211 protein-coding genes and 1 pseudogene (1 of these 212 only partly in view) are annotated in these 226,497 nt (G+C 58.2%); 144 read left to right on the plus strand and 68 right to left on the minus strand.

Annotated elements, in window-relative coordinates:
- Positions 1–191 precede the first annotated feature (191 nt).
- The 4 genes from QRN31_RS04145 to QRN31_RS04160 form a co-directional block, all read right to left on the minus strand.
- Positions 192–1,931 (minus strand): dipeptidase, encoded by a 1,740-nt coding sequence (locus QRN31_RS04145; RefSeq protein ID WP_285430392.1) that lies wholly within the window; start codon positions 1,929–1,931, stop codon positions 192–194.
- 196 nt (positions 1,932–2,127) lie between these two features.
- The gene (locus tag QRN31_RS04150) at positions 2,128–2,766 is read right to left on the minus strand and encodes a LysE family translocator (RefSeq protein WP_285430393.1); all 639 of its coding nucleotides are present in this window, start codon (positions 2,764–2,766) and stop codon (positions 2,128–2,130) included.
- A 1-nt stretch (position 2,767) separates the two neighbouring features.
- Positions 2,768–3,538 (minus strand): 2OG-Fe(II) oxygenase, encoded by a 771-nt coding sequence (locus QRN31_RS04155; protein WP_285430394.1) that lies wholly within the window; start codon positions 3,536–3,538, stop codon positions 2,768–2,770.
- A 92-nt stretch (positions 3,539–3,630) separates the two neighbouring features.
- Complete coding sequence (locus QRN31_RS04160; RefSeq protein ID WP_285430395.1) at positions 3,631–4,257, minus strand: alanyl-tRNA editing protein; 627 nt, start codon at positions 4,255–4,257, stop codon at positions 3,631–3,633.
- Positions 4,258–4,347: 90 nt separating this feature from the next.
- Between QRN31_RS04160 and QRN31_RS04165 the strand changes: the two genes are divergently transcribed.
- Complete coding sequence (locus QRN31_RS04165) at positions 4,348–5,355, plus strand: LysR family transcriptional regulator (RefSeq protein WP_285430396.1); 1,008 nt, start codon at positions 4,348–4,350, stop codon at positions 5,353–5,355.
- Positions 5,356–5,531: 176 nt separating this feature from the next.
- Here QRN31_RS04165 and QRN31_RS04170 read toward each other — a convergent pair whose 3' ends face one another.
- Both QRN31_RS04170 and QRN31_RS04175 read right to left on the minus strand, forming a co-directional pair.
- Positions 5,532–5,939 (minus strand): PA2817 family protein, encoded by a 408-nt coding sequence (locus QRN31_RS04170; RefSeq protein ID WP_010461909.1) that lies wholly within the window; start codon positions 5,937–5,939, stop codon positions 5,532–5,534.
- A gap of 77 nt (positions 5,940–6,016) precedes the next feature.
- Positions 6,017–8,464: an acyl-CoA dehydrogenase gene (locus QRN31_RS04175; RefSeq protein ID WP_285430397.1), complete on the minus strand. Its 2,448-nt coding sequence runs from the start codon at positions 8,462–8,464 to the stop codon at positions 6,017–6,019.
- 249 nt (positions 8,465–8,713) lie between these two features.
- Here QRN31_RS04175 and QRN31_RS04180 point away from each other — a divergent pair, with 249 nt between their 5' ends.
- The 4 genes from QRN31_RS04180 (at position 8,714) to QRN31_RS04195 (ending at position 11,881) form a co-directional block, all read left to right on the plus strand.
- Positions 8,714–9,373 (plus strand): transglutaminase-like domain-containing protein, encoded by a 660-nt coding sequence (locus QRN31_RS04180; protein WP_285430398.1) that lies wholly within the window; start codon positions 8,714–8,716, stop codon positions 9,371–9,373.
- Positions 9,374–9,416: 43 nt separating this feature from the next.
- On the plus strand, positions 9,417–10,040 hold the full coding sequence (locus QRN31_RS04185; RefSeq protein WP_285430399.1) for a glutathione S-transferase family protein: 624 nt from the start codon (positions 9,417–9,419) through the stop codon (positions 10,038–10,040).
- A 132-nt stretch (positions 10,041–10,172) separates the two neighbouring features.
- Positions 10,173–11,105 carry an ABC transporter ATP-binding protein gene (locus tag QRN31_RS04190; RefSeq protein WP_285430400.1) on the plus strand — a complete coding sequence of 311 codons (933 nt, stop codon included), beginning with the start codon at positions 10,173–10,175 and terminating at the stop codon, positions 11,103–11,105.
- Entirely contained in the window at positions 11,102–11,881 is a 780-nt protein-coding gene (locus QRN31_RS04195; RefSeq protein WP_208669425.1) for an ABC transporter permease, read from the plus strand. Before QRN31_RS04190 ends, QRN31_RS04195 begins: the two co-directional genes overlap by 4 nt.
- A 169-nt stretch (positions 11,882–12,050) precedes the next feature.
- Here the strand turns inward: QRN31_RS04195 and QRN31_RS04200 are convergent, their stop codons facing one another.
- Positions 12,051–12,566: a DUF2062 domain-containing protein gene (locus QRN31_RS04200; RefSeq protein ID WP_208669424.1), complete on the minus strand. Its 516-nt coding sequence runs from the start codon at positions 12,564–12,566 to the stop codon at positions 12,051–12,053.
- Between the two features lie 136 nt (positions 12,567–12,702).
- On the opposite strand from QRN31_RS04200, the gene QRN31_RS04205 reads away from it, so the two are divergent.
- The 12 genes from QRN31_RS04205 (at position 12,703) to QRN31_RS04260 (ending at position 24,163) form a co-directional block, all read left to right on the plus strand.
- Positions 12,703–14,937 carry a DNA internalization-related competence protein ComEC/Rec2 gene (locus QRN31_RS04205; protein WP_285430401.1) on the plus strand — a complete coding sequence of 745 codons (2,235 nt, stop codon included), beginning with the start codon at positions 12,703–12,705 and terminating at the stop codon, positions 14,935–14,937.
- A gap of 98 nt (positions 14,938–15,035) precedes the next feature.
- Positions 15,036–15,674 (plus strand): flagellar polar localization protein PocA, encoded by a 639-nt coding sequence (gene pocA, locus QRN31_RS04210; RefSeq protein ID WP_185058243.1) that lies wholly within the window; start codon positions 15,036–15,038, stop codon positions 15,672–15,674.
- Positions 15,671–16,099, plus strand: coding sequence for a flagellar polar localization protein PocB (pocB, locus tag QRN31_RS04215; RefSeq protein ID WP_208669422.1), 429 nt, complete (start codon positions 15,671–15,673; stop codon positions 16,097–16,099). Before pocA ends, pocB begins: the two co-directional genes overlap by 4 nt.
- Entirely contained in the window at positions 16,099–17,109 is a 1,011-nt protein-coding gene (lpxK, locus tag QRN31_RS04220; protein ID WP_285430403.1) for a tetraacyldisaccharide 4'-kinase, read from the plus strand. The genes pocB and lpxK overlap by 1 nt, the downstream gene beginning before the upstream one ends.
- A 22-nt stretch (positions 17,110–17,131) precedes the next feature.
- The gene (locus tag QRN31_RS04225) at positions 17,132–17,317 is read left to right on the plus strand and encodes a Trm112 family protein (RefSeq protein WP_285430404.1); all 186 of its coding nucleotides are present in this window, start codon (positions 17,132–17,134) and stop codon (positions 17,315–17,317) included.
- Positions 17,314–18,078 (plus strand): 3-deoxy-manno-octulosonate cytidylyltransferase, encoded by a 765-nt coding sequence (gene kdsB / locus QRN31_RS04230; protein ID WP_285430405.1) that lies wholly within the window; start codon positions 17,314–17,316, stop codon positions 18,076–18,078. The genes QRN31_RS04225 and kdsB overlap by 4 nt, the downstream gene beginning before the upstream one ends.
- Positions 18,078–18,542, plus strand: coding sequence for a low molecular weight protein-tyrosine-phosphatase (locus QRN31_RS04235; RefSeq protein WP_285430406.1), 465 nt, complete (start codon positions 18,078–18,080; stop codon positions 18,540–18,542). Before kdsB ends, QRN31_RS04235 begins: the two co-directional genes overlap by 1 nt.
- Complete coding sequence (murB, locus tag QRN31_RS04240; RefSeq protein WP_285430407.1) at positions 18,539–19,558, plus strand: UDP-N-acetylmuramate dehydrogenase; 1,020 nt, start codon at positions 18,539–18,541, stop codon at positions 19,556–19,558. The genes QRN31_RS04235 and murB overlap by 4 nt, the downstream gene beginning before the upstream one ends.
- 246 nt (positions 19,559–19,804) lie before the next feature.
- Positions 19,805–20,275 carry a (2Fe-2S)-binding protein gene (locus QRN31_RS04245; RefSeq protein ID WP_222587998.1) on the plus strand — a complete coding sequence of 157 codons (471 nt, stop codon included), beginning with the start codon at positions 19,805–19,807 and terminating at the stop codon, positions 20,273–20,275.
- Entirely contained in the window at positions 20,272–22,593 is a 2,322-nt protein-coding gene (locus QRN31_RS04250) for a xanthine dehydrogenase family protein molybdopterin-binding subunit (RefSeq protein ID WP_285430408.1), read from the plus strand. The genes QRN31_RS04245 and QRN31_RS04250 overlap by 4 nt, the downstream gene beginning before the upstream one ends.
- Entirely contained in the window at positions 22,593–23,576 is a 984-nt protein-coding gene (locus QRN31_RS04255; protein WP_285430409.1) for an XdhC family protein, read from the plus strand. Before QRN31_RS04250 ends, QRN31_RS04255 begins: the two co-directional genes overlap by 1 nt.
- A complete protein-coding gene (locus QRN31_RS04260; RefSeq protein ID WP_285430410.1) occupies positions 23,573–24,163 on the plus strand; it encodes a nucleotidyltransferase family protein in 591 nt (196 codons plus the stop codon). Before QRN31_RS04255 ends, QRN31_RS04260 begins: the two co-directional genes overlap by 4 nt.
- A gap of 187 nt (positions 24,164–24,350) precedes the next feature.
- On the opposite strand, the gene rne is transcribed toward QRN31_RS04260, so the two are convergent.
- Positions 24,351–27,572: a ribonuclease E gene (gene rne, locus QRN31_RS04265; RefSeq protein ID WP_285430412.1), complete on the minus strand. Its 3,222-nt coding sequence runs from the start codon at positions 27,570–27,572 to the stop codon at positions 24,351–24,353.
- A gap of 700 nt (positions 27,573–28,272) precedes the next feature.
- Between rne and rluC the strand changes: the two genes are divergently transcribed.
- Genes rluC through QRN31_RS04280 form a run of 3 tightly spaced genes read left to right on the plus strand, consistent with a single transcriptional unit; the run spans position 28,273 to position 30,898 of the window.
- Entirely contained in the window at positions 28,273–29,235 is a 963-nt protein-coding gene (rluC, locus tag QRN31_RS04270) for a 23S rRNA pseudouridine(955/2504/2580) synthase RluC (protein ID WP_285430414.1), read from the plus strand.
- The gene (locus tag QRN31_RS04275) at positions 29,222–29,884 is read left to right on the plus strand and encodes an HAD-IA family hydrolase (protein WP_285430416.1); all 663 of its coding nucleotides are present in this window, start codon (positions 29,222–29,224) and stop codon (positions 29,882–29,884) included. The genes rluC and QRN31_RS04275 overlap by 14 nt, the downstream gene beginning before the upstream one ends.
- Before the next feature lie 24 nt (positions 29,885–29,908).
- A complete protein-coding gene (locus QRN31_RS04280; protein WP_285430418.1) occupies positions 29,909–30,898 on the plus strand; it encodes a S49 family peptidase in 990 nt (329 codons plus the stop codon).
- 71 nt (positions 30,899–30,969) lie between these two features.
- Here the strand turns inward: QRN31_RS04280 and QRN31_RS04285 are convergent, their stop codons facing one another.
- Complete coding sequence (locus tag QRN31_RS04285) at positions 30,970–31,548, minus strand: Maf family protein (RefSeq protein WP_285430419.1); 579 nt, start codon at positions 31,546–31,548, stop codon at positions 30,970–30,972.
- A gap of 106 nt (positions 31,549–31,654) precedes the next feature.
- Between QRN31_RS04285 and QRN31_RS04290 the strand changes: the two genes are divergently transcribed.
- The 27 genes from QRN31_RS04290 to QRN31_RS04420 all read left to right on the plus strand — a co-directional run bounded on the left by QRN31_RS04290 (position 31,655) and on the right by QRN31_RS04420 (position 56,296).
- A complete protein-coding gene (locus tag QRN31_RS04290; RefSeq protein WP_004371317.1) occupies positions 31,655–32,182 on the plus strand; it encodes a YceD family protein in 528 nt (175 codons plus the stop codon).
- 13 nt (positions 32,183–32,195) lie between these two features.
- The gene (gene rpmF, locus QRN31_RS04295) at positions 32,196–32,378 is read left to right on the plus strand and encodes a 50S ribosomal protein L32 (RefSeq protein WP_008152339.1); all 183 of its coding nucleotides are present in this window, start codon (positions 32,196–32,198) and stop codon (positions 32,376–32,378) included.
- A gap of 4 nt (positions 32,379–32,382) precedes the next feature.
- On the plus strand, positions 32,383–33,393 hold the full coding sequence (gene plsX, locus QRN31_RS04300) for a phosphate acyltransferase PlsX (RefSeq protein ID WP_222587990.1): 1,011 nt from the start codon (positions 32,383–32,385) through the stop codon (positions 33,391–33,393).
- Positions 33,394–33,518: 125 nt separating this feature from the next.
- Entirely contained in the window at positions 33,519–34,457 is a 939-nt protein-coding gene (gene fabD, locus QRN31_RS04305; RefSeq protein WP_222587989.1) for an ACP S-malonyltransferase, read from the plus strand.
- A gap of 16 nt (positions 34,458–34,473) precedes the next feature.
- The gene (fabG, locus tag QRN31_RS04310; protein ID WP_090186765.1) at positions 34,474–35,217 is read left to right on the plus strand and encodes a 3-oxoacyl-ACP reductase FabG; all 744 of its coding nucleotides are present in this window, start codon (positions 34,474–34,476) and stop codon (positions 35,215–35,217) included.
- A gap of 191 nt (positions 35,218–35,408) precedes the next feature.
- Positions 35,409–35,645 carry an acyl carrier protein gene (acpP, locus tag QRN31_RS04315; RefSeq protein ID WP_003442511.1) on the plus strand — a complete coding sequence of 79 codons (237 nt, stop codon included), beginning with the start codon at positions 35,409–35,411 and terminating at the stop codon, positions 35,643–35,645.
- Between the two features lie 108 nt (positions 35,646–35,753).
- Positions 35,754–36,998 carry a beta-ketoacyl-ACP synthase II gene (gene fabF / locus QRN31_RS04320; protein WP_010461853.1) on the plus strand — a complete coding sequence of 415 codons (1,245 nt, stop codon included), beginning with the start codon at positions 35,754–35,756 and terminating at the stop codon, positions 36,996–36,998.
- Positions 36,998–37,813 carry an aminodeoxychorismate lyase gene (gene pabC / locus QRN31_RS04325; protein WP_285430426.1) on the plus strand — a complete coding sequence of 272 codons (816 nt, stop codon included), beginning with the start codon at positions 36,998–37,000 and terminating at the stop codon, positions 37,811–37,813. The genes fabF (QRN31_RS04320) and pabC overlap by 1 nt, the downstream gene beginning before the upstream one ends.
- A gap of 3 nt (positions 37,814–37,816) precedes the next feature.
- Entirely contained in the window at positions 37,817–39,055 is a 1,239-nt protein-coding gene (mltG, locus tag QRN31_RS04330) for an endolytic transglycosylase MltG (RefSeq protein ID WP_285430427.1), read from the plus strand.
- Between the two features lie 19 nt (positions 39,056–39,074).
- Entirely contained in the window at positions 39,075–39,707 is a 633-nt protein-coding gene (gene tmk, locus QRN31_RS04335) for a dTMP kinase (protein WP_285430428.1), read from the plus strand.
- Entirely contained in the window at positions 39,700–40,686 is a 987-nt protein-coding gene (locus tag QRN31_RS04340) for a DNA polymerase III subunit delta' (protein WP_285430429.1), read from the plus strand. The genes tmk and QRN31_RS04340 overlap by 8 nt, the downstream gene beginning before the upstream one ends.
- A gap of 42 nt (positions 40,687–40,728) precedes the next feature.
- Complete coding sequence (locus tag QRN31_RS04345; RefSeq protein ID WP_285430431.1) at positions 40,729–41,085, plus strand: PilZ domain-containing protein; 357 nt, start codon at positions 40,729–40,731, stop codon at positions 41,083–41,085.
- Between the two features lie 14 nt (positions 41,086–41,099).
- Complete coding sequence (locus tag QRN31_RS04350; RefSeq protein ID WP_285430433.1) at positions 41,100–41,885, plus strand: TatD family hydrolase; 786 nt, start codon at positions 41,100–41,102, stop codon at positions 41,883–41,885.
- A 342-nt stretch (positions 41,886–42,227) separates the two neighbouring features.
- Complete coding sequence (locus QRN31_RS04355; protein WP_008152317.1) at positions 42,228–42,866, plus strand: TetR/AcrR family transcriptional regulator; 639 nt, start codon at positions 42,228–42,230, stop codon at positions 42,864–42,866.
- A 138-nt stretch (positions 42,867–43,004) separates the two neighbouring features.
- A complete protein-coding gene (locus QRN31_RS04360; RefSeq protein ID WP_090186745.1) occupies positions 43,005–43,973 on the plus strand; it encodes a GTP 3',8-cyclase MoaA in 969 nt (322 codons plus the stop codon).
- Between the two features lie 95 nt (positions 43,974–44,068).
- The gene (locus QRN31_RS04365) at positions 44,069–44,674 is read left to right on the plus strand and encodes a DUF4823 domain-containing protein (protein ID WP_285430437.1); all 606 of its coding nucleotides are present in this window, start codon (positions 44,069–44,071) and stop codon (positions 44,672–44,674) included.
- Positions 44,675–44,689: 15 nt separating this feature from the next.
- A complete protein-coding gene (locus QRN31_RS04370; protein ID WP_285430438.1) occupies positions 44,690–45,250 on the plus strand; it encodes a DUF1285 domain-containing protein in 561 nt (186 codons plus the stop codon).
- A gap of 110 nt (positions 45,251–45,360) precedes the next feature.
- Positions 45,361–46,077, plus strand: coding sequence for a FadR/GntR family transcriptional regulator (locus tag QRN31_RS04375; RefSeq protein ID WP_208669401.1), 717 nt, complete (start codon positions 45,361–45,363; stop codon positions 46,075–46,077).
- Positions 46,078–46,203: 126 nt separating this feature from the next.
- The gene (locus tag QRN31_RS04380) at positions 46,204–47,079 is read left to right on the plus strand and encodes an SMP-30/gluconolactonase/LRE family protein (RefSeq protein WP_285430440.1); all 876 of its coding nucleotides are present in this window, start codon (positions 46,204–46,206) and stop codon (positions 47,077–47,079) included.
- Between the two features lie 196 nt (positions 47,080–47,275).
- Entirely contained in the window at positions 47,276–48,094 is an 819-nt protein-coding gene (locus QRN31_RS04385; protein WP_285430442.1) for an SDR family oxidoreductase, read from the plus strand.
- A 115-nt stretch (positions 48,095–48,209) separates the two neighbouring features.
- The gene (locus QRN31_RS04390; RefSeq protein WP_285430443.1) at positions 48,210–49,214 is read left to right on the plus strand and encodes a substrate-binding domain-containing protein; all 1,005 of its coding nucleotides are present in this window, start codon (positions 48,210–48,212) and stop codon (positions 49,212–49,214) included.
- 66 nt (positions 49,215–49,280) lie between these two features.
- Complete coding sequence (gene araG, locus QRN31_RS04395) at positions 49,281–50,825, plus strand: L-arabinose ABC transporter ATP-binding protein AraG (RefSeq protein ID WP_285430444.1); 1,545 nt, start codon at positions 49,281–49,283, stop codon at positions 50,823–50,825.
- 12 nt (positions 50,826–50,837) lie between these two features.
- Entirely contained in the window at positions 50,838–51,806 is a 969-nt protein-coding gene (araH, locus tag QRN31_RS04400) for an L-arabinose ABC transporter permease AraH (protein ID WP_285430445.1), read from the plus strand.
- A gap of 175 nt (positions 51,807–51,981) precedes the next feature.
- Positions 51,982–52,695, plus strand: coding sequence for a GntR family transcriptional regulator (locus QRN31_RS04405; protein WP_090186718.1), 714 nt, complete (start codon positions 51,982–51,984; stop codon positions 52,693–52,695).
- Positions 52,692–53,690: an ADP-ribosylglycohydrolase family protein gene (locus QRN31_RS04410; protein WP_285430447.1), complete on the plus strand. Its 999-nt coding sequence runs from the start codon at positions 52,692–52,694 to the stop codon at positions 53,688–53,690. Before QRN31_RS04405 ends, QRN31_RS04410 begins: the two co-directional genes overlap by 4 nt.
- A gap of 217 nt (positions 53,691–53,907) precedes the next feature.
- On the plus strand, positions 53,908–55,374 hold the full coding sequence (locus QRN31_RS04415; RefSeq protein ID WP_285430449.1) for a purine-cytosine permease family protein: 1,467 nt from the start codon (positions 53,908–53,910) through the stop codon (positions 55,372–55,374).
- Positions 55,367–56,296, plus strand: coding sequence for a PfkB family carbohydrate kinase (locus QRN31_RS04420; RefSeq protein ID WP_285430451.1), 930 nt, complete (start codon positions 55,367–55,369; stop codon positions 56,294–56,296). The genes QRN31_RS04415 and QRN31_RS04420 overlap by 8 nt, the downstream gene beginning before the upstream one ends.
- 85 nt (positions 56,297–56,381) lie before the next feature.
- Here QRN31_RS04420 and QRN31_RS04425 read toward each other — a convergent pair whose 3' ends face one another.
- The 4 genes from QRN31_RS04425 to QRN31_RS04440 all read right to left on the minus strand — a co-directional run bounded on the left by QRN31_RS04425 (position 56,382) and on the right by QRN31_RS04440 (position 59,077).
- The gene (locus QRN31_RS04425; RefSeq protein ID WP_090186707.1) at positions 56,382–56,636 is read right to left on the minus strand and encodes a hypothetical protein; all 255 of its coding nucleotides are present in this window, start codon (positions 56,634–56,636) and stop codon (positions 56,382–56,384) included.
- Between the two features lie 46 nt (positions 56,637–56,682).
- Positions 56,683–57,021 (minus strand): hypothetical protein, encoded by a 339-nt coding sequence (locus QRN31_RS04430; RefSeq protein WP_285430452.1) that lies wholly within the window; start codon positions 57,019–57,021, stop codon positions 56,683–56,685.
- 84 nt (positions 57,022–57,105) lie between these two features.
- Positions 57,106–58,311 carry an MFS transporter gene (locus QRN31_RS04435; protein ID WP_285430453.1) on the minus strand — a complete coding sequence of 402 codons (1,206 nt, stop codon included), beginning with the start codon at positions 58,309–58,311 and terminating at the stop codon, positions 57,106–57,108.
- A 112-nt stretch (positions 58,312–58,423) separates the two neighbouring features.
- Positions 58,424–59,077, minus strand: a complete 654-nt coding sequence (locus QRN31_RS04440) for an HD domain-containing protein (RefSeq protein ID WP_285430455.1) — start codon at positions 59,075–59,077, stop codon at positions 58,424–58,426.
- Positions 59,078–59,207: 130 nt separating this feature from the next.
- Here QRN31_RS04440 and QRN31_RS04445 point away from each other — a divergent pair, with 130 nt between their 5' ends.
- The 6 genes from QRN31_RS04445 to QRN31_RS04470 all read left to right on the plus strand — a co-directional run bounded on the left by QRN31_RS04445 (position 59,208) and on the right by QRN31_RS04470 (position 65,058).
- On the plus strand, positions 59,208–59,690 hold the full coding sequence (locus QRN31_RS04445; protein WP_285430457.1) for a GNAT family N-acetyltransferase: 483 nt from the start codon (positions 59,208–59,210) through the stop codon (positions 59,688–59,690).
- Between the two features lie 179 nt (positions 59,691–59,869).
- Complete coding sequence (locus tag QRN31_RS04450; protein ID WP_285430459.1) at positions 59,870–60,862, plus strand: 2-dehydro-3-deoxygalactonokinase; 993 nt, start codon at positions 59,870–59,872, stop codon at positions 60,860–60,862.
- 19 nt (positions 60,863–60,881) lie between these two features.
- Positions 60,882–61,502 carry a 2-dehydro-3-deoxy-6-phosphogalactonate aldolase gene (locus QRN31_RS04455; protein WP_285430460.1) on the plus strand — a complete coding sequence of 207 codons (621 nt, stop codon included), beginning with the start codon at positions 60,882–60,884 and terminating at the stop codon, positions 61,500–61,502.
- A 46-nt stretch (positions 61,503–61,548) separates the two neighbouring features.
- Positions 61,549–62,697 carry a galactonate dehydratase gene (dgoD, locus tag QRN31_RS04460; RefSeq protein WP_090186690.1) on the plus strand — a complete coding sequence of 383 codons (1,149 nt, stop codon included), beginning with the start codon at positions 61,549–61,551 and terminating at the stop codon, positions 62,695–62,697.
- A 186-nt stretch (positions 62,698–62,883) separates the two neighbouring features.
- Entirely contained in the window at positions 62,884–64,194 is a 1,311-nt protein-coding gene (locus QRN31_RS04465) for an MFS transporter (RefSeq protein ID WP_285430463.1), read from the plus strand.
- A gap of 60 nt (positions 64,195–64,254) precedes the next feature.
- Positions 64,255–65,058 (plus strand): IclR family transcriptional regulator, encoded by an 804-nt coding sequence (locus tag QRN31_RS04470; protein WP_054613878.1) that lies wholly within the window; start codon positions 64,255–64,257, stop codon positions 65,056–65,058.
- Here QRN31_RS04470 and QRN31_RS04475 read toward each other — a convergent pair.
- On the minus strand, positions 65,055–66,107 hold the full coding sequence (locus QRN31_RS04475; RefSeq protein ID WP_285430464.1) for an NAD(P)-dependent alcohol dehydrogenase: 1,053 nt from the start codon (positions 66,105–66,107) through the stop codon (positions 65,055–65,057). The genes QRN31_RS04470 and QRN31_RS04475 overlap by 4 nt on opposite strands.
- Positions 66,108–66,298: 191 nt before the next feature.
- On the opposite strand from QRN31_RS04475, the gene QRN31_RS04480 reads away from it, so the two are divergent.
- Positions 66,299–67,189, plus strand: coding sequence for an AraC family transcriptional regulator (locus QRN31_RS04480; RefSeq protein WP_285430465.1), 891 nt, complete (start codon positions 66,299–66,301; stop codon positions 67,187–67,189).
- Positions 67,190–67,371: 182 nt separating this feature from the next.
- On the opposite strand, the gene QRN31_RS04485 is transcribed toward QRN31_RS04480, so the two are convergent.
- Complete coding sequence (locus QRN31_RS04485; RefSeq protein WP_259152625.1) at positions 67,372–69,036, minus strand: electron transfer flavoprotein-ubiquinone oxidoreductase; 1,665 nt, start codon at positions 69,034–69,036, stop codon at positions 67,372–67,374.
- A 546-nt stretch (positions 69,037–69,582) separates the two neighbouring features.
- Between QRN31_RS04485 and QRN31_RS04490 the strand changes: the two genes are divergently transcribed.
- The 10 genes from QRN31_RS04490 to QRN31_RS04535 all read left to right on the plus strand — a co-directional run bounded on the left by QRN31_RS04490 (position 69,583) and on the right by QRN31_RS04535 (position 78,999).
- The gene (locus tag QRN31_RS04490) at positions 69,583–70,332 is read left to right on the plus strand and encodes an electron transfer flavoprotein subunit beta/FixA family protein (RefSeq protein WP_090186674.1); all 750 of its coding nucleotides are present in this window, start codon (positions 69,583–69,585) and stop codon (positions 70,330–70,332) included.
- Positions 70,333–71,262 carry an electron transfer flavoprotein subunit alpha/FixB family protein gene (locus tag QRN31_RS04495; RefSeq protein ID WP_285430468.1) on the plus strand — a complete coding sequence of 310 codons (930 nt, stop codon included), beginning with the start codon at positions 70,333–70,335 and terminating at the stop codon, positions 71,260–71,262.
- An 80-nt stretch (positions 71,263–71,342) separates the two neighbouring features.
- Positions 71,343–72,182 carry a substrate-binding periplasmic protein gene (locus tag QRN31_RS04500; protein WP_285430469.1) on the plus strand — a complete coding sequence of 280 codons (840 nt, stop codon included), beginning with the start codon at positions 71,343–71,345 and terminating at the stop codon, positions 72,180–72,182.
- Positions 72,183–72,191: 9 nt separating this feature from the next.
- Positions 72,192–72,548 (plus strand): DUF4398 domain-containing protein, encoded by a 357-nt coding sequence (locus QRN31_RS04505; protein WP_285430470.1) that lies wholly within the window; start codon positions 72,192–72,194, stop codon positions 72,546–72,548.
- Entirely contained in the window at positions 72,545–73,357 is an 813-nt protein-coding gene (locus QRN31_RS04510) for an OmpA family protein (protein ID WP_285430472.1), read from the plus strand. Before QRN31_RS04505 ends, QRN31_RS04510 begins: the two co-directional genes overlap by 4 nt.
- A 201-nt stretch (positions 73,358–73,558) precedes the next feature.
- A complete protein-coding gene (locus tag QRN31_RS04515; protein ID WP_285430473.1) occupies positions 73,559–74,998 on the plus strand; it encodes an aminotransferase-like domain-containing protein in 1,440 nt (479 codons plus the stop codon).
- A gap of 89 nt (positions 74,999–75,087) precedes the next feature.
- Positions 75,088–75,558: a translation initiation factor 2 gene (locus tag QRN31_RS04520; protein ID WP_285430475.1), complete on the plus strand. Its 471-nt coding sequence runs from the start codon at positions 75,088–75,090 to the stop codon at positions 75,556–75,558.
- A 162-nt stretch (positions 75,559–75,720) separates the two neighbouring features.
- On the plus strand, positions 75,721–75,975 hold the full coding sequence (locus QRN31_RS04525; RefSeq protein WP_285430476.1) for a YkgJ family cysteine cluster protein: 255 nt from the start codon (positions 75,721–75,723) through the stop codon (positions 75,973–75,975).
- A gap of 41 nt (positions 75,976–76,016) precedes the next feature.
- Positions 76,017–76,622, plus strand: coding sequence for an START domain-containing protein (locus QRN31_RS04530; protein WP_285430478.1), 606 nt, complete (start codon positions 76,017–76,019; stop codon positions 76,620–76,622).
- A gap of 283 nt (positions 76,623–76,905) precedes the next feature.
- The gene (locus QRN31_RS04535; RefSeq protein WP_285430479.1) at positions 76,906–78,999 is read left to right on the plus strand and encodes an LTA synthase family protein; all 2,094 of its coding nucleotides are present in this window, start codon (positions 76,906–76,908) and stop codon (positions 78,997–78,999) included.
- A gap of 61 nt (positions 79,000–79,060) precedes the next feature.
- On the opposite strand, the gene QRN31_RS04540 is transcribed toward QRN31_RS04535, so the two are convergent.
- A complete protein-coding gene (locus tag QRN31_RS04540; RefSeq protein ID WP_285430663.1) occupies positions 79,061–79,219 on the minus strand; it encodes a DUF3309 family protein in 159 nt (52 codons plus the stop codon).
- 278 nt (positions 79,220–79,497) lie between these two features.
- On the opposite strand from QRN31_RS04540, the gene QRN31_RS04545 reads away from it, so the two are divergent.
- The 3 genes from QRN31_RS04545 to csrA all read left to right on the plus strand — a co-directional run bounded on the left by QRN31_RS04545 (position 79,498) and on the right by csrA (position 81,041).
- Positions 79,498–80,313 (plus strand): SDR family oxidoreductase, encoded by an 816-nt coding sequence (locus QRN31_RS04545; protein ID WP_285430481.1) that lies wholly within the window; start codon positions 79,498–79,500, stop codon positions 80,311–80,313.
- 64 nt (positions 80,314–80,377) lie between these two features.
- Positions 80,378–80,710 carry a YnfA family protein gene (locus tag QRN31_RS04550; protein ID WP_285430482.1) on the plus strand — a complete coding sequence of 111 codons (333 nt, stop codon included), beginning with the start codon at positions 80,378–80,380 and terminating at the stop codon, positions 80,708–80,710.
- 145 nt (positions 80,711–80,855) lie between these two features.
- Entirely contained in the window at positions 80,856–81,041 is a 186-nt protein-coding gene (csrA, locus tag QRN31_RS04555; protein ID WP_090186644.1) for a carbon storage regulator CsrA, read from the plus strand.
- A gap of 5 nt (positions 81,042–81,046) precedes the next feature.
- On the opposite strand, the gene QRN31_RS04560 is transcribed toward csrA, so the two are convergent.
- The 4 genes from QRN31_RS04560 to QRN31_RS04575 form a co-directional block, all read right to left on the minus strand.
- Positions 81,047–81,274 (minus strand): YheU family protein, encoded by a 228-nt coding sequence (locus tag QRN31_RS04560; RefSeq protein WP_007945785.1) that lies wholly within the window; start codon positions 81,272–81,274, stop codon positions 81,047–81,049.
- 187 nt (positions 81,275–81,461) lie between these two features.
- Positions 81,462–82,652: an osmoprotectant NAGGN system M42 family peptidase gene (locus tag QRN31_RS04565; protein ID WP_285430483.1), complete on the minus strand. Its 1,191-nt coding sequence runs from the start codon at positions 82,650–82,652 to the stop codon at positions 81,462–81,464.
- A 162-nt stretch (positions 82,653–82,814) separates the two neighbouring features.
- The gene (gene ngg, locus QRN31_RS04570) at positions 82,815–84,563 is read right to left on the minus strand and encodes an N-acetylglutaminylglutamine synthetase (protein ID WP_285430484.1); all 1,749 of its coding nucleotides are present in this window, start codon (positions 84,561–84,563) and stop codon (positions 82,815–82,817) included.
- 3 nt (positions 84,564–84,566) lie between these two features.
- On the minus strand, positions 84,567–86,339 hold the full coding sequence (locus QRN31_RS04575; protein WP_285430485.1) for an N-acetylglutaminylglutamine amidotransferase: 1,773 nt from the start codon (positions 86,337–86,339) through the stop codon (positions 84,567–84,569).
- A 431-nt stretch (positions 86,340–86,770) separates the two neighbouring features.
- Here QRN31_RS04575 and QRN31_RS04580 point away from each other — a divergent pair, with 431 nt between their 5' ends.
- Positions 86,771–87,001 carry a hypothetical protein gene (locus QRN31_RS04580; protein WP_285430486.1) on the plus strand — a complete coding sequence of 77 codons (231 nt, stop codon included), beginning with the start codon at positions 86,771–86,773 and terminating at the stop codon, positions 86,999–87,001.
- A 2-nt stretch (positions 87,002–87,003) separates the two neighbouring features.
- Here the strand turns inward: QRN31_RS04580 and mnmC are convergent, their stop codons facing one another.
- Positions 87,004–88,983 (minus strand): bifunctional tRNA (5-methylaminomethyl-2-thiouridine)(34)-methyltransferase MnmC2/FAD-dependent 5-carboxymethylaminomethyl-2-thiouridine(34) oxidoreductase MnmC1, encoded by a 1,980-nt coding sequence (gene mnmC, locus QRN31_RS04585; RefSeq protein ID WP_285430487.1) that lies wholly within the window; start codon positions 88,981–88,983, stop codon positions 87,004–87,006.
- 160 nt (positions 88,984–89,143) lie between these two features.
- Between mnmC and pap the strand changes: the two genes are divergently transcribed.
- The gene (gene pap, locus QRN31_RS04590; protein WP_285430488.1) at positions 89,144–90,667 is read left to right on the plus strand and encodes a polyphosphate:AMP phosphotransferase; all 1,524 of its coding nucleotides are present in this window, start codon (positions 89,144–89,146) and stop codon (positions 90,665–90,667) included.
- 102 nt (positions 90,668–90,769) lie between these two features.
- Positions 90,770–91,954, plus strand: coding sequence for a thiolase family protein (locus QRN31_RS04595; RefSeq protein WP_285430489.1), 1,185 nt, complete (start codon positions 90,770–90,772; stop codon positions 91,952–91,954).
- A gap of 112 nt (positions 91,955–92,066) precedes the next feature.
- Here QRN31_RS04595 and QRN31_RS04600 read toward each other — a convergent pair whose 3' ends face one another.
- On the minus strand, positions 92,067–92,261 hold the full coding sequence (locus QRN31_RS04600) for a DUF6316 family protein (protein ID WP_285430490.1): 195 nt from the start codon (positions 92,259–92,261) through the stop codon (positions 92,067–92,069).
- Between the two features lie 212 nt (positions 92,262–92,473).
- Here QRN31_RS04600 and QRN31_RS04605 point away from each other — a divergent pair, with 212 nt between their 5' ends.
- The gene (locus tag QRN31_RS04605; RefSeq protein ID WP_285430491.1) at positions 92,474–93,433 is read left to right on the plus strand and encodes a DMT family transporter; all 960 of its coding nucleotides are present in this window, start codon (positions 92,474–92,476) and stop codon (positions 93,431–93,433) included.
- Between the two features lie 122 nt (positions 93,434–93,555).
- Here QRN31_RS04605 and QRN31_RS04610 read toward each other — a convergent pair whose 3' ends face one another.
- Positions 93,556–94,950, minus strand: a complete 1,395-nt coding sequence (locus tag QRN31_RS04610) for a class II fumarate hydratase (protein ID WP_285430493.1) — start codon at positions 94,948–94,950, stop codon at positions 93,556–93,558.
- Between the two features lie 191 nt (positions 94,951–95,141).
- On the opposite strand from QRN31_RS04610, the gene QRN31_RS04615 reads away from it, so the two are divergent.
- The 7 genes from QRN31_RS04615 to QRN31_RS04645 all read left to right on the plus strand — a co-directional run bounded on the left by QRN31_RS04615 (position 95,142) and on the right by QRN31_RS04645 (position 103,191).
- Entirely contained in the window at positions 95,142–95,666 is a 525-nt protein-coding gene (locus QRN31_RS04615) for a DUF2059 domain-containing protein (RefSeq protein ID WP_033055281.1), read from the plus strand.
- A 12-nt stretch (positions 95,667–95,678) separates the two neighbouring features.
- Complete coding sequence (locus QRN31_RS04620) at positions 95,679–95,978, plus strand: BolA family protein (protein WP_052964137.1); 300 nt, start codon at positions 95,679–95,681, stop codon at positions 95,976–95,978.
- Between the two features lie 102 nt (positions 95,979–96,080).
- The gene (trhO, locus tag QRN31_RS04625; protein WP_285430494.1) at positions 96,081–97,022 is read left to right on the plus strand and encodes an oxygen-dependent tRNA uridine(34) hydroxylase TrhO; all 942 of its coding nucleotides are present in this window, start codon (positions 96,081–96,083) and stop codon (positions 97,020–97,022) included.
- 39 nt (positions 97,023–97,061) lie between these two features.
- Entirely contained in the window at positions 97,062–97,664 is a 603-nt protein-coding gene (locus tag QRN31_RS04630) for a DsbA family protein (RefSeq protein ID WP_285430664.1), read from the plus strand.
- A complete protein-coding gene (locus QRN31_RS04635) occupies positions 97,657–99,474 on the plus strand; it encodes an ABC transporter ATP-binding protein (RefSeq protein ID WP_285430495.1) in 1,818 nt (605 codons plus the stop codon). The genes QRN31_RS04630 and QRN31_RS04635 overlap by 8 nt, the downstream gene beginning before the upstream one ends.
- 417 nt (positions 99,475–99,891) lie before the next feature.
- Positions 99,892–102,351: an EAL domain-containing protein gene (locus QRN31_RS04640; protein WP_285430496.1), complete on the plus strand. Its 2,460-nt coding sequence runs from the start codon at positions 99,892–99,894 to the stop codon at positions 102,349–102,351.
- Between the two features lie 78 nt (positions 102,352–102,429).
- Positions 102,430–103,191, plus strand: coding sequence for an iron-containing redox enzyme family protein (locus QRN31_RS04645; RefSeq protein WP_405046048.1), 762 nt, complete (start codon positions 102,430–102,432; stop codon positions 103,189–103,191).
- A 140-nt stretch (positions 103,192–103,331) separates the two neighbouring features.
- Here the strand turns inward: QRN31_RS04645 and QRN31_RS04650 are convergent, their stop codons facing one another.
- From QRN31_RS04650 to QRN31_RS04670, 5 genes are all read right to left on the minus strand, one after another.
- Positions 103,332–104,258 (minus strand): GGDEF domain-containing protein, encoded by a 927-nt coding sequence (locus tag QRN31_RS04650; protein WP_285430497.1) that lies wholly within the window; start codon positions 104,256–104,258, stop codon positions 103,332–103,334.
- Positions 104,259–104,631: 373 nt separating this feature from the next.
- The gene (locus QRN31_RS04655) at positions 104,632–105,372 is read right to left on the minus strand and encodes a YciK family oxidoreductase (protein WP_222587938.1); all 741 of its coding nucleotides are present in this window, start codon (positions 105,370–105,372) and stop codon (positions 104,632–104,634) included.
- A 73-nt stretch (positions 105,373–105,445) separates the two neighbouring features.
- Positions 105,446–106,117 (minus strand): N-acetylmuramic acid 6-phosphate phosphatase MupP, encoded by a 672-nt coding sequence (gene mupP, locus QRN31_RS04660; protein ID WP_285430498.1) that lies wholly within the window; start codon positions 106,115–106,117, stop codon positions 105,446–105,448.
- A gap of 4 nt (positions 106,118–106,121) precedes the next feature.
- Positions 106,122–106,820 (minus strand): bifunctional 2-polyprenyl-6-hydroxyphenol methylase/3-demethylubiquinol 3-O-methyltransferase UbiG, encoded by a 699-nt coding sequence (ubiG, locus tag QRN31_RS04665; protein ID WP_046042598.1) that lies wholly within the window; start codon positions 106,818–106,820, stop codon positions 106,122–106,124.
- 60 nt (positions 106,821–106,880) lie between these two features.
- Complete coding sequence (locus QRN31_RS04670; RefSeq protein ID WP_285430499.1) at positions 106,881–108,212, minus strand: TRZ/ATZ family hydrolase; 1,332 nt, start codon at positions 108,210–108,212, stop codon at positions 106,881–106,883.
- A gap of 108 nt (positions 108,213–108,320) precedes the next feature.
- Between QRN31_RS04670 and mtnA the strand changes: the two genes are divergently transcribed.
- The 20 genes from mtnA (at position 108,321) to QRN31_RS04770 (ending at position 137,014) form a co-directional block, all read left to right on the plus strand.
- Positions 108,321–109,397, plus strand: coding sequence for an S-methyl-5-thioribose-1-phosphate isomerase (gene mtnA, locus QRN31_RS04675; protein ID WP_285430500.1), 1,077 nt, complete (start codon positions 108,321–108,323; stop codon positions 109,395–109,397).
- Between the two features lie 435 nt (positions 109,398–109,832).
- The gene (gene gyrA / locus QRN31_RS04680) at positions 109,833–112,496 is read left to right on the plus strand and encodes a DNA gyrase subunit A (RefSeq protein ID WP_285430501.1); all 2,664 of its coding nucleotides are present in this window, start codon (positions 109,833–109,835) and stop codon (positions 112,494–112,496) included.
- A 265-nt stretch (positions 112,497–112,761) separates the two neighbouring features.
- Complete coding sequence (gene serC / locus QRN31_RS04685; protein ID WP_259152588.1) at positions 112,762–113,847, plus strand: 3-phosphoserine/phosphohydroxythreonine transaminase; 1,086 nt, start codon at positions 112,762–112,764, stop codon at positions 113,845–113,847.
- Positions 113,847–114,941, plus strand: a complete 1,095-nt coding sequence (pheA, locus tag QRN31_RS04690; RefSeq protein ID WP_007899727.1) for a prephenate dehydratase — start codon at positions 113,847–113,849, stop codon at positions 114,939–114,941. Before serC ends, pheA begins: the two co-directional genes overlap by 1 nt.
- A gap of 10 nt (positions 114,942–114,951) precedes the next feature.
- A complete protein-coding gene (hisC, locus tag QRN31_RS04695; protein ID WP_285430502.1) occupies positions 114,952–116,064 on the plus strand; it encodes a histidinol-phosphate transaminase in 1,113 nt (370 codons plus the stop codon).
- A 28-nt stretch (positions 116,065–116,092) separates the two neighbouring features.
- Positions 116,093–118,300, plus strand: coding sequence for a bifunctional prephenate dehydrogenase/3-phosphoshikimate 1-carboxyvinyltransferase (locus tag QRN31_RS04700; RefSeq protein WP_285430503.1), 2,208 nt, complete (start codon positions 116,093–116,095; stop codon positions 118,298–118,300).
- Positions 118,297–118,986: a (d)CMP kinase gene (cmk, locus tag QRN31_RS04705; protein WP_090186583.1), complete on the plus strand. Its 690-nt coding sequence runs from the start codon at positions 118,297–118,299 to the stop codon at positions 118,984–118,986. Before QRN31_RS04700 ends, cmk begins: the two co-directional genes overlap by 4 nt.
- Before the next feature lie 120 nt (positions 118,987–119,106).
- Complete coding sequence (gene rpsA / locus QRN31_RS04710; protein ID WP_208669354.1) at positions 119,107–120,795, plus strand: 30S ribosomal protein S1; 1,689 nt, start codon at positions 119,107–119,109, stop codon at positions 120,793–120,795.
- Between the two features lie 220 nt (positions 120,796–121,015).
- Entirely contained in the window at positions 121,016–121,294 is a 279-nt protein-coding gene (locus QRN31_RS04715) for a hypothetical protein (RefSeq protein WP_285430504.1), read from the plus strand.
- A gap of 155 nt (positions 121,295–121,449) precedes the next feature.
- Positions 121,450–121,746, plus strand: a complete 297-nt coding sequence (ihfB, locus tag QRN31_RS04720) for an integration host factor subunit beta (RefSeq protein WP_003369729.1) — start codon at positions 121,450–121,452, stop codon at positions 121,744–121,746.
- Between the two features lie 27 nt (positions 121,747–121,773).
- The gene (locus QRN31_RS04725; protein ID WP_285430505.1) at positions 121,774–122,013 is read left to right on the plus strand and encodes a LapA family protein; all 240 of its coding nucleotides are present in this window, start codon (positions 121,774–121,776) and stop codon (positions 122,011–122,013) included.
- A 229-nt stretch (positions 122,014–122,242) separates the two neighbouring features.
- On the plus strand, positions 122,243–123,319 hold the full coding sequence (gene rfbB / locus QRN31_RS04730; RefSeq protein WP_285430506.1) for a dTDP-glucose 4,6-dehydratase: 1,077 nt from the start codon (positions 122,243–122,245) through the stop codon (positions 123,317–123,319).
- The gene (gene rfbD / locus QRN31_RS04735) at positions 123,316–124,209 is read left to right on the plus strand and encodes a dTDP-4-dehydrorhamnose reductase (RefSeq protein WP_285430507.1); all 894 of its coding nucleotides are present in this window, start codon (positions 123,316–123,318) and stop codon (positions 124,207–124,209) included. Before rfbB ends, rfbD begins: the two co-directional genes overlap by 4 nt.
- Complete coding sequence (gene rfbA, locus QRN31_RS04740) at positions 124,206–125,096, plus strand: glucose-1-phosphate thymidylyltransferase RfbA (protein ID WP_285430508.1); 891 nt, start codon at positions 124,206–124,208, stop codon at positions 125,094–125,096. Before rfbD ends, rfbA begins: the two co-directional genes overlap by 4 nt.
- A gap of 54 nt (positions 125,097–125,150) precedes the next feature.
- On the plus strand, positions 125,151–126,074 hold the full coding sequence (locus QRN31_RS04745) for a glycosyltransferase (protein WP_285430509.1): 924 nt from the start codon (positions 125,151–125,153) through the stop codon (positions 126,072–126,074).
- Positions 126,071–127,033, plus strand: a complete 963-nt coding sequence (locus tag QRN31_RS04750; RefSeq protein WP_285430510.1) for a UDP-glucose 4-epimerase family protein — start codon at positions 126,071–126,073, stop codon at positions 127,031–127,033. Before QRN31_RS04745 ends, QRN31_RS04750 begins: the two co-directional genes overlap by 4 nt.
- Entirely contained in the window at positions 127,030–128,049 is a 1,020-nt protein-coding gene (locus QRN31_RS04755) for an MraY family glycosyltransferase (RefSeq protein ID WP_285430511.1), read from the plus strand. The genes QRN31_RS04750 and QRN31_RS04755 overlap by 4 nt, the downstream gene beginning before the upstream one ends.
- Before the next feature lie 135 nt (positions 128,050–128,184).
- Positions 128,185–130,122: a glycosyltransferase family 2 protein gene (locus QRN31_RS04760; protein ID WP_285430512.1), complete on the plus strand. Its 1,938-nt coding sequence runs from the start codon at positions 128,185–128,187 to the stop codon at positions 130,120–130,122.
- 697 nt (positions 130,123–130,819) lie between these two features.
- Positions 130,820–135,763 (plus strand): glycosyltransferase, encoded by a 4,944-nt coding sequence (locus QRN31_RS04765; protein WP_285430513.1) that lies wholly within the window; start codon positions 130,820–130,822, stop codon positions 135,761–135,763.
- A 282-nt stretch (positions 135,764–136,045) separates the two neighbouring features.
- Entirely contained in the window at positions 136,046–137,014 is a 969-nt protein-coding gene (locus QRN31_RS04770; protein ID WP_285430514.1) for an NAD-dependent epimerase/dehydratase family protein, read from the plus strand.
- 323 nt (positions 137,015–137,337) lie between these two features.
- On the opposite strand, the gene QRN31_RS04775 is transcribed toward QRN31_RS04770, so the two are convergent.
- From QRN31_RS04775 to QRN31_RS04785, 3 genes are all read right to left on the minus strand, one after another.
- The gene (locus QRN31_RS04775) at positions 137,338–138,522 is read right to left on the minus strand and encodes an acyltransferase family protein (protein ID WP_285430515.1); all 1,185 of its coding nucleotides are present in this window, start codon (positions 138,520–138,522) and stop codon (positions 137,338–137,340) included.
- Positions 138,523–138,988: 466 nt separating this feature from the next.
- Positions 138,989–139,732 (minus strand): ABC transporter ATP-binding protein, encoded by a 744-nt coding sequence (locus tag QRN31_RS04780; RefSeq protein WP_285430516.1) that lies wholly within the window; start codon positions 139,730–139,732, stop codon positions 138,989–138,991.
- A gap of 13 nt (positions 139,733–139,745) precedes the next feature.
- A complete protein-coding gene (locus QRN31_RS04785; protein ID WP_285430517.1) occupies positions 139,746–140,549 on the minus strand; it encodes an ABC transporter permease in 804 nt (267 codons plus the stop codon).
- A 670-nt stretch (positions 140,550–141,219) separates the two neighbouring features.
- On the opposite strand from QRN31_RS04785, the gene QRN31_RS04790 reads away from it, so the two are divergent.
- From QRN31_RS04790 to fabF (QRN31_RS04820), 6 genes and pseudogenes are all read left to right on the plus strand, one after another.
- Positions 141,220–143,214 carry a polysaccharide biosynthesis protein gene (locus QRN31_RS04790; protein ID WP_285430518.1) on the plus strand — a complete coding sequence of 665 codons (1,995 nt, stop codon included), beginning with the start codon at positions 141,220–141,222 and terminating at the stop codon, positions 143,212–143,214.
- A gap of 328 nt (positions 143,215–143,542) precedes the next feature.
- A pseudogene (locus QRN31_RS04795) lies at positions 143,543–143,794 on the plus strand (class I SAM-dependent methyltransferase); the annotation flags it as partial.
- Positions 143,795–144,201: 407 nt separating this feature from the next.
- Positions 144,202–147,912 carry a rhamnan synthesis F family protein gene (locus QRN31_RS04805; RefSeq protein WP_285430519.1) on the plus strand — a complete coding sequence of 1,237 codons (3,711 nt, stop codon included), beginning with the start codon at positions 144,202–144,204 and terminating at the stop codon, positions 147,910–147,912.
- Between the two features lie 280 nt (positions 147,913–148,192).
- Positions 148,193–148,528 (plus strand): ComEA family DNA-binding protein, encoded by a 336-nt coding sequence (locus QRN31_RS04810; protein WP_259152514.1) that lies wholly within the window; start codon positions 148,193–148,195, stop codon positions 148,526–148,528.
- A gap of 197 nt (positions 148,529–148,725) precedes the next feature.
- Positions 148,726–149,520, plus strand: a complete 795-nt coding sequence (locus QRN31_RS04815) for an SDR family NAD(P)-dependent oxidoreductase (protein WP_285430520.1) — start codon at positions 148,726–148,728, stop codon at positions 149,518–149,520.
- A gap of 32 nt (positions 149,521–149,552) precedes the next feature.
- Positions 149,553–150,827, plus strand: coding sequence for a beta-ketoacyl-ACP synthase II (gene fabF / locus QRN31_RS04820; protein WP_222587904.1), 1,275 nt, complete (start codon positions 149,553–149,555; stop codon positions 150,825–150,827).
- Here the strand turns inward: fabF (QRN31_RS04820) and QRN31_RS04825 are convergent.
- Positions 150,824–151,381 carry a TetR/AcrR family transcriptional regulator gene (locus QRN31_RS04825; RefSeq protein WP_285430521.1) on the minus strand — a complete coding sequence of 186 codons (558 nt, stop codon included), beginning with the start codon at positions 151,379–151,381 and terminating at the stop codon, positions 150,824–150,826. The genes fabF (QRN31_RS04820) and QRN31_RS04825 overlap by 4 nt on opposite strands.
- Positions 151,382–151,557: 176 nt before the next feature.
- On the opposite strand from QRN31_RS04825, the gene QRN31_RS04830 reads away from it, so the two are divergent.
- Complete coding sequence (locus QRN31_RS04830) at positions 151,558–152,208, plus strand: GntR family transcriptional regulator (protein WP_285430522.1); 651 nt, start codon at positions 151,558–151,560, stop codon at positions 152,206–152,208.
- Between the two features lie 15 nt (positions 152,209–152,223).
- Positions 152,224–153,075, plus strand: a complete 852-nt coding sequence (locus QRN31_RS04835; RefSeq protein ID WP_285430523.1) for an urea carboxylase-associated family protein — start codon at positions 152,224–152,226, stop codon at positions 153,073–153,075.
- 44 nt (positions 153,076–153,119) lie between these two features.
- Here QRN31_RS04835 and QRN31_RS04840 read toward each other — a convergent pair whose 3' ends face one another.
- Entirely contained in the window at positions 153,120–153,287 is a 168-nt protein-coding gene (locus QRN31_RS04840) for a DUF2897 family protein (protein ID WP_090186501.1), read from the minus strand.
- A gap of 124 nt (positions 153,288–153,411) precedes the next feature.
- Entirely contained in the window at positions 153,412–154,776 is a 1,365-nt protein-coding gene (gene eat / locus QRN31_RS04845; protein WP_285430524.1) for an ethanolamine permease, read from the minus strand.
- Positions 154,777–155,172: 396 nt separating this feature from the next.
- Between eat and kdpF the strand changes: the two genes are divergently transcribed.
- From kdpF to QRN31_RS04875, 6 genes are all read left to right on the plus strand, one after another.
- A complete protein-coding gene (gene kdpF / locus QRN31_RS04850) occupies positions 155,173–155,262 on the plus strand; it encodes a K(+)-transporting ATPase subunit F (RefSeq protein WP_007899818.1) in 90 nt (29 codons plus the stop codon).
- An 8-nt stretch (positions 155,263–155,270) separates the two neighbouring features.
- Entirely contained in the window at positions 155,271–156,965 is a 1,695-nt protein-coding gene (gene kdpA / locus QRN31_RS04855) for a potassium-transporting ATPase subunit KdpA (RefSeq protein WP_285430525.1), read from the plus strand.
- 10 nt (positions 156,966–156,975) lie between these two features.
- Positions 156,976–159,033: a potassium-transporting ATPase subunit KdpB gene (gene kdpB, locus QRN31_RS04860; RefSeq protein WP_285430526.1), complete on the plus strand. Its 2,058-nt coding sequence runs from the start codon at positions 156,976–156,978 to the stop codon at positions 159,031–159,033.
- 159 nt (positions 159,034–159,192) lie between these two features.
- Positions 159,193–159,738: a potassium-transporting ATPase subunit KdpC gene (gene kdpC / locus QRN31_RS04865; RefSeq protein ID WP_285430527.1), complete on the plus strand. Its 546-nt coding sequence runs from the start codon at positions 159,193–159,195 to the stop codon at positions 159,736–159,738.
- A 159-nt stretch (positions 159,739–159,897) separates the two neighbouring features.
- The gene (locus QRN31_RS04870; protein WP_285430528.1) at positions 159,898–162,549 is read left to right on the plus strand and encodes a DUF4118 domain-containing protein; all 2,652 of its coding nucleotides are present in this window, start codon (positions 159,898–159,900) and stop codon (positions 162,547–162,549) included.
- 49 nt (positions 162,550–162,598) lie between these two features.
- Complete coding sequence (locus QRN31_RS04875) at positions 162,599–163,288, plus strand: response regulator (protein ID WP_285430665.1); 690 nt, start codon at positions 162,599–162,601, stop codon at positions 163,286–163,288.
- A 113-nt stretch (positions 163,289–163,401) separates the two neighbouring features.
- Here QRN31_RS04875 and QRN31_RS04880 read toward each other — a convergent pair whose 3' ends face one another.
- Positions 163,402–164,442 carry a patatin-like phospholipase family protein gene (locus QRN31_RS04880; RefSeq protein WP_222587895.1) on the minus strand — a complete coding sequence of 347 codons (1,041 nt, stop codon included), beginning with the start codon at positions 164,440–164,442 and terminating at the stop codon, positions 163,402–163,404.
- Positions 164,443–164,663: 221 nt separating this feature from the next.
- Here QRN31_RS04880 and QRN31_RS04885 point away from each other — a divergent pair, with 221 nt between their 5' ends.
- From QRN31_RS04885 to QRN31_RS04895, 3 genes are all read left to right on the plus strand, one after another.
- Positions 164,664–164,942 carry a hypothetical protein gene (locus tag QRN31_RS04885; protein WP_090186485.1) on the plus strand — a complete coding sequence of 93 codons (279 nt, stop codon included), beginning with the start codon at positions 164,664–164,666 and terminating at the stop codon, positions 164,940–164,942.
- Between the two features lie 46 nt (positions 164,943–164,988).
- Positions 164,989–165,756, plus strand: a complete 768-nt coding sequence (locus QRN31_RS04890) for a CHAD domain-containing protein (protein WP_285430529.1) — start codon at positions 164,989–164,991, stop codon at positions 165,754–165,756.
- Between the two features lie 149 nt (positions 165,757–165,905).
- Complete coding sequence (locus QRN31_RS04895) at positions 165,906–166,703, plus strand: acyl-CoA thioesterase (RefSeq protein ID WP_285430530.1); 798 nt, start codon at positions 165,906–165,908, stop codon at positions 166,701–166,703.
- On the opposite strand, the gene QRN31_RS04900 is transcribed toward QRN31_RS04895, so the two are convergent.
- From QRN31_RS04900 to QRN31_RS04910, 3 genes are all read right to left on the minus strand, one after another.
- Positions 166,704–167,069 (minus strand): terminase, encoded by a 366-nt coding sequence (locus tag QRN31_RS04900; protein ID WP_285430531.1) that lies wholly within the window; start codon positions 167,067–167,069, stop codon positions 166,704–166,706. It lies immediately after the preceding gene.
- A 218-nt stretch (positions 167,070–167,287) separates the two neighbouring features.
- Positions 167,288–168,769, minus strand: coding sequence for a methyl-accepting chemotaxis protein (locus QRN31_RS04905; RefSeq protein WP_285430532.1), 1,482 nt, complete (start codon positions 168,767–168,769; stop codon positions 167,288–167,290).
- 207 nt (positions 168,770–168,976) lie between these two features.
- Positions 168,977–169,786 carry a TatD family hydrolase gene (locus QRN31_RS04910; RefSeq protein WP_285430533.1) on the minus strand — a complete coding sequence of 270 codons (810 nt, stop codon included), beginning with the start codon at positions 169,784–169,786 and terminating at the stop codon, positions 168,977–168,979.
- 234 nt (positions 169,787–170,020) lie between these two features.
- Here QRN31_RS04910 and QRN31_RS04915 point away from each other — a divergent pair, with 234 nt between their 5' ends.
- The 3 genes from QRN31_RS04915 (at position 170,021) to QRN31_RS04925 (ending at position 172,540) form a co-directional block, all read left to right on the plus strand.
- A complete protein-coding gene (locus tag QRN31_RS04915; RefSeq protein WP_285430534.1) occupies positions 170,021–171,442 on the plus strand; it encodes an MltF family protein in 1,422 nt (473 codons plus the stop codon).
- A 106-nt stretch (positions 171,443–171,548) separates the two neighbouring features.
- Complete coding sequence (locus QRN31_RS04920) at positions 171,549–171,983, plus strand: DoxX family protein (protein ID WP_285430535.1); 435 nt, start codon at positions 171,549–171,551, stop codon at positions 171,981–171,983.
- A 248-nt stretch (positions 171,984–172,231) separates the two neighbouring features.
- The gene (locus QRN31_RS04925; RefSeq protein WP_285430536.1) at positions 172,232–172,540 is read left to right on the plus strand and encodes a class I SAM-dependent methyltransferase; all 309 of its coding nucleotides are present in this window, start codon (positions 172,232–172,234) and stop codon (positions 172,538–172,540) included.
- A gap of 18 nt (positions 172,541–172,558) precedes the next feature.
- Here the strand turns inward: QRN31_RS04925 and greB are convergent, their stop codons facing one another.
- The 3 genes from greB to QRN31_RS04940 are packed head-to-tail and all read right to left on the minus strand — an operon-like array spanning position 172,559 to position 176,278.
- Complete coding sequence (greB, locus tag QRN31_RS04930; protein ID WP_033057207.1) at positions 172,559–173,056, minus strand: transcription elongation factor GreB; 498 nt, start codon at positions 173,054–173,056, stop codon at positions 172,559–172,561.
- Positions 173,057–173,090: 34 nt separating this feature from the next.
- On the minus strand, positions 173,091–175,595 hold the full coding sequence (locus QRN31_RS04935) for an ABC transporter permease (protein ID WP_285430537.1): 2,505 nt from the start codon (positions 175,593–175,595) through the stop codon (positions 173,091–173,093).
- Positions 175,595–176,278, minus strand: coding sequence for an ABC transporter ATP-binding protein (locus QRN31_RS04940; protein WP_285430538.1), 684 nt, complete (start codon positions 176,276–176,278; stop codon positions 175,595–175,597). Before QRN31_RS04940 ends, QRN31_RS04935 begins: the two co-directional genes overlap by 1 nt.
- Positions 176,279–176,288: 10 nt before the next feature.
- Between QRN31_RS04940 and QRN31_RS04945 the strand changes: the two genes are divergently transcribed.
- The 3 genes from QRN31_RS04945 (at position 176,289) to QRN31_RS04955 (ending at position 178,318) form a co-directional block, all read left to right on the plus strand.
- Complete coding sequence (locus QRN31_RS04945; protein ID WP_208669320.1) at positions 176,289–176,894, plus strand: arylesterase; 606 nt, start codon at positions 176,289–176,291, stop codon at positions 176,892–176,894.
- Positions 176,895–176,950: 56 nt separating this feature from the next.
- Positions 176,951–177,244 carry a hypothetical protein gene (locus tag QRN31_RS04950; RefSeq protein ID WP_003226812.1) on the plus strand — a complete coding sequence of 98 codons (294 nt, stop codon included), beginning with the start codon at positions 176,951–176,953 and terminating at the stop codon, positions 177,242–177,244.
- A 102-nt stretch (positions 177,245–177,346) separates the two neighbouring features.
- A complete protein-coding gene (locus QRN31_RS04955; RefSeq protein WP_285430539.1) occupies positions 177,347–178,318 on the plus strand; it encodes a L,D-transpeptidase family protein in 972 nt (323 codons plus the stop codon).
- Between the two features lie 123 nt (positions 178,319–178,441).
- Here QRN31_RS04955 and oprI read toward each other — a convergent pair whose 3' ends face one another.
- The gene (oprI, locus tag QRN31_RS04960; protein ID WP_002553018.1) at positions 178,442–178,693 is read right to left on the minus strand and encodes an outer membrane lipoprotei OprI; all 252 of its coding nucleotides are present in this window, start codon (positions 178,691–178,693) and stop codon (positions 178,442–178,444) included.
- A gap of 645 nt (positions 178,694–179,338) precedes the next feature.
- Between oprI and QRN31_RS04965 the strand changes: the two genes are divergently transcribed.
- Positions 179,339–179,626 (plus strand): GNAT family N-acetyltransferase, encoded by a 288-nt coding sequence (locus tag QRN31_RS04965; RefSeq protein ID WP_020800382.1) that lies wholly within the window; start codon positions 179,339–179,341, stop codon positions 179,624–179,626.
- 70 nt (positions 179,627–179,696) lie between these two features.
- Here QRN31_RS04965 and QRN31_RS04970 read toward each other — a convergent pair whose 3' ends face one another.
- Together QRN31_RS04970 and QRN31_RS04975 are read right to left on the minus strand one after the other, a co-directional pair.
- Entirely contained in the window at positions 179,697–180,773 is a 1,077-nt protein-coding gene (locus QRN31_RS04970; RefSeq protein ID WP_090186452.1) for a 3-deoxy-7-phosphoheptulonate synthase, read from the minus strand.
- Positions 180,774–180,934: 161 nt separating this feature from the next.
- Positions 180,935–181,378: a PilZ domain-containing protein gene (locus QRN31_RS04975; protein ID WP_090186450.1), complete on the minus strand. Its 444-nt coding sequence runs from the start codon at positions 181,376–181,378 to the stop codon at positions 180,935–180,937.
- Between QRN31_RS04975 and QRN31_RS04980 the strand changes: the two genes are divergently transcribed.
- The 5 genes from QRN31_RS04980 to cysB all read left to right on the plus strand — a co-directional run bounded on the left by QRN31_RS04980 (position 181,377) and on the right by cysB (position 185,332).
- Positions 181,377–181,763, plus strand: coding sequence for a thioredoxin family protein (locus QRN31_RS04980; RefSeq protein WP_285430541.1), 387 nt, complete (start codon positions 181,377–181,379; stop codon positions 181,761–181,763). The two genes, QRN31_RS04975 and QRN31_RS04980, sit on opposite strands and share 2 nt — an antisense overlap.
- On the plus strand, positions 181,760–182,716 hold the full coding sequence (locus QRN31_RS04985; RefSeq protein ID WP_285430542.1) for a putative 2-dehydropantoate 2-reductase: 957 nt from the start codon (positions 181,760–181,762) through the stop codon (positions 182,714–182,716). Before QRN31_RS04980 ends, QRN31_RS04985 begins: the two co-directional genes overlap by 4 nt.
- Positions 182,717–182,741: 25 nt before the next feature.
- Entirely contained in the window at positions 182,742–183,647 is a 906-nt protein-coding gene (locus QRN31_RS04990) for a 5'-nucleotidase (RefSeq protein WP_222587871.1), read from the plus strand.
- 93 nt (positions 183,648–183,740) lie between these two features.
- Positions 183,741–184,244: a universal stress protein gene (locus tag QRN31_RS04995; protein ID WP_285430543.1), complete on the plus strand. Its 504-nt coding sequence runs from the start codon at positions 183,741–183,743 to the stop codon at positions 184,242–184,244.
- A 113-nt stretch (positions 184,245–184,357) separates the two neighbouring features.
- Positions 184,358–185,332, plus strand: coding sequence for an HTH-type transcriptional regulator CysB (gene cysB, locus QRN31_RS05000; protein ID WP_008148549.1), 975 nt, complete (start codon positions 184,358–184,360; stop codon positions 185,330–185,332).
- Between the two features lie 6 nt (positions 185,333–185,338).
- Here cysB and QRN31_RS05005 read toward each other — a convergent pair whose 3' ends face one another.
- Together QRN31_RS05005 and QRN31_RS05010 are read right to left on the minus strand one after the other, a co-directional pair.
- The gene (locus QRN31_RS05005) at positions 185,339–185,821 is read right to left on the minus strand and encodes a GreA/GreB family elongation factor (RefSeq protein ID WP_285430545.1); all 483 of its coding nucleotides are present in this window, start codon (positions 185,819–185,821) and stop codon (positions 185,339–185,341) included.
- 2 nt (positions 185,822–185,823) lie between these two features.
- The gene (locus QRN31_RS05010) at positions 185,824–186,234 is read right to left on the minus strand and encodes a hypothetical protein (RefSeq protein WP_285430547.1); all 411 of its coding nucleotides are present in this window, start codon (positions 186,232–186,234) and stop codon (positions 185,824–185,826) included.
- A 124-nt stretch (positions 186,235–186,358) separates the two neighbouring features.
- On the opposite strand from QRN31_RS05010, the gene earP reads away from it, so the two are divergent.
- Entirely contained in the window at positions 186,359–187,516 is a 1,158-nt protein-coding gene (gene earP / locus QRN31_RS05015; RefSeq protein WP_285430548.1) for an elongation factor P maturation arginine rhamnosyltransferase EarP, read from the plus strand.
- Positions 187,517–187,564: 48 nt separating this feature from the next.
- On the plus strand, positions 187,565–188,134 hold the full coding sequence (locus QRN31_RS05020) for an elongation factor P (protein WP_007943632.1): 570 nt from the start codon (positions 187,565–187,567) through the stop codon (positions 188,132–188,134).
- Positions 188,135–188,262: 128 nt separating this feature from the next.
- Here the strand turns inward: QRN31_RS05020 and QRN31_RS05025 are convergent, their stop codons facing one another.
- The 3 genes from QRN31_RS05025 to QRN31_RS05035 form a co-directional block, all read right to left on the minus strand.
- Positions 188,263–188,682, minus strand: a complete 420-nt coding sequence (locus tag QRN31_RS05025; RefSeq protein WP_010461312.1) for an organic hydroperoxide resistance protein — start codon at positions 188,680–188,682, stop codon at positions 188,263–188,265.
- Between the two features lie 343 nt (positions 188,683–189,025).
- A complete protein-coding gene (locus tag QRN31_RS05030; protein ID WP_285430551.1) occupies positions 189,026–189,487 on the minus strand; it encodes a MarR family winged helix-turn-helix transcriptional regulator in 462 nt (153 codons plus the stop codon).
- 69 nt (positions 189,488–189,556) lie between these two features.
- Entirely contained in the window at positions 189,557–190,513 is a 957-nt protein-coding gene (locus QRN31_RS05035) for a LysR family transcriptional regulator (protein ID WP_285430553.1), read from the minus strand.
- A 124-nt stretch (positions 190,514–190,637) separates the two neighbouring features.
- On the opposite strand from QRN31_RS05035, the gene QRN31_RS05040 reads away from it, so the two are divergent.
- Positions 190,638–191,372 (plus strand): sulfite exporter TauE/SafE family protein, encoded by a 735-nt coding sequence (locus tag QRN31_RS05040; protein WP_414923619.1) that lies wholly within the window; start codon positions 190,638–190,640, stop codon positions 191,370–191,372.
- On the opposite strand, the gene QRN31_RS05045 is transcribed toward QRN31_RS05040, so the two are convergent.
- The gene (locus tag QRN31_RS05045; protein WP_208669309.1) at positions 191,362–192,216 is read right to left on the minus strand and encodes a LysR family transcriptional regulator; all 855 of its coding nucleotides are present in this window, start codon (positions 192,214–192,216) and stop codon (positions 191,362–191,364) included. The two genes, QRN31_RS05040 and QRN31_RS05045, sit on opposite strands and share 11 nt — an antisense overlap.
- Positions 192,217–192,312: 96 nt before the next feature.
- On the opposite strand from QRN31_RS05045, the gene QRN31_RS05050 reads away from it, so the two are divergent.
- Together QRN31_RS05050 and QRN31_RS05055 are read left to right on the plus strand one after the other, a co-directional pair.
- A complete protein-coding gene (locus tag QRN31_RS05050) occupies positions 192,313–192,528 on the plus strand; it encodes a DUF1127 domain-containing protein (RefSeq protein WP_285430557.1) in 216 nt (71 codons plus the stop codon).
- A gap of 64 nt (positions 192,529–192,592) precedes the next feature.
- On the plus strand, positions 192,593–193,822 hold the full coding sequence (locus QRN31_RS05055) for a winged helix-turn-helix domain-containing protein (RefSeq protein WP_285430559.1): 1,230 nt from the start codon (positions 192,593–192,595) through the stop codon (positions 193,820–193,822).
- Between the two features lie 51 nt (positions 193,823–193,873).
- Here QRN31_RS05055 and QRN31_RS05060 read toward each other — a convergent pair whose 3' ends face one another.
- Positions 193,874–195,220 (minus strand): class II 3-deoxy-7-phosphoheptulonate synthase, encoded by a 1,347-nt coding sequence (locus tag QRN31_RS05060; RefSeq protein ID WP_285430561.1) that lies wholly within the window; start codon positions 195,218–195,220, stop codon positions 193,874–193,876.
- Between the two features lie 148 nt (positions 195,221–195,368).
- Here QRN31_RS05060 and QRN31_RS05065 point away from each other — a divergent pair, with 148 nt between their 5' ends.
- The gene (locus QRN31_RS05065) at positions 195,369–196,124 is read left to right on the plus strand and encodes a spermidine synthase (protein WP_285430563.1); all 756 of its coding nucleotides are present in this window, start codon (positions 195,369–195,371) and stop codon (positions 196,122–196,124) included.
- A gap of 166 nt (positions 196,125–196,290) precedes the next feature.
- On the opposite strand, the gene QRN31_RS05070 is transcribed toward QRN31_RS05065, so the two are convergent.
- On the minus strand, positions 196,291–197,082 hold the full coding sequence (locus QRN31_RS05070; RefSeq protein WP_285430566.1) for a crotonase/enoyl-CoA hydratase family protein: 792 nt from the start codon (positions 197,080–197,082) through the stop codon (positions 196,291–196,293).
- Between the two features lie 422 nt (positions 197,083–197,504).
- Between QRN31_RS05070 and QRN31_RS05075 the strand changes: the two genes are divergently transcribed.
- Positions 197,505–199,178 carry a DEAD/DEAH box helicase gene (locus QRN31_RS05075; protein WP_059403638.1) on the plus strand — a complete coding sequence of 558 codons (1,674 nt, stop codon included), beginning with the start codon at positions 197,505–197,507 and terminating at the stop codon, positions 199,176–199,178.
- A 75-nt stretch (positions 199,179–199,253) separates the two neighbouring features.
- Here QRN31_RS05075 and QRN31_RS05080 read toward each other — a convergent pair whose 3' ends face one another.
- Positions 199,254–200,021, minus strand: a complete 768-nt coding sequence (locus tag QRN31_RS05080) for a DODA-type extradiol aromatic ring-opening family dioxygenase (protein ID WP_285430570.1) — start codon at positions 200,019–200,021, stop codon at positions 199,254–199,256.
- 103 nt (positions 200,022–200,124) lie between these two features.
- Between QRN31_RS05080 and QRN31_RS05085 the strand changes: the two genes are divergently transcribed.
- Entirely contained in the window at positions 200,125–200,778 is a 654-nt protein-coding gene (locus tag QRN31_RS05085; protein WP_285430572.1) for a thiopurine S-methyltransferase, read from the plus strand.
- Between the two features lie 179 nt (positions 200,779–200,957).
- Here the strand turns inward: QRN31_RS05085 and htpX are convergent, their stop codons facing one another.
- Together htpX and QRN31_RS05095 are read right to left on the minus strand one after the other, a co-directional pair.
- Positions 200,958–201,845 (minus strand): protease HtpX, encoded by an 888-nt coding sequence (gene htpX / locus QRN31_RS05090; RefSeq protein WP_285430574.1) that lies wholly within the window; start codon positions 201,843–201,845, stop codon positions 200,958–200,960.
- 316 nt (positions 201,846–202,161) lie between these two features.
- Positions 202,162–203,373 carry a pyridoxal phosphate-dependent aminotransferase gene (locus tag QRN31_RS05095; RefSeq protein WP_090188845.1) on the minus strand — a complete coding sequence of 404 codons (1,212 nt, stop codon included), beginning with the start codon at positions 203,371–203,373 and terminating at the stop codon, positions 202,162–202,164.
- 225 nt (positions 203,374–203,598) lie between these two features.
- Here QRN31_RS05095 and msrB point away from each other — a divergent pair, with 225 nt between their 5' ends.
- The 3 genes from msrB to QRN31_RS05110 all read left to right on the plus strand — a co-directional run bounded on the left by msrB (position 203,599) and on the right by QRN31_RS05110 (position 205,041).
- Positions 203,599–203,994 carry a peptide-methionine (R)-S-oxide reductase MsrB gene (gene msrB / locus QRN31_RS05100; RefSeq protein WP_223519212.1) on the plus strand — a complete coding sequence of 132 codons (396 nt, stop codon included), beginning with the start codon at positions 203,599–203,601 and terminating at the stop codon, positions 203,992–203,994.
- A gap of 103 nt (positions 203,995–204,097) precedes the next feature.
- Positions 204,098–204,583, plus strand: a complete 486-nt coding sequence (locus QRN31_RS05105; protein WP_090186405.1) for a glutathione peroxidase — start codon at positions 204,098–204,100, stop codon at positions 204,581–204,583.
- Positions 204,580–205,041, plus strand: a complete 462-nt coding sequence (locus QRN31_RS05110) for a MarR family winged helix-turn-helix transcriptional regulator (protein ID WP_038982224.1) — start codon at positions 204,580–204,582, stop codon at positions 205,039–205,041. The genes QRN31_RS05105 and QRN31_RS05110 overlap by 4 nt, the downstream gene beginning before the upstream one ends.
- On the opposite strand, the gene QRN31_RS05115 is transcribed toward QRN31_RS05110, so the two are convergent.
- Positions 205,025–207,346, minus strand: a complete 2,322-nt coding sequence (locus tag QRN31_RS05115) for a hybrid sensor histidine kinase/response regulator (RefSeq protein WP_285430579.1) — start codon at positions 207,344–207,346, stop codon at positions 205,025–205,027. The genes QRN31_RS05110 and QRN31_RS05115 overlap by 17 nt on opposite strands.
- Before the next feature lie 168 nt (positions 207,347–207,514).
- On the opposite strand from QRN31_RS05115, the gene QRN31_RS05120 reads away from it, so the two are divergent.
- The gene (locus QRN31_RS05120) at positions 207,515–208,405 is read left to right on the plus strand and encodes an ATP-binding protein (RefSeq protein WP_285430580.1); all 891 of its coding nucleotides are present in this window, start codon (positions 207,515–207,517) and stop codon (positions 208,403–208,405) included.
- Positions 208,402–208,884: a free L-methionine (R)-S-oxide reductase MsrC gene (gene msrC / locus QRN31_RS05125; protein ID WP_285430582.1), complete on the plus strand. Its 483-nt coding sequence runs from the start codon at positions 208,402–208,404 to the stop codon at positions 208,882–208,884. Before QRN31_RS05120 ends, msrC begins: the two co-directional genes overlap by 4 nt.
- Here msrC and QRN31_RS05130 read toward each other — a convergent pair whose 3' ends face one another.
- The 9 genes from QRN31_RS05130 to QRN31_RS05170 form a co-directional block, all read right to left on the minus strand.
- Complete coding sequence (locus tag QRN31_RS05130) at positions 208,885–211,830, minus strand: HD domain-containing phosphohydrolase (protein ID WP_285430584.1); 2,946 nt, start codon at positions 211,828–211,830, stop codon at positions 208,885–208,887. It abuts the gene before it with no gap.
- A gap of 48 nt (positions 211,831–211,878) precedes the next feature.
- Positions 211,879–215,517: a transporter substrate-binding domain-containing protein gene (locus tag QRN31_RS05135; RefSeq protein WP_285430586.1), complete on the minus strand. Its 3,639-nt coding sequence runs from the start codon at positions 215,515–215,517 to the stop codon at positions 211,879–211,881.
- An 8-nt stretch (positions 215,518–215,525) separates the two neighbouring features.
- Positions 215,526–216,152 carry a response regulator transcription factor gene (locus tag QRN31_RS05140; RefSeq protein WP_285430588.1) on the minus strand — a complete coding sequence of 209 codons (627 nt, stop codon included), beginning with the start codon at positions 216,150–216,152 and terminating at the stop codon, positions 215,526–215,528.
- A gap of 252 nt (positions 216,153–216,404) precedes the next feature.
- Positions 216,405–216,803: a response regulator gene (locus QRN31_RS05145; RefSeq protein WP_502942446.1), complete on the minus strand. Its 399-nt coding sequence runs from the start codon at positions 216,801–216,803 to the stop codon at positions 216,405–216,407.
- Positions 216,804–216,962: 159 nt separating this feature from the next.
- Positions 216,963–218,294 carry a deoxyguanosinetriphosphate triphosphohydrolase gene (locus QRN31_RS05150; RefSeq protein ID WP_285430592.1) on the minus strand — a complete coding sequence of 444 codons (1,332 nt, stop codon included), beginning with the start codon at positions 218,292–218,294 and terminating at the stop codon, positions 216,963–216,965.
- A gap of 67 nt (positions 218,295–218,361) precedes the next feature.
- Positions 218,362–219,525 (minus strand): EAL domain-containing protein, encoded by a 1,164-nt coding sequence (locus QRN31_RS05155; protein WP_285430594.1) that lies wholly within the window; start codon positions 219,523–219,525, stop codon positions 218,362–218,364.
- A gap of 126 nt (positions 219,526–219,651) precedes the next feature.
- Positions 219,652–219,993 carry a hypothetical protein gene (locus tag QRN31_RS05160; RefSeq protein WP_285430596.1) on the minus strand — a complete coding sequence of 114 codons (342 nt, stop codon included), beginning with the start codon at positions 219,991–219,993 and terminating at the stop codon, positions 219,652–219,654.
- The gene (locus tag QRN31_RS05165; RefSeq protein ID WP_208669295.1) at positions 219,990–220,379 is read right to left on the minus strand and encodes a phage holin family protein; all 390 of its coding nucleotides are present in this window, start codon (positions 220,377–220,379) and stop codon (positions 219,990–219,992) included. The genes QRN31_RS05160 and QRN31_RS05165 overlap by 4 nt, the downstream gene beginning before the upstream one ends.
- A 2-nt stretch (positions 220,380–220,381) precedes the next feature.
- Entirely contained in the window at positions 220,382–220,696 is a 315-nt protein-coding gene (locus QRN31_RS05170) for an ElaB/YgaM/YqjD family protein (RefSeq protein WP_285430598.1), read from the minus strand.
- Between the two features lie 305 nt (positions 220,697–221,001).
- On the opposite strand from QRN31_RS05170, the gene QRN31_RS05175 reads away from it, so the two are divergent.
- Positions 221,002–222,210 carry an ammonium transporter gene (locus QRN31_RS05175; protein ID WP_285430600.1) on the plus strand — a complete coding sequence of 403 codons (1,209 nt, stop codon included), beginning with the start codon at positions 221,002–221,004 and terminating at the stop codon, positions 222,208–222,210.
- Between the two features lies 1 nt (position 222,211).
- Here QRN31_RS05175 and QRN31_RS05180 read toward each other — a convergent pair whose 3' ends face one another.
- Positions 222,212–223,927 (minus strand): cation:proton antiporter, encoded by a 1,716-nt coding sequence (locus QRN31_RS05180; protein WP_285430602.1) that lies wholly within the window; start codon positions 223,925–223,927, stop codon positions 222,212–222,214.
- Between the two features lie 208 nt (positions 223,928–224,135).
- Here QRN31_RS05180 and QRN31_RS05185 point away from each other — a divergent pair, with 208 nt between their 5' ends.
- The 3 genes from QRN31_RS05185 (at position 224,136) to QRN31_RS05195 (ending at position 225,819) form a co-directional block, all read left to right on the plus strand.
- Positions 224,136–224,372 (plus strand): glutaredoxin family protein, encoded by a 237-nt coding sequence (locus QRN31_RS05185; protein ID WP_285430605.1) that lies wholly within the window; start codon positions 224,136–224,138, stop codon positions 224,370–224,372.
- A gap of 167 nt (positions 224,373–224,539) precedes the next feature.
- Complete coding sequence (locus QRN31_RS05190; RefSeq protein WP_208669291.1) at positions 224,540–224,857, plus strand: transcriptional regulator; 318 nt, start codon at positions 224,540–224,542, stop codon at positions 224,855–224,857.
- 71 nt (positions 224,858–224,928) lie between these two features.
- Positions 224,929–225,819, plus strand: coding sequence for a pseudouridine synthase (locus QRN31_RS05195; protein WP_285430607.1), 891 nt, complete (start codon positions 224,929–224,931; stop codon positions 225,817–225,819).
- A gap of 69 nt (positions 225,820–225,888) precedes the next feature.
- Here QRN31_RS05195 and QRN31_RS05200 read toward each other — a convergent pair whose 3' ends face one another.
- Positions 225,889–226,110 carry a YgdI/YgdR family lipoprotein gene (locus QRN31_RS05200; protein WP_222587844.1) on the minus strand — a complete coding sequence of 74 codons (222 nt, stop codon included), beginning with the start codon at positions 226,108–226,110 and terminating at the stop codon, positions 225,889–225,891.
- 76 nt (positions 226,111–226,186) lie between these two features.
- Positions 226,187–226,497 carry the 3' portion of a molybdenum cofactor guanylyltransferase MobA gene (gene mobA / locus QRN31_RS05205; protein WP_285430610.1) on the minus strand. Its footprint extends 292 nt past the window's final position, so only the last 311 of its 603 coding nucleotides appear in the window; its start codon lies beyond the right edge, outside the window; the stop codon is at positions 226,187–226,189.

The following is a 226,497-nucleotide window of genomic DNA, read 5'->3' on the forward strand; positions in this document are numbered from 1 at the left end:
GAGCACGACCTTGCCAAGGTCGGGGTCGCGAGTTCGAGTCTCGTTTCCCGCTCCATATTTAACGAAAACGCCGCTCAGCAATGAGCGGCGTTTTTGTTTGTGCGTTTTTTGCCTTTTGCTGATCGACTGTCTGTCGCAATCAGGTCGATCAAATCATTGGGCCTGCCAGAGCGGCGGGCCCAACAAGGCCATCAGAGCGTCGGCAACTGCCCGATACGCCCCATCATTTCGGTCACGATCTGCAGGTCAAGCAGGAACTGGTCGACGGTCTTGAACTCATTGTCGGTGTGACCCGTGTATTTATTCTCGGGTCTGGCCAAACCAAATTGCACGCCATTGGGCAGCTCATGAACCGAAGTGGCGCCGGCGGAAGTACCGAACTTGTGTTCCATGCCCAGGTTTTCGCTGGACACGGCCAGCAAGGCCTTGACCCATTCGCCTTCAGGGTTGCGGTACATCGGCTCGGCAATCGAGTAGTCGATCGTCGGAGTAATGTGGGTCTTGTTGCTCCACGCACCCAGCTTGTCGGCGATTTCGGTCTTGAGCGTTTCCGGGGACTTACCCTTCGGCACCCGTAGATTGACCGCGAGCTTGAAGACTTTTTCATCCATGGCGACGTAGGTCAGGGAAGCGGTCAGAGGCCCCATGAACGCATCGGAGAAGCCGACGCCCAGATTTGCACCCAGGTAATCCAGTCCCCAGTTGTCGGCGGCATAGCGGGCAGCGTCGGTGATGTGGTTGTGCTTGAGCGCGACTTTGCCGTCAAGGCTGTTGATGAAGCCCAGCATCCTGGCCACCGGGTTAACGCCTGACTCGGGCTCGGAGGAGTGGGCTGAAACGCCGGTGACCGTCAGCTTGACGTCTTTGCCGACGACTTTTGCGCTGACCTCGAAGTTACCGCCATTGTGCTTGGCATACGCAGCGCCAGCCTTGTTCAAGCGGGCAGCCAGTTCGGCAGGCTTCTCGCTCAAAAGGGTGGCCACCGATGTCGATGGAATCTGGTTGGTGGCCATGCCGCCCGTCATCAATATGATTTCAGCTCCGTTGCCATCCGCCTTGCGTTTGGTGAAGTTCGCCATGACGGTGCCGTAGCCTTTCTCGGCAATTACCACCGGATAGCCGCCGTCCAGCGCCAGGTTGTAGTTGGGCGTTGGGTTATGTTCGAAGTAATAGGGAATGGCGTCGCCGGTGGTTTCTTCGGTGGTGTCGACCAGCAGCTTGAAATTCCTGGCCAGCGGCAGCTTCTCTTCCTTGATCACTTTCATGGCGTACAGCGCCACCACAATGCCGTTTTTGTCATCCTCGGTGCCGCGGCCGTACATGCGGTCGCCGATCAGCGTGACCTTGAATGGATCGAGTTTGGTGCCGTCTTTCAAGACCCAGTTCTCCGGCGTCACGGGTACTACGTCGGCATGGGCGTGAATGCCCACGACTTCGTCGCCACTGCCTTCGAGGGAAATTTCATAGACGCGGTTGTCGATGTTGCGAAAGTTCAGGTTGAACGCTTGGGCCAGGCCCTTGATCTTGTCGGCGATCTTGATGAATTGCGGATTGTCGTGCTGGGCAACGCCATTCACTTGGAAGGTCGGGATGGCCACCAATTCGCGCAGGGTCTCGGTGGCGGCTTTGCCATATTTCACCCGCGTATACAGGCCCAACAGGCGATGGATTTCGTTCTGCTGTTCAGCCGAAAGGGTCTTGTTGTCGAGGAACGCACTGATGGCAGGATTGAGGTCACTGGTGTTGGCCAGGTCGCTTTTGGCCAGCCCACCCAGGAACTGCCTGAAATCCGTGACTGATGCGTCACTGAATGTTTTGAGGATGGCCGCGCTCTGTTGCGGGGTGATGTTGGCGTGTGCGGTCAGTGTGAACGACGACAGGCTGGCCACTATCAGGGTTGACGCAGCCAGGTGCTTGAATGAGAAATTCATTGTTGAGGGCATTCCTTTGCAGGCAGTTTGTGAGAAATTTCTGATCGATAAGACAGAAAGTTTTCCAAACTAACACCCTGAAGGCGCGATAGGGGAGCCTTCAAGCAGGATCTGTCGCACAAAAATGCAAAAGCGACGCACAAACGAAAAAGGCCCGCCAGTCGGACTGAGCGGGCCTTTTTCGTGAGCGCAGGTCTTACATCGACAGCATCAGGCGCCCGGCGAACAAAATCAGAATCACCCCCATGGTCCGTTCAAACCAGTGCCCCATGCGCATGAACAGCAAGCGCACCCGGGCACTGGAAAAGAACAATGCGACGATCACAAACCACAACGCGTTGACCAAACACATCCACACGCCGTAGAGCGCCTGGATCTTTAGTGGCGTCGTGGCACTGATGATGGTGGTGAAAATCGCCAGGAAAAACAGCGTCGCCTTTGGATTGGTCGCGTTGGTGAGAAATCCAGTGGTGAACGCCTTCAGTAGCGTTTGCTCGATGACCGGTTCGTCGGCAACCTTGTCACCCTCAAGCGCCGACTTGGGTTTGCTGCGCAACAGGCTGACACCGAGGTACAAAATGTAAGCGCCACCGACGACTTTGGCCACAGTCAGCAGCCAGGGCGTCGAGTGCATCAGCGCGCCGACCCCGAGCAGGGTGTAAAGCACGTGCACGGAAATGCCCGCGCCAATGCCCAGTGCCGTGCAGATTCCGACCAGCCGACCGAAGCGCACACTCTGACGGATGGTGACGGCGAAGTCCGGCCCGGGTGCGACGACTGCCAGGAAGTGAATTGTCGCCAGCGCCAGAAACTCGCCCAGGTAATTCGAAAGCATCTCAACTCCAAAAAGTAAGGGGTGACGCATTGCCGCGATAGCCGACAAAGAACGAAAGGCTCAAGCGCGGATCTTCCAGCCCCGGCGTCACTGAGTGCATGCGGCGCGAATTGAACATGATGAAATCACCCGGCTCGGGACGAATCTCCAGGGTCGGAGCGCCCAGCAGGTTGGGGTCGATGCCGTAACTGTCGCCGCGCATTTCGTCGAACTGGTCCGCAGAAATGTCGTGGTCCCACATCTGCAATGCACCGCCCTCGGTCGGCATGCTCAGGTAGACGTTGCAGGCGAACTGCGCTTCCAGGCTCCTGGCCTGATAACTGTCCGGGGCGTCCTTGGCGAAAATGTCGTGATGAGCAAGGAAGCAAACCCCGGGTTTCACCACTCGGGACAGCCCGACATACATTTTGCGACCGTAGAGATTTTCCAGGTGCGCACCCGCAGGCCAGGTCTCATCAAGCATGCAGCGCAGGGTGTCGACCGGGGACGAGTAAGGCGCGCAACGGTTGCGCAACTCGGCGATGTTGCGCGAGGCACGTTCGAAGTAATCTTCGATCAGCAGCGGCTGGTTTTCCGCTTCATAGAACGCCATGCCTATTCGGCCAATGCTGGGCGCGTTGATATAGCCTTCGAAGCCTGGCGCAAGGATCTTGTCGCCAATCTGCTTCGCCAGCGGCTGGGGCAATAAGCCTTTGACGCGAATGGCGAGGACTTCTTCGTTGGCCAGTTTTTTTATGCACGTCTCATCGAGACGATCGACGTCAAGCATCATGTCTTAGGTCCATCTATCAGATAGTCAACAGAGCCCACGAACGCAGGCTCCCCCGGCGTCAGGCGATGACGGGGACGACATCGCCCAAAAGCTCAATCCACGCTGTAGTGGACTGACAGCGTTCCCTTCTTCAGTGAAAGGGAAGCGATCGTGACCGTGCCCAAATCCTTCAGGCTACGTACATGGGTGCCGCCGCAGCCGTAGGCGGGCAGTTCACCGAATCCAATTTCCCGGGAGCCTTCGCGCAAAGACGTCAGGCGTGGCATGTCATCGGCCACCCATTGCGCGATGCCCTGTTGAATCATTCCGGCATCAACCTCTTTTGCCGACTCGGCCGGTTTGAACTGCACGCGTCCTTCGCCCGGCCAGTGATGAGCCTTGATCGGCATCCAGCCCTGGGCCTGGACAAAATGGCCGATCAGATGCCCGGCCGAATGCATGCGCGAATTGAATTGGCGACGTTGCTCGTCAATCCGGATCTGGGTCATGCCCGGTTTTACCGGGCGGTCGACAAAATGAATGATGCGGTCCGGGTCCTGCACCACGCGCAGAACCTGGCTTTCGCCAATCCACCCGGTGTCGCACGGCTGACCGCCACCTTGGGGGTGAAACAACGTGGCGCGCAGCACCACCGCGAATTCGTTCTCCTGGGGGGTGCAGTCCAGGACTTCCACATTGGCCTTGAGGTCATCACTATGGAAAAAGAGGCGAAGCGTCATATTCCATGTCCTCATTAGAGTTTGTTTTTTTATTATATGAAGCGTGGAATTGCGTGATAATCCGTTCAAACATCAAAGGACTGTTGCGCTGTGAGCATAAATCTTCCACTGCCGCTGCTGGGTGAAATGGCGATTTTCGTCAAGGTTGTCGAGACCGGCAGTTTTTCCGAAGCCGCGCGTCAGTTGGGGTCGTCACCCTCGGCGGTCAGTCGCAGCATCTCGCGACTGGAAAAGGCGTTGGCCACACGTCTGCTGCAACGAACCACGCGCAAACTGCGGTTGAGCGATGGCGGCGAAGAAGTGTTCAAGCGTTGCCAGGAGATGGTCAGCGCAGCCAGGTCGGTGATGGAAATCAGCGGGCAGTTCACCCATGAAGCGGAAGGGCTGGTGCGGGTCAGCGTGCCCAAGGCTGTCGGTCGATTTGTGATTCATCCGCACATGCCAGAGTTTCTGCGGCGTTATCCCAAAGTGGACGTGGAGTTGTTGCTGGAGGATCGACAGGTGGATCTGATCGATGACAACGTCGATCTGGCCATTCGCATTACCGATCGACCACCCGCCGGCCTGGTCGGGCGGCAGTTGCTGACCATCGACCATCTACTTTGCGCGACACCGCAATATTTGGCCGAACATGGCACGCCCACCCATCCCCACGACTTGCTCAACCATAGCTGCATCTACCTGGGTGAAACCCCAAGCGATGCGCGCTGGAAGTTCAAGAAGGGCACCAAGGCCGTCACTGTCGGTGTGCGCGGACGCTATGCGGCGAATCACACCGGCGTGCGATTAGGCGCGGTGTTGCAGCACATCGGGATTGGCAGCCTGCCATACTTCACCGCGCGCTATGCGCTGGAACAGGGCTTGATTGTGCAGGTCTTGCCGGACTGGACCTTTCTGGCGTCTTACCATGGCGGCGCCTGGTTGCTGCATTCGCCAACGCGTTATCTACCGCCGAAGTTGCGGGTGTTTATCGATTATCTGGTGGAATGCCTGGAGAAGGAGCCGACGCTGGGCAAGCCGGGCAAGCCGGGCAAGCCAAGTGCGTTGGGCAAGGGCGCGGTTGAGTATGAATTGCCTGAGAGTGACGGGTTGCTTTGACCGGCCCCATCGCGAGCAAGCTCGCTCCCACATTAGATTTGTGACCGCCGCAGAGCCAATGTGGGAGCGAGCTTGCTCGCGATGGCGGCCGTCCAGGCACTGCATCACTGCGCTATGCCACAAAAAAAAGGCCCGCATGAATAATCATGCGGGCCTTTTGCGTTTCCAGCCGGGAATCAGTGCTTCGGTTCGTCGTTCGACATCGCCAGCAGCTGTTTTTCCTGGTTCCAGTCGAACGGTTCGTCGTTCTGCTCGGCTTCGAAACGACGTTCTTCCAGCGCCTGGTACAAGTCGATTTCGTCATCGGGCATGTAATGCAGGCAGTCTCCGGCGAAGTACCACAGCAGGTCACGAGGGACCAGATGGGCGATTTGCGGGTAACGGGTGATCACCTGGCACAGAATGTCCTGGCCCAGGTATTGGCTTTCGATCGGGTCGACCGGCAGTAATGCACGCAGTTCGTCGAAGCGCTCCAGGAACAAGGCATGGCTTTCTTCGGGAACCTGTTCGGCCTCACCCACGGCGACCAGGATGCTACGCAAGTGGTCAAGCAAGACGAGATGATCGGCAACGACGTTGGACACGAGATAAGTCCTCAAGAGCAAAACGGGCGCGGGAGTATAAAGCCCCCGCGTCCATTTTTACATGATAGTCGACTTGATCAGCGGACCTTTCCGTCAGCCAGCGCCAGTTCTTCCTTGGCGAAATCATCGACGTCGATCACCTTGCGCCGCGCCGCCTCGGCATCATGCAGGGACAGCGCCTCACCCGCCTGCAAGACCCCGGCTTCCAGCGCCGCGTCGATGGCGTGTTCCCCGGCAGCCGGTTTGACCTGGCCGCTCTTGAGTGCCATGTGCAGCTTTTTCTGCAACGGCTGCACCGCGTTCAATAAGTTGCACGCGTGTTGCAGCGCTCCGACCGCGTCATCGGCCGATTGCGGACGGTAGCAACCGGCCAGCAACTCTTCGAGTGTCGGATCGCCTTTGGCCCGGCCAATCACCGCGGCCACTTCGGCAGCGAGTTTGTCCGATGGACCTTTGTGACGACGACCCAGCGGGAACACGATCACCCGCAACAGGCAGCCCAGCACTTTGTTCGGGAAGTTGCTCAGCAACTCATCCAGCGCTCGTTCCGACTGGCCAAGACTTTCTTCCATGGCCCAGGTAAACAGTGGCGCCATATGTTCCGGCGACTCGAGGTCGTGGTAACGCTTGAGCGCGGCGGAGGCGAGGTACATGTTGCTCAGCACATCGCCAAGCCGTGCCGACAGGCGTTCACGACGTTTCAGCTCACCGCCCAGCAGCATCATGCTCAGGTCCGCGAGCATGGCGAACGCGGCGGCCTGACGATTGAGGGCGCGGAAGTAACCCTGGCTGAGCTTGTTGCCTGGCGCGTGTTCGAAGTGCCCGAAGCCGAGGTTCAGTACCAGTGTGCTGGCGGCGTTGCTCACGGCGAAACCGATGTGTTTGAGCAGCAGGCCATCGAATTCGGTGAGGGCCTGGTCCTTGTCTTCACGACCGGCGAGGGCCATTTCCTTGAGCACGAACGGATGGCAGCGAATGGCGCCCTGACCGAAGATCATCAGGTTGCGCGAAAGAATGTTGGCGCCTTCCACGGTGATGAAAATCGGCGCGCCATTCCAGCTGCGACCCAGGTAGTTGTTCGGGCCCATGATGATCGCCTTGCCACCGTGAACATCCATGGCGTGGCTGATGCATTCGCGACCGCGTTCGGTGAGGTGGTACTTGAGAATCGCCGACAACACCGATGGCTTCTCGCCGAGGTCTACTGCGTTGGCGGTCAGCATCCGCGCTGCGTCCATCATCCAGGCGTTGCCGCCGATACGCGCCATGGCTTCCTGAATGCCCTCGAATGCGGACAGTGGCACGTTGAATTGTTCGCGAACCTGCGCATATTGGCCGGTCACCAGGCTGGTGAATTTGGCGGCGCCGGTGCCGACCGCCGGCAGGGAAATCGAACGCCCGACCGACAGGCAGTTCATCAGCATCATCCAGCCCTTGCCGAGCATTTCCTGGCCGCCGATAAGGAAGTCCAGCGGCACGAAGACATCCTTGCCGGAGTTCGGGCCGTTCATGAACGCTGCGCCTAACGGCAGGTGGCGGCGGCCGATTTCAACACCGGCCGTATCCGTGGGGATCAACGCCAGGCTGATGCCCAGGTCTTCCTTGTCACCGAGTAAATGGTCCGGGTCATAGGCTTTGAAGGCCAGACCGAGCAGGGTCGCCACCGGGCCCAGGGTGATGTAACGCTTTTCCCAGTTGAGGCGCAGGCCGAGGGTTTCCTTGCCTTCCCATTCACCTTTGCAGATCACCCCGGTGTCGGGCATGGCTCCGGCGTCTGAACCCGCCAGTGGCCCCGTCAATGCGAAGCAGGGAATGTCGTCGCCGCGGGCCAGCCGTGGCAGGTAATGGTTGCGCTGTTCCTCGGTGCCGTAATGCAGCAGCAGTTCGGCCGGGCCGAGGGAGTTGGGGACCATCACGGTGGACGCGAGGTCGCCGCTGCGGGTCGCCAGTTTCATCGCCACCTGGGAGTGGGCATAGGCCGAGAAACCCTTGCCACCAAACTCCTTGGGGATGATCAGCGCAAAGAAACCGTTTTCCTTGATGTGAGCCCAGGCCTCGGCAGGCAAGTCCATGTCTTGCCCGATCTGCCAGTCGGTGACCATTGCGCAGAGCTCTTCGGTCGGGCCGTCGATAAAGGCCTGTTCTTCTTCACTCAACTGCGCTTTTGGATAAGACAGTAGCTTGTCCCAGTCCGGGCGACCGCTGAACAGCTCGCCGTCCCACCACACCGTGCCGGCGTCTATTGCATCGCGTTCGGTTTGTGACATGGGCGGCAGGGTTTTCTGAAACCAGTTGAACAGCGGCGCGCTGAAGAATTTGCGACGCAGGTCGGGCAGCAACAACGGCGCCGCTACGGCTGCGATCAACACCCAGAGAACCAGCAGCAGCCAGCCAGGCGCGCGGCTGAAGGCACCCATCGCGACGACAAACACCGCGACGATACACAGGGCGGGCAGGGGGGCGATGCGGCGGTGCGCCAAATAGGCTATCCCGACAACCAGAACCAGTATCCACAACAGCAGCATATTTAATCCTCCGTGAACCAGGGCAAAACCAACCTTCAGAGCTTAGACGGCATCCGCAAAACAGGGTGGTCGGAGCGAGGTGATTGAATTCGTGGGAAATCATGGGTGAGTTTTGTAGGTTGGGTTGGCAACACCCTCGGGAAATCGTTCGCTTCCTACGCGGCTATACGCCCATGTTTGGCCGAAACGTCGTTATGTCTGTGCTAATGGTCTCGCTAGACTCGTGGTTTCCCCCAGGAGATCGTTCTCATGTACGAGTACCTGACACCCGGCCGCTTCATCGATAGTGACCATCCGTCGGTGGTGGAGTTCGCCGAAAAACATCGCGGTGCCAGTCGCGACCCGCTCGAGCAGGCGATCAATCTTTATTACGCCGTGCGCGAAGCTGTGCGCTACAACCCCTACACCTTCAGTCGCGACCCGCAGACCTTGTGCGGCAGTCATGCGTTGGCGACCGGGGAGAGCTATTGCGTGCCCAAAGCCACGCTGCTGGCAGGCGCCGCGCGCCATTGTGGTATCCCGGCGCGTATCGGCCTGGCGGATGTGCGCAATCATTTGTCGACCCCGCGTTTGCTCGAGTTGCTCAGGAGCGACGTGTTCGCCATGCATGGTTATACGGAGTTGTACCTGAACGAACGCTGGGTCAAAGCCACACCGGCCTTCAACCAGAAACTCTGTGAACTGTTCAATGTGGCACCGCTGGAGTTTGACGGGATCAACGACAGTGTTTTCCATCCGTTCAATCGCGATGGCGAGCAGTTGATGGAGTATCTGGTTGATCACGGCCAGTTCACCGATGTGCCCGAGGCATTCTTTTTCGAGCACCTGGAAAAGTGCTATCCGCACCTGTTCAGCGACACACTGCCCGTGCTCCTGGGTGATATGCAGAGCGATTTGAGCCGCGCCTGATCCGGCGTATGCTGCCTGCGCATTCATCCATAAAGAGGCGGTCATGCTGAAGATCTGGGGTCGGAAAAATTCGTCGAATGTCAGAAAGCCATTGTGGGCCGCCGAAGAGCTGGGCCTGGCTTACGAGGCTATCGATGCGGGCGGTGCTTTCGGTGTGGTCGATACGCCCGAGTATCGCGCGATGAATCCCAACGGTCGCGTGCCGGTGATCGAAGACGACGGCTTTGTGCTGTGGGAATCCAACGCCATCGTGCGCTACTTGATGGCTCTGCACGCCAGCGACACGGCCTGGTATCCAGCGGATTTGAAAGTCCGCGCCTCGGCGGACAAGTGGATGGATTGGGCCACCTCAAGTTTCGCCGGCCCGTTTCGCACGGTGTTCTGGGGTGTGTTGCGCACGCCGAAGGATCAACAAGACTGGGCTGCGATCAACGCAGCGATCAAGGAATGCGATGGCCTGCTGTCGATGGCCGATCAGGCGCTGGCGACCCAACCGTACCTGTCGGGTGATGCCATCGGCATGGGCGATATCCCGCTCGGCAGTTTCATTTATGCCTGGTTCGAGATGCCGATCGAGCGCGCGCCACAACCTCATCTTGAAGCCTGGTATGCCCGGCTGAAGCAGCGGCCGGCGTATCAGAAAGCGGTGATGACCGCGTTGACTTAATACTCACTATCGACACGCTTGACTGTACTTGTGGGGCGGCGACACGCACCATTGCGCTCATGCGCCGTGGTTGTATTAGTCGCCGCCCGCCCTTATTTATCCCTTTCTTCCCTTCTTGGTGCGTAATCAGATATGAGTTCCGCTCTGTCCATCCGGCAGCTAACCAAAACCTACGGCAACGGTTTCCAGGCCTTGAGTGGTATCGATCTGGACGTCGCCGAAGGTGACTTTTTCGCCTTGCTCGGCCCCAACGGCGCGGGCAAATCCACGACCATCGGCATTCTCTCGACCCTGGTGAACAAGACCAGCGGCACGGTGAACATCTTCGGTCACGACCTGGACAAGGAACCTGCGGCACTCAAGCGCTGCATCGGCGTGGTGCCCCAGGAATTCAACTTCAACCAGTTCGAAAAAACCTTCGATATCGTCGTGACACAGGCCGGTTACTACGGTATCCCGCCGAAAATCGCCAAGGAACGCGCCGAGCAATACCTGACTCAGCTCGGGCTGTGGGACAAACGCGATACGCCGTCGCGTTCGCTGTCCGGCGGTATGAAGCGTCGATTGATGATCGCTCGCGCGCTGGTTCATGAACCGCGCCTGTTGATCCTCGACGAACCGACGGCAGGTGTAGACATCGAACTGCGTCGCTCGATGTGGACGTTCCTCACCGAGCTGAACCAGAAAGGCATCACCATCATCCTCACCACGCATTACCTGGAAGAGGCTGAGCAGTTGTGCCGCAACATCGGCATCATCGACCACGGCACCATCGTCGAGAACACCAGCATGAAACAGTTGCTGGGCCAGTTGCATGTGGAGACCTTCTTGCTGGATTTGAAGAACGGCTTGGGCGTGACACCGCAGTTGATCGGTTACCCGACGCGGTTGCTCGACGGTCACACGCTGGAAGTCCAGGTGGACAAGGCCATGGGCATCACGTCGCTGTTTACCCAATTGGCGCAGCAGAACATCGAAGTGCTGAGCCTGCGTAACAAAACCAATCGCCTTGAGGAGTTGTTCGTGTCCCTGGTGGAGAAAAATCTGTCGAAGGTGGCGGTATGAGTTCCGAGCTGCAACCCAACCTCGTCGCCCTCAATACCATCGTTTACCGTGAGGTCCGCCGCTTCACCCGGATCTGGCCGCAGACATTGCTGCCCCCGGCCATCACGATGGTTCTGTACTTCGTGATCTTCGGTAACCTGATTGGCCGGCAGATCGGCGACATGGGTGGTTTCACCTACATGGAGTACATCGTACCGGGGCTGATCATGATGTCGGTGATCACCAACTCCTACGGCAACGTGGTGTCGAGTTTCTTCGGCAGCAAGTTCCAGCGCTCCATCGAGGAATTGATGGTCTCGCCGGTGTCGCCGCACACCATTCTGATCGGCTACACCCTCGGCGGCGTCCTGCGTGGCTTGATGGTCGGGGTCATCGTGACGATGCTGTCGCTGTTCTTCACCGATTTGCAGGTCCATCACCTGGGCGTGACCATTCTGGTCGTGGTGCTCACGGCAACGATCTTTTCGCTGCTGGGGTTCATCAACGCCGTGTTTGCGCGCAACTTTGATGACATCTCGATCATCCCGACCTTCGTGCTGACGCCACTGACTTACCTGGGCGGGGTGTTTTACTCGATCAGCCTGCTGCCGCCGTTCTGGCAAACAGTGTCCCTGGCCAACCCGGTTCTGCACATGGTCAACGCCTTCCGTTACGGCATTCTCGGCGTTTCGGATATCAAGATCAGCGTGGCGATTACCTTCATGCTGGTGGCGACCGTTGCGCTGTATATCGGTTGTGCGCGGTTGCTGGTCAGTGGGCGCGGCATGCGTACCTGATCAAGACTGAGTCGCCCCTTTCGCGGGCAAGCCCGCTCCCACAAGACCTCTGGTGTCTGTGCGATTTGTGCTACACAGCAGATCCCGGTGGGAGCGGGCTTGCCCGCGATGGCGTCAGCCCAGACACTGCAAAAAAAACGGCCTCCCAAGTGGAGGCCGTTTTGCATGTCTACATCCGGTTTTTCTTGCGCCGCGTCCATTGCCGCGCAACCCACCAACGCCAATACAGCATGGTCAGGCAATAGGCGAGGGCGCCCAGCACCAGCCCTGTCACCACCGATCCCAGCAGAAACGGTTGCCACAGCGTCGAAAGTTCGCCGCTGATCCATTCCCAGGTCAACTCGTCCGGCAAATGCCTCGCGGGAACGTCCATCAACCACGCCCCAGTCTGATACGTGCAGAAAAACACCGCCGGCATGGTGATCGGGTTGGTCAGCCAGACCAGGCTCACGGCAATCGGCATGTTGCCGCGCACCATGATGGCGAGGATGGCGGCCACCAGCATCTGCAACGGAATCGGCAGAAAGGCCGCAAACAACCCCACCGCCATGGCCCGTGCAACCGAGTGACGGTTGAGGTGCCAGAGGTTCGGGTCATGCAGCAGGGTGCCGAGAAAGCGTAAGGATTTGTGTTCCCTGATGCTGGTCGGGTCTGGCATGTAACGTTTGAATAAGCGCCGGGGCATAAGGCTTCTCGGTCGGTTAAGGCGGCAAGTATGTCTGGATTCTATGAGCCGCCCATTCAGACTTTGTGACAATTAATAACCGTGCCTCTGCGATCCGCCCGCTATGACTAGGGAGGGGACTCTCAAGGACGGGCTTATGCGCACAGGGATGATGGCGCTGGCGACGGGTTTGCTGGCGTTGCGTTTTTTACCGGAATTACCGCCGGTCTGGGTTTGGATGTTGCTGCCTGTTGTCGGGCTGATGCTGCTGCCGTTTCGCACTTACGCGCTGGCATTCTTTGTGTTCGGCTTCAGTTGGGCTTGCGCGAATGCACAGTGGGCACTTGATGATCGTCTGCCGCTGAAGCTTGATGGTGAGACGCGCTGGGTCGAAGGGCGGGTGACGGGCTTGCCGCAGAATGCCGACGGTGTGGTGCGTTTTGAACTGTCGGACAGTCAATCGCGACGCAACCGGCTGCCCAGGCATTTACGCCTGGCCTGGTACGACGGCCCCGCCGTCAATGCCGGCGAACAGTGGCGGCTGGCGGTCAAGTTGAAGCGTCCCGCCGGGCTGCTAAATCCGCATGCGTTCGACTACGACGCCTGGTTGCTGGCGCAACGCATCGGTGCCACCGGGACGGTCAAGGCCGGTCAAAAGCTTGCCGATGCTCAATGGGCCTGGCGTGACAGCATTCGTCAACGCCTGCAGGCGGTGGATGCCCAGGGTCGAATGGGGGCGCTGACAGCTCTGGTGCTGGGGGATGGCGCCGGGTTGAGTCGCGAGGATTGGCAAGTTCTGCAAGACACCGGCACCGTGCATCTGTTGGTGATTTCCGGGCAACACATCGGTTTGCTGGCGGGATTGGTGTATCTGCTGATCGCCGGGCTGGCCCGTTATGGCCTGTGGCCGAATCGTTTGCCCTGGCTGCCATGGGCGTGCGCGCTGGCGTTCGCGGCTGCGCTCGGGTACGGGCTGCTGGCCGGTTTCGAGGTGCCGGTGCGGCGCGCGTGCGTGATGATCGGCCTGGTGCTGTTGTGGCGGCTGCGGTTTCGTCACCTCGGTGCCTGGTGGCCGTTATTGCTGGCGCTCGACGCGGTGTTGCTGATGGACCCGCTGGCCAGCCTGCAACCGGGTTTCTGGTTGTCTTTCGCCGCAGTGGCTGTGCTGGTCTTCACTTTTGGTGGACGGCTGGGCCCTTGGCGATGGTGGCAGACCTGGACCCGTGCGCAATGGCTGATCGCGATCGGTTTGTGTCCGTTGCTGCTGGTGCTCGGCTTACCGATCAGCATCAGCGGCCCGCTGGTCAACTTGCTGGCGGTGCCCTGGATCAGCCTGGTTGTGTTGCCACCGGCCTTGCTGGGCACGCTGCTCTTGCAAGTGCCTTATGTGGGCGAGGGGCTGCTGTGGTTGGCGGGCGGTCTGATTGACTGGCTGTTCAAGGGACTGGCGTTAATGGCGGACCGGTTGCCCGCGTGGGTGCCGGTCGCCATCCCTTTGTGGAGTTGGGCGCTTGGCACGCTCGGGGCCATTTTTCTCTTGCTGCCCAAAGGCGTGCCGATGCGACCGCTGGGTTGGCCGTTGCTGTTGCTGCTGGTTTTTTCACCTCGAGAACGGGTGTCCGACGGCTTGGCCGAAATCTGGCAACTGGATGTCGGCCAAGGGTTGGCCATTCTCGTGCGCACGCGTCATCACACTTTGCTGTACGACACCGGCCCGCGTTTCGGCGATTTCGACCAGGGGGCGCGGGTGGTTCTGCCGTCGTTGCGCAAACTGGGTGTAGACGGGCTCGATCTGATGCTCATCAGTCACCCCGACGCTGATCACGCCGGCGGCGCACGCGCGGTGGCCAACGGATTGCCGGTGACCCGGGTCCTCGGCGGCGATCATCAGGCGCTGCCGGCCGAGTTACAGGCCGAGGGCTGTGAAAGCGGTCGGCAATGGACCTGGGACGGCGTGAACTTCCAGCTCTGGCAATGGGCTGCCGCCAGCGACAGCAATCAGAAATCCTGCGTCTTGCAGATCGAAGCCAACGGTGAGCGATTGCTGTTGACCGGTGATATAGATGTCGCTGCCGAACGGGCGCTGCTCGACAGTCCACTCGCCGTGCCCACCGATTGGCTGCAATCACCGCACCACGGCAGCCGCAGTTCGTCGTCAATGGCGCTACTGGCCGTGCTTGAACCCCATACAGTGCTGATCTCCCGTGGCCAGGGCAATTCCTTTGGCCATCCGCATCCCACGGTCGTGGCGCGCTATCGAAAACGTGGCATGGCGATCTATGACAGTGCCGACCACGGCGCCATTCGTCTGCAACTCGGACGCTTCAAACCGCCTTGGTCGATGCGTCTGCAACGGCGTTTCTGGCGCGATTCACCGCCGCTTACCCAATAACCCGCAGTTATTACAGACCGACCGGATGCGACATCACGGTCTTCGGTGCATCCACCCCCTATGTTAGAGTGGCGCACTTTTTCGAGGGGACTGTCACTGTGTGGGAATTGGTCAAATCCGGCGGCTGGATGATGCTGCCGATCATTCTGAGTTCCATCGCGGCCATGGCAATCGTCGCCGAGCGTCTCTGGACCCTGCGTGCCAGCCGTGTAACCCCGGAGCATCTGCTCGGGCAGGTCTGGGTGTGGATCAAGGACAAGCAACTCAATAAAGAAAAGCTCAAGGAACTGCGCGCCAACTCACCGTTGGGCGAGATCCTGGCGGCGGGCCTCGCCAACTCCAAGCATGGTCGCGAGATCATGAAAGAGTGCATCGAAGAAGCTGCTGCGCGGGTGATTCACGAGCTCGAACGCTACATCAACGCGCTGGGCACCATCGCCGCCATGGCCCCTTTGCTGGGGTTGCTGGGCACGGTGCTGGGCATGATCGATATTTTCAGTTCGTTCATGGGCACGGGCATGACCACCAATGCCGCAGTGCTGGCCGGCGGTATTTCCAAAGCCCTGATCACCACGGCTTCGGGCCTGATCGTCGGTATCCCGTCGGTCTTCTTCCACCGGTTCCTGCAACGGCGCATCGATGAGCTGGTGGTGGGGATGGAGCAGGAAGCGATCAAACTGGTCGAGGTCGTGCAGGGTGACCGTGACGTGGACCTGTCCGAGGGCAAAAAAGCGTGAAATTCCGCCGCAAGCAACGGGAGAACGTGGACATAAATCTCGTGTCGCTGATCGACGTAGTGTTCGTCCTGCTACTGTTTTTCGTTGTGACCACCACCTTTACCCGTGAAACCCAGCTACGTGTCGAGCTGCCGGAAGCGGTCAGCGGTTCGCCGGCAGAAGATCAGCAGATCAAGCAACTGGATATCGCCATCAATGCCGAAGGCGCGTTCTCGGTGAACAATCAGGTATTGCAGAAAAACGATCTGGCAACCCTGATGGACGCGTTGCAAAAAGAGTCCAATGGCGACACCAACCTGCCGCTGTCCATCAGCGCTGACGGCAAGACCCAGCATCAATCCGTCATCACCGCCATGGACGCTGCCGGCAAGCTCGGTTTCAGCCACTTGCGCATGACCACGGTCGAGGCGGCGCCCGCGCCCTGATGGCCATGTCCGATCGTTTGCTCGCCGCGTGGTACGAAGGTCATCCGGCCCTGAAGCTGCTACAGCCACTGGAGTGGCTGTATCGGCGCGTGGTCATGAACAAGCGCAAACGCTTTCTGGCGGGTGAGGGCGAGATCTATCAGCCGCCGGTGCCGTTGATCGTGGTCGGAAACATCACGGTCGGCGGCACCGGCAAGACCCCCCTGATTTTGTGGATGATCGAACATTGCCAGCGCAGTGGCCTGCGGGTCGGTGTGGTCAGCCGGGGTTACGGTGCCAAGCCGCCGCAGCTGCCGTGGCGCGTCGAGGCGGATCAAGCCGCCGAAATGGCCGGCGACGAGCCGCTGTTGATCGTCCAGCGCACGGGTGTGCCGTTGATGATCGACCCGGACCGCAGTAGCGCCGTGAAGGCTCTGCTGGCGAGCGAACCGTTGGACCTGATTCTCTCCGATGACGGTATGCAGCATTACCGCCTGGCTCGCGATCTTGAGCTGGTGCTGATTGACGCCGCGCGTGGCCTGGGCAATCGCCGTTGCCTGCCCGCCGGGCCGTTGCGCGAGCCGGTCGAGCGTCTGCAAAGCGTCGATGCGGTGCTGTACAACGGCGCGGCCGATGATCGCGAGAATGGTTTTGCCTTCCAGCTGCGACCCACCGAATTGATCAATCTGCACAGCGGCGAACGGCGTCCTCTGGACCACTTCCCCTCAGGCCAGGCGCTGCACGCCGTGGCCGGGATCGGCAATCCCCAGCGTTTCTTCAACACCCTCGAAACGCTACACTGGCAGCCAATCCCGCATGCGTTTGCCGACCACGCCGAATACAGCGTGCAGGCCTTGAATTTCAAACCGTCATTGCCAGTGGTGATGACTGAAAAGGACGCGGTGAAGTGCCGTGCCTTCGCCGCGACCGACTGGTGGTACCTGGCGGTCGATGCTGCGCCATCGCCGGCTTTCGTGGCCTGGTTCGATACGCAGCTGATGCGCCTGTTGCCGGATCGTCTTCTGCCTTAACCGTTTTTTCCAGGGAATGTTCATGGACACCAAATTGCTCGATATCCTCGCTTGCCCGGTCTGCAAAGGCCCCCTCAAGCTCAGCGCCGACAAAAAGGAGCTGATCAGCAAGGGCGCAGGTCTGGCCTACCCGATTCGTGACGGTATTCCGGTCATGCTCGAAACTGAAGCCCGCACCCTGACCACCGAAGAGCGCCTGGATAAATGACCACAGCCTTTACTGTTGTCATTCCATCGCGTTATGCCTCGACCCGCCTGCCGGGCAAACCGCTGCTGTTGATCGCCGGCAAGCCGATGATTCAGCACGTCTGGGAGCAGGCGAGCAAAAGCAGTGCCCAGCGGGTCGTGGTCGCCACGGATGATGCGCGCATCGTCGAGGCCTGCAACGCCTTTGGTGCGGAAGTGGTGTTGACCCGTGAAGATCATAATTCCGGCACCGACCGTCTGGCCGAAGTGGCGGCGAAACTGGGCCTGGCGCCTGACGCCATTGTGGTCAACGTTCAGGGTGACGAGCCGTTGATCCCGCCGAGTGTGATCGATCAGGTCGCGGCCAACCTGGCGGCGCACACCGAAGCGCGCATGGCCACGTTGGCCGAGCCGATCGAAGACGTTGAAACCCTGTTCAATCCCAATGTGGTCAAGGTCGTCAGCGACCTCAATGGCCTGGCGTTGACCTTCAGTCGCGCCACGTTGCCGTGGGCCCGGGATGCATTCGCCAAAACACGCGAGCAATTGCCGCACGGCGTGCCGTATCGCCGCCACATCGGCATCTATGCCTACCGCGCCGGTTTCCTGCATGACTTCGTCAGCTGGGGCCCATGCTGGCTGGAAAACACCGAATCCCTGGAACAGCTGCGTGCGCTGTGGCACGGCGTGCGAATTCACGTCGCCGATGCGCTGATCGCACCGCCAACCGGTGTTGATACCGTCGAAGACCTTGAGCGCGTTCGTCGCCTGCTGGAGGCCTGATGCGCGTTTTGTTCGTGTGCCTGGGCAACATCTGCCGGTCTCCCACGGCCGAAGGTGTGCTGCGCCATAAACTGCGTGAAGCAGGGCTGGCCGATCAGATCGAAGTCGCTTCCGCCGGCACCGGCGACTGGCATGTCGGCAAGGCGCCGGACAAACGCAGCCAGGCGGCCGCAAAGCTGCGTGGTTACGACCTGTCGGCCCAGCGCGCCCAGCAAGTGACCCGCGCTGATTTCGCCGCCTACGACTTGATCCTGGCCATGGACAACAGCAACCTGCGCCACCTCAAGGCCCTGCAACCGGCAACGGGCAAGGCCGAATTGGACCTGTTCCTGCGACGCTATCAATCGGAACTCGATGAAGTGCCGGATCCCTATTACGACGGCGACCAGGGTTTCGAACAGGTGCTGGACCTGATCGAGCGCGCCAGTGATTTGCTGGTGATCGAATTGAAGGGGCGGTTATGAGTTTGCAGGTTCGACCTCAGGTTTCGCTCAAGCCGTTCAACAGCTTTGGTGTCGACGTCAAGGCGCGGTTGTTTGCCGAGGCGCACAGCGATGCCGATGTGCGCGACGCCCTGGCCTATGCGACAGCGCATGACGTGCCACTGTTGGTCATCGGCGGTGGCAGCAACCTGCTGCTGACGGCCGATATCCCGTCGCTGGTGCTGCGCATGGCCACGCGCGGGATTCGGATCCTGAGCGATGACGGCAACAAAGTCGTCATCGAAGCCGAGGCCGGCGAGCCCTGGCACCCGTTTGTGCAACACACCCTGGCGCAGGGTTTGGCGGGGCTTGAAAACCTCAGCCTGATCCCCGGCACCGTGGGCGCGGCACCGATGCAAAACATCGGCGCTTATGGTGTCGAGATCAAGGATGTTTTCGCCGGCCTGACCGCGCTGGATCGCCAGAGCGGCGAGCTGCGGGACTTCACCTTGGCGCAGTGCAACTTCGCCTATCGCGACAGCGTGTTCAAACAGGAGCCGGGACGCTGGTTGATCCTGCGCGTACGTTTCACCCTGGACCGCGCCGCACACCTGCACCTGGAATACGGCCCGGTTCGCCAGCGCCTGACCGAGCAAGGCATCGATCATCCGACCGCTACCGATGTCAGTCTGGCGATCTGCAGCATTCGCAACGAAAAGCTCCCGGACCCGGCCGTGCTGGGTAATGCCGGCAGCTTTTTCAAGAATCCTCTGGTGCCGGCCGCGTTGGTCGCACAGCTCAAAATCGAATACCCGGACCTGGTGGCCTACGCGCAGCCCGACGGGCAGATGAAACTGGCGGCGGGTTGGTTGATCGAGCGAGCGGGCTGGAAAGGGTTTCGAGACGGGGATGCCGGTGTACACAAGTTGCAGGCTCTGGTGCTGGTCAACTACGGCACTGCCACCGGCCTGCAATTGCTGAGCCTGGCGCAGCACATTCAGCAAGACATTTCAGAACGATTCAAGGTCGATCTGGAAATGGAGCCAAACCAGTATTGAAGCTACGCTTCAATGACTGACTCCTGAGCCCTGCACACCTTCAAATGTGCAGGGCTTTTTTGTTAATGCTGAGTTAACTTAGCCACCTAACGATGCAAGCATTTGCTCCACCAAAGGCCCGATGCAGACCTTCCCGTCCGCGTAAGAGAGCCTCATTAGCCTGAGTCGATCTGCGTAATGCCAACCGCCAACCCCAGGCGGCAGATTGCTCGACCCCATAACCTGAATAAATATGCGGGCGTGCCCATGATTACCCTGAAACTCAATGGTCAAGACCATCAACTCGACGTCACCGAGGACATGCCGCTGCTCTGGGCAATCCGCGATGTAGCCGGCTACAACGGCACCAAGTTTGGCTGCGGCATGGGCCTGTGCGGCGCCTGCACCATTCATATCGACGGCGCTCCGGCGCGCAGTTGCATCACGCCGATCGGTTCGGTGGTCGGCCAGAACGTCACCACCATCGATAACTTGCACGTCGACCCGGTCGGGCAAGTCGTGCAACAGGCCTGGCTCGACACCGCCGTGGCCCAATGTGGTTTTTGCCAGGGCGGGCAAATCATGTCGGCCACCGCGCTGCTCAAGACCCATCCGAACCCCAGCGACGAACAGATTGAAGAGGCGATGGTCGGCAACATTTGCCGCTGCGGCACCTACAACCGTATCAAGACGGCCATCCGCCAGGCATCCACTCACCTGAAGGAGGCCAAGGCATGAGCCAGTTGCCGAATGATTTTGCGCTGAGCAACCTCAGTCGCCGTGGTTTCCTTAAAGGTGTCGGTGCGACCGGTGCGTTGGTGCTGGTGGCGAGCTGGGGCTGGCAAGACGCTTTCGCCGAAGAAAAAGAGAAAAAGTTCGGCGCCGACGGCATGCCCAATGGCTGGATCGACGATCCCAAGGTTTATGTCAGCATCGCCGCTGACGGCGTGGTGACAGTCGTCTGCAACCGTTCGGAAATGGGCCAGGGTGTGCGCACGAGTCTGACCATGGTGGTGGCCGATGAACTGGACGCCGACTGGGCGATGATGAAAGTGCAGCAGGCGCCTGGCGACGAAGTGCGCTTCGGCAACCAGGACACGGACGGCTCACGCAGCATGCGTCACTGGTACGAACCGATGCGCCGCTGCGGTGCTGCCGCGCGGACCATGCTGGAGCAGGCCGCCGCCGATCAGTGGAAAGTGCCGGTCGGCGAGTGCCATGCGCAACTGCATAAAGTGCTTCACCAACCCACTGGCCGTGAACTGGGCTATGGCGCCCTGGCCGCCGCTGCGGGTGCGCTGGATGTGCCGGCTCGCGACAGTCTGCGACTCAAGCAGCCATCGGAATTTCGCTACATCGGCAAAGAGGGCACCAAGGCCATCGACGGCGCCGACATCGTCAACGGTCGTGCCGTTTACGGTGCCGATGTGCATTTCGACGGCATGCTCTACGCCACGATTGCCCGTCCGGCGGTCTATGGCGGCACGGTTAAATCCGTCGATTCCAGCGCCGCGCTGAAAGTCCCGGGGGTGATCAAGGTCATTCAGATCGAAGGCCGTCCGCTGCCGTCCGAATTCCAGCCATTGGGTGGCGTGGCCGTCGTGGCCAGCAATACCTGGGCCGCGATCAAGGGCCGCGAAGCGCTGAAAATCGAGTGGGATGACGGTCCCAACGCCAGTTATGACTCGATTGCCTACCGCAAGGAGTTGGAAGCCGCGTCCCTGCAACCCGGCAAAGTGGTGCGCAATACCGGCAACATCGACGAGGCCATGAAAGGCGCCAGCAGCACCGTCGAAGCGTCCTACTACCTGCCACACCTGGCACAGGCGCCAATGGAGCCGATGGTTGCCATCGCCCGCTTCAAGGATGGCGTGTGCGAAGCCTGGGGGCCGAGCCAGGCGCCGCAAGTCACCCGCGAGCGCATCGGCGAACGCCTGGGCATTCCCTTCGATAACGTCACCTTTAACGTGACCCTGCTGGGCGGCGGTTTCGGTCGCAAGTCCAAACCGGATTTCATCATCGAAGCGGCCATTCTCGCCAAGGAATTCCCGGGCAAGGCTGTGCGTGTGCAATGGACCCGTGAAGACGACATCCATTGTTCCTACTTCCACACGGTGTCGGCCGAATACCTGAAGGCCAGCCTGAACAAGGACGGCCTGCCTTCCGGTTGGCTGCACCGCACCGTCGCCCCGAGCATCACGGCGCTGTTCGCTCCGGGGATGAACCACGAAGCGGCGTTCGAGTTGGGCATGGGGTTCACCAACATGGCCTATGCCATTCCCAATGTGCGCCTGGAAAACCCGGAAGCCGCGATTCACACGCGGGTCGGCTGGTATCGCTCGGTATCGAACATTCCTCACGGCTTTGCGATTCAGAGCTTCGTCGATGAGCTGGCGCACAAGGCAAAGCAGGATCCGCTCAAGTACCAGATCAAATTGCTCGGTCCGGACCGCCAGATCGATCCGCGCACGTTGAGTGAAGAGTGGAACTACGGCGAGTCTCCCGAGCGTTACCCGATCGACACCGCCCGGATGCGCACGGTGCTGGAAACCGCTGCCAAGGCGGCTGGCTGGGGCCGTGAAATGCCCAAGGGCCGAGGTTTGGGGCTGGCGGTGCATTACAGCTTTGTCACTTACGTGGCAGCGGTCATCGAGGTCGAGGTCAAGGACGATGGCACGTTGATCGTGCATAAGGCCGACATCGCCGTGGATTGCGGTCCGCAAATCAACCCGGAGCGGATTCGCTCTCAGTTTGAAGGCGCCTGCGTCATGGGCCTGGGCAATGCGGTGCTGGGTGAAATCAGCTTCAAGGACGGCAAGGTCCAGCAGGACAACTTCCACATGTACGAAGTGGCGCGCATGTCCCTGGCGCCGAAAGAAGTCGCCGTGCATCTGGTGACACCACCAGGCGTGGTACCGCTGGGCGGTGTCGGTGAGCCAGGCGTGCCACCGATTGCGCCGGCGCTGTGCAACGCGATCTTCGCGGCGACCGGCAAACGCATCCGTACGCTGCCGGTTCGCTATCAGCTGCAAGGTTGGCAGAAGGCTCAAGCCTGATGGACAGCGCAGATCTGAACGTCCTGCGCAGCGTCCTCGAATGGCGCCGTGCCGGTCAGCGGGTGGTGTTGTTCAGCGTGGTCCAGACCTGGGGCACCGCGCCCCGGGCACCTGGCGCCATGCTGGCGTTGCGTGAAGACGGCGTGGTGATCGGTTCAGTGTCCGGTGGTTGTGTCGAGGATGATCTGATTGCGCGGCTGCACGACGGGCGGATTGCGACTGACGGGCCGCCCGTGCAATTGATCACCTACGGCGTCACCCGCGAGGAAGCTGCGCGGTTTGGTTTGCCGTGTGGCGGCACGTTACGCCTGACCGAGGAACGCGTGGGTGACCCGGGGTGGGTGGCCGAGTTGCTGGCGCGTTGCGAGGCGCATGAAATCGTTGCCCGCACACTTGATCTTGAAACGGGCGAAGTGGTTTTGCAGCCGGCGAACAAGAGCGATGTGCTGACGTTTGATGGCAAGACGCTGCGGGCCATTTACGGTCCTCGTTGGCGGCTATTGCTGATTGGCGCGGGGCAACTCTCCCGGTATGTCGCCGAGATGGCACGGCTGCTGGATTTCGAAGTGCTGATCTGCGATCCGCGCAGTGAATTCGTCTACGGATGGGAAGAGCAGCACGGGCGTTTCGTCCCGGGCATGCCGGATGAAGCGGTGCTGACGATCCAGACCGATGAGCGCACGGCCATCGTCGCCCTGACCCACGATCCGCGTCTGGATGACATGGCGCTGCTGACGGCCCTGGACTCCAAGGCTTTCTATGTCGGTGCACTGGGCTCAAGGGTCAACAGCCTCAAGCGTCGGGATAACCTGGCTCAGCTAGGCTTGTCGCCACAGGCCATCGACCGGCTGCACGGCCCGATTGGGTTGCACATCGGCAGCCACAGCCCGGCGGAAATCGCCTTGTCGCTGTTGGCCGAAATTGTGGCGATCAAGAATGGCGTCGAACTCAAGCAGAAGAAGCCGTTGCAGGAGGTCGTATGAGTGAAGCCATCGGCATCGTTGTCGTGGCGGCGGGACAGGGCAGTCGTTTCAGGCAGGTGGCGGGGGCGGACAAGGACAAGTTACTGGCTGATTGCACGGGGCGAGACGGCGCGGTTCGCTCCGTCATCGAGCAAGTCCTGGTGAACCTGCCTGCTTCGCTGGGGAGGCGTGTGCTGGTGACCACCGAAGATCGTCCCCAGGTGATACGCATGGCTCAGGCGTACGGCTTCGAGATTGTATTGATCGAGTCTGCCGGGATGGGCGACAGCATTGCTGCCGGGGTGACGGCGTGTCCGGAGCTTGATGGCTGGTTGATTGTGCTGGGGGATATGCCGTTTATCCTGCCGTCGAGTATTGATCAGGTGCTGACAGGGATAGCTGACGATTGCGTCAGCGTGCCGGTGCATGAGGGCACGTTTGGGCATCCGGTGGGGTTTGGTCGCCACTTTGGTCCGGGGTTGATGGCGTTGTCCGGTGATCATGGTGCCAAGCCGTTGTTTGCGCAGGGCCGGGTGGTCGAGGTGGCCGTGGATGACCCCGGGGTGTTGTGGGATGTGGATGTCCCGGAGAAATTGATCTTCAAGTAGCTTCAGCACAAGTTCCCTGTGGGAGCGAGCTCGCTCGCGATTGCTGTTTTACATTCAACATTTATGCAAGCTGATCCTCCGCCATCGCGAGCAAGCTCGCTCCCACATTGGATTCTGGTGATTTACGAACAGATATAAAAAAGCCCCGCCTGGATTACCAGGCGGGGCTTTTTAGTAGCCGATGGAATCAGACGAGAGGTTTAGGCTCGTGTTCTTTTTCCAGGGCTTGTTCGTGTTGCTCTACCGCTTCCTGTACGGAGCGTGGTGCCTCTTCGATGACCGATTCGGCAGCAGGTGCCGATTCGATCACTTCAGCTGCAACCGGTGCAGGTTCGGAAGCCGGAGCCGCTTCAGCCGGAGCAGCAGCGGCAGCCAGTTCGGCTTCCTTCTTCAGACGCTCTTCTTCACGCTTGCGACGACGCACTTCACGCGGGTCGTTGGGCGCACGACCGCTCGGGGTCAGGGCGCTGACAGGGGCAGCTTCGACTTGCGGCGCAACCACTTCAGCCACAACCGGCGCTTCCACGACCGGAGCAGGCTCGGCGGCAGCAACCACTGGCTCGGAGACTATCGCTTCAGCAACCGGGGCTTGCGCAACAGGTGCTGGAGCTTCGACAGCTACCGGCTCGGCAACCCAGTTGAACGCGGTTTGTTCTTCGCGAACTTCACGAACAGCTTCGGTTACGGTTTCGCTGGAGGTTTCGACAGCTGGCTCGGCGGCAAACACTGGTTCGGCGACAGCGGCAGCTTCAACCACAGGCTGTGCTTCTTCGCGAACCGGAGCCACTTCGATTTCCGGCGCGGCGGTGGCTTCGACCGGAGTCGTTGCTTCAACCACAGGTGCTTCAACCGCAGCTGTTTCCAGAGTAGCGGCAGTGGCGCGTTCGGCTTGCTCGTGGGCTTGTGCTTCAGCCGGAGCGCTGATCACGGTGCTGGCAACGGCTGCGGTAACAGCCAGGCCGGCGGCCAGATCGGAAGTGCTTGGCGCTTCGTTGCGTTCAGCAGCTTCGTTACCTTCACCGGCTTCGGACTCTTCCGAACCTTCGATCACGTTGCCGTTGGCATCACGCTGACGCTCGCGACGGTTGCTGCGACGACGCTGGCCACGGGAGCGGCGGCGTGGGCGATCGCCTTCGGCGCCTTCCTGACCGTCTTCCTGCAGTTGCTCTTCGTTGGTCACCAGTTCTTCTTCGGCAACGGCAGCCGCTTGCTCGGCACGTGGTTGACGTTCTTCACGCGGTGGGCGTGGAGCGCGTTCTTCACGTGGCTGGCGAGCTGGACGCTCTTCAGCGGTAACGGCAGCGGTCGCGACAGCGGCAGCGGCAGCTGGAGTGGCATCCAGAGGCTCACGCAGTTCACGAACCGGACGCTCTTCGCGGTCGCCTCGTGGCTTGCGATCTTCGCGTGGAGCGCGCGGGGCACGTTCTTCACGAGGGGCGCGTGGTGCGCGCTCTTCACGAGGTGCGCGTTCTTCGCGAGCAACAACCGGCGTTTCTTCACGAGCTTCACGTGGCTCACGTGGTGCACGTTCTTCGCGCGGTGCACGTTCTTCACGAGGCTTGCGTTCTTCATCGCGGCGACCGTTACGGTTGCGGCTCTGCTGACGACCGTTGCGACGCTCTTCGTTGCGGGCCGGACGCTCGGTGGTCGCTGGTTTTTCAACCACAACCGGAGCGACAGGCTCTTCCTTGGTCGCGAACAGGCTGACCAGCGACTTCACCAGGCCCTTGAACAGGCTTGGCTCTGGCGCGGCGACCGGTGCAGCCACTGGCGCAGGAGCAACGACTTCGGTCGGAACCGGAGCGTTGGCGCGGGCCGGAGCGGTCTTGACCGCAGCTTCCTGGCGAACCAGGGTGCGGGTCGCGGCGGCTGGCTGGACTTCTTCGACTTCGGCAGCGGCAGCAGCGATTTCGTAGCTGGACTGGCCGACCGCGGCTTCCGGGCTGTCATCGCGCAGACGCTGAACTTCGAAGTGCGGCGTTTCGAGGTGGTCGTTCGGCAGGATGACGATGCGGGCACGGGTGCGCAGTTCGATCTTGGTGATCGAGTTGCGTTTTTCGTTGAGCAGGAACGCAGCGACCGGGATCGGCACTTGGGCGCGAACTTCGGCGGTACGGTCTTTCAGGGCTTCTTCTTCGATCAGGCGCAGGATCGCCAGCGACAGCGATTCAACGTCACGGATGATGCCGGTGCCGTTGCAACGCGGGCAGACGATGCCGCTGCTTTCGCCAAGCGATGGACGCAGGCGTTGACGGGACATTTCCAGCAGGCCGAAGCGCGAGATGCGACCGACTTGTACGCGAGCGCGGTCGGCTTCCAGGCATTCGCGGACTTTCTCTTCCACGGCGCGCTGGTTCTTGGCAGGGGTCATGTCGATGAAGTCGATGACGATCAGGCCGCCGATGTCGCGCAAGCGCAACTGACGGGCAATTTCTTCGGCGGCTTCAAGGTTGGTCTGCAGGGCGGTTTCTTCGATGTCGCTGCCTTTAGTGGCGCGCGCCGAGTTGATGTCGATGGACACCAGGGCTTCGGTCGGATCGATAACGATGGAACCACCGGAAGGCAGTTCGACGACGCGCTGGAAAGCGGTCTCGATCTGGCTTTCGATCTGGAAACGGTTGAACAGCGGAACGCTGTCTTCGTACAGCTTGATCTTGCTGGCGTACTGCGGCATCACCTGACGGATGAAGGTCAGGGCTTCGTCCTGGGCTTCAACGCTGTCGATCAGCACTTCGCCGATGTCCTGGCGCAGGTAATCGCGGATGGCGCGGATGATCACGTTGCTTTCCTGATAGATCAGGAACGGCGCGGAGCGATCCAGCGAGGCTTCTTTGATGGCGGTCCACAGTTGCAGCAGGTAATCGAGGTCCCACTGCATTTCTTCGCTGCTGCGGCCAAGGCCGGCAGTGCGCACGATCAGACCCATGTCAGCCGGGGCAACCAGGCCGTTCAGGGCTTCACGCAGTTCGTTGCGCTCTTCACCTTCGATGCGACGGGAAATACCGCCGGCACGCGGGTTGTTCGGCATCAGCACCAGGTAACGACCGGCCAGGCTGATGAAGGTGGTCAGGGCTGCGCCCTTGTTGCCACGTTCTTCTTTTTCGACCTGAACGATGACTTCCTGGCCTTCGCTCAGGACGTCCTTGATGTTGACGCGGCCTTCAGGGGCTTTCTTGAAGTATTCGCGGGAGATTTCTTTGAGGGGCAGGAAGCCATGGCGCTCAGAGCCGAAATCGACAAAGGCAGCCTCAAGGCTTGGTTCGATGCGAGTAATCCGGCCTTTATAGATGTTGGCCTTTTTCTGCTCGCGTGCACCGGATTCGATGTCCAGGTCGTAGAGGCGTTGGCCATCTACCAGTGCAACACGCAACTCTTCGGGTTGAGTTGCGTTAATCAGCATTCTTTTCATGTAGTACCGTCGGTTTCCGGGCTGCCGGAAACGGCGTTCGGCACACACGACTTCTCATGGTCGGTGTCAGGTGCGTCGGGAGTGGTTGGCCATTCCCGTGTCCAGCGATGTCTGGCCAATTGGGCCGTTATCGCGACGTACGCGTCCTGCTTGCTGTGGCTACTTAAGCACTCAGTCAGGAGGAGGAATCAACCAGCGGCTGTGGACGAGATGAAGCGTCTTGATAAAGCCTATTGCTACACAGTCCAGCGGTTGTGCATCTCCACCCTACACGTATCCCTGATAATTCGGGTGCTGCCGCGCGCAGAATCCGCAGCGGGTTGGCATTTACCGTGAGCTCCGAAGGGGGAGGTCACGCATCATGGCTAATTTAGGCGGTGTTTCCGAAGCGTTCGCTCGGGGTCGTTCGTCGCTGACTGCACTTTGTGAACTGGCCGTGAATATTGGCTCGCAAGGCGAGTGAAAACTCTGCTTTGCCGCTTGATTCAGGCCTCATGTCACCTGCGCTCGTTACAGCTGCAAACTCCACCGTTACGTAGCGAAAGCCCCGTAGGACGGCCTTGCGTCCTGGTGAATTGCGTTGGTCAGGGCCGGTTTTTGACCGTTAGTCCGCTGTCCAGGCCGCTTTTGGCGGCGTTCGCGACTATAGCAGCAATGATTAAGTGCTTCAATTCCATAAAAAATTGTTATCATCCGCGACATGACGACTACTGCCCCTTCGACCCCAGCCGTACAACTGCTGGAGGTCTCGCCGGAATATGCCGGCCAACGTATTGATAACTTCCTTCTCGCTCGGCTCAAAGGCGTGCCCAAGACCTTGATTTACCGCATTTTGCGCAAAGGCGAAGTGCGAGTGAACAAAGGTCGGATCAAGCCCGAATACAAGCTGCAGGCGGGCGATATCGTGCGCGTGCCGCCTGTTCGCGTGCCTGAGCGCGACGAGCCTGTCCCGCTGGCCCAGGGCCTGCTGCAGCGCCTTGAAGCGTCGATTGTCTTCGAGGACAAGGCGCTGATCGTGATCAACAAGCCTCCCGGCATCGCTGTTCACGGCGGTAGTGGCCTGACTTATGGCGTGATTGAAGCCTTTCGTCAGTTGCGTCCCGATTGCAAGGAGCTCGAGCTGGTTCACCGTCTCGACCGTGATACCTCCGGCCTGTTGATGATCGCCAAGAAGCGCAGCATGTTGCGCCACTTGCACACAGCCTTGCGCGGCGACGGTGTCGACAAGCGCTATATGGCGCTGGTTCGCGGTAACTGGGCGACATCGATCAAGCAAGTCCGGGCGTCGCTCGGCAAGAGCAATCTGCGCTCCGGCGAGCGTATGGTTGAGGTCGACGAGGAGGAGGGCAAGGAGTCCGTGACCGTGTTCAAGGTCCTGCGTCGCTTCGGTGACTTCGCCACCATGGTCGAAGCCAGGCCGATCACTGGCCGGACTCACCAGATTCGCGTTCACACCTTGCACGCCGGGCACTGCATCGCGGGCGATACCAAGTATGGCGATGAAGCGTTCAGCAAGGAAATTCGCGACCTGGGCGGCAAACGCCTGTTCCTGCACGCCTACATGCTGACCGTGCCGCTGCCCGATGGTGGCGAGCTGAAGTTGCAGGCGCCTGTCGATGAAATGTGGGCCAAGACCGTGGAGCGCCTGAGTGTACCCCTCTGATTACAAGCTGCTGATTTTCGATTGGGACGGCACGCTCGCTGACTCCATTGGTCGGATTGTCGAGGCGATGCATGTCGCCTCCGAACGGTCCGGATTTCAGTTGCGCGATGATTTTGCCGTCAAAGGCATTATTGGCCTGGGCTTGCCTGAGGCCATTCGCACCTTGTATCCCGACATTGGCGATGCCGAACTCGTGGCGTTCCGTCAGCACTATGCCGATCATTACATCGCCTCCGAGGCCGTGCCTTCACCGCTGTTCGAGGGTGTGGTGGAGTCGATGGAGGCGTTTCGCGCCGAGGGTTATCATTTGGCCGTGGCGACGGGCAAGGCGCGTCGCGGGCTGGATCGGGTGCTCAAGTCTCACGGCTGGGAAGATTATTTCGATATCACCCGCGCCGCTGACGAAACCGCCAGCAAGCCCCATCCGCTGATGCTCGAGCAGATTCTGGCGCATTGCAGCGTTCGCCCGGAGCAGGCGCTGATGGTCGGCGATTCTTCGTTTGATCTGCAGATGGCGCGTAACGCCGGTATGGATTCGGTGGCGGTCAGCTATGGCGCGCAATCGATCGAGGCGCTGAAGTTGTTCGAGCCGGCACTGGCCATTGACCATTTTTCAGAATTGCATGCCTGGCTGAGTCAGCGGGCTTAATCGTTTTTTGCTGGGGTAGATGTCATGACCGACGAATGGAAAGCGCCCGCCAAGGCGAGCGCGGAGAGCGGTGACGAGAAAAGCTGGAAGCTGCTGGAAAAAACCTTGCTGGCCAGTGTGCAGGAGCAGCGCCGTTCTCGTCGCTGGGGGATTTTCTTCAAGCTGCTGACCTTTGTTTACCTGTTTGCCGCGCTGGTCCTGTTCACGCCGCTGATGGACATGGAAAAAAGCGCCACCCGCGGGTCCCATTACACCGCATTGATCGACGTGACCGGCATGATTGCCGACAAGGAGCCGGCCAGCGCTGACAACATTGTAGGCAGCTTGCGTGCGGCGTTCGAGGACGAAAAGGTCAAGGGTATTATCCTGCGTATCAACAGCCCGGGCGGCAGTCCGGTGCAGTCGGGTTACGTGTACGACGAAATCGTCCGTTTGCGCGGTCTGCACCCGGACACCAAGGTGTATGCGGTGATTTCGGACCTGGGCGCGTCCGGTGCCTACTACATCGCCAGTGCGGCAGATCAGATCTACGCCGATAAGGCGAGTCTGGTGGGTTCCATTGGTGTGACGGCGGCCGGGTATGGTTTCGTCGGCACCATGGAGAAGCTTGGCGTTGAGCGTCGGACCTATACGTCGGGCGAGCACAAATCATTCCTCGATCCGTTCCAGCCGCAGAAGCCCGAAGAAACCCAGTTTTGGCAGGGCGTGCTTGATACGACTCACCAGCAGTTCATCAACAGCGTCAAGAAAGGGCGTGGGGATCGCATCAAGGACAAGGAGCATCCAGAGCTGTTCTCCGGTCTGGTCTGGAATGGCGAGCAGGCGTTGCCGCTGGGCCTGATCGATGGTCTGGGCAATGCCAGTTCGGTTGCGCGCGATGTGATTGGCGAGAAGGAGTTAGTGGATTTCACCGTTCAGGAGTCGCCGTTCGACCGCTTCTCGAAAAAACTCGGTGCCAGCGTTGCCGAGCAATTGGCGATGTGGATGGGCTTTCACGGTCCATCGCTGCGCTGATCCTCTGCGGCATAAAAAAAACCGGCCTTCATGGCCGGTTTTTTACATTCGCGCGGTCTGTTTTGCGGTGCTCAGGGTATTTGCACACCTTCGGCCAGCAGCATGTCGATCAGGCGAATCAGCGGCAGGCCTATCAGGCTGGTGGCGTCAGGGCCTTCGGTGCTTTGAAACAGGCTGACCCCTAAACCTTCGGCCTTGAAGCTGCCAGCGCAGTCGTAGGGCTGTTCGGCGCGCAGATAGCGTTCTATGCGCACCGGGTCGAGCGTGCGCATGTGAACGGTGAAGGGTACACAGTCGACCTGGCAATCGCCGGTCTGGCTGTTGAGCAGCGCCAGGCCGGTGAGAAAGGTGACGCTGGCACCGCTCGAGGCCAGCAGTTGTTCGCGGGCTTTATCGAAGGTGTGGGGTTTGCCGATAATCCTGTCGCCGAGTACGGCGACCTGGTCGGAACCGATAATCAGATGAGCGGGGTGGCTGGCGGCAAGCGCCAGGGCTTTCTCTTTGGCGAGGCGCTTGACCAGATCAATGGCAGGCTCGTCCGGACGATGGCTTTCGTCGATGTCCGGTGAGCTGCAAGTGAACGGCAGCTGCAGGCGGGCCAGCAATTCCCGGCGATACACTGAGCTTGAAGCGAGTAATAAAGGCAGCATGTGCATCTCCAAAGGGCAGGTGCGAATTCTAGCGGAGGCGTGCAAGTGACGGACAGGGCTGAATTTCCTTTGACATGGCTGGGGGCATCCCTATAATGCTGCGCCTATGTTGAATGACCCGATTCCACCTCACGTTGACCCGCGCAAATTGGCTGATCGTGGCACCACCCTTCAAGGTGAATTGCTGCTAGCCGATTTGGAGAGACTCTGCGACCCGCTTTCCGATACTGTCGGTACGGTGCAGGCTAAATTCGTTTTTGAACGAGATGAACGTAAATCTGTGGTAATTCACAGCTTTATCGACACCGAAGTCAAAATGGTTTGCCAGCGTTGTCTTGAGCTGGTCACCCTGCCGATCCATAGCGAATGCAGTTATGCTGTGGTGAAGGAGGGTGCGAATACCCAGTCGTTGCCGAAAGGTTATGACGTGCTGGAACTGGGCGAAGATCCATTGGATCTGCAGTCACTGATCGAGGAGGAGCTTTTGCTCGCCTTGCCCATTGTGCCTGCTCATCATCCGGAAGAATGCCAGCAGCCGGCGGGTCTCGATGAGCCCGAACCGAGCGAGGACGAGGTAACGCGGTCCAACCCGTTCAGTGTATTGGCGCAGTTAAAGCGTGACCCAAACGTTTAGGAGTTAATCAATTATGGCTGTTCAGCAGAACAAAAAATCCCGCTCTGCCCGTGACATGCGTCGTTCGCACGACGCCCTGACGGCAAGCACTCTGTCTGTAGAAAAAACCACCGGTGAAATTCACCTGCGTCACCACGTATCGCCAGAAGGCGTATACCGTGGCCGTAAAGTGATCGACAAGGGCGCTGACGAGTAATCACTTGTCTGCTCAAGTCATCGCGATTGACGCAATGGGCGGGGACTTCGGTCCCCGCAGCATTGTTCAGGCCAGCCTTGCTTGTCTGTCTGCTACGCCCTCGCTGCACCTGACCCTCGTCGGTCAACCGTCCCTTCTTGAAGAACTGCTCTCTGGCCAATCGGCTATGGATCGCGCGCGCCTGTCGATTGCTCCGGCATCCGAAGTCATCACCATGGACGAAAAGCCTGCCCAGGCACTGCGTGGCAAGCCCGATTCGTCGATGCGTGTGGCGCTCGAGTTGTTGCGCGATGGCAAGGTCCAGGCGTGTGTCAGTGCCGGCAATACCGGCGCGCTGATGGCGTTGTCGCGGTTTGTGCTCAAGACATTGCCGGGCATCGATCGTCCGGCGATGGTGGCGGCAATTCCGACGCAGAAGGGTTATTGCCAGTTGCTCGACTTGGGCGCCAACGTCGATTGCAGCGCCGAGCACTTGTTGCAGTTTGCGGTGATGGGCTCGGTGGCAGCAGAAACCCTGGGTATCGTTCGTCCGCGCGTGGCGTTGCTGAACATCGGTACCGAAGACATCAAGGGCAATCAACAGGTCAAGCTGGCCGCGACTTTGTTGCAGAGCGCTCGCGGTATCAACTACATCGGCTTTGTCGAAGGTGACGGTTTGTACCGGGGCGAGGCTGACGTGGTGGTGTGTGACGGCTTTGTCGGCAATATCCTGCTCAAGTCCAGCGAAGGCCTGGCGACCATGATTGCCGGGCGTATCGAGGCCTTGTTCAAGAAAAACCTCGCCTCAAAAATGGTCGGCGCGCTGGCGCTGCCGCTGATGAAGCGCCTGCAAGCCGATCTGGCGCCTGCGCGGCATAACGGCGCCAGTTTCCTCGGGTTGCAGGGGATTGTCGTGAAGAGCCATGGTTCTGCTGGCGTTCAGGGGTTTCAAAGTGCGATACAGCGTGCGGTGATCGAGATTCAGGAAAACCTGCCGGAGCGTATTCACGGCCGTCTGGAGGATTTGTTGCTTTAGGCGTTTTCGTCGGACAATGCTTAAATGTGACCGCTCAGTTCAATTGGCCATCCAACTGTCAGTTTCTTGCGTCCCCAAGGCGGGGCGTCAATTCTCCGACGACAAGATCATTAGGGGCTCGTTACATGTCTGCTTCCCTCGCATTCGTCTTTCCAGGACAGGGTTCGCAGTCCCTCGGCATGCTGGCCGAGTTGGGCGCGCAACATCCGATCGTCCTCGAAACATTCAAAGAAGCTTCCGATGCTCTGGGTTACGACCTGTGGGCACTGACCCAGCAAGGGCCGGAAGAGCAACTCAATCAAACCGATAAAACCCAGCCGGCCATTCTGACCGCCTCGATTGCCTTGTGGCGTCTGTGGCTGGCTGAAGGCGGCGCGCGTCCGGCTTACGTTGCCGGTCACAGTCTGGGTGAGTACAGCGCACTGGTTGCCGCGGGCAGCCTGACGCTAGGCGATGCCGTCAAACTGGTTGAGCGTCGTGGTCAACTGATGCAGGAAGCCGTTCCGGCCGGGCAGGGTGGCATGGCCGCTATCCTCGGTCTGGACGATGCTGATGTGCTGGCCGCCTGTGCCGAAGCGGCGCAAGGCGAAGTGGTCAGCGCGGTGAACTTCAATTCCCCGGGCCAGGTGGTAATCGCTGGCGCCAAGGCGGCGGTCGAGCGCGCCATTGAAGGATGCAAGGCCCGTGGCGCCAAGCGCGCCATGCCATTGCCAGTGAGCGTGCCATCGCACTGCGAGCTGATGCGTCCGGCAGCCGAGCGCTTCGCCGAGTCGATCGCTGCGATCGACTGGCAGGCGCCGCAGATCCCTGTGGTACAGAACGTCAGCGCCGGCGTGCCGGCCGATCTGGAAACCCTCAAGCGCGATCTGCTCGAGCAGCTCTACAAACCTGTGCGCTGGGTCGAATCGGTCCAGGCACTGGCTGCCAAGGGCGCGACCCAACTGGTCGAGTGCGGTCCTGGCAAGGTGCTGGCCGGCCTGAACAAACGTTGCGCCGAAGGCGTGTCGACATCCAATCTTAATACCCCAGACGCTTTCGCTGCCGCCCGTGCAGCGCTGGCCTGAATCAGGAGAAACTTGCATGAGTCTGCAAGGTAAAGTTGCACTGGTCACCGGTGCGAGCCGCGGTATCGGTCAGGCCATTGCCCTGGAGCTGGGTCGTCAGGGCGCCATCGTTGTGGGCACCGCGACTTCCGCTTCTGGCGCCGAGCGTATTGCCGCCACCCTGAAAGAAAATGGTATTCAAGGCACTGGCATGGAACTCAATGTCACCAGCGACGAATCCGTTGCGGCGGTGCTGGCGAGCATTTCTGCGCAGTTTGGTGCGCCGGCGATCCTGGTCAATAATGCCGGTATCACCCGCGATAATCTGATGATGCGCATGAAAGATGACGAATGGCATGATGTCGTCGATACCAACTTGAACAGTCTGTTCCGCCTGTCCAAGGGCGTTTTGCGCGGTATGACCAAAGCCCGTTGGGGACGAATTATCAGTATTGGTTCGGTTGTGGGTGCCATGGGCAACGCAGGCCAAGTAAACTACGCAGCCGCCAAGGCCGGTCTGGAAGGTTTCAGCCGTGCACTGGCGCGTGAAGTCGGTTCGCGTTCGATTACGGTAAACTCGGTGGCCCCAGGGTTCATCGACACCGATATGACCCGTGAACTGCCTGAGGCACAGCGTGAAGCCCTGCAGACGCAGATTCCGCTGGGTCGTCTGGGACAAGCTCAAGAGATCGCGTCTGTGGTCGCTTTTCTTGCATCCGACGGTGCGGCTTACGTTACTGGGGCTACAATCCCGGTGAACGGCGGGATGTACATGAGTTAAATGTGACGGATTGCTTCAAAAAAATGTCATACGAGCTGTCTAAAATCCGTTATAAAGCTGCAATCTATTTATAGGCAGAGGGCCGCCGGGTTTGAGGAGTGAAGCTTTCAGTTGAAATGCTGAAAAGTCTTTCTATACACTTACCCACTGGCCAGCTGCCTGAATTTGTCCATTAGGAGTGAAAACAAGGTATGAGCACCATCGAAGAGCGCGTCAAGAAAATCGTTGCCGAGCAACTGGGCGTTAAAGAAGAAGAAGTGGTCAACACTGCTTCCTTCGTTGAAGACCTGGGTGCTGACTCCCTTGACACCGTTGAGCTGGTGATGGCTCTTGAAGAGGAATTCGAGACCGAAATCCCTGACGAAGAAGCTGAGAAGATCACTACAGTACAAGCCGCAATCGATTACGTTACTAACCACCAGGCTTAATAGCTTGTAATCGTTGCTAGCTGTCATGGAAAAACCGCACTGCCATCACGGCGTGCGGTTTTTTCTTTAGGCCTGATGCAAAGTCGTCATTTGAAAAAGGAGAGTGCTGTGTCGCGTAGACGCGTCGTAGTCACCGGTATGGGTATGTTGTCGCCACTGGGCACGGATGTGCCGAGCAGTTGGCAGGGCATTCTGGCTGGCCGCAGTGGCATTGGTCTGATCGAACACACCGACCTTTCTGCCTATTCCACCCGTTTTGGCGGCTCGGTAAAGGGCTTCAATGTCGAGGAATACCTGTCGGTCAAGGAAGCTCGCAAGCTCGACCTGTTCATTCAGTACGGTCTGGCCGCAGGTTTTCAGGCTGTACGCAATGCCGGTCTGGAAGTCACCGACGCCAACCGTGAGCGCATCGGCGTGGCCATGGGTTCCGGTATTGGCGGTTTGACCAATATCGAAGAAACCAGCCGCACGCTGCATGATTCCGGCCCACGACGGATTTCTCCGTTTTTCGTGCCTGGCTCGATCATCAATATGATTTCCGGTTTCCTGTCCATTCACCTGGGTGCACAGGGACCTAACTACGCCATCGCCACAGCCTGTACCACCGGTACGCACTGCATCGGTATGGCGGCACGCAACATCATGTACGACGAAGCTGACGTGATGATTGCCGGCGGCGCCGAGATGGCGGCTTGCGGTCTGGGCATGGGCGGCTTCGGTGCCTCCCGCGCGCTGTCGACCCGCAACGACGAGCCAACCCGCGCCAGCCGTCCATGGGACAAGGGCCGTGACGGCTTCGTGTTGTCCGACGGTGCCGGTGCTCTGGTTCTCGAAGAACTGGAACACGCCAAGGCGCGTGGCGCGACCATCTATGCCGAGCTGATCGGCTTTGGCACCAGTGGCGATGCCTACCACATGACTTCGCCGCCCGCCGATGGCGCCGGTGCCGCGCGTTGCATCACCAATGCCTTGCGCGACGCGAAGATCAATGGCGATCAGGTCCAGTACATCAATGCCCACGGCACGTCCACTTCGGCCGGCGACCTCGCTGAAGCGTGTGCGATCAAGTCGGTGTTTGGCGATCACGCCTACAAACTGGCCGTCAGTTCGACCAAGTCCATGACCGGTCACTTGCTGGGTGCGGCGGGCGCGGTCGAGGCGATCTTCAGCGTGCTGGCGATCAACAGCCAGGTGGCGCCACCGACCATCAACCTCGACGAACCGGACGAAGGTTGCGATCTCGATTTCGTACCTCACACCGCGCGCAACATGGACATTGATGTGGTGCTGTCCAACTCCTTCGGTTTTGGCGGTACCAATGGCTCGCTGGTGTTCCGCCGGTTCGCTGACTGATGGATAGCTGGGTCGACGGTCAGCCGGCTGACGCTTTGTCGCTGAAGGATCGCGGCCTGGCTTACGGCGATGGTCTGTTCGAGACAATTGCGGTCAAGAGCGGGCAACCGTTATTGCTGGACCGGCATCTGTCGCGTCTGGCCGATGGCTGTTCGCGCCTGGCAATCACTGCCGATCACGAACTGATCCGCAGTGAGCTGCTGGCCTACGCCAAAGCGCTGGGTGAAGGCGTGCTCAAGCTCATCCTTACGCGCGGTGACAGTCTGCGTGGGTATGCGCCCGATCCCTCGGCTCAGGCCCGACGCATTCTGCAGGGCAGTCCTCCCTCAGCTTATCCTGCCGTGCATGGCGAGCAGGGCGTTCGCCTGTTCCCCTGCGCGACACGATTGTCCGGGCAGCCATTGCTTGCAGGACTCAAGCACCTGAACCGTCTCGAACAAGTGATTGCTCGCGCTGAATGGCAAGATACGGATCACGCTGAAGGATTGATGCTCGATCAGGCCGGTCGGGTGATCGAGGGCGTGTTCAGCAATCTGTTCCTGGTGCGCGAAGGCGTGTTGATAACGGCCGATTTGAAACGCTGTGGCGTGGCCGGCGTGATGCGTGCCGAATTATTGTTTCAAGCCAAATCATTGGGGATCCCCACCCAAATCACTGACATCAGCCTTGATCAGCTGCAATGGGCTGACGAAGTCTTTGTCTGTAATAGCGTGTATGGCGTTTGGCCGGTGCGCGCCTTTGCAGCTCTGAGCTGGCCGGTTGGGCCGCTCACCCGTAAACTCCAAACCATTGCCCGCGCGCTACTGGATGCTTGATACGTGAGACGTAAACTCTTGCTGCTGCTGGAAACCGGATTGGTTCTGGCGGGACTGTGTCTGGGCGCTGCCGCCTGGAAAATCCATTCGGCGCTGGAACAGCCGCTGAATATTTCCCAGGAACAGTTGCTGGATGTGCCCAAGGGCACGACGCCGACCCGCACTTTTTATCGACTCGAAGCCGATGGCATCATCAAGGATGCTTTCTGGCTGCGTGTTTATTGGCGGTTCAATCTGACCCGGCAACCTTTGCATAAAGGCGAGTACCGCATGCAGCCTGGCATGACCGTCGAAGGCTTGATCGATGAGTGGAAGCGCGGTGACATCGTGCAGTACAGCCTGACACTGGTTGAAGGCTGGAACTTCCATCAGGTCCGTGCGGCCCTGGCCAAGGATGAAAAACTCGAGCAGACCCTGAACGGTTTGAGCGATAGCGAAGTGATGGACAAGCTTGGCCACACCGGGATTTTTCCGGAGGGACGATTCTTTCCCGACACTTACCGCTTCGTGCGCGGGATGAGCGACGTCGAGTTGCTGAAAAAAGCCTACGATCGTCTCGACGAAGTCCTTGCCAAGGAGTGGGAACAGCGCGCCGCGGATGTGCCGTACACCGAACCCTATCAGGCGCTGATCATGGCCTCGTTGGTGGAAAAGGAAACCGGTGTGCCGCAAGAACGCGGGCAGATCGCCGGTGTGTTCGTGCGGCGTATGGCGATGGGCATGTTGCTGCAGACCGATCCTACGGTGATCTACGGCCTCGGTGAGCGCTACAGTGGCAAGCTGACTCGCGCCCACCTCAAGGAAGCGACGCCTTATAACACCTACATGATTTCGGGCCTGCCGCCGACACCGATCGCGATGGTCGGCCGCGAGGCGATCCATGCGGCATTGAACCCGGTGGCCGGCAACAGTCTGTATTTTGTTGCGCGCGGTGACGGCAGTCATGTGTTCTCCGATGATCTGGAGGCCCATAACAATGCGGTGCGCGAGTTCCAGCTCAAGCGCCGTGCCGATTATCGCTCCAGCCCGGCACCGGCCTCGGCGCCCGAAACGTCGAGTGGTGAAACCCCGAATACCGGTACCCCGGACGCGCAGGCTCCGATTCCGGCGGCTTCCCCTAATCCCGATCCCGAAGCTTTGCCACCATCAGCGCCACAAGAGGCGCAGAAAGAACCCGCTGCTGTACCCGCTCCGGCACCTGAGCCCGTGCCGGATACCGCGGCGCCGCAAAACCCGCAATGACTTTGATTAAGGACCGCCTGTGACTGGCTTGTTTATTACCCTGGAAGGCCCGGAAGGCGCCGGCAAGAGCACCAATCGCGAATACCTGGCCGAGTGCCTGCGCGCTGCCGGTATCGAGGTCGTGCTAACCCGCGAGCCCGGAGGCACGCCTTTGGCCGAGCGTATCCGCGAGGTGTTGTTGGCCCCAGTCGATGAAGTCATGAACCCGGACACCGAGTTGTTGCTGGTGTTTGCCGCGCGAGCCCAGCATCTGGCCGAAGTAATTCGCCCGGCGCTGGCGCGGGGTGCGGTTGTTTTGTGTGATCGATTTACCGATTCGACTTATGCGTATCAGGGAGGCGGTCGCGGCTTGTCGCTTGCGCGCATCGCGACCCTGGAAACCTTTGTCCAGGGCGATTTGCGTCCGGACCTGACACTGATCTTCGATCTGCCGGTGGAAGTAGGCCTGGCCCGCGCCAGCGCGCGCGGCCGGCTGGATCGCTTCGAGCTTGAAGGGCGTGCGTTTTTCGATGCCGTGCGCAGCGCGTTCCTGGCGCGTGCCAAAGCGGATCCTTCGCGTTATGTCTTGATCGATGCCGCTCAGTCGTTGACACAGGTCCAACGCTCTCTGGACGCCTTGTTGCCACGGCTGCTGGAGCTGACCCGTGGCTGAAGCCTATCCATGGCAGGACGGCCTCTGGCAACAGTTGGCCGGGCGCACGCAACATGCTCATGCCTATCTGCTGCATGGCCCGGCCGGGATCGGCAAGCGGGCGCTGGCCGAACGGTTGATGGCCAGCCTGTTGTGCCAGCGTCCGACTGCTCAGGATGCGTGCGGCGAATGCAAATCGTGCCTGCTGCTCAAGGCCGGCAGTCATCCCGACAATTACATCCTGGAACCGGAAGAGGCCGACAAGGCGATCAAGGTCGATCAGGTGCGTGATCTGGTGAGCTTTGTGGTGCAGACCGCACAAATGGGCGGGCGCAAGGTGGTGTTGATCGAGCCGGTCGAGTCGATGAACATCAACGCCGCGAACGCCTTGCTCAAAAGCCTTGAAGAACCGTCCGGCGACACCGTTTTGCTGCTGGTCAGCCACCAGCCCAGCCGTTTGTTGCCGACCATCAAGAGCCGCTGTGTGCAGCAGGCCTGCCCGCTACCGAATCAAGCGATGAGTCTGGCCTGGCTGGCCAAGGCCTTGCCGGACAGCTCGGAAGAAGAACGCGTCGAACTGCTCACCCTGGCTGCCGGTTCGCCGCTTGGCGCGGTCAAATTGCAAACCCAGGGCGTGCGCGAACAGCGAGCGTTGGTGGTCGAAGGGGTGAAGAGGTTGCTCAAACAGCAACAATCGCCGACGCAGTTGGCCGAAGAATGGAAAACCATTCCGCAGTTGCTGTTGTTCGACTGGTTCTGCGATTGGTCGAGCCTGATCCTGCGCTATCAGTTGACCCAGGATGAAGAAGGCCTCGGGTTGACCGACATGCGCAAGGTCATTCAATACCTGGCGCAGAAGTCGGCTCAGGAGAAAGTCTTGAGTATTCAGGACTGGATCCTTGCCCAGCGTCAGAAAGTCATGAGCAAAGCCAACCTCAATCCGGCGTTGCTGCTGGAGGCGCTGCTGGTGCAATGGGCATCCTTGCCTACCCAGAAGTGATCGTCTGGGCATAGACTCAGGTCATCAGTAACGGAGGTGCGCATGAATGAAGCCGTGAATCCGGGGCCGCGCAACGGCATTTTGTCCCTGACCATCAAGGACAAGTCGGTGCTTTATGCGGCTTACATGCCGTTCATCAAGAACGGCGGCTTGTTTATCCCGACCAACAAGAGCTACAAATTGGGCGATGAGGTATTCATGCTGCTGAACCTGATGGATGAGTCGGAGAAGATTCCGGTGGCCGGTAAAGTCGCCTGGATTACGCCCAAAGGTGCACAGGGCAACCGGGCTGCCGGGGTCGGCGTGCAGTTCAACGACGGCGACAACACCGCGCGCAGCCGAATCGAAACCCATCTGGCCGGAGCCCTTAAGTCCGACCGTCCCACTCATACGATGTAAGTTGCAGCCCTTTTATGCTCGTAGATTCCCATTGTCACCTCGATCGTCTTGACCTTGCCGCCCACGACGGCTCACTCGATGCTGCGCTCGATGCGGCCCGGGGGCGCGGGGTCGGTCACTTTCTATGTATCGGTGTCAGCGTCGACAACGCCGCGGACGTCAAAGCCCTGGCTGAACGTTATGACGATGTCGATTGTTCGGTAGGCGTGCATCCTCTGGATGTGCAGCCGGGTGCCGCGCCGGCGCTTGACTGGCTGTTGCGCGAACTCAATCACCCGCGTGTGGTGGCGATTGGTGAAACCGGTCTGGATTATCACTACGAGCCAGAAGCGGCAGAGTTGCAGCAGGAGTCGTTCCGTCTGCATCTACAGGCGGCCCGGCAAACCGGCAAGCCCGTGATCATCCACACCCGCGGTGCCCGCGCCGACACGCTGAACCTTCTGCGCGAGGCAGCGTTGCCTCAGGCGGGTGTGCTGCATTGCTTCACGGAAGATTGGGATATGGCCAAAGCAGCGCTGGATATGGGCTATTACATTTCCCTGTCCGGCATTGTCACTTTTCGCAATGCCGATGCACTGCGCGATGTTGCCAGCAAGGTGCCGGCTGATCGGTTATTGGTGGAAACCGACTCGCCGTATCTCGCGCCGATCCCTCATCGCGGCAAGCCGAACCTGCCGCAGTACGTTCGCGAGGTAGCGGAATTTCTGGCAATGTTGCGAGGCGAGTCCTACGAGCGATTTGCCGCGCAAACCACTGAAAACTTCAAGCGGCTGTTTCCGCTGGCGCATGTGAAAGGTTAAATCGCAGGCAAAAAAAACCCGGGTTCTGGGGGGTGAATCCGGGTTAAGACCATTAGGAGTAAAACAAAGGCACGCGGTCCGTTGGTACCTATATCGGCGCGACACTTGGGGGAGATGCCCCGCCGACAGTTGAAGTATTGATCAGTATTGCGCCGAGTCCAGTTTACCGGCCCTGATTTTTAAACAATTTTGGAATACGGGCGCTTCAGAAGAGTTCTCATCAATGGACGATCCTTTCTGAAATCATCAAGAAACACAGATATGGTCGGATGATCCGTGCATTTTTGCGTAAGTTAGGCATAATACGCGGCTTCGAATTTTGACCCCTACAGACCTTTTCTTATGCATAAAGAACCTCGTAAGGTCCGTGAGTTTCGTCGCCGCGAGCAAGAAATTCTCGATACCGCGCTCAAGCTGTTCCTCGACCAGGGTGAAGACAGTGTCACCGTCGAGATGATTGCTGATGCCGTCGGTATCGGTAAAGGCACGATCTACAAGCACTTCAAATCCAAGGCCGAGATCTACCTGCGCCTGATGCTCGACTACGAGCGTGATTTGAACGAGCTGTTGCATTCGGCCGATGTCGACAAGGACAAGGAAGCCCTGTCCCGGGCTTACTTCGAATTCCGCATGCGCGACCCGCAACGCTATCGTTTGTTCGATCGCCTGGAAGAGAAGGTGGTCAAGGGCAATCAGGTGCCTGAGATGGTCGAGGAGCTGCACAAGATCCGCGCCTCGAACTTTGAACGCCTGACCTTGCTGATCAAGGGCCGGATCAGCGAAGGCAAGCTCGAAGACGTGCCACCATACTTCCATTACTGCGCATCCTGGGCGCTGGTGCACGGCGCTGTTGCGCTGTATCACTCGCCGTTCTGGAGCAACGTGCTGGAAGATCAGGAAGGCTTTTTCCAGTTCCTGATGGACATTGGTGTGCGCATGGGCAACAAACGCAAGCGCGATACCGACACGCCGAGCAGCTGAACCATTCAGTCGCCTTATTGCGCCATGTTTTTGCTATATGGCGCAGTACCTCAGGAATATACTCAGGTATAGGACTTGCTAAAACTTGATTTGTGAGTCAAGTTTTGTGCGTTCAAATTCCTTTTGCCGGAGTGATCCATGATCGTTGACCGTCAAGGCAGGCGTTTTCGCAATTTGCGGATCAGTCTGACTTCAGCCTGCAATTACGCTTGTACCTATTGCGTGCCTAACGGCAAGCGCCTGGTGGCTGCGCAGGATGAATTGTCGGCCGAGGCCATGGCGCGCGGCGTGGCTTATTTGATCGAAGCCGCCGGCATCGAGCGTTTGCGTATCACCGGTGGCGAACCACTGGTCAGCCCCAAACTCGAAGCCTTCATGACAGCTGTCGGCAAGATGGGCCTGGAAGACATCAGTCTGACCACCAATGGTCAGCTGCTGGCGAAAAAACTGCCCTTGCTGGTGGATGCCGGCATTCGCCGCATCAACGTTTCCCTCGATACCCTGGATGCCAGTGCCTTTCGCAGCATTGCCCGTGGCGGCGATCTGGCGACCGTGCTCGATGGTATGGATCAGGCCAAGGCCGCTGGCCTCAAAATCAAGGTCAACATGGTGCCGTTGCGTGGCCAAAATCTCGATCAGGTGATGCCGCTGCTCGATTACTGCCTTGAGCAGGGCTATGAGTTGCGCTTCATCGAACTGATGCGCATGGGTCACCTGGCCAGCGATAACAACGCCTTTCTGCAGCAGTTCGTCAGCCTTCAGCAGTTGCTGAGCCTGATTGGCGAGCGCTACGAATACCTGCAAGCCGACGCGCCCGTGGACGCCACTGCCGTGCGTTATGAAATTCCAGGGCTTGGGCATTTCGGCGTCATCGCCAACGAAAGCGTTCCCTTCTGCCGCACCTGTTCACGGCTGCGCCTGTCGTCCACGGGCTGGTTGCACGGTTGCCTGTCGTCGAGCAACCGTCACTATGTCGGAGACCTGCTGGACAAGCCGCGTCATCAGGCATTGCCTGCGTTGCAGCGCCTTCTGGTCAAAGCCTTGGGGGACAAACAGGAAGTGGCGTTCTCCGGCGGCGCGACCATCATGAAGATCATCGGCGGCTGATGCGCCCTGTGAGGCACCCATACGCTTGAGCTGGCGCGGAAGCTGCATCCAATGGCCATTCGCCGGTTTTCCGTCACCGGCCTCTGGAGGGTAGGATGCGTAGCCTGGTTTTGCTGCTGGCCGTTTTGGCGCTTGGTGGCTGCATGAATGTCAGCGACATGGCTGAAGGGACTCGCTACCACATGAGCGATGCGGGGCTGTTGGATCACAGCGACAATCACCGCTCCAATAACCTGCGCATTCAGCCGGATTCATTCATCTACATCGCCCAGGGGGCTTTTGCACCGCCAGGCAGTGCCTACCCGCGGCCCAACGTGGTTGCTGAAGAAGCCTTCAATGGCTTTATCGAATACTTCCCGATGGTGCGCCGCGCCCGTGCGCCCGAAGGGCTCGACCAGGCCATGGGCGAAGCCCGTGCTGCCGGTGCCCATTATCTGCTCTACACCCGATTCGCCAAGGCCGACGACCGGATTGGCAACTCGGATGATTGGCTCGATCAGGAATACGTGGATCGACTTGGCATCGACAGCGGGGTGATTCAGATCATGTTGATCGAGACCAGCACCCAGTATTTGATTGATACTGCACGTATCAAGAGTCGTGGCGGTTTACTGACGTTCTACGACAACAAGCCAGAAGATCTGATTAGCCGGCCGCTGGAGCAATACGCGCGCGGCCTGATCGGGCTCAGCGACCAGTAATTCAAGGAGAACGCCATGAGTGGCCCGCAAAAAGCCAACGACTTGTTGGGGCAAATCCCCAAAACCAAAGGCTTGCCGCCGGTTCACTTGTGGAACCCCGACTTTTGCGGCGACATCGACATGCGCATTGCGCGCGACGGCACCTGGTATTACCTGGGCACGCCGATCGGGCGCAAGCCGATGGTCAAGCTGTTCTCCACTATCATTCGCCGCGACGGCGATGATTATTTTCTGATCACCCCGGTCGAGAAGGTGGGCATCAAGGTTGATGACGCGCCGTTTGTGGCGATTGCCCTGGAAGTGGAGGGCGAGGGCGAAGCCCAGCTCCTGCGCTTCACCACCAACGTCGACGAGGTTGCCGAAGCTGGCGCCGAACACCCGATCCGCGTGGTCATCGATCCGGTCACGCAAGAACCTGCGCCGTATGTGCATGTGCGCACCAACCTCGAAGCGCTGATCCACCGCAATGTGTTCTACCAACTGGTGGAGCTGGCGGTGAGCCGCGACATCGACGGACAACGCTGGCTCGGGGTGTGGAGCGGCGGTGAATTCTTCAAGATCGGTCTCGAACCGTAATCGCTCCCAGTTTGATTTTGTTCAAAAATCAAATTGACACCCAATCGTATGATGATTAGCGTGGACTCCCATCGCGAACGGCTTTTTGCCGTTCCTGCTTCGAGGTGCCCATGTCCAGCAGTTTTCATGCATCGACCGTCGATTGGCTGGGTTGCTGGATAGCCGCCGGCCAGGTCAAACCCGGCGAAACCATCAAGGTCGAAGCCGATCTCGGCGAACAACTCGGTGTCAGCCGCACGGTTATCCGCGAAGCCATCAAGACCCTGGTCGCCAAAGGCATGCTCGAAGTCGGGCCGAAGGTTGGCACACGGGTGTTGCCGGTGCGGCGCTGGAATCTCTTTGATCCGCAAGTCGTGGGCTGGCTGTCACGCAGCGGCTTGCCGGAAAACTTCGTCGACGACTTGCTCGACCTGCGCCGCACCATCGAGCCGATGGCGGTGCGCTGGGCCTGTGAACGAGCGACCGTCGAACAGGTGCAAGCCGTGCTTCAGGCCTATAACGCGTTGGAGCGAGCCGTCGACAGCGGCATCGATTACAACCGCGCCGACCAGTTCTTCCACGAATGCATCCTCGCTGCCAGCCACAATCAATTCATCGAGCAAATGGTCCCGGCCCTCGGCGCACTCTTGGCCGTGTCGTTTGAAGTGTCCGCCGCCGACCCGGACGAACTGCGCCGCACGCTGCCCATTCACAAAGACATGGCCGACGCCATCGCCGCCCGTGACTCCGCGCGCGGTGTCTGGGCGTGCATGACGCTGATCGATAACGCTGACCTGGCGATCAAGCGTTTCTACCCGAAAGTCATGGCCGACAAAAAAGCCAGCTGACAACAACGAACCTTGTGGGAGCGAGCCTGCTCGCGATAGCGGTTGAACATTCAGCGACCAAGTTGCCTGACACACCGCCATCGCGAGCAGGCTCGCTCCCACCTACAGTGCAACGCAGGAGGCTTCATGACGTGGAATGCGGTTACCGGACACCGTGCGCAACTGGGCGAAGCCCCGTTTTGGGATGCGCCGACGCAAGCGTTGTACTGGGTGGACATCGCCGGTCAGCAGGCGCTACGGCTGATCGGTGCCAATGTGCAGATCTGGCAGATGCCGGAGCACGTGTCCGCGTTCATTCCCTGCGAAAGCGGCGATGCGCTGGTGACGTTGAGCAGCGGAGTCTATCGACTCGATCTGGATTCGCCGGGACTTGAGCCGCGCCTGACCTTGTTCTGCGTCGCCGATCCTCAACCCGGCAATCGCGCCAACGAAGCGCGCTGCGATCCCTTGGGTCGGCTCTGGCTCGGCACCATGCAAAACAACATCGGCGAGCAGGGCGAAGACCTGCCGATCGAACGGCGCAGCGGTGGTTTGTTTCGCATTGACCGCGATGCCCGGGTCACGCCGCTGCTGCGTGGGTTGGGCATTCCCAACACATTGCTGTGGAGCGATGACGCAACGATGCTGTATTTCGGCGACAGCCTCGACGGCACGTTGTATCAGCATTTCATTCACACCGACGGCAGCCTGGATGCCGCGTACGTCTGGTTTGGCCCCCATGCGCGTGGCGGCCCGGATGGTTCGGCGATGGATGCCGAAGGTTTCATCTGGAATGCCCGCTGGGACGGTAGTTGTCTGCTCAGGCTGGCGCCGAGCGGGCATGTCGACCGTGTGATCGAGCTGCCGGTCAGCCGTCCGACCAGTTGCGTGTTCGGCGGCGAAGACCTGAAAACCCTGTACATCACCAGCGCCGCCAGCCCGCTCAACCATCCGCTGGATGGTGCATTGCTGTCGATCCGCGTCGATGTGGCTGGAAAACCCTGTACCCGATTCGCTGGATAGATCCCAAAATATGGGACGTAAAATTATATATTGAGATTATTCGGTGGTCGGGTTTATAGTCGGCCATCAGTTACACGCACTCACACTTAAAAAAACAAAACAGGTGAAGTGATGCAGCGATTTTCCGAAAAGCCTTTTGGCCGGTCATCGACAGATGCCCGGTTTTTGCCGTGCCTGCAAACAGGAGCGCTGAGCCATGGCTGAGCCTCTTTCCTTGCCGCCGGCGCCAGAACCGCCCAAGGGCGAGCGCCTGAAAAACAAGGTCGTGCTGCTGACCGGCGCGGCGCAGGGGATTGGCGAGGCCATCGTTGCCACCTTCGCGTCGCAACAGGCCAAGCTGGTGATCAGCGATATTCAGGCTGAAAAAGTCGAGCAAGTTGCAGCGCATTGGCGTGAGCAGGGTGCGGATGTGGTCGCCCTCAAAGCCGATGTGTCACGCCAGCAAGACCTGCACGCCATGGCCAGACTGGCGGTCGACCTGCACGGGCGCATCGACGTTCTGGTCAACTGCGCCGGGGTCAACGTGTTCCGCGATCCACTGGAAATGACCGAAGAGGACTGGCATCGCTGCTTCGCCATCGACCTTGATGGCGCCTGGTACGGTTGCAAAGCGGTGTTGCCGCAAATGATCGAGCAGGGTATCGGCAGCATCATCAATATTGCCTCGACGCACTCCAGCCACATCATTCCGGGTTGCTTTCCCTACCCGGTGGCCAAACACGGTTTGCTCGGCCTGACCCGCGCCCTGGGCATCGAATATGCGCCGAAGGGCATTCGCGTCAACGCGATTGCACCGGGCTATATCGAAACCCAGTTGAACGTCGATTACTGGAACGGCTTTGCCGACCCTCACGCCGAACGTCAGCGGGCCTTCGACCTGCATCCGCCGCGCCGCATCGGGCAGCCGATGGAAGTGGCGATGACCGCCGTGTTCCTGGCCAGCGATGAAGCGCCGTTCATCAATGCCTCGTGCATCACCATCGATGGTGGGCGTTCGGTGATGTACCACGACTGAATAAAACAGGTTTCAGACGCCGAACTCCGTCTGAAATCCAATCATCATACGATATGACTATTTGCTCTACCGGCTTTCAAATAACGCCTCAAAAAAAATAACAAGGAGTCAGCTTATGAATCGTCGTCGTGGGATCCGTTCCCTGTGCTGTGCCGCTTTGGCGGTCACTGCGGTCAGCTTGAGCAGTACGTTGCTGGCGGCAGAAGAAGTGAAGATCGGTTTTTTGGTCAAGCAGGCGGAAGAGCCCTGGTTCCAGACCGAATGGGCGTTCGCCGAAAAGGCCGGGAAAGACAAAGGCTTCACCGTCATCAAGATCGCCGTGCCTGACGGCGAGAAAACCCTCTCGGCCATCGACAGCCTGGCCGCCAACGGCGCGAAAGGTTTTGTGATTTGCCCGCCAGACGTCGGCCTCGGCCCGGCTATCGTGGCCAAGGCCAAAGCCAATGGTTTGAAAGTGATCGCGGTCGATGACCGTTTTGTCGATGCCAGCGGCAAGTTCATGGAAGACGTGCCTTATCTGGGCATGGCCGCGTTTGAGGTCGGCGAGAAACAGGGCAGCGCCATGGCCACCGAAGCGAAAAAACGTGGCTGGGACTGGAAAGAAACCTACGCGGTGATCAACACCTTCAACGAACTCGACACTGGCAAGAAACGCACTGACGGTTCAGCCAAGGCACTGCAAGACGCCGGTTTTCCAAAAGACCACATTCTCTTCACCGCGCAGAAAACCCTCGACGTGCCAGGCAGCATGGACGCCACCAACTCGGCGCTGGTCAAACTGCCGGCCGGGGCGAAAAACCTGATCATCGGCGGCATGAACGACAACACCGTGCTGGGCGGCGTGCGCGCCACCGAAAGCGCCGGTTTTGCAGCGGCCAACGTGATCGGCATCGGCATCAACGGCACAGACGCCATCGGCGAATTGAAGAAGGCCAACAGCGGCTTCTTCGGTTCCATGCTGCCAAGCCCGCACATTGAGGGCTACAACACCGCCAGCATGATGTACGAGTGGGTCACCACCGGCAAAGAGCCACCGAAATACACCGCGATGGACGACGTGACACTGATCACTCGCGAGAACTTCAAGCAGGAACTGGAAAAGATCGGCCTGTGGAACTGAGGCTTGGTTGATTTCATCGGCGGCCCTGGTGACGGGGCTGCCTGATCTGTGTGATGAGGTGGTTTTATGCACGCGCAAGTACAGACACACGAGCACAGCGTTGGCGGCAGCCTGCGCTTCAACGGAATCGGCAAGACCTTTCCCGGAGTGAAGGCGCTGGACGGCATCAGCTTCGTTGCCCATCCGGGCCAGGTTCACGCTCTGATGGGCGAGAACGGCGCCGGTAAATCCACGCTGTTGAAAATCCTCGGCGGTGCCTACACGCCGAGCAGCGGCGACCTGCAGATCGGCGAACAGTCGATGGCCTTCAAGTCCACCGCCGACAGCATTGGCAGCGGCGTCGCGGTGATCCATCAGGAGCTGCATCTGGTCCCGGAAATGAGTGTGGCGGAGAACCTTTTCCTGGGGCACTTGCCGGCCAGTTTCGGCTTGATCAATCGCGGCGCGCTGCGCCAGCAAGCACTGGCCTGCCTGAAGGGCCTGGCCGATGAAATCGATCCGCAGGAGAAAGTCGGGCGCCTGTCCCTCGGCCAGCGGCAGTTGGTGGAAATCGCCAAGGCATTGTCCCGTGGCGCGCATGTCATTGCGTTCGACGAACCCACCAGCAGCCTGTCGGCGCGCGAGATCGATCGCTTGATGGCGATCATCGGGCGCCTGCGCGACGAAGGCAAAGTGGTGCTCTACGTTTCCCATCGCATGGAAGAAGTGTTTCGCATCTGTAACGCGGTGACGGTGTTCAAGGACGGTCGCTACGTGCGCACGTTCGAGGACATGAACGAACTGACCCACGATCAGTTGGTGACGTGCATGGTCGGTCGCGACATCCAGGACATCTACGATTACCGCAGCCGCCAGCGTGGCGCGGTGGCACTCAAGGTTGAAGGTTTGCTCGGGCCGGGTTTGCGTGAGCCGGTGAGTTTCGAGGTGCACAAGGGCGAGATTCTCGGGCTGTTCGGCCTGGTCGGCGCGGGGCGTACCGAGTTGTTCCGGATGCTCAGCGGGCTGACGCGCAATACCGCTGGACGCCTGGAGCTTCGCGGTCATGAAGTGAAACTGCGTTCCCCCCGCGATGCTATCGCGGCCGGCATTCTGCTGTGCCCCGAGGACCGTAAGAAGGAGGGCATCATCCCGCTCGCCAGCGTCGCCGAGAACATCAACATCAGTGCTCGCGGTGCGCATTCCACTTTCGGTTGCCTGTTGCGCGGCCTGTGGGAGAAGGGCAATGCCGACAAACATATCAAGGCGTTGAAGGTGAAGACGCCGAGCGCCGAACAGAAAATCATGTACCTGTCCGGCGGCAATCAGCAGAAGGCCATTCTCGGTCGCTGGCTGTCGATGCCGATGAAAGTCCTGCTGCTGGACGAGCCGACTCGCGGCATCGACATCGGTGCCAAGGCCGAGATTTACCAGATCATCCATAACCTGGCCGCCAGCGGCATCGCGGTGATCGTGGTGTCCAGCGACCTGATGGAAGTGATGGGCATTTCCGACCGCATCCTGGTGCTCTGCGAAGGCGTGATGCGCGGCGAGCTGTCTCGCGCAGAGGCCAATGAATCCAACCTGCTGCAACTGGCTTTGCCGCGCCAACGCGCTGACGGCGTGGCGAACTGAGAGGTGACTATGATGACAACCCAAAACAACGCCCTGCCCACCCAGCGCAAACCTCTGGACCTGCGGCGCTTTCTCGATGACTGGGTGATGCTGCTCGCAGCCGTCGCCATCTTTGTAGCCTGCACCTTACTGATCGACAACTTCCTCTCGCCGCTGAACATGCGCGGTCTGGGCCTGGCGATTTCGACCACCGGGATCGCGGCCTGCACCATGTTGTATTGCCTGGCGTCCGGGCATTTCGACTTGTCGGTAGGCTCGGTGATTGCCTGTGCCGGCGTGGTCGCGGCGGTGGTCATGCGTGACACCGACAGTGTGTTCCTCGGTGTGAGCGCGGCGCTGTTGATGGGCCTGATTGTCGGGCTGATCAACGGGATCGTGATCGCCAAACTGCGGGTCAACGCATTGATTACCACGCTGGCGACCATGCAGATCGTGCGGGGGCTGGCTTACATTTTTGCCAACGGCAAAGCGGTGGGCGTGTCGCAGGAATCGTTCTTCGTCTTTGGTAACGGCCAGTTGTTTGGCGTGCCCGTGCCGATCCTGATCACCATCGTGTGCTTCCTGTTTTTCGGCTGGTTGCTGAACTACACCACCTACGGCCGCAACACCATGGCCATCGGCGGCAACCAGGAAGCGGCACTGCTGGCCGGGGTCAACGTTGACCGCACCAAGATCATTATCTTTGCCGTGCACGGCTTGATTGGTGCGTTGGCCGGGGTAATCCTGGCGTCGCGCATGACGTCCGGTCAGCCGATGATCGGCCAGGGTTTCGAGCTGACGGTGATCTCTGCTTGCGTGTTGGGCGGGGTGTCGCTGAGCGGCGGGATTGGCATGATCCGGCATGTGATTGCCGGGGTGTTGATTCTGGCGATCATCGAGAACGCGATGAACCTGAAGAACATCGACACGTTCTATCAGTACGTGATTCGCGGTTCGATCCTGCTGCTGGCTGTCGTGATCGATCGTCTCAAGCAACGCTGAGATTTGCGCCCACCCTACTGGCGCCATCGCGGGCAAGCCCGCTCCCACAGGATCCATGCATGACTTGTGGGAGCGGGCTTGCCCGCGATTGACCGCGCAGCGGTCGCTCCTCCTTCCGTCATTTCCCCTAAATATTCCTTGCTTGCGCCATCCCGTTTCGGTTATCAATTTGTACATGATTAGACAGGTACGATTTGACAAGAAACAACGGGTGGTCGACGAACTCATCCGGCGCATCGAAAGCGGCCTCATGGAGGACGGCTTTCTGTTGCCTGGCGAGCATCAATTGGCTCAAGAATTCAAAGTCAGCCGCGGCACGCTGCGCGAAGCCCTGGCCGAACTGAAAAGGCGCAAATACATTGCCACGCAAAGCGGAGTTGGTTCCATTGTCACCTTCGACGGAGTGGTGCTCGACCAACGCAGCGGTTGGGCCCAGGCGCTGGCGGACAGCGGGGCGCTGATCAATACCGAAGTGCTGCGGCTGGAGGCGGTGACGCGTCCTGACCTGCTGCCGCGCTTTGGCACCGACCAATTCATTACCCTCGACCGGCGCCGCCGTTCCACCGACGGCAAACTGGTTTCCCTCGAACGCTCATTGATGCCCGCTACCGGAGGCCTGGAAAGCCTGCCGCGTGTTGGCCTGATCGACAATTCCCTGACCATTACCCTGGCCGCTTACGGCTACATCGGCGAGCGCGGCGATCAATGGATCGGTGCCGAACCCTTGAACGCCGAAGACGCCGAGTTGCTCGGACGTCCCGAAGGCACCGTCTTTCTAAAAGCCTTGCGCACCACGTACGACCGGCAAAATCGCTTCATGGAGCAGGTCGAAAGCCTGCTCGACCCGGTGCATTTTCGCCTGCACCTGCAATTTGGAGAGTCGAGATGACCGCGCTCAACCGTGCACTTGGCGCGTTCTACGGACTCGCCCTGGGTGACGCGCTGGGCATGCCGACTCAATCCCTGAGCCGCGCCGAAATCAAGGCGCGCTTCGGCGAAATCACTGACTTGCAAGACGCCGGCCCCGATCAACCGATCGCTGCCAACATGCCTAAAGGCTCGATCACCGACGACACCGAGCAGGCGATCCTGGTCGGTCGATTGTTGATTGAAGGCAAGGGCTGGATCGAACCGGCCATGCTCGCTCAACGACTGATCGAATGGGAAGCCGCGATGCAAGCCAAAGGCTCGCAGGACTTGCTCGGGCCGTCGACCAAGCGCGCGATCGAGTTGATCCTCGACGGGTACTCGCCGGAGGAGGCCGGGCGCTATGGCACCACCAATGGCGCGGCGATGCGTATCACGCCGGTGGGGATTGCGGCAGATGTCGCCAACCCCGAACGTTTCATCAGAGCTGTGGTGCAAGCCTGCCAGGTCACCCACAACACCACGCTGGGTATTTCCAGTGCCGCGGCGGTGGCGGCGGTGGTCTCGGCCGGAATCAACGGCATGGACTTGGGCGAGGCATTGAACCTCGGCCAGCAAATAGCACAGCAAGCCGAGAGCCACGGTCACTGGGTGGCTGGCGGCAGGATCGCCTCGCGCATCAGCTGGGCACGAACCATCAGCGTCGACAGTGACAAAGAGTTACTGGCGGATTTGTTGTACGACGTGATCGGCACGTCGGTGGCATCGCAGGAATCGGTGGTGGTCGCATTCGCCCTGGCGCAACACGTAGCCATCGGCGAAATGAACGCCTTCCAAGCGTTGTGCATGGCCGCCAGCTTAGGCGGCGACACCGACACCATCGCGGCGATTCTCGGTGCAATGCTCGGGGCCTGCCTGGGTCTTGAGAGTTGGCCGGTGGCGATGATCGACACGATCAAAGCCGTTAACGATCTTCAACTGGAACCATTGGTGCAAGGACTTCTCGCCCTGCGTTGACTGGACCGACGCCATCGCGGGCAAGCCCGTTCCCACACTGGATCTGTGAACAATACAAATCCCCTGTGGGAGCGAGCCTGCTCGCGATTGGCGCGCCGCTTGTTTGAATGAATACAATCCCGCAATGGAACGCGCGAATACGGCCAGGACGGCCGGGATGTAGTTTCGTCTTCCGTCATTGCCCACAACCACAACAAAGGCAACAGGAGCATTTCACATGAGTTCATCGAACGCCGGGCAAAGCGCCGGGCAACTGGAAACCCGTGGCATCGAGCCGGTGCCAGAAGCGGAGTGCAACGGTCATCCGCTGCAGCTGTTCTGGGTCTGGTTTGCCGCCAACATTTCCATCCTCGGTCTGCCGCTGGGTGCCACGCTGGTGGCGTTTCGCGGCTTGGCGATCTGGCAGGCGATCATTGTCGCAATCCTCGGCGCCGCCGGTTCCTTTGCGGTGGTCGGGATCATTTCCATCGCCGGTCGCCGTGGTCGTGCACCAAGCCTGACGCTGTCGCGAGCGATCTTCGGGGTACGCGGCAATATCGGCCCGACCCTGGTCTCGCTGATGTCCCGGCTGGGTTGGGAAACCGTCAACACCACCACGGCCGCTTTCGTGTTGCTGTCGCTGTGTTCGATCCTGTTCGGCTCACCGGTGGAAGCCAAAAGCGCCCCGGTGCTGACCCTGATCTTCATCGCGATTTTCGTCCTGCTGACCTTGTCGGTGTCCGGCCTCGGTCACGCCACGTTGCTGGTGATCCAGAAGTGGGCCACCTACGTGTTCGGCGCGCTGAACATTGTGGTCGGCGGCTTTCTCTGCGCCACCATCGACTGGAGCGCGGTGTTCAACGCCACGCCAGCACCGTTGAGCGCAATGATCATCGGCGTCGGCACCATGGCCGCAGGCACCGGGATCGGTTGGGCCAATGCCGGTGCCGACATGTCGCGCTATCAGCACCGTAGCGTCAAAGCCGTGCGCCTGGTGGCCTCGGCGGCGTTCGGTGCGGGGATTCCGCTGGTGTTGCTGATCACCCTTGGCGGCTTGCTGTCAGTGGGCAACAACGACTTGGCTTCGGCTACTGACCCTATCATCGCGATCCGCGACATGCTGCCGACCTGGATGGCCGTGCCGTACCTGATCACGGCGTTCGGCGGGCTTCTGCTGTCGAATAACCTGTCGGTGTATTCCGCCGGTTTGACCACGCTGACCCTTGGCCTCAAGGTCAAGCGCGTCTACGCCGTGGTGGTCGACATCGTGGCGATCTTCGCCGGTTCGATCTACTTCATGCTGATTGCCGACAGTTTCTACGGCCCGTTCATCACCTTCATTTCACTGTTGGCGGTGCCGATCACGGCGTGGGTCGGGATCTTCGTTGTCGACCTGATTCATCGTCATTACTACAGCCCCAAAGACTTGCTGGACGTCACCCCGAGCAGCGCCTACTGGTACAACGGCGGCATCGAGTGGCGCGCGTTCGGTGCGTGGGCGCTGGCAATCGTGCTGGGCTTCAGCTTCACCACCATCGGCACCACCGAACAGACTGTCTGGTTCCGTGGCTTCCTGTCCGACTCGTGGCTGGGCCATAACGGCCTCGGCTGGATCGTGACGTTCCTGGTGGCTGGCGGGATTTATTTTGTACTCGGTGGGGCGAAGGATCGTCGCGCTGCGTTGACCGAGAATGCTCATGCCTAAGCTGTTGCACACCGGCCAGGTCATCATCGACCTGGTCATGGCCGTCGATAAACTGCCCCAACCGGGCGGCGATGTGTTGGCGCAATCGGCCAGTTTCGAAGCCGGCGGCGGCTTCAACGTGATGGCCGCCGCTCAGCGTAATGGCTTGCCGGTGGTTTACCTCGGACGTCATGGCACCGGTCGTTTCGGCGATCTGGCCCGTGAGGCGATGCAGGCCGAAGGTATTCGGATCGGCATCGCGCACAAAGCCGAACGGGATACGGGATTGTGCGTTGCGGTGACCGACGCATCGGCCGAGCGCAGTTTCATTTCCTATATCGGTGCCGAGGGTGAGTTGACGGCGCAGGATCTGGCTAGCGTGTCGGCCGAAACGGGCGACTACGTTTACGTCAGCGGCTACAGCCTGTTGCACAGCGGCAAGGCCCAGGCGCTGGTGGATTGGGTGCTGGCATTGCCACGCACAATCAACGTGGTGTTCGATCCGGGGCCGTTAGTGGAATCACCGGACGCACCATTGATGCAAGCGTTGTTGCCGCGCATTGATCTGTGGACCAGCAATGGTGTCGAAGCGCTGCGGTTCACCGGGGCGGCGGACATTGCCGAGGCGCTGGACAGGCTGACCGATCATCTGCCGGCCGAGGTGCTGATGGTGGTTCGTGATGGGCCGCAAGGGTGCTGGATCAGTCAGCGTGGCGACCGTCAGCATGTGCCGGGATTCAAGGTCGAGGCGGTGGACAGCAATGGTGCCGGCGATGCGCATGCCGGCGTGTTTATCGCCGGTCTGGCGCAAGGCTTGTCGGCAGGTGAGGCGGCCAGGCGGGCCAATGCCGCCGCGGCGCTGGCCGTGACTCGTTGGGGGCCGGCGACTTCGCCTGGGATGGCTGAAGTGGATGGGTTGATCCGCAAGACTTTTGGCGGCTGATCCGCCGCCATCGCGAGCAGGCTCACTCCCACAGGGGATGTGTATCGTTCACAGATCCAGTGTGGGAGCAACCTGATTCAGAGTGCTAAACGTCCAGCTTGCGCGCCGCTTCCACCCCGGCGGCGCTGAGTTTGATCGGCAGGTTCAGCGAGTGCTCGCCGGCCTCGTTACACGTCACATGCCCGTGCTGGATCAGTCCACGGTCCTGCAAAGTGGCGAGGGTGCTGGCCACGACTTTCTCCCCCCGGTAATTGTCCAGGACTTCCTTGCCCAAGCCCCCAGGGTGGGCGTGCAGCAGGCGGGTCAGGACTTCTTTTTCCAGGTTTTTATCGACGTTCATGCTTACCTCTTCATGGATGTGGATAGGTGCAACTCGCATCGGCGAACTATTGGCTGACACCGCCCTCGGAACCCGAACCACCGGTGGTGGTTTTGGCGCCGATGCCGCTGCCGGCGTTGTCGGGCGTCTGGGTATCGGGCAGGTTCATTCCACCTTGACGGCCCGCGTCGTTGCCTTGGGTCCGTGGGTCGGTGCCCGTGGAGGGAGGCAAGCCGCTGTCGACGCCCGAGCCGTTGATGTTCAGGCCGGGCAAGCTTTGTGTCGTCGGGGATTTATGGCTATCGACCGGGTCGGTCGGGCCGGTATCCGAGGTGCTGGTCGCGGCGATGGCGGCAGAGGACAGCAGCGTGGCGAGTGCGAGGGCAGTCAAGCGGAATGTGATCATGGTTGGTTCTCCATTTAATAAGAGTCCTTACCTGATGTTGGTCCGCCCTCGATTTAATTTGGTGCCTGATGAACGACGAACGGTTCAGGCCTTTTGCAAGGCTCTCGCGCTGACAACCCGGCGCCAGATCAGGCGACCGACAGTGATCGACCAGTTCAGCAGCGCTATGGCGAAAACAGTCAGCAGCAGTGTCATCATCCCGTGTTCGACGATGATCCTCCCGGCCAGCCACGGAAAGCCAAACACGCCAATGAAGTACGACAAACTGAACAACAACAACGCTTGCGAGGTGGTGCCGGACGGCGCTTCATTCGCTGCCAGGCCGTTGATCACCGAGTACGTCAGCCCGTAGCCGACCCCGAGCATCATCGCCGCCAGCACGTAGCTAAACCCGCTGTCGACCACTAAACCGAACAGCACGATCGACCCCATCATCACACCCGACAGCAAGCAGGACGCGCGGAGCGGGTCGCGTTTGACCACCACGCCGGCAATCAACATCCGGCTACTGATCGCCGCCCCCATGAAGCCAAAAAAGAACAACGAGTAATCCAGTGAACGCGACGCCGCATAGCTGGTTTGAAAACTCGACAACCCACCGAACACGGATCCGCCGAGGCCGACCATGATGATCGGGAACACCGCTCTGGACGACAGCACCCGGGCCGTTGCGCGCCAGGAGATGCGCGCGACGGCGGTGGCCGGCGATGGCGTTTTCTTGAGCTGCACATCCAGCCGCCAGAACAGCAACACACCGATCAGGCTCGCCAGCGCGGCGAGGTAAAACGCGGCGGTGACAGGATAACCAAGGGCACTGGCCGCGCGACCCAGCAACGGAGCACTGCCGATGCCGGTCATCATGCTGCCCGACAGCAACGCAAAGTATTTCGCGCGCTGAGCGGGCGTCACCAGACTCGCCACGATAATCGGCCCCAAGGTGTAAAAAACGCCCCAGCCCAGGCCGAGCAACAGACCGAAAAACAGCAGCAGATTGCCAAAGCCTGGCGTAAGCGCGAAGCCCAGGCTTGCTGCCACCAACAGCACGCCAAACAGCGCAATCGAACGCGCCGCGCCGAGTAAATCGGACAGATGCCCGGAGACGATCACCGCCGCAAACGTACTGACCATCGCCGCCGAGATCACACTGCCGGCATCGTGTTCGTTGCCGCCGCGCGAGCCGATCAACAGCGACAATAAAAACGTCGAGCCGTAGGACAACGACAGCAAGTAACTGGCGAGGCAAAACAGGCCGAACAACCGGCTGGAAACTTGAGGTGTAGCGCTAGGCATGACGCGGTTCCTTGACCCGATAGAGGTGCAGCACATCTATCTACCATGCAAGACGCTGATGTTAGGTCTGAGGTTATCGATTCCAGGGTTAGTGCTGGCCGGAGTAATGCTTTCAGTCAATGCCGATTTCTTCCTCGAACAACTCCATGAAGTCTTTCAACCGATCATGCCGGATGCGCGCCAGGCGCTGGCCAGTGGTCGTCTGGAAACCGTCCGCCAGATGCAAGAGCTTGGTCTGAAAGTGATCCAGGCAAAAACGCTTGTCATCGTAATCCCGCGCCTTCGCTTGCGGGTCTTGCGGATCGTACAGCGCGCTGCCCATGCGTCCGGCGATATAGAACGTGCGCGCGACACCGAGCATGCCGAGGGAATCGAGCCGGTCGGCGTCCTGCATGATTTTCGCTTCGAGCGTGAAGGGGGCGATGTTGGCGCTAAAGCTGTGAGCTTCGATGGCGTGGGCCACCGCGTTGATTTTTGCGCTGGGCCAATCCATGTCGGCCAACACGGCAGACGCTTTCTCGGCGGCCAGTCGTGACGCCTGCGAGCGCAACGGCGAGTTCTTCTCCACCGCCACGCAGTCATGCAGAAGCACTGCCGCCAGCAACACATCAAGGTCGCCCGCTTCTTCAGCATGAAGCGTGCGCACGTTGTGCCACACCCGTTGCAGATGGGATAAATCGTGAGCGCCATCCTCTGAAGGCTCCAATGCGTGGGGCAGCAGTTGCGCTGCGAGGGATTGCAGCGGCGCGAAAGCATCAGTGGTCATAAACATCCTGTTAAGTGAAAGCGTTTCTGGCAACGACACATGCTCCATGGATCAGCTTTGCATTTCCAGTGTGACGAGTCCCTCGCGCCGACTTAGTATGGCGTTTTCAACCTATGACGAAGGCACGTCCATGACGATCGAGATCCGCCCGGCGACCCCCAGCGATGCACCGCAAATCCTCGGGTTCATCACTGAATTGGCCGACTACGAACGTGCCCGCCACGAAGTCATCGCCAGCGTCGCCGACATCGAGCGCAGCCTGTTCAGCGAAGGCGCCACCGCCCATGGCCTGATCTGCCTGCGCGACGGCGTGCCCATCGGCTTCGCCGTGTTCTTCTTCAGTTACTCGACCTGGCTGGGCAGCAATTGCCTGTACCTCGAAGACCTCTACATCACCCCCGAGCAGCGCGGTGGCGGCGCCGGCAAAACCTTGCTGCGCCACCTCGCCAAAATTGCCTGCGCCAATGACTGCGGACGGTTTGAATGGAGCGTGCTGGACTGGAACAAACCAGCCATCGAGTTTTACAAGTCGTTGGGTGCGCAGCCGCAGGAAGAGTGGGTTCGGTATCGGATGGACGGGGCGGTGTTGCGCGAGTTCGCCGAAGGCAACTGATTCCCTGAACGATCGCAGCTTTTGCCAGCTTTTACATCCAGGTGTAGGGGCTGACGAAGGCTGCGGTTTTTTTTGCCTGTATCCCATAATATGGGAGTGATATTTATATATTGAGATTTTCCTGCGTCCGGGTTTATAGTCCTGCTCACTCACTGCCAATAAACAAAACAGGTGAAGCGATGCTGGCGCAATTGATCGCGCTCGATTGGGGGACAACCTCATTACGTGCTTACAAACTCGCCGCGGGCGGCCAGGTACTGGAACAGCGTTCGCTGTCGTCCGGGATCATGCAGCTGCCCCGGACGCCGCGAATCATCAACGGCCAGGAATGCACCGACGGTTTTGAACTGGCGTTCGATGAGGCTTGCGGTGACTGGCTCGACGCTCAGCCCGATTTACCCGTGATCGCCTGCGGCATGGTTGGCAGCGCACAGGGCTGGCGCGAAGCGGCCTACTGCGACACGCCGGCGAACGTCGCCCATCTCGGCAACTCCCTGCAATCGGTTCGCAGTCTTCGCGGTGTCGATGTACACATCGTGCCGGGCGTGATTCAGCGTTCGCGCTTGCCGAATGTGATGCGCGGTGAAGAAACCCAAGTGCTGGGTGTCCTGCAAAATCTGCCGGTCGAGCAGGGCGCTGACCTGTTGATCGGCCTGCCGGGCAGTCATTCGAAATGGGTGGAAGTCGCAGGCGGGTGCATTGTCCATTTCGACACGTTCATGACCGGCGAGATCTTCGCCGTGCTCAGCGAACACAGCATTCTGGGACGCACACAGCAACGCGGCGCGTCCTTTGATGGCGAGGCGTTTGACCGTGGTGTGCAGGTGGCCCTGTCGGCGGACGGCGAGATCGGTCCGTTGTCGACACTCTTCAGTGCGCGCAGCCTCGGGCTGACCGGCAAACTCAGTGCCTCTGCACAACCGGATTATTTGTCCGGGCTGCTGATCGGCCATGAGCTGTCAGCGCTGGCCAGCGTTCAGCAGCGCCGGCGCAATAGCGCGCCTTTGCCCTCGGTCATCCTTATCGGTAATGCCCAGCTCTGTGACCGCTACCGCCGGGCACTCGATGCCTGCGGTTTTGCCCGCGTGACACTGGCTGAAAACGCCACCGAGCGCGGCTTGTGGCAGTTGGCGGTGGCCGCCGGACTGATCACTCCAACCTCATCCCGTTAAACCTGACTGGAGGTCTGACATGCTCAAGCAAGCACTGGCGCAAAACGGTCTGATCGCGATCCTGCGTGGCCTGCGTCCGCAAGAAGCGGCCGCCATTGGCGAAGTCCTTTACGCCGCCGGATTTCGCGTCATCGAAGTGCCGCTCAATTCCCCCGAGCCGTACGACAGCATCCGCATCCTGCGCAGTACGTTGCCCGCCGATTGCCTGATCGGCGCGGGCACGGTGCTGACGCCGGAGCAGGTCGAACAAGTGAAAGCGGCGGGCGGACAAGTGATCGTCATGCCGCACAGCGATCCCAAGGTGCTACGCGCGGCGAAAGCGGCGGGACTGTACCTGTCGCCGGGCGTTGCCACGCCGACCGAAGCCTTTGCCGCGCTGGCTGAAGGCGCGGACGTGCTGAAGATGTTCCCGGCCGAGCAAATGGGCCCGGCCGTGGTCAAGGCCTGGCTCGCGGTACTGCCGGCCGGAACTATTCTGGCGCCGGTCGGCGGGATTACACCGGACAACATGCAGGTGTTTATCGACGCGGGCGTCAAAGGTTTCGGCCTCGGTTCCGGGTTGTTCAAACCGGGCATGACCCCGCAGGAAGTGGCCGTAAACGCCAAGGCGTATGTCGCTGCATGGAACGCTCTGCGTTAAGACTTTTTGGCGCCGAGCGCGCTGCATCTAATAAGAGAGGCAATAGATGAAAATCACCAAACTCACCACCTTCATCGTTCCGCCGCGCTGGTGCTTCCTCAAGATAGAAACCGACGAGGGCGTGACCGGTTGGGGCGAGCCTGTGGTCGAAGGTCGCGCGCACACTGTGGCGGCTGCCGTTGAAGAATTGTCCGACTACCTGATCGGCAAAGACCCACGCAACATTGAGGACATCTGGACCGTGCTGTATCGCGGCGGCTTCTACCGTGGCGGCGCGATCCACATGAGCGCGCTGGCCGGCATCGACCAGGCGTTGTGGGACATCAAGGGCAAGGCCTTGGGGGTGTCGGTCAGCGATCTGCTCGGTGGTCAGGTGCGGGACAAGATTCGCGTCTATTCGTGGATTGGCGGCGACCGCCCGGCAGACACCGCGCGTGCGGCGAAAGAGGCGGTCGAGCGTGGTTTCACCGCCGTGAAAATGAACGGCACCGAAGAGCTGCAATTCCTCGATTCCTTCGAGAAAGTCGACCTGGCCCTGGCCAACGTCGCCGCCGTGCGTGACGCGGTCGGCCCGAACGTCGGCATCGGCGTGGATTTCCATGGCCGGGTGCACAAGCCCATGGCCAAGGTCCTGATGAAGGAACTCGACCCGTACAAATTGATGTTCATCGAAGAGCCAGTGCTCAGCGAAAACTACGAAGCGCTGAAGGAACTGGCACCGCTGACCAGCACCCCGATTGCCCTCGGCGAGCGCTTGTTCTCGCGCTGGGACTTCAAGCGTGTGCTCAGCGAAGGTTACGTCGACATCATCCAGCCGGACGCGTCGCACGCCGGTGGCATCACCGAAACCCGCAAGATTGCCAACATGGCCGAAGCCTACGACGTGGCATTGGCGCTGCATTGCCCGCTGGGCCCGATTGCACTGGCGGCGTGCCTGCAACTGGACGCGGTTTGCTACAACGCGTTCATCCAGGAGCAGAGCCTGGGCATTCACTACAACGAGAGCAACGACCTGCTCGATTACGTGAAAGATCCACGGGTGTTCGACTACGACAAAGGCTTCGTGAAGATCCCGAATGGCCCAGGCCTGGGCATCGAGATCAACGAGGAATACGTCATCGAACGCGCCGCCGTCGGCCACCGCTGGCGCAACCCGATCTGGCGTCATGCCGACGGCAGCTTCGCCGAGTGGTGAGTTTTATCTGACCCACCGCAAACCCCTGTGGGAGCGAGCTTGCTCGCGATAGCGGCCTGACATTCAGCATTGATGTCGACTGACTCGCCCTCATCGCGAGCAAGCTCGCTCCCACATTTGATCTCCATGGTTAGCGAGATCTGCGTTTCACATCGACCTCAATAAACATAAGAAGAGGCATCCCTCATGCAACCGCAATCCCTCGCAGGGCAGGCGTCGTTGGTGACGCCCAGTCGCAAGCGTTTTTTCATCATGGTCCTGCTGTTCATCACCGTGGTGATCAACTACCTGGACCGCAGCAACCTGTCCATCGCCGCCCCGGCACTGACCAGCGAACTGGGCATCGACCCGATCCATGTCGGGCTGATTTTTTCAGCGTTCGGCTGGACCTACGCCGCCATGCAGATTCCCGGTGGCTGGCTGGTCGACCGGGTGCCACCGCGCATTCTCTACAGCGTTGCCTTGCTGCTGTGGTCGGTTGCCACCGTGATGCTCGGCTTCGCCGCCAGCTTCATTGCGCTGTTCGTGTTGCGCATGGCGGTCGGTGCCCTGGAAGCGCCGGCCTATCCGATCAACAGCCGCGTGGTTACCACCTGGTTCCCTGAGCGCGAACGCGCCACGGCCATCGGTTTCTACACCTCCGGGCAATTCGTCGGCCTGGCGTTCCTGACACCGGTGCTCGCCTGGCTGCAGCATGAGTTCGGCTGGCACATGGTGTTCGTCAGCACAGGTTTAGTCGGCATTCTCTGGGCGGTGATCTGGTACGCGGTGTATCGCGAGCCACGGGATTTCAAAGGTGCCAACGACGCCGAAATCGACCTGATCCGCGAAGGCGGCGGGCTGGTGGATATCCAGGCCGAGCAAGCCAGGGTCAAGGCCAAATTCAGCTGGACCGATCTCGGCATCGTGCTGACCCAGCGCAAGTTGTGGGGCATCTACCTCGGTCAGTTCTGCCTCAACTCGACGCTGTGGTTTTTCCTGACATGGTTCCCGACCTACCTGGTGAAATACCGCGGCATGGACTTCATCAAGTCCGGCCTGTTGGCGTCTCTACCGTTTCTCGCGGCCTTTGTTGGCGTGCTTTGTTCCGGTTTCTTCTCCGACTTCCTGATCCGTCGCGGCTACACCGTGGGGTTCGCTCGCAAATTGCCAATCATTGGCGGTCTGTTGATTTCCACCTCGATCATCGGCGCCAACTTCGTCGAGTCGACGCCACTGGTGATTGCCTTCCTCGCGTTGGCGTTCTTCGGTAACGGCCTGGCCTCGATCACCTGGTCGCTGGTGTCCACGCTGGCTCCAGCGCGCCTGCTCGGCTTGACCGGCGGGGTGTTCAATTTCATCGGCAACCTGGCGGCGATTACCACGCCGATTGTCATCGGTTTCCTCGCCACCGGTGATTCGTTCGCTCCTGCGATCACCTATATCTCGGTTCTGGCGTTGATTGGCGCGCTTTCCTACATCTTGCTGGTCGGCAAAGTCGAGCGTATCAAGTTGTAGTGACCGCCGTCGGGCGACCATAATGCCGCCCGTTCACTCGCTCAACGGTAAAGGCTGGATATGCAGGAAGACGCCCCAAAAATCGCCAAGGATGCCGCGCCGACCGGCACCCAGACACTGCTTCGCGGTCTGGGTGTGGTTCAGGCTGTGGCCAGTGGCGCCCGCGACCTCAAGGAAATCGCCCGGTTGATCGGCACGACACGCAGCACCACCCATCGTCTGGCCAGTTGTCTGGTGGACGAGCGCTATCTGCGCGTGGTGCCGCAGGTCGGATATCTGCTGGGGCCGAAGCTGATCGAGCTGGGTTTTCAGGCGCGCGAAGAACTGCCGTTGGTGACGTTGGCGGGTCCCTATCTGGATGAGTTGTCGGCATTGACCGGCGACACCATTCACTTGGCGATACGTGAAGGCGACGAGGTGCTGTATCTGCACAAGAATCCGGGGCGCAATGGCCCGGAAATGCGCTCGCGGGTCGGCCATCGGATGCCGTTGGCGCGTACCGGGATCGGCAAGGCACTGATGCTCGATGACACGCAGGAAGATTGGAAAAGGCTGTACGAAGTCAGTCTGCCAGCGGGTGGGAAAAATCAATTCTGGCCGCAGCACCCGGAGCAATCCTGGGAGCAGTTCCAGCAGCGCATGATCGAGTATGTCGCGGGCGGTTATGCCTTCGACCTCGAAGACAACGAACCGTCGATCCGCTGTGTCGCGGCACCGATCCGCGATGCCAGCAAGCGCATCGTCGCTGGCATCAGCATTGCCAGCACCGTGCCGTACATGCCGCTGGAAAAAATGGCCGAGCTGATTCCCCTGATCAAAGGGGTCACGGCCCGGCTCTCGGCGGAGCTTGGCGCTAAGGTTTAGACTTTCAGCGTCGCCATGTCGATCACGAAACGGTACTTCACATCACCGGCAATCATGCGGGTGAACGCTTCGTTGATCTGATGGATGTCGAGCATTTCGATGTCGCAGGTGATGTTGTGCTCGGCGCAGAAATCCAGCACTTCCTGGGTTTCGGCGACGCCACCGATCAGCGAACCGGCCAGTACGCGACGACCCAATACCAGTTTGGCGGCGTGGACGGGTGGATCGATCGGTTCGATCAATCCCACCAGAATGTGCACGCCGTCGAAACGCAGGGTATCGAGGTAGGGGTTGAGGTCGTGCTGCACCGGAATGGTGTCCAGCAGGAAGTTGAAGTGCCCGGCAGCGGCTTTCATCTGTTCGGCATCGGTGGACACGATCACATGGTCGGCGCCTTGGCGACGACCTTCTTCAGCCTTGCTCGCCGAGCGGGTGAACAGCGTCACTTCCGCGCCCATTGCCTTGGCAAACTTGATGCCCATGTGGCCGAGGCCGCCCATGCCGAGAATCCCGACCTTATCGCCCGCTTTCACGCCGTAATGCTTGAGCGGCGAGTAGGTAGTGATGCCGGCGCAAAGGATCGGCGCGGCGCTGGCCAGGTCGAGTTTTTCCGGGATTCGCACCACGAAGTGTTCGCTGACCACGATGCTGTCGGAGTAACCGCCCATGGTGTTGCTGCCATCGACCCGGTCCGGGGTGGCATAAGTCATGGTCGGACCTTCGAGGCAGTATTGCTCCAGGTTCGACTGACAGGCTTCGCAGCTGCGGCAGGAATCGACCATGCAGCCGACGCCAACCAGATCGCCGATTTTGTGCCGGGTGACATTCGCACCAACGGCGGTAACTTTGCCTACGATCTCGTGGCCAGGCATCAGCGGGTAAACGGCAATGCCCCACTCGTTGCGGGCCTGATGGATGTCGGAATGACAGACGCCGCAGTAGAGAATGTCGATGGCAACGTCGTCAGCGCGAGGGCTGCGGCGTTCGAATTTTACCGGGGCGAGGGGAGTGGTGGCCGACTGGGCGGCGTATCCGATGGCGGTGTACATGAGGAACCTCGCAAGAGCAGTGACAGGTGAGGCGACGCATTTTGGGCGCCGTGCCGGCTACCGGCCATGGCGATTCCTCCGGGTGTCATGCCTAATCCTCCGGCATCAGCCTTTGATGGGGTGCATTGGCGATCAGACCTGCGATGATGCTTTCATCCCTTTTTCCGCGACTTTTTTGGTGCAGAGCTCTCATGTTGTTAACCCGTCATCTCGACGCCAATGCCACCTTGGTTTCGTTGATCCAGCCGCTGACCACCCGCGACGGCTTCGCCCCTACGGCGTTGCCGGGCGTGCAGGTTTTGCGGGCCAGTTGTGATGTGGCGCGTGGTCCACAGATCTACGAGCCGAGCCTGGTGATCATCGCCCAGGGCAGCAAACTGGCGTACCTGGGCCCGCGAACCCTGGAGTATGGCGCCGGGCATTATCTGATCCAGGCGTTGCCGGTGCCTTTTGAGTGCGAAACGTTTTCAGCGCCGGATGGACCGATGCTCGGGGTTTCGATTGCCATTGATCGGGTCTTGCTCGGTGAATTGGTGTTGGCCATGGGGTTGGCGCCTAGGCGCAATATTGCTGCGCAAACGCCAGACTCGATGACCTCGGCCGTGCTCGACGATGACATGCGCGGTTGCGTGGAGCGGTTGTTGCGTTGCCTGCACGATCCGCAGGAATGCCAGATCATGGGGCCGGCGCGATTGCGCGAATTATTGTTCGTCGCGTTACGCGGTCCGCAAGCGGATGTATTGCGGGCACTGGTGGAGCAGCAGGGGCAGTTCGCCCGGATTGCGGCCTCGCTCAACCATCTGCACGGGCACTACACCGAACCGCTGAACGTCGAGACGCTGGCCAGTTGCGCGAACATGAGCGCGTCGACTTTCCATGAGCATTTCAAACGCAGCACCTTGTTGTCGCCGGTGCAGTACTTGAAGCGCTTGCGCTTGCTCAAGGCGCAGCAATTGTTGCTCGCCGAAGGCCTGGGGGTGGCGCAAGCGGCGCATCGGGTGGGGTATCAGAGCACGTCGCAGTTCAGTCGCGAGTACAAGCGCTACTTCGAGCGCAATCCAGGCGATGAACGCGCTGCTTGAGTAATCGATTAACCCTGTGGGAGCGAGCTTGCTCGCGATAGCGGTATATCAGTCGACATCTATGTTGAATGGTCGGGCGCCATCGCGAGCAAGCTCGCTCCCACAGGGGATTTGTGGTGTGGATAAAATATCGGGCAACAAAAAGGCCCCCGTTCGGGAGCCTTGATGTTCAGGCGTTCGGCTTACATGTTCGGGTAAGTCGGGCCGCCGGCACCTTCCGGCGCCACCCAGGTGATGTTCTGTGCAGGGTCCTTGATGTCGCAGGTCTTGCAGTGAACGCAGTTCTGGGCGTTGATCTGGAAGCGTTTTTCGCCGTCTTCCTTGGTCACCACTTCGTACACGCCGGCCGGGCAATAACGCTGGGCTGGCTCATCGTACAGCGGCAGGTTCTTGCCGATCGGGATGCTCGGGTCGGTCAGCTTCAGGTGGCACGGCTGTTCTTCTTCATGGTTGGTACCTGAGATGAACACCGAGCTGAGTTTGTCGAAGCTGATCTTGCCGTCGGGTTTCGGGTAGTCGATCTTCTTGCAGTCCGCCGCGAGCTTGAGGCAAGCGTAATCCGGCTTGGTGTCGTGCAAGGTGAACGGCAGTTTGCCGCCGAAGATGTTCTGGTCCAGCCAGTTGAAACCGCCGCCGACGATGGCGCCGAACTTGTGGATCGCCGGGCCGAAGTTGCGGCTGGCGAACAGTTCGTCGTAGAGCCAGCTCTTCTTGAACGCGTCGACGTAGGTGGTCAGTTCTTCGGTGCCGTCTTTCTCGGCGAACAATGCGTCGGCCACGGATTCAGCGGCGAGCATGCCGGACTTCATCGCGGTGTGGCTGCCTTTGATCTTGGCGAAGTTCAGAGTGCCCAGGTCGCAACCGATCAGAGCGCCACCCTTGAACACCATCTTCGGCAGCGAGTTCAGGCCGCCTTTGCAGATGGCGCGTGCGCCGTAGCTGATGCGCTTGCCGCCTTCCAGGTACTGCTTGAGCACCGGGTGATGCTTGAGGCGCTGGAACTCGTCGAACGGCGACAGGTAGGTGTTGCTGTAGGAAAGATCGACAATCAGGCCGACGACCACCTGGTTGTTTTCCAGGTGATAGAGGAACGAGCCACCGGTGTTTTCGGTGCCCATGATGTCCATCGGCCAACCGGCGGTGTGGACCACCAGGCCAGGCTGGTGCTTGGCTGGATCGACTTCCCAGATTTCTTTCAGGCCGATGCCGTAGTGCTGGGCATCAGCCTCGCTGTCGAGGTTGAAGCGCTTGATCAACTGCTTGCCGATGTGGCCGCGGCAACCTTCGGCGAACAGCGTGTACTTGCCACGCAGTTCCATGCCCGGGGTGTACAGGCCTTCTTTCGGGTGACCTTCGCGGTCTACGCCCAGATCACCGGTGATGATCCCGCGCACCACGCCGTTCTCATCGAACAGCGCTTCCTGGGCAGCGAAGCCCGGGTAGATTTCCACGCCCAGGTTCTCGGCCTGCTGGGCGAGCCAGCGGCACAGGTTACCCAGGGAGATGATGTAGTTGCCTTCGTTGTGCATGGTCTTGGGCACAAAGAAGTCTGGAATTTTTTGCGCGCTGTCGGCGTTCTTGAGAACGAAGATGTCATCGCGGGTGACTGGCGTATTCAGCGGAGCGCCGAGTTCTTTCCAGTCCGGGAACAATTCGTTCAGGGCGCGGGGTTCGAAAATCGCGCCGGAGAGGATGTGAGCACCGACTTCGGAGCCTTTTTCGACCACGCAGACGCTGATTTCCTTACCGGCTTCAGCGGCCTTCTGCTTCAAGCGGCAGGCGGCGGAAAGACCAGCGGGGCCGGCACCGACGATGACGACGTCGAATTCCATGTATTCGCGTTCCACAGGTTATCTCCTACTCAAGGCTCAACAGTTTTTTTTCTAATTGGAGGTTTGGTGTCGCATCCATGAATGACTGCTCAACGCGCAGCACGGACAATCGATTGACCACCTTTCTCTTTGGGTGGCGCATTATATCTACACCACTCCTAGCGTCCAATACAAACGTTTGTTTGAATTGGCTCAAAGCCAGAGAAATCAAAGTCACGCGGCTTATGAACGGCCATTTTGCCGTATTGACCGGAATAAGCGTTCCGGTCAAGATACGGTCGGTTTTGCGCTCGCCGTAGGCTGACTGTTGGTATCAAGAGCACCTCTAAAGACAGGGCGATGGCAGTACAAGGTGATTTGTTGCGCAGGTTTGGCGCGCAGTTTACACGCCACGATAATAAATGACTTGTCGGTCACTACTGACGAACGGTCATCTGCCTCGTGAGCAAGGTCACCCGATACACCTGCCAGCGTTTTTAGAGGTGCCCTTGCGCCGATGAGCATCAAACCGCCAGGTTCGCCTAGGCGACTTTCTTTTCACCGGAGAGTAACGAGGAATCCATGAAGGTTCTTGTAGCTGTCAAACGCGTTGTGGATTACAACGTCAAGGTTCGCGTCAAGGCGGACAATTCCGGCGTCGACCTCGCCAACGTCAAGATGTCGATGAACCCGTTCTGCGAAATCGCAGTGGAAGAAGCCGTACGCCTGAAAGAAAAAGGTGTTGCGACTGAAATCGTCGTCGTCTCCGTCGGCCCGTCCACCGCTCAAGAGCAACTGCGCACTGCGCTGGCTCTGGGTGCCGACCGTGCCATCCTCGTCGAATCCGCTGAAGATCTGACTTCCCTGGCCGTTGCCAAGCTGCTCAAGGCTGTTGTCGACAAGGAACAGCCTCAGCTGGTGATCCTTGGAAAACAAGCCATCGACAGCGACAACAACCAGACTGGCCAGATGCTCGCTGCATTGAGCGGCTACGGTCAGGGCACCTTCGCTTCGAAAGTCGAAGTGTCCGGCGACACCGTTGCCGTGACCCGCGAAATCGACGGCGGCGCGCAGACAGTTTCCCTGAAGCTGCCAGCCATCGTCACCACCGACCTGCGTTTGAACGAGCCGCGCTATGCGTCTCTGCCAAACATCATGAAAGCCAAGAAGAAGCCTCTCGAAGTGCTGACTCCGGACGCTTTGGGCGTTTCCACCGCCTCCACCAACAAGACCGTGAAAGTCGAAGCGCCAGCTGCACGCAGCGCGGGTATCAAGGTCAAGTCGGTGGCTGAACTGGTCGAGAAACTGAAAAACGAAGCGAAGGTAATCTAAATGACTATCTTGGTTATTGCTGAACACGACAACAAAGTAGTGGCCCCGGCCACACTGAACACCGTGGCTGCCGCTGCAAAAATCGGTGGTGACATCCACGTGCTGGTTGCAGGCCAAGGCGTTGGCGCCGTGGCTGAAGCCGCTGCGAAAATCGCTGGCGTGACTAAAGTGCTGGTGGCCGACAACGCCGCCTACGCTCACCAGTTGCCGGAAAACGTTGCTCCTCTGGTTGCCGAGTTGGGCAAGGGCTACAGCCACATCCTGGCTGCCGCCACTTCCAACGGCAAAAACATCCTGCCGCGCGTTGCCGCTCAGCTGGACGTTGACCAGATCTCCGAGATCATCTCGGTCGAAAGCGCTGACACCTTCAAGCGTCCGATCTACGCCGGTAACGCCATCGCCACCGTTCAATCGAACGCTGCCGTAAAAGTCATCACCGTGCGTGCCACCGGTTTCGACCCGGTTTCCGGCGAAGGTGGCTCCGCTGCCGTTGAAGCGGTTGCTGCTGCGCACGACGCTGGCACTTCGAGCTTTGTCGGCGAAGAACTGGCCAAGTCCGATCGTCCTGAACTGACCGCTGCCAAGATCGTTGTTTCCGGCGGTCGCGGCATGCAGAACGGCGACAACTTCAAACACCTGTACGCCCTGGCCGACAAGCTGGGCGCTGCCGTCGGTGCTTCGCGCGCCGCGGTCGACGCAGGTTTCGTACCCAACGACATGCAGGTCGGTCAGACCGGCAAGATCGTTGCTCCACAGCTGTACATCGCCGTCGGTATCTCCGGCGCGATCCAGCATCTGGCCGGCATGAAAGACTCCAAAGTGATCGTTGCGATCAACAAGGACGAAGAAGCGCCGATCTTCCAGGTGGCCGATTACGGCCTGGTGGCGGACTTGTTCGAAGCCATCCCTGAGTTGGAGAAGCTGGTCTAATCCGGCTGCTTCACTTATAAAGAGCCCGACCTGTTGGTCGGGCTTTTTTTTGTTCCGGATTTGAGTGGGAGAGTGTCGCCATGGATCTGCGCCGCGTGTGTGGCTGGTCATTGCTGTTGGGCCTGACAATGTTGCCGGCGCTGTCCAATGCCGCGGGCAAGTGCGAACGCCTGGTGGTGACCGGTAGCCCGGACGCACCACCGTACCTGTGGCAAGACCCGCAAAACCCCAAGCGTTTGATCGGTGCCAGCGCTGACCTCTTGCAACAGGTGGCGGGGGAGATGGGCATCAAGGTCGAGCTGCTTTATGCCGGCAAGCGCGCACAGGCACTGGATGAAGTGCGCAGCGGACGCATGGACATGTTGGCCGATGCGTCACTGACCGTCAGTGAACTGGACACCCTGGACTATATCCATCCACCGCTGCTGGAAAATGATTACCTGGTCTGGACCCGCAAGGACTCGGCACTGGTCTACAACCAAGTGCAGGATCTCCATGGCCATCCCGGTGCGCTGTCGGAAAAGTCTCGAATGACCCAGGCATTCGGCACTTTCGCCGAGCAGCAATTGACCCTCCTGCGTACTCCAAACCTGACCCAGGCCTTTCAGAAATTGCTGCTGGGGGAGGTGGAATTCGTCCTCGCCGGGCGCTACTCGGGCATGGCCGCCGCGCAGGCGCTGAGCATGGCCAATGACCTGATCCCTCGCCCGCAACCGGTCGACAAGCCCGGACTGTTCCTCGCGGTTTCCCACAACTCTGCCTGCAACGATCCTTGGTTGCGCGGACAGCTGGCCAAAAAGATGACAGAATTGCCCGCGTCCGGACTGACTGAGGCTGTGTTGCAACGCAACATCGAGCGCTGGAAAGCGCAGCAGCAGCAACAACCGCAGCAACTGCCTGTCAGTACCCCAAAACAGTAGGGATTTTTAGTGAGTATTCGACCTCTTTTCGCTGCCCTGGCCGTTCTGGCTCTGGCGGGTTGTGCAGCCGATCCGGCGCCGAATGAACAAATACGCTTGACCGAACAGACCCTCGAACAAGCCAAGGCCGTTGGCGCCAACGCCGACGATGTGCCGGAACTGAAGCTGGCCGAAGAAAAATTCTCTCGCGCCCAAGGCGACATGGCCGATCATTCCTACAAGCATGCGCGCATGCGGGCCGAACAGGCCGAGCTGGATGCGCGCCTGGCTGAAGCGAAGGTGCTGACCCTCAAGAGCGAGGAGCAGTTGAACGTGCTCAACACCCGCATCACTCGTCTGCGCAAGCAACTGGGAGATGCCCAATGAGCCTCACGTCCAAAGCACTCGGCGGTTTGATCCTGGCAGGTTGCGCGAGCCTTTATGGTTGTGCCGGTCAACACAGCGAGACCGCGCTGCAGCAAGCCGGCCAAGACTTCCAGAAGGTCAAGGAAGACTCCAACGTGCTGCGAATCGCTCCCAAGGATGTGATCCGCGCCGGCGAATCCCTGGCCCGCGCCGACCGGCTTTCCAGCTATTGGGGCAGCGGCGCGGACGTGGTGCATTACGCCTACCTGAGCCAGCGCTACAGCGAAATCGCGCGTGAACACACCAATCAAGTGCTCAACGAAGAGCGCGCGACGAAGCTCGAACTGGAGCGTCAACGCCTGCAACTGGCCTTGCGTGAGTCCAAGTTGCTCAGTGTGCAGCAGCAGGGCAAGTGGCTCGAAGAACAGATCGTTGCACTGGCGACCACGCAGACTGATCGCGGCCTGGTGATGACCCTGGGTGACGTGCTGTTCGATACAGGTGAGGCGGAGTTGAAGAACTCGGCGAACCGTGTGGTGCTCAAAATCGTGCAGTTCCTGCAACTCAATCCCAAGCGTGTGGTTCGCATCGAGGGCTACACCGACAGCACAGGCGGCAAGCAGGAGAACCTCAAGCTGTCCCTTGACCGCGCGCAGTCGGTAGCGGATGTGCTGATGGACCTGGGTATCGACGATAAACGAATCAAAGTCGAAGGCTACGGCGATGATTACCCGGTGGATGTGAACGCTTCCGAGCGTGGTCGCGCGCAGAACCGACGGGTGGAAATTGTGTTCTCCGACGAAAAAGGCCAGCTCGGCGCCGCTCGCTGAGGGCTGCGTCACTGGAAAACCCGGCCTGCCTGTCAGCGCCGGGTTTTTTTACGCCTGCCAATCGCTTCACAAAGCAGTACAGTTTTTGCTGACACTGCACTGTATGGTCGACTATTGTGGCAACTGTCCCAGTACACTTCTAAACTGTTCCGGTATTGTTTCACACAAGAATAAAATGCCCGTGAAATCGAGTGCTGCGTCATGACCAATCTCTTGCTCTACCAACGTATTGCTCAGCAACTGGCCGAAGACATCCGTCGTGGCGTCTATCAGCCGGGGGAGCGCGTGCCTTCGGTACGCAAGATGAGCTCGCAGCTCAACGTCAGTCATGCGACCGTGTTGCAGGCTTACGCCAACCTTGAGGATCAGGGGCTGATCCGCGCCCGGCCACAATCGGGTTACTACGTGCACCAGACGCCGGCCCTGACCGCGCCGACACCGGATATCGCCCGGGTTGAGCGCCCGGGCCTGGTCACGCGTAGCAGCATCATTCAACAAGTGTTGGTCGAGTCGCGCCGCGAGGGTGTTTTTCCCCTGGGGGCGGCGGTGCCAAGCGTCGACTACCTGCCTGTCCGCGCCTTGCACCAGCAGTTGGCCAAAGTCACCCGTTTCCATAGCCCGCGGGCTTTCAGCTACATGTTCAGCCCCGGTTTCGAGCCGTTGCGCCGACAGGTGGCGATCCGCATGCGTGATGCCGGTGTAGTGGTCGACCCCTCCGAGGTAGTGATCACCCACGGTTGCGTTGACGCGTTGCAGATGTCACTGCGGGTGCTGACCCGGCCGGGCGACCTGATCGCCGCCGAATCACCGACCTATTACGGATTGCTGCAACTGGCCGACCTGCTGGGCCTCAAAGTCATTGAAATCCCGAGCGACCCGGCGTCCGGCATGAGCCTGGAAGCCCTGCAATTGGCGGCCAACCAGTGGTCGATCAAGGCGCTGGTGCTTACCACGCGTCTGAGCAATCCGCTAGGCGGCACCATGCCTGAAGAGCGGCAGAAGCAACTGCTGCGCCTGGCCTCGGATTTCGATATCCAGATCGTCGAAGACGACATTTATGGCGAGCTGATGTTTGAGCAGGGACGCACCAAGTCTCTGAAAGCCTATGACCGGCTGGATCGCGTGATTTATTGCTCAAGCTTTTCTAAAACCCTGTCACCGGGCGTGCGGATCGGCTGGATGATCGCCGGCAAGTATCAGCAGGAAATTCAGCGTTTGCAGACCTTCAGCACGCATTCGGCGTGCAGCGTCACGCAAATGGGGATCGCCGCTTACCTCGAGAACGGCGGTTACGACCGTCACCTGCGCTACATTCGTCAGGAATATCGCAAAAACCTCAGCGCCTTCCAGCTGGCCGTGCAGCAGTATTTTCCGGAAGGCACGCAAATGACCCGGCCTACCGGCGGTTTTATTCTATGGGTCAGTCTGCCGGGGCGGGTTAACACTCAGGAACTGCATGTGCGTGCTTTGCAGCAAGGCATCAGCATCGCGCCGGGGTTGATTTTCAGTAATACCGAGCAGTTCAATCATTGCATTCGGCTGAACTGTGGCACGCCGTGGAACCGTGAAGCCGAGCGTGCATTGATGACATTGGGAATGTTGGCGACTCAACTTTGCCAGGAGATGGCCGGCGGCATTTAAAGGGACGGACTGTTCAGGCGTGTCCATGCTTGTCTTGTTGCCTGCAACAGGCGAGCATATGGCCCTCTGCCGTTAGCCCTGTTGGGTCCATGAAACCGATTTATCCTGCCGTGTGGCTGTCCTTATGCCTGTTGATGACCTTTCATGCCGAAGGCGTCATGGGCGCTTCCGTTCAGGAAAAACCGACAGCCAGTACATCCTCGAAGAAAGCAGCACCTGTAAAAAAAGTCGCGCCGGTGAAAAAAAAGCCGACGGTGAAAAAGCGTCCACCCATTGCCTCCAAATCGAAATCGGCCAGCGAAGTGGTGAAAACCCAACTTCCTCCGGTAAAGCTGGACTTGAGCTTGCCTCAAGGCATGGTTGAAGAGCTGAAGCCGATCGGAACGGTGCCATTGCCCCGGCACGATGCGGTGTTGCCACAAATGTTTGGTGACAAAGCGAGCAGCAGCCCGTTTCAGCTCAACGGCCGTCTGCTCAACAACGAAATGCAGTTGCAACGGCGTAACGAAGAACGCCGGGATGTCGAAGGCGCAGCACTGGATTTCGAGTTCAAGCGGTAAACGACGCTGATTCGTGACCCCCGACCCAGACGCTTTGTCGGAGACTGGTCAGTCACGCTCGTTTGAGTGCAAAAACCCCGGTCCAGGTAATTTTAAACGGCTGTTTTAACGGTTACTCTGTGCCTCGTCCATTAACACATTGCCCCGCGAGGAGCTTTCGTCATGAAGTGCCGTGAAGGCTGTGGCGCCTGTTGCATTGCCCCTTCCATCAGTTCGCCGATTCCCGGCATGCCCAATGGCAAAGCCGCTGGCGAACGTTGTATCCAGCTATCTGTCGATAATTTGTGCCGTCTTTTCGGAATGCCGGAGCGTCCTGCCGTCTGCTCGGCATTTGCAGCCGATGTCGAAGTCTGCGGAAGCAGCAGTGACGAAGCGATCAAGTTGCTGGGTTGGTGGGAGCAAGTAACGGCGGCGTGATGTGTTCAACGAACGGAACTTCAACAATAAGGAATAAGACTATGGGTTCGCTGCATCGTATGGCTGTGCTGTGTGGTTTGACACTGGTGCTGGCTACCTCGGCGGCACACGCCGAAGACTGGAAAGTTGCCAAGAACGAAGACGGTATCAAAGTATCCCTGAGTGAAGTGCCCGGCTCTGACTACAAGGCCTATCAAGGCGTTACGTTGATGAAAACCACCGTCGCCAAACTGCGTGCATTGCAGGAAGACGTGGCCGGTGCCTGCGCCTGGATTCACGAATGCAAGACTCAGAAACTGCTCAAGCACGAAGGCGATCAGAATTGGACCTACACCCAGTTCAATACCCCATGGCCAGTGACTCCGCGTGATTCGGTGTTGCACGTCACCACCATTGAAGGCACCGACGGCAGCCTGACGCGCAAACTCGAAGGCGTGCCGAAATACATTCCGGAAGAAAAAGGTTTTGTGCGGGTCACCAAGGTCGAAGGTTTCTGGAAGTTCGTACCCAAGGGGGATCAGGTCGAAGTGACCTATCAGGTGCACACCGAGCCGGGTGGCAGCATCCCGTCGATGGTGGCCAACAAGTTCGTGGTCGATGCACCGTTCAACACCCTCAAAGCCTTGAAGCAACGCGCCGAGAAGTAATCGCACGGCGTTTGATGTAACGCCCCGACTTTCGGGGCGTTTGCGTTTCTGAGGAGGGTGAAAAAGGTTTATTTTGTTTCTGGATATACGTTGCACGAAATTTTCACAAAGCCTCCAAGACAATCCGCCCGATCAGCTTGCCAAACAGTAATCATTGGCAATGATGCAGGTGATCGTGCAACATTTGCGCACCGCGCAAGCCCCGGGGCCGAGAACTGGCCGACAGAGGGCCGGGCACCACTTTATTTTTGTAACTTCAACTTCCAATGGGTCCTAAAACGACATGGCAAACCCGGACGCCCTGAGTCAGCAGCGAGCTTCTAGTCGCCTGCTGCAACCGACCGTCAAATCGCACCTGGCCTACACGCTGCTGTGCGCTTTTGTCATGATGGTCATGTTCAGCCTGCTGCGCGTTGCGCTGCTGGTCTACAACCGCTCGATGATTCTTGATACACCGGCCTCGACCTTCCTTGAAGCGTTCGCCAACGGCCTGCGTTTCGACCTGCGTCTGGTGGTCTACCTCATCGTTCCGTTGCTGCTGGCGTTGTTCAGTGCACGGGCCATGGCGGCACGCGGTTTTTTCCGCCTTTGGCTCACCGTCGCTTCGAGCATCGCGTTGTTCCTCGGCTTGATGGAAATGGACTTTTACCGCGAATTCCACCAGCGCCTCAACGGTCTGGTCTTCCAGTATGTGAAGGAAGACCCGTCTACCGTGATGAGCATGCTCTGGTATGGTTTTCCGGTGGTTCGCTACCTGCTGGCCTGGGCCTTCGGCACGCTGATCCTGACCCTCGCGTTCAAGGGCGCGGACCGCGCGACCCGGCCTCGTGGCCCATTCAGCGGCGGCAGCATCGGCACGCGCCAGATCGCCCCGTGGTATGCACGCATCGCGGTATTCGTGGTTTGCCTGATGATGTGCGTAGTTGCCGCCCGCGGTACTCTGCGTCAGGGGCCGCCATTGCGTTGGGGTGACGTCTACACCACCGATTCGAACTTCGCAAACCAGTTGGGCCTCAACGGCACGTTGCAACTGATTGCCGCCGCCAAGAGCCGGATGTCGGACGAGCGCAGCAACATCTGGAAAGCCACACTGGACCAGCCACTGGCCCAGCAGACCGTACGTGACATGTTGCTGACACCCAGCGACAAACTGGTTGATGCAGATATTGCCGCCGTCCGTCGCAACTTCACCCCGAATGCCGACAAGACCCTGCCGATCAAGAACGTCGTGGTGATCCTGATGGAAAGCTTCGCCGGTCACTCGGTTGGTGCATTGGGACGTCCGGGTAACATCACGCCGTCTTTCGACGCACTGTCCAAAGACGGTCTGTTGTTCGACCGCTTCTTCTCCAACGGCACGCATACCCACCAGGGCATGTTCGCGACCATGGCCTGCTTCCCGAACCTGCCAGGTTTCGAATACCTGATGCAGACCCCGGAAGGCAGTCACAAACTGTCTGGCCTGCCGCAGTTGCTCAGTGCCCGTGACTATGACGATGTGTACGTCTACAACGGCGATTTCGCCTGGGACAACCAGTCGGGCTTTTTCAGCAACCAGGGCATGACCAACTTCATCGGGCGTAACGACTTCGTTAACCCGGTGTTCTCCGACCCGACCTGGGGCGTGTCCGACCAGGACATGTTCAACCGTGGCCTGGAAGAGTTGAAAGCGCGCGATGGCAAGGACAAAAAACCGTTCTATGCCTTGTTGCAAACCCTGTCCAACCACACGCCATATGCCTTGCCAACACCGTTGCCGGTCGAGCGCGTCACTGATCGTGGCACCCTTAACGAGCACCTGACCGCCATGCGCTACTCCGACTGGGCGCTGGGGCAGTTCTTCGAGAAGGCGCGCAAAGAACCGTACTTCAAGGAAACTCTGTTCGTGATCGTCGGCGACCACGGTTTCGGCAACGAGCAGCAGATCACCGAAATGGACCTGGGACGCTTCAACGTTCCAATGCTGATGATCGCGCCGGGCATCCAGGACAAATTCGGTAAGGTCGACCATACCGTGGGCACTCAGATCGACATCGTGCCGACCATCATGGGGCGTGTCGGTGGCGACGTGATTCATCAATGCTGGGGTCGTGACTTGCTGAACCTGCCGGAAGGCGACAAGGGTTTCGGTGTGATCAAACCTTCGGGCAGCGATCAAACCGTCGCGTTGCTGACAGCGGATCGTATACTGGTCCTGCCTAAGGACATGCCGCCCAAGCTGTATCAATACGAGCTGGGCGCCAATCCTAAAGGTGACGTGATTCCAGAGTCGGCCGATGAAGCGGCCCTCAAGCAGAAACTTGAAGCGTTCTTGCAGACCGCGACCAAGAGTTTGCTCGACAACACCGCCGGTGTGGTAGACGGCAAGCCGGATTAAAATTTTCGGCAATAAAAAAGAGGCCCTTTTTCAAGGGCCTCTTTTTTTGTCTGTTAGATCGTTAAATCCTGCCGAGTAACAGCAGAATCAACAGCACTACCAACACCACGCCGATAATACCCGACGGGCCATAACCCCAACTTCTGGAGTGTGGAAAGACCGGCAAACCACCTACCAGTAGAAGAATCAGAATAACGATAAGAATTGTGCCCATGTCTATTTCCTTGTTGGAAGTGTTTCGAAGTGACCTAGCTTTAAACTGTCAGCTGGAAGGCATTTAATTCAAGCTGCTTATAACGTCCGACTGGCGCGTGGGGCAGAAAATTCCAAGTTTTTTTAATGTTTTTCGAAGAAAGGCTTATTTCGTTTTTGCAACGTTAATTGATGCAGGCTCGCCGTGGTTTGCTCGGGCCATTCAGCAATCTGATGGAGCGTGGGTCGGGCAATGTCCTTCGCTACACTCAGCGCATCTTTCCCGGAACGACAAGGCTGTTTGCTATGCAAAATCGCATGATGATCACTGGCGCGGGCTCAGGCCTGGGTCGCGAAATCGCGCTGCGCTGGGCGCGTGAAGGCTGGCAGCTGGCCTTGTCGGATGTCAGCGAGCCTGGCCTGCAAGAGACCCTCAAACTGGTCCGGGAAGCCGGCGGTGACGGTTTTATCCAGCGTTGCGATGTGCGCGATTACAGCCAGCTAACGGCCTTCGCCCAGGCGTGCGAAGAGAAACTGGGCGGCATCGATGTCATCGTCAACAACGCGGGCGTGGCCTCGGGCGGTTTCTTCAGTGAGCTGTCACTTGAAGATTGGGATTGGCAGATCGCGATCAACCTGATGGGCGTGGTCAAGGGCTGCAAGGCTTTCCTGCCGCTGCTGGAAAAAAGCAAAGGCAAGATCATCAACATCGCTTCGATGGCCGCACTGATGCAAGGCCCGGCCATGAGCAACTACAACGTGGCCAAAGCCGGCGTCGTGGCATTGTCCGAAAGCTTGCTGATCGAATTGGCACAGCAGGAAGTGGGCGTGCATGTGGTCTGTCCTTCGTTCTTCCAGACCAACCTGCTCGACTCCTTCCGCGGCCCAACCCCGGCCATGAAAGCCCAGGTCGGAAAATTGCTGGAAAGTTCGCCGATCACCGCGACCGACATTGCCGATTACATCTACGAGCACGTTGCCGCTGGCGAATTCATGATCCTACCCCACGAACAGGGCCGCATGGCGTGGGCGCTCAAGCAGAAAAACCCACAACTGCTCTACAACGAAATGACCGTCATGGCCGACAAAATGCGCGCCAAGGCCAAACAAAACGCGGGCTGAACTTGCCCCTGCGCAACACCCTCGTTAGGGTGGCCGCAATCGGCCATCCTCGCGAGACGTTTGCATGCTCAATTACTTGTGGTTTTTCCTCGCGGCGTTGTTTGAAATCGCCGGGTGCTTCGCGTTCTGGATGTGGCTTCGTCAAGGTAAAAGTGCATTGTGGGTCGTGCCGGCACTGATCAGCCTGACCTTGTTTGCGGTGTTATTGACCCGGGTCGAAGCGACTTACGCCGGCCGCGCCTATGCCGCTTACGGTGGCATCTACATTGTCGCGTCGATTGGCTGGCTGGCGGTGGTCGAGCGGATTCGTCCGTTGGGCTCGGACTGGCTGGGTGTGGCGTTGTGCGTGATCGGGGCCAGCATCATTTTGTTCGGCCCGCGCTTCTCCGCCTCCTGATGCTGGATTGAACCGATTTGTCAGACGTTTCCGTCGGGGGGAATCGTCGTGCGCTGTAGGGCAGGACTGATTTGCCTTCGCTGCATTGAAGACCGGCTGTGCGACGGGCATCTTCAAGGGCCGGTAACCCTGAAGGATGAATGCCATGCTTGTACTCAGCCGCGTTGTGGGCGAGATGATTTCCATCGGTGACAACATTTCCGTGCGCATTCTTGCCGTCAACGGAGGCAGCGTGCGTTTCGGCGTCGAAGCCCCCCAGAACGTCAATGTGCACCGCGCCGAAGTCTATGAGCGCATCCAGATCAAACTGGCCAAAAACAAAGGTCGTTGAAGGGCTCAGTCGAACAGATGCTTGGGCACATCATGCTTGAGCATCAACTGGCATTGCTCGCTCTCCGGATCGAAGACAATCAGTGCCTGACCCTTGGTCAGCGCTTGGCGAACACGTAATACGCGGGTTTCCAGCGGCGTGTCATCGCCGTTGTCCGTACCGTCACGGGTCACGAAATCCTCGATCAGGCGGGTCAGTGTGTCGACTTCTAGTTGGTCGTAGGGAATCAGCATAGGCACCTCGGTTTGACAATGGCGCGATGCTACGGCGAATGAGCGACTGCGGCTAGCCTCGACCTTGAAGGTTGCCTGGCCCGGCGCCATCGCGAGCAGGTCCGCCCCACAGTTGATCGCATTCCACTGTGGGAGCGGGCTTGCCTGCGATGGCGATAGTCCTCACACCCATACTCCGGATCGGGACTCAGCTATCGGAGCGTTGCCCAACGAGGCTATCCACCGGCGGCACCCGCGTATCGCTTTCCATCTGCGTGTCGTGCTCGATCTGATGACTGAACCGGTCCAGCGATCCCTTCGCCGGCTGAGCATCGCTGGCAAATACCGGCGGACTCAGAATATAAGCACCCAGCAACCGGCTGAGCGCAGCCAGGCTATCGATGTGCGTACGTTCATAGCCGTGAGTGGCGTCACAGCCGAAGGCGAGCAGGGCGGTGCGAATGTCGTGGCCGGCCGTCACCGCCGAGTGCGCGTCGCTGAAGTAATAACGGAACAAGTCACGGCGCACCGGCAGCTCGTTTTCACTGGCTAATCTAAGCAGGTGCCGCGACAGGTGGTAGTCATAGGGTCCGCCGGAATCCTGCATGGCGACGCTCACCGCATGCTCGCTGGAATGCTGGCCGGGGGCGACCGGTGCGATGTCGATGCCGACGAATTCGCTGACGTCCCAGGGCAATGCCGCCGCGGCGCCGCTGCCGGTTTCTTCGGTGATGGTGAACAGGGGATGGCAGTCGATCATCAACTCTGCGCCGCTGTCGACGATCGCTTTCATCGCCGCCAGCAGTGCCGCAACGCCGGCCTTGTCATCCAGGTGGCGAGCACTGATGTGGCCGCTTTCGGTGAACTCGGGCAGTGGGTCAAAGGCGACAAAATCGCCCACGCTGATGCCCAGTGAGTCGCAATCGGCACGGGTCGCGCAATAAGCGTCCAGGCGCAATTCAATGTGATCCCAGCTGATCGGCATCTCATCCACCGCTGTGTTGAACGCGTGCCCCGAGGCCATCAACGGCAATACGCTGCCGCGGATCACGCCGTTGTCGGTGAACAGACTGACGCGACTGCCCTCGGCAAATCGGCTGGACCAGCAACCGACCGGCGCCAACGTGAGTCGACCATTGTCTTTCACTGCACGCACCGCCGCACCGATGGTGTCGAGGTGGGCGGAAACCGCACGGTCAGGGCTGTTTTTCTTGCCCTTGAGCGTTGCGCGGATCGTACCGCGCCGGGTCATTTCGAACGGAATGCCCAGTTCTTCAAGGCGCTCGGCGACGTAACGCACGATGGTGTCGGTAAACCCGGTCGGGCTGGGAATGGCGAGCATTTCCAGCAAGACTTTTTGCAGGTAGTTGAGATCCGGTTCGGGAATTTTGCTGGTCATGGAAACTCCTGATGAGTAACGAACATCGATGGTTTCGATGAAGGGGATGAGTTCGTGTTTCCTGCCAAGGCCCCATCGCGAGCAAGCTCGCTCCCACAGGGAAACGCGGTCAACTGTGGGAGCGAGCTTGCTCGCGAAGGCGCCAGTCCAGGCAATAAATCATTAAGAAGCCGCTGGCTGACTGTGCGGAAACAACAAATCCACGAACCGCTCCGCTGTCGGCTGCGGTTCATGGTTGGCCAGCCCGGCGCGTTCGTTGGCTTCGATGAATACGTATTCCGGCTGGTCCGCGGCTGGCACCAACAGATCAAGCCCGACCATTGGAATGTCCAGCGCCCGCGCGGCACGCACGGCGGCATCGACCAGGGTCGGATGCAAGATCTCCGTGACATCCTCAAGGATGCCACCGGTGTGAAGATTCGCCGTACGCCGTACGAACAGATGCTCGCCGGCCGGCAGAATGCTGCTGTAGTCGTAACCCGCCGCCTGCAAGGTGCGCTGAGTCTCATGGTCCAGAGGGATTTTGCTTTCACCGCTGGTCGCGGCCTGCCGACGACGACTCTGGGCCTCGATCAGCGCCTCGATCGAATGCTGGCCATCGCCCACCACTTCGGCCGGTCGACGAATGGCCGCGGCGACCACTTCAAAGCCAATCACCAGAATCCTCAGATCAAGGCCTTCGTGGAAGCTTTCCAACAACACCCGGCTGTCGAATTCGCGTGCTGCATCGATGGCGTGCTGAATGTCCTCGATGGTCTGCAGGTCCACGGCAACGCCTTGGCCCTGTTCGCCATCCAGAGGTTTGACCACCACCCGTTCGTGCTCATCGAGAAAGGCCAGGTTGTCATCGGCATTGCCCGCCAGTTGCTGGGAAGGCAGGTTCAGCCCGGCGGCCTTGAGCACTTTATGCGTCAGGCTTTTGTCTTGGCACAGGGTCATGCTGATGGCGCTGGTCAGGTCACTCAACGATTCGCGACAACGTACGCGACGCCCGCCATGACTGAGGGTGAACATGCCGGCATTGGCATCATCGACATGTACATCGATGCCACGGCGATGGGCTTCCTCGACGATGATTCGCGCATACGGATTGAATTCGGCTTCCGGGCCCGGACCGAGGAACAACGGCTGGTTGATGCCATTCTTGCGCTTGATGGCAAAGGTCGGCAGGTTGCGAAAACCGAGCTTGGCATAAAGACTTTTAGCCTGACGATTGTCGTGCAGCACCGACAGGTCCAAGTAGCTCAGGCCACGGCTCATGAAGTGTTCGATCAGGTGGCGCACCAGCACTTCACCGACACCGGGCCGCGAGCAGTGCGGATCCACCGCCAGGCACCAAAGGCTGCTGCCGTTTTCCGGGTCGTTGAAGGCCTTGTGATGATTGAGGCCCATGACACTGCCAATGATTGCGCCGCTGTCCTCATCTTCAGCCAGCCAATACACCGGGCCACCTTGATGGCGTGGCGTCAGCAGATGTGCATCGATGGGCAACATGCCGCGTGCCTGGTACAGCTGATTGATCGCCTGCCAGTCTGTTTCGCTCTGGGCGCGGCGAATCCGAAAACCACGAAACACACGCGTTGACTGACGATAATCGCTGAACCACAGACGCAAGGTGTCGGACGGGTCCAGGAACAGTTGAACCGGCTCCAGCCCCAGCACTTGCTGAGGGGCGGCGACGTACAGCGCAATGTCTCGCTCGCCCGGCTGCTCATTGAGCAACTCTTGGGCGAGGCTCGCCGGATCAGGAAACGTGTGGCCGATCAACAACCGGCCCCAGCCGCAATGCACCGCAATGGGCGCTGCGCCCAGTTCACTGCCGTCCTCGGCCAGGCGCGCCTGCAAGCGTTCATAAGTGGGCGACTGACCGCGCAACAAGCGTTGGCTATACGCCGTAGCGTTAGGTTTCATCGATCAGATTCCTTGTTCACTGAGCCACAGGTTCAGGGCCGCCAACTGCCACAGCTTGGAGCCGCGCAACGGGGTCAACTGGCCTTGCGGATCGGTCAGCAGGCGGTCAAGCATGTCCGGGTTGAACAGACCACGATCCTGACTCGGATCCAGCAGCAGCTCGCGGACCCAGTTCAGCGTGTCGCCTTGCAAATGCTTGAGGCCGGGCACCGGAAAGTAACCTTTCTTGCGATCAATCACTTCGCTCGGAATGACCAGACGCGCCGCTTCCTTCAGGACCTGTTTACCACCGTCCGGCAGTTTGAATTTGCCCGGCACGCGGGCCGACAACTCCACCAGGCGATAGTCCAGAAACGGTGTGCGCGCTTCCAGGCCCCACGCCATGGTCATGTTGTCGACGCGTTTGACCGGGTCGTCCACCAGCATGATCGTGCTGTCCAGGCGCAGGGCCTTGTCGACGGCGGCATCGGCACCGGGCTGTGCGAAATGTTCCTTCACGAAGTCGCCTGCGGCGTCATTTGCCGTCAGCCATTTCGGCTGCACCGTGGCGGCGTAGTCTTCATAACTACGGTCGAAAAACGCATCGCGGTAGGCGGCATATGGATCATCGGCACCGTCGACTTGCGGATACCAGTGATAACCGGCAAACAGCTCGTCGGCACCCTGGCCGCTCTGCACCACTTTGCAATGCTTGGCCACTTCCCGGGACAGCAGGTAGAAGGCGATGCAGTCATGACTGACCATTGGCTCGCTCATGGCGCGGAACGCCGCGGGCAGTTGCTCGATGATCTCTTTTTCGTCGATGCGCAGTTGATGGTGTTGCGTGTTGTAGTGCTTGGCGATCAGGTCCGAGTACTGGAATTCGTCGCCGCGCTCGCCGCCGGCATCCTGGAAACCGATGGAAAACGTCGACAGGTTTTCGACGCCGACTTCGCGCAACAGACCGACCAGCATGCTCGAGTCGACGCCGCCGGAAAGCAGGACGCCGACGTCGACCGCTGCCCGTTGACGGATCGCCACGGCATCACGAGTGCTGTCGAGGACACGGTCACGCCAGTCTTCGAGCGTCAGGTTCATCTCGTCGGCATGCGGTCCGTAGGGCAGGGTCCACCAGGTTTTCTGTTCGGTACGACCGTCCGCCTCGATGCGCATCCAGGTTGCGGGCGGCAGTTTTTCAATGCCGGCCAGCAAGGTGCGCGGCGCCGGGACCACCGCATGAAAGTTCAGGTAGTGATTGAGCGCCACCGGATCAAGGATCGGATTGATATCGCCGCCCTTGAGCAGTGCCGGAAGAGCGGAAGCAAAACGCAGGCGCTGGCCGGTGCGCGACAGGTACAGCGGCTTCACGCCGAGACGGTCGCGGGCGATGAACAGGCGCTGGGCGTCACGTTCCCAGATCGCGAACGCGAACATGCCGTTGAGTTTGGGCAGCAGCGCTTCACCCCAGGCGTGATAGCCCTTGAGCAGCACTTCGGTGTCGCCACCGGAATAGAAGGCATAGCCGAGGCTTTCGAGCTCGGTGCGCAGTTCCGGGAAGTTATAGATCGCGCCGTTGAAGGCCAGGGACAAGCCCAGTTGGTTGTCGATCATCGGCTGCGCCGAGCCGTCCGACAGGTCCATGATTTTCAGGCGACGATGGCCCAGGGCAATCGGCCCTTGGGCATGAAAACCCCATGCGTCAGGGCCACGTGGGGCCAGGTGATGGGTGATCCGTTCAACGGCCGCCAGGTCCGCAGGTTGATGATCGAAGCGTAACTCGCCAGCTAATCCGCACATAAATTCCTTACCGGTTTTTCCGTTGGGGAGGGTCAATCGATAATCGGCCAAAATGCCGGGTACTCAGAAACTGACCCGGTGAAATCCTGTGAGTTTTAGATCGATAAGTAATAAGTGTTGAAGCTCAAAGGGCTGGCCGTAACTCAAAATGCGCAGTCGCGTGCGGTACATAGTTAGGTTATGCATGGACAATGCTGCTGGTTAAGTGGCTGAAACACCTAGGATTTTGCGTTATTCACTGGCCGATGGATTCGCTACGGTAGGGGCTCTTTTGTAGGCAATAAGGAACATTGCGTATGCCCGTGAAGGACCCCTTGTTGCGGCGATCAAACCGTTCACCACCACAGACCGGCTCGCTGCGCTGATGCTGATGACCGGCGATCTGGAAACCGCCGAGTCGCTGCAAAAGACCCTTCCTGCGTGGCTCACGGATGCAACGCCGGAAATACCCGCAAAGGTTTGCCGCGCTCAACGTGACTTACCCGGCGAAGATGCAGGCGGTGTTCGAGAAGGCGGATACCCTCTCGACGGCCGACTATCTGAGCCAGGTGTCGGTGATCAAGATCGAAAAGGAAGTCGCGCAGAACGCCGTTTTCGAGCAGTTGACCCAGGCCGCATTGAGAATTGACGACCTGGGCATCTGCGCGCTGCCGGGCAGTTGAGTCTATTTGCCTCGAATCAGGCGCCGCAGGGCAAAGCGGTTCGGATGACAGGCCTCGGCCACGGCTCTGGGCAGTGGCAATGGTTCGTCGTCGAGCCAGGCTGCCAGCAACTCGCCTGACAAGGGCGCGGTGATCAGCCCGCGCGAGCCGTGGCCGCTGTTAACGTACACACCTTCGAGCCATGGACACGGGATGTCCGGGGTTTGCCGGGCATCCTTGCCCAGGGAGACGTAGGCGTCGGCGAAGGCCTCACGGTCTGCCAGAGGGCCGACAATCGGCAGGTAGTCGGGGCTGGTGCAGCGAAACGCTGCGCGACCTTCCAGCGTCTCGGGGCGCAAGGTGTCGGCGCCAAGTCGAGCCATCAGGTCCATCGAGATTTCTTCGAGCATGTGCAGATTGCCGGCGTGCTCGGCGGCTGTTGGCGTCAGGTCATCGTTGTTGAAGTCAAAACTCGCGCCGAGTGTGTGCTCGCCCAAGCGAGCCGGCGCGACATAGCCTTCGGCGCACACGACGGTGCTCAGTTCTTGGCTTTCTGGTGTCTGGGGCAGTCGGGTGATTTGGCCGCGAATACGTTTGAGAGGTAAATCGCTACTGAAGTCGAAACGCTTGATGTCGGCCGCACCGGCCAGTACCACCGTTGGCGCGCTGGCCAGCAACCGGTCGCCATCCCAAGCCTGCCAATGTCCCTGCTCACGACGCAATTGCAGCACATCGTGGTGCGTCAGAATCCGGATACCCGAATGCGCTGCTTGCCATGTGCAAAGTGCGGGCGGGTGCACCCAGCCGCCTTCGGGATAGAAGAGGCCGCCCCATTGCAGGTCGACACCCGCGAGAAGCCGCGCCCGTTCCTGATCGAGCATGTGCAATAAATCTTCGGGAAAGGCTTGCGCCAATTGCGCCTGGCGTTGCGCTTCCTTGGCGTTGAACGCCAGTTGCAATACGCCGCAATCGTCCCAGTCAACACCGCGCTGCAGATGCTCAAGCAGGCGTCGGGTGTAACCGAAACCACTGACAATCAACTGTGACAACGCCGTACCGTGGGCTGAAAGCTTGAGGTACAAAACGCCTTGTGGATTGCCCGAGGCTTCCTGTGCCAGTGCGTCATGTCGCTCCAGCAGACTCACCTGCCAACCCCGCGCAGCGAGGCTGGCGGCCGTCGCGCAACCGGCCAGGCCTGCACCGATCACCAGCGCATGACGTTCACCGGGCGCTGGCATCGGGCGAGCGAACCAGGGCTTGGCGGCAACGGGGGCTGCGGTTTCTTCAGGCCAGCCCAGGAACACCCCTCGCAGGATTTCCCACTTATGGCCAATGCCCGGCGTGCGCTTCATCTTGAACCCTGCTGCATTCAGCAGGCGTCGTACCCAACCGGTACTGGTGAAGGTGCTGATGGTCGATCCTGGCGCGGCCAGGCGCGCCAGTTCGGCAAACAGTTCGGCGGTCCACATGTCGGGGTTTTTCGCCGGGGCGAAACCGTCGAGAAACCACGCATCGATCCGTGCATCCAGTTGCGGCAGTTGCTCCAGTGCATCGCCAATCAACAAGGTCAGGGTCACGCGGCCGTTGTCCAGAACCAGTCGCTGGAAGCCTTGATGGATCGCCACGTAGTGCGCGAGCAATTGATCGGCAAACGGCTTGAGTTCCGGCCATAACGCCAGTGCCCGTTGCAGGTCCGGGGTGCTCAACGGGTATTTTTCGACGCTGACAAAATGCAATCGCGCACCGGCCACTGCCTGCTGCTCGAACAACTGCCAGGCACACAGAAAGTTAAGCCCGGTGCCGAAGCCCGTTTCGCCAATGACCAGTCGACCGCCGGCTGGCAACGCAGCAAAACGTTCACGCAATCCGTTCTGTTCCAGGAATACGTAACGGGTTTCTTCAAGGCCTGACTGGTTGGAAAAATACACATCGTCAAAGACTCGCGAACGCGGAAGTCCCTGTTCGTCCCAGTCAAGTTGGGCGTTAGGCAATACAGGTTTCATGGCAGGCTCTGCAACGGCAAGGTGGCCATTCTAGCCGATCGCCGTGACGACGCTTGATCCATGGCAGCTTCGCACCTCATAACCCTTGTCCGAGGGAATTTCTCTACGGACTGGCGGCCCAATCCGCTAGTCTTGCTCAATACGGGAAAGGGAGCTGTCCATGTTCGAATCTGCTGAAATCGGTCACGCCATCGACAAAGAAACCTATGACGCCGAAGTGCCAGCGCTGCGTGAGGCCTTGCTTGAAGCGCAGTTCGACCTTCAGCAGCAAAAACGCTTTGCGGTGATTATTTTAATCAACGGCATCGAAGGCGCAGGCAAGGGTGAAACGGTCAAGTTGCTCAACGAGTGGATGGACCCACGTTTGATCGAGGTCCGCACGTTCGATCAGCAGACCGACGAAGAACTGGCGCGACCACCGGCCTGGCGCTATTGGCGGATGCTGCCTGCCAGTGGGCGCATGGGGGTGTTCTTTGGCAACTGGTACAGCCAGATGCTGCAAGGTCGGGTGCATGGTTTGTTCAAGGATGCGGTGCTGGATCAGGCGATCAACCAGTCCGAACGCTTTGAAAAAATGTTGTGCGACGAAGGCACGCTGATCTTCAAGTTCTGGTTTCACCTTTCCAAGAAACAAATGAAGGCGCGACTCAAGGCGCTTGCCGACGATCCGCTGCACAGTTGGCGCATCAGCCCGCTGGACTGGCAGCAATCGGCAACGTACGACAAATTCGTTAAATACGGCGAACGCGTGTTGCGCCGCACCAGCCGTGACTACGCGCCCTGGCATGTCATTGAAGGGGTGGATGCGCATTATCGCAGCCTGACGGTGGGCAAGATCCTGCTCGAAGGTTTGCAAAATGCCCTGCTGCGTACCCAAGTGCACGCGGACAAAGTCAACGCGGCGCCGCTGCCGATCCATGTCGATCAATTGAATCTGCTCGACAGCCTGGACCTGACCTTGAGTCTGGACAAGGACGATTACGAAGAACAACTGATTACCGAACAGGCGCGGTTTTCAGGCTTGATGCGCGACAGACGCATGCGCCGACACGCCTTGGTGGCGGTATTCGAAGGCAACGATGCGGCCGGCAAGGGCGGGGCAATACGTCGAGTCGCCGCGGCGCTCGACCCGCGTCAATACAGCATCGTGCCAATTGCCGCGCCCACCGAAGAGGAGCGTGCACAGCCCTATCTATGGCGGTTCTGGCGGCACATTCCGGCCAAGGGCAAATTCACGGTGTTCGATCGATCGTGGTACGGCCGGGTCTTGGTCGAGCGCGTTGAAGGCTTCTGTCCACCCGCTGACTGGCTGCGGGCTTACAGCGAGATCAATGATTTCGAAGAGCAGATTTCCGATTCGGGCGTTATCGTGGTCAAGTTCTGGCTGGCCATCGACAAGGCGACGCAACTGGAGCGATTCCAGGCGCGCGAAGAGATTCCCTTCAAGCGTTTCAAGATCACCGAAGACGATTGGCGCAACCGCGAACGATGGGACGCTTACCGTGAGGCGGTGGGCGATATGGTTGACCGCACCAGCACCGAAGTTTCGCCGTGGACCCTGGTGGAAGCCAATGACAAGCGCTGGGCTCGAGTCAAAGTCCTGCGCACAATCAACCATGCGCTGGAAGAAGCGTTCGAGAAATCAGACAAGCAGGCGAGGAAGGCGAAACAACGCAAGCAGTAAGGCGATGGTTACGCATACGCGGGGTGAATGATTGTCGCGGTCGGTTATGCGGTGGACTTATGCTCGGTCCACTCTCAACCGACAACAACAATGAGGTATGCCATGCGTGAAGTGGTGATCGTCGACAGCGTGCGGACCGGCCTGGCCAAATCCTTTCGCGGCAAGTTCAACCAGACCCGTCCGGACGACATGGCGGCGCATTGTGTCGATGCGCTGCTGGAACGCTCAGGCATCGACCCTTCCAGCGTCGAGGATTGCATCGTCGGCGCGGGTTCCAACGAAGGCGCGCAGGGGTTCAACATCGGGCGCAATGTCGCGGTGTTGTCGCGGTTGGGCATCGGCACCGCCGGCATGACCCTCAACCGTTTCTGCTCCTCGGGCTTGCAAGCCATTGCCATTGCCGCCAACCAGATCGCTTCGGGTTGCAGCGACATCATTGTTGCCGGTGGTGTTGAATCCATCAGCCTGACCATGAAAAGCGTCAACACCGACAACCTCATCAACCCGCTGCTGAAAGAGCAGGTGCCGGGCATTTATTTCCCGATGGGGCAGACGGCCGAAATCGTCGCGCGCCGTTACCACGTCAGCCGTGAAGAGCAGGATCTGTACGCCCTGCAAAGTCAGCAAAGAACCGCTCAAGCACAGGCGGCTGGATTGTTCGACGATGAAATCGTGCCGATGGCGGTGAAGTATCGGGTTGAAGACAAGGCCACCGGCCAGATTCAGATCCTCGACGGTATCGTCGATCACGACGACTGCAATCGCCCGGACACCACGTTGCAAAGCCTGGCCGGGTTGAAGCCGGTGTTTGCTGAGGACGGCTCGGTGACGGCGGGCAACTCTTCACAATTGTCCGATGGCGCTTCGATGACGCTGGTGATGAGCCTGGATAAAGCGCTGGAACTGGGGCTGAAGCCAAAGGCTTTTTTTCGCGGGTTCGCGGTGGCTGGGTGCGAGCCGGACGAGATGGGGATCGGCCCGGTGTTCTCGGTGCCAAAACTACTCAAGGCCAAGGGTTTGCAGGTGGCGGACATTGACCTTTGGGAGCTCAACGAAGCCTTCGCTTCGCAGTGCCTGTACAGCCGCAATCGCCTGGAAATCGATAACGACAAGTACAACGTCAATGGCGGTTCGATTTCCATTGGTCACCCGTTTGGCATGACTGGATCGCGTCAGGTCGGGCATATCGTGCGTGAGTTGCAGCGGCGCAATTTGCGCTACGGCGTGGTCACCATGTGCGTGGGTGGCGGGATGGGTGCGACCGGATTGTTTGAGTCGGTGCGTTAAGTACTTCAACATTTGTAGCGAATGTTAAATAGCCATCGCGGGCAAGCCCGCTCCTACAGTGGATCGCATTCCAATGTGGGAGCGAGCTTGCCCGCGATGCAGTCGCCTCGGTCTACAGGCTCATACTTAAAAGCAGTTTGCGCTCGATGTAAGACTGGATCTCCCACACCGCCTTCTCCCGGTTTTCGAACGGTCCCTCCAGGGTGTTTTCCCGGGTGACGAAAAACAATTGCCCATTCACACGGCACAAACGGTCACTGCGAAAATACGTGGCGGGAGCTGGGTCCTTGGCGCGCATGCCGTACATGGTTGTCTCCTGGTGGAGTTTCTGTTGGCGGACCCAATGAGCTTATGCATGAACCACTTGCGGCGCCTGTCCAACTGATCGACGGCACCTCGCCAGATTTTTGATGCGACCTGCACAGTTTCATTCGCGGCCTGGCGGTAACTGTGCCTGTGTCGCACTCCGGTCTGAGCCTAGAATGGTGCCTCTTGCCATCTGGCTTTTTCGGGGTTCGCATGCACATTTCATCCGGTCGCTGGGTTTACGGTCTCTTCCTGGCCTTGCTGACCGCGTTGTTGTGGGGAATCCTGCCGATCAAACTCAAGCAAGTGCTGTTGGTGATGGACCCGGTGACGGTGACCTGGTTTCGCCTGATCGTGTCCGGCGGTTGCCTGTTCATTTACCTGGCCGCGACCAGACGCCTGCCCAGCCGCAAAGCCCTCGGCCCGCGCGGCGGTTGGCTGGTGGTGATGGCGGTGCTCGGTCTGGTCGGTAACTATGTGCTGTACTTGATGGGCCTGAACCTGCTGAGCCCCGGCACCGCGCAACTGGTGGTGCAGATGGGCCCGATCATGTTGCTGGTCGCCAGTCTGTTTGTGTTCAAGGAACGGTTCAGCGTGGGGCAGGGGATAGGCCTGCTGGTGCTGTTGATCGGCTTCGGGCTGTTTTTCAACCAGCGTCTGGTCGAGTTGCTGACGTCGCTGAGCGACTACACCGCGGGTGTGTTGCTGGTGTTGTTGGCTTCTACGGTCTGGACCTTTTACGCGCTGGGGCAGAAGCAATTGCTGACGGTGTGGAATTCACTGCAGGTAATGATGGTGATTTACCTGTTCTGCGCTCTCTTGCTGACGCCGTGGGTGCATCCGCTGGAGGCGCTGCAACTGAGTCCGCTGCAAGGCTGGCTGCTGCTGGCTTGCTGCATGAATACGCTGATTGCCTATGGCGCATTTGCCGAAGCGCTGGCGCATTGGGAAGCATCGCGGGTCAGTGCGACGTTGGCGATTACGCCGTTAGTGACGTTCGCTGCTGTCGCCGTGGCGGCGTGGTTGTGGCCGGATTTTGTGCATGCCGAGACGATCAATGGCTTGGGATATGGCGGGGCGGTGCTGGTGGTGCTGGGCTCGGCGCTGGTGGCACTGGGGCCGTCGTTGATTGCCGGGCTTCGGGCTCGGCGCGTTCGGATGTCCGTAAGCTGAACCGTGTCATCGTTCATCGCGAGCAGGCTCGCTCCCACATTGAACCGAGTCCTATCAGAAGAACGCGGTCACCTGTGGGAGCGAGCCTGCTCGCGATGACGGACTAACAATCACTACAAAATTCAGCCCTTGGCCCCGGCCTCCAGCATATTCTCTGGTCGCACCCACGCATCAAACTGTTCATCGGTCAGATAGCCCAACTGCAACGCCGCTTCCCGCAGAGTCAGACCTTCGGCGTACGCCTTCTTGGCAATCTCCGCCGACTTGTCGTAACCGATATGCGGGTTCAGCGCCGTCACCAGCATCAATCCACGTTCCAGGTGCTCGGCCATTTTCGCCGCATCGGGCTCAAGGCCGGCGATGCAATGCTGCTGGAAGTTGCTGCAACCATCGCCCAGCAGGCGGATCGATTGCAGCAGGTTGTGGATGATCACCGGTTTGAACACGTTCAATTGCAGATGGCCCTGACTCGCCGCAAAACCGATGGCGACGTCATTGCCCAAGACCTGACAAGCAAGCATCGACAGCGCTTCGCACTGCGTCGGATTGACCTTGCCCGGCATGATCGAACTGCCTGGTTCGTTGGCCGGCAGTTTCACTTCAGCGAACCCGGCTCGCGGCCCGGAACCCAGCAGGCGCAGGTCGTTGGCGATTTTCATCAGGGTCACTGCAAGGGTTTTCAGCGCGCCGGACAACGTGGTCAGCGGCTCATGACCGGCCAGCGCGGCGAATTTATTCGGTGCGGTGACGAACGGCAGGCCGGAGAGGGCGGCCAGTTCGGCAGCGATCGCCTCGCCAAAACCATGCGGCGAGTTCAGCCCGGTGCCGACGGCGGTGCCGCCCTGTGCCAGCTCGCACACCGCCGGCAGCGCACTGCGGATCGCCCGTTCGGCGTAATCCAGTTGTGCGATAAATGCCGAGAGTTCCTGGCCGAACGTGATCGGCGTGGCATCCATCATGTGCGTCCGGCCGGTCTTGACCAGTTTCATGTGCCGCGCCGACAGCTCCGCCAACCCGCCAGACAGCTCGCTGATGGCTGGCAGCAAATGCTGCTGGACCGCCTGAACCGCGGCGATGTGCATGGCCGTCGGGAAGCAGTCGTTTGAGCTCTGGGAGCGATTGACGTGATCGTTGGGATGAACCGGCGACTTGCCGCCACGTGGGTTGCCGGCCAATTCGTTGGCACGTCCGGCAATCACTTCGTTGACGTTCATGTTGCTCTGGGTGCCGCTGCCGGTCTGCCAGACCACCAGCGGGAACTGGTCGTCGTGGCTGCCGTCGAGCACTTCGTCGGCGGCCTGTTCGATCAGCCGGGCGATGTCGGCGGGCAGATCACCGTTGCGGTCATTGACCCGCGCCGCGGCTTTCTTGATCAGCGCCAGTGCATGCAGCACAGCCAGCGGCATGCGTTCGTTGCCGATGGCGAAGTTAATCAGCGAGCGTTGCGTCTGAGCGCCCCAGTAGGCTTCATCCGGGACTTCCACCTGGCCAAGGCTGTCGGTTTCGATACGGCTCATCTTGCACACTCCTGTAGGTCGATAGCGCAGTTTAGGCCGTGATCGCCGGCCGTGGTTCCATCAGTCTGGATTTTGACCGTTCAACCCCTCTAAATCAGACCCGACAAGGCTTGGGGTTGAGCGACACACTTTTTTAGGCGCAGAATGGACGCCCTTGGGGTTTTACCTCGCCTGCTAGAAAAGGAAACTCGATGACTCGTCTTCGTGCCATCTGTACCGCGGTTGCACTGGTTTGCGCCAGCGGCCCTGTTTTTGCCGATACCGCCAGCCATAACGCCAGTGCCGAAGCTTTCCTGACCCTGGCGCACGCTGACAAATTGGGCACTCCGGTGTACATGCAAGTGCAGCAAATGTTCGCTCAGCGCTTTGAACAGACCAAAGCCCCTGAATCGAAAAAAGCCTTGTTGGAAACTTACCAGGCCAAAGCCAACGCAGCGCTGGACCAAGCCATTGGCTGGAACAAGCTGAAGCCGGACATGGTCAAGCTCTACACCACCAACTTCAGCGAATCGGAGCTCAAGGACCTGGTTGCTTTCTACCAGTCGCCACTGGGCAAGAAAGTCCTGGAAAAAATGCCGCAGCTGACTCAGCAATCGGCCCAGATGACTCAAGCCAAGCTGGAAAGCGCAGTGCCTGTGGTCAACAAACTGCTGGCTGACATGACGGCCGAGCTGGAGCCTAAAGGCGCCGCTGCTCCTGCCAAGAAAAAGCCATAAGCGGAGTTCGGTATGACCATGCAACAACGCATCGAATCGACGTTGGGCCTGTTACAGCCCGAGCACCTGCAAGTGCTGGATGAGAGCCACATGCACAGCCGTGGGTTGCAGACCCATTTCAAGGCCGTGGTGGTCAGCCAGCAGTTCGAGGGTCTCAACCGCGTCAAGCGTCACCAGAAGGTCTACGGCACGCTCGGCGAGCTGATGGGCGAGTTCCATGCGTTGGCGCTGCATACCTACACGCCAGAAGAATGGGCACAGATCGATGCGGCTCCGGCCTCGCCAACCTGTGCTGGCGGCAGCAAGCATTAACCTTTGGTTTTTTGCTAGAATCCGCAACGCGCCGCTCACCCGGCGCGTTTTTTTTCGTATCCGGTTCACCCTTTGCGAGGGTAGCCACCTGGAGAATCACCCATGACACAAAAGATTGTCGTGGCGGCACTGTATAAGTTCGTCACCCTGGAAGATTACGTCGCCCTGCGCGAGCCATTGCTGCAAGCCATGGTCGACAACGGCATCAAAGGCACGCTGCTGATCGCCGATGAAGGCATCAATGGCACCGTGTCCGGCAGCCGTGAAGGCATCGACGGGCTGATGGCCTGGCTCAAGAACGACCCGCGCATGGACGACATCGACCACAAAGAGTCGTACTGCGACGACCAGCCGTTCTACCGCACCAAGGTCAAGCTCAAGAAAGAAATCGTCACCCTCGGCGTCGAAGGCGTGGACCCGAACAAAAAGGTCGGCACCTACGTCGATCCGCAGAACTGGAATGCGCTGATCAGCGATCCTGAAGTGCTGTTGATCGACACCCGCAACGATTACGAGGTCTCGATCGGCACCTTCGAAGGCGCCATCGATCCGAAAACCACCAGTTTTCGTGAATTCCCCGACTACATCAAAGCCAATTTCGATCCGGCCGTGCACAAGAAAGTCGCGATGTTCTGCACCGGCGGCATTCGTTGCGAGAAGGCGTCGAGCTACATGCTCAGCCAGGGCTTCGATGAGGTCTACCATCTCAAGGGCGGCATCCTGAAGTACCTCGAAGAGGTTCCGCAGGAAGAAACCAAATGGCAGGGCGACTGCTTTGTGTTCGACAACCGCGTGACCGTGCGTCATGACCTCAGCGAAGGCGACTACGATCAGTGTCATGCCTGCCGTACGCCGGTCAGCGTCGAAGACCGCGCCTCCGAGCACTACGTGGCCGGCATCAGCTGCCCGCATTGCTGGAACACGTTGAGCGAGAAGACCCGCCGCAGTGCCATTGATCGGCAGAAGCAGATCGAACTGGCCAAGGCGCGCAACTTGCCTCACCCGATCGGCTACAACTACAAGCAAACCCCTTCCGAGGCTTGAACCATGTCTGCACGCCGCCTGCTCTATGTGATGGATCCGATGTGTTCCTGGTGCTGGGGCTTTGCGCCAGTCGCCAATGCGCTGGTCGAGCAGGCGCACGCGGCAGGCGTGGAGGTGCATTTGGTGGTCGGCGGTTTACGCACCGGCAGTGGCTCGGCGCTGGAGCCGACCACCCGACGCTACATTCTTGAGCACTGGCAGGCGGTCAACGAGGCCACCGGCCAGCCGTTCAAAGTCGAAGGCGCGTTGCCAGACGGGTTTGTCTACGACACCGAGCCTGCCTGCCGGGCACTGGTGACCGCGCGCAGCCTGGCGCCGGATTGCGCGTGGAAGCTGCTCGGGCTGATTCAGCACGCGTTCTACGCCGAAGGTCGCGACGTCACCCACGCCAGCGTGCTAGTGGAACTGGCTGAGAAAGCCGGCCTGCCGCGCATCGAATTTGCCGCCGCGTTCGACCGTGCCGATCAGCACGCCGCGACCGCTGCCGATTTCACCTGGGTCCAGGACCTGGGCATTGCCGGTTTCCCGACATTGCTGGCTGAACGTGACGGGCAACTGGCCCTGCTGACCAACGGTTACCAACCCTTGAGTGAGTTGTCGCCGTTGCTTGGCCGTTGGCTGGAGCGCGCCGCCTGTGCATGACCTGCCCGATGGCGCGCCCGCTCCCAAGCGTGTCGATCGGCTGAGTTGGGCCGAAATCCGTCGATTGGCCCTGCACCATAAAAAATCCCTGTGGATCGCCAATGGCGTCGCGGTGCTGGCTACTTTGTGCAGCGTGCCGATTCCGTTGCTTCTGCCATTGCTGGTCGATGAAGTGTTACTGGGGCACGGCGACGCCGCCCTGAAGATCATGAATTACGCACTGCCCCAAGGCTGGCAAAAAGCAGCAGGCTACATCGGCCTGATGCTGCTGGTGACCTTGTTGCTGCGCTGTGGCGCCTTGTTGTTCAACGTGGTGCAGGCGAAGTTGTTTGCGGCGTTGGCCAAGGACATCGTCTATCGCATTCGCGTGCGGCTGATCGAGCGGCTCAAGTGCATTTCCCTGGGCGAATACGAAAGCCTGGGCAGCGGCACGGTGACCACGCACCTGGTCACCGACCTGGACACGCTGGATAAATTCGTCGGCGAAACCCTCAGCCGTTTTCTCGTCGCGATGCTGACGCTGGTGGGCACCGCATCGATCCTGATGTGGATGCACTGGAAGCTGGCGCTGCTGATCTTGCTGTTCAACCCGTTGGTGATTTACGCGACGGTGCAGTTGGGCAAGCGGGTCAAACACCTGAAAAAACTCGAGAACGACAGCACTTCGCGCTTCACCCAGGCGTTGACCGAAACGCTTGATGCCATACAGGAAGTGCGCGCCGGCAACCGTCAGGGTTTTTTCCTCGGGCGTCTGGGACAGCGCGCCCGGGAGGTGCGCGATTACGCGGTGAACTCGCAGTGGAAAACCGATGCCTCCAACCGTGCCAGCGGTTTGCTGTTCCAGTTCGGCATCGATATTTTCCGCGCGGCAGCGATGCTCACGGTGCTGTTTTCCGACCTGTCCATCGGCCAGATGCTGGCGGTGTTCAGCTACCTGTGGTTCATGATCGGTCCGGTGGAGCAACTGCTCAATTTGCAGTACGCCTATTACGCCGCTGGTGGTGCGCTGTCGCGCATCAACGAACTGCTGGCCCGTGCCGATGAGCCGCAATACCCCGGTGGGGTAGATCCGTTCCAGGGGCGTGACACCGTGGGCATTGAAGTCCGGGGGCTGAGCTTTGGCTATAGCGACGAGCTGGTATTGAACAAGATGGACCTGTCCATCGCACCCGGTGAAAAAGTCGCCATCGTCGGTGCCAGTGGCGGCGGCAAGAGCACCCTGGTGCAATTGCTGCTGGGCTTGTACACGCCGCTTGCAGGGAGCATTCGCTTCGGCGGTTCGACTCAACAGGAGATCGGTCTGGAAGTCGTGCGGGAAAACGTTGCCGTGGTCTTGCAGCACCCTGCGCTATTCAACGACACCATCCGTGCCAACCTGACGATGGGCCGTCTGCGCAGCGACGAGGCCTGCTGGCAAGCGCTGGAAATTGCGCAGTTGCACCAGACCGTTCGAGCGTTGCCCGATGGTCTGGACAGTATCGTCGGACGTTCCGGAGTGCGTCTGTCCGGAGGCCAGCGTCAACGACTGGCCATTGCACGGATGGTGCTGGCCGAACCCAAGGTCGTGATTCTCGATGAGGCCACCTCGGCGCTCGACGCGGCCACTGAATACAATCTGCACCAGGCGTTGGCGCGGTTCCTGAGCCACCGCACCACGCTGATCATCGCGCATCGGTTGTCGGCGGTGAAGCAGGCCGATCGGGTGCTGGTGTTCGACGGCGGACAAATTGCCGAGGATGGCGACCATCAGCAACTGATTGCCGAAGGTGGTTTGTACGCCAAGCTGTATGGGCATTTGCAGCAACATTGAGTGACGCGTGTCGCACTTCAGTATCATTGTGCGTCGGTTTTTGGAACTGTGAAGGTTGTTTTCCGGTCTGCCAATTAGCTGATTTTGCACGGTATTGCTGTCAGTCTGTTCGTCGTCGCGAAGCACGCGTTGATGTTTCATAGAAGCGAATTGTCTGTTCGTAAGTTGTTCCAGGTTGTCGGATTCGGCGCCTGCAGATGCGCTAGTATGTGGCCGATGGAGGGGAGACCCCGCTTCAGCCCGAATGAATAAAAAACGCGGTACAGGTCCACGGCTCGACGGCAAAGCGCTGATCGGCCGGAGGCGCGTGTATGCGCAAAATATGGGCGCTGGCTTGCCGGGATCGATTACGCACCCTAGTCTAGCTTTAGCGATCACGTGGAATGATGATCTGGCAGTGCTAAAACAAGGGACCTCATGAAGCAAAAGCGGACTCTCGGAACGCCAAGGTTGTTGGGCATCGTCTGGCCATTTATCGCGGTAGTGCTGTTTCAGGCGCTATTGGGTGGGGTCAGTCTGTATGTGCTTTCGGCGGTTCGCGGCTATGTCGCCGGGGAAAGCCTCTGGTCCAAGGGCCAGAAGGATGCCATCTATTACCTTAATCTCTACGCGGACAGCCGTGACGGGGCGATTTTTCTCAAGTACCAGAACGCCATTGCCGTACCTCAGGGAGGCCACGAGTTGCGTTTGGCGCTGGACCAGCAGCCGCCGAATATCGAAGCCGCGCGCGTAGCCATTCTCAAAGGCGGCAACCACCCTGACGACGTCTCCAGCGTGATCTGGCTGTACCTCAATTTCAGACATTTCAGTTACCTGGAAAAGGCCATCGATCGTTGGACGGTGGGGGATTCCTATCTGGTGCAGCTCGATGACGTCGCCCAGGAGATGCATCAGCGTATTACCGAAGGTCAGGCGTCGGATGCCGACATCAAGCGCTGGAAGGCGCAAATTTTTGCGATCAACGACGATGTGACGCCTGCCGCCAAAGCGTTCAGTGATGCCTTGGGCGAGGGCTCGCGCCTGATTTTGCGCCTGCTGCTGGTGACGAACCTCGCCACGGCCCTGGGCTTGATTGCATTGGCCCTGATGCGCACGCACAAACTGCTCAAACAGCGCCATGCTTTCGCCGAGGCCTTGCAGTTGGAGAAAGACCGGGCGCAGATAACGTTGCAATCCATTGGCGACGGGGTAATTACCACGGATGTCGAGGGGGCGATCGCCTACATGAACCCGGCGGCCGAGGCACTGACCCACTGGAAAGGCGAGCAAGCCATTGGCTTGCCGCTTGCAGCCTTGTTCAATTTGCTGGATGAAAACGCTCAGGCCGATGGTTTCACGCTGATTGAACACATCCTGAGCGGTCAGCTCAGCGGTGGCAGCGAACATTCCAAACTGATCCAGCGTCTGGATGGCAGCACTGTTTCTGTCACCCTGGTCGGCGCGCCGATCCGTAATGCCGGCAAGGTCAGTGGCACGGTGCTGGTGTTGCATGACATGACCCAGGAGCGCCAGTACATCGCCAATCTGTCCTGGCAGGCGACCCATGACGCCTTGACCGGGCTGGCCAACCGCCGGGAGTTCGAGTATCGCCTGGAGCAGGTCATGCACAACCTGACGCGGCACTCGGGTCGTCACGCCCTGATGTTTCTCGATCTGGATCAATTCAAACTGGTCAACGATACCTGCGGTCACGCAGCGGGCGATGAACTGTTACGGCATATCTGCGCGCTGTTGCAATCGGGCTTGCGCGAAGGCGACACCCTGGCACGGCTGGGCGGAGACGAGTTCGGTATTTTGCTGGAAAACTGCCCGCCGGAAGCGGCCGAGAAAATTGCCGAGAACCTGCGTCAGACCGTCCAGAATCTGCACTTTGTCTGGAAAGGCCGGCCATTCGTGACAACGGTCAGCATCGGGCTGGTTCATGTCGCGCAAACGCCGACGACCCTTGAAGCCTCGTTGCGCGCCGCGGATATGGCTTGTTACATGGCCAAGGAAAAGGGGCGTAATCGTGTTCAGGTCTATCATGCCGATGATTCGGAGTTGTCCCTGCGATTCGGTGAAATGGCGTGGGTGCAGCGCCTGCACATGGCGCTCGAAGAAGACCGCTTTTGCCTCTACTCCCAGGAAATCGCGCCGCTTGGACACACTCAACAGGGCGGCGGCCATATAGAAATCCTGCTGCGTCTGCATGACGAATCCGGTCGCATGATATTGCCCGACAGTTTCATTCCGGCGGCAGAGCGTTATGGGCTGATGACTGCGCTGGACCGTTGGGTGGTGGAGAACGTTTTCAAGATCATTGCCCAATGTATTGCAGAAGAACGTAAAGGTCCTTTGGCCATGTGTGCGATCAATCTGTCAGGCACTACTATCGGAGATGAGGCGTTCCTGGACTTCCTGCGTGAACAGTTTGTTGTGTGGTCGATTCCTCCTGAAATGATTTGTTTTGAAATTACAGAAACCAGTGCAATTTCAAATTTGGGAAGCGCCATCAGATTTATCAACGAACTCAAAGGTTTAGGCTGCCATTTTTCGTTGGATGACTTCTGCGCCGGGATGTCCTCATTCGCATACTTGAAACATTTACCTGTAGACTTCTTGAAGATCGATGGAAGTTTCGTAAAGGATATGCTGGACGACCCGATTAACCGCGCCATGGTAGAAGTGATCAATCACATCGGCCATGTCATGGGTAAGCGCACGATTGCCGAGTTTGTAGAGACGCCCCAGATCGAGCAGGCACTGCTGGAGATCGGGGTCGATTTCGCTCAAGGGTATGTCATTGAACGCCCGCATCTGTTTACCTGCGATAGTTTGCAAAGTCGTCCCGCCAGGCCTCAACCTTTGCTATTCAAGGCGCCTGGTACGTTCCGTTGAAATCTCTAGCTGATCCTAACAATCACAATCAAAAGGAGCCCGACAGTGATCGACACATTCAACCGAACCGGACCACTCATGGAAGCTGCAAGTTATCCAGCCTGGGCGCAACAGCTCATCAAGGATTGCAGCGAGAGTAAACGCCGGGTTGTCGAGCACGAACTGTATCAGCGCATGCGAGATAACAAACTCAGCGCAAAAACCATGCGTCAGTACCTCATTGGTGGCTGGCCGGTGGTTGAACAGTTCGCGTTATACATGGCACAGAACCTGACCAAGACCCGCTTTGCCCGCCACCCCGGTGAGGACATGGCGCGTCGCTGGCTGATGCGCAACATTCGTGTCGAATTGAACCATGCCGATTACTGGGTGAACTGGAGTCGGGCACATGGCGTCAGCCTGGAAGATCTGCAGGCGCAACACGTTGCCCCTGAACTTCACGCATTGAGCCACTGGTGCTGGCACACCAGTTCTGCGGATTCACTGATCGTCGCCATCGCCGCCACCAACTATGCGATCGAAGGCGCCACCGGGGAGTGGTCGGCGCTGGTCTGTTCCAGCGGCGTGTATGCGGCTGCCTTCCCTGAGGAGGATCGCAAGCGGGCCATGAAGTGGTTGAAGATGCACGCCCAGTACGACGATGCTCATCCATGGGAAGCGCTGGAAATCATCTGCACGCTGGCCGGCATGAACCCGAGCAAATCGCTGCAAGTAGAATTGCGTCAGGCTGTCTGCAAGAGTTATGACTACATGCACCTGTTTCTGGAGCGGTGCATGCAGCTGGAGCATTCTGAAAAGGCTCCCGTGGCTCGTGAGCGGATGGCGCTCGCCGAAAGCTGATCCATAGGCAAAACACACAAAAAATGTGGGAGCGAACCTGCTCGTAATTGCGGATTATCAGTCAACTTCATCGTTGAAAGATAAACCGCAATTACGAGCAGGTTCGCTCCCACATTGTTTTTATAGTGGTGCTGATGTTCTCAGCCCGCCATCTGCAACCGGTTACGCCCTTCGCGCTTGGCGACGTACAACGCGCTGTCGGCCCGTCGCAATAAACTTTCGGCAGACTCTCCTGGCAGCAGGGTCGAGCATCCCAGGCTGACCGTCAGCTCAACCAGATTGCCGTCAGCTTTATAGTTCTCTGCCTGCGCCGCAAACCGCAGCCGTTCTCCGACCATGGCCGCTGCTTCCCGATTGGTATTGGAAAGCAGGATCAGGAATTCTTCGCCCCCAAAGCGAAACACCATGTCCACGTTGCGCAACTGATTCTTGATCGAGGCTGCGACAGCCTTGAGTACGTCATCGCCTGCGCTGTGTCCGTAGTTGTCATTTACATTTTTGAAATGATCGATATCCAGCATCAGTAGCGACAACGGCATCAAGTGCCTTCGCGACATCTCGATTTCACGCTGCAACGTCTGATCCATGGCGATGCGATTGCCAGTACCGGTCAGCGGATCGCGCAATGCGCTTTGAGTCGCTGCCCGGTAGAGCAGGGCGTTGCGGATCGGGAACAGCAAAGTGGGCAGCAACGATTCCAGCGAGGCCTGTTCGTATTCGCTGAATCGCTGGTTGCGGCGGAAAATCAGTTCACCCAGGTTCTCATCTTCATGAACGAGGCTATAGGTGACCGAATGATGGCCGCGCTGGCCGAGCTCCAGGCGCAAGTCGCTGGCGGAGTGCCTATAAGTCAGTGCATCCAGTGGCACGACACGCTGAATCTCGCGGAAGAAAAGTCCGAGAATGCGTTGTGGCTCAAGGCTGGTCTGCAGCTGCTGGCCAAGTTGCTGGCGCAATTGTGCGAGGCTGAATGGCCGCTCCAGAACGGGAGGCTTTTGACCAAAGCCCAGGCGTTGCAATTTGGCGTTATCGAAGTCAATTGCGTTGGTCTGGGATGGTGATTTCATATGGCGTGAGCCCCTAAGCAGTAAGGCTGTCTTACAGGCTGGGTGAGAGCGGCTTTGGGCTGCGCGTCATACTGGTCCATCAGTCCCGTAGGACATTTGGCGCAAGTTTAGTCCGCTTTGTCGAATATTAGTAACCTATCGACTGAGGCGTCCGCCCGATTGCTTTCACACGGCGTGTCTGAGCAAAGTTAGAGCGAAAGTCATGCCAATGAGTTCCTTCGGATAAAAATCCTTTTAAATCAATCTGTTGGGTGGTGGGCGGAAGTAATTTGCACAATAAGTGACGTCGAATTGACAGAAGTGGGTGTAATTGAGGCGTGCTTTCGGTGCCGCGCCGAGATTTCGACGCGGCACAAAAAGCGACGTGCGGCTGTTACTGGGCGTTGAAAGCCTGGCCATTGATGCCCGTGCTGTCCGGACCCATCAGGTACAGGTACACCGGCATGATTTCTTCCGGCGTAGGGTTATTCAGCGGATTTTCACCCGGATACGCTTGGGCACGCATGCTGGTGCGGGTGGCGCCGGGGTTGATGCTGTTGGAGCGAACCGGGGCGACGGTGTCGACTTCGTCAGCCAGGGTTTGCATCAAGCCTTCGGTTGCAAACTTGGACACGCCATAAGCGCCCCAGTAAGCGCGACCCTTGCGGCCCACGCTGCTGGAGGTGAACACCACCGACGCATCCTGGGACAACTTGAGCAGGGGCAGCAGGGTGCTGGTGAGCATGAACATGGCGTTGACGTTGATGTGCATGACGCGCATGAAGTTCTCGCCGGACAGCTGCTCGATCGGCGTGCGCGGACCAATGATCGAGGCGTTATGCAGCAAGCCGTCAAGGTGGCCGAACTCTGTTTCGATCATCGCGGCCAGCTCATCGTATTGATGGGGCAGGGCGGTTTCCAGGTTGAACGGGATCACGACCGGCTGAGGGTGCCCAGCGGCCTCGATGTCGTCATAGACCTGCGTCAGATTGGCTTCGGTCTTGCCCAGCAGCAGTACGGTGGCGCCATGGGCGGCATAGGTTTTCGCCGCTGCCGCGCCGATGCCGCGGCCCGCGCCGGTGACCAGGATGACCCGGTCCTTGAGCAGTTCAGGACGTGCGGAATAATCAAACATAAGAAACCTCAACAAAACAAAAGACAGATGGCGTCAGTCTCTTCGCCACATTGCCAGAACCTGAAACCGGCTCTCAGCAGCCACACAGGGCGCTATCGAGCACCTTGCGCAGCTCCAGAGGATGATCCACCACCACATCCGCCCCCCAATGCCGAGGGTTGTCCTCTGGGTGAATGTAGCCGTAGGTCACGGCCGCCGTTTTGGTGCCAGCATCACGCCCCGACTCGATATCGCGCAAATCGTCGCCCACGAACAGCACGCTGGCCGGGTCCAGGTCGAGCATCTTGCACGCCAGGATCAGCGGTTCCGGGTCTGGTTTGCTGTTCTTTACGTGATCCGGGCAGATCAACAAGGCAGAGCGTTCGGCCAGCCCGAGTTGCTGCATGATCGGCTCGGCGAAGCGCAGTGGCTTGTTGGTCACCACGCCCCAGATCAGATTGGCCTTCTCGATGTCGGCCAGCAGAGCGTCCATGCCGTCGAACAGCTTGCTGTGCACCGCGCAGCCGACCAGGTAGCGCTCCAGGAACTCCAGGCGAAGCTCCTCGAAGCCGGGCGATTCAGGGTCCATGGAGAAGGTCACCGCGACCATCGCCTTGGCGCCGCCGGAAATCTCGTCGCGAATGTGCTTGTCGTTCATCAGCGGCAAACCGCGATCGGCGCGCATCGCCTGACAAATGGCAATGAAGTCCGGCGCGGTGTCGAGCAGGGTGCCGTCCATGTCGAAAAGGACTGCTCTGATACGCATCGGCTTACTCCTCGCGCAGGGTCTGGATCATGTAATTGACGTCCACGTCGGCCGCCAGTTTGTAGTGCTTGGTCAGCGGGTTGTACGTCAGCCCGATGATGTCCTTGACGGTCAGGCCGGCCATGCGGCTCCAGGCGCCCAGTTCGGAAGGGCGGATGAATTTCTTGAAATCGTGAGTGCCGCGCGGCAGCAGCTTCATGATGTATTCGGCGCCGACGATGGCGAACAGGTACGCCTTCGGGTTGCGGTTGATGGTGGAGAAAAACACCTGGCCGCCGGGCTTGACCATGCGGAAGCAAGCGCGGATCACCGAGGACGGGTCCGGCACGTGTTCAAGCATTTCCAGGCAAGTGACCACATCAAACTGCTCGGGCATTTCTTCTGCCAGTGCTTCGGCAGTGATCTGCCGGTATTCGACGCTCACGCCCGATTCCAGTTGATGCAGTTGCGCGACTGCCAGTGGCGCCTCGCCCATGTCGATGCCCATGACGGTGGCGCCGCGCTGGGCCATGGCTTCGCTGAGGATGCCGCCGCCGCAACCGACGTCGAGGACTTTCTTGCCGGCCAGATTAACCCGTTCGTCAATCCAGTTGACCCGCAGCGGGTTAATGTCGTGCAGCGGTTTGAACTCGCTTTCGCGGTCCCACCAGCGATGCGCCAGGGCTTCGAATTTGGCGATTTCAGCGTAGTCGACGTTGCTCATGGTTCAGTCCTCTAAAACTTGAAAAATCCTGTTGCCCCGGGGGTGAGTCCGGAGTGCTTGCTATTCGGTGCGGCCGCTGATGCGCTGGCCCCAGGCCTTGGCCGTGGCGCAAAGTTGTTCTTCGTCCAGGCGGGTCAGGCAGCGGTCATCGAGCAGTTGCTTGCCGGCGACCCACAGGTGCTTCACGCAGTCCCGGCCGGTGGCGTAAATCAGTTGTGAAACCGGATCGTAGACAGGTTGCTGTGCCAGACCTGACAGATCGAATGCCACGATATCCGCTGCCTTGCCGATTTCCAGCGAGCCGACCTCATTCTCGATTCCCAGCGCACGGGCACCGTTGAGGGTGGCCATGCGCAACGCGCGGTGGGCGTCCAGCGCGGTGGCCGAGCCGGCGACAGCCTTGGCCAGCAATGCGGCGGTGCGCGTCTCGCCAAGCAGGTCGAGGTCGTTGTTACTGGCTGCACCATCGGTGCCGACCGCGACATTGACGCCCGCTTGCCACAGGCGCTCGACCGGACAAAAGCCGCTCGCGAGCTTGAGGTTGGATTCCGGGCAATGAATGACATTGGTGTTGCTTTCTACCAGCAACACCAGGTCTTCATCGCTGATCTGGGTCATGTGCACGGCCTGGAAGCGAGGTCCGAGCAGGCCCAGGCGACCGAGGCGAGCCAATGGGCGCTCACCGCGCTGTTCGACCGATTGCTGAACCTCGAAGGCGGTTTCATGGACGTGCATATGAATGGAGGCGTCCAGTTCTTCGGCAATCACCCGGATTTTCTCCAGGTTTTCATCGCCCACGGTGTACGGGGCATGGGGGCCGAAGGTCACTTTGATGCGCTCATGGTGCTTGAGATCGCCGAACAGTTCGACGCCCTGACGAATGGCTTCGTCGGCCGTGCTGGCGCCCGGGATGGGGAAGTCTAGGATCGGAATTGCGATTTGTGCCCGAATTCCGCTGTTGTGGACGCGCTCGCTGGCAACCTTCGGGAAGAAATACATGTCAGAGAAACAAGTGATGCCACCTTTTATCTGTTCGGCGATCGCAAGGTCGGTCCCGTCGCGTACAAAAGCTTCGTCGACCCATTTGGCTTCAGCGGGCCAAATGTAGTTTTCCAGCCAGGTCATCAACGGCAGATCGTCGGCCAGGCCGCGGAACAGCGTCATCGCCGCATGCCCGTGAGCATTGATCAGGCCGGGACAGAGCAGCACGTCCGGCAGCTCGCGCACTTCGGTTGCGTTAAGCTTCAGCGCAGCGGACCGCGGGCCGATAAACACAATGCGCCCGTCGCGGATGCCCAGGCCATGCTCTTTGAGGACAACGCCGGCGGGTTCGACGGGTACCAGCCAGGTCGGCAGCAATAACAGGTCGAGCGCAGCGGCAGTGTTGGGCATCGAGGGTCGGTTCCAGTGCTTTTGTAAAGGATGGCGAAGTATACCCGAGCGTCTTCGCGGGGGGATCGCTATAATCGGCGGCTTTTGTTCATGAGTGCGGGGTGTAGGATGCGCGATCGACTGTTGGCTGCGGAGAAGGTGAAGGCCATCGATTGGCGTGATGGCGCCCTGTACCTGCTGGATCAGCGTGTTTTGCCGTTCGAAGAAACGTGGATCGCCTACACCAGTGCAGCAGGGGTCGCCGAGGCGATCCGCTCGATGGTGGTTCGTGGTGCGCCGGCTATCGGTATCAGTGCGGCCTATGGCGTGGTACTGGCGGCGCGCACCCGATTTGCCAAGGGAGGCGACTGGCAGGCGGCGCTGGAAGAGGATTTCGCGCTGCTCGCCGACGCCCGCCCAACGGCGGTCAACCTGTTCTGGGCCTTGGGGCGTATGCGTGAACGGCTTGAGCGCTTGAAGCATCACGCCGATCCGCTGGCGGTGCTTGAAGCGGAAGCCATCGCCATCCACGAAAGTGATCGCGAAGCCAACCTGACCATGGCGCAGCTGGGGGTGGACCTGATCCGCAAACACCAGGGCAATGCGCAGGCGATCCTGACCCACTGCAACACTGGCGCACTGGCCACCGGCGGCTTTGGCACGGCGTTGGGAGTCATTCGCGGGGCCTTTATCGAAGGCATGGTCGAGCGCGTCTATGCCGACGAAACCCGTCCCTGGCTGCAAGGTTCACGGTTGACTGCCTGGGAGCTGGCCAATGAAGGCATTCCCGTGACCGTCAACGCCGACTCCGCCGCCGCGCACATCATGAAAACCAAAGGTGTGACCTGGGTGATCGTCGGCGCCGACCGGATCACCGCCAATGGCGACGTGGCGAACAAGATCGGTACCTATCAACTGGCGGTGAGCGCCATGCACCACGGCGTGCGCTTCATGGTGGTGGCGCCAAGTTCGACCATCGACATGAACCTCGCCAGCGGCGACGAAATTCCTATTGAAGAGCGCGATGGTCGCGAGTTGCTGGAAGTCGGCGGCAACCGGGTCGGGGCGGATGTCGATGCCTTCAATCCGGTGTTCGATGTAACGCCTGCGGACCTGATCGATGCGATCGTCACCGAAAAAGGCATCGTCGAGCGTCCCGATACGGCAAAACTGGCCCAGTTGATGTGCCGCAAGCGCTTGCATTGAAGACCTCCTGTGCCTAATAAACCGTAATCGCGAGCAGGCTCGCTCCCACACTGGATCCTTGTTGTGCCCGCTATTGTGGTCTCGCATCAATCACTGTGGGAGCGAGCCTGCTCGCGATGGGGGCCTGCTAGTCAACAAATAAGCGTCGATTTCCCCTGAAATTCACCTCTAAGCCTCTCTCGTCCCCTTTCAGCCTGTCACCGGTCAACTAACTATGCTCCATGCGCGTCTGGGGGATAGGTGCGTGGCGGCTCTTGTGATAACATCCGGCGTTTTCCGAGGCAGTCCCACGGGGTTGTCTTTACTGCGCAAATCCATGGTTCAACTTGTTGATTTGTCGTAAGTCGGTGCATGGCACTCAGCCTGCAGCGGCGAGCTTCGTTCGTCCCATATGGATGTGACGAAGTTTCACCAGAAAAAGGAATCGAGCTTCTCATGGGCGAACTGGCCAAAGAAATCCTCCCGGTCAATATCGAAGACGAGCTGAAGCAGTCCTACCTCGACTACGCGATGAGCGTAATTGTCGGGCGAGCCCTGCCGGATGCGCGCGATGGCTTGAAGCCCGTGCACCGGCGCGTGCTGTTCGCGATGAGCGAGCTGGGCAACGACTTCAACAAGCCGTACAAGAAATCTGCCCGTGTTGTCGGTGACGTAATCGGTAAGTACCACCCGCACGGTGATACCGCGGTGTACGACACCATCGTCCGCATGGCGCAGCCATTCTCCCTGCGCTACCTGCTGGTAGACGGCCAGGGTAACTTCGGTTCCGTGGACGGCGACAACGCCGCAGCCATGCGATACACCGAAGTGCGCATGACCAAGCTGGCGCACGAGCTGCTGGCTGACCTGCATAAAGAAACCGTGGACTGGGTGCCGAACTACGACGGCACCGAAATGATCCCGGCGGTCATGCCGACCCGTATTCCCAACCTGCTGGTCAACGGCTCCAGCGGTATCGCCGTGGGCATGGCGACCAACATCCCGCCACACAACCTCGGTGAAGTCATCGACGGTTGCCTGGCCCTCATCGACAACCCCGAGTTGACCATCGATGAGCTGATGCAATACATCCCCGGTCCGGACTTCCCGACCGCCGCGATCATCAACGGTCGTGCTGGCATCATCGAAGCCTACCGCACCGGTCGCGGTCGCATTTACATGCGCGCCCGCTCGATGATCGAAGACATCGACAAGGTCGGTGGCCGTCAACAGATCGTCATCACCGAACTCCCTTACCAGCTGAACAAGGCCCGTCTGATCGAGAAGATCGCCGAGCTGGTAAAAGAGAAGAAGCTGGAAGGCATCACCGAACTGCGCGACGAGTCCGACAAGGACGGTATGCGCGTCGTGATCGAACTGCGTCGTGGCGAAGTGCCTGAGGTGATCCTCAACAACCTCTACGCCCAGACCCAGCTGCAAGCTGTATTTGGTATCAACATCGTTGCGCTGATCGACGGCCGTCCACGGATCCTGAACCTCAAGGACCTGCTGGAAGCCTTCGTGCGTCACCGTCGCGAAGTCGTGACCCGCCGTACCGTGTTCGAGCTGCGTAAAGCCCGCGAACGTGGCCACATTCTGGAAGGTCAAGCGGTTGCACTGTCGAACATCGACCCGGTCATCGCCCTGATCAAAGCCTCGCCAACCCCGTCGGAAGCCAAGGAAGCGCTGATCAGCACAGCCTGGGAATCCTCTGCGGTTGTTGCGATGGTTGAACGTGCCGGTGCCGACTCGTGCCGTCCGGAGACCCTGGACCCACAATACGGTCTGCGCGACGGCAAGTACTTCCTGTCGCCGGAACAGGCGCAAGCCATTCTGGAACTGCGTCTGCACCGTCTGACCGGCCTGGAACACGAGAAGCTGCTGGCCGAGTATCAAGAGATCCTCAACCAGATCGGCGAACTGATCCGCATCCTCAGCAGCGCCACGCGCCTGATGGAAGTGATCCGCGAAGAACTGGAAGTGATCCGCGCCGAATACGGCGATGTGCGTCGCACCGAAATTCTCGATGCCCGTCTCGACCTGACCCTGGGTGACATGATCCCGGAAGAAGAGCGCGTCGTGACCATCTCCCACGGTGGCTACGCCAAGACCCAGCCATTGGCTGCGTACCAGGCTCAGCGTCGTGGCGGTAAAGGCAAATCGGCGACTGGCGTCAAGGATGAGGACTACATCGCTCACCTGCTGGTCGCCAACAGTCACACCACGCTGCTGCTGTTCTCCAGCAAGGGCAAAGTGTACTGGCTGAAAACCTATGAAATCCCGGAAGCGTCCCGTGCGGCCCGTGGTCGTCCACTGGTCAACCTGCTGCCGCTGGACAGTGATGAATACATCACCACCATGCTGCCGGTCGACGAATACACCGAAGGTCACTTCATCTTCATGGCCACTGCCAAAGGCACCGTGAAGAAGACCCCGCTGGAATCCTTCAGCCGTCAACGCAGCGTCGGCCTGATCGCGCTGGAGCTGGACGAAGGTGACGTACTGATTTCCGCCGCCATCACTGATGGCGAGCGTGAAGTCATGCTGTTCTCCGACGGCGGCAAGGTCACTCGCTTCAAGGAAACCGACGTTCGCGCCATGGGCCGTACCGCTCGTGGTGTTCGCGGCATGCGTCTGCCGGAAGGCCAGAAGCTGATTTCCATGCTGATCCCGGAAGAAGGCAGCCAGATCCTCACCGCTTCGGCCCGTGGTTTCGGCAAGCGCACGGCGATCACCGAGTTCCCTGAGTACAAGCGTGGCGGTCAGGGCGTTATCGCCATGGTCAGCAACGACCGTAATGGCCGTCTGGTCGGCGCGGTCCAGGTGCTCGACGGCGAGGAGATCATGCTGATTTCCGACCAGGGCACCCTGGTTCGTACTCGTGTCGACGAAGTGTCCAGCCTGGGTCGTAACACCCAGGGCGTGACCCTGATCAAACTGGCCAGCGATGAAACGCTGGTAGGTCTGGAGCGGGTTCAGGAGCCGTCGGAAGTCGAAGGCGAAGAGCTGGAAGGCGAAGAGGGCGAAGAGGGTGCAGTATTCGACGGTGAGATCGTGATTGACGACGTCGTCGAAGATCAGCAGCTCGACGCCGCAGCCGACGAAGAACCGCAGGAATAAGCGGGCAAACAGGGGGCGGATGAAAATTCGCCCCCTTGTTGTTTGTCCCAGTTGAAAATATCGACACCCACGAAGATCCTGTGTGGAAGGGCTTTTGTGGGAGCCGGGCTTGCCCGCGATGCAGGCACCGCGGTGTGTCTTGCGTACTGCGGTGATGCAATCGCAGGCAAGCCAGCTCCCACAAAAGCTTGCTCCAGCAGGGTCTGTATTGACTGATATCGTGATTTTTATTGCGTGATACCACCAAATCAGAGCGAGATTGGATGTGAGCAAGAGAGCCTATAACTTCTGTGCCGGTCCTGCGGCACTTCCCGAAGCTGTCCTGCAGCGCGCCCAGGGTGAACTCCTTGATTGGCACGGCAAGGGCCTCTCGGTCATGGAAATGAGCCATCGCAGTGATGAGTTCGTGTCCATCGCCACCAAGGCCGAGCAGGATCTGCGTGATCTGCTGAATATCCCCTCGAACTATAAAGTGCTGTTTCTGCAAGGTGGCGCCAGCCAGCAATTTGCCCAGATTCCGCTGAACCTGTTGCCGGAAAACGGCACTGCCGACTATATCGACACTGGTATCTGGTCGCAGAAAGCCATCGAAGAAGCCTCGCGCTACGGCCGCGTCAACGTTGCCGCTACCGCCAAGCCTTACGACTATTTTGCTATCCCGGGCCAGAATGAATGGAGCCTGTCCAAGGACGCGGCCTACGTTCACTACGCGCCGAACGAAACCATCGGCGGCCTGGAATTCCAGTGGATTCCCGAAACCGGTGACGTACCGCTGGTGGCTGACATGTCCTCGGACATCCTGTCGCGTCCAGTCGATGTTTCGCGCTTCGGCATGATCTACGCCGGTGCCCAGAAAAACATCGGCCCGAGTGGCATCGTCGTCAACATCGTTCGCGAAGACCTGCTGGGTCACGCCCGTTCCATTTGCCCGACCATGCTCAACTACAAGGTCGCGGCCGACAACGGCTCGATGTACAACACTCCGCCGACCCTGGCCTGGTACTTGTCCGGCCTGGTATTCGAGTGGCTGAAAGAGCAGGGTGGTGTTGAAGCCATCGGCAAGCTCAATGAAGTGAAGCAACGCACGCTGTACGACTTCATCGACGCCAGTGGCTTGTACAGCAACCCGATCAACAAGTCGGACCGCTCGTGGATGAACGTGCCGTTCCGTCTGGCTGACGACCGTCTGGACAAGCCATTCCTGGCCGGTGCCGACGAGCGTGGCCTGTTGAACCTCAAGGGGCATCGCTCGGTGGGCGGCATGCGCGCCTCCATCTATAACGCCGTCGACATCGTTGCGGTTAACGCACTGGTTTCGTACATGGCAGAGTTCGAGAAGGAACACGGCTAATGTCTGAGCAAGAACTCAAGGCACTGCGCCTGCGCATTGATGCCCTGGACGAGAAGGTCCTGGAGCTGATCAGTGAGCGCGCACGCTGCGCCCAGGAAGTTGCGCGAGTAAAGATGGCCTCGCTGGCCGAAGGCGAAGTGCCGGTGTTCTATCGTCCTGAGCGTGAAGCCCAGGTGCTCAAGCGCGTGATGGAGCGCAATCAGGGTCCGTTGGGCAACGAAGAGATGGCGCGATTGTTTCGCGAAATCATGTCCTCGTGCCTGGCGCTTGAGCAGCCGCTGAAAGTGGCTTACCTCGGCCCCGAAGGCACCTTCACCCAGGCGGCGGCCATGAAGCATTTCGGCCACGCCGTGATCAGCAAGCCGATGGCGGCGATCGACGAAGTGTTCCGTGAAGTGGCGGCCGGTGCGGTGAACTTTGGCGTGGTCCCTGTGGAAAACTCCACCGAAGGCGCGGTCAACCACACCCTCGACAGCTTCCTCGAGCACGACATGGTCATCTGTGGCGAAGTTGAGCTGCGGATTCACCATCACTTGCTGGTGGGTGAAAACACCAAGACCGACAGCATCAGCCGCATCTATTCCCACGCCCAGTCCCTGGCCCAGTGCCGCAAGTGGCTGGATGCCCATTACCCGAATGTCGAGCGCGTGGCGGTGTCGAGCAACGCCGAGGCGGCCAAGCGGGTCAAGGGAGAGTGGAACTCGGCGGCGATTGCCGGCGACATGGCCGCAGGCTTGTACGGGCTGACCCGTCTGGCCGAAAAAATCGAGGATCGTCCGGACAACTCCACGCGATTCCTGATGATCGGCAGTCAGGAAGTGCCGCCGACAGGCGACGACAAGACTTCGATCATCGTCTCCATGAGCAACAAACCCGGCGCGCTTCACGAGTTGCTGGTGCCGTTCCACGACAATGGCATCGACCTGACGCGGATCGAAACCCGTCCTTCGCGCAGCGGCAAATGGACCTACGTGTTCTTCATCGATTTCGTCGGCCACCATCGCGACCCGCTGGTCAAAGGTGTGCTGGAAAAGATCAGTCAGGAAGCAGTGGCACTCAAAGTGCTGGGTTCCTACCCGAAAGCAGTTCTCTAAGGGGTAGCAAATGAGTGGTGACTTCCTCGCTCTGGCACAGCCGGGCGTGCAACAACTTTCGCCGTACGTCCCGGGCAAACCCGTGGACGAACTGGCGCGTGAACTGGACCTCGATCCAGCCAGCATCGTCAAATTGGCCAGCAACGAAAATCCGCTGGGTGCCAGTCCAAAGGCTTTGGCGGCCATTCGCGACGCGCTGGCCGAGCTGACCCGTTATCCGGACGGCAACGGTTTTGCACTCAAGACCCTGCTGGCGCAACAGTGCCGTGTCGAGCTCAATCAAGTGACGCTGGGCAATGGCTCCAACGACATTCTCGAGCTGGTGGCTCGTGCCTATCTGGCGCCGGGCCTGAACGCCGTGTTCAGCGAGCACGCGTTTGCGGTCTATCCGATCGTGACCCAGGCCGTGGGTGCCGAGGCAAAAGTGATCCCGGCCAAAGACTGGGGTCATGATCTGTCGGCCATGCTGGCGGCGATCGATGCCAATACTCGCGTGGTCTTTATCGCCAACCCGAACAACCCGACCGGGACCTGGTTCGATGCCGAGGCGCTGGACGAATTCCTCCAGGACGTACCGGCACACGTGCTGGTGGTGTTGGACGAGGCCTACATCGAATACGCCGAAGGCAGCGATTTGCCGGACGGCCTGGATTATCTGGCGGCTTACCCGAACCTGCTGGTTTCGCGCACGTTCTCCAAGGCTTACGGCCTGGCGGCGCTGCGGGTGGGTTATGGTCTGTCCACCGCTGTGGTCGCGGACGTGCTGAACCGTGTGCGTCAGCCGTTCAACGTCAACAGCCTGGCCTTGGCCGCTGCGTGCGCGGCCTTGCAAGACAACGATTACCTGGCCGAAAGCCGTCGTTTGAACGAATCCGGCATGCAGCAACTGGAGGCGGGTTTTCGTCTGTTGGGGCTGAGCTGGATTCCGTCCAAGGGCAATTTCATTTGCGTCGATGTGGGTCGTGTTGCGGCGCCGGTGTTCCAGGGACTGTTGCGCGAAGGCGTGATCGTGCGTCCGGTGGCCAATTACGGAATGCCGAACCACCTGCGTATCACCATCGGTTTGCCGGCTGAAAACAGTCGCTTCCTTGAGGCGCTGACCAAGGTTCTGGCTCGTGGGTGATGTCACTGCTCTGCAATCTGCTGAACCTATGATCGGTCGCCTTGTGGTGGTCGGTTTGGGGTTGATTGGCGGTTCGTTTGCCAAGGGGCTGCGTGAAAGTGGCCTGTGTCGCGAAGTGGTCGGGGTCGATCTCGACCCGCAGTCACGCAAGCTGGCGGTTGAGTTGGGCGTGGTGGATCGCTGCGAAGACGACCTGGCTGTTGCCTGCCAGGGCGCAGACGTGATTCAGCTGGCCGTGCCGATCCTGGCGATGGAGAAAATGCTCGGGCGATTGGCTGGCATGGACCTTGGGCAAGCGATTCTGACCGACGTCGGCAGCGCCAAAGGCAATGTCGTTCGCGCGGCCACCGAGGCGTTTGGCGGTATGCCTGCGCGTTTCGTGCCTGGGCACCCGATTGCCGGATCCGAGCAGAGCGGGGTGGAAGCTTCCAACTCGGACCTGTTCCGTCGCCATAAAGTGATTCTTACGCCGCTGGATCAAACCGATCCGGCCGCGCTGGCGGTGGTCGACCGTTTGTGGCGTGAATTGGGCGCCGACGTCGAGCACATGCAGGTTGAGCGTCATGACGAAGTGTTGGCGGCAACCAGCCATTTGCCGCACTTGCTGGCGTTCGGTTTGGTCGATTCACTGGCCAAGCGCAATGAAAATCTTGAGATCTTCCGTTACGCTGCCGGCGGTTTCCGCGATTTCACAAGAATCGCGGGGAGCGACCCGGTCATGTGGCACGACATCTTCCTCGCCAACCGCGAAGCTGTCCTGCGCACACTCGATACATTTCGCAGCGACCTCGACGCCTTGCGCGACGCGGTCGATGCAGGGGATGGGCACCAATTGTTGGGCGTATTCACTCGCGCCCGGGTTGCCCGCGAACATTTCAGTAAAATCCTGGCCCGCCGGGCTTATGTGGACGCTATGAATTCCAACGACCTGATTTTCCTGGCACAACCTGGTGGCCGCCTGACTGGGCGGATTCGTGTACCGGGCGATAAATCGATTTCCCACCGTTCGATCATGCTGGGCTCCCTGGCTGAAGGCGTCACCGAAGTCGAAGGCTTCCTCGAGGGCGAAGACGCCCTGGCGACCCTGCAAGCTTTCCGTGACATGGGCGTCGTGATCGAAGGTCCGCACCACGGTCGCGTGACCATCCACGGCGTCGGCCTGCACGGCTTGAAGCCTGCGCCGGGCCCGATCTATCTGGGCAACTCCGGCACTTCGATGCGTCTGCTGTCGGGCCTGCTGGCTGCGCAGAGCTTCGACAGCACCCTGACTGGTGATGCCTCGCTGTCCAAGCGTCCGATGAATCGCGTGGCCAACCCGCTGCGTGAAATGGGCGCTGTGATCGAGACCGCTGCTGAGGGTCGTCCACCGATGACCATTCGTGGCGGCAATAAGCTCAAAGGCTTGACTTACACCATGCCGATGGCCAGCGCCCAGGTTAAATCCTGCCTGCTGTTGGCGGGTCTGTACGCCGAAGGCAAGACCACTGTCACTGAGCCGGCGCCGACGCGCGACCACACCGAGCGCATGCTGCGTGGTTTCGGCTATCCGGTAAGCGTCAACGGCGCGACTGCGTCGGTCGAGTCCGGCCACAAGCTGACCGCGACCCATATCGAAGTGCCGGGTGATATCTCGTCGTCGGCGTTCTTCCTGGTGGCAGCGTCGATCGCTGAAGGTTCGGAGCTGGTGCTTGAGCACGTCGGCATCAACCCGACCCGTACCGGCGTGATCGACATACTGCGTCTGATGGGCGCTGACATCACCCTGGAAAACCAGCGTGAAGTGGGCGGTGAACCCGTAGCAGATTTGCGCGTGCGGGCAGCTAAACTCAAAGGTATAGAGATTCCGGAAGCGCTGGTGCCACTGGCCATTGACGAATTCCCGGTGCTGTTCGTGGCGGCGGCCTGCGCTGAAGGGCGCACCGTTCTGCGTGGTGCCGAAGAATTGCGCGTCAAGGAATCGGACCGTATTCAGGTCATGGCCGATGGCTTGCTGGCCTTGGGCGTGAAATGCGAACCGACTCCGGACGGCATCATCATCGACGGCGGCCAGATTGGCGGCGGCGAAGTGCATGGTCACGGCGATCATCGGATTGCCATGGCTTTCAGTGTGGCTTCACTGCGTGCCACTGCCCCGATCCGTATTCATGATTGTGCCAACGTCGCGACGTCGTTCCCGAACTTCCTCGCGTTGTGCGCGCAAGTCGGTATCCGTGTAGCGCAAGAGGCACAGTCGTGATTATCAAGCCACCGGTCATCACCATCGACGGGCCCAGCGGTTCGGGCAAGGGCACGATTGCCGGGATTCTGGCAAAGCGTCTGGGCTGGTGCCTGCTGGATTCCGGTGCGTTGTACCGTTTGCTGGCATTCGCGGCACGCAATCACGGTGTTGATCTGACCAATGAAGAGTCGCTGAAACTGCTGGCCGCTCATCTGGATGTGCAGTTCGTCGGAGCGACAGAAGGGCATCCGCAGCGGATCATTCTTGAAGGTGACGATGTCACTGATGATTTGCGCAACGAGCAGGTGGGCGCCTGGGCTTCCCAGGTCGCCGCGTTGCCCGCCGTTCGCGACGCTCTGCTTCAGCGTCAGCGGGCGTTTCAGGAACCTCCGGGCTTGGTCGCCGATGGCCGCGATATGGGCACGGTGGTTTTCCCGGATGCGCCGCTGAAGATATTCCTCACTGCCAGTGCCGAGGAACGTGCGCGCCGTCGATACTTGCAGTTGAAGGGCAAAGTCGATGGTGTTAGTCTGTCGAGTCTGCTAGATGAGATACGTGTTCGCGATGAGCGTGACACCCAGCGAGCGGTAGCCCCGCTCAAGCCGGCGGCTGACGCCATACAGCTGGATTCCACGGAATTATCCATCGAGCAGGTGCTGGAACGCATCATGAGCGAGATCGCCATTCGCGATATCGCCGGGTGACCAAGAAGCTTTGCAGGGGACCAGTCATAGTCTTGCAAGGCTTCTTTAAATGAACATAACCCACGTCGTCTGGGATGTGGAGATGGGCGTATCCTTCGCCCTTATTCAACAGGAATTAAAATGAGCGAAAGCTTTGCGGAACTCTTTGAAGAAAGCCTAAAAACCCTGAACCTTCAGGCAGGCTCCATCATCACCGGTGTTATCGTTGATATCGATTACCAAGCTCGCTGGGTAACCGTTCACGCTGGCCTGAAGTCTGAAGCACTCATCCCGCTTGAGCAGTTCTACAACGATGCTGGCGAACTGACTATCAACGTCGGTGACGAAGTTCACGTTGCTCTGGACTCGGTTGAAGACGGCTTTGGTGAAACCAAGCTGTCCCGTGAAAAAGCCAAGCGCGCTGAATGCTGGATTGTTCTGGAAGCAGCCTTCGCAGCCGAAGAAGTGGTCAAGGGCGTTATCAACGGTAAGGTTAAAGGCGGCTTCACTGTCGACGTTAACGGCATCCGTGCGTTCCTGCCAGGTTCTCTGGTTGACGTCCGTCCTGTGCGCGACACCACGCACCTGGAAGGCAAAGAGCTGGAATTCAAGGTCATCAAACTCGACCAGAAACGCAACAACGTTGTCGTTTCCCGTCGTAGCGTCCTCGAAGCCGAGAACTCCGCTGAGCGTGAAGCTCTGCTGGAATCCCTGCAGGAAGGCCAACAAGTCAAAGGTATCGTCAAGAACCTCACCGATTACGGCGCATTCGTCGATCTGGGTGGCGTCGATGGCCTGCTGCACATTACCGACATGGCTTGGAAGCGTATCAAGCATCCTTCCGAAATCGTCAACGTTGGCGACGAGATCGATGTCAAGGTTCTGAAGTACGATCGCGAACGCAATCGTGTTTCCCTGGGCCTCAAGCAACTGGGCGAAGATCCATGGGTTGCTATCAAAGCCCGTTACCCAGAAGGCACTCGTGTTACCGCTCGCGTCACCAACCTGACCGACTACGGCTGCTTCGCTGAGCTGGAAGAAGGCGTTGAAGGCCTGGTACACGTTTCCGAAATGGACTGGACCAACAAGAACATCCACCCTTCGAAAGTCGTACAAGTCGGCGACGAAGTGGAAGTTATGGTTCTGGACATCGACGAAGAGCGTCGTCGTATCTCCCTGGGCATCAAGCAGTGCAAATCTAACCCATGGGAAGATTTCTCTGGCCAGTTCAACAAGGGCGATAAAATCTCCGGCACCATCAAGTCGATCACCGATTTCGGTATCTTCATTGGTCTGGACGGCGGCATCGACGGTCTGGTTCACCTGTCCGACATCTCCTGGAACGAAGTGGGCGAAGAAGCCGTTCGCCGCTTCAAGAAGGGCGACGAGCTGGACACCGTTATCCTGTCGGTTGACCCAGAGCGCGAGCGCATCTCCCTGGGTATCAAGCAACTGGAAAGCGATCCGTTCTCCGAATACGTTCAAGAGAACGATAAAGGCGCCATCGTTAAAGGCATCGTGAAAGAAGTTGACGCTAAAGGCGCCATCATCACTCTGGCCGACGATATCGAAGCGACTCTGAAAGCCTCCGAAATCAGCCGTGACCGCGTTGAAGACGCGCGCAACGTTCTGAAAGAAGGCCAGGAAGTAGAAGCCAAGATCATCAGCGTTGATCGTAAGAGCCGCGTAATTCAGCTGTCGATCAAATCGAAAGACGATGCTGAAGAGAAAGAAGCCATCCAGAGCCTGAAAACTGCTCCGGAAGGTGAAGCTGCAGCTGACACCACCATGGCGGCACTGCTGCGCCAGGCAATGGCCAAACAGAACTAAGTTCTGTAGGACCATAGAAAAAGGGCGACTTCGGTCGCCCTTTTTTGTGCCCGGGATTTGACGGATTTGCCTGACATGGTTAACCCATGTGGGGAAGGTGTGAAACCATTAACCTCGACAAGTTGTCCGATTCTTTAATCGGATCAATCGTTTATTAGCAGCTAACCTTTTAGTCTGTAGCGAACGACAGTCGGGCGGGCCGTCCGGCGTAAGGAAGTGAATGAACAAGCTCATTGTCGCAATAGCAGTACTGACATTGGCGGGCTGTACTACAAATGCCAAGACTCACGTTGTGCGCGGAGTCAGTGGTATCGAGATTGATTGTTCGGGGTTGGGATCCGGGTGGGAGAAATGTATCAAGCGTGCGAACAAGGAGTGTAAGGCGTCGGGTTATAAGGTCGTGGCGAGGTCTGATGATGCCAAGGAGGAAGATGAGTTTCCGTTTGGCTTCAATCCTGCTGGCTATCTGACGCGCACCATGCTGGTTATTTGTAGATAAGCGATGATGAGCGGTGCGGTCGGTGTTTTGAAGCCTTGGTGTCGGGTGCTCCAGTGCTGGCAAATATATGTGAAAACCCGGGCTGTTCAAATTCATCCGGGCGTGCTAAAACCTTTGAAGCGCTGATCTAGCTGCTTGAAAAAGAAGGGAAAAATATGACGAAGTCGGAGTTGATCGAACGAATTGTCACCCATCAAGGGCTGCTCTCATCAAAAGATGTGGAGCTGGCCATCAAGACCATGCTTGAGCAAATGTCCCAATGTCTGGCCACGGGTGATCGTATCGAGATCCGTGGGTTTGGCAGCTTCTCCCTGCACTACCGCGCACCGCGCGTAGGCCGTAATCCGAAAACCGGTCAATCGGTTAGTCTGGATGGCAAATTCGTTCCGCATTTCAAGCCAGGTAAAGAGCTGCGTGATCGTGTGAACGAAGATGAGGAGGAGGGGCTTTGACGGCTGTCGTAATTCAAGGAGCCGCTCATGCGTAATCTCAAGCGCGTATTGCTCGCCATATTGGTTTTGTTGCTGGTTTTAGCGACACTTGCTTTTGTTCTCGAAAATCAGCAATCGGTATCCTTGTTGTTTCTAGGATGGGAAGGGCCGCGGTTGCCGGTATCGCTGATCATGGTTCTTTCGCTGCTGATCGGCATGGTGATCGGACCGATTCTTGGTTGGTTCCTGGGACGTACGTCCAAGGCGTCGCGCAAGCGTTTGGTCTGAATGCGACAATCGCATGACGCACGTTGAATTTGCGTCACAGCTTGTCTATATCCATTAGTAAAACCTTCATTTAGCTGTAAAATGCTGCGGTTGTCCGATGGTGGCATATTCCCACGTCGGTTCAGACTGACTCTGTCAGAAGCCTCAGCGAATTTGATGGCTTTTGCATTCATGGATTCGACAGTGCTCGGTTGGCGGCCCTGTCAGCAACTCAAGGGTATGGTTTCGCGTGAAAATTCTAGTTACCGGCGGCGCCGGGTTTATTGGCTCGGCGGTCATCCGTCATATCATCTCCAACACCACTGACGCTGTCGTCAACGTCGATAAGCTGACTTATGCCGGCAATCTTGAGTCCTTGGCCGAGGTCAGCGAAGACCCGCGCTATGCATTCGAACGCGTCGATATCTGCGACCGCGATCAAATTGACCGTGTCCTGCGTGAACACCAACCGGATGCCATCATGCACCTGGCCGCAGAGTCCCACGTTGATCGCTCGATCTCCGGCCCGTCCGAGTTCATCCAGACCAATATTATTGGCACTTACACCCTGCTTGAAGCTGCGCGCCACTACTGGTCGGCGCTGGATGATGTGCGTAAAGCCAGCTTCCGCTTTCACCACATTTCGACTGACGAAGTTTACGGAGACCTTGAAGGTCCGGAAGACCTCTTCACCGAAACAACGCCGTATCAGCCAAGTTCGCCTTACTCCGCGAGCAAGGCCAGTTCCGATCACCTGGTTCGCGCCTGGAGCCGAACTTATGGCTTGCCGACCCTGGTCACCAACTGCTCGAACAACTATGGCCCATGCCACTTCCCTGAGAAGCTGATCCCGCTGATCATTCTCAATGCGCTGGAAGGCAAGCCGCTGCCGGTCTACGGCAAGGGTAATCAGGTCCGTGACTGGTTGTACGTCGAAGACCATGCTCGTGCACTGTACAAGGTCGTGACCGAAGGCGTTATCGGCGAGACGTACAACATTGGTGGCCATAACGAAAAGCAAAACATCGAAGTCGTGAACACCTTGTGTGCGCTGCTCGACGAATTGCGTCCGGATTCCGCCTATCGGCCACATGCCAGCCTGATTACTTACGTTCAGGATCGTCCCGGTCACGACCAGCGTTACGCCATCGACGCCAGCAAAATCCAGCGCGAGCTAGGTTGGACGCCAGAAGAGACTTTCGAAACCGGCATCCGCAAGACTGTCGAGTGGTACCTCAGTAATACCGAGTGGGTCGCTCACGTGAAGAGCGGCAGCTATCAGCAATGGATCGACCAGAACTATAGTGATCGTTCGAGCAAGGCATGAAGATCCTCCTGCTCGGAAAAAACGGACAGGTGGGGTGGGAGCTGCAGCGCTCCCTGGCGCCGCTTGGCGAGTTGATTGCCCTGGATCGTCATGCGGTTGATGGCTTGTGTGGCGACCTGGCTGACCTTGACGCATTGCGTGCGACGATCCGCAAGGTCAAGCCCGACGTTATCGTCAATGCCGCGGCTTACACTGCCGTCGATAAAGCTGAGTCCGAGACTGAGTTGGCGGACCGTGTGAATGCTCAGGCAAGTGGGGTCATGGCTGAAGAGGCTGTTTCCCTGGGCGCCTGGTTGATTCATTACTCGACTGACTATGTGTTCAGTGGGCAGGGTTCAAAGGCTTGGGAAGAAACCGATCCAGTCGCCCCGGTGAATCACTACGGCGCCAGCAAGCTGGCTGGCGAACAAGCGATTACGGCCTCTGGTTGCAAGCATTTGATCTTTCGCACCAGTTGGGTCTATGGCGCTCGCGGCAACAACTTCGCCAAAACCATGCTGCGTTTGGCCAAGGATCGCGAAACCTTAAGCGTTATCGCCGACCAGATTGGAGCTCCGACGGGCGCAGACCTGATTGCCGACGTAACAGCGTTGACCCTTCAGCAGATTTTGCACCGTCCCGAGCTATCGGGTTTGTACCACTTGGCTGCCAGCGGTGAAGTTTCATGGCACGGCTATGCCAGCCACGTGATCGAATTTGCCAAAGCCAGCGGTGAACAGCTCGCCGTCATGGCGATTGACCCGATCGAAACGACCGCTTATCCAACACCTGCACGTCGCCCCCTGAATTCGCGTTTGAATACTCAGAAGCTGCGTGACAATTTTTCTCTACACTTGCCGGATTGGCAAAGTGGTGTAACTCGAATGCTTAGGGAAGTTCTGAACAAATGACCACGACAAATCGTAAAGGCATCATCCTCGCTGGCGGCTCGGGCACTCGTCTGCATCCGTTGACCCTTGGTGTTTCCAAACAGATGCTGCCGATCTACGACAAGCCGATGATCTTCTATCCGCTGTCGGTGCTGATGCTTGCGGGCATGCGCGAAATCCTGATTATCTCTACGCCTGAAGACTTGCCATGTTTCCGCAAATTGCTGGGTGACGGCAGCCTTTACGGCATCAAGCTGACCTATGCCGAACAACCTAGTCCGGATGGTCTGGCACAAGCCTTCATCATTGGCGAAGAGTTCATCGGCGAAGATCCTTGCTGCCTCATCTTGGGCGACAACATCTTTTACGGTCAGCATTTCTCGGACAACCTGCGTTCCGCCAGCTCTCAACAGCATGGCGCTACCGTATTTGGCTACCACGTCTCCGACCCGGAGCGCTTCGGTGTTGTCGAGTTCGACAAAACCGGTCGCGCTCTAAGCATTGAAGAGAAGCCGCTGAAGCCAAAATCCAACTATGCAGTGACCGGCCTGTACTTCTACGACAATGATGTTGTCAAGATCGCCAAGAGCATTAAGCCGTCCGAGCGTGGCGAGTTGGAAATCACCGACGTTAACCGGGCCTACCTTGAGCAGAACACCCTCAATGTAGAAATGCTCGGACGCGGTTTTGCCTGGCTGGACACGGGGACTCACGACTCGTTGCTCGAGGCCAGTCACTTCGTGCACACGATCGAGCAGCGTCAAGGCTTGAAAGTGGCCTGCCTGGAGGAGATCGCCTACAACAACGGTTGGATTACCGGTGAACAGTTGGGCGCTCAGGCCGATAAGTTGAAGAAGACTGGCTATGGTCAGTACCTGCAAAAACTGCTGGATTTGGATTCCCTCTGAGTCGAGAGGGTCTACTTTCAAACCTAGCGTTTAATCAGTGCAAGCAGGAATAGCATGCCAGTAAAACATCCCAAGGTTGCGGTTTTGCTGGCTGCGTACAACGGAATGCAGTGGATTGAGGAGCAACTGGTCTCGATTCTCGGCCAGTTATCGGTCGACGTCACCCTGCACATTAGCATTGACCCCTCTACTGACGGCACCGAGGCGTGGTGTAAAGCTTATGCGGCTGAGCATCCAGCAGTTGTAGTGCTTCCGGATGCCAGCCGCTTCGGCGGAGCATCGCGCAACTTCTTTCGGTTGATCCGGGACGTTGACTTCGATGGCTACGACTTCGTCGCCTTTGCCGACCAGGACGACATCTGGTATCCCGACAAGCTGCACAGAGCAACCCAAACGTTGCAGGTACGAGGAGTAGATGCCTACTCCAGTAACGTGACGGCGTTCTGGCCAAACGGCAGAACCCTGCTGCTGGACAAGGCGCAGCCTCAGGTCGCTTGGGATTCTTTGTTTGAGGCAGCCGGTCCTGGCTGTACCTATGTCTTTGGAAAAACCCTGGCAGAAGCCTTGAAAGGCTCGATGCTCGCCAACTGGCAGCAGCTGCAAGGTGTCACTCTGCATGACTGGTATTGCTATGCCTTTGCGCGCAGTCATGGTTATCGTTGGTACATCGACCCGATACCCGGCATGGATTACCGGCAGCACGAACGTAATCAGGTCGGTGCCAACACAGGTCTGAGTCCGTTGATCGCTCGTTACAAAACCATTCATGACGGTTGGTGGTTCGGTCAGGTTGACCTGATTGCAGATCTGGTGGGGCAGGGGACGAAGCCCTTTGAAGGCGCCTTGCTGCAATTGCGGCGTACGGAACTGATGAAGCTGTCCTTCAGTGCCTGGCAATGCAGGCGCCGGGTACGGGACAAGATTTTCTTCTTTTTTATCTGTTGGTTCACCGCGTTGATAGGAAACAAAGCTCAATGACAGCCCCAAAGGTATTGGTCACAGGGGCAGGCGGTTTCGTGGGTGAGGCGCTGGTTTTCAGGATGTTGGTGGGCAAACAGTTCGCTCCGATCGCAGCCGCTCGCAGTCCCACCCGGTTACAGGGTTTGTGCCCGGTTGTACCCTTTGATCTGAATGATCCTGAAGCCTTGCCTGAGTTGAAGGATGTAAGTGCGGTCGTCCATGCGGCGGCCAGAGTTCATGTAATGAACGAAATCGCTTCTGATGCCTTGGCTGAGTTTCGCAAGGCCAATGTGGAGGGGACGCTTCGGTTGGCAAAGCGCGCCGCTGAATCGGGAGTCAAACGCTTCATCTTCATCAGTTCGATCAAGGTCAATGGCGAAAGCACCCTGCCAGGCAAACCGTTCAAGGCTGATGATACTCCGGCCCCGGTGGATCCTTATGGCGTCTCCAAGCACGAGGCTGAACAAGGCCTGAGACAACTTGCTCGTGAAACCGGTATGGAAGTGGTGATTATTCGCCCGCCATTGATCTATGGGGCGGGTGTTAAAGCCAATTTTCTGAGTATGCTGCGCTGGCTCAACAAAGGTATTCCGCTACCGTTGGGAGCGGTCCGGAATCAGCGTAGCCTTGTGGCGATCGGAAACCTGGTGGACCTTGTAATCACCTGTATCGATCATCCTGGCGCAGCGAACCAAACTTTTTTGGTCAGTGATGGCCAGGACTTGTCCACCACTGAAATGCTACGTCGCCTGGGCGATGCGCTCGGGAGGAAGGCCTGGCTCTTGCCATTGCCAGAGTGGTTGCTGGTGGCGGCGGCTTCGGCAATGGGAAAGCAATCCGTTGCTCAACGGATCTGCGGGTCATTGCAGGTCGACATCAGCAAAAATCGTGAATTATTGGGGTGGACACCTCCCATCAACATGGATGAAGCCATGCGCCAAACCGCAGATCACTATCTGGATGCGCAAACGAAATGACTTTTTTGTGGCTGCTACTAGCAGTATTCGTTGTTTCCTGGGGGCTGACGCTTGTTTTACGTCGTTATGCCCTGGCCAATAGCTTGATGGATACACCAAACGAGCGCAGCTCTCACTCTGTGCCGACTCCTCGGGGTGGAGGTGTAGCTATTGTTGTCTCCTTTCTGTTGGCGCTTCTGATCCTTCGCGGTCTTGATTTGATGAGCCTGGCGACGCTGGTTGGTTTGCTGGGGAGCGGCTTGTTGGTCGCGCTTATCGGGTTTGCCGATGATCACGGGCATATCGCCGCAAGGTGGCGCCTATTAGGCCATTTTGCTGCCTCAATATGGGCGTTATATTGGCTGGGAGGCTCTCCTGGCGTCACGGTCTTTGGCCTCACCCTTGATCCAGGGTGGATTGGAAATATTTTGTTTGTGCTGTATTTGGTCTGGATGCTGAATCTTTACAACTTCATGGATGGCATTGATGGCTTGGCCAGTGCTGAAGCGATCAGTGTCTGCCTCGGAATGTTACTGGTCTATTGGTTTAGCGCAAACCTCGAACTGGCGTGGGGTCCTCTGGCTCTGGTGGCAGCGGTCGCGGGTTTTCTCTGTTGGAACTATCCGCCGGCAAAAATTTTCATGGGGGACGCAGGCAGCGGTTTTTTGGGGATTGTATTGGCAGGGATGTCGATTGAGGCAGCCTCCAGGTCGCCCGAGTTGCTCTGGAGCTGGTTGATCATGCTTGGCGTTTTCATTGTTGATGCGACGTGGACCCTGATGCGCAGGCTTTTGCGAGGTGAAAAAGTGTATGAAGCCCACCGCAGTCATGGTTACCAATATGCCTCTCGCAAGCACCGTAGCCATAAAACAGTAACGCTGGCATCGATCGCTATCAATTTTGTATGGCTCATGCCGTTATCGATCGCTGTAGCAAGTGGCTGGATTCCCGGATTTTTTGGTATGGTCGTAGCTTATGCGCCACTGCTGTTTATCGCACGCACCTACAAAGCAGGAGAGCCGGAGCAAGTAGTGTAATTAAAAAGCGTCAAAACACATATCAACACGGGTTTGCATGGTCGCCTCTCTTGTAGAGCATCTAGGGATGTACCTGCCGCTGATGTTGTGATATTTGCAGGTCGCTAAGATGCATTGGTTAGGGAGTTCGATTTGATGAGTGGTTTATTCAGTATGGTTACTTCAAAAATCTGGCAAGTCGTAGCGCGTTTTTCTCGAGGGCTGCGCTCTTTTTTGGCCAAATCTAAAGCGTTCATTCGGCCTTTTTACCAGAAGTTTCCTTTCCTTGTGTGGGTTCGTGTCCGTATACATCTGTTTTTCAAGCGTTTGCGCGAAAACATAATGTTGGTGATTTACTCGCGAAATAATACCAAGGCTATACAGGCTATATTGAATCGTCGTTTCTCACCGTTCCAGAACCCGTCGATCGTCCACGCGCAACCCGTTATTGATGTGTCGGTGGTGACGTTCAATAGTGGCAAGTGGATTGATGGTTTTTTTGAATCGTTAAAGGCGCAAAGTTATCCGCTCAGCAAATTGAATATGTTCTTTGTTGATAACGGATCTTCAGACAACACCCTCGAAGCATTGCAACGTTGGCAGGCATTGCTTGGTGAGGAAGTGGCTGGTTTCGACATTCTGGAAGGCGACAATGTCGGGTTTGGTGCGGGGCATGAAAAGGCAATCAATAAAGGGCGCGCTGAGTATTTTCTTGTTAGTAACGTGGATATCGTTTTTGCCAAAGACTCTATAACCAGAGTGGTAGCTGCTGCTTTGGCCGATGCCAAGGCTGAGGTGGCATCCTGGGAGTTGAGGCAGGCACCTTATGAGCACCCTAAATATTACGATCCGGTAACATTGGAAACCAACTGGTCGTCCCATGCTTGCGTGCTCGTAAGAAGGTCAGCTTACGTTGAAGTCGGTGGATACGAGCGCGAGATCTTCATGTATGGCGAAGACGTCGAGCTGTCCTATCGCTTCAGATCCTATGGATACCAACTCAAGTATTGCCCATCCGCCGTTGTTTATCATTACACCTATGAGCATGAGCATCATGTAAAACCGATACAGTATACCGGCAGCACGCTGGCCAATGCTTATATCAGACTGCGCTACGGGAATTTGAGCGATAGAGTGGGTGGCTTTATCTTGCAATGCCTGCTTTTACTCCGTCCAGAACCCTATGCTGGTGCCCGTCGTGATGTGTTCCGAAACTTCGGTGTGATATTCAAGAAGGCTCGGTATTTTATGCGGGGCAAGGGGCCGAGTGAAAACTGCTATTTCCCTTTCAGGGGCTTTGATTATGAAATGATCAGGGATGGGGCGTTCTGGGAGGTGGGTGAGCCATTGGCCGATTACCCTCTTGTTACTGTGGTTACTCGAACTTACAAGAATCGAGGAGAGTTTCTTAGACAGTCCATGATGTCTGTGTGTAATCAGACGTACCCGAATATCGAGTTGATAGTCGTTGAGGATGGCGGTTCTACGATGAGCTCGGTTGTGGCAGATTTCGAATTTCCGGAGGGCATGAGTGTTAGTTACTACTCCCTCGATAAGGTCGGTCGTTCGGTGACCGGTAATTATGGTTTGGAAAAGGCAGCCGGAAAATACTGCATGTTTCTCGATGATGATGATTTGCTCTTTGCGGATCATGTTGAGGTGCTTGTTGGTGCGTTGGCGAAAAATGCCGACGCGGTAGCGGCTTACTCATTGGCGCTGGAAGTCGGTACTGTTGCCAGTGGCGTGGAAGGGCAATATTTTGAGGTTAGCCATGCGGTACCTGCGATTCTAAAGCAAGAATATGACTATGAGGTCCTGCTGGATCACAACTATATAGCGATCCAGTCTCTGCTTTTTCAAAAGGATCTCTTCTTGCAACGAGGCGGATTTCAAACCGACATGAGCAGTCTCGAAGACTGGAATCTTTGGTTGCGGTATGGTTATTGTAATAAGTTTGTTTATGTGCCAAAAACCACGTCGTTGTTTAGAACTCCTGGTGATCCCACTGTGCGTGTAGAGCGGCATATGCAGTTACACGACGCTTATTATATTGCCAAGAATCACGCAGTGAAAATGTGTAAGAGCTATACCTAAGTTCGTGCTTTAGCAGTTTTGTAAATTGGGTCATTCCGCGTGAGTGGCTCTTTTTTATATTTCTCAACCGATGTAGCTCTGGGTCGTTAGTCGAAGTGGTTGGTTTTGTATACGGTTTATTGGTTTTTTGCTCCTCGATATTCTGGCTTTTTTCAGATGGACGGCTGCAGCCCTTTAAAGTACGCAAATCTGGCTGTTTCGGGAGGGGCGGGGGCGGGCCGGGATGGTTTTGAGCGGTACCCGCCCTGTGTCCCGTCAACGATTTAGTCCGCCGTGTGCCTGCCTGGGTTTGAGATGTTTTTCGCTCTTGGCGGTAGGGTGTTGAGCCTTTTCTGTTGGGGCTGCAGCTAGACCATAGGTATGGAGCCCGGTATTTCGGAGCTATTTTGAATGTTAAGACCAAAAAATGTTATAAATCAGTTTTGGTTGGTTTCGCGCTTGTTTGCTCCGGGTCAGTGACTGCGTTTGAGGTTCGCTCGGCCCAAGGGGGCTAACGTCGTCGACGTAAAGTCGTCGCTGGAACCAGGGAGTGGTCATTTGCAAGTGTTACCCTTTTATGTAGGGCTATGGTTGTAGCCGTCTCACAGGGTGTTCGAATTAGTGCAGATAATTTACTCGTTTGGAAGTGCGTTGCTGAGAGTCAGCATGCCCATAGGATTTTTTGACGCATATGCTAAATATTAGTGATTTGTCATCAGTGGACAAACAAAAAGTCTTTGACTATCTCAAGTGGAACAGTTTCCGTTCCGAGAAGTACAAGGTTTTATACGTTAGTACCCCCAAGGTTGCGAGTACTTCCCTGAAGTGGTGGTTTGCGTCACTGGAAGGTTGTGCGCAGGCCTTGCGTGGCGTCGGTGAGGCTGCGGGAAGCAATTCTGATCAAGTTGTTCACGAGATTTACAAGGTTGCGCCCCATGTCAGCGGGCTGGAAATAGACGACCTTTTGGAGCCTCTTCTTTCTGATACATATTTTCGATTTGCCGCTGTACGAAACCCTTATAAGCGCATCTTCTCTGCATGGCAGTCGAAAATACTGTTGCAAGATCCGGAGCAGGTCGCATCGTATCCAAAGTTTGAGTTATTACAGCAGCCGGTAAAAAGCGTAGCGGATATTGCTTCGGCTTTTGAGGCGTTTCTGGAGTATCTCGCTAGCAATAGCGCATCTTCACCTGAAAAAGATTTTTGGGCGCCTCAAGCCACGCTATTGCGTCCGGATTTGATCAATTATTCCTTGTTGGTCAAAATTGAAAACTCCTCTGAACTGCATAAAGCATTATCGGAGCACTTCGGTGAGCAGGCCACCGATCCTTTCGCAGAGCCTTCACCAAGTGAAAATGTCATTCCCTTCCTTCCTGCTTTTATAACGGAACGAAGTGCGAATTTGATTAAAGAGTTGTACGCCGAAGATTTTGATGTCTTCGGATATGACAGGCAGGTACCAGAACGTACAGAAGCGTTTACGGTAGAGCAGTTGGATCTCGCGTTTGACGCGGCCAGGCTGATTCGGGAAAGTCGTCAACAAATAGGTGCGCGCGCCCTTCAAATCCAGGATTTGACTCAACAGATCGAGGATTTAAATCAGCGTATTGCGTCGTTGAATCCGACTCTGTTCGAACGTGAATCGCAGTTAAAAGAGCTCATGGGTTCTTTGGTTAAGCGTGACCGGCATATCGCCAGTCTTGAGCAATCTGTGGGTGTGCTCAACAGGCAGTTAGTCGATCTCAAAGCCGTTTTGGTTGATCACGAAAAAGAGAATGTCAGTCTGAAGGCTGATCTGCTCAAGACGCAGCAGGAACTCCAGGCACTACTCTCTTCGCATTCCTGGCGTTTAATGTCGTCTGTGCGCGTGATTTCAGGGTTTGTGCGAGAGTCTGTCCATAACGTCAGAACGCTGACATGGAGTAAAGTTGTCGACTCGTTAAGGCGGCGTCGAGAGCTTTATAACGAAAACACTCTTCGTGAGATTCAAGAAAGCGGGTTGTTTGATCCGGAATATTACCTGGCCAATAATGCAGATGTTCGTGCAAAAGGTACTGATCCACTCAAGCACTACATGCTCAAGGGCTGGATAGAAAATCGCAATCCTTGCGCCGCTTTCAGTCCTTCGGATTATCTGTTGGCCAACCCTGATGTTGCCGAGGCTCAGGTTCATCCGCTGCTTCACTACATTCAATGCGGACAGCTCGAAGGTCGTCCAATCAGATTGCCAGTTCGCATTTGCGAAATGACGGCGGTCAAGCGTCGTCCTGTCGGGCGTAATGCGATTTTCAATCCGTATGGTGAATATACACCGATACCGGTCCTAAAGGCTGTGCTCGAGGCACAGATCGAAGCCGTCAAAAAGTCAGGATTGTTCGACGAGAAGTACTACCTTGCGATGTACAGCGATGTACCGGAGGTCTCGGTAGATCCGCTCAGGCACTACTGTGAACAAGGCTGGCGCGAAGGTAAAAATCCTTCCATGGACTTTGATACGCGCGCCTACCTCGCAATGTACAAAGACATTCAACACATTGGTCTCAACCCGCTTTGGCATTACATTGTGACTGGCGCGGCAGAGCATAGAATAGCGGTACCGGATGCACTCATTAATCACGAAAACGACATCCGTTTTGGTGAAGTTAACAGCGACATCAAGTTGCTCGCGTTCTATGTATCGCCTGACTGGGAGGCGTTGCGTAGTGCCAGATTCGCTGCTAAAGGCAATTCGCAGCGACCACGCCCTGACAAGATGCTTGGGTTGTATGATTCGTTGGATGGGCGTGTGCTCACCCAGCAGGCACTCAGCGCCAAGAGCCATGGCTTTTTTGGCTTTTGCTTCAAACTGAGCGCAGATTCGGTTGTGCAAGCGTCGCCACAGCCTCTGGACATTTTTCTTGCCCACACAGAAATCGACTTTAATTTCTGCGTTCAAATAGATTTGCATCAGGAAGGCCTGGCGAACAACTTGATTACGCCTGTTGTTGCAGTTCTAGCTGATAAGCGCTGTGTGCAGGTTGATGAGCGCCCCGTCATAGTTGTTAAGCTCAATGAGTACGACGAAGACATCGTTGATTCAATTCGCAAGCTGCGTGAGCGATTGAATGAACTGTGTGACGGCGTGTACCTGATTGCTCAGTTTGGTTTCGCGGGTTCGGAAGAGTTGGCGCAGGACCTGGATGGTTTGTGTGACGCCGCGCTTGATCTTTCTGCAGACCCTGTGCCCGGCGAAACTGGCGTATTTACACCGCAAAACAAGAATGGAATAGATACCGTTCCCTATAATCTCGTTGCGTCGCAAGGGATCGTGCGAGCGCAGAAAACACACCTTCGTGCTACTCCGGTTTTCCACGCTATTTCATTAGGGCGTGATGAAACTGCGCTTAAGCAATATTCACCTCTGGTGTATTCGCGCTTTCATATTCGTGACTATGGACGTTGGCTTGACGCGGCGATCAGAGGCGCGAGAAAGGCTCTCCCCGAGGATCGCCGTCTACTGTTTGTGAATGCCTGGAACAATTGGCAGGAAGGGCTTTTCCTTGAGCCAGACAGTATCACCGGTTTTGGTCGATTGAACGAAACAACACGCGCTTTGCTGGATATTGATTCCAGCACCATTATGCCAAAAGTTTCGGTAATTGTTCCAAATTATAATCATGAAAGCTACCTTGCTCGTCGGCTGGATAGTATTTATGGTCAGACTTACAAGAATATAGAAGTTATCCTGATGGATGACTGTTCGACTGATGATAGCCGTTCGGTGTTAACTGGTTATGCGGAAAAGTACCCTGATGTAACGCGTTTGTTGTTCAATGAGACGAATTCGGGTGGCGTTTTTCATCAGTGGGCTAAGGGGATCAAGGCGGCCACAGGTGACCTGGTATGGGTCGCTGAAAGCGATGACTACTGTGATGAGCGCTTCCTGGAGGCGCTTGTTAGTTGTTTTGACGATGAAGCGGTCATGCTTGCGTACTCAAAATGTGAGTTCGTAACCACCGACGAAGTCGTTATGCCTGACCAGTTCCTTAACTATGTAAGTGATCTGGAGTGTGCGAATAAATGGGCCGGTTCCTATGTAAGCACGGCGCATAACGAAGTGCGCTCGGCGTTGGGTATCAAAAATACAATACCTAATGCCAGTGGCGTGCTTTTCAAACGCCCCGTTGATATGCCACTGCTGGATGATCAGTCGTGGCTATCAATGAAAGTTGCCGGTGACTGGGTCTTCTATTTGCACATCCTGCGCGGCGGAAAAATTGCTTACTCCACTGAGGGTACAAACTTCTTCCGTCGACATTATGCAAGTACTGCAAACACCACTTATCGCAAAGAGGTCTTTTATCGCGAGCTCGGGGTGGCCAACAGAACGGTTCAGTCCCTCTACAATGTTCCGATGTCGGTGCTTGAGGCTTGCGAGGAATCCAGCAAGAAACTGTATGACCACTATGTTGGGGGCTCCGCAGAAGAGTTTCTACGTTGGTATGATCATGATTCAATTGTTCGTGCAAGGGCTGACCGACTGCCGAACGTGATGGTTTCCACCATTGGCTTCTATCCGGGCGGTGCCGAAATTCTTCCGATTCGACTGGCAAACGAGTTTAAACGCCAGGGTATTTCCGTTTCCTTGTTTAGCGCCGGGATACCAAAACGCGAAGACGGTGTTCGCAAGATGCTGAGAAACGACGTGCCGGTGATCGAGACGTCGAATATCGAATCAGTGAAAGAGATCATTCATGATTTCGGAATTGAAGCACTTAATAGCCACCAGTGGTACGTTCAGAAGTATCCGGTCGATGTCCCGGATGTTTTTTCCGAGCTTGGCGCCCACGTGGCTGCTCTGCACGGGATGATTGAACATGGCAATGGAGTGACTGATGAACAGTTGCGCATTGCTGACAAGGGTGTCAGTACATGGGTCTATACCGCTGAGAAGAATCTTGTTCCTTTCTCGGACATCTCGCTGTACGACAAGTCTTCTCCCCGTTTCGTCAAGGTTCCTAACGGGTTGCAGCCGCCGGAAATTATTCCAATCTCGCGCGTGCAGATGGGTATACCGGAAGAGGCTTTTGTATTGTGTTGTGTCAGTCGGGCAATTCCCGATAAAGGCTGGGGCGAAGCTATCCAGGCGGTAGAACTTGCGCGATCACTTTCCGGTCGGGACATCCGTATTATATTGGTCGGTAATGGCCTGGTGTACGACGAGTACTGTCAAGCAGGTGCGCCGGACTTCGTTTACCTGGCTGGTTTTAGTGATAACTCTGTAGGCCATTATGCTGCCGCGGACATGGGCATCATGTTATCGACCTTCAGGTCCGAAAGTTTCCCTCTGACCATTGTAGATTGTCTGTTTGCCGGCAAGCCATACATTGCCACAGACGTAGGCGACATCAAAAACATGCTGACGATAGAGAGCGGCGTTGCTGGGGAGATCATCGAGTTGGAAGATTGGGTCGTCCCAATCGAGAGCGCGGGCCGCGCAATTGCGGCGTTCGCGACAGATGAACGGAAATACAAGGAAGCCGTCGGTCTGGTGAAAGACGTTTCCAGTCGATATCGAATTGACGCCGTTGCTTCTCAATACCTTCGTTTGTTCGAGCGTGACATTCAGCTGAGCAGGGCGGAGTCGGCGAAGGCCGAAGGCGCTGGCATGACTGTCCAGTAGCTGTAGCCGGACTTGCTGTATGCGGGACAGCTAGCGTTTAGAGGAGAGCTCACAAGCAGGTCCGGCTGATTGCCAGGCCTGCACTGAGAGCGAGACGGGTGTCTCCGGCAATTTGGTAAGCCGCTTCTCTTGACGTATCATTAGCCCCGTCACAGAGTGTTCAGTTAAATAATAAAGTGTAGGTCGTTGCAATGGTTGCCAAGGAGGGGGCAGGTCAAGCCCGCCTTGTCTGCTGCGGCACAAGGCGGCAGTTTCAACCATATCAAGCGCTGGAGGGCAACGTTGAATAATTCCGAGAACACTTCTCCTAATCCCGTTAAGCGGTCCCTGGTTTTGGGGGGGCGTGGTTTCATAGGCACCCACTTGATAGACGCATTGCTCGATCAGGGGCATTTTGTGCGCTGTTTCGATCGTCCCAATGTGGCACCGTTGGGTGAATCCCACTTCAGTCATCCTAATTTCGAGCTTTGCGAAGGAGACTTCACCAGTGAGGCTGAAGTCGCCAAGGCATTGGAAGGTTGCGATGTTTGCTATCACCTGGTGTCTACTACACTCCCCAAGTCTTCAAATGCTGATCCCGTCTTCGATGTGGAGAGCAATGTCGTTGCGACCATCCGCCTGCTAAACCTCGCGGTGAAGTCCGGCTTGAGGAAGATTATTTTTATCTCCTCCGGAGGCACGGTGTATGGAGATCCCACGCAAGTACCTATTCCAGAAACCCATGCTACCGACCCGGCCTGTTCCTACGGAATTTCCAAGTTGGCGATCGAGAAGTATTTAGCGCTTTTCCATCGCTTATACGGCCTTGATTATACTGTTCTACGTCTTGCAAACCCCTTTGGTGAGGGGCAGCGCACCTATGCTAGCCAAGGCGCGGTAGCCGTATTCCTTGGCAAAGTCCTGCGTGGCGAGACGGTTGAGATTTGGGGCGATGGCACGGTTGTACGCGACTACATTCATGTCTCTGATGTGGTGAGAGCGTTGTTGGCATCGTCAGTGCAATCCGGTGAAGAGCATGTGTTCAATATCGGGTCAGGACGCGGACATAGTCTCAATGAGGTTCTTGACGCAATCGAGAGGGTCACGGGGCGAAATGTCAGTCGTGAATACTTGTCGGGTCGCGGATTTGACGTGCCTGTCAGTGTTCTGGACATCGAGCGCGCCAAACAGTCTTTGGGGTGGGCTCCTTTCGTTAGTTTCGATCATGGATTGGAGCGCTTTGCGGCTTGGTTATCGGATAATCCGGAATAACCACATTGATTTAACGATGTAAACACACCATACGCCTGCCTCTCGGAAGGTTACGATCTTTGGGAAGGCTTCAAACGCGAGAGGGGCTTAAAACGTCAACTCGAGCTGTAGAGGGGCACCATCCGGCTGGTTATGACGAAAGAAAAAACCGTCCAGAATATTACGTATAAAAGCGCCGATTTGTTAGATATGTTTGCATCCGCGAACATCATCAATCAAATCGGCGTTCTTGTTTCTGCATTTCCTGTCATCCGTGAAAGACTATTTTTACGCGCCTGTAGCTAATTTATCGGTGATCGGCAGGTGCGTCTTGTTGAGTCTAGTCAATGGACTAATTGTTTCTCTTTCAATAGTTTTCGTGTGATGGTATTAACTTGCATAACCCACCAGTCATCAAAGCGAGAGAGTGGCACTGCTAGTGCTATTGAAGTGGTAGCAGTGACAATAAATACGATAATTAAGCTTTGTGTGTTGCTGATGCTGTGATTTGCAAGTTTGATATATACGTAGCTTGATAGCGAGCAGATCACAAGGGTGTGTACAAGATAGAGTGGAAAACTGATTTTTCCAATGCCTCTTAATAGTTTCCCATTCAGGTTTTTAAATACCTTCTGATTGTTCATGGTTGCGAAAATTATGCAAGCGGAACCAAGTGTATGGAGCAAGGTTTGGGCGTGTGGTTTTATAGTGTCTGGGATCGCTGAAGCCCATACGTATGATTTTTCCGGGATCATGTATCCGAGCATGTAAAGCCCGAAAATAATTAATGCTATGGAGGCGAGGAAGGGGATTTCATATTTGTTTTTGGCCAGATAAACAGAAAGAAATGTACCGGCAACGAAGGGGAATATGAAGTCGTTATAGAATAGTGCTGATATTGAAATAATGATGAAGGCGTAAATAAGGTGGCGGTATTCTAGTATTACTGAAATAAAGCATGCAAGCATAAAGACAATCATGCTGCCGAAAAACTCGGCTTTCATAGTCCAAAGGTTTGTATTGTAATTGTCTTCTCCTGTGAAAAAAGTTGTAATGCCTTGCGTTAAGGCGCCCCAAAAGCTCGGTTCAAACCCTGGCGTCCATCCGTAAGCAAATGTCGCAAGCCATGGGCTCAAGCTAAGTTGTGAAGCATCGTGGAAATAGTAAAAGCCAAGCTTGAATAAGCAGTAACTTGCGACAGTGGTAATCGTTACTGTGGCGGCTAGTCTCGGAAATCTTTTAAGAAATGCCAAAAGCAGTTTTTGAGGGTTTTCATGATTAAAATAGGACCAGCATAAAACAAACCCGGAAAGGGTGAAGAAAAAACCGACAGCTGCTGTGCCGTTAAAAAGAGCAAAATACGGCTGTCCTATTAAGCTGTTCTTGTCTCGTGCTTCCCCTAATAATCCAGTTGTATATGGGGAAAACCCTAAGAAAAAATGGTGAACAAGCACAATAAATGCAGCTATTCCCCTATAGGCTTCAAGGGGAAATAGTCTATTGCTTCCAGTTTCCAATTTTGCTGACATGTCAGGCCTTGAATATTTATCGTTTGATCTATGAAGCGGGATAATAGGCATATTTATTTGTTTTGACTAGCCTTGGCCCATAGCTGGTGGGGGGGGGGCAGCAAATGGCGTCGTCTCTTTCCGCGCTGCGGAAATTTCCACGCGGTCACCGGATTTTTTGACGATCACCTCTGGCGCAGGTAGGTGAATAACGTCACCCATAATGGCTCGTACAACCGGGGTTGTGAGGCTATCGATACTTTTTTTTGGGAGGGTATTGGGGGCAGATAAACATTTTCGGCGTTTGTGTCGCGTTGCTTCATGAGATGTAGCTTGCATGAGGTTTTGTTGCTTTGGCTTCTGCGCTGCGATGGCTACGCGGCTACTTTCATAAAAAACCGAGGTTTATCTTAACTTGATAAAATGGTTGTTTATGAGTTCACCGATTTTTTTAGCTTAATGAGGGTTGCAGGCGCGAACTAAAACATTAGTAGCCAAAATAAGCTTGGGTAACTGTTTCAGGGTCCGAGTCCATTTTTATTTTGCCGTGCTCCAGCCAAATGACCCGATTGCATGTATGCAGCACCAGGTCACGGGAGTGGCTGGCAATCACCAAAATGCTGGTGGCTTGGATCAGTTCTTTCATCCGAGCTTCTGCTTTGTGCTTGAAGCCTTCGTCCCCTACCGACAGCCATTCGTCCATGATCAATATTTCAGGTCTGATGGTCGTCGATACCGCAAAGGCCAAGCGCAAATGCATGCCGGAAGAGTACGTGCGTACCGGCATGTCAATGAAGTCACCCAGTTCTGAAAACTCAATAATTTCGTCAAGTTTCTCTGCAATATCATTTTTTGTCATCCCAAGCAGGATGCCGCGCATGAAGATGTTTTCCCTGCCGGATGCCTCCGGGTCTATCCCTAATGAAATATCAATAAGGGAAGCGACTTCGCCGCTGATACTGGCGGTGCCAGCGGAGGGTGTGTATACACCGCTCAGCAGTCTGAGTAATGTGCTTTTGCCTGCGCCGTTATGACCGAGCAACCCAACCCGGTCTCCGTCATTGAGGGAAAAAGTAAGGTCTTCCAGTGCTCTGACAATCACTCGGCCTTGGTCGTTGGCGCTGAGTTTGCCGCCTGTAGCAACTTGAATCAGTCGTTTTTTCAGAGAGCGGGCATTTGCGTTATAAATAGGGAAATCAACGCATGCGTTATGAAATTCAATAGAAGCCATAATAGTTTTCTTCTTAGAGCCAATAAGCAATGCGACGTTTATAGAGGGCATAGAATATGATCGCTATGCACCAGCCAAGCAGAGCCATACCCCCGGCCACACACCAGCTAACAGTACTCGCATCCTGTCCGAGCATAGGAGCCCTGACGATTTGTATGAGATGGTAGATGGGGTTTAAATCCAGTAAATAGGTGCCGGAGGATCGTCCCGAAAGCAGGCTTGGAAGCCACATGATTGGTGTCACATAAAAAGCAATTTGCAAAACGCTGGCAATGATTTGCGGAAGGTCACGATATCGAGCACACAGGATGCTCAGTATTAAGCTTATCCATGCCAGATTGAGAGCAACCAGTACAAAGCCTGGGATGCTCAATAGCGCTCCAAGACCCAACGGCTTTTGAACCGCCAGCAGCACCAGTGGGAAAATGACGATGTTGTGCGCGAGGATCAAAGTATTGCGCCATATCGTGCGTAGGATATGCACGAATAATGGGATGGGGAGTTGTTTGATAATACTTTCTGCCGTAATGAGGCTAGTGCAGCCCTCTAATACGCAGGTAGAAATGAAACTCCAGAAAATCATGCCCGCTGCCAGAAATGGCAGGAATTCTTTCATGGGGGAATTAAATATTTGGCCAAATACGAGGCCAATAGTACCAATCATAACGCCCATGCTGATGGTGAGCCAAAACGGTCCGACAGCAGAGCGCCTATACCGTTGACGTACGTCCTGCCATCCGAGCATGCCTACCAGAGAATAGCGCTTTACAGCCGTCGCTATATCTGCCACGGCGGCGGTAATTGAGTTGTTTAGCATTCGAAACACCGGGTTGTCAAAACAGTCAATGATTGTAATCTTGTAGGAGGAGGTAGTGTCACTTTTTCCATCCCGTTCAGTTTCCAGTTTTTACGCTCGCGGGGTGTGCTCCGCTTAGAATGCCTCCCCCCAGTTGCAGGGCGGGGCATAAAGTCTGTAGCTATTTCGTATGGCGCGCGCTCGTTACGATCACAAGCTTGAGCTATTCGTTCAAAAAGCAGGGCTTGTGTCGACTGGTGATATTGTGCTAGCGCTAAGAAATAACGTCTCTGCCGGAGGATTTACACTTTTTCTATCATCCCACGGCCAGAGTCGAACGCCCAATAAATTTCCCTCGCCCCCCCGGAAACGCGTTTTGGGTTAAGCCGCAGCGTCTGATCGTCAATGCTCTCTAATAAATCGCCTGCTCGAGAGCGGGCAGAGCGATTAGCTAATGGTTACCGACGAGCAGTTTCGCGGCAGCAACGATTCGTGATTTTCGAGCGAGTCTTGCGTCCGTGCTATGTCAGTCCGGCGGGCCGGTCAGAAGGGCGAATTATAGCGGCGTTTTCAGTAAAACGCTCCTTCCTGACCCTGCCATCTGCAAGTATTGGGCGATCTCGTCCTCATGAGGTTACAATGCCGATCGACGATCGCGTAAAAGGAGGGGGCTACGGGCTCGAACGCTTGAATGGATAAAATACGCAGAGTGTTGCTTGGTTTACCTCGCAGGCAAAAAAGACTGATACAGGTCGCCACCGATGTGGTTTTGGTGTGGGTCGCTTTGTGGCTGGCCTTTATTGTTCGCCTCGGTATCGACGACGTATACAATCCACTAAAGTCGCATTTCTGGCTCTTCGTCAGCGCCTCGATTATCGCCATCCCCCTTTTCGTACGCTTTGGCATGTACCGCGCTGTCATGCGCTACTTCGGTAATGATGCACTGATTGCCATCGTCAAGGCTGTCAGTCTGTCCTCGCTCATCCTTGCCGTGGTGGTCTACTGGTACAGCAATCACGAAGTCGTCGTGCCGCGCTCCATCATCTTCAATTATTGGTGGCTAAGCCTGGTAATCATTGGCGGCCTGCGTCTGTGCATGCGTCAGTATTTCATGGGTGATTGGTTCACCGCTGCGCAGCACGTACCGTTTGTAAATCGAGACGATGGTTTGACCAAGGTCGCCGTTTACGGTGCTGGCGTCGCGGGTAACCAGTTGGTTGCAGCTTTGCGCATGGGACGTGTGATGCGTCCAGTGGCGTTTGTCGATGACGATTCCTCTATCGCGGATCGTTCGATTGCCGGGTTGCAGGTCTTTAAGCCCAAGCATATTCAGCAGATGATCGATGTGACTGGTGCTCAGGAAATCCTTTTGGCGTTGCCGTCTTCGACTCGTGCGCGGCGTAGGGAAATTCTCAATTTTCTGGAGGACTTCCCGCTCCATGTGCGCAGTGTTCCGAATTTCACTGATCTGGCCAGTGGTCGGGTCAAAGTGGACGACATTCAGGAAGTAGACATTGCTGATCTGTTGGGGCGGGATTCGGTGCCGGCGCAGCCTGATTTGTTGGCTCGATGCGTCAAGGGCAAGACGGTTTTGGTGACGGGGGCAGGCGGTTCGATCGGTTCCGAACTTTGTCGTCAGATTTTCTCCCTGGGGCCAACCACTCTGTTGTTGTTCGATCATAGCGAATTCAATCTCTACAGCATTTTGTCCGAACTCGAGCATCGTATTTCTCGTGAGTCGTTGTCTGTCCGGTTGTTGCCGATACTGGGGTCGATTCGTCATCCCCATAAACTTCTCGATGTGATGAAAACCTGGAATGTGGACACGGTTTACCACGCGGCGGCCTATAAGCACGTGCCGATGGTTGAGCACAACATTGCTGAGGGCGTGCTGAACAATGTGATTGGGACACTCAATACCGCTCAGGCTGCATTGGAGTCCGGTGTGGCAAACTTTGTGCTGATCTCGACCGATAAGGCCGTACGCCCGACCAATGTGATGGGCAGCACCAAACGGTTGGCCGAGTTGACCTTGCAGGCCCTCAGTCGTGAGTTGGCGCCGGTGTTGTTCGGGGACAAGTCCAATGTGTCCCGGGTCAACAAGACCCGTTTCACCATGGTGCGGTTCGGTAATGTGTTGGGTTCATCGGGATCGGTTATTCCGCTTTTCCATCGCCAGATCAAGTCGGGTGGGCCTTTGACGGTTACCCATCCGAAGATTACCCGTTACTTCATGACCATTCCCGAGGCGGCACAGCTCGTAATCCAGGCCGGCTCCATGGGGGAGGGCGGTGATGTGTTCGTGTTGGATATGGGTGAGCCGGTCAAGATAGTCGAACTGGCGGAGAAGATGATTCACCTGTCTGGCCTGAGCATCCGTTCGGAAAAAAACCCGCACGGCGATATTGCCATTGAGTTCACTGGGCTGCGTCCCGGGGAAAAACTTTACGAAGAGTTGCTGATTGGCGACAACGTGTCGGCTACCCGGCACCCGATGATCATGAGCGCCAAGGAAGATCATTTGCCCTGGGAGGTGCTCAAAGGCAAGTTGATGGAGTTGCTGAGTGCTGTTGAGGGGGATGATTATTCGCGGGTTCGCCAACTTCTGCGTGACACTGTCAGTGGTTACGCGCCGGATGGTGAAATCGTCGACTTGATTTATCAGCAGCGTCGCCTCGAGCCTTGATCGTTACTCACTCTGCAACGGATACATTTTTGACAGAATTACCCCATGACCCAGCTTTGGGAGGCCGCTTTGGAAAAGCTGTTCTTCCTTATCAATGTCATGGAGCGTCACTTGTGGGTACAGGCTACTTCTACTGTCTGTTTTTTGCCCTTATGACCTGCGCTTCTATTGCTGCTAATGCTGCGCCTTTGGTCAAGTCCGACACCGTTACCGCGCCGATGATGCTGCAGGCTGCACTCTCGGTGGAGTCTGTAAAAGTTGATCTGAACGGGACGGGCGCGACGATCTTGCAGCGTGAACTCTCCGGAGTCGGTGAAGCCTACGTCGTGTGCCGATCACGGCTTACCTTAACCTGCGCAATCCAAAAACCTCTTTGCTGACCAACACCAACACACCTTGCTTCGCTATTTTCACGATTGGCCACAACATAACGAAAACCTTTCGGCAATCCTGGTCCAGTTCTTTGAAGACGGTGAGTTGATCGTACGTTTTGCCGGCGACTGCTTCGACCTGGCCGTCATCACCTGGCTTCGAAGATGCCCCCGAGGTTATCAGGCAGCTGACGCGCATCGCCCGCAGACTTTTTGGGACGTCCGGGGGGGGGGCGCGTTCGACTTTTAGGCTTTTCACGCGCTTGGTGAGAAAGCGCGCCCGACTGTCGATCTTTCGCGTTTTTTTGTCGTAGGTGTGTTGGAGAACCTCGGAACAAGCCCTCAGATGTGCTTGAATACGCCATGACTACCTGACCCGAGCCCTACATGAACCAGATGAGCCGTATTCGTGCGTTTTTTTACTGGCCGCGGGCTATGGTCGAACTATCAGTCGAATAAGTTTTATCGTGCCATGGAAGCTTTGGTGTTTTGAGTCTATCCGGAATTAACCAAGGATTTTTTGGTATTGTTAACTCATGGGTTAGTTACCTATTAGTAAAGTGCTGTAGGCGGTTTGTTGTTATATGAAGAATTTGAAATAAAGGGTGGGCGTGTTATGTTTGATGGCATTTCTAGAGGTCAAGTGGAGTTGATGAGATTTGGCTCATACTACTCCGAAAGATATAAGATTTTTTATGTGTCCACGCCGAAAGCGGGCTCCACTTCATTGAAGTGGTGGTTCGCTAAGCTTGAAGGTTATGTGCCTGACATCAATAAAGACCTGAAAAGTTTAGAGAGTACGCCAGAATCAACCATCCATGACACCTTTCATCTGGTTGCCCCATCAGTTACCGGTCTTTCCGAGTCCCGGCTGGGTGAGCTAGTTAACGCTGATGGGGTTTTTCGTTTTGCGGTGGTTCGAAATCCTTACGAACGCATATTTTCAGCTTGGCAATCAAAAATTTTACTTCGTGAGCCATTGCAAATAGGGCGGTATGTTAAACATGAATTTTATTGTCATAAAATAGCGAGTACCGTTGATATCTCGAATGCTTTTGAAGGTTTTCTTGAATATTTGTTGGCTGTTGAGGCTCCGAGTTTTTTGGATCCGCATTGGACTCCACAAGTAGCCTTGCTGCATCCTGATTTAATAAAGTACGACATGGTTGCGCAGTTGGAAGATACGTCGAGCCTGGAAGCAAAGCTTGAAAGTATTATAGGTGATGGGTTTATTGCCCCGTTTGTGACAAATCGAGCTAACCAAAGTCTAATTCCTTACTCAGAAAGCTTTATTACATCAAGATCTGCGGAGTTGATAAAACTTTTGTATGCTGGGGATTTTGCTGCTTTCAACTACCCTTTGGACGTACCTAAGGGTAAAGCCGAATTGAGTCAAGATGCACTCGATATGGCGCTGAAAGGGATCAGTATGATTAAAGGTCGGCACTCCAGGATCTCTGACTTTCAACTACGGATTAAAGATGCTCAGGCAGAACAATCCAAGCTTAGAGAGCTCTCTGATGGGCTTGAGGGGCGACTGAAGGGGCTAGAAGCGAAAGTTTCCACTGTGCTGACTGAGCGGGAGAATTTAAAACTTGAATTGGTTAAGCAGCGAGATGAAAATCTTTCCCTGAGGGAACAGAATCGTTCCTTGAATGAGCGAAATAAGCAGGCTCATCATCAGTTCGAAGTATTGCTGGATAGTAAACATCAGCTAACTATAGTTCTGGCCGAGTGTCTGAAAATTATATTTTCTTCCCGTCCGTGGAAAGCTATGCGAGCGGCGCGTAAGCTAATGGGGGCGGTTGAGCACCCGTTTGCACGTGTGCTTTCAAAGCATTTTAGCTTTGAATACAATAAATATTTACATGCTAACTCAGATGTGGCTGCTATCGGGGTTTCTCCAGAAGAGCACTTCCTTGTAAATGGAGCTATTGAAGGACGTCCGCTTTCTATTGAAATCCAAGAAACGGACATTTTTGATGCTGAGTTATATCGTGCTCTTTACCCTGATGTAAAAAACTCCGGCGTAGATCCAGAGGTGCATTATCGATCTACAGGTAAAAGGGAGGGGCGCATGGGAGCCATGCCTGCTCTTGAAGTTCGGGGTGCAAACGGGTCTATCGATCCATTACGTAAAACGTTTTTGGTTGTCAGTCACGAAGCTTCCAGGACAGGCGCACCTATATTAAGTCTCAATATAATTATAAACCTGTCTAAAAAGTACAACGTTGTCGCCCTTCTTCTTGGTGGGGGGGATTTAGAGGATGCATTTTTAGCTTCAGGTGCTGCGGTAATTGGGCCCGTCGCGGATATAAAAAATAACTCGGTAATTACCAAGGCGATCGTAAAACAGATACTTGAGCGTTTCAATATAGATTGCGCAATAGCGAATAGTATTGAAGCCAGATACGTACTGCCTGCTCTTGCTGAGCGGTTTGTTCCTTGCTTAAGCCTAGTGCATGAATTCGCTGCAAATACTCGACCTCGCAGTGCATTTCGAGAAGCGCTTTTTTGGTCTGGTGAGCTGATATTTTCAACAGACATTACATTGAAAAGTGCCCAGGCGGAGTACGCGGAGCTAAACAAAGGGCATACGCATATTCTTCCCCAGGGCCGCTGCCTTTTGCCTCCCGAGAACCATAGTTCTTCCGAAATCGAGAGGGAGCAACAACGCATTATAAATGCAATGCGACCTAATGGGAGTGCTGAGGGACAGGTCGTAATCCTTGGCGCCGGTTATGTGCAGCTGAGAAAGGGAGTGGACCTTTTCATTGAATGTGCTGCAAGGGTGGTCAATGCACCAGGTGGTAAAAACTGTCGTTTTGTCTGGGTTGGACAAGGCTACAATCCCGATCACGATATAGGCTATTCTGTCTATTTGGCAGATCAAATAGCGAGAGCGAACCTCGAGAAAAATGTATTCTTCATTTCCGAAACCTCCGCCATCGATACGGTGTATGAAAACTCCGATATTTTCCTGCTGACCTCGCGACTGGATCCGTTGCCCAATGTCGCCATTGATGCACTCAGCCACGGCTTACCGATTTTGTGTTTTGATAAAACTACGGGTATAGCTGACTTCTTATCTTCGTGCGGTCTTGCTGAAGAATGTGTTGCGCCGTATCTGGATACTGTATCAATGGCAGAAAAAATCCTTTCGTTAGCGAACTCTCAAAGTTTGAGAGCTGATGTCAGTAATCAGAGTCGTTCTAAATCTCAAGATTATTTCGATATGAATAAATATATTGAAAGTTTGGAACGGATTGCGCATGTTGTCGAAGCGCGAACGAAGCAGGAATATGCAGATTATTTGATCGTGAAAGACTCTGATTTGACCGATTTTGAGTTTCTCAGAGATTCTCATCGGGTAAACTTTAGTGATGGCGACCTGCTCTGTATGTACATGCGTTCTTGGGTGCGCGGAATAGGCAGAAAGAAACCTTTCCCTGGCTTTCATCCGGGTATCTACCTTGAACAGAACAATCTCGATCATCTTGAGATTGATCCGTACTCTCATTTTCTTCAGGCAGGCAAACCTCAGGGCTCTTGGCTGCGTCCAGTGCTGACGCCAAAGACAATAGTTGCCGATGTGTTGGATGACACAAAGATAGCGCTTCACATTCACGTATTCTATCCGGATTTACTCCCGGAAATTTTGCAAAGACTCAAGGCGAACAAGGTAAGGCCAGATCTATTTATCAGTGCTCCATCGTTAGAAGCTAAGCTTGAAATTTTGGCTCTATTAAAGGCTAGTAACGTAGAGGCTGTCTGTGTTGAAGTTGTTCCAAATAGAGGGAGAGACATCGGTCCCTTGCTGACTGCTTTCGGTTCAGAACTCGTACAAAATTATCAAATTGTTGGGCATATTCACACGAAGAAAACTGTTGATGTCAAAGACTTGGAGGTTGGTCGAAAATGGTTCCACTTCCTCTTGGATAATTTGTTGGGCGGAGCAGCCGGAAATATGGCTGACGTCATCGTTGGTCAAATGTGCTTGAATCCGAAATTTGGATTGATTTTTCCAGATGATTCGAATGTTGTGGGTTGGGATGCAAACGAAAAATCTGCTCAAGAACTGGCGTCACGTTTGTCCCTTGACAGACTTCCTAAAAATATTAATTTCCCGGTAGGGACGATGTTCTGGGCTCGCTCAGAAGTATTGGCGCCACTAGTCCATTTGTGTTTGAAGTGGGAAGATTATCCAGCGGAACCCCTTCCGTATGATGGCTCGTTGTTGCATGCACTAGAACGTATCATTCCCTTGGTCTGTGAAAGCGAGGGCTTTGAATATGCAGTAACGAATGTTAGAGGTAGCACACGCTAAGTCACTAATTGGCTGTTTGCCTGGCAGGCAAACAGCCAATTATTTTAATATGCTCTTAAGCCGTGTTTTTATTTTGCAACTCTGATTTACAACAGGAAAGGCGAACGGCCGGCGCCCCAATGGCGATATCGTTGACTGGACCTACCAGCAACGTCGCCTCAAGCCCGATCGTTTCACATCCTGTAACTGACACATTTTTGACAGGCTCCAGACATCGCCTAAGTTTGGGAGGCAGCTTCGGAAAAGCTGCTTTCTCAATCGATGTCATGGAGCTTCATTTATGCGTACTGGCTATTTCTACTCCCTGGTTTTTGCCCTGCTCACCAGCGCCTCTATTGCTGCAATAGCCGCGCCTGCGGTGAAGCCTGAGACAGGCAACGCACCTTTGGTGCTGGAAGTTTCCCCTCAAGCGCAAACAGGAAAAGTCGATCTTAATGGCGCTGATGCACCCACCCTGCAGCGTGAGCTGTCCGGTATCGGGGAAGCCAAGGCCAAGGCGATTGTTGCTTATCGTGACAGTAATGGTCCGTTTTCGTCCGTAGACGAATTGCTGGAAGTGAAAGGCATCGGTAAAGCGATCCTGGATAAGAATCGCGAGAAGCTGGAAGTGAACTAAGCTTTAACATCAACGCCGAGAGGCCGGTCATCGACCGGCCTTTTTGCATTGTGGCGTAAAACGAGGTGGCGTGCCTTTCATCGGAGTCAAAAAAATTACGGATATCATATTGCCTTAAGATTATGCCTATAATAATTCTCCTATTTGCCGATGCGCCCAGGCGCTCATCTCTCTATCGCATCCTCAGGAGCTCGCTCATGAACACTCTCCAGACTCAAGGTACAGCCCTCGTCACCGGAGCATCCTCCGGTATCGGTGCAATTTACGCTGAGCGTTTGGCGGCTCGTGGTTTTGATTTGTTGCTGGTTGCTCGTGACGAGCAGCGGTTGGAGGCTGCAGCGAGCACGTTGCGCGCCGACCATGGCATTAAGGTGGAAGTGCTCAAGGCGGATCTCACAAAAAAAGATGATGTGCTGAAGGTTGAGCAACGGCTTCGCAGTGATTCGAGTATCAGCCTGTTGCTCAACAACGCAGGCGTAGCTGCCGATGGTTTGTTGGCAAACGCCGACTTGGAGCAACTGGAGCGATTGATCCAGCTGAACGTTACGACAGTCACTCGCCTGGCATCGGCAGCAGCTGCCAGTTTTGCCAAGGCTGGGCGCGGCTCGATCATCAATATTGCCTCGGTGGTGGCGTTGTTCCCCGAGCGGTTCAACGCGACTTACAGCGCCAGCAAGGCTTATGTTTTGAGCCTGACCCAGTCGTTGAACGCCGAGCTGGAAGGTACTGGGGTCAAGGTCCAGGCGGTGTTGCCAGGCGTAACACGCACCGAGATCTGGGAGCGTTCCGGTATCGATGCAACACAGATTCCAGCGGATATGGTCATGGAGGCGGGGGAGATGGTGGACGCTGCGTTATCCGGCCTGGACCAGGGTGAGCTGATCACCATTCCCTCGCTACCGAACGCCTCCGACTGGGACAACTTTGTAAAAGCCCGCCTGGTCATGGCGCCTAATCTTTCCAAAAGTACGGCCGCCGCGCGCTATAAGTAAGGCGCCTTCAATCGGTTTGAGGTAATTGCGGTATGAGTGATCGTCGAGTAGTGGTAACAGGCATGGGGCTGGTTTCTCCGCTGGGTAGCGGCGTTGAGGCCGTGTGGGAGCGTCTGTTGGCGGGGCGCTCCGGGTTGCGTCAGTTGCCTGACGAGGTGGTGGCAGATCTGCCGGCCAAGGTCGGTGGCGCAGTGCAGACGTTGGCGGAGGATCCCGAGGCGGGTTTCGACCCGGATCGTGCGACGCCGCCCAAAGAGCAGAAGAAGATGGACCGCTTCATCCTGTTTGCCATGGAAGCTGCGCGCCAGGCTTTGGAGCAAGCCGGCTGGCAAGCTCAGGATGCCAATGCCCAGGAGCGCACGGCCACGATCATCGGCTCGGGCGTCGGTGGTTTCGGTGCGATTGCCGATGCGGTTCGGACCACAGACAGCCGCGGCCCGCGACGTTTGTCGCCGTTCACCATTCCTTCATTTCTGGTCAACCTGGCGGCCGGCCATGTGTCGATCCAGCATGGATTCAAGGGGCCGTTGGGTGCTCCGGTGACGGCGTGTGCGGCCGGGGTCCAGGCGATTGGCGACGCGGCGCGGCTGATCCGGTGTGGTGAGGCGGACATCGCCGTGTGCGGTGGCGCGGAGGCCGCGATCGATCGCGTCAGTCTTGCCGGGTTCGCCGCGGCTCGCGCGTTGTCCAGCGGTTACAACGACACTCCGGAGCGCGCCTCAAGGCCGTTCGACAGTGGCCGTGATGGCTTTGTGATGGGCGAGGGCTCAGGCCTTCTGGTGATCGAATCACTGGAACATGCGCTGGCTCGCGGTGCTCAACCCTTGGCCGAACTGGTCGGTTACGGCACCACTGCGGACGCCTTTCACCTGACCGCTGGCCCTGAAGACGGCAGCGGTGCGCGTCGGGCAATGTCGTTGGCGTTGGCCCAGGCAGGCATTTCGGCTGCACAGGTTCAGCATCTCAACGCTCATGCCACCTCCACCCCGGTAGGCGACCTTGGAGAGTTGGCGGCAATCAAGTCGTTGTTTGGTTCGGACAACAAGATTGCGGTGACCTCGACCAAGTCGGCGACCGGGCATTTGCTTGGCGCAGCAGGCGGGATCGAGGCGATTTTTACCCTGTTGGCGATCCGCGATCAGATCGTTCCACCGACCCTCAACTTCGAAAACCCGGACCCGGCAGCGCAAGGCGTGGACATCGTCCACGGTCAGGCACGGCCGATGGCTATCGAGTATGCATTGTCCAACGGCTTCGGCTTTGGCGGTGTGAACGCCAGCGTGCTGTTCAAGCGCTGGGAGGGTTAAGCCAGAGGCTGTTTGAGAAACGCGCCGGTCACGTCGAGAATCCGCTGGGCCAGTTCCGGGTTCTCGACACTGCGCGACAGCAACAACGCCCCGACCAGGGCGGACATGATGAAGATGCTGCGATCAGCGGCGTCTTCGCCTTCAAGCGTACCTTGTACTTGTTCAAGCCTTGCGTGGAGCACCGCGTCGGACGTCGGGCTGGGTTGTCCGCGCAGTCCCAGTTCCGATGACATGGTCGGCAGCGGGCACCCTTCATGGGGTGAGGTCTGGTGCCATTGTGACAAGTAGGTGTCGATGAACGCTTCCAGCGGGCGTTCCTGAGCGAAAAGCTCGGCGCAGACAACGTCGCACTGCTCACCGGCAGCCTGCAGGGCTTTCTCCACCAACTCGTCCTTGGACTTGAAATGCGAGTAAAAGCCGCCGTGGGTCAATCCCAATGCTTTCATCAGCGGTTGCAGGCCGGTCGCGCCAATACCGTCACGGCGAAATCGTTCTGAAGCTTCTTTGATTATGCGCTGGTGTGTCTGGGCTTTATGGTCCTGCGAGTAACGCATCGTGTATCTCCGCAACAATGCGCCATATTAACCAATGGAAATGGGATGGTGACTGTACTTCTACTTCTAAAAAGCATGCAGATGCGTCGATCTTGGTCGAAGGGCGTTTCCAGTGGTGGCACGAATAGTGATTACTCATTAGCTGACGATTGTTGAACAATCCTGAGGCGATGAATATGAACAGTGGTATGTCGCTGGCCGACCACATCACATTTGAGTTACGCGCCGACATCATTGGCGGCCGTTTACTGCCTGGCATGGCGTTGGTGGAGAACGATCTGGTGTCCTCTTACAACGCGTCTCGCAACACGATTCGCGAGGCATTGCATCGCTTGGGGCAGGAAGGCCTGACCCGTTACGTGCGCAACAAGGGCGTTATGGTTCGCAGGCTGGGTGTCGACGACGTGCGGGACTTGTTCAACGTGCGTCGCACCCTCGAATTGCAAGCCATCAATGCCAGTCTGCCGCTGCGCAGCTATCAGTCCGATCGCATGCTCCAGGCCCTGGAAGCCACCGAGCTGGCCCGCGAGCGTGAGGACTGGCGCGCCGTCGGCACCCACAGCCTGGCCTTTCATCAACACATTGTCGGTTTGCTGCGCAGTCCGTTGTTCGATGAGTTTTTCACCAACATCGTTGCGCAACTGCGCCTGGTGTTTTGCTCCGCGCCGGATGAGTCACGGTTCCAGGCGCCCTGGCTGGCTCGAGACCGGCAGATCCATGACCTGCTGGCCGAGGGTGAAAAGCTCGCGGCGCAAGAGGCCATGAGCCTTTATCTCGACGATTCCGAACACCTCCTGTTGCAAATGCTTGCTCCTTCCCATCACTGATCGAGGATTCGTGCCATGTACAAAGACTATCCGGCGGCCTATCAAGTCAGCAAAGGCTCGGCCTTGCAGGTGGACACCGCCTTCTACGAACGGATCCGCGATGCGAAGGAAGGGCGCACGTTGATCGAGCAGTTCGAAGTGCCGATCCGTACTGGCCGTGCCTGGAACGTGCCGGCCGGGCACGTGTTTCGGGTGACCACGCCGGTCGGCCCGCAAGTGGGCGACTTCAATGTCTGGAATGCCAACGATCCGCGCGAGCGTCTGTGGGCGGCGCGGACCCGGCAGTTGCAAGGCGCGCACGTCAGCACCCATGACCGGCTCTGGTCGAACCTGCCGTTTTTACGGCCTCTGGTGACGATTACCGACGACAGCCTGGCCGGGTACGGCATCGATGAACATGGCGGTCGTTTGCACGATTTGCTCGGCACGCGCTGCGACCCCTACGTGAATAAAATGCTCACCGGCGAGGACTTCCATCATCACTGCCATTCCAACCTGACTCGCGCCGTGTTGCCCCATGGCTTGACCGAATTTGACGTGCATGACGTGCTGAACATTTTCCAGTGCACGGGCCTGAACCACGACGACATGTACTTCATGAAAGCCTGTCCGGCGCAGAAGGGTGATTACCTGGAGTTCTTTGCCGAGATCGACTTGCTGTGTGCGCTTTCAACCTGCCCGGGCGGTGACCTGTCGCTGGCCATGTGGGGGCCCGATGCGCAGGATCCGCTGAGCGTCTGTCGCCCGCTGGGGGTGGAGATTTATCGGTTGGAGGAATCTTTGCTCGAGGGCTGGAGCCAGCCTGAGCGTGCGGCTTACAAAGGCATGCACGGCTTGCACATCGCCAAGGCGGATTGGGAAAAGTAGCCACGCAAAACCCTGTCGTTCATTAAGAGCGACAGGGTTTTTGTTCAGCGGTCCTGCGCATCCTTGGCGTCCGCTTGTGCGTTTCGTTCCGCGACACGTTTACGTTGCTCTTCGGTCAGATCGACCTTGGTGGCGGTGTCGCGCAACATCATCAAACCGCCAACGATCGAGCCGATTGCAACGACCAGAATCAACCAGGCATACCAGGGCATAGGGCTCTCCTTGAGGGCAGGACAGTGGGCGGATTTCGCCAACCGATCGTGCATACCACTTTGAGCGATGGGCAATCGCAGTGGTTCCATTCTATGCCTGATATGAGTGCAGCCTGTGAGCTGTTTATAGCCCGGTCAGCATGGCGTCCGCTGGCGCATCGGCGCGCAGTTGCGCGGTGAGCATGAAGTACACGAAACCCACCGCCATGAAAGCGAGGAAAATCACCCCGATCAGTGCGTTGAACCACGCCATCGCCACCAGGCACACCACGGCCAGGACCAGCGCAATCATCGGCACCAACGGATAGCACGGCGCGCGGAAAGTGCGTTCCAGGTTCGGTTCGGTTTTACGCAACTTGAACAGGCTGAGCATGCTCATGATGTACATCACGATGGCGCCGAACACGGCCATGGTGATCATCGCCGCCGTCAGGGTCATGCCGCCGAGGTTGATCAAGCCGTCGCTGTAGATCGCCGCAATACCAATCACACCGCCGGCGATGATCGCCCGGTGCGGCGTCTGGAAGCGCGAAAGTTTGGCCAGGGACGTCGGCAGGTAACCGGCTCGGGCGAGGGCGAAGAACTGCCGCGAGTAGCCCAGGATGATCCCGTGGAAACTCGCCACCAGGCCGAACAGGCCGATCCAGACCAGCATGTGCAACCAGCCCGAACTGTCGCCGACCACGGTCTTCATGGCTTGTGGCAGCGGGTCGTTGATGTTCGACAGGGTGCGCCAGTCACCGACGCCACCAGCAAAGAACATCACGCCCATCGCCAGCAACACCAAGGTCAGAATGCCGCTGATGTAGGCCTTGGGAATTGTGCGCTTGGGGTCCTTGGCTTCTTCGGCGGCCATCGCTGCGCCTTCGATTGCCAGGAAGAACCAGATGGCAAACGGAATCGCCGCGAACATCCCGGCAATTGCCGGCGCCCCGAACACGTCGGAACCGGCCCAGCCATTGAGCGCGAAGTTGCTGAAGCTGAACGCCGGAGCGACCACTCCCATGAACACCAGTAACTCGGCGACGGCCAGTACGCAGACCACCAATTCGAAGGTTGCCGCCAGTTTCACCCCCAGAATGTTCAATCCCATGAACACGATGTAAGCGCCGACCGCTGCGTGTTTTGGGTCGAGGGCCGGGAATTGCACATTAAGGTAAGCGCCGATGGCCAAGGCAATCGCCGGCGGCGCGAAGACGAACTCGATCAGGGTCGCCAGCCCGGCTATCAATCCACCTTTTTCGCCAAAGGCGCGGCGGCTGTAGGCAAAGGGACCGCCCGCGTGAGGAATCGCGGTGGTCAATTCGGTGAAACTGAAGATGAAGCAGGTGTACATCGTCGCGACCATAAACGAGGTCACCAGAAAACCCAGTGTCCCGGCCACGCCCCAGCCGTAACTCCAACCGAAGTATTCACCGGAAATCACCAGCCCGACGGCGATGCCCCACAAGTGCAATGTGCCGAGTGTGGGTTTGAGTTGTGTGTTCATGCGTTTGCTCCCTGAACGGTTTGGAAAGCGTCGGGAGGGAGCGTTAGCAGCGGGCGTGCCAGTATTCAGATAGCAGTCGTAAAGCGCAAAAAGGTGTCGTATCGGGGATTTTCGACGCTGGATGTGCACATTTTTGTGCGCCAGTTGAGGGCAGGGTTGTCAGTTGTGCCGCCATCGCGAGCAAGCTCGCTCCCACAGTGATATGCGTACACCGTTCACCTGTGGGAGCGAGCTTGCTCGCGATGAGGCCCGCCCAAACAACGCTGTAATAAAGGCATAAACCCACTCTTTACGCTTTCTTTATGCCCAGCCAACCCCCTCGGTCTCGTTCCTTTACAGCCTCCCTGCCGACAATGACTCCACACGCGGCAATACGCCGTAACACGGAGAACTTCCATGAGCGTTCTGGACGGGGTGTCACTGCTATTGGCAGTGGGGCTGTTCATTTATCTGTTGGTTGCGCTGTTGCGCGCGGACCGGAACTAGGAGCGGCTATGCACAGTTATGACTATTGGCTGATCCTCGCCTTCTTCGCCCTGGTGCTGATCCCGGCACCGTTTCTGGGGCGGTTCTACTACAAGGTCATGGAAGGTCAGCGCACTTGGCTGTCGCCCATCCTGGGACCTGTCGAGCGCGGTTGTTATCGGGTTGCCGGCGTCGATCCGCAGGCCGAACAGAGCTGGCAGAAGTACACGCTGGCCTTGCTCGCCTTCAACCTCGCAGGCTTCTTGCTGTTGTTCGCGATTCTGCTGTTTCAGGATCACCTGCCACTGAACCCGCAAAATCTGCCGGGCCAAGAGTGGACGCTGGCGTTCAACACCGCCGTCAGCTTCATGACTAACACCAACTGGCAGGCCTACAGCGGTGAAGCGTCGCTGAGCTACCTGAGCCAGATGGTCGGCCTCACCGTGCAGAACTTCGTCAGCGCCGCCACCGGCCTGGCAGTATTGGTTGCGCTGTGTCGCGGGATCGGTCGCAAGTCGACCAAGACCCTGGGTAACTTCTGGGTCGACATGACCCGCGCCACCCTTTATGGCTTGCTGCCGCTGTGCCTGCTGCTGGCGTTGTACCTGGTCTGGCAGGGCGTACCGCAAACCTTCGCGCAGTACGTGAATGCCGTGACGATGCAAGGTGTCGACCAAGTCATCCCGCTCGGCCCGGCCGCCAGCCAGATTGCGATCAAGCAACTGGGCACCAATGGCGGTGGCTTCTTCGGCGTCAACTCGGCGCACCCGTTCGAGAACCCGACGGCGTGGAGCAACCTGTTCGAGATGGCCTCGATCATCTTGATCCCGGTCGCCCTGGTGTTCACCTTCGGCCATTACGTGAAAGACCTGCGTCAGAGCCGCGCGATCATCGCCTGCATGCTGGCGCTGTTCCTGATCGGCGGCGCGACTTCGCTGTGGGCCGAGTACCAACCGAACCCGACCCTGAACAACGTCGCCGTCGAACAGACCGCGCCGCTGGAAGGCAAGGAAGCGCGCTTCGGCACCACCGCCACCGTGCTGTGGTCGGTGACCACCACGGCGGCGTCCAACGGTTCGGTCAACGGCATGCACGACAGCCTCAACCCGCTGAGCGGGATGGTCGCGATGGTCAACATGATGGTCGGCGAAGTGATCTTCGGCGGCGTCGGTGCCGGGCTCTACGGCATGTTGCTCAACGTGCTGATCGCCGTGTTCCTCGCCGGCCTGATGATCGGCCGCACCCCGGAATACCTCGGCAAGAAACTCCAGGCCAGGGAAGTGCAACTGCTGGTGGTGACCTTGCTGGTAATGCCAGTCGGCGTGCTGGTGCTGGGCGCGATTGCCGCGAGCCTGCCAGGTCCGGTCGCGGCGGTGAGTAACCCCGGCGCACACGGTTTCAGTCAGTTGCTCTATGCCTACACCTCGGCCAGTGCCAACAACGGTTCGGCGTTCGGCGGCTTTGGTGCCAACACCGCGTTCCACAACCTGATGCTGGGTCTTGGCATGTTGATCGGTCGCTTCGGTTACATCCTCCCGGTACTGGCGTTGGCCGGCAGCCTGGCGATGAAGAAGACCGCGCCAATCGGTCAGAACAGCTTCCCGACCCATGGCCCGCTGTTCGTGACTTTGTTGACCGTGACCATTTTGCTGGTGGGTGGTTTGACCTTCCTGCCCACATTGGCGTTGGGTCCGATTGCTGAACATCTGAGCATGGGATTCTGAGGACTAGATGATGAATATGCCCGTAACCAAAACCGCCACCGTCAAAACGCCGGAACAACCCAAAACCGCGATCTCGGCCCTGTGGCGTCCTGCGCTGGTGCAAGCCTTCGTCAAGCTCGACCCTCGGCAGTTGCAGCGTGCGCCGGTGATGCTGGTGGTCGAACTGACCGCGATCCTGACCACCGTGCTGTGCTTCATTCCCGACAGCGCCGTGCCGACCTTCGTCGCCGCGCAAATCGCGCTGTGGTTGTGGTTCACCGTGCTCTTTGCCAACTTCGCCGAAGCCTTGGCCGAAGGACGCGGCAAGGCCCGCGCCGACAGCCTCAAAGCCGGCAGCGAAGGCTTGAGCGCGCGTCGCAAAACCAGCAACGGCAGCTTTCAGGTGGTGCCGGCCACCAGCCTGCGTAAAGGCGATGTGGTGCGTGTCGAAGCGGGGGAAATGATCCCCGGCGACGGCGAGGTGATCGAGGGTATCGCGGCGGTCAACGAAGCGGCGATTACCGGTGAATCGGCGCCGGTGATCCGCGAATCCGGTGGCGACCGTTCTGCCGTTACCGGCAACACCCGGCTGGTGTCCGACTGGCTGCTGGTGCGCATCACCGCCAACCCCGGCGAGTCGACACTGGACCGCATGATTGCGTTGGTCGAAGGTGCCAAACGGCAGAAAACCCCGAACGAAGTTGCGCTCGACATCCTGCTGATCGGCCTGACCCTGATCTTCCTGTTGGTGGTCGTGACCCTTCAACCGTTCGCCCACTTTGCCAACGGCAACCTGCCGCTGGTGTTCCTGGTGGCGTTATTGGTCACGCTGATTCCAACCACGATTGGCGGTTTGCTGTCGGCCATCGGGATCGCCGGGATGGACCGTCTGGTGCGCCTGAACGTGATCGCCAAATCCGGTCGCGCGGTGGAAGCGGCGGGGGACGTACACGTCCTGCTGCTGGACAAGACCGGCACCATCACCTTCGGTAACCGTCGTTGCACAGCGGTTCATCCGGCGCCGGGCGTCACCGCCAAGGAACTGGCCGAAGGTGCGTTGTTTGCCTCGTTGGCCGATGACACCGCCGAAGGCAAGTCCATCGTCGAATACCTGCGTGGGATTCACCCGCAACCTGAACCAGCCGCGGATGTGTTGACCGCTGTGCCGTTCAGTGCTGAAACCCGCCTCTCTGGTGTCGACTATCAGGGCCGCGTGTATCGCAAGGGCGCGGTGGATTCACTGCTGGCGTTCGTCGGCCTGAAACGCGCTGACATGGCGCCAGCCCTGTCGCGGGAAATCGACAAGATCGCCCAGAGCGGCGGCACGCCGTTGCTGGTCTGCGCGGAGGGTAAATTGCTCGGCGCGATCCACCTCAAGGACGTGGTCAAACCCGGCATTCGCGAGCGTTTCGCCGAGCTGCGCAAACTGGGGATTCGCACGGTCATGGTCACCGGCGACAACCCGCTGACCGCCGCTGCGATTGCTGCCGAAGCGGGCGTCGATGACGTGCTGGCCGAAGCCACGCCGGAGAAAAAACTGGCGCGCATTCGTCATGAACAGAACGACGGTCGCCTGGTCGCCATGTGCGGCGACGGCGCCAACGACGCACCGGCCCTGGCCCAGGCGGACGTGGGCATGGCAATGAACGACGGGACCCAGGCGGCGCGCGAGGCGGCGAACATGGTCGACCTCGACAGCGATCCGACCAAGCTGCTGGACGTGGTGCAGATCGGCAAGGAATTGCTGGTGACCCGCGGTGCGCTGACGACCTTTTCCATCGCCAACGACGTGGCCAAATACTTCGCGATCCTGCCGGCGCTGTTCGCCTCGATCTACCCGCAACTGGGCGTGTTGAACGTCATGCATCTGACCAGTCCGCAGAGCGCGATCCTGTCGGCCATTGTGTTCAACGCCTTGATCATTGTGGTCTTGATTCCACTGGCGCTGCGTGGTGTGCGGGTGCAGGCGGCAAGTGCGGCGGCGCTGTTGCGACGCAATCTGCTGATCTATGGCCTGGGCGGGATTCTGGTGCCGTTCGTGGGCATCAAGGCTATCGACATGCTGTTGACGGCGTTGCATCTGGTTTGACCCCGAATGGCGGTGTGTCAGACGCGCCGCCTTCGCGAGCAAGCCCGCTCCCACAGGGGAATGCATTTCAAATGTGGGAGCGGGCTTGCTCGCGAAGGACTCGACACGGTCCACCAGAATGAACGCGGCACTTGTTTTTTTGAATTCGAGGAGTTTGAAATGTCCACAATGATACGTCCGGCCTTGAGCCTGCTGGTCCTGATGACCCTGATTACCGGCGTCGCCTACCCATTGGTCGTCACCGGTGTCGCCCAGGTCGCCTTCCCGGATCAGGCCAATGGCAGCCTGGTGCGCGACGCCGACGGCAAAGTCCGCGGCTCGTCACTGATCGCCCAGGATTTTGTCGGTGACGCCTGGTTCCATCCACGGCCATCGGCCGGTGCCTTTGCCACGGTGTCGAGCAGCGCGAGCAACCTTTCGCCGAGCAACCCGGCCCTGGCCACTCGGGTGATCGACGATGCCAATAAACTGCTGGTACCAGGCCAGGGGCCGGTGCCATTGGCGATGCTGACCACCTCCGGCAGCGGCCTCGATCCGCACTTGCCTCCGGCGGCGATTGCCTATCAACTGGCGCGTGTCGCGGCGGCGCGTAATCTGCCGGTGACGACGCTTCAGCAATTGCTGGATGCGCACACCGAGCAGCCGCTCGTTGGTCCGCCGGTGGTGAATGTGCTGGCGTTGAACATGGCGCTGGAAAAACTGTAAATCTGTGATGCCGCCAATCGCGGGCAAGCCCGCTCCCACAGGAGGTGATGGTGGATGCAAGATTTGTGACCACCCTAGACTCCCTGTGGGAGCGGGCTTGCCCGCGAAGAGGCCCCGACAGTCGCTGCATCAACATCAGAATGAGAGAGAGCTTCAAGCATGAGTGACTCCGGCCGCGCCGATGCGTTGTTAGCAGACCTGCCCCGCGATGGTCGTGGCCGGCTCAAGGTTTTCCTCGGTGCCGCGCCCGGCGTTGGCAAGACCTACGCCATGCTGCAAGCGGCCCATGCGCAAATGCGCCAGGGCGTGAAAGTCATCGCCGGCGTGGTCGAAACCCACGGTCGCGCCGAGACCGAGGCGCTGCTTGGCGGTTTGCCGCAACAGCCCTTGGTACGCTCGGAATACCGTGGCGTGATGCTCGAAGAAATGGACCTCGACGGACTGCTCGCAGCCAAGCCGAAACTGGTGCTGGTCGACGAACTGGCCCACACCAATGCTCCCGGCAGCCGTCACACCAAACGCTGGCAAGACATCCAGGAACTGCTCGCTGCCGGCATCGACGTGTTCACCACGGTCAACGTTCAGCACCTGGAGAGCCTCAACGATCAAGTGCGCGGCATCACCGGCGTGCAGGTTCGTGAAACCCTGCCGGACTGGGTGCTGCAGGAAGCCTACGAACTGCTGCTGATCGACCTGCCGCCGCGCGAGCTGCTCGAGCGTCTGCGCGACGGTAAAGTCTACGTGCCGGAGCAGGCGCGGGCGGCCATCGATGCCTTCTTCACCCAGACCAACCTCACCGCCCTGCGCGAACTGGCGATGCAAACCGCTGCCGCCCAGGTCGACGATGACCTGGCCCAGGGTTATCGGCAACTCGGTCAGGACGCGCCGGCGGTGCGCGGTCGCTTGTTGGTGGGCGTCGATGGCGATGCCCAGGCCGAGCGCCTGGTGCGTCACGCCAGCCGCGTAGCCCAGCGTCGACACCTGCCGTGGAGCCTGGTGCATGTAGACAACGGCCGCGTGCGTGACGAGCAATCGCGCTTGCGCCTGCAAAGCGCCCAGCAGTTGGCCGAGCGCCTGGGGGGCGAAGTGGTGTTGCTGCGCGCTGGCGAAGTCGCCAAGACGCTGATCCAGCACGCCGCCGAACGCCGCGCCAGTCTGGTGTTGGTCGGCCAATCCCGCCCGCGGCTGCGCCGTCGTTTGTTCGGCGGCGGGTTGGCGTCACGCTTGCTGCGTGATGCGCGCGGGTTGGAAATCAACGTGCTTGACAGTGATCACGAACCGCATCAGCCGCGTCAGCGTGCGTCGCAGTCGCTGGTCTGGTTCGACTACGTGCTGGCGGTGGTGGCGACGGTGTTGGCCAGTGGTTTGGCCTGGGCCGTGGCGAGTGTCCTGCCGTTGCCGAATATCTCGCTGGTGTTCCTCGCCGCGGTGTTGCTGGTCGCGGTGCGCAGCAGTCTCGGCCCGGCACTGGCCTGTGCGGCGCTGTCGTTTCTGACCTACGACTTTTTGTTCATCCCGCCGAATTTTTCCTTCCGCATCCAGCGCGAAGAAGATGTGCTGACCTTGCTGTTCTTCCTGCTGATGGCGGCCCTCACCGGTAACCTGGCGGCACGTCAGCGACGGCAATTGCAGGCGTTGCGCGACACCCAGGAAGAGACCACCGAACTGCTCGACCTGTCGCGCAAACTGACCGCCGCCACCGACCGCCAGGCTGTGGTCAGTGCCGCTGCCCAGCACCTGAATGGCTGGAGTGATCTGAAATTGTGCCTGCTCAATCGGGACGGCCAGGGCGGCTGGAAAGTCGAAACCGGTGGCCCGCTGGAGTTCTCCGAAGCCGAACGCGCCGCTGCCGATTGGGCCTGGCAACATGACCAGCCGGCGGGGGCGGGCACCGGCACGCTGCCGTTCGGACGTTGGTGGTGGTGGCCGCTGTCGGTGGAAGACGGGCCGCTGGCGCTGCTCGGCGTGTGCGCCAAAGAGGGCCAGACCCTGAGCGGGCAGCGGCGGCGGTTGTTGACCGCGTTGAGCCAGCCGCTGGCTCAGGCCCTGGCCCGTGCGCAATTGGCTGAAGACCTGGAAGCGGCGCGTCTGCACGGCGAAACCGAACAGCTGCGCAGTGCGCTGCTGGCGTCGGTGTCCCACGATTTACGCACGCCGCTGACCTCCATGCGCGGCAGCATCGACAGCCTGCTGGCCCTCGGCGAAGCGATTCCGCTGGAGGATCGCCGCGAACTGCTTGAAGGCACCCGCGATGAGGCCGAACGTCTCGATCGCTACATTCAAAACCTGCTGGACATGACGCGCCTCGGTCACGGCGCCCTGAAGCTGGCGCGGGACTGGGTATCGCCGGCCGACATTGTTGGCAGTTCGCTCAATCGCCTGCGTGCGGTGCTGGCGCCGTTGCAGGTCAGCACCGAAGTGCCGCCCGAATTGCCGCTGCTCTTTGTGCATGCCGCGCTCATTGAGCAGGCGTTGGTCAACGTACTGGAAAACGCCGCGCGATTTTCCCCGGCCCATGGGCGTGTGCAATTGCGTGCCGGGGTCGATGACAACGAGCTGTTTTTCTCGGTGAGCGATGAAGGTCCGGGGATTCCGCAAGAGGAACGGGCCAAGATTTTCGACATGTTCTACACCGCCGCCCGAGGTGATCGGGGCGGGCAGGGCACCGGGCTGGGGCTGGCGATCTGTCAGGGGATGGTCGGGGCGCATGGCGGGCGGATCAGCGTCGCCGATGGCATCGAAGGGCGAGGCACCTGCATCACGCTGCACCTGCCTTTGCAGGATCAGCCAGACGCTGAAATTGAGCGTTGAAAGTGAAGCCTGATACCCTCTGGACATCTTTATGCTGCGATCCGAAACCATGAGCCAGACCGCGACCATTTTGGTCATCGATGACGAACCGCAGATCCGCAAATTCCTGCGCATCAGCCTCGCTTCCCAGGGCTACAAGGTCCTGGAGGCCGGCACCGGCAGCGAAGGCCTGGCGCAGGCGGCGTTGAACAAACCCGATTTGCTGGTGCTCGACCTCGGCCTGCCGGACATGGACGGCCAGCAAGTACTGCGCGAGTTTCGCGAATGGTCGACGGTGCCGGTGCTGGTGCTCTCGGTGCGCGCCAGCGAAGGGCAGAAAGTCCAGGCACTGGATGGCGGCGCCAATGACTACGTGACCAAACCGTTTGGTATCCAGGAGTTCCTCGCCCGGGTGCGCGCCTTGTTGCGCCAGGCCCCGAACGGCGAGGTTCAACAAGCGGCGCTGACGTTCGGCCCATTGACCGTGGACCTGGCGTATCGCCGGGTACTGCTCGACGGCAACGAGGTCGCGTTGACCCGCAAGGAATACGCGGTGCTGGCGCAACTGGCGCGGCATCCGGGAAGGGTGATCACGCAGCAGCAATTGCTAAAGGATATCTGGGGGCCGACTCACACCGATGACAGTCATTATCTAAGGATTGTGGTGGGGCATTTGCGGCAGAAACTGGCGGACGATCCGACCCAGCCGCGGTTTATCGTGACCGAGGCGGGGGTTGGGTATCGGCTGCTTGATACGTGATCGTTCCCACGCTCTGCGTGGGAATGCAGCCCGGGACGCTCCGCGTCCCAGAAGCGGACGCAGAGCGTCCATTGAGGCATTCCCACGCAGAGCGTGGGAACGATCATCAAACCTCAGGAATCGCGCTCGTTCTCATACCGGTCCAGCGTGTCCCGCGCGATTTCCCGCCCCAGCGCGATAAGCTCCGGCGCCTTGTAAAACTCGAAAAACCGGCATACCCGCTTCGGCACGTTGATCAGGATGTCCGGTGGATAACCGGCAATCTTGTATTGCGCCAACGACGTTTGCATTACCTCGAAACTCTGGTTGATCAAGTCCAGCAAGGAGGCCGGTCCGACGTTGTCGATGATGAACGAGCCGGTGGCGGACTTTGGTGCACCGTCGCGTTCCGGGGCGGCGGCCGGCTGTTGGGCTTCGGGTTCGGCGGATTCGATCCAGGGGTTGATCTCGGCCGCTTCCGCCATCAGCGCTTCCTTTTCCAGCAGCAGCAATTGTTCTGCCTGTTTGCGCCGGAACGGTAATTTTGACCCCAGGGAACTGATCAGGCTGTCGAAACGGGTCTTGAACGCGGCGGGGCGCTGGATCACCGGCAGTTGATAGTGGCGCTGGTTGGTGGAGTTGAGGTTGACGGCGATGATCAGGTCGCAATGGCTCGACACCACGGGCACGATCGGCAAAGGGTTGAGAATGCCACCGTCCACCAGCATCCGGTTGCCTTGCATCACGGGTGTAAACAGGCTGGGAATCGCCGCCGAGGCGCGCATGGCCTGGTGCAGGCAACCTTCCTGGAACCAGATTTCCTGCTGGTTGGTCAGGTCGGTGGCCACCGCCGTGTAGGGGATGCGCAGGTCTTCGATATTGATTTCACCAACGATCTTGCGGATCTGCCCGAAGACCTTTTCCCCACGAATCGCCCCCAAACGAAAACTGACGTCCACCAGACGCAGGACATCGAGGTAGTCCAGGCTCTCGATCCAGTTGCGATAATCGTCGAGTTTGCCGGCGGCGTAGATTCCACCGACCACCGCGCCCATCGAACAACCGGCGATGCAGGCGATGTCATAACCACGCCGTTCAATCTCTTCGATGACCCCGATATGGGCATAACCCCGTGCTCCACCCGAGCCCAATACCAGCGCGACACGCTTTTTCATGAATCGCCCTCGTCTGACAAGGTTCAACAATGCACCCATCGAGGGGCGCGCTTCAATCGCCAAGGTCGCTCGATCGGCCGAGGGTGTCGTTTTTTCGACACTGCTGGGCGGCACATGGGTATTCTCACGAGCGCTATAGTTTCCCGAGGCGATCAAAGGCACTTTTCACGCGCCGGACCGTCTTACCTGCACGACTGTTCCCCTGACATGAGGTGTTATTGATGAAAGCCTGGATATGTGTGCCCTTGATCGCTCTGGCGCTGGCCGGTTGCGCGGGCAAAACGGCGTACCGCGATACCTGCGGTAGTCAGATCGATGCCGCCTGGCATGAGCTGGACCTGGCCAAGGCTGAAGGTTTTGCAGGGACTGTCAGTTACTCCAAAGCCTTGTCGCTGCTGACCGGTGCCAAGACCCAGCAGCAGTTTGAAGCCTATGAAGGCTGCGCCAGCAAAGCCGAGAAGGCTCGTTTCTACATTCGCGAGTCGCGCGCCGGTCGTTGAGGCATGATGTAGGCGTCAGCGTCCATTCGATTTCAAGGAGCTAGCGATGTCCGCGATGGTTGACCGATTGGTTGCACAGGTTCTGGGGCTGGAGGTTCGCTTGCTGGCCTGTCAGGCGCGCTTGAGTGCCCGTACCGACCCCGAAGCATTGCACGACCTGCGCACCACGGTTCGCCGTCTACGCAGCCTGTTGCGGCCGTTGGGCGGTCTTCCTGGCGTCGAGCAGGTGGAAGCGGCAGCGTCCCGCGTGGGCGAGCTGACCACGCCGTTGCGTGATCGCGAAGTGCTGGCGGCGTACCTGCTCCAGCACGATCAACCCGAGGCCGCGCAACGGCGCATGGTGCAGATGGCGGAGGCCTACCCGGCGGTGGCGGGCAGTCCCGAGTTGGCGCATTTGTTGATGATCCTTGACGCGTTTCCGCGTTTTTTGCGGGCTTCACAGCGCCAGGGCTTACTCAAGAGTTTGCGCAAACGCATCGAAAAGCGCCTGGCCAAGCAGTGGAAAAAGCTCGACGTCGCACTGCACGATCCCGCGCACGACCGCCATCGCCTGCGACTTCTGATCAAACGCGTGCGCTATGGCATCGAAGCTTATCCCGAGCTTGATCGCCTGCCGAAGGCGGCGTTGCCGCGTCTGAAGTCGGCGCAGGGGGCATTGGGAGATTGGCATGATTGCTTCCAATGGCTGGCCAGGGCCGAACAGGAAGCCGATTTGCGGCCCTGCGTCGCGGCCTGGAAAACCACCATGACCAACGCCGAAGAGCGTGCCGACCGCGTCCTCGACAAACTCAGCGCTACTTGCTTCAAATCCTGAAACCACCTCATTACCCTGTGGGAGCAAGCAGGCTTGCTCCCACAGGAGGGCACGGCCTATCTGTCAGTCAATTTGGCCAGAACAGGCGCTGTGCCGGTCCCGCTGGGTGGTTAAGATCCCATCTTCTTTTTCCACTCTTTGAGGTCCCCATGCGTTTTTCCGATCTGCTCGACGCTGTCCGCAGTCAGCCGCTGGAACTGTCTATTCCGGCCGAATGGGCGCAGGGCCGTGCCAGTTTCGGAGGCCTTGTAGCCGCGTTGCAATACGAAGCCATGCGCGCAAAGGTCCCGGCGGACCGGCCTGTGCGTTCGCTGGCGATCACCTTTGTCGGCCCGGTCGAACCCGAAGTGCCGGTCAGTTTTGAAGTCGACGTGTTGCGCGAGGGCAAAGCCGTCAGCCAGGTGCTCGGTCGTGCGATGCAAAAGGGCCAGGTGGTGACGTTGATCCAGGGCAGCTTCGGTGCCTCGCGTCCTTCCGAAGTCACGGTCGCGGCTGAGCCTGCGCCTGAAATGAAGCACTGGGACGAGTGTCAGGAGCTGCCGTACATCAAGGGCGTGACCCCGGAATTCATGCGGCATCTGGCGATGCGCTGGGCCGTGGGCGGCATGCCGTTCACCGGCAACAAGTCCCGCGAGATGGGCGGTTGGGTGCGCTTGCGTGGGGACGTGAAGGAAGAGGCGGTCAGCGAGTCGCATATCCTGGCATTGGTAGACGCCTGGCCACCGGCGCTGTTGCCGCACCTGAACAAACCCGCGATGGGCAGCACGCTGACCTGGACCATCGAATTTGTCCAGCCGTTGCTGGCGTTGAGCACGCTGGACTGGTGCAAGTACCAGGTTGAAACCGAGTATGCCATCGACGGCTACGGTCACGCCGCGGCGAAGCTGTGGAGCGCGGACGGTCAGTTGATCGCCATGAGCCGGCAGACGGTAACGATATTCGCCTGATCAGTGGCGACGGTGGCGCTCACGCCAGGCTCGCCACCAGCCACCGCTCAGGAAGAACCGTGGAAAGGTCAGGAACTGCTCGACCAGCAAACGCGATATCGCATCTTTGCGATCACTGAACGGCTCGGAGGCTTGCGCCTCCAGGCTGTGGCCGTGACGTTGCAAACCGAGCGCGGCGAGCAGGCCGATGACGCCAACGGCGATGTTGACGAAGCTCAGACTGAACACGCCGGAAACAATCAGCAGAAAGGCCACGATGAACAGCGGCACGGCAATCAGGTGCAGGACCAGGTTTGTCGGGTGCTGGTGATTGCCGGGGTACGCGCGCCATTGCCAGGCGGGAAGGTTGGGGTGACGTTTGCCCATGATGCTGATCCTCGATCCATGTTGAACACATGATTTAAGAATAGGCGGGGCGGTGGTGCGGGGCGAATCGAGGTTGGCTATCGGTGTGATAGGGGCCATGGTCGAGATTGATGGTGAGTGGACTGACGCCATCGCGGGCAAGCCCGCTCCCACAGAATTAGCGCTATTTATAAATGTGCGCATTACCGGTGGGAGCGGGCTTGCCCGCGATGAGGCCCTTACAGCTTGAGCTGCCCGATGGCCTTGCTCAATTCCCCCGCCAGCGCCGCCAACTCATTGCTGGTAGTCGCCGAATCCACGGTCTGCTGCACCGTGTTTTCGGTCACGTCGCGAATACTCACCACCGCCCGATTCATCTCTTCCGCTACCTGGCTTTGCTGCTCGGCCGCCACGGCAATCTGCGTATTGCTTTCGCGCATCTGCGCCACTGCGCTGGTGATTTGCCCCAACGCTACACCGGCTTCCTGAGCCTGCTGGACGCAATCGTCGGCCTTGAGCGAGCTTTCCTGCATGAAGTCCACAGCGTCCCGCGTCCCGGCTTGCAATGCAGAAACCATCAGCGTGATTTCATCGGTGGAAGTCTGCACACGCTTGGCCAGGTTACGCACTTCATCGGCGACAACGGCAAAGCCACGCCCCATTTCACCGGCCCGGGCGGCCTCAATCGCGGCATTGAGCGCCAGCAGATTGGTCTGCTCGGCAATGCTGTGAATCACGCTGACCACGCCGTTGATTTTCTGGCTGTCCTCGGCGAGTCGCTGGATCATCTCGGCGGTCTGTTGCACCCCGCTGGACAACCCGGCAATCGATTTCTGCACCCGACTGACCACTTCCTGGCCACTACCGGCCAAGGTGTCAGCGCTCTGCGAGAGGTCGCGGGTGGCGCCAGCGTGCTGGGCGATATGATAAACGGTGGCGGTCATTTCATTGATCGCCGTGGCGGCCTGATCGGTTTCGCTTTGCTGGCCGAGCATGCCGTGGCGCACCTCGTTCATGCTCGACGCCAGTCGTGCGGCACCGACATCCAGTTGCCGGGCGGTGCTGGCGACGGTGTTGACCACGCGCTGGTAACCGGCCTGCATCGCGTTGAACGCGTTGGCCATCTGCCCGACTTCATCCTTGCCCGCCAGCGGCACGCGCGCTGACAGGTCGCCGGTTTTCTCGACGTGGAGCATGACGTCTTTCAAGGTATTGAGCTGGCTGAGCAGGAAGCGGATCAACAGCTGCGAAGCGCCAAGCATGGCCAACATCAGGATGAACACCGCTGCCGCGTAGTTGGAAAAGCGCTCGGTAAACACCTGGCTCAGGCTTGGGCCATAGGCGATCACCGCGACGTGCTGGCCATCGTTGCGGGTAAATACCTCGGCACCGCTCAACGGGTTGTCACCGAACAGCGGCATTGAATTGATTTCGACCCAGCCATTGGCATCGGCCAGCTCCGGCAGCGGTTGTCCGTTCAGCAACGGCGCCTGGTTGCGACTGAAGGTCAGCAGATGATCGGCCTTGGGCAGCGGTTGCTCCGCAGGCCAGGCATTGAGCAAGCGCGCCTGAGCCTGGGCCGACGCTTGAGCGGCATGGCTGCGCGCCTGTTGTTCGAGCTGTACGGCGTACAGCACCAGCAGGAGGGTGGTGAAGAAGGCGACCGCATTGACCGCCCAGAATTTGTATTTCAGCGAGATATTGCTAAGCCAGGCACCCATGGAGGTCTTCTCTGATAGCGGAAACAGCATTGGCAAGGTGCCAGCATTGTGCCGCTATGCAGGGATTCAGAACTTGATGTGGATCAAGGGTCACCACCAATCAAAATGTGGGAGCGAGCCTGCTCGCGATAGCGGTGTATCAGTCGATATCAGCATTGACTGTTTCACCGCTATCGCGAGCAGGCTCGCTCCCACAGGGATTTGCGGTTACTGGGGGATTGAGGGCAGGCCGTAGAACGCCCGTGCGCAGGCAGTCGTGTGAGCGGCCAGGTCCTCCTCCGTTTCCCCACGATGCAACGCCACCTCGCGCAGCACTTCGGTCAGGTATGCCGGTTCATTGCGACCGTTCTTTGGCTTGGGGCGCAAGCTGCGCGGCAGCAAATACGGCGCATCGCTCTCGAGCATCAGGCGCCCGCGCTTGATCTCCTTCACCAATGGATGCAGGTGAGTGCCGCGGCGTTCGTCGCAGATCCAGCCAGTGATGCCGATGTGCAAATCCAGGTCCAGGTAACTGAACAGCGCTTTCTTTTCACCGGTGAAGCAATGCACCACCGCTGCCGGCAATTGATCACGGTAATCACGCAGCATTTCCAGCAAGCGCTGACTGGCATCGCGCTCGTGGAGGAACACCGGCAATTGCAAATCGACCGCCATCGCCAGGTGTTCTTCGAGGACCTTTTCCTGCTGCGGGCGTGGTGAGAAATCGCGATTGAAATCCAGCCCGCATTCACCCACGGCGACCATGTTGGCCTCCTTGAGCAAACTGCGCAGACGCTGAGCGCTGTCGGCATTCCAGTCGCTGGCCGAATGGGGGTGAATACCCGCGGTGGCAAACAGCCGTTGCGCGGTTTCATCCAGTTGCCGGCACAGTTCCAGCGCCTGTTCACTGCCCTCGACACTGGTGCCGGTCAGTACCAATTGGCAGACCCCGGCGGCATACGCGCGATCGAGTACGGCCTGGTGCTTGTCGTCGAAACTGGGGTTGGTCAGGTTGACGCCGATATCGATGAGTTGCATGGTGCTACCTCGGACCAAAGGCCGGAAAGCATATCAGAGCTGTAGATTTATAAGAAAAGCCAAGAACTACAACGGGTTAAAGCTGTCTGTTGATGCCGCGAGGCCGTCGTGATGGTCAATATGCCATCACTGTGCCAGTCTTGCGCGTCTTGCCAGCGCTCAAAGCGCTCTGTTTCTGTCGTTCGTTTTCAAGAAATTTCTTGAGATCGGCCCAGTATTCTTTCCGGAGAGTGGATGACACGTCCCTCGATTCTGCTGTTGCTGTGCTGTTCGTTGCTGCTGCCGTTGCCGGCGGTTGCACGCCTGGCTGGGCCGTTGCAAGCCGTGCCGGCGGCCAAGGTTCGCGACCTGGCAGACATCCGCAGCAGCCGGGTATTACGCGTGCTGGTCAACCAGAGCCGCAACAGCTCCGGCGAAGTCCAGGGACAAGCCATCGGCGTCGAATATCACCGCTTGCGTGCGTTCGAGCAATACCTCAATAGTCACGCCCGTGACGGTCAGGAAATCACCCTCAAAATCATCCCCAAGTCCAAGGATCAACTGCTCGGCGCGTTGCAGCGTGGGGAAGGGGATCTGGTCGCGCCGGGAGAGCTGCTCGATTTGCAACCGGGCCATGCTGTCAGCAGCAGCGAGCCGATTGCCAGCAACATCCCGTTGGTACTGGTAGGCATCAAGGGTGAGCGCCGCTACACACGGGTCGAACAACTCTCGGGGAAAACCCTGGCATTGCCCACAGGCAGTGCGGCGGGGGACGTGGTCAGTCAGATCAATTCAAAGCTTGCGCTGCACAAACTGGCACCGGTGAAAGTCGAATGGGTCGATCCCAGTCTTGCCGTCGAGGATGTGCTGGAGATGGTCCAGGGCGGGATCTTTCACCTGACGATCGTCGAGCAACCCATAGCCGAACGCTGGGGCAAGATCCTGCCCAAACTGCGAGTGGACAAACAGGTGTCGATCAGTGCCCCCGGCGAAGAGTTCTGGTTTGTCCGCCGCGACGCCTCGATGCTTCGTGCGAGCATCGACCGATTCCTGACCACCTACAAAAAACCGTCGGACCAGGACGCAGCGTTCCTGCGAATCTATCGACGCCTGTATCAAGTGCACTATCCATTGGCCAAGGCTGATCGACAGCGCCTGGAAAAACTTCGCCCGGTGCTGCAAAAGCACGCAGACGCTCAAGGCATGGACTGGCTGAACCTCGCGGCGCTGGCCTTCAAGGAATCGGCGCTGCAACCCGGCACCCGCAGCGGCGGCGGTCCCACCGGGCTGATGCAGATCACTCCGACCGCGGCCCAGCGCGTGGGTGTCAATAACATTCAGGACCTGGACGCCAATGTGCAGGCGGGGGCCAAATACCTGGCGATGATTCGCCGCAAGTTCTTCGCCAGTCCCAAACTCAATGAGCGCGAGCGCATGGCATTTGTGCTGGCGGCCTACAACATAGGGCCCGAAAGGGTCCAGGGCATGCGCGCCGAGGCCCGGCGCCGCGGTTTGAATCCCAATCAGTGGTTCTTCCAGGTCGAACGAATTGCCATGGAGCAGGTGGGAATGGGTCCCGTCAGCTATGTTAATAGCGTGAACAAGTATTTCCTGGCGTTCGATCGTGAGCGGGAGTCGTTGGAGCCCCAGGGGCAGAAACTTGCCTTACGGAAATGATCGACTAAATTGATTGTTATGTCGCAATTATTGCGCTTTTAACATTACATTTATTGATTAATATAGCGGCCAACCACACACACTCACAATGAATGGATGACACAGCATGAGCTCACTGATCAACAAGGTAATGTTCACCCGCGCCAGCTACGGCCTGACCGTCTTGCGCGTCTTCGTCGGCATTATCTTCGCCGCTCACGGTTCACAAAAACTGTTTGGCATGTTCGGTGGCTACGGCATTGCCGGTACCGCGCAATACATGGAAAGCCTTGGCCTGGCACCGGGTCATCTGATGGCGATTCTGTCGGGTGGCACCGAGTTCTTCGGCGGCCTGGCACTGATCATCGGTCTGCTGGTACGTCCGGCAGCGCTGGGGCTGACCTTCCTCTCGCTGGTCGCCATTTTCACCGTGCACATCAGCCACGGTCTGTTCATGTCCAACAACGGTTATGAGTTCGCCCTGGCGCTGCTCGGCGGCAGCATCGCCGTACTGATCGAAGGCGCCGGCAAGCTGTCGGTGGACCGCGCCATCGCTGGCTGACCGCTCTGCTTCAACGAAAAGGCCCGCATTGCGCGGGCCTTTTTTGTTGCGCGTCATTCTTGACACTGTCCGGTCAGCTTCTCTAGGATGCTGCTCATGCGCCGATTTAAACAGCTACTTGCGGGGCGCCAGGTGACTCATCCAGTTGCCGATAGAAGCCTGGAACAGGCTTCGAAATACCGCTAAAGCGCTGGTTCGGTGTTGCCTCTCACCTGCCATGCAGACTTTTGAGGCAGAGATACGACACGATGAATGCACTAAGCCCCGTTGTACGCCCCGCGCCGATCACGGCACACCTTACCCAGCGCAATCCAAAAATCCTGCTTGGCGGTAATCATCAGCCGACACTGTTGCGTTATCTCGATGGCTGGCCACGTCGCACCGGCGGACCTGCCGCGTTTCTGATCCAGTTTGTCGAGGACGGTGAATCACTGGCTCGTTTCGCCAACGACAGTTTTGATCTGGCGGTGATTCAATCGCCCTGCGCCGAGGATGCCTTTGAGGTGATCCAGCAACTGACACGCGTTGCTCGACAAGGTCTGATTACCCGCCGCTAAGCGTCGGGGCGCAGCGACTCACAGGTACTCGATCGCCACGATATATACGCATTGCTCACCGGTCGGTGTCTGGACCCGAACTTCGGCGTCCAGCGCCTTGCCGATCAAGGCGCGTGCCAGTGGCGAGTCGATGCTGATCAAGCCCAGTTTGAGGTCCAGCTCGTCGGGGCCGACGATGCGGTAGCGCGACTCTTTGCCGTCTTCGTCTTCGATGGTCACCCAGGCGCCGAAGTAGACCTTGTTCGGATCGCTGGGCTTCTCGCTGACCACCTTCAACGCTTCAAGCCGCTTGGTGAGAAAGCGCACGCGACTGTCAATTTCGCGCAGCATTTTTTTGCCATAGGTGTATTCAGCGTTCTCGGAGCGATCGCCTTGTGCAGCAGCCTCGCTGACCGATTGCGTGACCTGAGGCCGCCGTACATGCCAGAGTTCATGAAACTCGGCGCGCATCCGCGCTTCACCTTCGGGGGTGATCAGCGCGGTGCCGGCGGTGCGGGGAGGGCGATAACGGCTCATGGCACATTCTTTTGATTGAGAGTGTTTGAGTCTATCAACCCTCGCGCAAGACTGTCAGGGGGCTGGCATTCAGCGCACGACGTGTGCCGAATACGCCAGCACCGCCGATCAGTACCGCACCGATCAGCGGCAGCACCAATAACCACGGATGTGGGTGCCACGGCAGGTCGAAGGCGTAACGGTAAAGCACCAGGCTCACCAGTTCCGATCCCAAGGCCGCCAGCAAACCGCTGACCGCACCCAACAGGCCGAATTCGATCCGCCGCGCCTTGACCAGTAATTGTCGTTCGGCCCCCAGCGCTCTGAGCAGTGCGCCTTGACGAATGCGCTCATCGAGCGTCGCCTGCAAGCCGGAGAACAGCACCGCCATCCCCGCCGCCAATACAAACAACAGCACATACTCCACCGCCAGGGTGACCTGGGCGAGGATGCTGCGCAGTTGTTCCAGCAGGGCCTCGACTTGCAGGATGGTCACCGCCGGGAAGCTGCGCGACAGGTCGACAATCTGCTGATCGTGACCCGCCGCCAGATAGAAGCTGGTCAGGTAAGTCGCAGGCAAGTCCTTCAAGGTGCCGGGCTGGAAGATCATGAAGAAGTTGGGCTGGAAGTTGTCCCAGTTGATGTCCCGCAGGCTGGTGACCTGCGCTTCGCGATTGACCCCGCCGACACTGAACACCAGGTGATCGCCGAGCTTGAGCTTCAGGCTTTCGGCGACTTTGCCTTCCACCGACACGCCGGGAATCTCATCGGCAGGCTGTTCGCTCCACCAGTTGCCTGCGGTCAGTTTGTTGCCGGCCGGCAGGTCTGCCGCCCAGGTCAGGCTCAGGTCGCGCTGGATCGCCCGGTCTCCGGCTGAATCCTTGCTGACGATTTGCTGCACCGGTTCGCCATTGATGCTGATCAGGCGTCCCGGCACCACCGGGTACATTGGCGCCGATTGGGCTGAAAGCTGGATCAGGCGATCGGTGAAGGCTTGTTTGTCGGCAGGCAGAATATTCAGTGCGAAATAATTCGGCGCGTTTTTCGGCAATTGGTTTTGCCAGGTGTCCAGCAGTTCACCGCGCAACAATGCAATCAATGTCATCGACAACAGGATCAAGCCGAAGGCCAGGGCTTGTCCGGCGGCTGCCAGCGGATGACGCAGCAACTGGCCCAGCCCCAGGCGCCAAGGCAGTGAAGCGCGCGCCAGCATCCGGCGCAGGCTTTGGAGCAGTAGAAGTAGCAGGCCACCGAGCAGCAGCGCGGCAATCACGCCACCTCCGAGCAGGGCGAAAGTCAGCAGCAGATCAAGGCTCAAGCGCCACATGATCAGGCCGAGGGCACCCAGCGCTGCGCCGTAGACCATCCAGGTGCTTGAAGGAATCGGCAGCATGTCTCGACGCAACACGCGCAATGGTGGTACCCGACCAAGCGCCGCCAGCGGTGGCAGGGCGAAACCGGCTAACGCGACCAACCCGGTGCCGATCCCGGCAATGGCCGGAAACAGACCGCCCGGTGGTACGTCGGTCGGCAACAGGTCATGCAGCAACGCAAACAGTCCAAGCTGGGCCAGCCAGCCGAGGAGGGCGCCGCTGACGCTGGCGAGCAGACCGAGTACCGTCAGCTGCAAACTGAACAACACCATGGTGTCCCGTCGCGATAAACCCAGACAACGCAGCAGTGCGCTGGCATCGAATCGGCGTGTGGCAAAGCGCGTCGCCGACAGCGCCACGGCCACACCGGACAGCAGCACCGCGACCAGACTGGCCATGTTCAAGTAACGCTCGGCCTTGCCCAAGGCGCCGCCGATCTGCCGGTTGCCGTCGCGGGCATCCTGAATGCGCTGGTTGGCGGCCAGTCCGGGTTTGATCAGTTGACGATACGTTTCCAGCGCCTCGGGTGTGCCGCGCCAGAGTTCGCGGTAACTGACCCGACTTCCGGGTTGCACCACGCCGGTGGCGGCAAGGTCGCTGAGGTTGATCAGCACTCGAGGTGTGAGGCTGTAGAAATTGCCCGCGCGGTCGGGCTCGTAAGTGAGGACGCGCGTCAGTTTCAGGGTCCGCATGCCGACATCGATGCTGTCACCGATCTTCAAGTTCAGCGCCGTCAGCAGACGCCCTTCGACCCAGGCTTCACCGGGTTTTGGTCCGCCGCCGGATTCTTCCGGGGCAAACGGGGCCGGGGCACTTTTCAGTTCGCCACGCAGCGGATAAATGTCGTCGGCCGCCTTGATGCTGGACAGCTGAATGCCGCTGTCAGTGGCGATGACGCTGGAGAACTCCACCACTTGAGCGTGCTCAAGTCCCAGTTCCATGCCACTTTTGAGCTGTTCGGGGCGAGCGGGAGAACTGCCCTCAAGCAGCAAGTCCGCGCCCAGGAATTCGGTGGCGCGCAACATCATGGCGCCATTCAGGCGGGCGCCAAAGTAACCGATGGCGGTGCTCGCCGCTACGGCGACCACCAAGGCGAAGAACAATACGCGCAACTCCCCGGCGCGGGCGTCGCGCAGGAGTTGGCGGATGGCAAGACTGAACAGGCGCAGTAGCGGCAGGCGTGCCATCAAGGCTCCAGAGGGGCGACCAGCAGGCCGGCTTCAAGGCGAATCATACGTCGGCAGCGATGTGCCAGGCGTTCGTCGTGGGTCACCAGCACCAGGGTCGTGCCGCGTTCCTGGTTGAGTTCGAATAACAAATCGCTGATGCGCTCGCCGGTGTGGCTGTCTAGGTTGCCGGTGGGCTCATCGGCGAACAGCACATCGGGCTCGGCGGCAAACGCACGTGCAATTGCCACGCGTTGCTGTTCACCCCCGGAGAGCTGGCGCGGTGAATGGGTCAGGCGTTGCCCCAGGCCAACTCGTTGCAACAGCTCGGTGGCGCGCTCACGGGCGTCTTTGCGGCCGTCGAGTTCGAGCGGCAGCATGACGTTTTCCAGCGCATTGAGACTGTCCAGCAACTGAAATGACTGGAACACAAAACCAACGTGCTCGGCGCGGATGCGCGCACGCTGGTCTTCATCGAGATTGCTCAGGCCTTGCCCGGCGAGGGTGACTTCGCCGCTGCTCGGCAGGTCGAGACCGGCGAGCAGGCCGAGCAGGGTCGATTTGCCGGAACCGGAGGCGCCGACGATGGCCAGGCTGTCGCCCTTGTTCAGTTCCAGACTGAGTTCGTGCAGGATAGTCAGTTCACCTTCCGCGCTGGGAACCACTTTGCTGAGGTTCTTCGCGGTGAGAATGCTTGCGCCCATGGAGAATCCGATGCGTGTGTGGTTTTTGAGTGCTGGCCTGGCCTTGATGTGCATGGCCCAGAACGCAGCGGCGGGTACTGTCCTGATCGTTGGCGATAGTATCAGCGCCGGTTTCGGACTGGATACCCGCTTGGGGTGGGTCTCGTTGCTCGAGCAACGGCTCAAGCGCGAAGGTTTCGACGACAAAGTGGTCAACGCTTCCATCAGCGGCGACACCAGTGCCGGAGGCCAGGCGCGCCTGCCTGCGCTGCTTGCAGAGCATAAACCGGAGCTGGTAATCCTTGAGTTGGGCGGCAACGACGGGCTGCGCGGAATGCCCCCGGCTAATTTGCAACAAAACCTTGCATCGATGATCGACAGCTCCAAAGCGAGCGGTGCGAAGGTGTTGCTGCTGGGCATGCAGTTGCCACCCAACTATGGCAAGCGCTATACCGACGCGTTTGCCGAGGTCTACGGCAAACTGGCCGAGGAAAAAAAGATCCCGTTGGTGCCCTTTTTTCTCGACGGTGTGGGCGGTCATCCAGACCTGATGCAGGCCGACGGATTGCACCCGGCTGCCGGGGCTCAGGACAAGTTGCTGGAAAATGTCTGGCCTACACTGAAACCGCTGCTTTGACGCTTTTCTAGCGGCGGTGTTTCGGCTAAGGTGGCGCCCCCGATTTGGAGCCCCCGATGCCGCGTCCCGCCTGGTCCCTTTTTGCCTACCAACTGATCGAGCCTGACGAACAGCTGGATCTGTTCGCCTGCCAGGAAGTACGGGTACATCTGGTGACCCGTCAGCTGGAACTGGGCGGCTCGGCTGATCGAACCTTGTGCGGCAGCCTGCTGCCCGCGCAACCGCGCTGGTCGAGTGTTGACCGGCGCGTGTTCCAGGACCAGCGCCTGTGCTCGCTGTGCCGGGCCATCCTGGAGTCGCAAAAACGCGGCACCTCGCCAATCTGGCCTGAGTTGCGGTTCGAGCTGTAAAGCATCAAAGATAGCGTGCTATCGGCCAACTCCCCGAAGTTCCGGATGCCGGTGTACAATCGCGTTTTTATACCCTTGTCGATCATGCGAAGGACTTTCCGGATGTTGCCGCGTTTTCCTGCCGTCACCCGCTGCCTGTCTCTTGCCGCCCTTTGCGTGGCGGGTCCGGTAGCCGCATTGGAGCTGCCCCTGCCACCACCTGGTGAAGACATCATCGGTCAGGTGCAGGTCATCAAGGCCAAGTACGAAGACACCTTCGCCGACCTTGGCACCACCTACGACCTGGGCTATCTGGAAATGGTCGCGGCCAACCCGGGCGTCGATCCGTGGTTGCCGGGCGCTGGCACTGAAGTCATCCTGCCAACGCGCTTCATCCTGCCGCCGGGCCCGCGTGAAGGCATCGTCATCAACCTGGCTGAATACCGCCTCTACTACTACCCAAAAGGCCGGAACGTGGTGTACACCTTCCCGCTGGGTATCGGTCGTGAAGGCTGGGGCTCGCCGATCGCCCACACCAGCATCATCGCCAAAACGCCGAACCCGACCTGGACGCCTCCAGCCTCGATCAAGGCCGAACACGCTGCTGACGGTGATCCGCTGCCAAACGTGGTGCCGGCCGGTCCGGACAACCCGTTGGGGCCGTTCAAGTTCACCCTGGGCACACCGGGCTACCTGATCCACGGCTCGAACAAGAAGTTCGGCATCGGCATGCGCACCAGCCACGGCTGCTTCCGCATGTTCAACAACAACGTGCTGGAGATGGCCGGCATGGTGCCGGTGGGTACGTCGGTCCGTATTCTCAATGATCCGTACAAGTTCGGCGTCAGCGGTGGCAAGGTTTACCTTGAGGCGCACACGCCGCTGGACGACAAGGGCAACCCGTCGGTGGTCGACAAGCACACCGCCGTGATCAACGCGATGCTCAAGCGCGAAGACATCACCAACAACTTGCGCATGAACTGGGACGTGGTGCGTGATGTGGTGGCCGCTGAAGATGGCCTGCCGGTGGAGATCGCCGTGCCGAACACTTCGGCGCCGCTGGTGACGAGCGCGCCGCTCGACCCGCTGCAGTAAGGCTTGCACAGAACCCGCCGATGCAGGCTGCGTCGGCGGGTTTTTTATGGCCGGTGCAAAACCACAGGCAATAAAAAAGCCGACCCAAAAATGGGTCGGCTTGATAACAATCCCGAAGGACTATTACTTGCGGCTAGCTTTGTCCAGCATGCGCAGAGCACGCTCGTTAGCTTCGTCAGCAGTCTGTTGTGCTTTTTGAGCAGCAGCCAGAGCTTCATCAGCTTTACGGTAGGCTTCGTCTGCACGAGCCTGGGAGCGAGCTGCTGCGTCTTCAGTAGCGGTCAGACGTGCTTCGGTTTCTTTCGATACACTGCTGCAACCGGTAGCCAGAACTGCGGCCAGAGCCAGAGCAGAGAATTTCAGAACGTTGTTCATCGTGTTCCCCTTCAAGGACTTTCAATTAAGTAGCTGTCTCCTCAGAGTGAGGAAATGGCCGGCGTACATACTACCCATTACTTCTAGTAAGTAAACTGACGTGTAGCAAGAAGCATAAAAAATTGTAGGCGTTGATTCTTTTTCGAGCAACTTTTAACTGCATTGTTTAAAAAATATGCAGCTGGGAAGCCCGATCCTGAGCGAGCCACCGGGAAAAAGTTTCCGGTACTCGTCGCTGTTTTTCTCATTCTTGGCTAAAGTCTGTCTACATGGATTCGTCCATACTTGTGCGCGGATTTTGTGCAGTGGCTCTCATAATCTTTATCCATCTTGGTGGTGACTTTAAGAGGGCGGGTTCGTCTTAAGTCTCAACATCCGGCAATGTTCAGGCTATCGACCCGGGATACCTTTGGTCGAGCCGCCTCTGCGTCACCCTGAGAGCAGCACCCGTTAACCTGAGCGCGATGACGAGCGTACCTTGAGCATTTCTGCCAATGGTGCCTACTATTTGATACGTGCTCGGTTGCGCGAGATTGGTGCAGCACTTCTCAGTGTCCATTCAGGCACGAGGTGGCGTAGTTGTTCCTTCGCCGGAAAAACATCGGTAAGGTAGGGGTCAGAATTCAAGACCCGCGAGGAGTAGTGATGAGCGAGGCGTTGTCCATCCACCATGACCAGGCTGGTCATCAGTTCGAGACCAATGTGGACGGTCATCGTGCCTACCTGACCTATATGGATCTGGGGAAACAGACCCTGGATATCTATCGTACCTTCGTGCCCAACGCACTGCGGGGCCGTGGCATTGCCGCGGCGTTGACCGAGCAGGCGCTGCAGTACGCTGAGGAAATGGGCTACACCGTCATTCCATCGTGCTCTTACGTCGAGCGCTACATGGAACGTCACCAGCGCCATGCCGCTAAACTGAGTCAGTGATTTTCAGTAAAACGAACGCACACAAAAACGCCGGGGCAAGCCCGGCGTTTTTGTGTGCGGCGAAAGGCGATCAGGTGCGATCGCGTTTGGGCAGCACGTCCTTGAGCTTGGCGTGCATGCTGCGCAAGGTGGTTTCAGTGGCAGACCAATCGATGCAGGCATCGGTGATCGACACGCCGTATTGCAAGTCGGCGAGGTCTTTGGGAATGGCCTGGCAGCCCCAGTTCAGATGACTTTCGACCATCAGGCCGATAATCGACTTGTTGCCTTCGAGGATCTGGTTGGCAACGTTTTCCATCACCAGTGGTTGCAGGGCCGGGTCCTTGTTGGAGTTGGCGTGGCTGCAATCGACCATGATGTTCGGCTTGATCTTCGCCTTGTTCAGCGCTTGCTCGCAGAGCGCGACGCTGACCGAATCGTAATTCGGCTTGCCGTTGCCGCCGCGCAATACAACGTGACCGTAGGCATTGCCTTTGGTGGTGACGATCGATACGCCACCTTCCTGGTTGATGCCCAGGAAACGGTGCGGGCTCGACACTGACTGCAGGGCGTTGATCGCCACGGTCAGGCCGCCATCGGTGCCGTTCTTGAAGCCGACGGCCGAGGACAGGCCGGAAGCCATTTCACGGTGCGTCTGGGATTCGGTGGTGCGAGCGCCGATGGCCGACCAGCTGATCAGGTCCTGCAAGTACTGCGGGGAGATCGGGTCCAGGGCTTCGGTCGCAGTGGGCAGGCCCATCTCGGCCAGGTCCAGAAGCAATTGGCGACCGATGTGCAGACCGTCCTGAATCTTGAACGAGTCGTCCAGGTACGGATCGTTGATCAAGCCTTTCCAGCCGACGGTGGTGCGTGGCTTCTCGAAATACACGCGCATGACCAGATACAACGTATCGGACACTTCGGCGGCAAGCGCCTTCAGGCGCTCGGCGTATTCGTGGGCCGCCTTGATGTCATGGATCGAGCAAGGCCCGATGACAACGAACAGGCGGTGGTCGGTGCCATCAAGAATGTTGCGAATGACTTCGCGACCCTTGGTGACGGTGCGCAGGGCAGCGTCGCTCAGAGGGATATCACGCTTGAGCTGATCGGGAGTGATCAGGGTCTCGTTGGAGGCGACGTTTAGGTCGTTGATCGGTAAATCAGCCATCGTTTACTCGTCAGGTCACGGGTGCCGGCCGCCAGCGAACCCGCGCGGCGGAGCACAGCAAATTAAGCGCGTCGGGGAGCCGAACCTTAGCGCGTTAGGCGCCTGCTCGACAATGGGCAGACACCGGTTTAGGGGGCATTCTCACGAATTGTGAACGCCACCTAATCCAGCACAGCCTGGGCAAAGGCTCTGCGAACCGTGTCGTGAGAGAACTCGTCGGCATGCTGCTGGACCCATTCGAGGGCCAAGGCCTGGGTTTCCTGCAGGTCATTATGCGAGTCATGCTGGCGACAGTAGCGTTCGATCTGGCACACCTGCTCTCCCATCCGGGCGCTGAACATCATCTGCTCGTCAACGAACGCGATGCCCACCAGATAGCCGCGCTTTCGGCGCAAGCACCAGGCCACATAGCCCAGAAAACGCAAATCGGGATTGAGGGTCGGCATGCGAACTTCAAGCGCCGTACCGTGGCGCCACGCGCGGTGGTAATTGCAAGCCATGCCGCCCAGGCTGATAGTGTGCAGCTGTTGCCGAGAAATACACTCAGGTTTGAGTAACGTTAATTCAACAGGCACATCGTCAGGATGAGGAATAAAACGTCCCATGAGCACGGACTCCATGTGTCGGCCATCTGACATTGTTCTCCCCAGTATAGTGGTCGAATGGGATCTGACTGATTTCGATGCCGACCAACGGCTGCTGGCATCAAGCGGTGTTTCGCTGGTGGTTTTCACCAGCGTTGGCTGCGCCTCCTGCCGGTTTGCACGAGAGCAATTGCCAAGACTTGATCTGGCGATCGACCGGCTGTGCTGGATCGATGCCGGGGACAATGGCGGGTTGGTCGAGCGTTATCAGGTTTTTCATTTGCCGGCGCTGTTTGTGGTGCGCGACGGCGAGTTCTTCGGGCCAGTACAGTCGCGCCTGACCGGCATCGGGCTCAATGAGGCCGTAGGGCAGGCGCTCAATCGAATTGCAGAGGAGTTGCCATGATGGGGGCAGTTGCCAAGCCGACAATCGGTATTATCGGAACCGGCGCGATCGGCGGGTTCTACGGGGTGATGTTGGCGCGTGCCGGTTTTGATGTGCACTTCCTGTTGCGCAGTGAATTCGCCGCGGTGGCCGAGCGCGGTTTGCAACTCGACAGTGCCGTGCATGGGGCGCTGACGCTGAATCCGGTTCAGGCCTACTCGTCGGCTGAAGACATGCCCGCCTGCGACTGGTTGCTGGTCGGCGCAAAAACCACCAGCAACGCGGACCTGGCGCCCGCCATCATTCAGGCTGCGGCCCCGAATGCCAAGGTCCTGCTGCTGCAGAATGGCCTGGACGTCGAAGACAGCTTGCGCGAGTTGCTTCCCGATTCGCTGCACTTGCTGGGCGGCCTGTGCCTGATCTGCGTGCATCGCGAAGGCCCGGGCGTGATCACCCATCAGGCGCTCGGTGCGGTCAACATCGGCTATCACAGTGGTCCGGCAATCGACGATCAGGCGCGCATGGTGATTGTAGAGGAGGGCGCGGGGTTGTTTCGTACAGCCGGCATCGACTCCCAGGCCATGCCGAACCTGCACCAGGCACGATGGCAGAAACTGGTCTGGAATATCCCCTACAACGGGCTGTCGGTATTGCTCGGGGCGAGTACCGCACCGTTGATGGCCGACATCGATAGCCGGGAACTGATCAAGGCACTGATGGCCGAAGTGGTGCAGGGCGCAAAGGCCTGCGGGCACGATATGCCGGCCGGTTATGCTGATTACCTGTTCATGATGACTGAAAAAATGCCCGACTATTGGCCGAGCATGCACCACGATTTTCTGCACAAGCGGCCACTGGAACTGCAAGCGATCTATGCGAGGCCGCTGGCGGTCGCTCAAGCGGCGGGGTGCGAGTTGCCACGAATCGAAGCCTTGTATCGCAGTTTGAGTTTTATCGATCGACGCAACAGGTGAGTCGATCAACCTGAGGGGGAAGGGCATGGCAAAGACTATCGACGACAAACTGGTGCTGGCGATTTCTTCACGGGCACTGTTCGACCTGAGCGAAAGCCACAAGGTCTATCTGTCGAGCGGCGTCGAGGCCTACCGGCAATATCAGATTGAACACGAGGACGAGATCCTCGAACCCGGCGATGCTTTTCCGCTGGTGGAAAAACTCCTGAGCCTGAATACCCGCCTCGGCCGCGCCCGGGTCGAGGTGATCCTGGTGTCGCGCAACAGCGCCGACACCGGCCTGCGGGTGTTCAACTCGATCCATCACTATGGCCTGGCGATTTCCCGGGCGGCGTTTGTCGGTGGGCGCAGTCCTTATCCTTACCTCAAGGCATTCGGCTGTGATCTCTTTTTGTCGACCCATGCCGAAGATGTGCGCAGTGCTTTGGACGCCGGCTTCGCCGCCGCGACTATTTTGTCGGGCGGTGCCAGCCGCGCGGCCAGCGATGAACTGCGCATTGCCTTTGACGGTGACGCGGTGCTGTTTTCCGACGAGTCGGAACGGGTCTATCAGTCCGGTGGGCTGGAAGCGTTTCAGGCCAGCGAGCGCGAATCGGCCCGCGAACCGCTACGGGGTGGCCCGTTCAAAGGCTTCCTCGCCGCCCTCAATCTGTTGCAGCGCGAGTTCCCCGATGACGCTTGTCCGATCCGCACCGCCCTGGTGACGGCGCGGTCGGCACCGGCCCACGAACGGGTGATCCGCACCTTGCGTGAGTGGGATATTCGTCTGGACGAGTCGCTGTTTCTTGGCGGCCTGACCAAGTCGGCATTCCTCGAAGCCTTTGCCGCTGACGTGTTTTTCGATGACCAGGCGGGCCATTGCGAACTGGCCCGTGAAGTGGTTGCCACTGGTCACGTGCCCCACGGCATAAGCAATGAACAAAAAGTTTAAGCCCACTGTTCAATGTGTTACGTCAGACGTCGTACTCGCCACGGCGCTGCTAAGCTGAATCAAATCTCCGCCATATTGGCACGAGGAGGTCATATGATTCGTTCGATGCTGTATGCCACTGACCTCGGTCTGTACGCACCGTTGGTGATGCAGCATGCCTTGGCACTGGCGCAAACCTTCAATGCCGACCTGTATGTGGTGCATGCGGTTGAGCCGATGGGGTTGTTTGCCGAATCAGTACTTCAGAGCTACCTCGATGAGCAGGCCTTGAACGAGTTTCACAGCCAGGGACTGAACACGGTGATTGCCAATATCGAGCAGCGGGTGCTCGAAAGCTTTCGCGAAGAGTTGGGGGATGAAGGGGAACTGGACCTGGCGCGGATTCAAGCGGTGCGGGTGCTGCAGGGCGATCCGTCGCAGGTGATTCTCGACCAGGCGCAGAAACTCTCCGTGGATTTGTTGATCGTAGGTAGTCATAGCCATCGTGCTGGCGCGGAAACGCCTCTGGGCAGGACCGCTGCGCGGGTGTTGCAACTGTCTCCGGTGCCGGTGTACCTGGTGCCGCTGGTAGAGCGTCGCCGCAAAGGGGATCGCTAAAGCAAGAATAGTGGCAGTTTGATGAAAAAGTTCTAGATTTATTCTTCAAACCATTAATATAGTTATATACCGTCGCTGATGCCCGTGGCGTCTACCTGCTTTGAGGGATTCATATGAAGCTTCAACAACTGCGCTACATCTGGGAAGTGGCGCACCACGACCTCAACGTTTCCGCTACCGCCCAAAGCCTTTACACCTCGCAACCGGGCATCAGTAAACAGATCCGTCTGCTGGAAGACGAACTCGGCGTTGAAGTATTTGCCCGCAGCGGCAAGCACCTGACCCGCGTCACCCCGGCCGGCGAGCGCATCATCACCACCGCTGGCGAGATCCTGCGCAAGGTTGAAAGCATCAAGCAGATTGCCCAGGAATTCTCCAACGAGAAGAAAGGCACCCTGTCGATCGCCACCACGCACACCCAGGCGCGTTACGCGTTGCCACCGGTGATCAGCAATTTCATCAAGCAATACCCGGACGTTGCCCTGCACATGCACCAGGGTTCACCGATGCAGATCGCTGAAATGGCGGCTGACGGTACGGTGGATTTTGCCATCGCCACCGAAGCGCTGGAGCTGTTCGGTGACCTGGTGATGATGCCGTGCTATCGCTGGAACCGCTGCGTGGTCGTGCCTCAGGGCCACCCGTTGACCAAGTTGTCGAAGCTGACCCTCGAAGCCCTGGCCGAATACCCGATCGTGACCTACGTGTTCGGTTTCACCGGTCGTTCGAAACTCGACGAAGCGTTCAGCCACCGCGGCCTGACGCCGAAAGTGGTGTTCACCGCCGCCGACGCCGACGTCATCAAGACGTACGTGCGCTTGGGTCTGGGCGTGGGCATCGTGGCGAAAATGGCGGTCGATGCCAAACTCGACAGCGACCTGGTGATGCTCGATGCCAGCGATCTGTTCGAGTCCAGCATCACCAAAATCGGTTTCCGTCGCGGCACTTTCCTGCGTGGTTTCATGTGCGACTTCATCGAGAAGTTTGCGCCGCACCTGACTCGCGAAGTCATGGCCAAGGCCATTCAGTGCCACAACAAACAGGAACTGGAAGAGCTGTTCGACGGCGTCGAATTGCCGGTCCATTAATCCTGCTTAAATGACCTCGGTAACAGCAAACTGTTGCCGAGCGCCTGCCACCAGAATCTCCACCTCGTCCCCTTCGAACTTGCCCAGCAGGCTTTTGCCCAGCGGTGAGCGAGGGGTGATGACGGTAATCATCTGCCCCACCAGATCGACCTTCAAACCCGCCGCATCGGGGGCCAGGAACAACCATTGTTCACGACCCTTTTCGTCTTCCAGACCCAGCAGGGCGCCCACTTCGATCCCGCGTTGTTCGTCATAAGGACGCAAGGTCAGGTTCTGGCAAAGCGCGAGTGACTGCCTGATTTCTTCCACGCGTTTAGCCTGTCCAGCCGCCAGATAAGAAGCTTCCAGGCCCAGGGTGTCGTACTTGTTTTCGGCAATGTTTTCTTCGTGGGTCGCGGTTTCGTACGCGGTTTGCGCGGCACGCTCGGCGATGTCGAGATCGACGCGCAGCTTGGCGAGAATCAGTTGGTGGACAGAGTGTTTATTCATGATCAGTCGCAGAATTGCAGGACGTTGGCGCGGCTTTTTTCGCTCGGCGCGGTCTGGTCCTGTTGCAGCCAGAACTGGCATTTCGGATTGGACAGATTGCGGCTGCTGCTGCGGGCCTGATCCATTCGTTGTTGCTGCTCGTTCTTGTGCAGGTTCTCTTCGTATTGTTGAAATATCGGGCTTTGCGGCGGGATGTCCGGCACCTGGCGCGCCGCTTCCGGCGGTTTGGCCAATTGCTCCACCACGGCAGCCACGGGCGCGAGTTGCTCGCTGAACAGCAGGCGCGAGGCGAGCCAGCAGGTCAACGCGATGGCGATGAACCCCAGCCATACGCCGAGGGCAATGCTGCCGCTGAGCTGCAACGCATTAAGCTGGACCGGCAACGGGCGGCGCGGGTTGGGACGGTAGGGCATGGCTGCCTCCTGGCGGGTGTTCGCGGGGGAATGGCGATTGTCGCATGAAGATTAATCGCCGTCGGCTCTTCTGCACGAGGTAATTTATGCGGACAATCGGCGCCTTTGCCAACGGGAGCCTGGAATGCCTGAAATGCCTCAAGTGAACAACCGCTGGCGCTGGGATATTTTTTGCACCGTGGTCGACAACTTTGGCGACATCGGCGTGACCTGGCGCCTGGCCCGACAGCTCGTGACCGAGCATTCGGTCGCGGTACGTTTGTGGGTCGATGATCTGCGTGCCTTCGAACAGATCTGTCCAGAAATCGACAGAGCAGCTTCGCAGCAGTGGCAGCAGGGAGTGGAGGTGCGTCATTGGCCAACCGACTGGCTACCCACCGAAGCGGCGGATGTGGTGATCGCCGCGTTTGCCTGTCAATTGCCAAGCCTCTACATGGACGCGATGGCTGCGCGGGAAAAGCCGCCGCTGTGGATGAACCTCGATTACCTGAGCGCCGAGGACTGGGTGGTCGGCTGCCACGGTTTGCCATCGGTGAAGTACAAGAGCGTGCAGAAATACTTCTTCTTCCCAGGCTTTCAAAAAGGCACCGGGGGGTTGCTGCGTGAAAGCGGTCTGCTTGAACGACGTAGGCAATTTCAGCAAAACCCTGAAGCTCAGCGTGAATTCCTTCACGGCCTGGGGATTGATCGTGCGTCAAACGCTCAACTGATCTCGCTGTTCGCCTACGAGAATGCCGGGCTGGCCAGCTGGCTCGATACGATGGCCGCTGATTCGACGCCCACGCATCTGCTGGTGCCTGAAGGCCGGATCCTGGGGGATGTCGAACGCTGGCTAGGCGTTGATGGGTTAGCGGCCGGCGCGGTGCATGTTCGCCAAGCCTTGACCGTCCAGGTGTTGCCGTTCGTCCGGCAGGATCAATACGACCACCTGCTGTGGTGCTGTGATTTCAACGCCGTGCGCGGCGAAGATTCCTTTGTCCGCGCACAATGGGCCGGTCGGCCGCTGCTCTGGCATATCTATCGCCAGGACGAAGACATTCACTTGGATAAGCTCGATGCCTTCCTCGCGCTGTACGTCAAAGGCCTGTCCGAGCCTGCCCGCGAGGCGATCAGCGGTCTTTGGCGAACGTGGAATGCAGGCCATGATATGTCTGACCACTGGCTAGCGACCCGTAAACACTGGCCCGAGCTGCAAAAACATGCCGAGGCGTGGTGTCTGGAACAGGCCTTGCAGGCTGATCTTGCCGCAGCGCTGGTACAGTTTTATGTAAATTGGATATGATACGCGGCCTAGATTTTTGTAAATCCCATCCAAATTCGGATATTCGCAATGAAAACTGGTAAAGAACTGAAACCCGGTACCGTGATCCGTCTCGAAAACGATCCTTGGCTGGTTCAGAAAGCTGAATTCACCAAATCCGGTCGTAACAGCGCGATCATGAAGACCAAGCTGAAAAACCTGCTGACCGGTTACAAGACCGAAATCGTTTACAGCGCCGACGACAAACTGGACGACGTAATCCTCGACCGCAAAGAAGCGACCCTGTCCTTCATCAGCGGCGACACCTACACGTTCATGGACACCACCGACTACACCATGTACGAGCTGAACGCTGAAGACATCGAAGCCGTTCTGCCTTTCGTTGAAGAAGGCATGACCGATGTTTGCGAAGCGATCTTCTTCGAAGAGCGTCTGGTTTCCGTAGAACTGCCGACCACCATCGTGCGTCAGGTTGACTACACCGAAGGTTCCGCTCGCGGTGACACTTCCGGCAAGGTAATGAAGCCTGCCAAACTGAAGAACGGTACCGAGCTGTCGGTTGCTGACTTCATCGAAATCGGCGACATGATCGAGATCGATACCCGCGAAGGCGGTTCCTACAAAGGCCGTGCTAAATAAGCACCGCTTCAGGAATGAAAAAGCCCGACCATTGAGTCGGGCTTTTTTATGCCTGCCAGAAACACGCAGACCTCAATTCTTCAGGTGTTGCTTGAGCTCTTCGCAGACTTGGCTGAACACGCCAGTGCTTAGACGGTAACGTGCAGGCGTACATCGACGTTGCCGCGAGTGGCGTTCGAGTACGGGCAGACCTGGTGAGCAGCTTCGACCAGGCTTTGCGCGTCGGCTTGTTCAAGACCCGGCAGGCTGATGTGCAAATCGATGTCCAGACCGAAGCCACCAGGGATTTGGCCGATGCCGACATGGGCGGTGATCGAAGCGTCGTTCGGGATGCTGCGCTTGGTCTGGCTGGCGACGAATTTCAGTGCGCCGATGAAGCAGGCGGAGTAGCCGGCTGCGAACAGTTGTTCAGGGTTGGTCGCTGCGCCGCCGGCACCGCCGAGCTCTTTTGGCGTGGCGAGTTTGACGTCGAGGATGTTGTCGCTGGAAACCGCACGACCGTCACGGCCACCGGTGGAAGTTGCGATTGCGGTGTAGAGAGTTTGCATGGTGTGAGCCTCGTTTGGTTTGGGTATTCTGCGCTAAATGTTTGCGCGCTAAGTAAGTGCGAGATGAATGTATCGCGCTAATATTTAGCGCGCAAGATAAATTTTAAAAAAAGTTTTGGCTTTCAGGCGGATCTTGGTTGAGAGTTCTGAGATAGAGCTGTCGCAGCAAGATTTCGGCGAATGGTTTTTTTAAGTGGCGCGGGGGCAGAGAGGGCACCGCAAAACAAATGTGGGAGCGAGCCTGCTCGCGATTAGCGGTTTGTCAGTCAACATCAATGCTGAATGACAGACCGCTAATCGCGAGCAGGCTCGCTCCCACAGGGGAATTATGGTGGTTTTAGAATCAGAGGCTGTCTTGCAGATTGCTGCGCAGGTCTTGAAGCTCCGCTTGCAGCTTCTGCAGATGCTCCAGCGTCTGTCCGCTGGCAGCGAGGATGCATTGGGGAATGCTGCGTGCCTTGTCGCGCAACGCGCGTCCTTGTTCGGTGAGTTCAACAATCACCACCCGTTCGTCTTCGCGGCTGCGGGTGCGGGTCAGCAGGCCTTCGACTTCCAGGCGCTTGAGCAGAGGCGTCAGTGAGCCGGGATCGGTCAGCAGCTGCGAGCTGATTTCACCGACGGTCAATCCGTCTTTCTGCCACAACACCATCATCGCCAGGTATTGCGGATAGGTCAGGCCCAGCGCCTGCAATAGCGGCTTGTAGACCTTGGTCATCAGCAGCGAAGTGGAGTGCAGGGCGAAGCAGATCTGGTTATCCAGCAGCAGCTGTTCGTAGTTGTCAGGGGTGTTTCGCTCGGTGTCCATTTCAAAACCTTGATCAGTGATCGTCATGAATCTAGCGGGCGAATCTTTAATGCGCCAGATAATTCTGGACTAGTGGCGATCCAGATTGTTCTGCAGCGCCAAATCCCATGGCGGGATGGGGCTGAACCGCGTCTTCAGGTATTCCAGCAACAAGCGACTGCGTGAATTGGGTTGTTGCGCCAGGCGCAGGGCATAGATCCCTGTAGTTTCCGGCGGTGGCAGACCGTTCTCGCAGAACAGCGGCAGCAATTCACCGCGTACCAGGTATTCGCTGGCCAGCCAGGTCGGCAAATGCGCGACACCCAACCCGGCCAGCGCACCGCAAACCAGTGCCTCGGCATTGTTTGCGCTCATGCGGATGCGTGCCGGGCGGTGCAAGTGCAGGTGTCCGTCCCGTGCAAAACGCCAGGCGAACGGCGGGGCGAGGCCGTCCCAGTCGAGGCCGTCGTGTTCGCTCAGTTGTGCGGGGTCGATGGGCACTCCACGCCGTTTCAGGTAGTCGGGGCTGGCGCAGGCAACACGCACCATGCTCGCCAGCGGCGTGGCCACCAGTCGGGTGTCGGCCAATTGACCGGCGCGCAGCACCAGATCGACCTTGCCAAGGTTAAGACCCTGCATGTCGACAAAACTGTCGATCAGATGCAGTTGCACGTCGAGTCCGGGGTAAAGCATGAGGAAGTCGGCAATCACCGGCGCCAGATGCCGTCGGCCAAACGCCGCTGGGGCATCTATTCTGATCAAGCCTTCCGGCGCGCTGCTCAATGACACCGCTTCAGCGCGGGCCAGACGCAACTCAGCCACAATCCGCCGCGCCCGATCAGCAAATGCCAGGCCCGCAGGCGTGGCCCGCACCGCGTGAGTGCTGCGAATGAACAGCGCGCTGCCCACGGCGTTTTCCAGACTGTCGATACGTCGCGCCACCGCCGAAGGTGTCAGCGGATGGCGCCGGGATGCGGCGGAAAAGCTGCCGGTTTCCAGCACATCAAGAAACAGGCCAAGCTGTTCGGTCAATAGATTGGGGTTCATCGTCAGTCAGTGCTTATGCGAAGTTGGCACAGCCATTGTGCGTTGCTGTGCGTTTCCCCGCCAGCGTCGACTGCGTAGGATGGGCGGCCTGACAAAAGGAAAATCGCTTGTGATTGAGATCTTCATGTACCTGGCCTTCGGCGCAGCGTTAGGAACCTTGGGCGGCATCTTCGGCATTGGCGGCGGCTTGATCGCGATACCATTGCTGGGTGTGCTGTTCGGTCTGGATCAACAGATCGCCCAAGGCACGGCCCTGGTGATGGTGGTGCCCAATGTGATGCTGGCGCTGTGGCGTTATCACCAGCGCAATCGCATCGAAATGCGTCATGCGCTGCCGTTGGCCGCGATGGGTTTCTGCTTTGCCTGGCTCGGTTCGATCTGGGCCGTGGGGATCGACGCGCAAACCATGCGAATCGGCTTTGTCGCCTTCCTGATCGTCCTGTCGGCTTACAACCTTGTGCGCATGTTTACCGCCAACGCGCCGGCCTCTGCACAGATGCGCTATTCCTGGCCATGGTTGGGAGTCCTGGGTGCGGCATCCGGCACCATGGGCGGATTGTTTGGGGTTGGCGGTGCCGTGGTGGCAACGCCGGTGTTAACCAGTCTGTTCGGCACCACCCAGGTGGTGGCTCAGGGGTTATCGCTGGCATTGGCGCTGCCCAGCACCGGCGTCACGCTGGTGACTTATGCGGTGCACCATCAGGTGGACTGGCTAATCGGCCTGCCCTTGGCGGCCGGTGGCTTGATGAGCATCAGTTGGGGCGTGAGGATTGCCCACGCCATGCCGGAGCGACTGCTGCGCGGGTTGTTCTGCGGGTTCCTGGTGCTGTGCGCGGTCATGCTCGCGTTTAAAGTTTGAAGCCTTCGACGATATGCTCGGCCAGACACTCGGTGATCGGTGACGGGTTGTGCAGGTTGCGCACCAGCATGATGCAGGCTTCCGGCAACAGCGGCAGCTCTTCGGCGGCACCGAGAATGCGCATGTCCGGCGTGATCAGGCTTTCCAGTTGCGCGGTGACGGCCAGACCGGCGCTGACCACGGCCATCAACGCCGACAGACTCGAACTGTTATAGGCGATGCGGTAATCGCGCCCCATCGCGTCCAGCGCATTACACGCCCACAGCCTGCAGAAACAATCACTGTTGAACATCGCCAGCGGCAACGGCGTCTGCTCATGGGCGCTGAAGCATTGGGCTTCGGCCCAGACAAAACGCTCCTTGCGCAACAACTGGCCAATTTCGGTGCCAGGCTCCCGAGTGATGATCGACAGATCGAGGTCCTGACGCTGGAGCAACTGCTTGGTTGATTCGCAGTGAACTTCGATCTGGATCAGCGGATAGATCTTGGCAAAGCGCGACAGAATTCCTGGCAGGAAGCGCATCACATAATCATCCGGCGTACCGATGCGCACCGTGCCGACCATGTGCGGCTCGCGCAGGGTATTGAAGACTTCGCTATGGAGTTTGAGGATGCGTCGCGCATAACCCAGCAGCACCTGGCCTTCCGCCGTCAGCTTGACCTGACGCCCGTCGCGCTCGAACAACTGGCGCTGCAATACGTCCTCTTCCAGGCGCTTCATCTGCATGCTGACCGCGGACTGCGTGCGGTTGACCAGTTCACCGGCACGGGTAAATCCGCCTTGGTCGGCGATGGCGACAAAGGTGCGCAGTACATCGGTATCGATACTGGGGTACGCCGACATCCATCAATCTCCGAGATGGTTACCATCAGAAACATTCGTTGGATTGATCTTAGCGCTCGGGCGAGACTTGAGCCATCCCCAACGGAGGACATCAAGATGAAAGGTCATAACGAACATGTAACGGAAGAAAAACTCTCAATCCACGCGGTATCCGATCTGCTGCACAAGTTTAGTCGCTGGTACGAGCTTCATCGTGAGCGTGAACTGCTGGCGAGCTTGAGCGACGAAGCATTGAAAGACATCGGCGTGAGTCGTGCGGATGTAGAGCATGAATCGGTCAGACCGTTCTGGGACGATCCGATGCATAAATGATGAGCCCATCGCTACTCAAACCCCTTCCCGGTGAGGTAGGTTGCGAGCAGACAAGGAGATGCTCATGCCCGCAACAGTGTCCTTTACCCTCAAACAGGCTCGACGTCTGGCGCTGGCCGCCCAAGGGTTCAACGGGCGGCAACCGCCAGCGGCGATCAAACCGGTTCAGCTCAACCGGCTGATCGAACGACTGGGCATTGTGCAGATCGATTCGGTCAATGCGTTGGTGCGTTCGCACTACCTTCCCCTGTTTTCCCGTCTTGGTAATTACTCACCCGATTTGCTCGACCAGGCTGCCTGGAGTCAGGGCCGGCGACGCACGTTGTTCGAGTATTGGGGCCACGAAGCCTCATTGCTGCCCTTGTCGATGTATCCCCTGATGCGCTGGCGCATGCAGCGTGCTACCCGCGGCGAAGACATCTATCAGCAACTGGCGCGATTCGGGCGTGAGCAGCAAGGCACAATTCGTCGGGTCCTGGCTTCGGTCGAGGAGCTCGGTGCCTTGGGCGCAGGAAGCCTGTCGACCCGTCAAGAGCGGGCAGGGCCGTGGTGGGATTGGAGTGCTGAGAAGCATGCACTGGAATGGTTATTCGCCACCGGTGAAGTCACCGTCGCCGGCAGGCGTGGCTTCGAGCGTCTTTATGACCTGCCGGAGCGGGTGATTCCTTCGGCAATACTGCAACAACCGATGCTCAGTGAGGCCGAGGCCCAGCGCGGGTTGTTGTTGCACGCCGCGACCGCGTTGGGTGTCGGTACCGAAAAGGATCTGCGCGATTATTTTCGTCTGAACCTGGCAGACAGTCGGCCGCGGTTGGCGGAACTGGTGGAAGCGGGTGAGTTGCAGGCCTGTGAGGTGCAGGGCTGGCGCCAACCGGCGTACTGCCTGCCCGAGCCGAAAGTGCCGCGCAAAGTCGAGGCCAGCGCGTTGCTGTCACCCTTTGATTCGCTGATCTGGGAGCGCAGTCGAACCGAGCGCTTGTTCGATTTCCGTTACCGATTGGAGATCTATACGCCTCAGGACAAGCGGGTCTACGGCTATTACGTGTTGCCGTTTTTGCATCATGAACGGATAGCCGCGCGGGTTGACCTGCGCGCCGAGCGAGCGTTGAGCCGATTGGCAGTGCATGCCGTGCATGAGGAAGAACCGGGGCTGGACGAAGCGGGGATGCTGGCGTTGGCGGTCAATCTGCGGCAGATGGCGGATTGGTTGGGGCTGGAGCGGATTCAGTTGAATTGTCAGCGCGAGAGTGCGGCGCGGTTGCGGCTGGCATTGGCTCGGATCGGTGGTGACTGACCTCGTTCCATCGACGGAATGCCGGCATTCCGACGATGGAAGCGATGCGGTTTAGCGTCGAACCTGCTTCAAGGTCTCGGCAATCAGAAACGCCAGTTCCAGCGACTGATCGGCATTCATCCGCGGATCACAATGAGTGTGATACCGGTCCGACAACCCGTCTTCAGTAATCGGCCGCGCGCCGCCAATGCACTCGGTTACGTTCTGCCCGGTCATTTCGATGTGGATACCACCGGCGTAACTGCCTTCCGCTTCGTGAACCTGGAAGAACTGTTTCACCTCGCCGAGGATCTGCGCGAAGTCGCGGGTCTTGTAGCCGCTGCTGGCCTTGATGGTATTGCCGTGCATCGGATCCGAACTCCAGAGCACCTGCTTGCCTTCGCGCTGTACGGCTCGGATCAGTTGCGGCAAATGATCGCCGACCTTGTTCGCACCCATCCGCGCGATCAGGTTCAAGCGACCTGGATCGTTGTCCGGGTTGAGCACATCGATCAGGCGAATCAGGTCATCAGGATTCATGCTCGGGCCGACCTTGACCCCTATCGGGTTGTTCACCCCACGCAGGAATTCGACATGGGCACCGTCAAGCTGGCGGGTGCGGTCGCCGATCCACAGCATGTGCGCCGAGCAATCGTAATAATCGTTGGTCAGGCTGTCGCGGCGCACGAAGGCTTCTTCGTAGTTCAGCAGCAAGGCTTCGTGGGCGGTGAAGAAACTGGTCTCGCGCAATTGTGGCGAGCTGTCCATGCCGCAAGCGCGCATGAAGGCCAGGGTTTCATCGATGCGATCGGCCAGATGGCTGTATTTTTCAGCCAGCGCCGAGTTGGCGATGAAATCCAGGTTCCACTTGTGTACCTGATGCAGATCGGCAAACCCGCCCTGGGCGAAGGCCCGCAGCAGGTTCAGGGTTGCGGTGGACTGGTGATAAGACTGCAGCAAGCGTTCCGGATCCGGTACGCGGCTCTTTTCGTCGAAACCGATGCCGTTGACGATGTCGCCACGGTAGGCGGGCAGGGTGACGCCGTCGATGGTTTCGTCGTTGGACGAACGCGGCTTGGCGAACTGACCGGCCATGCGCCCGACCTTGACCACCGGGCAACCGGCGGCGAAGGTCATGACGATCGCCATTTGCAGCAGCACTTTGAAGGTGTCGCGAATTTTCGCGGCGGAAAACTCGGCGAAGCTCTCTGCGCAGTCGCCACCTTGCAGCAGAAACGCGCGGCCTTGGGTCACTTCGGCAAACTGACGGCGCAACTCCCGAGCCTCACCGGCAAACACCAGCGGCGGGTAACTGGCCAGGGTTTGCTCGACCTGCTGCAAATGCGCGGCGTCAGGATAGTGGGGTTGTTGCTGGATCGGCAGGGCGCGCCAGCTGTCAGGACTCCAGGGTTGGCTCATCATGTTCTCTAGGTTTTTCCGCTCGGACGTCCATGTTATCAGCAAATTAGTGCGTGACCTGTTCCGGTCGCTTCGCGGACAATCGCGCCTTTGCCGCTACATGTTGCGGTTTATCGCGTTGCCGGGCCGGCAACGATCAGGAGACGAAATGACTGAGGAGCGCGTCGAGCATCTGCTCGCCGAGGTACAGGATGAGTTCGGCGTGATTCGCGTGCTGGAAGTGGCCGATTACCGGTTTCTGGAGTTCGGTGATGCCATCGAGCAGAGCTGCGTATTCACCGCCGATCCAAGCTGGCTCGAATACGATTACACGCGGGCAATGCTGATTGGTGCGCTGTGTCACGAACACCCGGAAAGCGCTTTATTTCTGGGCTTGGGAGCTGGAACGCTGACTCAGGCGTGCCTCAAGTTTCTGCCGCTCGAAGACGTCGAAGCCATCGAGCTGCGCCCGGACGTGCCACGCCTGGCCATCGAATACCTTGGCCTGGATGACGATCCGCGTCTTTACATTCGCGTCGGCGATGCGCTGGAGCTGCTGGAGACGGCAGAGCCGGCGGACCTGATTTTTGTCGACCTTTACACCGATGTCGGCCCGGGTGTCGGGCATCTGGCATGGGGTTTTCTGGAAAACTGTCAGAAACGCCTGAATCCGGGTGGCTGGCTGGTGATCAATCAATGGGCCACCGACGACGGCAAACCATTAGGCGCGGCGCTGTTTCGCGGGCTCTATCACCGCCATTACTGGGAGCTGCCGGTGAAGGAGGGCAATGTGATTCTGTTGGTGCCTTCGGAGCTGGACCAGGAGCTGGACATGGACGGGTTGATTGCCCGGGCTGAAGGGTTGGCGCCGCGGTTGGGCTATTCGTTGCAGTCGTTGATCAAGGCGATTCGCCCGGCGACATAAGTCGGTGTCTGTGATGGCCCCATCGTCGGAGCGCCGCCCGGAGCAAGCTCGCTCCCACAGGGGATCTTTTTAATACACAGATATTGTGTTCACTGAAGATCCCTGTGGGAGCGAGCTTGCTCCGGGCGGCGCTCCGACGATGACTTACTTCCGGTCAGCGCATTCCTCAGACTCCTTTGAAGATGCCCGGCCGCTTTTCGATCATCGACCGCACACCTTCCTTGGCATCCTCGCTTGCCAACAGCTTCTTCACCAGCGGCGGTAACGCCTGCGCCGCCACGGTTTCCCCTTCGTAACGAGCCTGGCGCGCAGACATCAACGTCGCCTGAACCCCCAGCGGCGCCTGCCGGGCAATGCGCTCAGCCAATTCAATTGCCCGCGGCAGCAGATCCTCGCTGGCCATGACTTCCTGCACCAACCCCAGGTGCAGTGCATCGTGGGCATCGAACTCATCGCCGGTCAGCAGCCAGCGCATGGCATTGCCCCAGCCGGCGACTTGATGCAAGCGCAAGGTGGCACCGCCGAAGGGAAAGATCCCGCGCTGCACTTCTTTCTGGGCAAAACGGGTGTTGCTGGCGCAGAGATTGATGTCTGCGGCCAGCATCAGCTCGATACCGATAGTCAGGCAGTAGCCTTGGGCGGCGACAATCACTGGTTTGCTGACCCTGGGCCCGGCAAACACGCCCCACGGGTCGCAACCTCCGGGCGGCGCCTGCCAGCCTTCGGCCAGCGCCGCGCTGGCACTGACCAGATCGAGTCCTGCGGTGAAATGCTCGCCATGACCGAACACCACGGCCACACGCGCCTCGCTGTCAGCCTCGAACTCACCATAGGCCAGGCTCAGTTCATTAAGCAGGTCGAGATCGAACGCGTTGCGCTTGGCCACCCGATCCAGGCCGATCATCAGGACATGACCGTGTCGCTCGCGGGTTACACGACTGGAGCCGGACTGATTCATGAAGCTTTTCCTCGGGGCGCAAAGGAGAGGTCAGACCGAAGGTCTGCATCGCAAGGGTGAACCGTTTTAGCGTCATCGTCAGCAGGGCCGGGCCTTTGAAAAATAGACCGTTGCACAAATATCCGCAAAGCCTGTGACACAACGGTGAATCCGTCAGTTTTCCGACAAATAATGCTCCCTTTTTGGGCGAATTCCGGTATAGTGCGCGCCGGCCTTTAACCGGGCCGCGTTTAGGTAGCGCAATTCCCCGAAGTCAGCTTCGGCTGCACGTCCGCACAGCGGACTCTCCCTTGACGAATCTTTTTCATTCATTCGTTTTCGCAAATCCCCGCCGACAAAGCAGCCAGGGCGACTCTTGAGTCTTACACGGCATGCGCAGCTTTGGAGCATGGGTCTTTGCGGATGCACTTAGAGGCAGACCCATGACCCAGGAAACCGGCGGCTTCGCCGCTTTTAATCTTAATCCGAATATTCTTGCAGCCGTCATCGCGACTGGCTACGAAGAGCCTTCGGCTATTCAGCAGCAATCGATCCCGATCATCATGGCCGGTCACGACATGATTGGTCAGGCGCAAACCGGTACGGGTAAAACCGCTGCGTTCGCCCTGCCGATCCTGCATCGCATCGATCCTGCAAAGCGCGAGCCGCAAGCCCTGATCCTGGCGCCAACCCGTGAGTTGGCGCTGCAAGTAGCAACCGCTTTCGAAACCTACGCCAAGCAAATGCCGGGCGTTACCGTTGTGGCCGTTTACGGCGGCGCCCCGATGGGCCCACAACTGAAAGCAATCCGTAATGGCGCACAGATTGTTGTCGCTACTCCGGGCCGTCTGTGCGACCACCTGCGTCGCGACGAAAAAGTCCTGTCGACCGTGAACCACCTGGTTCTGGACGAAGCGGACGAAATGCTCAAACTGGGTTTCATGGACGACCTCGAAGTCATCTTCAAGGCTCTGCCTCCAACCCGTCAGACCGTATTGTTCTCGGCCACCTTGCCGCAGTCGATCCGTGCCATTGCCGAACGCCATCTGCGCGATCCGCAACACGTGAAGATCCAGACCAAGACTCAGACCGTTACCGCGATCGAACAGGCTCACCTGTTGGTTCACGCTGACCAGAAGACCTCGGCTGTATTGAGCCTGCTGGAAGTGGAAGACTTCGACGCCCTGATCATGTTCGTGCGCACCAAGCAAGCGACCCTGGACTTGGCCAGTGCCCTGGAAGCCAAAGGCTACAAAGCCGCTGCGCTGAACGGTGACATTGCCCAGAACCAACGTGAGCGCGTGATCGAATCCCTCAAGGATGGCCGTCTGGACATCGTTGTGGCGACCGACGTTGCTGCTCGTGGCCTGGACGTTCCGCGTATCACTCACGTGTTCAACGTGGACATGCCTTACGACCCGGAATCCTACGTCCACCGTATCGGCCGTACTGGCCGTGCCGGTCGCGAAGGTCGTGCGCTGTTGCTGGTGACTCCACGTGAGCGCCGCATGCTGCAAGTGATCGAGCGTGTAACCGGTCAAAAGGTTGCCGAAGTTCGCCTGCCGGACGCCCAAGCTGTTCTCGATGCTCGCATCAAGAAACTGACCAACAGCCTGTCGCCGCTGGTCGCTGATGCCGAATCGACTCACGGTGAGCTGCTGGATCGCTTGACTGCTGACATCGGTTGCACCCCGCGTGCACTGGCTGCTGCTCTGCTGCGCAAGGCAACCAACGCTCAGGCGTTGACCCTGGCTGCAATCGAGAAAGAACGTCCACTGGTGCCGAACAACGCACCGCGTGGCGATCGTCCAGAGCGTACCGGTGATCGTCCGGACCGTGGTGATCGTGAGCGTCGTGCTCCGGTTCCATTGGCCGAAGGTCGTGCCCGTTGCCGTACCGCGCTGGGTGCGCGTGATGGTATCGCCGCCAAGAACCTGCTGGGCGCTATCCTCAATGAGGGTGGCCTGGCACGTGAAGCGATCGGTCGCATCCAGGTGCGTGACAGCTTCAGCCTCGTCGAGCTGCCGGAAGATGGTCTAGAGCGTCTGCTGACCAAGCTGAAGGACACTCGCGTTGCCGGTAAGCAGTTGAAGCTGCGTCGTTATCGCGAAGATTGATCCGCTCTCGGGCTGATTGATCGCACATAAAAAATCCCCGACTGGTTCGGGGATTTTTTTTGCCTGGCTTACCGGTTAGCCAAAGCGGTAAATGTCCATGCCCAGCGCGCCCATCGTGAAGCCTTGATGGGCAATGCTGAACGCTCCTCCGGCACCCCGGGCAAAGTACAACGGCAGTAAATGCTCATCGCTGGGATGATTGCGCACAGCGTTCGGTGCCTGATGACGATAGTCGTGCAGCGCGGCTTCATCGTTGGCCGCGAGTTTTTCAATCATCCAGTCACGAAACGACTTGGCCCATGGCTCCACACTTTCCGGGCCGGCATGCCAGTCCAGTTCGCGCAGGTTGTGGGTGATGCTGCCGGAACCGATCAACAGCACGCCGTGTTCGCGCAGGCTGGCCAACGCATGACCGACACGGGTTTGCAGGGCCGGGCCGCCACGGGTTGGCAGCGACACTTGCACCACCGGAATGTCGGCCTGCGGGTACATCAATGACAGCGGCACCCAGACGCCGTGATCGAACGGCCGCTTGGGGTCAATCCGCGCCGGCAATTCAGCGGCCTTCAATAACTCGACAACCTCTGCCGCCAGTTGCGGATGACCGGGCGCGGGGTATTGCACCTCGAACAAGGCCTTTGGGAAGCCACCGAAGTCATGCCAGGTGTCGGGCTGCGGGTTGCCGCTGACCAGCAGCTCGTTGCTTTCCCAGTGCGCGGATACAATCACGATGGCCCTGGGCTTGGGCATTTGTGCAGCCAGACGCGCAAGAGCCGGACCGCTGGCACCCGGTTCCAGTGCCAACATCGGCGAGCCATGGGATATGTACAGGCTGGGGAACATGAAAGAGCTCCTGAGGGGTAAGATGGCACCATCTTCAGTCAGATCATTGATCTAAATCTAATATAAGTTTTAGAGTCTTTTGATCGAATTTTCGGGATTAATTATGCAGCCGGAGTTTTGGCACAAGCGGTGGACGTCGAATCAGATCGGCTTTCACCTGCCGCAAGTGAATCCATATCTGCAACGGTACTGGCCGCAGTTGGACCTGGAAGAGGGCGCGCGCGTACTGGTGCCTTTGTGTGGCAAAAGCCTGGACCTGCTGTGGCTGGCGAAATGCGGCCACGAGGTGCTGGGGGTCGAGTTGTCGGAAAAAGCCGTGGAAGATTTTTTTCACGAGCATCAGTTTGACCCGGACGTCAGCGACCAAGGCCCTTTCACTGTCTATCGCGCGGGCTCGGTCGAAATCTGGTGCGGTGATTTCTTCGCGTTGACGGCTGGCGATGTTGCCGATTGCAGTGCGTTGTACGACCGCGCTGCGTTGATAGCCTTGCCACCGAAGATGCGTGAGCAATACGCCGAACACCTGAAGCGGATTGTGCCGAAGGATTCGCTGGGTCTGTTGATCACCCTGGATTACGATCAGGCGCAAATGGAAGGGCCGCCATTTGCCGTGCTGGATGACGAAGTGCAGCGGCTATTCGGCTCATCGTGGACGTTGAAGATCCTGGAGGATCAGGACGTGCTGAGTGAGAACGGGAAGTTCATCGAGAATGGCCTCACGCGGCTGGAAGAGCGGGTGTACCGGGTGTCCAGCTAATAGGTTGGCAGCCCTTTCGCGGGCGAGCCCGCTCCCACTTTAGACCGTGTCCGTTTGAACGACTCGGTCAACTGTGGGAGCGGGCTTGCCCGCGAAGGAGCCCTGAAGAGCACCACACCTATCAGCAGACAAAAAAAGGCCCGCATCACTGCGGGCCTTTTCTGTTGGTGCGGAGCCGATCAGCCCCGACGACGCAACGCATCAATACGCTCTTCCAGCGGCGGGTGGCTCATGAACATACGAGCGAACCCTTGTTTGATGCCGCCATTGATGCCAAAGGCGTTCAAGGTGTCCGGCATGTGCACCGGCAGACCCTGTTCCGCCCGCAGGCGTTGCAGCGCACCAATCATTGCACTGGTGCCGGCCAGGCGTGCACCGGCGTCGTCAGCACGGAACTCGCGTTTGCGCGAGAACCACATGACGATGGTACTGGCCAGAATGCCCAGGACCAGTTCGGCAAAGATGGTCGCCACGTAATAAGCGATGCCCTGGCCTTCTTCGTTCTTGAAGATCACCTTGTCGACGAAGTTGCCGATGATCCGGGCGAAGAACATCACGAAGGTGTTCACCACGCCCTGGATCAATGCCAGGGTCACCATGTCGCCATTGGCCACGTGGCCGATTTCGTGGGCCAGAACGGCCTTTACTTCATCCGGCGTGAATCGCTCGAGCAAGCCCTGGCTGACCGCGACCAGTGCGTCGTTCTTGTTCCAGCCCGTGGCGAACGCATTCGCCTCGTACGCCGGGAAAATCCCGACTTCGGGCATCTTGATCCCTGCTTCGCGGGACAGTTGCTCGACGGTCTGCAGCAGCCATTGCTCATGACGGGTGCGTGGCTGGCTGATGATTTGGGTGCTGGTGCTCATCTTCGCCATCCACTTGGAGATGAACAGCGAGAACAACGAGCCTGCGAAACCAAAGACCGCACAGAAAATCAGCAGCTGATTGAGGTTGAGATCAACCCCGTTGGCCGCCATGAACCCGTTGAAGCCGAAAAGGCTCAGGGTGATGCTGGCAATCAGCACGACCGCCAGGTTAGTGGCCAAAAACAGCAGGATGCGCATCATGGTTGTAGAAATCTCCTCATGCTAAAGATGTAGCGTACTGCGGGGTATATAAGGTGCTGCACCGGGCTATTCAACCGGGTGACTATTTCAAACTGTGTCCTACGGCAACAGTCTAGCTGCATGCAGGGCATTTCCGAGGTTGATGCGCGATGCGTTTGTCAGCCGATTCGCTTCCCGGCCCCCGTCGTTATTAGGCGCGGCCACGCAACGTGGCAAGAGCCATCGTTGGCAGCGATGATGTCAGGCGGGGCGAAGAGATATGTTGCTGAATCAATCACCGTGCGACATTCGTAGGCGTCGCACGGTAACAGGCAGTTTATTGGCGATAGGATTTGAGGAAGTTGCCGATCCGGCCGATGGCCATGTCCAGATCATCGACCCGTGGCAGGGTCACGACGCGGAAGTGGTCCGGCCAAGGCCAATTGAACGCCGTGCCTTGTACCACCAGCAGCTTCTCGGAAAGCAGCAGGTCGAGCACGAACTTTTCATCGTTGTGAATCGGGCAGACTTTCGGGTCGATCCGCGGAAACGCATACAGCGCACCCATCGGCTTGACGCAGCTCACGCCCGGAATGTCGTTGAGCAGTTCCCAGGTACGATTGCGTTGTTCCAGCAGGCGACCTTGTGGCAGCACCAGGTCGTTGATGCTTTGATAACCACCCAGGGCGGTCTGGATCGCGTGTTGGCTCGGCACGTTTGCACACAGGCGCATGTTGGCCAGCATGTCGATGCCTTCAATGTAGCTCTGTGCGTGGTGTTTCGGACCGGAAATGGCGATCCAGCCGGAGCGGAATCCGGCCACGCGATAGGACTTGGACAGGCCGTTGAAGGTCAGGCACAACAGGTCTGGCGCCAGGGAAGCGGTGCAGATGTGCACGGCATCGTCGTACAGGATCTTGTCGTAGATTTCGTCGGAAAAAACCACCAGGTTGTGCTGGCGCGCCAGTTCGAGCATGCCCAGCAACACTTCCCTGGAGTACACCGCGCCCGTCGGGTTGTTCGGGTTGATGATCACCAGCGCCTTGGTGTTCGGGGTGATTTTGGCCTTGATGTCAGCCAGGTCCGGCCACCAGTTGGCCTGCTCGTCGCACAGGTAGTGCACCGGGTTGCCGCCAGACAGGCTGACAGCGGCGGTCCACAGCGGGTAGTCCGGGGCCGGCACGAGTACTTCGTCGCCATTGTTCAGCAATGCCTGCATCGACATCACGATCAGCTCGGAAACGCCGTTGCCCAGGTAGATGTCTTCAATGCCGACGCCTTCGACCTGCTTTTGCTGGTAATACTGCATGACGGCTTTGCGCGCGCTAAACAGACCCTTGGAATCGCTGTAGCCCTGGGCCGTCGGCAGATTGCGGATCACGTCCTGAAGGATTTCATCCGGCGCTTCGAAACCAAAAGGCGCAGGGTTGCCGATGTTCAGCTTGAGGATGCGATGGCCTTCCTCTTCCAGGCGTTTGGCGTGCTTGAGCACTGGGCCGCGAATGTCATAGCAGACGTTGGCGAGCTTGTTCGATTTGCTGACCTGCATGGCGATGTGTTCCCGAAAATGAACGATCCAGGCGTCGTATGAACGACCGTACTGGGAATCCTGCGTCTTCACACAGGTCTGACGCCTTGAGTCGCGGCACTCATAATCCGTTTGAATGCGCGTGGCGTGGCTGCCAGACTGGCGTTTGACGAGGCGCAATCATACGTGCCGCCTGATCCGTGGAAAAGGTACAGATCGGGCTTTTTCAGCTGCTGAGGTGTGACGATGGAAAAGTTGGAAAAAACCCTGGAAGAATGGAAGGCAATGCTCGACCCGGAGCAATACAACGTTTGCCGCCTCAAGGGCACCGAACGTCCGTTCTCCGGTAAATACAACGGCACCAAGACCGACGGTGTGTACCACTGCATCTGCTGCAACGAGCCGTTGTTCGACTCCAAGACCAAGTTTGACTCCGGCTGCGGCTGGCCGAGCTTTTACGCTCCGATCGGTGACAGTGCGATGGTCGAGATCCGTGACGTCAGCCACGGCATGATCCGCACCGAAGTGGTCTGCGCCAAATGTGATGCGCACCTGGGCCACGTGTTTCCGGACGGCCCGCCGCCGACCGGCCTGCGTTATTGCATCAACTCGGTGTGCCTGGACCTGGTGCCGCGCGAGTAAGAACCCGGGAGCGATCCATTGATCGCTCATCGGATTATTAAATTGCACACAATTCAATTGCTCGCTATGTTTAGCCCATCTTCCCTCATTCAGAGTCCGGACCATGAGCGACAACCTGCTGAGCATCCCTTGCACCACCATCACGGGTGAGCAAAAGACCCTGGCCGATTACGCCGGCAAAGCCGTGCTGGTGGTCAACACCGCCAGCAAATGCGGATTCACCCCTCAGTACAAAGGCCTCGAAGAGCTGTGGCAGACCTATAAGGATCAAGGCCTGGTGGTCCTCGGCTTTCCGTGCAATCAGTTCGGCAAGCAAGAGCCTGGCAATGAAGGGGCGATCTCCGAGTTTTGCGAGCTGAATTTCGGTGTCAGTTTCCCGCTGTTCAAAAAGATCGAAGTCAACGGCGCCGGGGCTCACCCGCTGTTTGTGCAGTTGAAAAAGCGCGCACCGGGCGTACTCGGTTCCCAAGGCATCAAGTGGAACTTCACCAAGTTCCTGATCGGCAAGGACGGTCAGTTGGTCAAGCGCTTCGCCCCCGCGACCAAGCCGCAGGACCTTAGCCGCGAGATCGAAGCCCTGCTCAAATGAACACGTTGTCAGTCGATTCGCTCAAGCTCGACAGCCAGCTGTGTTTCAAGCTGTACGCTGCGTCGCGGGCGGTGATCCGTGCCTACAAGCCCATGCTCGATCAACTCGGCCTGACCTATCCGCAGTACCTGGCGATGCTGGTGTTGTGGGAATGGCAGGAAGCGGCTCCAGAACAGCCGACGGTCAAGGCGCTGGGTGAGCGTCTGGCGCTGGACTCCGGCACCCTGACGCCGCTGCTCAAGCGTCTTGAGCAGCTGCAACTGGTGCAACGCCAGCGTTCGGCGCGCGATGAGCGCGAAGTGCACTTGAGCCTGTCGCCAGCTGGCAAGGCATTGCGCGATCAGGTCGGGCCGCTCAAGGCTCGCCTGTTGTGTGACAGCGGCGTGGATCTGGATCGCCTGAACGATCTGCGCGACGGCCTCGATCACTTGTTGGGGCAAATCAAAGCACTGTCGTAGTCGGTATCCACAAGTCGAGCAGGGTGGCCAGTTCTTCCCGGCGGAAGGGCTTGGCCAGGTAGTCGCTCATGCCCGCCGCGCGGCAGCGTTCGCGTTCCTCCGACATGGCGTTGGCGGTCAGGGCGACGATGGGCAATTGTGGCCAGCGCCCACTGCGACGGATTTGCCGACTGGCTTCATAGCCGTCCATCACCGGCATGTTGCAGTCCATCAACACCAGGTCAAATTCACTTTGCTCGAGCTGATCCAGCGCTTCGGCGCCATGAGCGGCAACGATCACCTCGCAACCGAGCTTTCCAAGCATGCCCTTCGCCACCAGTTGATTGACCGGGTTGTCTTCCACCAACAGGACGCGCCCGCGTTTCAGGGCGGTGAGTGCTTCGACCCGGGCGCCGTTGATCAGGTTGGTTTCAGGCTGCAAAATCCGCCGCAATGTCTGGTAAAGCGCATTGCGCGCCAGAGGACGCGCCTGCTGTTGCAAGGGCGCCAGGGCGCTCGCTTGTTCGCTGGGCATGAAGTTGCCGTAGGCGGTCACCAGCAGAATCGGGGCGTCCAGAGTAGGACGCAGGCGGAACAGGCATTCGGGGCAGTCGGTAATCAGCACGTCGCAGTTCAGGCCGATCAACGAGTCATCAATGGAGCGCTGTTGATAGTCGAGTCCCCAGCCGGGCAACAGTTTTTTCAACAGTTCGGCCAAGCCGCTGCTGGCGGCCGTGATCGCGATGACCTTGCCGGGCAAAGGTATCGGCGGCATGGCCCGGGTGTGTGAGGGCAACGGCAGGTCAGCGCAGAACTGGCTGCCAAAGCCTGCTTCAGAGCTGATGGTCAGACGCCCCTGCATGGCTTCGCAGAGGTTGTAGGTCAGCGCCAGACCCAGCCCGGTGCCGCCGAACTGGCGGGTGATGCCAGCACCGGCCTGAGTGAAGGGCTGGAAAATCTTGACCTGGGCATCCTGGGCAATCCCGATCCCGGTGTCGCAGACTTCAATGCGTACGCCGTCCTCGAACGTGGAAAGACGCACATCGACGCGACCGAAGCGGGTGAACTTGAGGGCGTTGGACAACAGGTTGCTGACGATCTGCCGGACCCGGGTCGGATCCCCTAGAACCAGCGCCGGAAAGTGCGGATCGATCAGGCAGGTCAGCTCGACGCTCGGCGCGGCGTTCTGCGACAGCAGGTTGGCGGTGTCTTCGATCAGCGAGCCGAGGTCGAAGGGGATGTGTTCGAGTTCGAGTTGACCGGCATCGAACTTCGACAGGTCGAGGATATCGTTGAGCAGTTCCACCAGCACTTTGCCCGAGTCATGGGCAATGGACAGTTGTTGCTGTTGCTCGGCATTGAGCGGGCCGTCGAGCGATAGCGCGATCATGCCCAGCAGGCCGTTGAGCGGCGTGCGAATTTCATGGCTCATGTTCGCCAGGAACGCCGCACGCGCTTCGGCCATGTCCAGCGCGGTGCTGCGGGCGACTTCCAGCTCCTGATTGGATTGACTGAGCCTGGCGTTGATCGCCTTGAGCTCGGCGGTGCGTGCCGAGACGATGTTTTCCAGTTGCCCTAAATAGTCGGTGAGGCGATTTTCGGCGTTGCGTCGTTGCTGAATCTCGGTGGCAATGTTTTCGAACTGTTGATTGGCCACTTTGACCAGAACGCCGATTTCATCGTTGGCGTGTCCGGCCGGGCATTCCAGTGAAGTAGGCTCTGCGCTACGCGGATCGCGACCACTGAGTTCACGGATGACCCGCACCAGTGGCTTGGTCAGCATGACGTAGAACAATGCGAGCAAAATGCCGGTCAGGATCAGGCTGCGGGCGAAGCCGTTGAGCAATGTCACCTCGGCGCGGCGCAGGAAGCGGCTGCCAAAGGCGTACGTATCGACTTGCAGCTGCAAGGTGCCCAATGATTCGTTCGGCAAGTGGTCGAGGTAGAGGCGGTCTTCAAATTGGCGGTTGGCGCCGAACAGGAAGTCGCTGATCATCCGGTAATTGTTTTGCATGGCCGGTCGTTTGACGCTGGCAAGCACGGTACTGTTGTTGTCGGTCAGTTTCGCGTTGATGATCGCCGGCGAGCGCAGCAGGCCCATGGTCAGTTCCTGGGCGAGTTCAGCGTCGATGTTGTAAGCGATACGCGAGGCCGGGTTATGGCTGATTTCCAGCAAAGACAGTATTTCGCGGTTGATGGAAGCGTCTTCGCTGGCATAATCGATGCCAATTTGCAGCAGGCTGAGCAGCGTGCCCAGAATGAATCCGACAAGCACAGTAAGCCTGGCTTGCTTGTATGACAGCCGCTGGGTGAACTTGATATCCATGGGGTGTTGAACCACTTCCGTTTCCCTTCGCTGCTCAAGCATAGTCGATCATGCATCGATACCGATGTTCTCGCGAGCCCTTGCACAACAAGGGAAGCGCCGGACACCGAACGCTGTGTTTCTTCGCTGTAATGCCATCATCACTGTGAACGTGCCCGAGGAGAAGACGTGGATTCCCGATTGAATGCTTTTCTTGAACGCGCCGATGCCGTTCTGGCCCGTATCGAGCCACTGTTGCCCGCGCCTCGGCAAACCATCGACTGGACGCATTGCCTGGCCGCACGCTGGCAGCGCGAAGGTCGCAGCGGTTTTCTGTTGCCACTGCAAGTGAGCCTCGACACGCGCTTGTCCGACCTGATCGGTGTCGACCGCCAAGTGGAACAACTGGGGCGCAATACCCAACAGTTCCTCGACGGCATGCCCGCCAACCACGCGTTGCTGTGGGGCTCGCGCGGCACCGGTAAATCGTCGCTGGTGCGCGCCTTGCTGGCCGAGCACGCCCACGCCGGCTTGCGTTTGATCGAGATCGAGCGCGATCACCTGGCGGATCTGCCGCGAGTGGTCGAGCAGATTGCCAGGTTGCCCCAGCGGTTTGTGCTGTTTTGCGACGACCTGTCGTTCGAGTCGGGCGAGGGCGACTATCGCGTGCTCAAGAGCGTGCTCGACGGCTCGCTTGAACAGGCGCCGGATAACGTTTTGCTGTACGCCACCTCCAACCGTCGCCACCTGGTGCCGGAAAAGGAAAGCGATAACGAAAACTGGAAAAGGGTCGACGGCGAACTGCATCCCAGCGAGGCGGTGGAAGACAAGATCGCGCTGTCGGACCGTTTTGGATTGTGGCTGTCGTTCTATCCATTTACTCAAGAGCATTTCCTCAACGTCGTCGAACACTGGATCGGGCAGTTGGCCGATAAAGCGGGCCTGGCGTGGCAGCGTGACGAACAACTGGACATCCTCGCGGTGCGCTGGGCCACCGGCCGAGGCAATCGCAACGGACGTTGCGCGTATCAATTTGCCCGTTATTGGGTCGGGCTGAAGTTGTTGGAGCAAAAAGCATGATCGATTTACAGAAGAGCGGCCAAGGCCTGGATGGTTACGGCATGTTGTGGGCGCAGTTGGAGTCGTTGCTGGCCGACGAGCGTGATTTTATCGCCAACGCGGCGCAGTTCTCGGCGTTTCTGTTCAACCAGCTCGATGACCTGAACTGGGCCGGTTTCTACCTCAATCGCAACGATGAGCTGGTGCTGGGGCCGTTTCAGGGACAGATCGCCTGTGTACGGATTCCGTTCGGTCGTGGCGTGTGCGGAACCGCAGCGTCCACGTTGCAGACCCAGCGTGTTGAAGACGTGCACGCATTTGCCGGGCACATCGCTTGCGACAGCGCCTCCAATAGCGAACTCGTCGTGCCGCTGGTCAAGGACGGTCGCTTGATCGGCGTGCTGGACCTGGACAGCCCGAAGCTGGCGCGTTTTACCGTTGAAGATCAGGCCGGTATCGAGCAACTGGCGGCGATTTTTCTGCGTCTGACCGAGTGTTGATCATCCCTTCAAGCCTGCCTTGAGCAGCAGGCTTGAAGGGTCGACCGTATCGATTTGTTGCGGGTCTAGAAAGCGCTCGGCGTACTGCTTATAGATGCCGGCGTTGACGAACAATCCAAACAACTCCGGATCGATATGGGCGTCTCGGCACATGGTGGCCATGATGCCCAGCGCTTCGCTCAGGGTCTTGGCCTTCTTGTAGGGCCGATCGGCTGCGGTCAGCGCCTCGAAAATATCGGCAATCGCCATCATCCGCGCCGGCAGGCTCATTTCTTCACGCTTCAACTGTTTGGGATAACCGGTGCCGTCCATTTTCTCGTGGTGGCCGCCGGCTATTTCCGCGACATTCTGGAGGTGGCCAGGGAAGGGCAGGTGGCTGAGCATCAGGATCGTCTGCACCATGTGGTGGTTGATGATATAGCGCTCCTCGCGGGTCAGCGTGCCTCGGGTGATGCTCAGGTTATAGAGCTCGCCCCGGTTGTATTTGTAACGCGGTACATCCAGTTTGAAACCCCATGGGTTGTCCGGCGGAATCAGTTCGCTTTCGGCGCGTTCGAACAGGTGCTCGGGTTTGTCCGCCAACAGGGGCTCACTGACAGGCAAGGTCGGCGCCGGGGTTCGTGCCTGGCGACGATTTTCTTCCCAGGACACGCCCAGGCGGTCATCCAGGGTTCGGGTCCAGGTCCGTTGGGCAATGCTGCGCAGGCGTTGCAGATCTGCTTCGGCCATGGCCTCGCCGCCCAGATTGCAGCGGGCGACAAAGGCGAAATCATCATCGAGCCCCGCCAGGGTGGTATTGCGCAGTTCAGCCAGAGGCTGCTCGTCACCGCCTAAGGCGACGGCCTGCCAATAGGCGATCCAGGCATCGCGCTTGAGGACTTCGAAGCGGGTACGAACTTCGTGAATGCGGTCGTTCAGGGTTTCCAGTTTGGTGGCCTTGTCGACCACGTACTCTGGCGTGGTGACCTTGCCGCAGTCGTGTAGCCAGGCTGCAATGTGCAGCGCTTCCCATTCATCTTCAGTGGGTTGATAGCCGCTGAAAGCCGGCTCCTGACTGGCAGCGGCAGCTTGGGCAAGCATCAGCGTCAGTGCCGGCACTCGTTGGCAATGACCGCCGGTGTAGGGGCTCTTGGCATCGATCGCGCCCGCCAGCAACTGAATGAACGAATCCAGCAGCTGTTTCTGTTTGGCTTGCAGACGCTGACTCTCAATGCTCACGGCCGCTGCGCCGGAAACAGCCTGGAGAAACGCAATCCGATCCGGTTGTAGCTTGTCCAGGTCACGTTGCGTGCCGCTGTCGGCCAACAGCAGGATCAGCAAGCCAACGGTTTCGTTATGTCGATTGTGCAAACGGATGCCGATCAGGTGAACCCGGGGGCACTCCAGCGCGAGCAAGACTTTTTGCAGATCCCCCGCCTGTTCGAAACCCAGGCTGGTCACGACATTGTCGGCACTCGACAGTGACTGCATCCACTGAGGGCTCAGCGGGTCGTGAAGGTCGTGACCTTGAACAGCGAACGATGGCAATGCCTGTGACGTGTCGTTGATGACCAGGCCAAGGGGCTCCATGCGATCGCTATCACGCTCGCGCAGGTAAATGAGACCCGCCTGGGCTTGCCCGATCTTCACCGTTTCAAATAGCACCCGTTGCAGCAAGGGCTCGAAACGGGTCTCGGCGCTGAGGCTGTCGGTTATCTGGAAAAAACTCCCCAGGGTGTCCTTCATCCGCGCCATCGACACGCTCAGTTGGTCGACCTCAAGCACCGGCGAACGACGGCCGACCGGAAAATTGAAATTGAAACTGCGAACCGCGTCGGCTTCCTGCACCAGCGCATGCAGAGGCTTGACCAGGATTCTTGAAGTCAGCCATCCCACTGGAAGGCACAACAGCAATGTCGTCAGGGTAATCAGCGCACCTTGCCAGCGCATGCGGTAGGCATCGGCGAGCAGTTCGTCCTCTGGCACCAGCAGCGCCAATTGCAGTCCCTGTGGCCCGCCTTCCTGCATGCTGCTACGCGCCACGATCCATTGACGTCCAGCGGCATTCAGGCGATTGCCGGCCGGTGGACGGGCGAGCAGGGCACTGAGAGCAGGGCTCAGGTCGGCTGCCTTGTTCAGGCGGGCCGTCTGGTCGTCGATGATCAGTTTGCTGCTGTCGGGGTAGGCAATCGCATTGCCCTGGGCATCGAACAGTACGATTTCGGTATGGGGGGTGACCACGTGCTTGGCCAGGGTTGCCGATAATTCGGCCAGTGTCAGGTCGGCACCGATCACGGCGTCTTCGCCACTGCGCCGGGCCAGGGTGGTGCCGATGTTGTGGGTGGAGAAAAAAATGTAGGGTTCGGTGGTGATCTGGCCCTCGTCGCCGCGCGCGCTGGAAAACCAGGCCCGAGTGCGCGGATCGAAAGTTTCGTCGGGATTGTCCTGACGGCTGAGCAAGTTCAGGGATTGATCAAAAAACAACGATTGCGAATGGGGCTGACCACTGCTGGCATCGTGATCGATGCTCCAGACTTGATACGCCGCGGTATCCGGCGCATTCAAGGCAGTTTTGAGGGCCGTGGTTCGCAGGGGACGAACCATGAAAAAGTCGCCGTCGCTGTAGCCCAGATACAACGATGCCAGATTGGGATTGTCATTGAGCGATTGGCTGAACGGCTTGAGTAAAGCCAGGCGCTGTTCCAGAGCCGGTGCCTGAGTCGCCGGGTAGTCCACCAGCAGGCTTAGCAGATGGCGAATGGGTTCATAGGTGCCTTGCAGGTCCAGGCGGACATCCTGCTCGATGCGGTCAAAGAGCTTTTCGCTGCTGGAAAGAATGATCTGAGTGGTTTGCCCGTAGTTGAAAATGCCCAGCACCACACCGGTCAGCAACAGCAGGAAGGTGAACATCACACTGATGTGAACGTGCAGGGGAAACCGACGTTCGGGGCGCAGTGGGCTGGGCATTGCGGTCTCTCCATGATGTTTAACACTCTGCTCAGCGTCCAAGCATAGTTAAGGCTCCACCATTCTGCCTTTGCCGTTTTGCGCTATTTGTTGCCGCAACGCATGCTCCAGTTCGTGCATGGCACGCTCCATGGCTTTGACGCAGTGCGCCACTTCCTCGGGGTGGAACGCAGTGTGGCAGGCGGTTTCGAGCGCCTCGCAGCTGTCGATCAATCGGCAGGCCTGGACGATGCGCGCGGCACCCTTGATTTTATGGGCAACGTCGATGAATGACTGTCGGCCTTGTGAAGGGGCCAAGGCTTGCAATTCTTGCCGGTCCAGGCGGTTGCTGTTCAGTAGCTCGGACAACAATCGCTGGTCCAGGATCGGATTGCCCCCCGTCAACAGGTGCAGACCTTCCAGGCTGAAGGCCGGATCGCGGACCGTCGGTGCCCGACCTTCGACCCATTGACTCAAGGCGGTCAGGCTGAGGGGTTTGAACAGGCAGTCGTCCATCCCGGCGTGTTTGCAGCGTTGAATTTCCTCCAGTTGTGCGTTGGCGGTGAATCCCAACACGGTGCATGGCCTGGCCTGGGTTTGTTGTTCGTGTTGGCGAATGGCGCGAGCCAGTTCGTATCCATTCATAAGGGGCATGTTGCAGTCGGCGATCACCAGGTCAAAAGCTCCATCCTTCCACGCTTGCAGCCCCGCCTCGCCATCCGGTGCGGCGCTGAAGCGATGCCCCAGGAACTCCAATTGCTGGCACATGAGCAAGCGGTTGGCGGGGTGATCGTCGACCACCAGGACGTTCAAAGCAGCTTGGGTGGTGTGGATCTGTGGGTCAGCGGTTTCGGGCGTCTCAATGGTCGGCAACGTTGCAAGGTGCAACGAGACCTGGACCTGCGTCCCGACACCGCTCTGGCTGCTCAACTGCAGGCTGCCGCCCATCATCTCGCACAGATTGCGACTGATCACCAGACCCAGTCCCGCACCGCCCCTGGCCGATTGCCCCGAGTCATTGGCTTGGGCGAAAGGCTCGAACAGACGCTGTTGATCCTGTTCGCTGATCCCGACCCCGCTGTCTTGAACCTGCAACTGCAGCAGAACCCTGTCGTCATCGGTGGGATGCAACTCGACCACAATCCTGACCTGACCCTGCTCGGTAAACTTGATGGCGTTGCTCACCAGGTTGGACAGCACCTGCTTGAAGCGCATCGGGTCCAGCAGGACGTCGCTTGGCGGGTTCACAGGATCGAAGTCCAGCAGCAGGACCAGATTTTTCTGGCGCGCCAGGCCGTCGAAGATCCGCACCACCGATATCACCGTTTCACTGAGGTTGACGCGTTCCGGGCTCAGGCTCAAACGCCCGGATTCGATCCGCGCAATATCAAGAATGTCCCCGATCAGCTCCAGCAATTCTTTGGCCGAGTGATAGGCGACCTCGATGGCCGGACGATCGCAGTGGTTGTGATCGATGCGCTTGAGGGTGAGCTCAAGCATGCCGATAATCGCGTTCATCGGTGTGCGGATCTCATGACTCATGGTGGCCAGAAAGGTACTTTTGGCGCGGCTGGCCTCATCTGCACGCTCTTTTGCAGCGCGCAGATCATCGAACAGTTGGCGTCGGTCGCTGATATCGATCCAGCCGCCGATAACGCCTTGAACCTCGCCGGTAGAGTCTCGGTAGGGAAGAATCCAATGATAAATCGTCAGCATGCGGTCACCGATGTGCAGTGGCCGGTCCAGAATCAGCGGTCTGCCTTCAGCTACGACGCGCTGGTAATCCGCTTGATACGCTTGCGCTTCGGAGGCGTTGCTCATGCTGCCCTGCATGACATTCTTGGCCATCACGTCTTCGCGTTTCACGCCAAACGTTTCCAGGTAACTGTCGTTGCAGCTTTGCAGCAGGCCTTGGCGATCACGCACGTAGATCGGATGAGGTGTGCCATTGACCAGCGATCGCATGAATTCGAGTTGATCGTTCAGCGCCAGTTCGGCGGCTTGGCGCTGACGGATCTGGCGACGCATGTAAGCATTCCAGGTGACGGAAATCAGTAGCAGCACACCGACGCCGATAACAATCTGATAGAACACTCGATGATAGTTGCGCCAGGTTTGCGAGACCGACGAGTATCCTCGCCAGCGGCTGTTGATAATGCCCAGTTCTTCCGGCGTGATGCTCAGCAGCGCCTTGTCGAGGATCGAGTTCAACTCGTTGGCGTCGTGCCTGGTCGCCAGGGAGAACGCGGCTTGCTGGGTGCCAATGGTGGTGCTGATCTGGAGGGTGTTTTCGAAGATTCTGGAGGAGATGAAATAGTTGGCGATCACCAATGAATTCACGGCACCTTCAGCCTGGCCCTCGGCAAGCATTTCCACGGCACTGAAGGCGTCCGGGGTTTCTATCAGATGGATACCGGGGAAGTCGCGACGAAGGTAATCCACCAGGGGATTGCCTTGGGCAATCGCCAGGCGTTTGCCTGACAGTTGCATCAGCGTGGTCGGGCTGCCGGCCGCCTTGCGAGTCAGCAGGACAACCGAATTTTCCAGATAGGGGCGGCTGAAGTTCAGCTCCGTTTCCCGTTGCGTGCTTGGCAGCAGGGCGGCGATGAGGTCGGCCCGATGGCTGCTGACCTGCTCGATCATCTCGTCATCGTTGCGGCTGCGATGGATCTCGAAGCGCAAACCGGTGCGCAACCTGATCAGCTCGAGCAAGTCTGCCGTAACGCCTCGAAAGTTGGCGTCGCTGTCGAAAAAAGTCAGCGGTGCGTACGCCTCGTTGACCACGACCCGCACCACAGGATGTAGCGCGAGCCAGCGCTCTTCGCGGTGGGTGAGTTGCAACTTCTGATCGGTGAGGAGGATGTCACTGCCGGCACTCCAGCGTTTGGCGATGTTTTCCCGTTCATTGGCGGGGATGGCTTTGAGTATCGCGTTGATGATCTCAAGCAGTTGCGGATTGTTTTTGTGCACGGCAAAGCTGAATCCATGGGCCTCGTGTTTACCGAAGTTGGCCATGCGGATGTTGTTCAGATAACCCTTGTTGATCATGTAGTGGGTTGAAATCGTATCGCCGAGAAACACATCGGCCTGGCCGAAAGCTACCGCGTTGATTGCATTCTGATAGGAGGGGTAGGCGGTGATGATCGCCTTGGGATACAAGGCTTTGACTTCTTCCAGCGGTAGATAGTGATACACCATGCTCAGCCGCAGCCCGGCAAGGCCATCGCTCAGGGATCGGGTCTCTCCTTCGCGTGTCACCAGAACCGGTTGATCCACGGCATAGGGCGTGGACAGCACAATATCGGCATTGCGAGCCTCAAAACCATTGGCACTTCCGAGCAGGTCGACTTCGCCCTTTTCCAGTGCCTCGATCGCATCTCCCCGGGACGCGTAGCGCTGAACCTTGACGGGTAACCCGGTGGTCTGGCCCAGGATGCCCGCGTAGTCGGCGGTAAAACCTTCGTAATCGCAACCACTGACGGTCAGGTCGAAAGGAGGGTAATCGGGGGCAGACGTGCCCAGAATCAATTCACGCTTGTTGTTGACCCATTGCTGTTGGGAATTATCCAGTTGGACTTCCATGTTCCTGATCATTGAGCGACTGAGCAAGGTGTAGGCCTCGCTGGTGGTCGGTGCGGCGGGCGCTGAAGTGCTCAGGCATAAACCCACCGTCATCAATAGTAAATAATCCTTTAAACGACTGGGCATCCGGTCTCTCACACTAATGCGTTGCGTTTTGCCATATCAATGAGTTCAACGAGCGATTTGGCTTTGAGTTTTTGCATAAGGCGTTTTTTGTAGGTGCTGACCGTCTTGTTGCTCAGGAACATGCCCTTGGCAATTTCCTTGTTGGTGCGGCCTTGGGCAAAAAGTTGCAACACCATGAGTTCCCGGTCGTTGACTGATTTGAATAACTCAAGGTCGGTATATCGAATGTCATCACTTCGAACTGGATTCAAGGCCTGGCTGGGGAAATAGTTGTAACCCGATAGTACCGCTTTGATTGCACTCACCAGTTCACTGAGGTCCTCTTGTTTGCAAACATACCCTGACGCGCCGGATTGCATGCAGCGAATACCGAAGAGTGTCGGGCATTGTGCTGTTAACACTAATGTTTTGAGGGGGGTACTCATGGCGTTGAATCGGGAGAGAACTTCCAGCCCATCCAGCTTGGGAATGCTGATGTCGAGAATGACCAGGTCGGGCATGCATTCACGCACCATCTGCATGGCGTCGACCCCATTGTCCGTTTCGCCGACAACTTTGTAACCTTCGTGTTCGAGCAACATTCGGACCGCAAGACGGATGACGGGGTGATCGTCGACAATAAAAACGGAGTTCATAATCAGATCCCATACGAGCTCAAATAAAGCGCGCACCTTAGCTCAGATAGTTGAGGGGACGCATGAACTGACTGGGCGATAGCAGCAATATAGGACAAATCCTACAAAGGAAGAAGAATGAGACTACGTATCAACTAGGTTATGCATGAGGACTAGTGAAAGTGTTGTAGGTTTGCTCGCGTAACTGAAGTGCTGAGTTAGTCGTTTTATAGTTGGCGGTTACTGCCTGTGTTTGTTGGTGTGGTTTTACAGTTAGGCCAAGGTCAACAAGTTTCTAAAGTCTGATTGTTTCAATGGCTTTATCAAGTAGCCCAATAACGGTAATCCGTGTTCAGAGGCCACTCTTTTAAGTTCGTCCAGCTCAATGGACGTCAGGCTACTCAACAGTATCGCTTGCCTGATCATTCCCCGCCGACTCGCCAGTTCGATCAACTCCAGGCCGGGCAGGTCAGGCAGGCATTGATCGCACAGGAGAATGTCGAAGGGTTGCGATGCATTGAACATCTGCTGCAAGGCGGATTCGGCGCTGTCAGTGGCGGTGAGTTGGGTGAAGCCGTAACTCTCAAGCAGATATTGGGTCGCCCTGAGCTGAAAGGGATGGTCTTCCACCAGCAGGATGCGCCAATCGTGTTTAAACATAGAATTTTTCATGCGGCATCTGTCGGGCAGAGAGGGCGCCCATTATTTCGCGATTCGCCTGCGCAATCGATCAGTCAGCTCTGCACAGGGTGTAGGGCAATTCGTCTGACGTTGAAGTGCGGGTGATTGTCGATCAGCCGTCGCCAGTCGGGACGGCTGATCGAAAGGTTTTCACCCGTGGCTGGCGCGACCGGTCATTTCCAGTGCCATTTCACTGGCATAGCTGTCGGTCATGCCGGCAATGAAATCGATCATTCTCAGGAACGAGTTGTGTAAAGGACCGTGAGGGTCGGGCGCATTGTTGCCCAGCAGGTCAAGGATGCGGCGGCTTTTAAAGGACGGCGTCCGCCCGTTGTGTTGTTCCAGTGCAGCACCACAGAACGCGTTGAGCAGGATTTCGAGCGTGGTGTAAGCGCCGATTTCATGCAGCGTCTTGCGCTTGTCCTGGAAGATTTTTTTGCGCGCCATGTCTTTGGCATTCAAGACGCAGCGTTTGGCCGGACCGTGCATGTGTTCCACCAGGTCGCCGGTCAGCGTGCCGGCCAGCAGCGCGTCCTGTTGCTCGACGAAAGCCCGGGCTGCGGCATTGGTCAGGTGCTCGATGGCTTTGCCCCGCAGGATTGCCAATTTGCGACGACGCGAATCCAGTGGTCCCAATTGGCGATAGGTTTGCGGAAGATCGTCGCCCACCAGATCAAGCAGCAGCGACTCGACCTCGGCGTACTCCAGCAGATCCATCTCCAGACCGTCCTCCAGATCGATCAGCGCGTAACAGATGTCATCGGCAGCTTCCATCAAGTACACCAGCGGATGTCGCGCCCAGCGTTGTTCCTCCAGTTGGGGGAGACCGAGTTTCTGAGCGATTTGCTCCAACAGTCCAAGTTCACTCTGATAGCAGCCGAATTTGTGCTTTTTGTAGCCCAGTGAGTCGGCATGTTTTGCCGTCCATGGGTACTTCAAGTAAGTGCCCAGGGTGGCGTAGGTCAGTCGGGTGCCGCCGTCGAACTGGTGGTATTCCAGCTGGGTGAGCACCCGAAAACCTTGGGCGTTGCCTTCGAAATTAAGGAAGTCGTCGCGTTCGACCTCGCTCATGGCGTCCAGCCAGCCCCGGCCTGCGGCCTGCTGGAACCAGTGACGAATCGCGTCTTCGCCGGAATGACCGAAGGGCGGATTGCCGATGTCGTGGGCAAGACAGGCCGATTGCACCACCATCCCCAGATCGCTCGGTTCGCACCAGTCAGGCAAGGCGCTGCGTATGGTTTCACCGACCCGCATGCCCAGGGATCGACCCACGCAACTGACTTCCAGTGAGTGGGTCAGGCGTGTGTGGATATGGTCGTTGCTGGAGACTGGATGAACCTGGGTCTTGCGCCCGAGGCGGCGAAAAGCCCCCGAGAAAATAATGCGGTCGTGGTCTTTGTGGAAAGGGCTGCGGCCAAGTTCTTCCGGGCTGTGCAGCGGCTTTCCGAGGCGTTCGCGGGTAAGCAGTGTTTGCCAATCCAAGGCTGGGCTCTCCGTCAGGTGACTGATGCTCTAGCTTCGGGGTTCCCGCCTGCGCCCGCAAGTGGAACTAGAGCCCGGCGGCGTCGATGTCGATGAGCAGAAGTCGCTCGCCGTTGTCAAAAAATTGCCCGGCGGTAAGGCAGTATTGATTACTGGTGGCATCGCGGTAGGTGCTTGAGAGTGTCAGGCGCCGCTCCTCCCAGCCCTCGGCCAGCAAGTGATAAAAGTAAGGACGCCATGACCAGTTGTGACCCAGGTAGCGGTTGTCGGCCTCCCAACCGTTGTTGCGCCATTCCAGGTTGGGCGTCAACTGCGTGCCATGACGGTCGCATTGATAGAAGCGCAACAGCCAGGGAAACGCGTCCAATTGTGGCAAGGCGCTCAGCGGTGCACGGGCCTGAGCCCAGACTTGCAGAATTGCCATCAATTCGCAGAGTTGCTGGCGCATGATATTCAGTCGGCTGCGTTCCCCCAGTTTCTGTTGAACATAGCGTTGGCGCAGTTGTGCGAAATGCTCGACGAAGGCGTTGGAAGAAAAAAAGTCCTCTTGGGCCCGGGCAAACAGAAAACCCTGCACGTAACGTGAGCCGCATTCGAGGGCAAAATTCAGTTGGGCCTCGGTTTCCACGCCTTCGGCGATGATCCAGCAACCGGTTTTCTCGGCCATTTGCGCCAGAGCCTTCACCACATCACTGCTGGGGCCGCCCAATGCAGCGGCCTGGAACAGTCGCATGTCGAGCTTGAGAATGTCCGGTTGCAGGGCCAATACGCGATCGAGCTGAGAGTAGCCGGCACCGAAGTCATCAATGGCAATCCGTGCGCCGGCCTGTCGATAGCGGGCCACCACGTCGGCCAGACGCTGAATGTCTCCCCCAAGCTCGGTGATTTCGAAGACGATGCGTTGCGGGTCGACATTGTGCCTGACCAGTTGCTTGAGGCTCGGTAACGCCTGATTCGGCCGCAATCGGTTAATCCATCGGGGGGAGATGTTCAGGCTCAGAAACCAGTCCGCCGGCGCTTCATGCAGGCGGCTCAGCGCGCTGTCGCGAATCTGGCGATCAAGACGACGCAGGGCAACGGCGGGCGTTCGCGAGTCTGCGAACAGAGGGCCTACCGAGGCGAGTTGACCGTCGGGTTGTCGAAGTCGACCCAGCGCTTCCACACCCGCGATACGGCCAGTGGCGGTATGAATGAACGGCTGAAAGCAGGCGAGCGGTTGCCCGTCGATCACGAGGCCTCCTTAGTAAGGTCTTGTTTTTGGATAAACCTGCTCACCGGGTAGGCACACAGGATTGAACCTCTCGATAAAGAGGTTAATCCCGGTGGTATTGCAAGAATGCAGCCAGATGAAGACTGTTCAGTCTTTGCGAGAAGAGTTTTGCAGGACCAGCTTGATCAATGGCCCCAGCGAGGTGCCCAGGCGTACCAGTCGAGTCAGGCTGCTGACACCACCGCTCTTGGCACCTTTGCCGGTCAGAAACCCGAGCAATGTCACGGCAGCCATACCCCACAGCGGGGCGTGCTTGATGCCGAAGCCATCCTGCAGGTTTTGTGTCATCCCGCGTACTCGCTGCAAGGGCAGCAGCAGTTGCGCCGATTCGTGGCGAATTTCCTGGCGATGCATTTCCATGCGCAGGCGAATCAGCGCCTTGCGCATTTCGGTGCGAGAGCTGTTATGGGGAAGTTCAGGCAGGCTCATGGCAGCAGGCGCTCCCGATCATTGGCCAATTCTTCCAGGGTGCCGTGGAAGGGTGATGACTCATCGAAAATGGCTGCCTTCAGGCGCATGGCACAGAAGATCGCCGCGAGCGTATAGAACACGCAGAGCCCGATGATCGCCGGCAAGCGATAAGTGTCCCAAAACAGGATCAACACCAGCGTCGACAACCCCACCAGCAACAGCAAGGCAAAGACCAGCGCCAGGCCTGCGAACAGCAGCAGGCTTACGGTGCGCGCTTTTTGTTCCTGCAACTCGATGCCGAACAGTTCGACATGGCTGTGCAGCAGTCCAAGGAAAGCGGCACCCAAGCGCCGCGATGAAGAGCTTGTGCCCGTCGCGGACGAGCCGGATTCACCGATAGACATAATTAGCGCCGGGTAGCCAGCAGGCCAATCAGGAAGCCGACGCCCGCTGCGATCCCGACCGATTGCCATGGATTGGTCTGAACATAGTCTTCGGCGGCGGTGACGGCTGCCTGGCCGCGTTCGCGCAAGGAATCTTCAGTCAGCTTCAGGGTTTCGCGGGCACGCAGGAGGCTGTCGTGGATATGGCTGCGCAACTCATCGGCCTGATCGCCAGCGAGGGTGGCGGTGTGCTCCAGCAACCGTTCGGTGTCACTGACCAGTGTCTGAAAATCGTTCATCAGGATTTCTTGAGCAGTCTTTGCTTTGATGCTGGCCATTGATGATCTCCGTAAGTGGCTTCTGAAACGTTCGAGTATGAGCCCAGTGTGAAGGTTCAGTGCAAATGAGTGGTACAACTTTTGCTATGTGATGGTGCGTTAACCCATGCCGCTGCGCTGTTGCCGGGCATGATTTCAGCAAAACCCTAACGCCAACAAACAAAACTCGCGTGAAGGTGACGACCTTGTGCGCCAAAGCGGTTCATCGCGACCAGGCATTGATCATGGCGAGCCGCAACTTGGTGCACGGACGACTCTGCGCGAACCGCTTTGGTGCTTTTTTAGCCTTCAGGTCTGCCAACTCCATGGAAAATCTGCAAAGCGCTGTGGACAGTCTGGTCCATAGCTCCAATACGTTGTTCATCCTTATCGGCGCGGTCATGGTGCTGGCCATGCACGCCGGTTTCGCCTTTCTTGAAGTCGGCACGGTTCGTCAGAAAAACCAGGTCAATGCGTTGTCGAAGATCCTCAGCGACTTTGCCATTTCGACCCTGGCTTACTTCTTTATAGGCTATTGGATTTCCTATGGGGTCACCTTCCTGCAGCCGGCGGCGGTCATTAATGCCGATCATGGCTACGCACTGGTGAAGTTTTTCTTTCTGCTGACCTTTGCCGCCGCCATTCCCGCGATTATTTCCGGGGGCATTGCCGAGCGTGCCAGGTTCGTCCCGCAGCTGTGTGCCACGGCGCTGATCGTGGCATTCATCTATCCATTTTTCGAGGGCATGGTGTGGAATGGCAATTTCGGGTTGCAAGCCTGGTTGCTGGCGCGTTTTGGCGCCAGCTTCCATGATTTCGCAGGTTCTGTAGTCGTCCATGCCATGGGCGGCTGGCTGGCGCTCGCGGCCGTGTTGTTGCTCGGGCCACGGCAAGGGCGTTATCGCGAAGGGCGGCTGGTGGCGTTTGCTCCGTCGAGTATTCCCTTTCTCGCTCTGGGTTCGTGGATTCTGATTGTCGGCTGGTTCGGCTTCAACGTCATGAGTGCCCAGACACTGCAAGGCGTCAGCGGGTTGGTGGCGGTCAATTCGTTGATGGCCATGGTCGGCGGCACGATGGCGGCGTTGATCGTCGGGCGCAATGACCCAGGTTTTTTGCACAACGGTCCATTGGCCGGGTTGGTGGCGATCTGTGCCGGTTCGGACCTGATGCACCCGGTAGGCGCGCTGCTGACGGGCATCATCGCAGGGGCGCTGTTTGTCTGGTGCTTCACCGCAGCTCAAGTCAAATGGCGTATCGATGATGTGCTGGGGGTCTGGCCTTTGCATGGATTGTGCGGTGTCTGGGGCGGGATCGCTTGTGGCATTTTTGGTCAGAGCGCGTTGGGTGGTTTGGGAGGCGTGAGCCTGGTCAGCCAATTGATCGGCACCGCTCTGGGGATCATCGTGGCGTTGGCCGGCGGATTTACGGTGTATGGAGTGATCAAGGCGTTCCATGGCCTGCGCCTTAGCCAGGAAGAGGAGTATTACGGCGCGGACTTGTCGGTGCACAAGATCGGTGCCGTAAGCCAGGACTGACTCACTGTTCTTCATCGTCGTCTGCCCCAGGATAAAAGCCGTGCAGCAGGCGATAACGATCATGGCGTATCTGGTCCGCCCGTTCCTGGACCTGGTGGGCGGGCAACCCCAGCATGATCAATGCGTGGGAGGCGAGCATCAGGCTCGACTCCAGCAACTCAGGGACGACTTCATTGGCGCCGGCGGCTTTCAACTCGGTCAGCTGGCTGTCGTCCCGAGTGCGTACCAGGATCGGAATCGTCGAGTTCAATCGGCGCGCCTCCTCCAGAATCAGCAGCGCTATGTCGCTCTGGTCCACGGCGATCACCAGCAGTTTTGCGCGTGCCAGGCCTACAGCGAGCAGCAGTTCACCGCGACGTGAATCCCCGTAATGGACGCAGGTTTCATTGGTGGCGGCTTCCTGGACACGCACCGGGTCGGTGTCCAGCGCAACGTAGGGTTGCATCGCGTTGCTTAGGGCTCGGCCGATCGACTGACCGACGCGACCATAGCCGCAAATCACCACATGGTTGTGCAAGTCGGCATTGAGCGCGCTGATTTGCGCCAGTTTTGCTTCTTCGTTCGGTTTGCGATGCAGGCGTGTCGCGAGGCGGGGGGCGGCGCGCAGCAGTAATGGAGTGATCAGCATCGAGCAGAATGTCGCGGCCAGTAAAAGACCGCCGAAATCGGCAGGCATCATTTTGTTTACCTGCATTTGTGCCATCAGCGCAAAGCAGAACTCGCCGCCCTGAGCCAACGCCAGACCACTGCGCCAGGCGGTTTCGCCATCGCTGCCGCGCCATTTGACCAGCAACGCAACCACCGTGCCCTTGATCACCAGCAACCCGAGTGTCAGTCCAAGGATCGCCAGGCCGTGACTGGCAAACAACTGCAAGTCGATCAACATGCCGATACTGACGAAAAACACTCCGAGGAGAATGTCGCGGAATGGCCGGATATCGGCCTCGATCTGATGCCGATAGTGGCTTTCCCCCAGCAGCATGCCGGCCAGAAATGCGCCCAGGGCCGGGGAGAGACCGAGCAAGTGAGTCAGCCAGGCAGTGAGTAATACGATGACCAGCGCCAGCAGTACAAAAAGTTCGGGAGAGCGGGCGGCGGCGACTTCATGAAACAGGCGAGGCAGCAACCAGCGGCTGGCCAGCAGCAGGCCGATAAACAGCACAATCGTCTTGCCCAGTGTCAGGGGCAAGGCCCAGTACCAGGCCTGATCGCTGTTGCCAGCGAACACCGGTACCAAGGTCAGCAATAACACCGCGACCACATCCTGGAACAGCAGCACGGCGATGGCATTCTGGCCATGGCTGCTGAAAATCTCGCCGAGGCTGCTTAACTCTTTGCTGACAATGGCTGTTGAGGACAGTGAAAGACCGGCACCCAGTAACAGGGCAGGGGTGGTCGGCATGCCAAGCGATATCAGCAAGGCGCCCAGCACCGCCCCCGTACCGAGCACTTGCAGGCTGCCCAGACCAAACACGACTCGGCGCAGCGCGATCATTTTCGACAGGGAAAACTCCAGCCCGAGGGAGAACAACAGGAACACCACGCCCAGTTCGGCAAGGTCGGGCAACTCTTCGCTTTCATTCACCCAGTTGAACGCCGTCGGCCCGATCATCAGTCCCACGCACAGATAGCCGAGCACCGGTGGCAACCGCAGGCGCTGGAACAGTGCAATTACCACCAAGGAGGAGGCGAAGATGATCAACAGGTTGGCGAACACAAAAAACTCCGGTGCTGGGTTCTGGCTATTCAAGCGTAGAAGTAAAAGAAACCAGAGCATCGCGTAAATGACATTTACCCTGACTGATATGAATCAGGGTTTTGCCGGCGTCATGGCGATTTTTGCGCCAAGGCCAGAAAATTCAATGGCTCGACGGCTTTTGGGGGCAGGCCTAGAATAGTCACTTAATTTTTTAGGGTGAGCGCTCATGCTTCCTGAATGTCAGCTGTTCGGCACGCTTGGGTGCCATCTCTGTGAAGTCGCCGAAGCCGAACTGATGCCGTTTGTCGAACATGGTCTGCTGGTTGAATTGGTGGATATCGCTGAAAGCGAAAGCTGGTTTGAAGCTTACAGCTTGCGTATACCGGTGTTGCGTCGGGTCGATACCGGGGCTGAATTGGGCTGGCCATTCAGTGCCGATGAGGTGGTAGCGTTCCTGAGTTAAGTGGTTTTTGCGACCTCACTGACCCGTCTGTCGAACTTTGCGATGGATCCCCTTGGCTTAATCGGTCCTCTTCGGATACTGTATGCGCATACAGCTATTCGTTTGTCTGACGGCGACTCCTGGTTTTCTGGGGGGAGAGTCGGTTCGGGGCATGAGAGGGATTTATCGTGGTCAATGTCGAGCAATTGAAAAACAGCGTGAACAAGATGTCGGTCGATGTTGTACGCGAGGCTGTCCTCGAGTTGCGTCTGGACGGCCTGGTCACGGAAGGAAAAACCCCGTTCAACAAGCTGCATTTCAATACCTGTTTCGCCGAAATCGAGGCGTTGTTCCAGCGCGCCGGTTATCACCGGCAGCTGGATGTCGTGGGTTATCAGGGGTTGTTGTATGCGCTTTATGACCCCGGTCGCTGGGAAGCGGTTGATGTGCTGCGCTGGCTCAAGGAATTCACTGAGGCGGCAGCGCGTACGCAGATACCGGCGTGAGGATTCTCTTCTAGGTGTGATTCGGCCAGTGCGGGATAATGCCGTCCTGCATTAAGGGTCAGAGCTTTCGTATGTCCACTTCATCTTTTTCTGCTGCACACCATCAGGCCAGCACGCTTTATTTGCCGCCGGGGCCGTGGCAGACCGTCCTCGATTGTTTGTGCGAACATTTCAGTGCAATCGATCGTGAACAATGGCTGGACCGAATTGCACGCGGCCGCGTGCTTGACGCGCACGGGATGCCGATCGCACTTGATCTGCGTTACAAGGAAGGCCTGCGCATTCACTATTTTCGTGAGGTCCCGGACGAAAAAGAGATTCCGGTGGTGGAGTCGATCCTGTACGCCGACGAACACCTGGTGGTGGCGGACAAACCGCATTTTCTGCCAGTGACTCCGGCTGGCGAGTATGTAGAGCAGACATTGTTGCGACGGCTGATCCGTCGACTGGATAACCCGGATCTGGTGCCTTTGCACCGCATTGACCGGCATACTGCGGGGTTGGTGCTGTTTTCAGCGAACCCTCGGAGCCGTTCGGCTTACCAGTCATTGTTTCCTACACGACAAATCGAAAAACGCTACGAAGCGATCGCCCGGGCATTACCTGAGCTTTCGTTTCCACTGGTTCATAAAAGTCGGATGATCGATGGCGAGCCGTTCTTTCGCATGCAGGAAGGTCCGGGCATCAGCAATACCGAGACGGCCGTCGAGGTCAGGGAGAGGAACGGTGACCTCTGGCGCTATGGGCTTTATCCCGTGACCGGCAAGAAACATCAGTTGCGGGTGCACATGACCTCGCTGGGCGCCAGTATCTGCAACGATCCGTTCTATCCACAGGTGCTCAAGGATATTGAGGACGACTACGCCAATCCCTTGAAATTGCTGGCACAGGGTTTACGGTTTTTGGACCCGGTCACCGGGCTTGAGCGTGAATTCGAAAGCGCCATTACCCTGCAATGGTGATCGCAGTCCTTCAGGCACGAAAAAGCCCGCATCAAGCGGGCTTTTTCGTATCCGGTAATGCCGTAAAGATTACAACTCTTTGACGGTACGGACCTGATCCTTGTTGATGCGAGTGCGTTTGCCATCGAGTTGTTCGAACTCGTAGAAACCTGACTTCTCATCGTATTTTGGCGCGTCGACAGCCTGGATTTCGCGACCATCATTCAAGGTGATCACTGTAGGCGAAGCGCAACCGGCGAGGGTCGCGAGGCCCAAGGCGAGCATGAAAGAGGCGAGGGTCCGTTGAGTCATGAGAGTGTCTCCGAATATGAATTCTTTTGGTTACTGAGCTTGAGACGTATGCATCGTGCGCAAGTTCCTTCTTGCGTCAGTCTGACACAGTGTTGTGTGAGCTTAATAGCTCCGGTGTATTGAGGTTGGCCAGGCGAGGGTCATTCTCGGGGCATTGCAGGGCTGTAGCACCCAGGTTGCGCATGATCCGCCCCGGACTGCGTTCACCCTCATTCCACGCCTTTTCGAAATCCACCAAGAGTGCCGTCGGGATAATGCAAAGCAAGGGTTCCCAGTGCTCGCCATGCCGCAGCATCAATGGTTTATCCGGATGCTGGCGGGCGGTTTCGCGCATGTCACGGAGCAGGGCGGCATCAATGCGTGGTACGTCGCAGGGCAACACCAGTA

It is taken from the genome of Pseudomonas sp. fls2-241-R2A-110 (genome assembly GCF_030209165.1).
GTDB lineage: Bacteria > Pseudomonadota > Gammaproteobacteria > Pseudomonadales > Pseudomonadaceae > Aquipseudomonas.

What these genes read in the sequence shown, in the direction of transcription:
- QRN31_RS05115 (WP_285430579.1), bottom strand. Translation starts at nt 207,346, where the DNA reads ATGGATATCAAGTTCACCCAGCGGCTGTCATACAAGCAAGCCAGGCTT.
- QRN31_RS04495 (WP_285430468.1), top strand. Translation starts at nt 70,333, where the DNA reads ATGACTATCTTGGTTATTGCTGAACACGACAACAAAGTAGTGGCCCCG.
- trhO (WP_285430494.1), top strand. Translation starts at nt 96,081, where the DNA reads ATGACACAAAAGATTGTCGTGGCGGCACTGTATAAGTTCGTCACCCTG.
- QRN31_RS05065 (WP_285430563.1), top strand. Translation starts at nt 195,369, where the DNA reads ATGACTGAGGAGCGCGTCGAGCATCTGCTCGCCGAGGTACAGGATGAG.
- QRN31_RS04365 (WP_285430437.1), top strand. Translation starts at nt 44,069, where the DNA reads ATGCGTAGCCTGGTTTTGCTGCTGGCCGTTTTGGCGCTTGGTGGCTGC.
- hisC (WP_285430502.1), top strand. Translation starts at nt 114,952, where the DNA reads ATGAGTGGTGACTTCCTCGCTCTGGCACAGCCGGGCGTGCAACAACTT.
- QRN31_RS04935 (WP_285430537.1), bottom strand. Translation starts at nt 175,595, where the DNA reads ATGGCACGCCTGCCGCTACTGCGCCTGTTCAGTCTTGCCATCCGCCAA.
- QRN31_RS04465 (WP_285430463.1), top strand. Translation starts at nt 62,884, where the DNA reads ATGCAACCGCAATCCCTCGCAGGGCAGGCGTCGTTGGTGACGCCCAGT.
- QRN31_RS04580 (WP_285430486.1), top strand. Translation starts at nt 86,771, where the DNA reads ATGCAACGCCGGAAATACCCGCAAAGGTTTGCCGCGCTCAACGTGACT.
- QRN31_RS04745 (WP_285430509.1), top strand. Translation starts at nt 125,151, where the DNA reads ATGCCAGTAAAACATCCCAAGGTTGCGGTTTTGCTGGCTGCGTACAAC.
- QRN31_RS04925 (WP_285430536.1), top strand. Translation starts at nt 172,232, where the DNA reads ATGAATGCACTAAGCCCCGTTGTACGCCCCGCGCCGATCACGGCACAC.
- QRN31_RS04965 (WP_020800382.1), top strand. Translation starts at nt 179,339, where the DNA reads ATGAGCGAGGCGTTGTCCATCCACCATGACCAGGCTGGTCATCAGTTC.
- QRN31_RS04440 (WP_285430455.1), bottom strand. Translation starts at nt 59,077, where the DNA reads ATGACCACTGATGCTTTCGCGCCGCTGCAATCCCTCGCAGCGCAACTG.
- QRN31_RS05040 (WP_414923619.1), top strand. Translation starts at nt 190,638, where the DNA reads ATGTACCTGGCCTTCGGCGCAGCGTTAGGAACCTTGGGCGGCATCTTC.
- QRN31_RS04775 (WP_285430515.1), bottom strand. Translation starts at nt 138,522, where the DNA reads ATGTCAGCAAAATTGGAAACTGGAAGCAATAGACTATTTCCCCTTGAA.
- QRN31_RS04755 (WP_285430511.1), top strand. Translation starts at nt 127,030, where the DNA reads ATGACTTTTTTGTGGCTGCTACTAGCAGTATTCGTTGTTTCCTGGGGG.
- fabD (WP_222587989.1), top strand. Translation starts at nt 33,519, where the DNA reads ATGTCTGCTTCCCTCGCATTCGTCTTTCCAGGACAGGGTTCGCAGTCC.
- dgoD (WP_090186690.1), top strand. Translation starts at nt 61,549, where the DNA reads ATGAAAATCACCAAACTCACCACCTTCATCGTTCCGCCGCGCTGGTGC.
- kdpF (WP_007899818.1), top strand. Translation starts at nt 155,173, where the DNA reads ATGAGCGTTCTGGACGGGGTGTCACTGCTATTGGCAGTGGGGCTGTTC.
- QRN31_RS04280 (WP_285430418.1), top strand. Translation starts at nt 29,909, where the DNA reads ATGACCGACGAATGGAAAGCGCCCGCCAAGGCGAGCGCGGAGAGCGGT.
- QRN31_RS04630 (WP_285430664.1), top strand. Translation starts at nt 97,062, where the DNA reads ATGTGTTCCTGGTGCTGGGGCTTTGCGCCAGTCGCCAATGCGCTGGTC.
- ngg (WP_285430484.1), bottom strand. Translation starts at nt 84,563, where the DNA reads ATGAAACCTAACGCTACGGCGTATAGCCAACGCTTGTTGCGCGGTCAG.
- mnmC (WP_285430487.1), bottom strand. Translation starts at nt 88,983, where the DNA reads ATGAAACCTGTATTGCCTAACGCCCAACTTGACTGGGACGAACAGGGA.
- QRN31_RS04255 (WP_285430409.1), top strand. Translation starts at nt 22,593, where the DNA reads ATGGACAGCGCAGATCTGAACGTCCTGCGCAGCGTCCTCGAATGGCGC.
- QRN31_RS04565 (WP_285430483.1), bottom strand. Translation starts at nt 82,652, where the DNA reads ATGACCAGCAAAATTCCCGAACCGGATCTCAACTACCTGCAAAAAGTC.
- mupP (WP_285430498.1), bottom strand. Translation starts at nt 106,117, where the DNA reads ATGCGTATCAGAGCAGTCCTTTTCGACATGGACGGCACCCTGCTCGAC.
- QRN31_RS04160 (WP_285430395.1), bottom strand. Translation starts at nt 4,257, where the DNA reads ATGACGCTTCGCCTCTTTTTCCATAGTGATGACCTCAAGGCCAATGTG.
- QRN31_RS04450 (WP_285430459.1), top strand. Translation starts at nt 59,870, where the DNA reads ATGCTGGCGCAATTGATCGCGCTCGATTGGGGGACAACCTCATTACGT.
- QRN31_RS04525 (WP_285430476.1), top strand. Translation starts at nt 75,721, where the DNA reads ATGAAGTGCCGTGAAGGCTGTGGCGCCTGTTGCATTGCCCCTTCCATC.
- QRN31_RS04355 (WP_008152317.1), top strand. Translation starts at nt 42,228, where the DNA reads ATGCATAAAGAACCTCGTAAGGTCCGTGAGTTTCGTCGCCGCGAGCAA.
- QRN31_RS05105 (WP_090186405.1), top strand. Translation starts at nt 204,098, where the DNA reads ATGAGCGACAACCTGCTGAGCATCCCTTGCACCACCATCACGGGTGAG.
- QRN31_RS04915 (WP_285430534.1), top strand. Translation starts at nt 170,021, where the DNA reads ATGACACGTCCCTCGATTCTGCTGTTGCTGTGCTGTTCGTTGCTGCTG.
- QRN31_RS04285 (WP_285430419.1), bottom strand. Translation starts at nt 31,548, where the DNA reads ATGCTGCCTTTATTACTCGCTTCAAGCTCAGTGTATCGCCGGGAATTG.
- QRN31_RS04390 (WP_285430443.1), top strand. Translation starts at nt 48,210, where the DNA reads ATGAATCGTCGTCGTGGGATCCGTTCCCTGTGCTGTGCCGCTTTGGCG.
- QRN31_RS04200 (WP_208669424.1), bottom strand. Translation starts at nt 12,566, where the DNA reads ATGCCCCGGCGCTTATTCAAACGTTACATGCCAGACCCGACCAGCATC.
- QRN31_RS04785 (WP_285430517.1), bottom strand. Translation starts at nt 140,549, where the DNA reads ATGCTAAACAACTCAATTACCGCCGCCGTGGCAGATATAGCGACGGCT.
- QRN31_RS04700 (WP_285430503.1), top strand. Translation starts at nt 116,093, where the DNA reads ATGATCGGTCGCCTTGTGGTGGTCGGTTTGGGGTTGATTGGCGGTTCG.
- QRN31_RS04420 (WP_285430451.1), top strand. Translation starts at nt 55,367, where the DNA reads ATGCCTAAGCTGTTGCACACCGGCCAGGTCATCATCGACCTGGTCATG.
- QRN31_RS04150 (WP_285430393.1), bottom strand. Translation starts at nt 2,766, where the DNA reads ATGCTTTCGAATTACCTGGGCGAGTTTCTGGCGCTGGCGACAATTCAC.
- fabG (WP_090186765.1), top strand. Translation starts at nt 34,474, where the DNA reads ATGAGTCTGCAAGGTAAAGTTGCACTGGTCACCGGTGCGAGCCGCGGT.
- rne (WP_285430412.1), bottom strand. Translation starts at nt 27,572, where the DNA reads ATGAAAAGAATGCTGATTAACGCAACTCAACCCGAAGAGTTGCGTGTT.
- QRN31_RS05140 (WP_285430588.1), bottom strand. Translation starts at nt 216,152, where the DNA reads ATGAACTCCGTTTTTATTGTCGACGATCACCCCGTCATCCGTCTTGCG.
- QRN31_RS04605 (WP_285430491.1), top strand. Translation starts at nt 92,474, where the DNA reads ATGCACATTTCATCCGGTCGCTGGGTTTACGGTCTCTTCCTGGCCTTG.
- QRN31_RS05020 (WP_007943632.1), top strand. Translation starts at nt 187,565, where the DNA reads ATGAAAACTGGTAAAGAACTGAAACCCGGTACCGTGATCCGTCTCGAA.
- csrA (WP_090186644.1), top strand. Translation starts at nt 80,856, where the DNA reads ATGCTTGTACTCAGCCGCGTTGTGGGCGAGATGATTTCCATCGGTGAC.
- QRN31_RS04780 (WP_285430516.1), bottom strand. Translation starts at nt 139,732, where the DNA reads ATGGCTTCTATTGAATTTCATAACGCATGCGTTGATTTCCCTATTTAT.
- QRN31_RS04840 (WP_090186501.1), bottom strand. Translation starts at nt 153,287, where the DNA reads ATGCCCTGGTATGCCTGGTTGATTCTGGTCGTTGCAATCGGCTCGATC.
- QRN31_RS05060 (WP_285430561.1), bottom strand. Translation starts at nt 195,220, where the DNA reads ATGAGCCAACCCTGGAGTCCTGACAGCTGGCGCGCCCTGCCGATCCAG.
- QRN31_RS04875 (WP_285430665.1), top strand. Translation starts at nt 162,599, where the DNA reads ATGAGCCAGACCGCGACCATTTTGGTCATCGATGACGAACCGCAGATC.
- lpxK (WP_285430403.1), top strand. Translation starts at nt 16,099, where the DNA reads ATGGCCATGTCCGATCGTTTGCTCGCCGCGTGGTACGAAGGTCATCCG.
- acpP (WP_003442511.1), top strand. Translation starts at nt 35,409, where the DNA reads ATGAGCACCATCGAAGAGCGCGTCAAGAAAATCGTTGCCGAGCAACTG.
- QRN31_RS04940 (WP_285430538.1), bottom strand. Translation starts at nt 176,278, where the DNA reads ATGGGCGCAAGCATTCTCACCGCGAAGAACCTCAGCAAAGTGGTTCCC.
- QRN31_RS04600 (WP_285430490.1), bottom strand. Translation starts at nt 92,261, where the DNA reads ATGTACGGCATGCGCGCCAAGGACCCAGCTCCCGCCACGTATTTTCGC.
- QRN31_RS04190 (WP_285430400.1), top strand. Translation starts at nt 10,173, where the DNA reads ATGAGTTCCGCTCTGTCCATCCGGCAGCTAACCAAAACCTACGGCAAC.
- QRN31_RS04405 (WP_090186718.1), top strand. Translation starts at nt 51,982, where the DNA reads ATGATTAGACAGGTACGATTTGACAAGAAACAACGGGTGGTCGACGAA.
- QRN31_RS05135 (WP_285430586.1), bottom strand. Translation starts at nt 215,517, where the DNA reads ATGCCCAGTCGTTTAAAGGATTATTTACTATTGATGACGGTGGGTTTA.
- QRN31_RS04835 (WP_285430523.1), top strand. Translation starts at nt 152,224, where the DNA reads ATGTACAAAGACTATCCGGCGGCCTATCAAGTCAGCAAAGGCTCGGCC.
- eat (WP_285430524.1), bottom strand. Translation starts at nt 154,776, where the DNA reads ATGAACACACAACTCAAACCCACACTCGGCACATTGCACTTGTGGGGC.
- QRN31_RS04550 (WP_285430482.1), top strand. Translation starts at nt 80,378, where the DNA reads ATGCTCAATTACTTGTGGTTTTTCCTCGCGGCGTTGTTTGAAATCGCC.
- ihfB (WP_003369729.1), top strand. Translation starts at nt 121,450, where the DNA reads ATGACGAAGTCGGAGTTGATCGAACGAATTGTCACCCATCAAGGGCTG.
- QRN31_RS04995 (WP_285430543.1), top strand. Translation starts at nt 183,741, where the DNA reads ATGATTCGTTCGATGCTGTATGCCACTGACCTCGGTCTGTACGCACCG.
- rfbA (WP_285430508.1), top strand. Translation starts at nt 124,206, where the DNA reads ATGACCACGACAAATCGTAAAGGCATCATCCTCGCTGGCGGCTCGGGC.
- QRN31_RS04180 (WP_285430398.1), top strand. Translation starts at nt 8,714, where the DNA reads ATGTACGAGTACCTGACACCCGGCCGCTTCATCGATAGTGACCATCCG.
- ubiG (WP_046042598.1), bottom strand. Translation starts at nt 106,820, where the DNA reads ATGAGCAACGTCGACTACGCTGAAATCGCCAAATTCGAAGCCCTGGCG.
- QRN31_RS04895 (WP_285430530.1), top strand. Translation starts at nt 165,906, where the DNA reads ATGCGTTTTTCCGATCTGCTCGACGCTGTCCGCAGTCAGCCGCTGGAA.
- QRN31_RS04425 (WP_090186707.1), bottom strand. Translation starts at nt 56,636, where the DNA reads ATGAACGTCGATAAAAACCTGGAAAAAGAAGTCCTGACCCGCCTGCTG.
- QRN31_RS04260 (WP_285430410.1), top strand. Translation starts at nt 23,573, where the DNA reads ATGAGTGAAGCCATCGGCATCGTTGTCGTGGCGGCGGGACAGGGCAGT.
- QRN31_RS04385 (WP_285430442.1), top strand. Translation starts at nt 47,276, where the DNA reads ATGGCTGAGCCTCTTTCCTTGCCGCCGGCGCCAGAACCGCCCAAGGGC.
- QRN31_RS04535 (WP_285430479.1), top strand. Translation starts at nt 76,906, where the DNA reads ATGGCAAACCCGGACGCCCTGAGTCAGCAGCGAGCTTCTAGTCGCCTG.
- QRN31_RS04175 (WP_285430397.1), bottom strand. Translation starts at nt 8,464, where the DNA reads ATGCTGCTGTTGTGGATACTGGTTCTGGTTGTCGGGATAGCCTATTTG.
- QRN31_RS04155 (WP_285430394.1), bottom strand. Translation starts at nt 3,538, where the DNA reads ATGATGCTTGACGTCGATCGTCTCGATGAGACGTGCATAAAAAAACTG.
- QRN31_RS04595 (WP_285430489.1), top strand. Translation starts at nt 90,770, where the DNA reads ATGCGTGAAGTGGTGATCGTCGACAGCGTGCGGACCGGCCTGGCCAAA.
- QRN31_RS05030 (WP_285430551.1), bottom strand. Translation starts at nt 189,487, where the DNA reads ATGGACACCGAGCGAAACACCCCTGACAACTACGAACAGCTGCTGCTG.
- QRN31_RS04205 (WP_285430401.1), top strand. Translation starts at nt 12,703, where the DNA reads ATGCGCACAGGGATGATGGCGCTGGCGACGGGTTTGCTGGCGTTGCGT.
- QRN31_RS04750 (WP_285430510.1), top strand. Translation starts at nt 126,071, where the DNA reads ATGACAGCCCCAAAGGTATTGGTCACAGGGGCAGGCGGTTTCGTGGGT.
- QRN31_RS04350 (WP_285430433.1), top strand. Translation starts at nt 41,100, where the DNA reads ATGCTCGTAGATTCCCATTGTCACCTCGATCGTCTTGACCTTGCCGCC.
- QRN31_RS05110 (WP_038982224.1), top strand. Translation starts at nt 204,580, where the DNA reads ATGAACACGTTGTCAGTCGATTCGCTCAAGCTCGACAGCCAGCTGTGT.
- QRN31_RS05165 (WP_208669295.1), bottom strand. Translation starts at nt 220,379, where the DNA reads ATGTCTATCGGTGAATCCGGCTCGTCCGCGACGGGCACAAGCTCTTCA.
- QRN31_RS05035 (WP_285430553.1), bottom strand. Translation starts at nt 190,513, where the DNA reads ATGAACCCCAATCTATTGACCGAACAGCTTGGCCTGTTTCTTGATGTG.
- QRN31_RS04715 (WP_285430504.1), top strand. Translation starts at nt 121,016, where the DNA reads ATGAACAAGCTCATTGTCGCAATAGCAGTACTGACATTGGCGGGCTGT.
- QRN31_RS05200 (WP_222587844.1), bottom strand. Translation starts at nt 226,110, where the DNA reads ATGACTCAACGGACCCTCGCCTCTTTCATGCTCGCCTTGGGCCTCGCG.
- QRN31_RS04790 (WP_285430518.1), top strand. Translation starts at nt 141,220, where the DNA reads ATGGATAAAATACGCAGAGTGTTGCTTGGTTTACCTCGCAGGCAAAAA.
- QRN31_RS04225 (WP_285430404.1), top strand. Translation starts at nt 17,132, where the DNA reads ATGGACACCAAATTGCTCGATATCCTCGCTTGCCCGGTCTGCAAAGGC.
- QRN31_RS04345 (WP_285430431.1), top strand. Translation starts at nt 40,729, where the DNA reads ATGAATGAAGCCGTGAATCCGGGGCCGCGCAACGGCATTTTGTCCCTG.
- kdpA (WP_285430525.1), top strand. Translation starts at nt 155,271, where the DNA reads ATGCACAGTTATGACTATTGGCTGATCCTCGCCTTCTTCGCCCTGGTG.
- fabF (WP_222587904.1), top strand. Translation starts at nt 149,553, where the DNA reads ATGAGTGATCGTCGAGTAGTGGTAACAGGCATGGGGCTGGTTTCTCCG.
- pap (WP_285430488.1), top strand. Translation starts at nt 89,144, where the DNA reads ATGTTCGAATCTGCTGAAATCGGTCACGCCATCGACAAAGAAACCTAT.
- QRN31_RS04290 (WP_004371317.1), top strand. Translation starts at nt 31,655, where the DNA reads ATGTTGAATGACCCGATTCCACCTCACGTTGACCCGCGCAAATTGGCT.
- kdpC (WP_285430527.1), top strand. Translation starts at nt 159,193, where the DNA reads ATGTCCACAATGATACGTCCGGCCTTGAGCCTGCTGGTCCTGATGACC.
- msrC (WP_285430582.1), top strand. Translation starts at nt 208,402, where the DNA reads ATGATCGATTTACAGAAGAGCGGCCAAGGCCTGGATGGTTACGGCATG.
- araG (WP_285430444.1), top strand. Translation starts at nt 49,281, where the DNA reads ATGCACGCGCAAGTACAGACACACGAGCACAGCGTTGGCGGCAGCCTG.
- QRN31_RS04510 (WP_285430472.1), top strand. Translation starts at nt 72,545, where the DNA reads ATGAGCCTCACGTCCAAAGCACTCGGCGGTTTGATCCTGGCAGGTTGC.
- QRN31_RS04520 (WP_285430475.1), top strand. Translation starts at nt 75,088, where the DNA reads ATGAAACCGATTTATCCTGCCGTGTGGCTGTCCTTATGCCTGTTGATG.
- QRN31_RS04830 (WP_285430522.1), top strand. Translation starts at nt 151,558, where the DNA reads ATGAACAGTGGTATGTCGCTGGCCGACCACATCACATTTGAGTTACGC.
- QRN31_RS04575 (WP_285430485.1), bottom strand. Translation starts at nt 86,339, where the DNA reads ATGTGCGGATTAGCTGGCGAGTTACGCTTCGATCATCAACCTGCGGAC.
- QRN31_RS04970 (WP_090186452.1), bottom strand. Translation starts at nt 180,773, where the DNA reads ATGGCTGATTTACCGATCAACGACCTAAACGTCGCCTCCAACGAGACC.
- QRN31_RS05005 (WP_285430545.1), bottom strand. Translation starts at nt 185,821, where the DNA reads ATGAATAAACACTCTGTCCACCAACTGATTCTCGCCAAGCTGCGCGTC.
- QRN31_RS04245 (WP_222587998.1), top strand. Translation starts at nt 19,805, where the DNA reads ATGATTACCCTGAAACTCAATGGTCAAGACCATCAACTCGACGTCACC.
- rpmF (WP_008152339.1), top strand. Translation starts at nt 32,196, where the DNA reads ATGGCTGTTCAGCAGAACAAAAAATCCCGCTCTGCCCGTGACATGCGT.
- QRN31_RS04380 (WP_285430440.1), top strand. Translation starts at nt 46,204, where the DNA reads ATGACGTGGAATGCGGTTACCGGACACCGTGCGCAACTGGGCGAAGCC.
- kdpB (WP_285430526.1), top strand. Translation starts at nt 156,976, where the DNA reads ATGAATATGCCCGTAACCAAAACCGCCACCGTCAAAACGCCGGAACAA.
- QRN31_RS05050 (WP_285430557.1), top strand. Translation starts at nt 192,313, where the DNA reads ATGAAAGGTCATAACGAACATGTAACGGAAGAAAAACTCTCAATCCAC.
- gyrA (WP_285430501.1), top strand. Translation starts at nt 109,833, where the DNA reads ATGGGCGAACTGGCCAAAGAAATCCTCCCGGTCAATATCGAAGACGAG.
- QRN31_RS05175 (WP_285430600.1), top strand. Translation starts at nt 221,002, where the DNA reads ATGGAAAATCTGCAAAGCGCTGTGGACAGTCTGGTCCATAGCTCCAAT.
- QRN31_RS04235 (WP_285430406.1), top strand. Translation starts at nt 18,078, where the DNA reads ATGCGCGTTTTGTTCGTGTGCCTGGGCAACATCTGCCGGTCTCCCACG.
- rluC (WP_285430414.1), top strand. Translation starts at nt 28,273, where the DNA reads ATGACGACTACTGCCCCTTCGACCCCAGCCGTACAACTGCTGGAGGTC.
- QRN31_RS04725 (WP_285430505.1), top strand. Translation starts at nt 121,774, where the DNA reads ATGCGTAATCTCAAGCGCGTATTGCTCGCCATATTGGTTTTGTTGCTG.
- QRN31_RS04375 (WP_208669401.1), top strand. Translation starts at nt 45,361, where the DNA reads ATGTCCAGCAGTTTTCATGCATCGACCGTCGATTGGCTGGGTTGCTGG.
- QRN31_RS05025 (WP_010461312.1), bottom strand. Translation starts at nt 188,682, where the DNA reads ATGCAAACTCTCTACACCGCAATCGCAACTTCCACCGGTGGCCGTGAC.
- QRN31_RS04805 (WP_285430519.1), top strand. Translation starts at nt 144,202, where the DNA reads ATGTTTGATGGCATTTCTAGAGGTCAAGTGGAGTTGATGAGATTTGGC.
- QRN31_RS04980 (WP_285430541.1), top strand. Translation starts at nt 181,377, where the DNA reads ATGAGCACGGACTCCATGTGTCGGCCATCTGACATTGTTCTCCCCAGT.
- QRN31_RS04500 (WP_285430469.1), top strand. Translation starts at nt 71,343, where the DNA reads ATGGATCTGCGCCGCGTGTGTGGCTGGTCATTGCTGTTGGGCCTGACA.
- QRN31_RS04815 (WP_285430520.1), top strand. Translation starts at nt 148,726, where the DNA reads ATGAACACTCTCCAGACTCAAGGTACAGCCCTCGTCACCGGAGCATCC.
- rfbD (WP_285430507.1), top strand. Translation starts at nt 123,316, where the DNA reads ATGAAGATCCTCCTGCTCGGAAAAAACGGACAGGTGGGGTGGGAGCTG.
- QRN31_RS04145 (WP_285430392.1), bottom strand. Translation starts at nt 1,931, where the DNA reads ATGAATTTCTCATTCAAGCACCTGGCTGCGTCAACCCTGATAGTGGCC.
- QRN31_RS05045 (WP_208669309.1), bottom strand. Translation starts at nt 192,216, where the DNA reads ATGTCGGCGTACCCCAGTATCGATACCGATGTACTGCGCACCTTTGTC.
- QRN31_RS05055 (WP_285430559.1), top strand. Translation starts at nt 192,593, where the DNA reads ATGCCCGCAACAGTGTCCTTTACCCTCAAACAGGCTCGACGTCTGGCG.
- araH (WP_285430445.1), top strand. Translation starts at nt 50,838, where the DNA reads ATGACAACCCAAAACAACGCCCTGCCCACCCAGCGCAAACCTCTGGAC.
- QRN31_RS04890 (WP_285430529.1), top strand. Translation starts at nt 164,989, where the DNA reads ATGTCCGCGATGGTTGACCGATTGGTTGCACAGGTTCTGGGGCTGGAG.
- QRN31_RS05095 (WP_090188845.1), bottom strand. Translation starts at nt 203,373, where the DNA reads ATGCAGGTCAGCAAATCGAACAAGCTCGCCAACGTCTGCTATGACATT.
- pheA (WP_007899727.1), top strand. Translation starts at nt 113,847, where the DNA reads ATGTCTGAGCAAGAACTCAAGGCACTGCGCCTGCGCATTGATGCCCTG.
- QRN31_RS04905 (WP_285430532.1), bottom strand. Translation starts at nt 168,769, where the DNA reads ATGGGTGCCTGGCTTAGCAATATCTCGCTGAAATACAAATTCTGGGCG.
- greB (WP_033057207.1), bottom strand. Translation starts at nt 173,056, where the DNA reads ATGAGCCGTTATCGCCCTCCCCGCACCGCCGGCACCGCGCTGATCACC.
- QRN31_RS04475 (WP_285430464.1), bottom strand. Translation starts at nt 66,107, where the DNA reads ATGTACACCGCCATCGGATACGCCGCCCAGTCGGCCACCACTCCCCTC.
- QRN31_RS04975 (WP_090186450.1), bottom strand. Translation starts at nt 181,378, where the DNA reads ATGGGACGTTTTATTCCTCATCCTGACGATGTGCCTGTTGAATTAACG.
- QRN31_RS05010 (WP_285430547.1), bottom strand. Translation starts at nt 186,234, where the DNA reads ATGCCCTACCGTCCCAACCCGCGCCGCCCGTTGCCGGTCCAGCTTAAT.
- QRN31_RS04645 (WP_405046048.1), top strand. Translation starts at nt 102,430, where the DNA reads ATGGAAGCTGCAAGTTATCCAGCCTGGGCGCAACAGCTCATCAAGGAT.
- QRN31_RS04250 (WP_285430408.1), top strand. Translation starts at nt 20,272, where the DNA reads ATGAGCCAGTTGCCGAATGATTTTGCGCTGAGCAACCTCAGTCGCCGT.
- QRN31_RS04435 (WP_285430453.1), bottom strand. Translation starts at nt 58,311, where the DNA reads ATGCCTAGCGCTACACCTCAAGTTTCCAGCCGGTTGTTCGGCCTGTTT.
- QRN31_RS04430 (WP_285430452.1), bottom strand. Translation starts at nt 57,021, where the DNA reads ATGATCACATTCCGCTTGACTGCCCTCGCACTCGCCACGCTGCTGTCC.
- QRN31_RS04610 (WP_285430493.1), bottom strand. Translation starts at nt 94,950, where the DNA reads ATGAGCCGTATCGAAACCGACAGCCTTGGCCAGGTGGAAGTCCCGGAT.
- QRN31_RS04530 (WP_285430478.1), top strand. Translation starts at nt 76,017, where the DNA reads ATGGGTTCGCTGCATCGTATGGCTGTGCTGTGTGGTTTGACACTGGTG.
- QRN31_RS04985 (WP_285430542.1), top strand. Translation starts at nt 181,760, where the DNA reads ATGATGGGGGCAGTTGCCAAGCCGACAATCGGTATTATCGGAACCGGC.
- QRN31_RS05070 (WP_285430566.1), bottom strand. Translation starts at nt 197,082, where the DNA reads ATGAATCAGTCCGGCTCCAGTCGTGTAACCCGCGAGCGACACGGTCAT.
- QRN31_RS04945 (WP_208669320.1), top strand. Translation starts at nt 176,289, where the DNA reads ATGCGTGTGTGGTTTTTGAGTGCTGGCCTGGCCTTGATGTGCATGGCC.
- QRN31_RS04490 (WP_090186674.1), top strand. Translation starts at nt 69,583, where the DNA reads ATGAAGGTTCTTGTAGCTGTCAAACGCGTTGTGGATTACAACGTCAAG.
- QRN31_RS05130 (WP_285430584.1), bottom strand. Translation starts at nt 211,830, where the DNA reads ATGCCCAGCCCACTGCGCCCCGAACGTCGGTTTCCCCTGCACGTTCAC.
- QRN31_RS04810 (WP_259152514.1), top strand. Translation starts at nt 148,193, where the DNA reads ATGCGTACTGGCTATTTCTACTCCCTGGTTTTTGCCCTGCTCACCAGC.
- QRN31_RS04760 (WP_285430512.1), top strand. Translation starts at nt 128,185, where the DNA reads ATGAGTGGTTTATTCAGTATGGTTACTTCAAAAATCTGGCAAGTCGTA.
- QRN31_RS04900 (WP_285430531.1), bottom strand. Translation starts at nt 167,069, where the DNA reads ATGGGCAAACGTCACCCCAACCTTCCCGCCTGGCAATGGCGCGCGTAC.
- QRN31_RS05170 (WP_285430598.1), bottom strand. Translation starts at nt 220,696, where the DNA reads ATGGCCAGCATCAAAGCAAAGACTGCTCAAGAAATCCTGATGAACGAT.
- QRN31_RS04560 (WP_007945785.1), bottom strand. Translation starts at nt 81,274, where the DNA reads ATGCTGATTCCCTACGACCAACTAGAAGTCGACACACTGACCCGCCTG.
- msrB (WP_223519212.1), top strand. Translation starts at nt 203,599, where the DNA reads ATGGAAAAGTTGGAAAAAACCCTGGAAGAATGGAAGGCAATGCTCGAC.
- kdsB (WP_285430405.1), top strand. Translation starts at nt 17,314, where the DNA reads ATGACCACAGCCTTTACTGTTGTCATTCCATCGCGTTATGCCTCGACC.
- QRN31_RS04445 (WP_285430457.1), top strand. Translation starts at nt 59,208, where the DNA reads ATGACGATCGAGATCCGCCCGGCGACCCCCAGCGATGCACCGCAAATC.
- QRN31_RS04955 (WP_285430539.1), top strand. Translation starts at nt 177,347, where the DNA reads ATGTTGCCGCGTTTTCCTGCCGTCACCCGCTGCCTGTCTCTTGCCGCC.
- QRN31_RS04480 (WP_285430465.1), top strand. Translation starts at nt 66,299, where the DNA reads ATGTTGTTAACCCGTCATCTCGACGCCAATGCCACCTTGGTTTCGTTG.
- oprI (WP_002553018.1), bottom strand. Translation starts at nt 178,693, where the DNA reads ATGAACAACGTTCTGAAATTCTCTGCTCTGGCTCTGGCCGCAGTTCTG.
- QRN31_RS04615 (WP_033055281.1), top strand. Translation starts at nt 95,142, where the DNA reads ATGACTCGTCTTCGTGCCATCTGTACCGCGGTTGCACTGGTTTGCGCC.
- QRN31_RS04515 (WP_285430473.1), top strand. Translation starts at nt 73,559, where the DNA reads ATGACCAATCTCTTGCTCTACCAACGTATTGCTCAGCAACTGGCCGAA.
- QRN31_RS04370 (WP_285430438.1), top strand. Translation starts at nt 44,690, where the DNA reads ATGAGTGGCCCGCAAAAAGCCAACGACTTGTTGGGGCAAATCCCCAAA.
- QRN31_RS04885 (WP_090186485.1), top strand. Translation starts at nt 164,664, where the DNA reads ATGAAAGCCTGGATATGTGTGCCCTTGATCGCTCTGGCGCTGGCCGGT.
- QRN31_RS04640 (WP_285430496.1), top strand. Translation starts at nt 99,892, where the DNA reads ATGAAGCAAAAGCGGACTCTCGGAACGCCAAGGTTGTTGGGCATCGTC.
- QRN31_RS04825 (WP_285430521.1), bottom strand. Translation starts at nt 151,381, where the DNA reads ATGCGTTACTCGCAGGACCATAAAGCCCAGACACACCAGCGCATAATC.
- QRN31_RS04880 (WP_222587895.1), bottom strand. Translation starts at nt 164,442, where the DNA reads ATGAAAAAGCGTGTCGCGCTGGTATTGGGCTCGGGTGGAGCACGGGGT.
- QRN31_RS04670 (WP_285430499.1), bottom strand. Translation starts at nt 108,212, where the DNA reads ATGCCCAACACTGCCGCTGCGCTCGACCTGTTATTGCTGCCGACCTGG.
- cysB (WP_008148549.1), top strand. Translation starts at nt 184,358, where the DNA reads ATGAAGCTTCAACAACTGCGCTACATCTGGGAAGTGGCGCACCACGAC.
- QRN31_RS04415 (WP_285430449.1), top strand. Translation starts at nt 53,908, where the DNA reads ATGAGTTCATCGAACGCCGGGCAAAGCGCCGGGCAACTGGAAACCCGT.
- QRN31_RS05195 (WP_285430607.1), top strand. Translation starts at nt 224,929, where the DNA reads ATGTCCACTTCATCTTTTTCTGCTGCACACCATCAGGCCAGCACGCTT.
- QRN31_RS05080 (WP_285430570.1), bottom strand. Translation starts at nt 200,021, where the DNA reads ATGTTCCCCAGCCTGTACATATCCCATGGCTCGCCGATGTTGGCACTG.
- QRN31_RS04455 (WP_285430460.1), top strand. Translation starts at nt 60,882, where the DNA reads ATGCTCAAGCAAGCACTGGCGCAAAACGGTCTGATCGCGATCCTGCGT.
- QRN31_RS04545 (WP_285430481.1), top strand. Translation starts at nt 79,498, where the DNA reads ATGCAAAATCGCATGATGATCACTGGCGCGGGCTCAGGCCTGGGTCGC.
- murB (WP_285430407.1), top strand. Translation starts at nt 18,539, where the DNA reads ATGAGTTTGCAGGTTCGACCTCAGGTTTCGCTCAAGCCGTTCAACAGC.
- htpX (WP_285430574.1), bottom strand. Translation starts at nt 201,845, where the DNA reads ATGATGCGCATCCTGCTGTTTTTGGCCACTAACCTGGCGGTCGTGCTG.
- QRN31_RS05075 (WP_059403638.1), top strand. Translation starts at nt 197,505, where the DNA reads ATGACCCAGGAAACCGGCGGCTTCGCCGCTTTTAATCTTAATCCGAAT.
- QRN31_RS04870 (WP_285430528.1), top strand. Translation starts at nt 159,898, where the DNA reads ATGAGTGACTCCGGCCGCGCCGATGCGTTGTTAGCAGACCTGCCCCGC.
- QRN31_RS05145 (WP_502942446.1), bottom strand. Translation starts at nt 216,803, where the DNA reads ATGAAAAATTCTATGTTTAAACACGATTGGCGCATCCTGCTGGTGGAA.
- QRN31_RS05185 (WP_285430605.1), top strand. Translation starts at nt 224,136, where the DNA reads ATGCTTCCTGAATGTCAGCTGTTCGGCACGCTTGGGTGCCATCTCTGT.
- QRN31_RS04655 (WP_222587938.1), bottom strand. Translation starts at nt 105,372, where the DNA reads ATGTTTGATTATTCCGCACGTCCTGAACTGCTCAAGGACCGGGTCATC.
- mtnA (WP_285430500.1), top strand. Translation starts at nt 108,321, where the DNA reads ATGCGCGATCGACTGTTGGCTGCGGAGAAGGTGAAGGCCATCGATTGG.
- QRN31_RS04650 (WP_285430497.1), bottom strand. Translation starts at nt 104,258, where the DNA reads ATGAAATCACCATCCCAGACCAACGCAATTGACTTCGATAACGCCAAA.
- QRN31_RS04950 (WP_003226812.1), top strand. Translation starts at nt 176,951, where the DNA reads ATGCCGCGTCCCGCCTGGTCCCTTTTTGCCTACCAACTGATCGAGCCT.
- QRN31_RS04910 (WP_285430533.1), bottom strand. Translation starts at nt 169,786, where the DNA reads ATGCAACTCATCGATATCGGCGTCAACCTGACCAACCCCAGTTTCGAC.
- QRN31_RS04410 (WP_285430447.1), top strand. Translation starts at nt 52,692, where the DNA reads ATGACCGCGCTCAACCGTGCACTTGGCGCGTTCTACGGACTCGCCCTG.
- QRN31_RS04360 (WP_090186745.1), top strand. Translation starts at nt 43,005, where the DNA reads ATGATCGTTGACCGTCAAGGCAGGCGTTTTCGCAATTTGCGGATCAGT.
- pabC (WP_285430426.1), top strand. Translation starts at nt 36,998, where the DNA reads ATGGATAGCTGGGTCGACGGTCAGCCGGCTGACGCTTTGTCGCTGAAG.
- rpsA (WP_208669354.1), top strand. Translation starts at nt 119,107, where the DNA reads ATGAGCGAAAGCTTTGCGGAACTCTTTGAAGAAAGCCTAAAAACCCTG.
- QRN31_RS05085 (WP_285430572.1), top strand. Translation starts at nt 200,125, where the DNA reads ATGCAGCCGGAGTTTTGGCACAAGCGGTGGACGTCGAATCAGATCGGC.
- QRN31_RS04920 (WP_285430535.1), top strand. Translation starts at nt 171,549, where the DNA reads ATGAGCTCACTGATCAACAAGGTAATGTTCACCCGCGCCAGCTACGGC.
- QRN31_RS05160 (WP_285430596.1), bottom strand. Translation starts at nt 219,993, where the DNA reads ATGAGCCTGCCTGAACTTCCCCATAACAGCTCTCGCACCGAAATGCGC.
- QRN31_RS04185 (WP_285430399.1), top strand. Translation starts at nt 9,417, where the DNA reads ATGCTGAAGATCTGGGGTCGGAAAAATTCGTCGAATGTCAGAAAGCCA.
- QRN31_RS04620 (WP_052964137.1), top strand. Translation starts at nt 95,679, where the DNA reads ATGACCATGCAACAACGCATCGAATCGACGTTGGGCCTGTTACAGCCC.
- QRN31_RS04195 (WP_208669425.1), top strand. Translation starts at nt 11,102, where the DNA reads ATGAGTTCCGAGCTGCAACCCAACCTCGTCGCCCTCAATACCATCGTT.
- earP (WP_285430548.1), top strand. Translation starts at nt 186,359, where the DNA reads ATGCCTGAAATGCCTCAAGTGAACAACCGCTGGCGCTGGGATATTTTT.
- QRN31_RS04470 (WP_054613878.1), top strand. Translation starts at nt 64,255, where the DNA reads ATGCAGGAAGACGCCCCAAAAATCGCCAAGGATGCCGCGCCGACCGGC.
- QRN31_RS04990 (WP_222587871.1), top strand. Translation starts at nt 182,742, where the DNA reads ATGGCAAAGACTATCGACGACAAACTGGTGCTGGCGATTTCTTCACGG.